The following is a 230686-nucleotide window of genomic DNA, read 5'->3' as shown; positions in this document are numbered from 1 at the left end:
ATAGGCTAGTCCCGCATGACGCCTGAACTGCAAGAAACACCAATTCCGCCAGACATGGCCGCACGCCTGCCGGCATTGGCATCGCTGCGCACTGAATTATTGAGCAATATCATCATCCTTCAGGCCGGCCAGGCCCTCGTGCGCGCGGCGTGGAACGAGACGTCCATCTGGCCGGCGAAGGTTGAACGGACCTACCGCTTCGGTCCGCCCGCCGAGCTGGCCAATGCGCACGGCTTCCCCTATCACTGGGTGTATATCGCGGACGATGCCTACACGGCAGCCTGGGAAGCCCAGCTGTGCCGTAATGACGTCACGCGCCCAGGCACCTTTTACATCGCGCACAACGCGCAACAAGCGCTGATCGCAACGCTGTCATTCAACGTGCCACTGCGGCTGCTCGACCTGACGGGCCTGGCCGCCAGCCGGCTGGGCATCTATGACCAATTGCGCAGCCCCGATCACGGCTGGTGCCAATGGCTGGGCTGGCAGCTGGATCGGATCATTGCGCAGGAAGCCGGCGCGATTCACGGTTTCATGTATCCATCGCGCCGCCAGCCCGGCAAACTTGCGTATGCCATTTCATCGCGCCACATGAGCAAGCTGGGCAGCGACATGGCGTGCCAACACGTGCGATTCGGCGACACCGCGGCCTGTGCACGCCTGCTTGCCGATCGCCTGCGCGTGGATCCGCCCTGACCTGCCTCCCCTACGCCGGCTCGCGCCACTTGTCCTTGATTTCAAGCATGGCCGGCAGCTGTTCGATGAACAGCGCCAGCAGTTGCGGGTCGAAGTGCGTGCCGCTGTCGCGCTGCATGGTGGCGATGGCTTCGTCGACCGTCCAGGCGCGCTTGTACGGGCGTTCGCTGGTGAGGGCGTCGAAGACGTCGGCGATGGCGACGATGCGGCCTTCGTGGGGGATTTCCTCGCCCTTCAAGCCTTGCGGATAGCCGCTGCCATCCCATTTTTCATGGTGCGTCAGGGCGATGGTGCGCGCCATTTTCAACAGGCCGCCCGCGTGCTCGCCGATGATGGCCGCGCCGATTTCCGCGTGGCTGCGCATGACTTTCCATTCGTCCGCATCGAGCTTGCCCGGTTTTTGCAGGATGGCGTCGGGGATGCCGATCTTGCCCACGTCGTGCATAGGCGCCGCGTTGAGCAAGTCTTCCGCCCTGCCCGCGCTGTAGCCGGCCGCCAGCGCCAGCTGGCGCGCGTAATAGCTCATGCGGATGACGTGCATGCCCGTCTCGTTGTCCTTGTACTCGGCCGCCTGGCCCAGGGTCTGGATCACCTGCAGGCGCGAGCGGCGCAATTCCTCGGCGTCGACCAGCGACAGATGCGTGCGCACGCGGGCGCGCACGATGGGCGGGCTGACGGGTTTCGTGATGTAGTCGACGGCGCCCGCGTCAAAACCGTCCGCCTCGTCCTTCACGTCGCACAGGGCCGTCACAAAAATGACGGGGATGGATGCGGTGACCGGCATGGCCTTCAGCTGGCGGCACACTTCATAGCCCGTCATGGCGGGCATCATGATGTCGAGCAGGATCAGTTCGACGGGGTTGTTCTGCGCCAGTTCCAGCGCCTTCTCGCCATCCTTCGCATACAGCAGGCGGTAATCGTCCTGCAAAATCTGGCGCAGCACCTGCAGATTCGTCGCTTCATCGTCGACCAGCAACAGGATCGGTTTGTCTTCGTGTAAGGTCATCGTTAGCCCAATATCAGGAAAGGTCGGCAGGCGTTGGCGCTTCCAGCCACGCCAGCAGCTGGCGCAGCACGCCCGCGGCGCGCGCAAATTCAAAGTCGTCGATGGCGCTGGCCAGCGCCTGCAGGCGCGGCTGCTGGCCGTGCGGCGCCAGCATGGCGGAGATCTGCGCCATCAAGGCGTCGTCCAGCTGCCCGCCTTCCAGGCTGGCGATAGCTTGCCGCAGCAAGGCGCCAGCGGCGGCTGCATCGAGGGGCGCGCTGGCGACCGGCGCCTGCATGGCCACGGCCGGCATGCCCGCCTCTTCCAGCTCGCCGGCCAGCGCCATGAAGGCGGCCGCCAGCTGCACCAGCAATTCGGTCACCGGCAACTGGCGCGCAATCGCTTGCTCGATGCGCCCCAGCAGGCTTTCGACCTGCACCAGGCACAGGTTGCCCGCCGCGCCCTTGATACGGTGCAGCAGGTGGCCGGCCACACTGCTGCCGCCGCGTTCCAGTTCCGCCGCCAGCATGGCGGCGCAGTCGCCATTGGCCTGCACGAAGCGCGCGATGGCGCGCTGCAGGGCTTCGCGTCCGCCCCACAGGGCGATGCCGCGCTGCCAGTCCACCTGGCCGGCAGCGGCGCGCGCCGCCGCGCCGGCCGCCGGCGGCGGCATGGCCACGGCGATATCGAGCAGGCGGGCGATTTCCGCCGTCAGCTTGTGCATTTCCAGCGGCTTCGAGGCGAAACCGTTCATGCCGGCCGTCTGCGCGGCGCGCCGGTCCTGTTCCAGCACGCTGGCCGTCAGGGCGATGATGGGCGTCGCCTTCAAGCCCTGCTCACGCTCGTGCACGCGGATCAGGCGCGTCGCTTCCAGGCCATCCATGCGCGGCATCTGCACGTCCATCAGCACGATGTCGAAGCTGCCCTTGCCGAATTCGCGCACGGCGCTCTCGCCATCGCTGGCGGCGATCACCTGGTGGCCGGCCGCGCCCAGGCTGATCAGGAGCAGCTCCACGTTCTGCGGCACGTCGTCGGCCGCCAGGATGCGCAGCGGCGGCAAGGCCACCACGGGCTGCTCGCTGCGGCGCGCCACGGCCTTGCCCGGCGCCAGCGGCAGCAGCACGTGGAACACGCTGCCCACGCCCAGGGTGCTTTCCACCGTGATGGTGCCCCCCATCAGTTCAACCAATTGCAGCGAAATCGTCGTGCCCAGGCCCGTGCCGCCAAAACGGCGGCTCATCGAGGAATCGGCCTGCGTGAACGGCGCGAAGATCTTGTCCAGGCGGTCGGCGGGGATGCCGATGCCCGTATCGTGCACGGCGATATGCACCTGCTCGCCCTGCATGCCGACGGCCACGCGCACATGGCCCACTTCCGTGAACTTGACGGCGTTGCCGATCAAATTCGTCAGCACCTGCTGCACCCGGCGCGCGTCGCCCAGGAAGAATTGGCCCATGCCCGGGTCGATGTCGACATGCAGCACCAGGTCGCGCGCATGCGCCGTGATGCGCAGCGACGCGGCCACGTGATCGACCAGGTCGGGCAGCGAAAAGTCCACCAGTTCCAGCTCGGTGGCGCCTTTTTCCAGCTTGGCCGTGTCGAGGATGTCGTTGAGCAGTTCGAGCAGGGAACGGGCCGACTGGCGTACCGTGCCCAGGTGGCGGCGCTGCAGGCTGTCCAGGGCCGTCCCCAGCAGCACTTCCGTAAAGCCGATGATGGCGTTCATCGGCGTGCGGATTTCATGGCTCATGTTGGCCAGGAAGCTGGTCTTCGATTCGGCGGCCAGCTCGGCGCGGTCTTTGGCCGCGCGCAGGTTTTCCTGCATGGCGCGCCGTTCGCTCACGTCGGTGGCCAGCTTGACCACCTTGAACGGCTTGCCGTCCGTATTGAAGATGGGGTTGTACGAAGCCTGTATCCACACTTCCCGGCCATCCTTGCCGATGCGTTTGTACTCGCCCGTGTTGAATTCACCCTGCGCCAGGTGCTGCCAGAACGCGATGTAATCGGGCGAGGTCACATAGCCCGGTTCGCAGAAGATGCTGTGGTGCAAGCCCAGCACGTCGTCGGACCGGTAGCCGATCAGGTCGAGGAAGTTCTCGTTGGCCGCCAGGATGCGCCCCTGCAGGTCGAATTCCGCGACGGCAGTCGCGCGCGAGATGGCCGTCACCTTGCCTTCGTACTCGGCGTTGCGCAATTCGCTTTCCGTGATATCGAGGATGACGCCGTCGATCCAGCGCACCACGCCGTCGTTGTCGAGCACGGGGCCGCTGCTTTCGCGCACCCAGCGCTCGCGCCCGTCTCGGTGGATCAGGCGGTAGACGTTCTCGAAGTCGCGCTTTTCGCCGGCCGCCTGCACGCAGGTGTCGTTGACGCGCTGGCGGTCGTCCGGGTGCACGAGGTCGAACAGCCTGACGCGGCCCTCGACGAAATCCTGCGGCATCCAGCCCGTCAGGTTGAAGACGGCGTCGCTGATGAAGATCATCTTCCATTCGGGCGCGAAGCTGCAGTGGAACGAGACGCCGGGAATGTTGCGGATCAGGGTGCGGTACTGGCGCTCGCTGTCCTTCAGCGCCTGCTCCATGCTGCGCGACGAGCGCATGTCCGTGACAAACGCCACGAACAGGGGCTGGCCCGGCGTGTCGATCTTGCCGATCGCCACGCGCATGGGCAGCACGGCGCCATCCTTGTGGCAGCCATCGAGTTCGCGTCCGCTGTCGAGGATGCGCGAGGCGCCCGTTTCCAGGTAGTCGCGCAGATAGCCCTCGTATTCGGCCGCGTCGGACGGCTGCAGCAGCACGCTGGCGTCGCGCCCCACGATCTCCGCTTCGCGCCAGCCGAACAGGCTTTCCGCGGCGGGATTGAAGGAGCGCACCTTGCCCTGGCCATCGATGGTGATCAAGCCGTCGGCCGCCGTATCGACGATGGCGCGCAGGCGCGATTCGCTGGCGCTCGCATGGCGCAGCAGCTGGCGGTAGCGCAGCAAGCCGTTCGCGGCGGCGACAAACACCGTCAGGGTGACGGTGATCAGCGCCACGGCCAGGGCCACAAATGAAGCTTGCACCGTGATCGTGTTGTCGCCTGCCGTGGGGGTGCCGGAAAAGCGCGCCGCCAGCATGCCTGTGTAATGCATGCCGGAAATGGCCAAGCCCATGACGGCACTGCTGACCAGCAAGGACGCCAGGGGACTCATGCGCAAACGCATGGCGCTCAGGCCGAAGCGTATCCACAGCGCCAGCATGGCCATGACGACGGCCACCACCAGCGACAGGGCGAACAGCCAGGGCTGGTAATGCAGGGTCAGCGACGTCTGCATGGCGGCCATGCCGCTGTAATGCATGGAACCGATGCCCACGCCGACGAGCACGCCGCCCACCACCAGCTGGCGCCAGTTGATGCTCGGGCGCGCCAGCATGTGCAGCGCCACCCACGAAGCGGCCACGCCGGGCAGCATGGAAAGCAAGGTCAGGCTGGGGTCGAAGGAGACGCGCGTGCAGATGTCGAAAGCCAGCATGCCGATGAAGTGCATCGACCAGATGCCGCCGCCGAGCGCGATGGCGCCCGTGATGATGGCCGTCTGGCGCTGGAAGCCGCGCTCGCTGCTGCGCGCCATGCCGGCGATCTGCAAGGCCATGAACGAGGCAAAGATGGCGATGCCGATGGAAAACAGCACCAGCCAGGCGTTGTGCGTGCCGTAGATGTACTGCATGGTATCGGTCGATACGGCAAAGATGGAACTAAACATACTGTCGTGGCATAAGGTGAGTGAAACGTGACGTCGCAAAACATGACGGCGCACCGCGCGCGCCGGCGCCACGCTTTTTACTAAAGCGGCAACACAGCGGAAATGACAACGGTAGCAGTCGACCAGGGCAAGGCTCGGTCATCACGCCCGCGCCTGCCGCGCGGGGGAAAGGTGCTTTTTACAGAGTGAAAAAGCGGAATGCGTACGAACTCTGGCGCGGATGGCTGGCCGCCAGCGTGACGATGATTTTTTAAAGAGCCATGAGTATAGTTGCTTTGCGAACATATTCATAGGACTTCAGCAATACTATAGCAAGAAAGGCAATATTCTGAGGTCGCGATGCGACAGCGCTCGCCCGTTCAGGCTGGCGGCCACAGCGCGCGTATGGCGGAAGAGGCCTGATAGGTCGCACCAGCGCGCTCGGCCACAGGGATACCTGCCAGTGTACAGCGGCGGCCCAGCTCGTCCTTGATCTGCCGCAACGACCAGCGCTGCGGCACGGGCAGATCCATGCCCACCACGCGGATCAGCGGGCAATCGTCGAGGGTCGTGTGCAGCAGCAGCTCCACGCGCGCCATCGGCGGCCCGCCGCGGTAGACATCCACCGCGCCCGCGTAAGTGACCACCTCCAGCGCGCGTATCTGCTGCGGCGTCAGCTGCAGTACCTTGTCATGGCCGGGCAAGCCCCGCGCCAGCCGGCGCAGCAACACGCCCGCATCATTGATCTCGACATGAAAAGACAGATCGGGGCCCGGCAGAAAAAGCACGCCGACGATCCAGGCGGTCAGCGCCGGCAGGCCCAGCAGCACCGCCTCGCCCGCATACGGCACGTCGCGCCAGACGGCTTGCACGATGAAGGCAAGGATCAGGACGCAGCCGCCCAGCAGCACGCTGCGCCACAGCACGGGGCGCATATTGGCCATCATCGCCGCATGGCAGCTGGCATCGTCGGCCGGCGCAAAGCGTATCCATTCGGCGCGCGCCGGCTTGCAAGGCCGGGCGGGAATACCGCTCAAGCGTTCTGCGCCAGCATGCCGCGGAACCACGCCAGTTGCTCGCGCGTCAGGTAATTGGCGCCATCGCCATGCAGCAGGACGATTTCGATCTCGGGAGGAATCGAGGCGAGCAGTTGCGCGCCCGTGACGGGAATCTTGGGGAAATTGATGCCGGCCAGGAAGGCGGGATCTTCCGCCACCGTCACGCAGCGGCGCTCGGGATTCGGCGACGGCACGAGGAACAGGTCGATCTGCTCGCTTTGCCCGCCGATGACGACGTGCAATTGCGCGGCCAGCAGTTCGGGCAGGATCAGCTCGATGTTATTCTCGGCGCGCGATTGCTGGAAAGCGCTTTTCAGGGGCGTGAGGAGAGGAATGGCGGTCATGGCAAAGTGGAAAGATAAAGACGGCGGCAGTGTAGCAGAGGCGCCCGGACGGGCGCGCTCCGCTGGCGCAACGGCTACATCTTGTAGTTCAGCGAGACAAGTACGCTGCGCGGCGCGCCGTAGCGCGCCAGCCCGCCGGACCAGGAATAGCCGAGCGCCTGGTAGTAGCGGCGATCGAGCACGTTGTCGATGTTCGCGCGCAGCTGCAGCTGCTCGCTGATGCGATAGCCGGCCGTCAGCCCGACGATGGCGTAACCGCCCTGCTGCGTCAGGTAAGCCTTGTCGCGGCGGTCGATCTTGTCCTGCGCATACACGGAGGCGCCCAGGTTCCAGCGCGCCAGGCTGCCGCTCAGCTGCACGTTCGTGTACAGCTTGAACAACTGCTTCGGCTCGTCCGTGGCGATGCGCTGGCCGATATTCGCGGCCACGCTGTCCTTCGTGTACTTGGCCAGCACATGGGTGTAACCACCCGAGACCTGCCAGCCCGGCAATGGCGAGCCCGACAATTGCAGATCGACGCCTTCGCTCTGCACCTGCCCGGCCGCGCGGGCGCAATAGATGGGGCCGCCCGTGGGGCAATTGACTTCATCGGTCATGGCGCGGTTGTTTTGCTTGATGCGGAACAAGGCGCCGCTGGCGTTGAGCCTGCCGCCGAAATATTCGCCCTTGACGCCCACTTCCAGGTTGGTGCCGCTCAACGGCGGCAAGCCATTGCCTTTGACATCGAGCACGCTTTGCGGCTGGAATATCTGCGTGCCGCTCGCATACACGGAGTGATGCGGGTCCAAGTCGTAGACGAGGCCCGCGTACGGGGTGAATTTCGCGTTTTCCGTCAGGTCGCGGCGCCACGTCGGATTGGCGGCATACCAGCCCGTGACATCCTGCGCATACCAGCCGAAGCGCCCGCCCAGCACCAGGCGCAGCGGATCGGCCAGGCTGAAGTTGCCGGCCGCATACAGCCCCTTCTCGTCCGTCTTGCGGCCCCAGTTGTAGGGCTCGAACGGCGCGCCGTTCATGCGGTAGGCGCGGGGATTCCAGTGGCGGATATCGAACACGCGCGTCTGCGCGCCTTCCCAGCTCTGACCCGCGTCCGAATCGTCGTGGCGGTAGCTGGCGCCGACGATGACGTCATGCTGGCGGCCGAACCAGGTGACAGGGCCGCTCAAGCGCCAGTCCGCCACCACTTGCTGCGTGTTGTACTTCCAGCCTGTTTCCGACTGTTCCAGCAAAAACGTTTCGCCAGCGACGCGGCCGTTGGTGGTATTGCGCGTGCTCGACGAGGCGTCGATATGCGTGATGGCGAAGCGGCTGCGCCAGCCCTGCGCCAGCTTCGTTTCCAGGTCGGCGAAGACGACGTTGTTGTCGCGCTTCTGGAACGAGTCGGCATTATTCAGGAAAGTCGAGCGGGGCAAGTCCATGTGACGGCCGTCGGGCAAGGTCGGCAAGCCGACGAACACGCCGTCAGTGCGGCTGTGCTGGCGCGAAAAGCCGATGCCGGCCGTGGTCGATGGCGTCAGGTCCGTCTCGACGATCGCATATACCGTGCTGTTCTTGTTGTTGACCACGTCGACGAAGCTGTCGCTGTCGCGCAGACTGGCCGCCACGCGCCCGCGCACGCTGCCCGATGCGTTCAGGGCATTGCTGGTGTCCACTGTCAATTGCCGGTCCTTCCAGCTGCCCAGGTGAATGGATGCGTCCAGCAAGGGCGTGGCCGTGGGGCGCTTGCGTATCATGTTGATGCTGCCCGACGGCGCGCCCGCCCCTTCCATCAGGCCGGTGGCGCCGCGCACCACTTCCACGCGGTCGTACATCAGCATGTCGGCGGAGACGTTGCGCTCATTGAAACCCGTGACGTCCAGCGGCAAGCCATCGACATTGATGTGGCTCAAGGCGAAGCCGCGCGCGAAATACGTGGTTTCCTGGTCAGACACGCCCTGCGTCTTGCCATACAGGCCGGGCGTGGCGCGCGCCACGTCCTGCAGGGTGGTCAGATCGAAATCTTCCATTTGCTGGCGCGAAATGACGCTGACCGTTTGCGGCGTGTGGCGCTGCGACAGGTTCAAGCCCGTGGCCGTCGACAGATTGCGCGAGGTATACAAGCCCGTGCCTTCCGTGGCGCGGTCCGCCTCGGCGCTGACGACGACGGCGGGCATGCTGGCCAGGCCGCCATCGGCCGTATTGGTATTGATCTTGCGCAACAGATAATTGCCCTTGCCACCATCCGTCACCTCCAGGCCGCTGCCTTGCAGCAATTGTTGCACGCCGGCGGCAACGCCATGGCGCCCCTGCAAGCCCGGCGTCGCCAGGCCGTCGAGCGCCACGCCCTGGGTGGACAGGTTCACGCCGGCGGCGATGGCGAACGATGCCAAGGCGCTGCGCAGGCTGCCTGCGGGAATGCTGTAATCGCGCACGCTTGCGGACGGGCTGGCTTCAGCGGCCAGCGCTGTTTGCGGCAAGCCGGCGCCAGCCGCGCCCACGGCCAGCAGCAAGGCCAGCGCGGCGCGCACGGCGCCCGTGGTGGGATGGAGCGCGAGTGGCGTCCACGGGGAAAAGATGCGGTGCTGCACAGCCATGTAAAACCCTTTCGATGGTTCGGATTGTTCGTTCTCTACCTTGTATGACGAAGCAATCTCAAAAAAGGGACAGGCAAGCGGCAAATAATTTCTTCAGGCTGCCTCGACACTGATCCAGTAGCGCGTGCGGCGCGCCAGCCGGATCGGCAGGGAACGTTGCAGCAGGAGCAGGATGTTGTCCGGGTCGTTTAACTGGAAAATGCCGTCCACGGGCAAGGCCGCCAGCGCCGGATCGCAGCGCAGCACGCCATAGCGATAGCGCGCCACCTGTTCCAGCACCTCCCCTAGCGGCATGCGTTCGGCGATCAGCACGCCCCGCAGCCAGGCGTCCGCATGGGGTGACGACGGCGTCAAGGCGGACACGGCCACGTCGTCGAAACTGCCCTGCCGGCCCGCATCGATCGTGCGCAAGCCGTCGGGCGCCTGCGATGGCTCGATCTCGACGGCGCCCTCGCTGACGCCCACCTCGGTGCGCGGCGCCAGCACGCTGCCAAGATGGCGCACGCTGAAGTGCGTGCCCAGCGCGCGCACGGTGCCATTGCTGCTGCGCACGAGGAACGGTCGCGCCGGCACGGCCGCATCATGCGCCGTGGCAACGTGGATTTCGCCCGCATGCAAGGCCACCAGCCGCGCCGCGTCGTCAAAACGCACGTCGATGGCCGTATCCGTATTGAGCACCAGTTGCGTGCCGTCGGGTAATGCCATATGCCGGATTTCACCGCGCGCCGTGCGGATCGCGGCGCGCCACGCTTGCCAGGGCGCCGACTGGCTGGCCAGCCACAGCGCGGGTGCGGCCGCGATCAGCCCGGCCAGGCCGTAGAGCACGGCACGCCGCCGCGGAGATTGCGGTGCCGCGTCCGCCGCCTGGCGCAGCGCGGGCGGCACGCCGGCCAGGGCGCTGCACACCAGCTCGGCCCGCTGCCAGGCCGCTTCATGCGAGGGATCGCTGGCGCGCCAGGCCTGGAACGCCTGCTGCTCGCCTGCAGTCAAGGGGCCCGCATGCAGGCGCACCAGCCATTGTGCCGCCGCCCGCGCGGCGCGGGGATCGATGGCCGCCGTGCTGGCGGTGCTCACAGGATCAGCAAGATGCAGCGCTCGAACGCCTGCACCATGTAGCGCTTGATGCTGCGCTCGCTCACGGCCAGGCGCCGGGCGATTTCCCCGTAGCTAAGGCCATCGACATGCGCCAGCAGGAAGGCATTGCGCACCAGCGGCGGCAAGCCGTCGAGCATGGCATCGATGCGCTGCAGGGCTTCGCGCACCATCAAGCGCTCCTCGGGCGACTGCATCAGCAGATCGGGCTGCTGCGCCAGCGTTTCCAGCCACGCCTGCTCCAGCGACAGACGCCGGTAATGGTCGATCAGCAGGCGCTGCGCCACGGTGGTCAAATAGGCGCGCGGCTCGCGCATGGTCTGCCGGCCTTCCGGCGGCGCCGTCAGCAGGCGCACGAAGGTATCCTGCGCCAGGTCGGCCGCATGGTCGGCGCACTGCAGCTTGGCGCGCAGCCAGCGCATCAGCCAGCCGTGGTGATTGCTGTAAATGACTGCGATCGATTCGCCGGATTGCGCAATGTTCACTAGGGACTCCGATGCGCTCAAGGCAAGGCGCGGCCAGGACGATGGCCGGCCGCAAGGCAAGCGACTCAATTGATAATAATTCTCATTATCACAAATCATTGCCCGCGGCGTCAATGCCGGCGCCCGTCCCGCCCGGCAAACTGTTGTTTCAGCGCGGCGGCTGGCCGTTCAGCGCGTATCGGTAGCCGTGGCGGGCGATCATGCCAGATGGGGTTTCTGGGACTTGGCCGCCAGAACGAAAGGAATGGCAAACGGCCCCAGAAATACCACCAGGATGGACCTGACGGTAGTTGTTTTCAAGGAACGGCGTTTGGCGATGAAGAGACAAGCGAAGGCCGACAGGGACCAGATCAGTGCCGGCAGGTAGGTAGTCATCATGAACTCCGGAAGCGCCTTGGAAGGCAGGAAACCATGCTGACACGGAAATGTGGCCATCGCAATGGCAAATCAGGCATCTGCCATTGCGATGGGCGGCCAGGCACCCCGCTTTCAGTCATTCTTAAGACTGCAGGCGGCGGCCGGCCAGCGATGCGGTCAGTGCTGGCCGATCTTCATGATCTTCAGCGCGTTCGTGCCGCCGACCTTGCCCATCGGCTCGCCCCAGGTCAGCACGACGGTATCGCCCTTGGCCACGACTTTATGTTCCACCAGCAAATCTTCCGCCTGTTGCAAGACCTTGTCGCGGTCCGTGCCCGACGTCAATTCCAAGGTGCTGACGTTGCGGTACAGGGCCAGCTTGCGGCGCGTGCCCACGCTCGGGGTCAGCGCGACGATGGGGATGTCGATGTTGCAACGGCTCATCCACAGCGCCGTGGAACCCGATTCCGTCAGGGTGGCGATGGCTTTTACGCGCAGGTGATGGGCCGTAAACAGGGCGCCGTAGGCGATCGACTGGTCGATGCGCGAGAACGTGGCATTGAGGAAATCGGCATCCAGCTTGCAGGTATCCCACTTTTCCGCGTCCAGGCAGATGGCGGCCATCGCTTCCACCGTTTCGATCGGATAGCGGCCCGAGGCCGTTTCCGCCGACGTCATGACGGCATCCGTGCCGTCCAGCACGGCATTGGCCACGTCGGACACTTCCGCGCGGGTCGGTACGGCGTTGACGATCATCGATTCCATCATCTGCGTGGCCGTAATCGCCAACTTGTTCGACGCGCGCGCCATCTTGATCATGCGCTTTTGCAGGGCCGGCACGGCCGCATTGCCCACCTCGACGGCCAGGTCGCCGCGGGCCACCATGATGCCGTCGGACGCGTCGAGAATTTCTTGCAGCGCAGGAATAGCTTCCGCGCGCTCGATCTTGGCGATCATCATCGGCTTGTGGTCCCACGCTTCGCCCGCGATATTGGCCAGCTGGCGCGCCATGACCATGTCGGTGGCGTTTTTCGGGAAGGACACGGCCACGTAATCGGCCTGGAAGCTCATCGCCGTCTTGACGTCTTCCATGTCTTTCGCCGTCAGGGCCGGAGCCGACAAGCCGCCGCCCTGGCGGTTGATGCCCTTGTTGTTCGACAATTCGCCGCCGATTTTCACCGTCGTGTGGATTTCGCTGCCGACGACCTTGTCCACCGTCAAGACGATGAGGCCATCGTTGAGCAACAATACGTCAGCGGCGCGCAAGTCGCGCGGCAATTCCTTGTAGTCGAGGCCGCAGCGCTCGATGTTGCCCAGCTCGCCGTTTTCGCCCCATTTCGCGTCGAGGATGAACTTGGCGCCGTTTTCCAGGAAAATCTTGCCTTCTTCAAACTTGCCGACGCGAATCTTCGGGCCTTGCAAGTCGGCCATGATGGCCACTTCGCGGCCGCACAGGGCTGCCGCTTCGCGCACCATGCGGGCGCGGTCGATATGGTCTTGCGCCTTGCCATGCGAAAAGTTCAAGCGCACGACGTCGACGCCGGCCTTGAACATGCGGACCAGGGTATCGATATCGTTCGAAGCGGGGCCGATGGTGGAAACGATCTTGGTGGCGCGTTGCTGTACTTGCATGGTCATGGTGTGCTGCTTTCTATAAAGTTCGTGCTGCTACAAGGGCCGGCCTTGTGGGCCGGCCGTCCTGGTGCGCTGGATCAGCGGTACTACGTTCTTACTTGGCCGCCATCAGGGCGACCGTGGTGTCCAACATGCGGTTCGAGAAGCCCCACTCGTTGTCGTACCACGACGACACCTTCACGAGGCGGCCCGAGACCTTGGTCAGGGTCGAATCGAAGTTCGACGAGGCCGGGTTATGGTTGAAATCGATGGAAACGAGCGGTTCCGTCTGGTACGTGAGAATGCCCTTCAAGGCGCCTTCCGACGCCGTTTTCAGCAAGGCGTTGACTTCCTCGACCGTGGTATCGCGCTTGGCGATGAAGGACAGGTCGACCAGCGACACGTTGATCGTCGGCACGCGCACGGCAAAGCCGTCCAGCTTGCCATTCAGTTCCGGCAAGACGAGGCCGACGGCGGCCGCCGCGCCCGTCTTGGTGGGGATCATCGAATGCGTGGCCGAACGGGCGCGGCGCAAGTCTTCATGCATCACGTCGCTCAATACCTGGTCATTCGTGTAGGCGTGCACGGTGGTCATCAGGCCCGATTCGATGCCGATGGCGTCGTTCAGCGGTTTCACCAAGGGCGCGAGGCAATTCGTCGTGCACGAAGCATTCGAAATGACCGTATCCGAGGCTTTCAACACGTGCTGGTTGACGCCGAACACGATGGTGGCGTCCACATCCTTGCCGCCCGGCGCGGAAATGATGACTTTCTTTGCGCCGCCCTTCAAGTGGGCCGACGCTTTTTCCTTGGTGGTGAAGAAACCCGTGCATTCGAGCACGACGTCGACACCGAGTTCGCCCCAGGGGATCAGGGCCGGGTCGCGCTGCGCGAAGACGCGGATGCGGTCGCCATTGACGAGCATATTGTCGCCGTCGATGGTGACGACGCCGGGAAACTTGCCGTGCACCGTGTCGTAGCGCGTCAGGTGCGCATTCGACTTGGCGTCGCCCAGGTCGTTGATGGCGACGATCTCGATATCCTGCTGCTTGCCGCCTTCATAAAACGCGCGCAAGACATTGCGGCCGATGCGGCCATAGCCATTGATGGCAACTTTGATGGTCATGCTGTCTCCTTGATATTGTTTGAATGACTTACTTAACCACTATTTCTCAGTCCCGCCGCGATGCCATTGATCGACAAATGAATGCCCGTGCGCGCCGCCGCGTCCTGCTTACCCTCGCGGAAACGTTTCAGCAATTCCACCTGCACGTGGTTGAGCGGATCGATGTACGGGAAACGGTTGCGTATCGAGCGCTGCATCAACGGATTGGCTTGTTGCAACTCTTCCTGGCCCGTGATCAGCTTCAAGGCGTCCAGGGTGGCCGCGTATTCGGCGCGGATGCGCGTGAAGATGGCGTCGCGCAAGGCCTTGTCCTTGACCAGTTCCGCATACTTGCCGGCGATGGCGATATCGCTCTTGGCCAGGACCATGTCCATGTTCGACAGCAGGGACGTGAAGAAAGGCCAATCCGTGTACATGCCGCGCAGCACGTCTGCCCCGTCGGCGGGATGGGCAGCCAGGTAGGCTTGCACGGCGGAACCGAAACCGAACCAGCCCGGCAGCATCAAACGGCATTGCGCCCAGCTCAAGACCCAGGGAATGGCGCGCAAATCCTCGATGGACGTGGATTTCTTGCGCGAGGCGGGACGGCTGCCGATATTCAGCGCGGCAATTTCCGCGATCACCGTCGATTCCCAGAAATACTGCTCGAAGCCATCCGTGCCGTAGACGAGGTCGCGATAGGCGTTCAGGGCCGTGCCGGACAGCTCTTCCATGGCAGCCAAATGGCCCGCGCCGGCCGAGGCTTTCGGCTGCAATTGCGCCTGCGGCAGCAGGGTCGACTGGATGGTGGCGGCCACCAGCACTTCCAGGTTGCGGCGCCCTACTTCCGGGTTCGCATACTTGGCCGTGATGACTTCGCCCTGCTCCGTCAATCGGATCTGTCCCTGCACGGCGCCGGCCGGCTGGGCCAGGATAGCTTCGTAGCTGGGTCCGCCGCCACGTCCCACGGAACCGCCGCGGCCGTGGAACAACCGCAGCTTGATCTGTTCTTGCTTGAAGACCGTCACCAGCTCGATCTCGGCCTTGTAGAGTTCCCAGCCGGACGTCAAAAAGCCGCCGTCCTTGTTGCTGTCCGAGTAGCCGAGCATGACTTCCTGCTGGTCCGCGCGCGATGCCAGCAAGCCACGGTAGAACGGCAAGCCGAAGGCGCGCGCCATGATGGCGGGGCCGGCGCGCAAGTCGGCTATGGTTTCAAACAGGGGGATGATGTTGACGTCCACTTCGCGGCTGTCCTGGCGCAGCAAGCCCACTTCCTTGAGCAGCAAGGCCACTTCCAGCAAGTCCGAGACGCTGGCCGCCTTGGAGATGATGCAGTTCGGCACCGATTCGCGGCCGTACTTGACGTGGGCTGCGCGCACGGCGCGGAAGATGTCGAGTTCGGACGTCGTTTCCTCCGAGTATTGCGCATACGGCGAGGTCAGCAGGCGTGGCGACTCCAGTTCGGCCAACAGCAAGCCGATGCGCTGCTCTTCATCGAGGTCCAGATAGACGAGGCCAGGCTGGGCGCCCGCAAACAGTTCGCCCACGACGCGCTCGTGCACGTCGGAATTCTGGCGCAAATCGAGCGGCGCCAGCGAAAAGCCGAACACCTTGACGGCGCGGCGCAGCTGGCGCAGCCGGCCACGGGCCAGCGCGCGCAAGCCATTGCTGACGAGCGAATGCTGGACCACGTCCAAGTCGGCCAGCAGGTCAGCAGCGGCAGCGTAGGGCTGCACGCCGTCTGCCTGCTTGCCCGCATTGTCACCCTTCTTGGACAGCACGACGCGCGTGGCGTCCAGGCGCGCATGGATGCCGTGCAAGGCGCGGCGGTACGGCTCGTCGACGCGGTGCGGCGAGGCGTCGGCCGAGCGTTCGGCCAGCGCGCGCAGCGGCTCGCTGCAGGCATTGAGTATTTGCGCCAGCGACAGTTGCGAAGCGAGCTTGCGCAATTCGCCCAGGTAAAAATCGAGCACCTTGTCGGCCTGCGTCTGCAGGGTGCTACGCAGGATGTCGGCCGTAACGAACGGGTTGCCGTCGCGGTCGCCGCCTATCCAGCTGCCGACCTTCATAAAATTGGGCAACTCCGCATCTTCCCAGCGAGCATCGCGCTGGGCCAGCATGGTTTCCAGCGAAGAATACAATTTCGGCAATTCGCGCAAGATCGTGTGGTCGTAGAACGACAGGCCATTGGCCACTTCATCCATGACGGACAGCTTGCTCGTGCGCAACAGACGCGTCTGCCACAGGGTGACGATGCCGCGGCCCAGCGCTTCTTCGTTCTGTTCCGCTTCTTCCGGCGTCATTTGCACGCGGTCGCGCTCGCTCAACAGGCGCGCGATAGCCATCTGGCAATTCTGGATGCTCTTGCGCTGCACTTCCGTCGGATGCGCCGTGAAGACGGGGCTGACGAACGCATCGTCGAAGAAGGTTTCCAGCGCATCGGCCTTGCCTGCGTCAAACACATTGCCAACGGCATGGCTGAGGCTACCCTGGCGCGGCGGCGAGCCGGCGATCAAATGGGCGCGCGTGCGGCGGATGTGATGTTGATCTTCCGCAATATTGGCCAGCAGCGAGAAATAGCTGAAAGCGCGCGTCAATTGCGTGGTTTCTTCCTGCGACAGCGCTTGCAGCGCGTCCGACAGCTGCGCGCGCGCTGCTTCATCATTGTCGCGGCGGAAACGGATGGCCAGCTGGCGCACATGTTCGATGCGTTCGAAGGCGGGGTCGCCCAGGTGGTTGCGGATGGCGTCGCCCAGCAGACGGCCCAGCTGGCGGATATCGCTGCTCAGCAGCTCGTCTTTCACTTCATTCATTTGCATGGTATTCATTTCCTGGGGCGGCCACGGCGGCACCGCACAGATTGCGTAGTACGCGCTTCCCGGCCCGGGAAACGCCCATCGTCGAATTTGTAGTAAATTTACCTTATTGCTTCACCATCCTCTTGATTTCCATCAATAAAAATCATATCCAAAGGGCCGACAAGGGCTTACGAGCTGTTTGCCAGGGCAACAATATGAAAATTTACTACGCATTTAAGCGAAAGGCAATCAACTTTTGTCTTTCGAGGCTGAAAAGTGACGGCGCAACACACATGGCCGGCGCTCTCCTGTATGCTGGCGGCTGAAACAAGGATGTAATCCACATCTTATGAACGATATCCCATGCGACTGACTGCCTACACTGACTACACCCTGCGCACCCTGATGTACCTGGGCGTGCACCGCGACCGGCTCGTGACCATCCAGGACATTGCCGACCTGCATTCCATCTCGAAAAATCATTTGATGAAGGTGGTGCACCAGCTGGGCCTGTCGGGCATCGTGGAAACGGTGCGTGGGAGAAATGGCGGCCTGCGCCTGGCGCGCGACCCGGCCGAGATCAATATCGGCACCGTCGTGCGCGAAACGGAAAACGATTTTTTCATGGCGGAATGTTTCAACAAGGAAAATAATACCTGTCCGCTCACGCCCGATTGCCTGCTGAAGGCCAAGCTGGGCCAGGCCACGGCCGCTTTCCTGGCCGTGCTCGACACGGTGACGCTGGCATCGATACTCGACGCGACGCCGGGCGCGCCGGCGCTGGCGGCGGGCGTCATCCCCCTGCGCGTGGCAAAGTAAGCGCGCCAGAAACAACAATGCCCGGCGAACCGGGCATTGTTTCCTTCAGCAACTCCTGTTTACATCAATGCGCGCTGGCGCCTGCCGCGCCGATACCCGTTTCCGAACGCATTTGCTGCGCTTCGTAACCGGCGCGGTCGATGCGCGCGCGGGGGCTCTTGTCGAGCACCGAGAACAGCCAGATGCCGACGAAGCCGGCCGTCATCGAGAACAGCGCCGGCGAGGCATACGGGAACAGCGCTTCGCCATGGCCCAGCACGTCGACCCACACGGACTTCGACACCACCGTCAGCGCGACGGCCGTGATCAAGCCCAGGAAGCCGCCGATGGTGGCGCCCCGCGTGGTGCAATCCTTCCACAGCACCGACATGAACAGCACGGGGAAGTTGGCCGAGGCGGCAATCGCAAAAGCCAGCGAAACCATGAAGGCGATGTTCTGCTTTTCAAAGGCGATGCCCAGCACCACGGCGATAATGCCCAGCACGATCGTCGTCACGCGCGACACTTTCAATTCATTGGCGCCCGTGGCCTTGCCCTTCTTGATGACGGTGGCATACAGGTCGTGCGACACGGCCGACGCGCCCGACAGGGTCAAGCCCGCCACGACGGCCAGGATGGTGGCAAACGCGACAGCGGACATGAAGCCGAGGAAAACGTTGCCGCCCACGGCCTTGGCCAGGTGCACGGCCGCCATGTTGTTACCGCCCAGCAATTTACCTGCGGCATCCTTGAACTCGGGATTGGTACTCACCAGCACGATGGCGCCAAAGCCGATGATGAAGGTCAGAATGTAGAAGTAGGCGATCCAGGTGGTGGCCCAGAACACGGATTTACGCGCTTCCTTGGCGCTGGGCACCGTGAAGAAACGCATCAGGATGTGCGGCAAACCGGCCGTGCCAAACATCAGCGCCATGCCGAACGAGATGGCGGAAATAGGATCCTTGATGAAGGAACCGGGGCCCATGATGGCTTCCTTGGTGGCGTGCACGTCCACCGACTTGGCGAACAGCGCTTCCGGGCTGAAGTTGAACTGCGCCAGCACGGCCACGGCCATGAAGGTGGCGCCGCCCAGCAGCATCACGGCCTTGATGATCTGCACCCAGGTGGTGGCCGTCATGCCGCCAAACAGCACGTAAATCATCATCAGGGTGCCGACCAGGACGACGGCGATCCAGTATTCCAGGCCGAACAGCAGCTTGATCAGCTGGCCTGCGCCCACCATCTGCGCGATCAGATAAAAGGCCACGACGACCAGGGTGCCGGACGCGGAGAAAATGCGGATCGGCGCCTGCTTGAAGCGGTAGGCGGCCACGTCGGCAAAGGTGAAGCGGCCCAGGTTGCGCAGGCGCTCTGCCATCAAAAAGGTGATGACGGGCCAGCCGACGAGAAAGCCGATGGCGTAGATCAGGCCATCGTAGCCGTTCAAAAAGACGGCGGCGGAAATGCCGAGGAAGGAAGCGGCCGACATGTAGTCGCCCGCGATGGCCAGGCCGTTCTGGAAGCCCGTGATGCCGCCGCCGGCCGTGTAAAAATCGGAAGCCGACTTGGTCTTCGCGGCCGCCCACTTGGTGACGAACAGCGTGAAAATGACGAAGGCGGCGAACATGATGATCGCCGTCCAGTTGGTCGGTTGCTTGACTGCCTGCCCCAGGTCGGCGCCGGCCGCCAGCACGCTGCTGCTGGCGCCCGCCAGCAAGACCAGGCTTGCCAGACAGGAGAGTTTGCGTTGCGTCAATGTGGTGCCGTTCATGCTTGCACCCGTGCCTGGATGGCGTTGCTCAAGTCATCGAATTGCTTGTTGGCGCGGCGCACATAGATGCCCGTGACCAGCACGGTAAACACGATGACGAACAAGCCGATCGGCATGCCCCAGGTCATCACGCCGGTGCCCGTCTTAGTGGCGAGGAATTCCTTGTTGAAGGCGATGAGCAGGATGTAGCCGTAGTACACCAGCATCATCAGGCCCGTCAGCGCCCAGCCGAAGCGGGAACGCACCTTGACCAGTTGGTGATAGTTGGGGTCGCTCTTGATTTTTTGAACGAGATCGTCATGCATTGTGTTGCCTCCTGTTATGTAAAAGCTGCTCTGTTGTTTTCGAGCTTGGATTCACAGTACAGCGCGAGGCTTACCCGCCCCTTACGGCAGCGTTTTTTCTCGCCGGGACAACACAAGGCAGGCAAAAAATCAATTCAGTGCGGCAGCCGGTCCGAAGAACTCGTGGTGCGTCTGCTGTTCCGGCACGCCCAGTTCGCGCAAGTATTGCTTGACGGCCCGCATGAATGGCTGCGGCCCCAGGAAGTAGGCGTCGACGTCGCGCGAGGCCGGCAGCCAGCTGTTCAACTGCTCTTTATTCAGCAAGCCGACGGCGTCCGGCGCGGCGGCGCCCGGCGCATCGTGTTCGCCGCCATGTTCCGCATAGCAGTAATAACGCTGCAGCTGCGGGTGCTGCGCGGCCAGTGCATCGATCTGCGCGCGGAATGCATGCACGCCGTGGTTGCGCGCCGCGTGGATGAAATGCACGGGACGCTTGCCGCGCAGGGCCGCCGTCAGCATGGCCAGGGTGGGCGTGATGCCGACGCCGCCGCTGATCAGCACCAGCGGCTTGTCGCTCTGCGTCAGCACGAAGTCGCCCGATGGCGGCGTCAGCTGCACGGTGTCGCCCGCCTGCACGTGGTCGTGGAAGAAATTCGATACCTTGCCGCCCTCTTCGCGCTTGACGCTGATGCGGTAAGTCTGGCCATTGCTGGCGGCGGACAGGGAATACTGGCGGCGCATGGGCACGCCATCGACGGTGGCCACCACGCCAATGTATTGACCTGGCGCAAAGTCGAGCACGGGCTGGCCATCGGCCGGCGCCAGCAGGAAGGAGGTGATCTCGGCGCTTTCCACGCTCTTGCTGCGCACAGTAAAGTCGCGCGCGCCGCTCCAGCCGCCCGGCGCGGCCGCTTGCGCCTTGTAGATGCGCCCTTCTTCGCCGGCCAGGATGTCGGCAAGCTGGCCGTAGGCCGCGCCCCATGCATCGATGACGGCGTCGCTGGCCACTTCTTCGCCCAGCACTTCGCGGATGGCTTGCAGCAGGCTGGCGCCCACCAGCGGATAGTGCTCGGCGCGAATCTGCAGAGCCACGTGCTTGTTGACGATGGTGGCCACCAGGTCGCCCAGCGCGGCAAGCTTGTCGATATTTTTGGCATACATCAGCACGCCATTGGCCAGCGCGCGCTGCTGGTCGCCGCTGTGCTGGTGCGCCTGGTTAAAGTACGGCAGCACTTCGGGATGGTCGCGGAACAGATTCTTGTAGAAATGGCGGGTCAGCGCTTCGCCGCCCTGCTCGAGGATGGGGACGGTGGCAGTGATGATGGCGCGTTGTTCTTGGGTCAGCATGTAAAACTCCTATGTATCTATTAGTGTATTTATTAGTAAGCGGTGTCAGGCCAGCGATTCAATGGCCGGATACAGATCGTGATCCTCGCGCCGCATGCGCTGGAACAGCGCGTGCAGCACGGTATTGGCTTCGCTGCGGAAGGCGTCCGGTTCGGCTTCCAGGCGCACGGGCGTATTCCAGCGGCTGGCGAAATCCAGGTAGGCGCCGGCGATGCCGTGCATCTCGTTTTCGTACTGGCGTCCCAGCCGGGCCACCTCGGCCACGCCGCACGCTTGCGCGGCCGGATACAGGTAGCGCTGCTCGACGGCCAGGTGCAGCTTGATCAAGCCGCTCATGGCGATGATCTGGTCGGCAATGGCCTGCGCCTGCGCGGCGACACCGCCGCGCGCCAGCTGGCGCAAGTCATCGATGGCGGCCAGGATGGCCAGGTGCTGCTGTTTGAATTTGTCGATATTCATGATGTTTTTCTCTTGTTGAGTGTTCCCAGTGTAACGGAATTCGCTTAAACATGCAAATTACATGCATCTTTAAAGGCGCCAATGTTTCTCACAAGAATGTACATCGACATGCGCCACTATGTGCGGCACAGAACACAAGCTACGGCCACGCCTGCCTATAATTTATTCATCACAGCGCGTGCCCGATTGCGGCCGCGCCGCACCCTCCACTCCAGCCAAGGATGAGCATGAGTATGAAGACGGACACGGTCAAGACGGGCACGGGCCAGGCGCAGCAACTGGCCGGCATCATCAACGCGCACCACACGGCATTGCTGGACGGCTGGATGGCCGGCCTGATCGCCCGCCTGGTGCGGCGCGACAAGATCGCCGAAAACGAGCTGCGCCAGCAGGCATCGCAATTCCTGCCGCTGCTGGCGGGCGCGCTGGAAAACGGCGACTCGTTCGACATCGAAGGCGGCGCCTGGGACGACACGCGCCAGCTGCTCGCGGAAATATCGCAGTCGCGCGTGCGCCAGGGCTATTCGCCGATCGACACGGCCAGCTTCATGTTCTCGCTCAAGGAACCGCTGTTCGCCTACCTGCGCCAGGAAATCACGGCGCAGCCGCAGGAACTGGGCGACGCCATCGTCAGCGCCAGCAAATTGTTCGACGAGCTGGGTTTGCTCACCATCGCCATCTACCAGAAGGCGCGCGAACAGGTGATATTGCGCCAGCAGCAGGAATTGCTGGAACTGTCCACGCCCGTGGTGCAGCTGTGGCAAAACGTGCTGGCCCTGCCCCTGATCGGCACCCTCGACAGCGCCCGCACGCAGGTGGTGATGGAAAGCCTGCTGCAAAAGATCGTCGACACGGGCGCGCTGATCGCCATCATCGACATCACGGGCGTGCCCACCGTCGACACCCTGGTGGCGCAGCATCTGCTGAAAACCATCGCCGCCGCGCGCCTGATGGGCGCCGACTGCATCATCAGCGGCATCCGCCCGCAGATCGCGCAAACCATCGTGCACCTGGGCGTGAACCTGGAAGACGTGATGACCAAGGCCACGCTGGCCGACGCCTTCGTCGTGGCCCTGAAGCGCACGGGTTCCAGCATCACCTACCAGCAGCAAGCACACTGAGGCGCCTATGGAAAGAATCCCCATTTTACGCATGGGCCGGCTGCTGCTGGTGACGATCCAGGTGGACATGCACGACCGCCTGGCGATGACCTTGCAGGACGACCTGACCACCCGCATCGTGACGGACCGCGCCACGGGCGTACTGATCGACATTTCCGCGCTCGACATCGTCGATTCCTTCATCGGCCGCATGATCAGCAACACGGCGGCGATGGCGAAAATCCTCGACGCGCGCACCGTCGTCGTCGGCATGCAGCCGGCCGTCGCCATCACCCTGGTGGAACTGGGCCTGACCCTGGAAGGCGTCAGTACGGCCCTGAACGTGGAACGGGGGATCAAGCTGCTGGAACGGGGCGGCGCATGCGCATGACGGGGGCGCCGTGCTAGGCGCGCAGGCACAGGAGCGGGCGCAGGCCGGAGTGCAGCAGATTCTGCCCCTGCACAGCGACGAAGACGTCGTGCGGCTGCGCAAACAGGTACGCGACAGCATGGTCGCCATGGGTTTTGGCCTGATCGAACAGACCAAGATCATCACGGCGGCCAGCGAACTGGCGCGCAACACCCTGCGCTACGGCGGCGGCGGCGAAGCGCGCATCGCGCGCGTCTGCGATGGCGCGCGCCAGGGACTGGAACTGCGCTTTGTCGATGCGGGACCGGGCATCGACGATATTCCCCTGGCGCTGACCGATGGCTATACCAGCGGCGGCGGGCTGGGACTGGGGCTGGGTGGCGCCAAGCGCCTGGCCGACGCCTTTCACATCGACACGGCGCCCGGCGCGGGCACCACTGTCACCATCGCGAAATGGAAGCTGTTTTGAACCACCTCGAGCAAGCCCCTGACATTGCCAGGCAACGCCGTTTTTCCGTCGGCGAACCGAGCGAAATCGCCACGGCCCGCCGCGCCGGCAACGAGCTGGCGCGCCACATCGGCTTCGACGACGTGCGCACGGGCCAGCTGGCCATCATCATCAGCGAAGCGGCGACCAACATCGTCAAGCACGCGCAGCGCGGCGAAATCCTGCTGCGCAAGGTGCTGCGCGGCGGCACCAGCGGCATCGAAGTGCTGGCCATCGACAACGGCCCCGGCATGGCAAATGTGCGCCAGCACATGCAGGATGGCCATTCCACCACGGGCACCTACGGCGTGGGATTGGGCGCGATACGCCGCCTGAGCCAGGAATTCGACCTGTACACGGCGCCCGGCAAGGGCACGGTGCTGATGATGGTGGTCTGGGGGCCGAACGCCAGCAGCGCCATCCCGGCCAGCCCGAACTGGCAGATCGGCGCAGTGTGCCTGCCGCTGGCCTCGGAACAGGTATGCGGCGACGCCTGGAACGTGGTCTGCGAAGGCCATGAACTGAGCCTGATGGTGGCCGATGGCCTGGGCCACGGCCCGCTGGCGGCGCGCGCCTCGGAATGCGCCAGCGCCCTGCTGGAACACGACACGCCGGGACTGCCGCCGCTGCCCGCCCCCTTCATCGAGCTGGCCAACGGCGCCCTGCGCGCCACGCGCGGCGCGGCCCTGGCGGTGGCGCATATCGACAGCGCGCGCCGCCAGTTGCGCTACGCGGGCGTGGGCAATATCGCCGCCTGCGCCTTCGATGCGCGGCAGCGCCGGCATTTGCTGTCGCACAACGGCATCGTTGGCAGCAACTTGCGCAAGGTGCAGGAATTCTGCTATCCGTGGCAGCCTGGCGCGACCTTGATCATGCATAGCGACGGCCTGCACACGCGCTGGGACCTGGAACAGTATCCGGGCCTGGCGCACTGCCACCCCAGCCTCGTCGCCGCCGTGCTGTACCGCGACTTTGCGCGCGGGCGCGACGACGTCACGGTGGTGGTGCTGCGCGAACATGAGGAACAGCAGGCCGTGACGGGGGAAAGGAGCGAAACGACATGACACGACGCATATTGACGGCCCATATCGGCAGCGAACTCGATGTGGTGGGCGCACGCCAGCGCGCGCGGCAGATCGCCGCCCTGTGCGGCTTCGGCGTGCAGGACCAGGTGCGCATCGCCACGGCCGTATCGGAACTGGCGCGCAACGTCTACAACTACGCCGGCAGCGGCAAGGTGCATTTCGCCATCGATGGCCAGACGGCGCCGCAGGTGCTCAGCATCCGCATCGAGGACCAGGGCCCCGGCATCGCGCAGCTGGAACAGATACTGGCTGGCACCTACCGCTCGCCGACGGGCATGGGCCTGGGCATCCTGGGCGCCCAGCGCCTGATGGACCGCTGCCATATCCGCAGCGCGCCGGGCGACGGCACGCAGATCACCCTGCACAAGCTGTTCCCGCGCGACGCGCCCCTGCTCGACGGCGGCAAGATCGGCACGCTGTCCGGCAGCCTGCAGGCGCTGCCGCCGGACATCACGCTGTCGGAAGTGCAGCAGCAGAACCGCGAGCTGCTGACCACCCTGGCCGAACTGAAGACGCGACAGGACGACCTGCTGCAGCTGACGCGCGAACTGGAAGACACCAACCGCGGCGTGGTGGCGCTGTTCGCGGAACTCGATGAAAAGGCCGACCACCTGCGCCGCGCCGACCAGATGAAATCGCGCTTCCTGTCGAACATGAGCCATGAATTCCGCACGCCGCTCAGCTCCATCCGCGCCCTGTCCAAGCTGCTGCTCGACCGCATCGACGGCGAGCTGTCGGAGGAACAGGAAAAGCAGGTGCTGTTCATCCTGCAAAGCGCCGTCAGCCTGAGCGACCTGGTGAACGACCTGCTGGACCTGGCCAAGATCGAGGCGGGTAAGGTCGACGTGCACGCCAACAGTTTCCAGGCGGCGGACCTGTTCAGCGCCCTGCGCGGCATGCTGCGCCCGCTGCTGGTATCCGATGCGCTCACCTTGACCTTCATCGACCCCGATCCGGCGCTGCACATCCACACGGATGAAGGCAAGCTGTCGCAAATCCTGCGCAACTTCATCTCCAACGCCCTGAAGTTCACCGAGGCCGGGGCCATCGTCGTCAGCGCCACGCCCTTGCCGGAGCAGGATGCCATCCGCTTTTCCGTCTCCGACACGGGCCTGGGCATCGCCGCCGAAGACGTGCAGATGATCTTCGAGGAATTCAGCCAGGTGGAAAACCACATGCAGCGCAAGGTCAAGGGCACGGGCCTGGGGCTGCCCCTGTGCCGCAACCTGGCCACCCTGCTCAATGGCACGGTGTCCGTGGAAAGCACGCCGGGCCACGGTTCGCTGTTTTCCGTGATCCTGCCCGCCAGCTACCATGCGCCCGAGGGCAGCCTGCCGCCGTGCGCGCCGGCCAACGACAATGGCAACGATCAGCGCATCCCCGTGCTGGTGGTGGAAGACAATCCGCCCGTCCGCCTGCTGTATGAGAAATTCCTGGCCGGCAGCGAATTTCGCGTGGTCCCCGCGCGCAGCGTGCGCGAAGCGCAGGAGCGCTGGGAGCAGCAGCGCCCTGTCGCCGTCATCCTCGACATCCTGCTGCACGGCGAAACGGCCTGGCACTGGCTGGCCGAGCTGAAAAACGACCCGCTGCGGCGCCAGGTGCCCGTCATCGTCGCCACCGAGATCGACGACGTGCGCAAGGGCCTGGCCCTGGGCGCCGACGCCTATTACGTGAAACCGCTGCTGCGCCAGCAATTGCTGGCGACCCTGCGCGCGCTGATCGGCAATCCACACCACCGGCAAGAGCCGGTTCCGCCGCAAGGCACAACCACCTGGGACAATGCGCATGCTACCGGATAACAACAGCGATGCTCTGATCCTGAACGTCGATGACAGCGATGGCGCCCGCTACGCCAAGTCGCGCATCCTCCAACGCGCCGGTTTCAAGGTCATCGAAGCGTCGAACGGTGGCGACGCGCTGCTGCGCGCCCGCCACGACCGCCCCAACCTGATCCTGCTCGACGTCAAGCTGCCCGACATCAACGGCCTGGAAGTGTGCCGCCAGTTGAAGGGCGGCGCCGAGACGAACACCATCCTGGTGCTGCAGACGTCGGCTTCCTGCATCGGCACGGCCGACAAGATCCGCGCCCTGGACGGCGGCGCCGACAATTACCTGGTCGAGCCGATCGAGGCCGATGAACTGATCGCCAACGTCAAGGCGCTGCTGCGCCTGGGCCGCGTCGAGCGCGCGCTGCGCGACGTGGATCGCCGCAAGGATGAATTCCTGGCCACCCTGGCGCACGAATTGCGCAACCCGCTGGGCCCCATCCGCACGGCGCTGGCCCTGCTGTGCAAGCTCGACCCCGTCGTGCCGGCCGTGCAGGACAATGCGCGCCGCACCATCGCCCGCCATACCGATCACCTGGTGCGCCTGGTGGACGACCTGCTCGACGTGTCGCGCATTTCGCAGGGCAAAATCTCGCTGCAATGGGAAAGCGTGAGCCTGGCCAGCGTCATCCGCAGCGCGCTGGAAACGAGTTCGCACAGCATCGAGGCGCGCGGCCATGCGCTGGACGTGAACCTGCCCCGGGAAGAGCTGTGGGTCTGCGGCGACGCCGTGCGCCTGTCGCAGATCGTCGCCAACCTGCTGCTCAATGCGGCCAAGTTCACGGCGCCGGGCGGGCGCATCGCCATTACCGCCGAACGCGAAGGCGACAATGTGCGCATCCGCCTCAGGGACAACGGCATCGGCATCGCCGCCGCCAGCATCGACAGCATCTTCGGCCTGTTCGAGCAGAGCGGACACTCGCCCGACCGGGTGCAGGATGGCCTGGGCATCGGCCTGTCGCTGGTACGCAACCTGGTGACCCTGCACGGCGGCCAGGTCAGCGTGCGCAGCCCCGGCGTAGGGCTGGGCAGCACCTTCGAAGTCCTGCTGCCGCTCGACGCCAACGTGCCGGTGGCGGCAGCACCAGCGCCGCAGACCGCCACCGGCGGCAGCCAGCGCATCCTCGTCGTCGATGACAACCGCGATGCGGCCGATACCCTGGCCGAACTGCTGGAAATGTACGGCCACACGGTGCGCACGGCCTACACGGGCGCGCAAGCCGCCGAGCGCACGCTGGAATTCAAGCCCGACATCGTCTTTCTCGACATCGGCCTGCCCGACACGAGCGGCTACGACGTGGCCGTCAAAATGCGCCAGTTGCCGATACCGCAGCAATTCCTGCTCGTCGCGCTGACCGGCTACGGCCAGGAACACGACCGCCAGGCGGCCCTGCAGGCCGGTTTCAACGAACACTTCGCCAAACCCGTCGATTTCGGCAAGCTGGCCATGCTGGGATTGCATATCGCCCCATGAGCGGGGTGGCGGCTGCCTGCGGCCAAGGCGTCGGCTATAATCGGCGGCCGCCTCACCTCTGGAAGCATGACATGACAACCCGCACGCCGCTGCTGCGCATCACCATAATACTGGGCGCCCTGCACGCCCTCCTGGGCTGGCTGCTGCTGCCGTCGCTGCCCGTCGGCCTGGCCGGCTGGCTGCTGGGCGGCCTGGTCCTGCTGGCGTCGACCATGCTCATGCCGATGACGATCTTTGCCCGCGCCGTCACCAACGATGCGCGCCTGGCCGACCGTCTGAGCTGGGCCGGTTCGCTGTGCATGGGCTTTTTTTCCTCGCTGTTCGTGCTGACCGTGCTGCGCGCACTGCTGATGCTGATTCCCGCCACCCGCCCGCACGCGCAGGCGTCCGCCGTGCTTGTGCTGCTCCTGGCGCTGCTGGCCACCGTCGTCGGCTTCATCAATGCCCGCCGGGTGGCGCGCGTGCGTGAGGTCGACGTGCCCATCGCGGGCCTGCCGGCCGCCTTGCAGGGCTACACCATCGTGCAACTGAGCGACATCCACGTGGGCGCCACCATCAAGCGCGCCTACGTGCAGGCCATCGTCGCGCGCGCCAACGGCTTGCAGGCGGACCTCATCGCCATCACTGGCGACGTGGTCGACGGCACGGTGGCGCAACTGGGCAGCCACACGGCGCCGCTGGGCGAGCTGCACGCGCGCCACGGCGTCTTCCTCGTCACGGGCAACCACGAATACTATTCGGGCGCCGCGCCGTGGGTGGCGGAATTTCGCCGCCTGGGCCTGCGCGTGCTGATGAATGAACATGTCGTCCTCGACCGCGACGACGCGCGCCTGGCATTGGCCGGCGTCACCGACTTCAACGCGGCCGCCTTCGATCCGGCGCAGAAAAGCGACCCGCAAGCGGCCATCGCCGGCGCGCCGGCCGGCATCCCCCGCATCCTGCTGGCGCACCAGCCGCGCAGCGCCCCCGAGGCGGAAGCGGCCGGCTACGACCTGCAATTGTCGGGCCACACGTACGGCGGCCAGTTCTGGCCGTGGAACCTGTTCGTGCCGCTGCAGCAGCCCTACGTGGCGGGCCTGCACCGGCAAGGCCGCCTGTGGATTTATGTGAGCCGCGGCACGGGCTACTGGGGGCCGCCGAAACGCATAGGCGCGCCGGCGGAGATTACGAGACTCAGGCTGGTGGCGGCGTAGAACCTAGTCGGCCCAGCTGGCCATCCACGCCTCGAACCGCGCCACCACCGCCGGCGGATTCAAACGCGCCATCGCGCTTTCCACCGCTTCGCTGTCGCTGACCTCGAACAGCAGCACGCTCTCGTCACGCTGGGCGCCCGTGCCGAATACCCCCTCGGCGTCAAGCCGCGCCAGCGCCGCGATGCAGGCGTCGAACACGCCGCTGCGGAAGGCGGCGAAGTCCACGTCGAACGGCAAGTCGCGGTGCGCCTGCAAGAGCAGGCGGTAGGCGCTGTCGAAATACGCGCCGCCGTCCTCGAACGCCCATTCGGCCGGATTCCACAGCATCTCTTCGCCATATTCCGAGGCGGCCAGCGCTTCGCGGCTGTTCGCCATGGGGCCGATGGTCATGGCGCTGTCGTCGCTGACCAGCGCGAAGGCGTCGATGTGCTGCCCGGGATGCGCACGGCGCGCGGCTTCGACAGCCCGGCGCGCGGCATCCGCCACCAGGGTTTGCAGCAGCGCGAAATCGAAGACGGCCGGATCGATGACCGTGCTGCGCGCCAGCGCATAGCCATCGGCCAGCGCGGCCCGGCCATGCGCCAGGTAGACGGCGTGCGCTTCGGCTTCGCTGGCGTAGTCGTTGCGCGTCTCCTCGCCCCAGGTCATGGCCGCGCCGCTGGCCGTCCAGACGGTCGTGCCGAAGACGCGCGCTTCCCGGAAGCGGGCCGGCCGGTCGCCGTCGAAGGTGTAAAACAGGCTGTAATTACTATGCATGGGAATTGTTCATCGTTTAATCGGGCCGCATCTGCGCGGCGAAATCGCGCTGGCGGAACTGCTCCAGCAGGAAATCGACGAACACGCGCGTCTTCGCGGGCAAGAGCTTCTTGCTGGGATAGTACACGGACAGGGGCCCGGAATCGGCGTGCCAGCCTGGCAGCAGCCGGACCAGCGCGCCGCTGCGCAAGTGGGCCAGCGCGTGCGGCATGGGCAGCAGCGCCACGCCGACGCCCAGGATGGCCGCCTGCGCCATCGCTTCCGGGTCGTCGAAGATGGCGCGCGGCCGGCATTCGGCCACGCCTTCGCCGCCCGCGCCGTCGCGCAATATCCAGCTGCGCAGCCTGCCGCTGCCGGCCGAGCGGCGCGCCACGCCGTCGAATTGCGCCAGGTCCGACGGATGCCTGGGCATGGCCTTGCCCTGCATGAAGGAGGGCGACGCCGTGGCGACGATGTGGGCGTGGCCCAGCTCGCGCGCCACCACGCCCGGCGTCAGCTCGATGCCGCCGCCGATGGCGACATCGAAGCCTTCGCCGATCAAGTCCACTTGCCGGTTGTCGAAATGGCAGTCGGGCACCACGCCCGGGTGGCGCGCGATGAAGTCGCCCAGCAGTGGCACCACGTAGCTGCGCCCGAACGACGGCGCCATGCTGATTTTCAGGATGCCGGCCGGCTGGCCGCCCTCTTCCGCCACGCCGGCGATCGCTTCGCGCAGGGTGGACAGGGCGCCGCCTATCTGCTGCAGGAAACGCTCGCCCCCTTCCGTCAGGGTCAGGCGCCGCGTGCTGCGCTGGAACAGCCGCAATCCCAGGCTCGCTTCCAGGCGCGCCACGTTCTTGCTGACGGCGGCCGGCGTCAGTCCCAGGCGGCGCGCGGCGGCGGAAAAGCTGCCCAGCTCGGCAGACAGCACGAAGGATTGCAAGTGATTGAGGGCGTCCATGCGCCTATTCTACCCGCCCAGCTGATACCAATGGTTGAAAGTGATTGTAGCGATTCATGGCTAGCGCGGCAGGAATGAAAGGCAGATACTGAACTCCTCAACCCCTCACTTAGAAAGCACATCATGCAAACCCAAACCACCACCTCCCTGCCACTGCAAGACAAGATCGCGTTTGTGACGGGCGGCTCGCGCGGCATCGGCGCCGCCATCGTGCGCCGCCTAGCCAGCCAGGGCGCCAACGTCGTCTTCACGTATCAAAGCTCGGCCGCCGAAGCGCAGGCGCTGGCCGCCACGGTGGAGGCAAGCGGCGGCAAGGCCCTGGGCGTGCAAGCCGATGCGGCTGACGCCACCGCCCTGACGGCGGCCATCGACAAGGTGGCGGCGCAATTTGGCCGCGTCGATATCCTCGTCAACAACGCCGGCGTATTCCTGCCGGGCGCCATCGACGATTTCTCGCTGGCAGACTTCGACAAGACCGTGGCCGTCAACGTGCGCGCCGTGTTCGTGGCCATCAAGGCAGCCGTGGCGCACATGCAGACGGGCGGGCGCATCATCAACATCGGCAGCACGAACGCGCACCGCATGCCGTTCGGCGGCGCGGCCGCCTACGCCATGAGCAAATCGGCACTGAGCGGCCTGACGCAAGGCCTGTCGCGCGACCTGGGTCCGCGCGGCATCACCATCAACAACGTGGAGCCGGGCCCCGTCGCCACGGACATGAACCCGCCGACGGGCGACTTCGCCGACCTGATGCACGGTCTGATGGCCCTGCCCCGCCACGGCACGGCCGATGAAATCGCCGGCATGGTCGCTTACCTGGCCAGCCCGGAAGCGGCGTTCGTCACGGGCGCCGGGCTGAAGATCGATGGCGGTTTTGCCGCCTGAGCGCCAGCACGTACCACGGCCCCGGCATTAGGCCGCCGGGGTCAGTCCGAACATCAGCGAGCGGTGCGCTGCCACGCCAGCCATGGCGCCATCGGCCACCGCGAACGCCACGCTGCCGGCCATGCGCCCCGCGTCGCCGCAGCAAAAGACGCCAGGCACGCTGCTGGCCTTTTGCTCGTCGGTGCGCACGAACGGACCCATGGCACCCTCTTCCAACGCGCAGCCCAGCTCACCGGCCAGGGAACTGGCCAGGCGGGTGCGGGTCGCCACGAACAGGCCGGCCATCGCATGGCGGCTGCCGTCCTGCATGACCACGTCGGCCACGCCGGCGATCCGCGCCACGGGCGCGCGCACCACCGTGACGCCGCGCGTGGCCAGCTGCTCCAGCTGCGCGCCATCGGGTTCGAACGCGCCATTCAGGAAAAAAGTGACCGTGCCCCAGTCGGGCAGCATCAGCGCATGGTGCATGGAGAGGGGGCCGGTGGCCAGCACGCCGATGGCGCCTTGCTCCAGCTCATAGCCGTGGCAGTACGGGCAGTGAAAGACGCTGCGGCCCCAGCGCTCGGCCAGGCCATCGACGGGCGGCAATTCGTCGATCACCCCGGTGGCCAGCACCAGCCGGCGGCCCCGCACGCGCATGCCATCCGCCAGGGTCACGTCGTAGCCTTCGCCGGCGCTGCTGACCGCTGCCTGCACGGCCATCCCGTCCAGCCAGGTGACGGTGGCATACGCCAGCAGCTGCGCCTTGCCCTCGGCCGCGATGGCAGCCGTCCCGCTGCCGTCCTGGGTCAGGAAGCCGTGGGAATGGCTGGCGTAGCGGTTGCGGCGCTGGCCGCCGTCGACCACCAGTACGCGGCGGCGGGCGCGCGCCAGCTGCGTGGCGGCCGACAGGCCCGCGTAGCTGCCGCCGACGATGATGGCGTCGAACGGGACATCGAATGCGGCGGCAGGCGTGGCATCGCCTCCGCCCTGGGATTCAGGAATGGTCATGCGGTGCTCCTTGGTGTGTGGCGTATTGTTGGCTGAAACGTTCGGCCAGGTCGGCCAGGGTGACGGCGCCAAAGCGCCGGATCAGCAGCGCCTCGGCTTCGTCGAAGGCGCCGGCCAGCGACTGGTTGACCACCTGCTCGACCAGGCAGCCCGGCTGATCGACGCGGTTGCCCATGGCGAAGACGGTGGGCGAACCCACGGCCACGTAAATGTCGTGCAGCGTGACGCGGTGCAGGTCGCAGACGATGCGCCAGCCGCCGCCGTGCCCCTTGACCGAAGCCACGTAACCGCGCTCGCGCAAGCCGGCCATCACGCGCCGCACCAGCACGGGATTGGTATCCAGGTAAGCGGAGAGTTCCTCGGACGTCATCGGGCGTCCCGCGTGGGCCATGTGCAGCAGCACATGGAGGATCGATGATAGTTTGCTGTCGCGTCTCATGTAACTAATAATAGTACATAATTTCCACAGATGCAAACCAGTTGCAATATCAGGACGTAAAAAAGGGCCGGAGTATTCAGCCCGGCCCCTGCCTGTACTTCAGCGTCTGTACTTCAGCGCCTGTTGTTCGCGGCTGCTTCTATGCCTGCTTGCGCCGGCGTCCCCGCCACCACAGCAGCAATGCCAGCAGCACCAGCACGCCGACGATGATGCCCGCGCGGGCCAGGCCGATCAGGTTGGACGGCGCACCGCCGTTGCGCAGGGTCGTCACCTGCTCCGCCGTCACCTTGATGGCGGGATTGCCGTACATCTTCTGCACGTAATTGCCGAGGGTGACGATCTGCTCGTCCGACAGGGTCTGGCGGAAGGCGGGCATCAGGTGACCTGCATGGGCACCCCTGCCATCCTGCCGCTCCACGCCGTCGAGTATCGCCATCACTAGGTTGTTGCTGTTGCTGCGGCCCGTCACCGAGTTGTGGAACAGCGGCGGCAGGCTGCCGTCGAAACTGCCCTCGCCCCTGGCCTGGTGGCAGCTGGCGCACTGCGCATCGTACAACTGCGCACCCGACATCTTGTTCAGGTTTTGCGGCAGCGGCACGCCGCGGATGCTGGCCAGCTCGTCGCCCGCCTTGCCCCATTGCGTCACCGACTGCGTGTCGGCCTTGTCGCGAATGGCCGGCACGCTCTTGACGTAGTGCGCGATGGCGTGCAAGTCCGCGTCGCTCAGGTGCTTCAGGCTATGGTCGATGGCTTCGGCCATCGGTCCCGCGGCCTGCGCCTTGTTGGCGGTGCGGCCCGTGCGCAGGTAATCGACCAGTTCCTGCTGGCTCCAGCCGCCCACGCCGCTGTTGATATCCGACGTGATGTTCGGCGCATGCCAGGTGCCCAGGTCAGCGCCTCCCAGCTCCTTCGACAGCTGCTCGGCCATCAGCGCATTGCGCGGCGTGTGGCAGGTGGTGCAGTGGGCCAGGCCTTGCGCCAGGTAGGCGCCCCGGTTCCACTCCATGCTTTTCGCCGTATCGGCGACGAAGGGCTTCTTGTCGAGGAAGAGCATGTTCCAGCCCGCCATCGACAGGCGGATGTTGAACGGGAACGGCAAGTCCGTCGTCTGTGCCGGCGCCGCATCCACGGCCGCCACGCCGTGCATGAAGTAGTCATACAGGGCCGCCGTATCCTCGTCCGTCACCTTGGCGTAGGCCGTGTAGGGCATGGCCGGGTACAGGTTGGCGCCGTCGGCCCGCACGCCATGGCGCACGGCGTCGGAAAACTGCTTGAGCGTGTAATTGCCGATGCCGTGCGTTTTCGACGGCGTGATATTGGTGGCAACGATGGCGCCCAATGGCGTCGCCAGGGACAGCCCGCCCGCCATCGGTTTGCCGCCAGGCACGCTATGGCAGGCGATGCAGTCGCCGGCCGTCGCCAGGTAGCGGCCGCGTTCGATCGCCGCCGCATCGGGCACGCCCTTGTCGGCCGCCAGCACGGGCATGGCCGCGAGAGACAGCAAGACGGCGCCCGCCGTCAGTCTGAAGGCCGCCATCATGCTGTGCCTCCCTGTTGTTCGTCGAGGATGTGCTTGACGGTGCGCAGCGCCACGGCCAGGCCGTTTTCCGTCGAGTTGCAGGTGCCGGACGTGGGCAGCACGCCGGTGCTGCACAGGAACAGGTTGGCGTGGTCGAAGGTGCGGCCCCACTGGTCGCACACGGCCTTGGCGGGGTCGGAACCCATCGACAGGGTGCCGCAGATGTGCTGGTTGTTGGCAAACACGCCTTCCTTGCTGTGGCGCAGATTGGTGCCGCCCATCAGCTTGGCGATCTGTTCGAAATCCTGCTTCGAACGCTCGTGGCCACGCTTCGTATACTCGTCGATCGAATAGTGCGCCTGCGGCTTGGGGATGCCCATGGCATCCTTTTCGCTGCTCAAGGCAATGCGGTTTTCCGGGTTCGGCAGCACTTCCAGCACGTTTTTCAGGCTCATTTCGCGGGCCGAGCGGAAACGCAGCTGCTGCTCGAATGCCTCGCCAAACACGCCCTTGCCGATCAATTCCCTGGTGGCGCCGTCGACGCGCGAGATGTTCGTGAAATCCAGGCGGTACGGCGAGTGCTCGCTGCGGAAGTCGCCATCGCGCATGGTGTTAATGGAATTGGGGCTTTGCGGGCCCCGGCCCAGCCACAAGTCTTCATCCGCGTCGAAGGTGATCGAGGTGCTCGGGTGGTCCATCAGGTTGCGGCCCACCATGTCGCTGCTGTTGGCCAGGCCGTTCGGGTATTTGTCCGAGGCGGAAACGAGCAGCAGACGCGGGCTTTCGATGCCGTTGGCGGCGAGGATAAAAGTCTTGGCCGTGACCCGGTGGCTTTTCTTGTCGACGTCGTAGTACAGCGCGGCCGTGATGCGGCCCTGCGCGTCGTGTTCCAGCTTGTAGACGTTGGCGTTGCAGACGATCTTCACGCCCGCGTCCTCCGCCTGCTGCGCGGCGATGCCGCCGTGGTATTGCGCATCGATGGGGCAGATCGGCTGGCAGCTGTTATTGCCGCAGCAGGCCGGGCGGCCATCGTAGCTGACGCTGTTGCGCGCCACCGTGTTGCCGACCACCTTGAACGCGGGGTCGAGGCGCTCGCGAATGCGGCGCATCGCGTACGGCTCCGTCACGGGGTCCATCGGAAACGCCTGCTTGCGCGGCGAACCCGTGTTCTCGGCGCCCGAGACGCCCATGATCTCTTCCGCTTCCTGGTAAAACGGCTCCAGGTCTTCGTAGCTGATCGGCCAGTCGACGCCCACGCCATACAGGGTATGGATGCGGAAGTCGTTCGGCACATTGCGCCACGCTTGCGCGGCCCAGTGCCACGACGTGCCGCCGAACTGGCGGATGTATTCGGCCGGATATGGATACGGGCCGGCCTGCACCAGGTAGCCGTTATCGGTCGGCTGGTAGATCGGGTGCGGCGCCGTGGCGACGGACGGATACGGCGACATCCAGTCGCTGCGGCGCGTCGTGTTGCGGAAACGGGCGACGATTTCGCCGCGCGACACGCGCGGTCCCGCTTCCAGGATCAGCACCGAGGCGCCGGCCAGCGCGAGCTTGCGCGCAGCCAGGGAGCCGATGATGCCGGAACCGATCACGAGGTAATCGGCAGAGAGTTCTTCAGCCATGAGGGCTCCTTAAATTGGTTTTCTGGCCCAGCTGCCGTAGGCGCCGTAGGAATACGTGGGAGGTTTCAGCACGTCGGCCACGACGGCCGCGTTCAACGCCTGCTCGTAGGCGACGCAGACGGCCGCCTCGCCCGTGCCGACGATGCCCAGGTACCAGGCGCTGGCGATCTGGCGCGGCAAGGCAGCCAGCGGCGACTGGGCCGGGTCCAGCCCGTCGAGCGCTTCCTGCAGGCCGGCCGCCTGCAAGCCTTGCGCATTGATCAGCGCCAGCAGCGCGCGCACCTTCGCCGGGAAGGCCGTATCCTGCGCCACCAGCGCGTCATACAGGCGCCTGGCCAGCACGGGGTCGAGCACTTGCCGCCCCACCAGCATGGCCGACACGCCCAGGAAGGCGCCCTGCTCCGCATTGGCGACCGGTTCGGCCAGCGCCCAGGGAATCAGCGCCGCGGCCGAAGCCGACAGCAAGCCGGCCAGCACCATGCGGCGGCCGGGATTGAGAGGGCCGCGGCCCTCCTTGTGATGTGTAGCGTCCACTTGAAGCTCCCGTGAGTTCAGCAACCGTTCAGAAAGAATGCTTGAGACCGACCATGACCACCGACTGGCCGCCGGTCGACGACGGCGTGCCGTTTTGCGAATCGCCGACCGAGGCGACGGCGTTGACGATGGCGCCGTCCTGGCCGAGGGTCTGGCCGCGCGCCAGCTGGCGCGCCTCGATCAGGTAGATGGCGGTGCGCTTCGACAACGCATACGTCTGTTCGAACGACAGCTGGCGGTAGCGCGCGCGGTCGGCGATGCCGTTGGCGTGGCTGGCGAAGGTGTCGCTGTAGCCGGCGGCCAGGAACCACTGCGGCGTCAACTGGTAGCTGGAGATCAGGCCGGCCGTGTTGAAGATGGCCGTGTCGCGGAAGGCCGAGCGGCTGCCCGCCTCGTATTGCACGTTGCTGGCGTTGGCGCCCATCATCCACTTGCCCATGGTGTAGCGCGCGCTGGCGGCGACGAATTGCACGCTTTCAGCCGAGGCATAGCCCTGGTTGATGGCGGAAATGCCGAAGCTGCCCGAAGCATTGCTGTTCCAGCCGCCCTGGGTGCTCATGGCCATGGCGCTGGCATTGTTCTGGCCGTTTTTCAGTTTCAGGTAGCCGAGCGCGAATTCGGCTGGCGAGGTGCTGTACTTGACGGCGGCGCTGAAGCTGCTGCCCACGGCGTTGCCGTCTGCCGCTTCGCCAAAGCCGTACTGCGCGCTGGCCTGCAGGCCGCGCCAGGCCGGCATGCTGTAGGTGACGGAATTGCTGATGCGCACGGTCGTATCGAGGCCGTCGATATCGCCCGGGTGGGCGCCGGTCGCGCCCGTCAAGACATTGCTCGACGCCAGCGAGCCCACCAGCAGGTAGTACGGCGTGTACTGGCGTCCGGCCGTCACGCTACCGTAGGCTGCCGATTGCAAGCCCACGTAAGCCTGGCGGTTGAACAGGGAACTGGCCGAACTTTGCGCGCCCGTATCGCTTTCAAAGCCGTTTTCCAGCAGGAACAGCGCCTTCAGGTCGCCGCCCAGGTCTTCCACGCCCTGGAAACCGATCTTGCTGGCGGACAAGTTGCCGCTGCGCATGTAGGTGTTCGAATTGCCGCCCTGGTTGCTGGTGTACGCCATGGCCGCGTCGACCACGCCGTAAATGCTGACATTGCTTTGGGCGCAAACGTTTGCGCCGATGAGCGTGGAGACGGCCAGCGCCGCAGCGCGCATGCATGTAGTGTTCATTTTTTCCTGACTTTCCTGTTTTATAGTACGCCCGGCCGGCATTACCGCCGTGATGGCGACATACCGGCTGTGGCGCCGCGTTGCGGCCCCATACAGCGAGTGGGACGTCCGCTTTTCTTCTTGATTTGGATCAAGTGGAGCAAATTATACGCTTATTTACTCACATGTAAGTGATTGACTGCAAGGCGTAGTCTTATAGCAAAACTTTCTTGTGTCTTATAGCAAAACCGTCAGGCATGCGGGCGCACGCCCGGCAGGATGCGGAAATACGCGGAACAGGCATGGGGAAAGCAGCGGCGGCGCGTGTCGAAAAACACGCGCCCGGTGGCTAATCAGGCAGGCGGAAAAACGGGAAAAGCGGGATGGTCAGCGCAGTATGGCGGGCGCCACCGGCAGGGTCTCGAGGGCAATGAAGGCTTCCAGGGTGCGGCGCATGTCTTCGAACACTTGCTTGCCGTAGGCCGCTTCCAGGTGTTCATATTGCAGGTCGATCAGCTTACCCATCTGCAGCAGCAGGCTGGCGCCCGCTTCCGACAGGTGCACCTTGCGGCGGCGCTGGTCGCCTTCGAACTTGCTGCGCCCGATCAAGCCGATTTCTTCCATGCGCGCCAGGATGCCGCTCATGCTGGGACTGGAAATCTGGCAGATCTCGCACAGTTCGCGCGGTTCCAGGGTCGGGCTTTCGTTCAGCGCGCGCATGATGCGCCACTGCTGCTCCGTCACGCCGAAGTGATTGAGGATGGGGCGGAAATGCTGGAGCAGGCTGTCGCGGGCCTTCAGCAGCAGTTGCGGCATGTTCGGATAACGGATCGGTAGCTGCAAGCGGAACTCCCTGGGTGGGCGGAAAATTAGCGTAATTATACGGCCCGGCCACTGCAAACGGCAGGCCGGCAACGATGTATTTTTCGCTACGTCCGCCCTGCCTCCTGCCCTGCTCCCTCCTCCTGCGCATGTCGCCGCACGGACCACAGCACGCCCGCCGTCAGCAAGACCATGGCGGCCCACTCCAGGGGCCGCGGCATGCGCTGCGCGTAGACGAAGCCGTACAGCAGCGCGAACAGGGTTTCCGACAGGATCAGCTGGCCCGACAAGGTGACCGGCACCAGGCGCGACGCCAGGTTCCACAGGTAATTGCCGATCACGGAAGCGCCCAGCGCCAGCAGCAAACACACGAGCCAGTAGCGGTGCCAGTCGCGCGCCGGCGCGTCGTCGGCGCCGCTTGCCTGCTGCAGCGCCAGCATCGCGGCGCCGACGACCAGGGCGATGACGCCGCTGGCCAGGCCATACAGCATGGCCCATTCCACGGAACTGAAATGCGCGTGGCGCTTGAGGAAACGGGCATTGTCGAGCGCATACCAGGTCCAGCAGGCGAGCGCGCCAACGGCGCACAGCACGCCGGCCAGCTTGTGCGCCAGACCGGCGCCGCCCGCGCCGCCTGCATGGCTGAAGATATCGACATTGATACAGGCGATGCCCAACGCTACCACCAGCAGCGGCCAGGCCAGCTGGCGCAGCGGCAGCGCGCCGTGGTCCTTGCGGCCCAGGATGGTGACGCTCAGGGGCAGCAAGCCGATGATCAGGGAAGTGGGTGCCACGCCGGCCAGCTTGACGCCGTAGGCCAGCAGCAGGTAATACACGACATTGCCGGCCAGCGCCTGGCGCAGCATGGCCAGCCAGTCGCTGCGCCGCAAGCGCCGCAGCAGGGGCAAGAGACGCGGCAGCATCAGGCCGGCCGCCAGCGCGCCATAGCAGATGTAGCGACCCACCATCAGCTCGACCGGGGAAAAATCCGGCAGCAAGACGGGCACAATGAAAACGGCGCCCCAAAAGGCGCCGGCCAGCACACCACATACGATCCCACGCCACATGCCTGCCACTCTCACGTTTTCATTCAAGGGCGCCAGTATGGCATGCGCAGGAGACCGCCGTCAGCCCCCGGCTTTTCTCTGTGCGGGGATGAAATGTTCGCGCACGGCCCTGGCCAGCAAGTCCGGCGGCAGCAAGCCCTGCCCCAGCAGGAAATTATTGAAGGCCAGGCGGTCGAATCTGTCTCCCAGCGCCAGCTCCGTTTCCGCGCGCAGCTGCAGGATGCGCGTGTAGCCATAGAAATAGCTGCCCGCCTGGCCCGGCGCATTGAAGGTGTAGCGGTCCAGCTCCTGACGCGCCATCGGTTTCGACAGCATCACCTCGTCCGTCAGGATGCGGCCAGCCTCTTCGCGCGTGACCTGCCCCAGATTCAGCATCGGGTCCAGCATGGCGCGCGCCGCGCGCAGCATGCGGAACTGCAGCGCGATGAACTGGCCTTCGGCCGGCTCGTAGGGAATCATCTCCGCTTCCGCGTACAGCGCCCAGCCTTCCACGTTGACGCTGTTGAACGCGTACAGGCTGCGCGCCTGCGACACGCCCCGCTCCACCATGGCGCTGAACTGCAGCTCGTGGCCAGGGCGGCCCTCGTGCGCGCTCAGGGTCCAGGCGGCGCCCGCGAAATTGAAATCGTCATACGCCTCGCCCTTGCCGCTGGCGGCGGGATTGCTGACGGGGAGGACGAACTGGCCGTGTTCTCCCGTATTGCCGATCAGCGGAGGCGGACGCATATGCGGCGCCGGCTGGGCCGCCGATTCGGCGGCGGACGCCAGGCGCATGGTCATGGCGCGCGCAGGAATATCGACCACGCGCTGCCGGGCGATGCGTTCTTCAAGCTGCGTATTGACGCCCTTGTAATGCGCTTCGAGCTGCTCGTTGGGAATCGACGCGCTTTTCAGCGCGCGCAGCACCTGGCGGTAATCGCTGCCGTCGACACTCTTGAGCGACATTCTCTCCGCCACCACGGGCGCCAGCGCCTGCATGGCGGCGCGCGTTTCCAGGTAAGCCACCTGCGCCCGTTCGACCAGCGCGCGCGGCTCGATATCGATGCCCACCTGCTTCAGGCGAAACGCATACAGCTCGGGCGCCATGCGGAAATCCGTGCGCGACAGGGGCAGCACCACCTGCTTTTCCCACGCCGCATACTCGGTCAGCTGCTGTTCCATGGCCGCCAGCGCGCTTTCCGCGCCCGCGATCTGCATGTCGGCGAACAGCTTGCGGATACCGGCGACATACGTCGGCACGTTTTCCAGCGACTGCTCCACCTGCAGGCGCACGGGTCCCGCCAGGCCGGGCTTGCCGATTTGCTCCGTGAAGCGCGCCTTCGCCTGCTGCGTGATCGGCGTGCTGCCCGGGTATTGCCCGACATAGCGCTGCAGCCGTTCCAGCGCCTTGGCGCGGCGCGCGGCCGGGCGCTGTTCCTGCAGCAGGCTTTGCATGCTGCCAAAGACCATTTGCGGCACATCGACCCACGGCAAGGCGTACTTGGCTTCCAGCAGGGCGCCGGCGATTTCCTGGTCGACGGCCTGCGTCAGGATTTGCAGATCCTGGCGGATGCGCTCATCCTTTTCCGCCGCCAGCTTGCGCTGCAATTGCGCGCGCGCCTGCTGCATGGCTGCCACATAGCGTTCCGTGATCTTCGGTCCCAGGTCGGCCGCCAGGCCATCGTACTGCGCCAGGCCCGTGTCGGAAGCGTTTTCAGGCGAGAACTGCGCCTGCGCCGCCAGCACGATGGCCGCGTTGCGGTTGCTGGCCTCGACCCAGGCCGATGGGGCGGCGGCTGCCGCAACTGCGGGGGCGGCGGCCATGGCCGGCATGGCAAACGCGGTGGAGAGCAAGGCGGCAAGCACGGTCTGATGCAATTTCGGGATGACGGACATCGGGGGATTCCTTCGAAGGTGAGCGATGAGCGAAGCGGCGAGTATCGGCCAGCCTCGCATGCCTGTCAATTCAGGGCGGGCAGGTTCCACGGCGTGACGACCTGGATGGCGGACAGGCAGGCCGGCTGCGCCAATGCCGGCAGCGCGCCCTGCGCCCGCAGGATTTCCTGGCAGGCGCGGCGCATGTCCTGGCCCAGGTCGTGGTGCAGCACGGCGTGGATAGCGCCCGACTTGAGCAGCGCCAGGTTGTCCGCGTCGAGGTCATGGCCGATGAAGACCTGGCAAGGCCGGCCCGCTTTGGCGAACGCCTGCACGATGGCTGCATTCCCGCCGCCGATGGAATACACGGCGGCGATGCCCGGATGGTCGGCCAGCGCCTGCCGCACCAGCGCGCCCGTGGCGCCGTCGATGCCGTGGCCTTCGCTCACTTCGACGACGCTCAAGTGCCGATGCCGTTCGCGCAGCGCGCGGCGAAAGCCGATCTCGCGCTCTTCCTCGCCATGAAAGCGGTTGCTGCTCAGGGTCACCAGCACCTGCTGCTGCTTCCTGCTGCCCAGCCACTGGCCGACCAGGTAAGCGGCCGTCTCGCCCGCCGCCCGGTTATCCATGCCCACATAGCTGCGGCGCGCGGAAGCCGGCAAGTCCGTCACCAGGGTCACCACGGGGATGCCGGCCGCCGCCAGCCGGTTCACCGCCCCGGCCACTGGCGGCAAGTCGGGCGCCTTGAGCAGCACGCCGTGGCTGCCGTTCTTGCGGATGTGTTCCAGCAGGTCGACGATGCCGCCCACCTCCAGGGTTTCATGCAGGTGAAAGCGCGAACGCAGCACGGCCGGATGCAGCGACGGCAGCTCCGCCTCCAGCGCGGCGCGCACGGCATCCGTAAAGCGGCGCGGCGCCACCATCAGCACGTCGAGCATGAATTTTCTGCCGGACAGGCCCACCTGCGTGCTTTGCCGCGCCAGTTCATCCAGCGCCTGCATCACGCGGCGCACCGTATTGGCGTGCACGCCGCCGCGCTGCTTGATCACGCGGTCGACCGTGGCCACGCTGACGCCGGCCTGCAGCGCCACGACCTTGACGGGGAAAGGATGCGTCACGTGCTCTCCATTTCGGATTGATGGTTTTTTGATGGATTTTCTGATGAAAAATGCGGATTTTCATCCCTATACTGATTCTACAACTTAAATAATCAGGAGACACCGCATGCACATCACCAACGCCGGCGCCCAGCCACCCGCCCCGTATTGGCTGACGCCGGAAAGCTGCGACCTGCAAGACTTCATCGGCACCGTCAGTTGCCGCACGGCGCTGGCCGACTATCCCCACGCCGCCGCGGTGCAGGAAAATATCCTCGTCTACGACTGCGACGCCGTGCGCGAACTGGCTGCCAATCCGGCCTCGCTGCGCGCGCTGCAGGCCGAATGGGGCAAGGCGCTGATGGACGGTCCCGGCGTCATCGTGCTCAAACGGGCCGTCACCGACATGGACACGCTGGAACAGGCGAATCGCGTGTTCCGCGACCTGATCGCCGGGCAGCATGCCAGCGGCCAGACGGCAGGCGACCATTTCGCCAGGCCGGGCGCGAATGACCGCATCTGGAACGCCCAGCAAAAGCTTTGCCTGCGCGCGCCCGTAACGTTCGCGCGCTACTACGCCAATCCCGTCTTCGCCTGGATATCCGAGGCCTGGCTGGGTCCCGCCTACCAGATGACGGCGCAAGTGAACGTCGTCAATCCCGGCGGGGCCGCCCAGGCGCCGCACCGCGACTATCACCTGGGCTTCCAGAGCGCCGCCGCCTGCGCCGCCTATCCCGCGCCCGTGCACCAGATGTCTGCCCTCTTGACCCTGCAGGGCGCCGTCGCCCATTGCGACATGCCGCTGGAATCCGGTCCCACCCTGTACCTGCCTTATTCGCAGCGCTACCGGGCCGGTTTTCTCGCCTGGCAGCAGCGGCCGTTCCGCGACTATTTTGCCCGGCATTGCGTGCAGCTGCCGCTGTCGAAAGGCGACGCCGTGTTCTTCAATCCCGCCCTGTTCCACGCGGCCGGGCATAACCGTTCGCCCGACATCCGCCGCATGGCCAAGCTGCTGCAAGTGTCGTCGCCATTCGGGCGCGCCATGGAAACGCTGGACCGCCGCGCCATGAGCGCCGCGCTATATCCCGCCTTGCAGGCGCTGCGCGCGCAGGGTGCCCTGGATGACGCTGGCGTCGGCCACGCGATCGCCGCCTGCGCCGAAGGCTATGCCTTTCCCAGTAACCTGGACCGCGACCAGCCCATCGATGGCATGGCGCCGCCCACGCAGCAGCAGCTCATGCGCGAAGCGCTGGCGCAGGACTGGCCCGCGGCCCGCTTCCTCGACGCCCTGGACAGCCACGCCTGGCGCCAGCAAGCCTGAATCCCCTACGCGTCACCCTCGGAGACTCCCTATGCAAGACATCCACATCGGCCTGATCGGCGCCGGCTACATGGGCAAGGCCCACACCATCGCCTACAAGACCGTGCGCAGCATCTTTCCCACGGCCCGCAACCCCGTCTGCGCCTGCATCGCCACCAGCAGCGAAGAAGGCGCGGCGCGCAGCGCGCGGGAACTGGGCTGGAACAGGTCCACCGGCGACTGGCGCGCACTGGTCAATGACCCCGCCATCGACGCCATCGTCGTCGCCACGCCGCCCGCCACGCACAAGGACATCGTGCTGGCGGCGCTGGCCCTGGGCAAACCCGTGTTTTGCGAAAAGCCGCTGGGCATGACGGCCGCCGAATCCTTGCTGCTGGCGCAGGCGGCGGAAAGCGCGGGCGTGGCCAACATGGTCGGCTACAACTACATCCGCACGCCCGCCAGCCAGCTGGCGCGGCAGATCATCGAATCGGGGGAAATCGGCGACATCATCCACGTCGCCGCCGAGCACGTGGAAGACTACCTGCACGACCCGCGCGCACCCGCCTCCTGGCGCACGCGGGAAGCCACGGCAACGCGCGCCGGCGCGCTGGCCGACGTGGGTTCGCACCTGCTCAACCTGGCCCTGCGCCTGGGCGGCCCCGTCGACTCGCTGGTGGCCGACATGAATACCGTGCATGCGCGGCGCGACGGCCCGCATGGCATGGAAGCGGTGGACAACGACGACCAGGGGAATCTGATGCTGCGCTTTGCCAGCGGCGCGCTGGGCGCGCTGACCTTCAGCCGCGTGGCGGCCGGGCGCAAGATGGGCTACACCTACCGTATCACGGGGACGAAAGGCGCCATTGCGTTTGATCAGGAAAGCCAGAATGCGCTATGGCTGTACGACGCCAGCCGCCCGGCGCAGCGCCAGGGTTTCCAGCGCCTGCTGATGGGACCCGCCCACCCCGACTACCTGGCGTTCAGCCAGGGAGCCGGGCACGGCACGGGCTACAACGAGCAAATCGTCATCGAGGCGCGCGATTTTCTGCAGGCGATCGCCAGCGGCCAGCCGGTCTGGCCCACCTTCCGCGACGGCTACGAGGTGGACCGGCTGATAGCCGCGGCGCTGCGCTCCGTGCAGGAGCGCAGCTGGATTACCGTGCGCTGACAGCAGGAGCGTTATCAGTACCCCATGCCGTAACCGAACTTGTACAGCGGATGGGCCGTGTCATACGGCACGTCCGATTTCTGCACCTGCACTTCGGCCATCGACGATGGCAGTTCGAACGGCAGCTTGCCTTGCGGTTTGGCCTTGCCCGTCAAGACGTCGAACAGCGCGCCGTCGCTGACGCCGAAGTTGGCGAGGATGGCGCTGGCCTTGTCCTGCACGTTGCCAAGGATGGCCGGGCGGTCCAGGTAGACCGTCACCACCGTCTTCGGCGCGTATTTCGCCGCGTTCTTGATGGCTTCGTAGTCGGCGTCGCCATCGACATAATTCAGGCGTCCTTCGTGCTGCATGCTGCCGAAGATGTAGTTCGGGTGCAGGATTTCATACGGCGCGGCCACGCGCAGCAGGGCCACGTCCGCTTCCTGCGGCGTGGCGACCACCGTGTAGCCATACTGCTTCGCCACGGCCGCATCGATGCCGTACAGGTAGACCTTCTTGACGGTGGTTGCCAGCGGCAAGACCTTGTCCTTGTTTTCCAGCAAGACCAGCGAGCGGCGCTGGGCTTCCAGGCCCGCCTCGATGAAGTCCGCCTTGCCCACGGTGGTCGCCGCCTTGGCCGCATCGACGAACGGGTGTTCGAACAGGCCTTGCTTGAATTTCTGGATCAGGATGCGCCGCGCCGACGCGTTGATGCGCGCTTCCGTCAACTGGCCCCGCTGCACGGCTTGCGTCAGGTAGGGCGCTTCCGTCACGCCGCCAAACTGGTCCATTCCGGCCGTGACGGCTTTCACGTAACGCTCGGCCTTGGTGGCGTTTTCCATGCCCCACGGCGTGCCGAAGCCGATGAAGGAAGGCGCCACGCTGGCCGGCGTGCCGTTACGGCAGTTGGCGTCGCAGTCGGAAGTGATGCCCCAGTCGGACAGGATCACGCCTTCGAAGCCGTATTTACCGCGCAGCAAGTCCGTCAGCATGGTCTTGCTGAAACCGGCCGCCACCTGCTCCAGGGTGATGCCGTCGATGGTGATGTTGCCATCCGGCAGCGCGTAGGTGGGCATGACGGAAGCCGCCTTGGCCGTGAAGGCGCCCTCGAACGGCTTCACGTGGTAGGCGAAGTTGTTGCCCGGATAGGTCATGTAGCGACCATAGTAATTGTGGCCGTCGAACCCCTCTTTCGTAGCGCCGTAGCCGACCCAGTGCTTGACGACGGCCACCACGCTGCCGTCGTGCAAGCCCGTATTGCCGTCCTGGAAGCCTTCGATATAGTGCTGCACCATGCGCTTGGCCAAGTCCGCATCTTCGCCAAAGGTGCCGTTGATGCGCGACCAGCGCGGCTCGGTGGCCAGGTCCGCCTGCGGCGACAGCGCTTGCGTGATGCCGACGGCCAGGTATTCCTGGCGCGCGATGTCGCCGAAGCGGCGCACCAGCGCATCGTCGCCGATGGCGGCCAGGCCCAGGGTTTCCGGCCACTGGGAAAATCCCTTGGTGCCGGCGCTGGCGCCCACCGTGTACTGGAAATGGTGGCGCGGGTCCGTGCTGATGGACACGGGAATGCCGTGGCGCGACGTTTCGCTGATTTCCTGCACCTTGTTGTACTGGGACGCCATGTTGGCCGTATCGCCCGCCATGCGCGTGATGAAGGTGTTGACGTACTGCTTGACGATCAGGTCTTGCAGGGCCGTCAAGTCATACGCGCCACCGAGGCCGATGCCGGAAGGGTCGGACACGGTGGGCGCCGTGCCGTGCATCATCAGGCCGGCCTTTTCGTCGAGGCTCATGCGCGACAGCAGGTCGTCGGCGCGCGCCTCGGCGGACAGGCGCCAGTCTTCGTACGGGTCGATCTTGCCGTTGCGGTTCATGTCCTTGAAGGTATAGCCGTCGACCTTGAGCTGGCTATAGGTGGTGGCGCCGAACACGGGCTGCGTGTATTCCTCGCTGACGGTGTCGTTGCCGCAGGCGGCCAGGGCAAGCGTGGCGACGCAGCCGGCGACCATGCGGGCCATCGGTTTCATAGTGCAATTCATCATTATCTCCAAGACTGTTTTTGTAGGTATCCGGGTGGCATCAGGGCCAGCCCGAAATCAATATAGCGTGAGAATGCGTGAGTTTCTTGACCGCACAGCACGCGTTTTATACCCGCGAGAACAATTTTTGGTTAGACGGCACGACAACCAACAATCTCCTACAAAGTGCTAATATTTGTGAAAAATTACTACAACAAGCAGGAGACACCCTTGCACAAACCCGATACGCGCACGGTTTCGAACCGTATCGCGCAGCAATGCGCGCGCGCCATGCAAGCCGATGGCCACGACCCCGCCGACTTTTTCCGGCAGACGGGCATCACGCCGGCGCAGCTCGAGGAGCCGGGCGGACGCATCAACGCCGAGCGGCACCGCCGCATGACGGCCTACGCCCAGCAGCTGCCGCAGCACCGCGGCTTGCTCGACCTCGACGTGACGCACTGGTTCGCGCATTACTCGGGCATCGCCCACGTCTGCTTCAACCGCCCCACCCTGCGCAGCGCCCTGCACGAGCTGCTGCACTTGCGGGGCCTGATCGGCGAATTCGACTTCATGCTGATGAGTGAGAATGGGACGCGCATCGAGATCGAATACCTGTCCGAGTTTTGCCCGCTGGGGGGCGCCATGCAGGCGCTGGCCAATTTCCGCATGCTGTCGCTGGTGGCGCGCGCCTACGACGATGGCGCAGCCACGGCCTTCCATGCCGGCTTCCAGGGCAAGGCGCCGTGGTTCGCGCCAGCCATTGGCGAGTGCTTCGGCGCCGCCGCCACCTTCGGCCAGGCGCGCAACACGCTGACGTTTGACGCGCCGGCGCTGGACCGGCCTTTCGCCCAGTTCAACGCCATGCTGGCGCCGCACGCGCTGCGGCACGCGCAGGGACAATTGCAGCAGTTGCAGGGCGCGCAGCTGTTTTCGGCCCGCGTGGAGCAAGCCATCATCGATTTGCTGGGCCAGCAAGCCGACGCCGATGGCGCCGCGCTGCTGCCGGCCCTGTGCGACGGCCTGGCGATGAACCGCTGGACCCTGCAGCGCCAGCTGCAGCAGGAAAAAACGTCGTTCCGCGCGCTGGAACTGCGCGCCAAGAGCCGCGAATCGCGCCGTTTGCTGCGCGAAACGAGCCTGAGCGTGGTGGAAATCAGCGAGCGCCTGGGCTTTTCCTCGCAAAGCGCGTTCACCCGCTTCTTCAAGACCCAGTTCGAACTGCCGCCGGCGCGCTACCGGAGCGATGCGGCCGGACTCTAGTCAGGCAGATCCGTCGTGCGTCGAACCATCAGCTGCGCCAGACGATGGCGCAGCTGTCGAGTGCGGGTGACGCTCAATAACCATCCATGAACAGCACCATTTCAACGCCGCGCATGGTCCACGGCCCCGTGCCGCCCTCTGGCAAGGGCATCGCCGGATGGTTGCCGGCATTGAGCAAGCCGCAAATGTCGCGGACCAGCGCACTGCCGGCCACTTGCGCGCTCCATTTGCGGTAACCGTCGGGCCAGCGCAGCCGAAGCGGGCGCGGACGGCTGCCGCCACGTCCGGCAACGGTGCCGATACCGGGAAACAGATTGCCGGGCGCGGACTGCCCGTTGGCCGACAATAGATGGTCGAGACGCGAAATCAGCGAGGTCGCGACCCGGCTATCCCAGATGACTTGCGCGCAGCCAGCCGCCCGGGCGTGATCGTGGTGGGCGGTGGCAAAGGCCGCCACCTTGGTCCAGCCGCTGTTCATCAGCGCGGCAGCCTTGCCATCCGCGGCCAGCGCGGCGCGGAACACGGCTGCGACATTGGCCGGCGTCACCGTGCCGTGTTTTTGCGGCACGCCTCCCCAGCTGAAAATCGCCACCGCCAAATCGACGGCCTCGCCTTGCTGCTGACCGTCCCAGTCGCGCCCGTCCTCCAGGCAAAGGGCCAGCTGCGCGGCCGCCGCAATCAAGGGCTTTGTCTTCTGCGCCGTGCCGGCATAGCCCACCGACTTATGCGGCCAGAAATACGCGAGCAGGCGCCGGTCCCAGCCCGTGACCGGGGCACCGATATTCTGCCGGCGATACCGCGGCTGGAACGGGGTCTGGCCGATATCGGCGATCAGCAATTGCAGCAGCTGGCGCCGGTCCAGCGTGCCGCCTGCCGGTACCTCGACCGTGCTGGCGAGCGCGGCAATCGCCTGCGGATCGGACCACTGCATGGTGACCACCGCCACGTCCTCCCCGGTGCCCAGCTCGACGTCGGAGCAGATCAGCTGCTGCGCCTGCAGCGCCAGCTGCGCGCGCACGCCATCCGGCAAGCCATGCCAGTACGCCAGGCATGGCGCGGTAAATTCCACGCAATCCACGTTTCTGCCGCCCAAGCCATGCGGCGCCTTGACGCGCTCAAACCATTGCGCATTGTCAACATGGTCGAACAGTGCGCGGGAGGTTTGCCGCGTATTGCGCTGGCTGCTGAGCAGCCGGCAAGCGACGTCAAAACTGCAGGCGTAGTGCGGATTGGCGCGCAAGCGCTCCGCCAGCGATTTATTATCGCCATACACGGGCATCGGCTCCACGCCCAGCGCATGGTCTTTCCACTCCTGGCTCAACTCATCGCACACGGCCAGCAGCAAGGCAAGATCCACGGCTTCCTTGCGGGGGTAGAATAATTGTATCTGGGGCATTGTTTCACTTTCTCGCCAAATGGTTTGCAGCGCCATGCCTACTCCGCCGCTGGCGACTGGTTCGCCGCCCTCGCATCAAACGCCAGCCGCGCCGCATCGATGGCGTCGCGGTGGCCATGGGCCCAGGCGCCCAGCGCGCTGATGGGGATCAACAGCGAGCGGCCCAGGTCCGTCAGGGCGTAGTCGACGCGCGGCGGCACGGTGGGAAACACGGTGCGCGTCACCAGGCCGTCGCGTTCCAGCCCGCGCAGGGTCAGGGTCAGCATGCGCTGCGAGATGCCGCCGATCAGGCGGCGCATCTCGTTGAAGCGCTTGGTGCCATTGCCCAGCAATATCACCACCATCACGCTCCATTTGTCGCCCACGCGGGTCAGGATATCCGTGATCGGGCGGCAGGAAGCGGCCACGCCCGCATGGCCGCCCTCGTCACGCATGCGCCGTTCCAGCTCCGCTCCTTGCGCGGCGGCGTCGCCAATAGTCACATCCGTGTGCCCCAGTGTGGAAAAAGTGCCTTCTTGTGCGTTCATTTGATAGTCACTATATTTAACTCGGTTACAAAAACATACCACATGATCATACCACCCAAGAAGGCCTACATGAACATCCTGCACATCGATTCGAGCATCCTCGGCGAGCATTCCCTCAGCCGCCAATTGTCCGCCGCCATCGTCGCCCGCCTGCAAGCGGCCGCGCCGGGCGCCACCGCCCAGTACCGCGACCTGGCCGCGCAACCGTTGCCGCAATTTACGGCCGCGCCCGGCGCCGCCGACGCTGCCGCCTTGTCCGGCGCGCTGGAGCAAGTGCTGGCCGCCGACGTCATCGTCATCGGCGCGCCCATGTACAACTTCGCCATCCCCAGCCAGCTCAAATCGTGGCTCGATGCGCTGGCCGTGCCCGGCAAAACGTTCCAGTATGGCGCCAACGGCCCGGAAGGCTTGCTCGGCAGCAAGCGCGTGATCATCGCCTCGACGCGCGGCGGCTATTACGGCGCCGACACGCCGATGGCCGCCCTGGAACACCAGGAAAGCCACCTGCGCGCCTTCTTCGGCTTCCTCGGCGTCACGCAGATCGAAATCGTGCGCGCCGAAGGCGTCAAGGTCAGCGACGACGCCAGGGCGCAGGCGTTGACGGCCGCGTTTGAACAGATCGGCGCACTGCAGGCAGCGTAAGCGGCGGCGGATTTTCTGGCTGCGACGGAAACTGTTTCGGCGCAGCCAGACTGGACATGACAGGCATGAAAGTCCAGGATGCGCTAAGCTGCATCCGCCCCACCACTACACAAGGACCACCATGACCCTGACCGTCGTCGCCACCATCGATGCCCAAGCCGACCATACGGACGCCGTGCGCGCCGCCCTGGAAGCCGTCGTGCCGCCGAGCCGCGCCGAAAGCGGCTGCCTGCGCTACGAATTGCACCTCGACAATAAGATTCCCACGCGCTTCATCATGCTGGAAGAATGGACCGACAAGGCGGCCCTGACGGCGCACTACGCGACGCCCCACTTCCTGACCCTGGTGGCCGCCACTGACGGCAAGACCGTCAAGATCGACGTGGCGGAATTAAGCAAGCTGAAGTAACGGCCAGCAGCGCGTTCAAGCGCGCGGCCATCTTGGCAAGTTGCCATCTATAATATGGCAACTTTTCTTTATGGCCATCATGACATCCTTTTCCAAGATACCAGGCGCCCTTGCGGCCGCCGCCTTTACTTTCTGCGCGGGCGCCTCGGCGCAAGCTCCCCTGACCAAACTCGTGGGCGACTACAACCTGGCCTCGTCGGCGACCGTGCCGGCCAGCACCTGGGGCTATTCCAAGGGACGCATTTCGGTCAAGCAACTCGATGACCAGCATCTGATGATCGTCCTGTCGTGCGAGTGGAAACGCGAGCCGAAAGCCGTCTGCGGCGACTATTTCTATGCCCAGCAGCGCGACGACGGCCTGTATCTGCAGGACATGAATACCTTCGCCATGCGCCTGTACTTCGATCCCGCCTCGCGCAAGCTCACCATCATCTCGCGCGGCGCCGACGCGAAACAGAGCGTGCGGCACGACGTGTTCGCCGCCACGACGGCGCCGCTCACGGACCCTGCCCTCGTGCGGCGCATGAAGCGCGAAGTGTCGAATGCCGACAGCAAGGAAAACCGGCGCGTGTTCGGCCCCTACACCAAGTGGGCTTATCAAGAAAACCGCATCGAATTCCAGCGCCAGGACTTGACGGCGCCGTGATGCCGGACCTGGTCCAGCCCCTGCGGCGCCAGCTGCTGCGCCTCGCCGGCGCCCTGCTGTGCTCGCCCATGCTCGCGCGCGCGGCCGACGACGGCCTGCCGCGCGACGTGCGCCAGCGCATCCTGGCCACCCTCGACGCTCCGCTGCCCAAGGTGCTCAATGTGCACCACCTGGCGCTGATACGGCGTTTCAACATCGGCTGGTCGCCCGTGGAAAGCGGCGCGCCCATGCTCAATCCGGAGCACCCGCTGGGCAATGGCGATACCCTGCAACTGGCCATGCAAGCGATCGCCGGCAAGGATGCAGCCCTGGCCGCGCAGCGCCTGATGGAGGCATCGCTGCTGCTGCCCCACTTCGTGCAGATGGCCGACCTGAAGCCAGGCAGCTATGCCAACGGCAAAACGCCGTTCACCCTGACTGCGCGGCACCTGACGCTGCTGCGCCAGCAGTCGTGGCTGACGGTGGAAATGCTGGGCATGGGCAGTGCGGAGGATTACCTGGCCGAAGGCTATTGGCCCACCCCGTCCGTCGACGGCAAGCGGCCTTACGGCAATTTTACGAATTACCCGGTAGAAATGGCGCAGGCGCTGGGCCTGACCGTGCGCCGGCAGGCGGATGGCAGCCTGGCCGTCAAGCCTGCGCTGAGAGAAGAATTGAAAGCGCTGCACCAGCAGACGCTGGCGGCGCTGCAAGTGTTCGTGCGCGAAGCGGGGTTGAGGCGCAATACACGCTAGTGTCAGTCGTCAACGTCTGCCGCCGCGTTCAAACGCCCCCAAGGTGTTGGATGATATATCTCCTTACCGAATATATTCGGCCCTTCCCCTTTAGTTTCCATGCCTGCAATCCAGAAAGGGACATAAGTTTTTTTCATGGATTCGTAACTCGCAGCAGGAACACATCGCGTATTGGTTTGCGCCAGTAAATTATTTAACTGTTCCAGACTCAATCCGCCCAAAACCCCAGCATAGATAATGGCCCGCTCCGCAGGAGTGCGAACCCGATCGCTACACCGCTCTTCACAGGTTCTGGAATCAGTATTTCCCTCCATTACTTTCCTCCCTCTTAAAATAATCTAAATTTATACATCAACTTTCTGGACCATCTACCGTACTTATAAATCGGAACATTCCGACCAAAATCATCAATCATTCCCCCGCCCAGAACAATCCATAGGCAGCCCGTTTGTAAAGATGCTCTGAAAAACCCGTATTTTCAAGCGATATCTGACGGGTGCATATGAAGCGATCAACTTTTCGTTTATTGATCATTTTTTCGCTCCAATTAGAAATAATTAGTAGGCCTTCAATATCATCGACAGTTTCCGAGTCAGGGACCTCGTGCATGTCTTTCAAGATTGGCGTACCAAGCGAAATATGAAATGTCTTTTCAGGATACTCTTCACGTAATCTCGCGATTCTGGCGATATGGTCGGCAGCACGATGTCGCTGCGATGTAGATTGAGAAAATACTTTCCCGATGTAGTACGGCCACCATTCTTTCTCATGAATGGCAATTATGGCGTAGAAGTAGGCAGTCGCATCTTCCTCAACCAGCCCATGAAACAACACGTCATGCGTCACTGGAAGCGACCAGTCAACCTTCACTTGAATCTCTACGGAGTCCGGACAAGAAAAATAGAAAGGAGTATCTTTATTCATCGTATCACCTTAATAAAATAGAACACTGAAGTTCCATATAATAAACTCAAGAACTCCAAACGGACGTGATTTTCCTGCACTTCGCTAAAGACTGTGCGCAAACCGATTTCATCCTGATTCGCCCGAAACAAACTGGAGCACAGTTAGCGACATGCTATGGCCAAGTTTCTGCCTTCAAGTGCACCGCGTGACGAACAGCAACGAGGATGGCACGATATGAAACCCGAAGGCCGCAATAACGACGCCATATAGAAGTGTCATCTCAATCCGATGGCAACGGAAGCGGCGCAGGTGCGGGAGCCGCCTCCGGCACCGCCTTGCCATGCGACTCCTGTCCGCCCTCGCCTTCGGCCGGCATGGCCAGCGGCGCGGCCGGTGCGCCTTCCTGCAGCAAATCGCCCGGCTCTTCCACCGGTTCGTCCGCGGGCTCGTCGACCGGCTCCACGTGGCGCAGCGGAGGTGGAGGCTTGCCGCCAGGGAAGATCGCGTCGCGCGACAGTTTTCCCGTGTCGAGCGCCGTCTTGAAGAAGTCGCCCACCACCAGCACGGCATTGTGACCGCCCTGGCCCCAGTAATTGCTGCGCATGGTGACCCTGGCGTCATTGAAACCGACCCAGGCGCCGCCCACCAGTTCCGGATGCATCAGGATGAACCAGCCGTCCGCATTGTTTTGCGTCGTGCCGCTCTTGCCCGCCACGTCGGAGCGGATGCCGAAGCGGCTGCGGATGGCCGTGCCCGTGCCGCGGTCGATGACGCCGCGCATCATGTCCGTCAGGGTGGCCGCCGATTCCGCCTTCATCGCGCGCTGCGGCTTATCTTCGCCAAAGCGGGCGATGACCTTGCCTTCGCGGTCCGTGATGTGCGTGACGACGAACGGCAGGCGCGCCTCGCCCTGGGCCGCGATGCTGGCGTAGGCGTTGACCATTTCCAATAAAGTGACGGGACTGGTGCCCAGCGCCAGCGACGGCACTTTTTCCAGCTTGCTGTCGCGGATGCCCAGCGCGCGCGCCAGCTTGATGATCGGCGGCAAGCCGACGTCCTGCATCACTTGCGCCGTGATGGTGTTTTTCGAGTACACGAGGCCGTCGCGCATGGTCATGTCGCGCCCCGTCGTGCCGCTCATGTCCGTCGGGCGCCATATCGTGCCGTCGGACGCCTTGATATCCATCACGGCATCGCGGTAGACGTGCTCGGGGCTCAGGCCCTTTTCCAGCGCCGCGCCATACACGATGGGCTTGAAGGTGGAGCCGGGCTGGCGCGCCGCCTGCGACACGTGGTCGAACTGTTCGCGCGCAAAGTCGCGGCTGCCCACCCAGGCGCGCACGGCGCCCGTGGCCGGGTCCATGGCCGCGAAGCCCGCTTCCAGGCGCGTCTTCGACTTGCGCAAGGCCGCCATGAAGGCGCGGTCGCCCTTCAGTTGCGCCAGCGCGTCGTCCGGCGTGGCGCCGGCCGCCGTCAGCTTGCGGTAGTCGCCCGACTCGCGCACGAAGGCGTCGAGCAGGGCCGGATGCGATTTCCAGAAATAATCGAATGGCACGCTGCCGCCCTGCATGCCCGCATACATGCCTGTCGACGTGGATGACGGCACGCCCGCGCGGCTCCATTCCACGTCGGCGATCGCCTGCAAGGCATTCGCCTGGCGCTCGACGGCGCGCTCGGCCGCCTGCTGCAAATCCTGGTCCAGCGTGGTGTGCACGATCAAGCCGTCGCGCTCCAGGTTGTAGTCGTTCTCGTCGGCCCAGTCGATCAGCCACTTGCGCACATACGCCGTGAAATGGCTGTCCGATTGCGCCCGCTCGCTCTGGCGCTCGAAATGCAGGCGCAGGGGACGCTTGATCAACTGCCTGTAGCGCGCCTCGTCGATGACGTCATGTTTGCGCATTTGCCCCAGCACCACATTGCGCCGCTGCAAGGATCGTTCGGGATTACCGACGGGATTGTAGTAATTCGTGCCCTTGAGCATGCCGACCAGGGTGGCGCTTTCCAGGATGTCGAGGCGCGACGCGGGCTTGTCGAAATAGGTGCGCGCCGCCATTTCGATGCCGTAGGTGTTGTACAGGAAGGGTACCGTGTTCAGGTAGGCTTCCAGGATTTCCGTCTTGCTGTAGGTGGCCTCGATTTTGAGGGCCGTGATGAGTTCCTTCAGCTTGCGGTTCAGGTTGCGCGAGCGGCCGATTTCCTCAGGGAACATATTGCGCGCCAACTGCTGCGTGATGGTAGAGCCGCCCTGGGGGTTGCCTCCCGCCGTATGCAGGACGGCGCCCGCCGTGCGCGTGAAATCGATGCCGTGGTGGTCATAGAAACGGTGGTCTTCCGTCGAAATCAGCGCGCTGATCACGTTCGGCGAAATCTGTTTTAACGTGACCCGCTCCTGCAAGCCCTGGTCGAAGCGGGCCAGTTCCTCGCCGTCCGCGCTGACCATGGTGCTCGGCGCGGCCGCGCGCGCCTGGCGCAAGTCGTGGATGCTCGGCGTCAGGGGGATCAGCAGCAGCATGTACAGGATCACCAGCGCCAGCACGGCCAGGAACGACCATAGCCCCAGCACCAGCGCGCGCCGCACGGGCGGCAAGGTCATCAGGTGCGCGTGGCCGCGCCGGTACAGCGCCACCGCCTTTGTCCACGCCACTCCCGCCACGCGCACGGCTTGCGCGCGCGTCCATGTCCATGCCTGCCGTGCTTTTTCCTGAAACTGCTCCATGCCTGATGCCATGCTTGTAACCTTGTCTGATGCCGGATGATCCGTTTCAGCAAGTATATAGGGCGGGCAACAAAGCGGGCCGGATTTTACGCCAGGCAAGCATCCAGGCGCGCCAGCGTAACGCCCACGTACGCGCCCACGCAGCGCGCATCATGCGTCGTAAACGGGTTTTCCAGCTGCAGCAAGCCGCAATCGCAGATGACGGGATCGACCTGGGTCACGACGCCCAGCGCCAGGTAGCGCCAGCCATCGAGCCGGCGCACGCCCTTTACGCAGCCGGGGTTGGCGCCGAAGATGGCGTCCCAGTCGTCCAGCTCGCTGGTCATGGGCCACAGTTCGAGCCGGACTTGCGTGCCGGCGGCCAGTTGCCCGCCGCCGAACTCGTCCATCACGTGCAGGCGCTGGCCCTCCACCTCGATGACGGCTTCCAGGTACTCGCCGTCGGAAGCGATGAAGGTGGCGGCGACGATGCTGGCCGTCACTTCTGTGCCTGCTCCAGCAAGGCCGGCAATTCCTTCAGCATGGCGTCGCGCGTGCGCAAGCCGGCGGATTGCTGGCCCTTCTGTTCGTCCTGCACCAGGCGCGCAAACACGATGCTGCGCTCGCCCTTGCTGGCCCAGCCCACGAACCAGCCGTAGCCATGCGCTTCGTCAAAGCTGCCGTCGGCCTTGCGCGGGAAGGCCGCGCCCGTCTTGCCATGCACTTGCCAGCCGCCCACGTCCGCCAGGCGGGTCAGGCGGCGCGTCTGCTCCATCGCCTGTTTGGTGACGGGCAACTGATCGTTGACCAGCTTGCGCAAAAAGCCCAGCTGTTCCAGCGGCGAGATCTTCAGCGAAGAACTGATCCACGAGCGCTCCAGGCTATTGTCCTTGCCCGGATCGCCCGACACGTCCGCATTGCCGTAGCGCAAAGCCTTCGCATATTTCTGGAAGCGCTCGGCGCCCAGCGCCTGCGTGATCTGCTGCGAATACCAGACGACGGAATACTGCATCCAGCGCGACGGATCCGTTTCCTGGCGCCACGCTTCGCCGCCCCAGTCCACATAGCCCTGGCGGTACGGCAGGGTCGGCTTGTGCTCGTCCTTGAGGAAACCGGCGTCATAGCCCATCAGGCTGAGCGCGATCTTGAACGTGGAGGCGGGGGTGACGCGGTCGAGGCAATTACCCTCTTGCAGCAAGACGGTGCCCGTTTTGGCGTCCGCCATGGCGGTGCAGATGGTGGCGGCCTGGGCTTGCGAGGCCACCAGGACGGCGCCTGTCAGGCCGAGGATGAACGGAAAAAATGCGCGATATTTCATGGGCCTCCGGGGTTGGGGGAGCAGGACAAAGCGAAATTGTACCGGGCAGCGCCGCGCGATGCCAGCGATGATCGCGCCGCCTTGACTCCCGCGCCTGACGCTAGCGCCCCGCCGGCCCGCCGGGCTGGCGTTCCCGCTTCAGGTGCTCCTCTTCCAGCTCGTCCATGCCCAGCTTTTCCTCGTCGATCAGCGCATGTTCGCGCCGTTCGCGCTCCAGTTCCTCTTCCAGGCTGTCATCGTTGACGTCCCGCTCGGTTTTCTCCGGCATGTTGCCCTCCTCCACGGTGGTTGACTACCAATCTCCGGCAAGCTTGCCCGCCTGCGCCACGGCATCGTGCGGATGCAGGCTTTCCATATGCCGTACGGTAACACGCGCCTGCGCATACGGTGACACCAATGGCGCCAGCGCCGCCTGCACGCGGCGGGCCGCATCCTCCACATACATCAGGTTAGCACCATTGAGGCGCGCGAACGCCTGCTCGTCGGCCCGTTTCACGGCCGTCTGCAGCGGTGTCGCCAGCGCCGCTTCCACCACGTCGATCAGGGGAAACAGGTCCAGTTCCGCCTGTTCCGTCAAGGGCACGGTGACCGTCGCCGTGCTGCGCTGGCTGTGCGGCGTGGCCAGGCTCGCATGTTCCCGCAGCCATTCATGCGCAGCCGCGCCATCGATGGGGCCCGCGCCGAACTGCGCCGCGAAGGCGTCGGCGAGCAATTGCCGCGCCAGCGCCGCCGAGCACGGGCAGGTCGACGAGTAGCCGACCTCCACCGTCAAGGATAGGGCAAAGCCCTGCGGCGAAACACTGGCCTGCAGGCGCACGGGATACGATTTCCAGCCGGACAATCCCGCCGTCAGCAGCGCCGACTGGCGCCGCAGCAGGGGGAACGCCAGCGCCAGGCGCGCCTGCGTGCTGCCGCAATCGGCGTGGCTGTCCACCATGCGCCGCAGCACGGCGGCCAGCGCGCCCGCATCGAGCGGCTGCGCGGCGGCGAACGCGTCGAGCAGCAGATACAGGCGCGACATGTGGATGCCCTTCACCTGCGGGTCGGGCAAGTCGACCTGCACGTCGGCCCAGGCATGCACTTGCTGCGCCTGCCCGCCCTCTTCCAGCCACAGGGGCAAGGCGATGCCCTGCATGCCGACCCACTCGAGCGGCAAGGGATTGCCCAGATGTGGGCCGGCCGCCACGTCGGGCAGGGGCGAGGAAATCGGATCGCGCTTCATGCTGAACACTCCATATGCAAACAAGTTGCATATCATGGAGAAAAACGGCCGCATTTGCAAGTGCCTTGCATTAATGGGTGTATTGACGGATCAGCTGGCCTTGCGAAACGTCAAATTGATGCGCTGCGCGCCCAGCAGCGCGTGTTCGCCTTCCTTCAGCGGCGCCACGCCGTGGAAGCGCAGGCGGTCGGCGCCGCCCCACACCACCACGTCGCCATGCAGCAAGCCGATGCGCGCCGCCTTGTCGGCCCGCTCCGCGCCGCCGAACAGGAAAGTAGCGGGCAGCCCCAGCGAGACGGAAACGATGGGCGCGGTGAAATCGCATTCGTCGCGGTCCTGGTGCAGGGCCATGCGCGCGCCGGGGGCATAACGGTTGACGAGGCAGGCGTCGGGCGTGAAGTCCGGATAGCCGGCCGCCAGCGCCGCCTGCCGCGCCAGGCGCAGGAACACGGGCGGCATGGGCGGCCAGGGAAGGCCGCTGGCCGGATCGTGCCGCGCGTAGCGGTAGCCGCGCCCATCCGTGACCCAGCCCAGGGGGCCACAATTGCTCATGGCAACCGACATGCGCAAGCCGCCCGGCGTGGCCATGTGGCGCAGGGGCGCCGCCAGCACGACGGCGTCCAGCGCCGGCAGCATCTCGTGCAGATACGGCAGCGCAAAACCGCGCAGCAGGACCGACGCGCGCGAGCCTGGCACGAGCGGTGCCGGGCCGGCCGGGATCTGGTCTTCATCGGCAAACAGGGACAGGTTCATGCCGGTTATTTTAGCCGCGCCACGGAAAAAGCGCGCGCGGCCGGCCCATGGTGCGCTACAGTAGCGCTTCCAGCCACTACCGCCCTCCTCCACGATGGATCATTACGCCGATTTGCTGCAAACCCTGGCGCAACAGGAAGAATCCCTGCAATTCGAACGCTTCGACAACGACGCCGCGCTGGCCGTAGGCCTGTGGATCGTCGAGGAAGTGCGCAAGCGGGGCAAGGCCGTCACCGTCAACATCACGCGCAACGGTCAGATCCTGTTCCACCACGCCATGACGGGCGCCACGGCGGACCAGGCGGACTGGATACGCCGCAAGAACAACACGGTGCAGCGCTTTTGCCGCAGTTCCTATTACATGGGCATCTCGTACAAGAGCCGCGGCAGCACCTTCGAAGACGTGAAATACCTCGATGACATCGAGTACGCGGGCCATGGCGGCGCTTTCCCCCTGCTGATACGCGGCGTGGGACTGGTCGGCACGGTGACCGTTTCCGGCCTGGCGCAGGCGGACGACCACGCGCTGGTGGTGGCCGCGCTGCAGGCGCAGCTGGAACGCTAGGTTTCCAGCGCCCGGCGCAAGGCGGCGCGCGCCAGCAAGCGCGTGGAATCGAGCGTCGGCAGCGGCGAATTGGCGTCGCTGATGATCAGCGGGATCTCCGTGCAGCCGAGGATGACGGCGTCGCAGCCCTGCTCCCGCAAGCCGGCAATGATGGCCTGGAAGCGCGCCACGCTGTCCCCCTTGACCACGCCCGGCACCAGCTCTTCCATGATGATGCGGTTGATCTCGCTGCGTTCGTCCTCGCCGGGCCGCACGCAAGCGATGCCGCGCGCGGCCAGCCTGTCCGGATAGACGGCGCTGTCGACCAGCCAGCGCGTACCCGTCAGGCCCACCCGTTGGACACCGCGCGCCGCCGCTTCGGCGGCCACGACGTCCGCGATATGCAGCCATGGCAGCGGCGAACGGGACGCCATCAGCTCGAATGCCTGGTGGATGGTGTTGTCGGGGCAGATCAGGAAATCGGCCCCGGCGGCGGCCAGCTTGCGCGCCGACGCCAGCATCAGTTCGGCCACGCCTGCCAAGTCGCCCCTGTTCAGGCAATCCACGTAACGCGCCAGCGACGGCGTGTGCATCGATACTTCCGGGTGTTCATATGGCCCCAGCGCATGCGCGCCCTCTTCGCAGATCGTGCGGTAGCACAGGGCCGCGCCTTCGGCCGAGCAGCCGACGATGCCGATATGTTGTGTCATGCGATCTTCCTTTTCAATTAAATACGCTGCCCGCCGTCGATGGGGATTTCCGCGCCCGTGATGTACGAGGCGCGCTCGCTGCACAGGAACTCCACCAGGTCCGCCACTTCGGCCGTCGTGCCCAGGCGGCGCAGGGGAATCTGCGTGTCGACGATGTGCGAAGTGCCGGGCGACAGGATGGCCGTGTCGATCTCGCCCGGCGCGATGGCGTTCACGCGCACGTTCAGCGGCGCCATGTCGTTGGCCATTTCGCGCGTCAGCGACGCCAGCGCCGCCTTCGAACTGGCGTAGGCCGAACCGGCAAACGGATGCACGCGGTAGCCGGCGATCGAGCACAGATTCACCACGGAGCCGCGCGCGTTCGACAATTCCTGCGCAAAGCCGCGCGTCAGCGCCAGCGGCGCAAAGAAATTCGTGTTGTACATTTCCTGCCACGTCTGCATGTCCGTCGTGAGCGAATTGACGCGCGAGCCGCCCGGCCCCTTCGGCGACACGCCCGCATTGTTGACCAGCGCGTGCAATTTGGCGTCGCCCAGCATGGGGCGCAGCGTCTCGACCATCTGCCCGATCTGGCTCAGGTCCGACAAATCCATGCACACATGCGTGTTGTGCTCCTGGCTGCGCGGGCAGCCGCCGGGAATCGGGCTGCGCGAGACGGTGATGACCCTCCAGCCCAGGCTGCGGAAGCGCTCGGCCACGGCATGGCCGATGCCGCGGCTGGCGCCCGTGACGATGGCGGTTTTCTGTTCCATGTTCTGTTCAATCTTGTGCTTGATGTGCGTCATGTTCTTCCTTGTCTTCTTCGGTTGCGCCGGCGTGGATGCGCTCCTGGCGCATCACGTAGGCCAGCATCTGCGTGCCGCCGTCGAGGATGTCCTGCTCGATGGCGCGCCGCGCGGCCCCGCTGTCGCGCTGGCGCAGCGCGCTGATGATGGCGTGGTGGTGGCCCACCCGCATGTCGGGCGAAAAGCTGACATAGCCGGCGGCGATCAGGGGCGCCGTCTGCATCCACAAGTGGTCGACGAAACGCTTCAGGGTCGGCATGCCGGCCGCCTGCGCCAGGCCCAGGTGAAACGCCTGGTTGCATTGCAGCGCTGCGGCCAGGTCGTGCCGTGCGATGGCCTCTTCATTCGCCTGCAGCAGGCGTTCCAGGTCGGCCAGGGTCGCGGCGTCGATGCGCTGCGCCGCCTCCGCCGCGCCCAGTCCTTCCAGTTCCAGGCGCAGCGCGCGGATTTCCAGGTAGCGCGCCACGCTCAGCACGGGCACGCGGAAGTCGCGCGGCGAGCGCAGCACCAGCGCCTCTTCCTGCACCAGTTGCAGCATGGCGTCGCGCACGGGCGTGACGCTGGTGCCCAGCTGCTGCGCCAGTTCGCGGATGCGCAGCCGGTCATTCGGCTGGAAGCGCCCGGCCGCCAGCGCTTCGCGCAGCATGGCGTACACGGACTTGCCCAGATTGACGTGCAGCAGAGTGTCCAATGAATGGTTCATGCGTGTCTTTGATCGCTGATGAATTATGATGCATCATACATCAATGTGAAAAACAGTGTTTTTCCACGCGTGCGCCGCAGACAGGAAGCGCCGCGAGACCGTACAATCAGCGGCCACCGTATCGAAAGGAATGCTCTTGAACTGGGATTATCCGCACGCCCATACCCTGCCCGTCACGCCCGAACCGGGCGACATCGACGGCTTGCAGCACACGAATAACGCCGTCTACGTGCGCTGGTGCGAGCATATCGCCTGGCACCATTCGGCCACCCTGGGGCTGGACCTGGACGATTACCGGCGCCTGGACCGGGCCATGGCGATACGCCGCGGCGAATACGACTATTTGCTGCCGACGCGGGCCGGCGAAGCGCTGACCCTGGCCACCTGGCTGTGCGCCAGCGATGGCCGTTCCAGCATGGAGCGGCGCTTCCAGCTGGTCCGCGACAGCGACGGCGCCACCGTCGTGCGCGGACGCTGGGACTTGATCTGCATCGAATTGAGCAGCGGCCGCGCGCGCCGCCTGCCGCCCGAGTTCCTGGCCGCGTACGAACCGGCCATCGTCGCGGCCGGCGCGTAAAAGCGGACGCCTGGGCCGCCGTTTTGCGCGCCGTTCGGCGAAGATGCGGGGCTTTTCTTGCGCCTCCGCAGTGCAACATGCATTTCGCTCCTGATTTGCCCATTCATGCTTTAGAATCAGCGACCTCAGCCCCGTAAAAACAGGATAAAACATATGACGGCAGTCGGGATTACCGAACCACAAGAGCTCAAGCGCGGCCTGAAAAGCCGCCACATCCAGCTCATCGCCCTGGGCGGCGCCATCGGCACCGGCCTGTTTCTGGGCATCGCGCAAACCATCAAGATGGCCGGCCCTTCAGTGCTGCTGGGTTATGGCATCGCCGGCGTCATCGCCTTCCTGATCATGCGCCAGCTGGGCGAGATGGTGGTCGACGAACCCGTCGCCGGCTCCTTCAGCTATTTTGCCGACAAATACTGCGGCCACCTGCCCGGCTTTTTGTCGGGCTGGAATTACTGGGTGCTGTATGTGCTCGTCAGCATGGCCGAACTGACGGCCGTCGGCATCTACGTGCAGTACTGGTGGCCGGGCGTGCCCACCTGGGTGTCGGCGCTCGTCTTCTTTTGCGTGATTAACGCCATCAGCTTGTTGAATGTCAAAGCATTCGGCGAGATGGAATTCTGGTTCGCCCTCATCAAGGTGGTCGCCATCATCGGCATGATCGTCTTCGGCGCGTACCTGCTGGCCTCCGGCGACGCGGGCCCGCAGGCGTCGGTGGCCAACTTGTGGCAGCACGGCGGCTTCTTCCCGAATGGCTGGCAGGGACTGGTGATGGCCATGGCCGTCATCATGTTCTCGTTCGGCGGCCTGGAACTGGTCGGCATCACGGCGGCCGAGGCGGATGACCCGAGCACGACGATCCCGCGCGCCACCAACCAGGCCATCTACCGCATCCTGATCTTTTACATCGGCGCGCTGGGCATCCTGCTGTCGCTGTACCCGTGGCAAAACGTCGTCACCGGCGGCAGCCCCTTCGTGCTGATCTTCCATGCGCTCGACAGCAACCTGGTGGCCACGGCCCTGAACGTGGTGGTGCTGACGGCCGCCCTGTCCGTCTACAACAGCGGCGTGTACTGCAACACACGCATGCTGTTCGGCCTGGCCAAGCAAGGCAATGCGCCGCGCGCGCTGCTGCACCTGAACCGCCGCGGCGTGCCGCTGGTCGCCCTGGGCGTGTCGGCCCTGGCGACGGGCGCCTGCGTGGTGGTCAATTACTTCATGCCGGGCGAAGCGTTCGAAGTGCTAATGGGACTCGTGGTGTCGGCGCTGATCATCAACTGGGCCATGATCAGCTGGATCCACCTGCGCTTCCGCGCGCAGAAAAAAATCGAAGGCAAGACGACCCTGTTCCAGAGCCTGGGCTACCCGTTCACCAACTACCTGTGCCTGGCGTTCCTGGCCGGCATCCTGGTGATCATGTACCTGACGCCGGGCCTGCGCATCTCCGTCTACCTGATCCCCGTGTGGCTCGCCGCGCTGGGCGTCGGTTACTGGATCAAGCAAAGCAAGGCCAAAGCGTAAGCTGTTTGCGCCGCATCAAACAAAAAGCCCGTCTTCGCAGGAAGACGGGCTTTTTTTTAATATGAGGCAAGGGGCAATTAACGGACCGCCTCCTCGGGCGGCACATCGGCTTGCCACAGGCTGATGGTCTGGCCCGCATACGACTGCAGCAGCACGTCGTCGCTCAAGGTCAGCAACGCCTGCTTGCGCTGTTCCAGGCGCGCTTCGGGCGTCATCTCCTTCTCGCCTGACTTGTACGGCCCCAGCACGGGCAGCAAGTCGCGCAGCACGGAGAAATTGCCCGGCGTGGTCTTGTCCGATTGCAGCTTGCCCAGGAAATACTTCATGACGTGTTCGGACTGACTGCCCTCCTGCCGCAAGCTCGCCTTCACCATCTTACCATCCTTATAAGCCACTTGCGCCTCACTGCTGGCCGCATCCTCGATCTGGTGGTAGGTATAGTTCTGCGACTCCGTATTGTCCAGCAGGCGCAGCGGCACGCCGGGGACCAGCGTCTGGTGGTAGCTGGCGCTGAGCTTCGATTGCTGCTGCTGCCTGATCGAGCGCTCGTCCTGGCTGGCGCCGGCCTGCTCCGTCTTTTGCGACACTTCATAGTTGAAGCCATCCTTTTCCGCGCTGCGCATGGGATTGCTGAATTTCACGGTCTGCGACACGGAAGCGCTGAAATCGGCCAGCCCCGTCAGGATGGACTTGTCCTCGGCCGCCAGGCGCCACTTGCCCGTCGCGGGATTGTCCGTGGCCACTTGCGGCGCGGCGGTATTGCTGTGCAAGGCAGTGAAGCTATCCTTGAGCATGGCCATCAGGCCCGCGTCGCCATGGCCGCGCGACGCCGCCTGGTCGAATTGCTTCATATAACTGCCCAGCGCCTTGGCTTGCCGCTCGGGGCTACCCAGGGTATTGAGCGCGCTGGCATCGACCTTCAGGTCCAGGCTGCCGGCCTCGCCGCTGAAGCTGACCTTGCGCTGCGCGCCATCGGCCTGGAAATCCAGGGTTTGGGTACTTTCCGTTTCGCCGCGCACCTTGACTTCCGCATGTAGCTTCACCGACTCGAGCACTTGCTGATCGAACTGCATCAAGCCTTCCAGCTTGATTTTCGGCATGCTTTGTCCCATGCCGTCGATGGCTTCCTGAAAACCTTTCGCCAGCTCGCCCAGGGCGCTCGCTTCAGCGTCGCTGAGGTCGCCGCTGGTCGTCATGTTCACGGCCAGGCCGTCGCCCTGGCTGTCGAGCGACAGCTTGACTTCCACGCCGCTCTTCGTCGTGATGCTGAGGGAAACCCGGTCTTCGCCATTGCCATGCAGGCTGCCGGGCGCGATGCCGGACGCCGCATAGATGTTCGGCGTGGTGCTCGGCGGCGGCTGCCGCATCGCCTGCGAGAAATTGTAGTTTCCCAGCTTGGCCTGTCCCAGCATGGCCGCGCCCAGGCCGCTGAAGCGGCCGCCAAACGCATACGAAGAAAAACTCTTCGTCATCGCCTCGCTCACCTTGTCGCGCGTCGCGCTTTCCCACACCATCGGCGGTTTGACGAACGCCGCCGGCTTGCCGTCGTTCACGCTTTCCGGGCTGAGAGCAACGATGGACGATGGCGTCGATACGGGCGACGGCGCTGCCGCCTCCGCGCGGTTCGACGTGGCGGCGGCAGCCCGCGACGGGGCGCTGTTCCAGCTGGACAGTGGAGAAATGGAGGTCATGGCGCTGTCACCTTGCAAATGGAGAGAAGATGCATCATAAAAGTTCGATATGGTTAAGTATTTTGCAATTACCTGGCGCCAGGCAAACCTTGCGTCACGTTATCTGGCGTGATGGCAAGTACTGCATGGCAATACTGCATTAACGGCAAGAAACGGAAAAGCATGAGCGTCGGGGAAATGAAACATTTTCATGCCGCAGACCTCGCCTACCCCCAACAAGTTGAATCACCGCCGGGAATGTCCATTAAAATGCCACCATGGAACACAAGATTCTGCGCGCGCCGCTGGCCAGCTTTACCGACTTGTTGCTCGATGCCGTGTGCATGGTCGACGTGGAGGGGCGCTTTGTTTTCGTCAGCGCCGCCTGCGAACGCATCTTCGGCTATACGCAGCAGGAAATGGTCGGCAAGCTCATGCTCGACATGGTCGCCCCGGCCGACCGCGCGCGCACGCTGGCGGCCGCGCGTGCCATCATGGATGGCCATGCCCAGACGCACTTCGAGAACCGCTACCTGCGCAAGGATGGCAGCCTGGCGCACATCATGTGGTCCGCACGCTGGTCCGCCGCCGACCAGCTGCGCGTGGCCGTGGCGCGCGACGTCACCCTGCTGAAACAGGCGCAGGCAAAACAGGCCGCGCTGTACGCCATCTCCGAAGCCATGCAGGCGACGCAAGACTTGTCCGCCTTGCTGCACCGCATCCAGCACATCATCGGCGAACACTTGCCCACGCGCAGCCTGACCTTGCTGCTGCATGACGAACACGGCGCCCAGCCTCCCATGACCTCGCATGCCGACGACAGCGCGCCGCAGCCCACGTCGTCGCTGGCCAGCCTGCTGTGCGACGAAGTCCTGCGCAGCGGCCGCCCCCTGCTGCTGCAGGCGGGACAACTGGCCGGCCTGCCGGCCGCGCTGCAAACGGCAGCCTGCGCCCTGTCCTCGTGCTGGCTGGCCGTGCCGCTGTATTCTTCCCTGGGCAGCATCGGCGCGCTGGCCCTGCAAGGCGGCCAGGATGCCGTTATCGGCACGGAGCAAGACCAGGATTTGCTGCAATTTGTCGCCAAGCAACTTGCCACCGCCATCGAGCGCCGGCAGTTGCAGACGCAGATGCAATTCATGGCCATGCACGACGAACTGACCCGCCTGCCGAACCGCCGCCTGTTCCACGACCGCCTGCACACGGCCTTCGCGCGCGCGCACCGCCAGGAAGGCCGGCTGTCGCTGCTGTTCCTCGACCTCGACAACTTCAAGCGGGTCAACGACGACCACGGCCATGCCTGTGGCGACCTGCTGCTGCAAACGGTGGCGAGCCGCCTGCGCGATTGCATGCGCGAAACCGACACCCTGGCCAGGATGGGCGGCGATGAATTCGTCGTGCTTTTGGAAAGCAATGCCGCGCCGGCCGACGTCAGCCTGATCGAGCAAAAGATCCACGCGGCCCTGGCTGCGCCGCTGCACCTGGGCAACGGACAGCATTTGCAGATCGCCGTCAGTATCGGCGTGGCCCACTATCCGGAAGACGGCGATACCATGCAACTGCTGCTGCGCCATGCGGACCGGGCCATGTACGCGTCGAAAATGCTGGCCGCCGCCTCGCGCTAGCGGACGCCCGCGCCCGGCGGCAGTTGCCCCTATGCTATACTTTCCGGCGATGCTAAGACTCTTCAAAACATGGCTGATCCTGCTGCTGATCGCGGCGGTGCCGCTGCAAGCGGCCGCTGCGGGCGCCACGCGGCTATGCGCGCCGCTCGCTGACGAGCCTGCCGTCGCGATGACAGCGGCTTGCCAGCATCACGCTGCGCCATCCTTGGCCATCCCGCACGACGCCGGCACGCCGGAAGACGACAAGACTCCTGCCAAGCACCCCGCGTGCGGCGCCTGCGCCAGCTTTTGCCTGGGCGCGCTGATGCCGCCTGGCCTGGCCCTGCCTGCCGCCGCCTGCAGCGGCGCGCAACAAGTCACCATCGCCGCGGCCACCTTGCTGACGGGATTCATTCCCGACGGCCCGCGCCGGCCGCCGCGGCCGCTTTCCGCCTAGATCCCAAGCAAGCCACCAAGGTGGCCACAATAGCCCTATTCCGTCTGAAAGCAACACATGATCAAACATTTCTTATTGCGCGGCGCCTTCGCCGCCATGCTGGGCCTGCCCGCGTTCGCCATGGCGGCCCTGCCCGTCATCGAAGTCTACAAGAGCGCCTCGTGCGGCTGCTGTGCCGACTGGATCAAGCACCTGGAAGCGAACGGCTTTACGGTCCGCGCGAAAAATGTCGAGATGCCGGCGCAATACCGCAAGCTGGCCGGCATTCCCGACGCGCTCGGCTCCTGCCACACGGGCCTCGTCAACGGCTACGCCATCGAAGGCCATGTACCGGCCAGCGAGATCAAGCAGTTGCTGCGCGACAAACCCAAGGCGAAAGGCCTGGCCGTGCCGGCAATGCCGATGGGCTCGCCAGGCATGGAAGGACCGCGCAAGGATGCGTATGACGTCTTGCTGGTCAAGAACAATGGCAGCACCGAGGTCTACAAGCATTACAAGTAAAAAACCTGCACGGAAATGAAAAACGCCGCCGGAATCGCTTCCGGCGGCGTTTTTTTATCAGGCAGCAGTCAAGAACTTACTGCCTGTCAAGACTGCATCAGATGCTGTCCAGCACCGCATTCAGGCTGGCGCTAGGACGCATGACGGCTTCCGTCTTCGCCGGATCTGGCAGGTAGTAGCCGCCGATATCCGTTTCCTTGCCTTGTACTGCTTTCAGCTCGGCAACGATCTTTTCTTCGTTGTCGGCCAGGGCCTTGGCCACCGGCGCAAAATGCGCTGCCAGTTCCGCATCGTCCTTCTGCGCAGCCAGGGCTTGCGCCCAGTACATGGCCAGGTAGAAATGGCTGCCGCGGTTGTCCAGCTCGCCGGTACGTGGCGATGGCGACTTGTTGTTGTCCAGCAGCTTGCCGGTGGCTTCGTCCAGGGTTTTCGCGAGGATTTTGGCCTTCGCATTGCCCGTCTTGATGCCCATGTCTTCCAGCGACACGGCCAGGGCCAGGAACTCGCCCAGCGAATCCCAGCGCAGATGGTTTTCTTCCACCAGTTGCTTGACGTGCTTCGGTGCCGAACCGCCGGCGCCCGTTTCATACATGCCGCCACCGGCCATCAGCGGCACGATCGACAGCATCTTGGCGGACGTGCCCAGTTCCAGGATCGGGAACAGGTCGGTCAGGTAATCGCGCAGGATGTTGCCGGTCACCGAGATGGTGTCCAGGCCGCGGAAGGCGCGTTCCAGGGTGTAACGCATGGCGCGCGTTTGCGACATGATCTGGATGTCCAGGCCCTTGGTGTCGTGCTCCTTCAGGTAAACCTGTACCTTCTTGATGACTTCGTTCTCGTGCGGACGGTAGGAATCGAGCCAGAACACGGCAGGCATGCCCGAATTGCGCGCGCGCGTGACGGCCAGCTTGACCCAGTCGCGGATCGGCGCGTCCTTGACCTGGCACATGCGCCAGATATCGCCCTCTTCCACCGTTTGCGTCAGCAGCACTTCGCCCGTTTCCAGGTCGGTGATGTTGGCGATGCCGCCTTCCGGCACTTCAAACGTCTTGTCGTGCGAACCGTATTCTTCCGCTTGCTGCGCCATCAGGCCCACGTTCGGCACGGTGCCCATGGTCTTCGGATCGAAGTTGCCATGCCATTTGCAGAAGCCGATCATTTCCTGGTAGATGCGCGCGAAGGTCGATTCCGGCATGACGGCCTTGACGTCCTTCGGACGGCCATCGGCGCCCCACATCTTGCCGCCGATACGGATCATGGCTGGCATCGACGCGTCGACGATGATGTCGTTCGGCGAATGGAAGTTGGTGATGCCCTTGGCCGAATCGACCATGGCCAGTTCCGGACGGTTGGCGTGGCAAGCGTGCAGATCTTTCAGCACTTCATCTTTTTGCGACGCTGGCAGGGTTTCGATCTTGTCGTACAGGTTGCTCATGCCATTGTTGACATTCACGCCCAGCTTGTCGAACAGCGCGGCGTGCTTGGCGAACGCGTCCTTGTAGAAGATGCGCACGCAGTGGCCGAAAACGATAGGGTGCGAAACCTTCATCATGGTCGCCTTGACGTGCAGCGAGAACATCACGCCCGTCTTGAAGGCGTCGTCGATTTCCTTCTCGTAGAACTCCAGCAGCGCTTTCTTGCTCATGAACATGCTGTCGATGATTTCGCCCGCTTGCAGGGAAACCTTCGGTTTCAGCACGATGGTCTTGCCCGAGGCCGTGACCAGTTCCATCTTGACGTCGCGCGCCTTTTCCAGCGTCAGCGATTTTTCGCCGTGGTAGAAGTCGCCATGGTGCATGTGCGACACGTGCGTTTGCGACGACTGGCTCCACTCACCCATCGAATGCGGGTGCTTGCGTGCGTACTCTTTGACGGCCTTCGGTGCGCGGCGGTCGGAATTGCCTTCGCGCAAGACCGGGTTGACCGAGCTGCCGATGCACTTGCCGTAACGGGCTTTCAGGGCTTTTTCTTCGTCCGTCTTCGCATCTTCCGGGTAATCCGGCAGCTTGTAGCCACGGCCTTGCAATTCGCGCACGCAGGCGATCAGCTGACCTTGCGAGGCGCTGATGTTCGGCAGTTTGATGATGTTGGTGTCCGGATTCTGGGTCAATTTGCCCAGTTCAGCCAGGGTGTTCGGGACTTTTTGCGCGTCCGTCAGGAATTCGGGAAATTCAGCCAGTACACGGGCCGCCACCGAAATATCGCTGGCGACCACGTCCACGCCAGCCGGCGCGGTGAATTTTTTGATAATTGGCAGCAGGGAATACGTCGCGAGCAGCGGCGCCTCGTCAGTCAGCGTGTAGATGATTTTGGATTTTTGTGTTGCCATGTTCATTCCCTTGTATGCGGTGATGCCTGGTGGTTAACTTTCTTCATTCCAAACACAGGACGGTTAGCCTTGCTTTGGACGGCTAGTGTGCCGGCGGTGACGCCGTGCTTGCCCACCACGTATTTTAGACTGTCCTGCCGCTGTTTGTGTATCAGATGGCGACGAATCTTATATAAGACAGCAAATATCCGGATCTGAAGGCCCAGGATGGTCATTTTCCGCGCTGAAATGCCCTCCAGGCATGCGCGCGGCATGTATGCGGCCGTGGCGGCAATGAATATATTAATCATTATAAATCGTAATGATTCTCATTTATAATATCTTGTGTGCAATTCCTCCCTATCAACTTTATACGCTTGCCCCTGATGCCCATTCCATATTCCCGACTCGCCCACCCCCACCTCACCACCCGATTGATCCTCGCCGGCCTGCTCGTCGCCAACGTGACGCCGCAGGCGATCGCCCAGGCGACGGCCGATGCATCCGCCCCGCTCGCCACCGTGCTGGTCAACGGACAAGCCGAAGCGGACGCCGGCGGACAGATCGCCAAGAGCGCGCGCGCCGGCATGCTGGGCGAAAAAGACTTGCTCGATACGCCGTTCAGCGTCAACAGCTACACCAGCCAGCGCATGCTGGACCAGCAGGCGCTGACCCTGGCCGAGGTGCTGGGCGGCGACCCGTCCACGCGCTTCACGGGCCAGATCGGCGGCGTCACGGATTCCTTCTTCATCCGCGGCTTTCCCCTCAACGAGGGCAATCTGAGCGAAGTGGCGTTCGACGGCGTGTATGGCGTCTCGCCCAACTACCATTTGTTTACGGAGTATCTGCAGAGCGTGGAAGTGCTCAAGGGGCCGGCCGCCTTGCTGTACGGCATGTCGCCGAACGGCGGCGTGGGCGGCGTCGTCAATGCCGTGCCGAAACGTTCCTTGCCGCGCGACCTGACGCGCCTGACCGTCGATTACGGCGCGGGTTCGCAGGCTGGCGCGGCCATCGACGTCAGCCGCCGCTTCGGCGAGGAACGGCGTTTCGGCATCCGCTTCAATGGCTTGCACCGCCAGGGCCACACGCCGCTCGACCACCAGACGTCGCGCGCGGAAGTGGCGGCCGTCGCCCTCGATTACCAGGGCCAGCGCCTGCGCGCCTCGCTCGACGTGATCGAGCAATACCAGTGGATCGACGCGCCCACGCGCCCCTTCCTCGTGGCCGCCCGCCTGCCCGTGCCGACAGCGCCCGATGGCCGCCGCAACATCGCCCAATCCTGGGGCTGGTGGAAGTCCAACGACCTTGCCACCCTGGGCAAGGTCGAATACGACTTGAACGACAACGTCACCGTGTTTGCCGACGTGGGCGGCACGCGCTCCGACGTGTCGCGCTATTCGGACCAGACGCCGACCATCACCAGCGCGGCGGGCGACATGACGGTCACGCCCATGAACTGGAAATTCCGCGTGCGGCGCGCCAGCGCGGACACGGGCGTGCGCGCGCGCTTTCGCACGGGCGGCGTCGAGCACGCGCTGGTCGTGATGGGCAATGTCTACCAGGACGAATTTGGCAGCGTGAGCAATTCCGGCAAGCTCATCACCTCGAATATCTACCACCCTGTCGCCGTGGCCGACCCCGGCATCGCCGCCCCGGCCCGCGCGCCGAAGCTGTCCGCCTCCACCCTATCCAGCCTGGCCGTGGCCGACACCCTGGACATGCTGGACCAGCGCGTGCAGCTGACCCTGGGCGTGCGCCGCCAGCTGGTCGAAGCGAAAAACTACCATGCGACGACGGGCGCGCTGACCACGCACTACAAGCAGGGCGCCCTGACGCCGCTGGCCGGCATCGTCGTCAAGCCATTGCGCCACGTGTCGCTGTACGCGAACTATATCGAGGGCTTGAGCAAGGGCGATATTGCGCCGAACATCGCCGACAACGCGGGCCAGGTCTTCGCGCCCTACAAGAGCAAGCAGTACGAAGTGGGCACGAAGGCCGATTTCGGCGTGGTGCTGGCGACCCTGGCCGTGTTCCAGGTGACTAAACCCAGCGGCCAGCTGTATGGCAAGGTCTACAGCATGGACAGCGAGCAGCGCAACCGGGGCCTGGAGCTGAACCTGTCGGGCGCCGCCAGCAAGGCCGTGCGCCTGCTGGCCGGCATCACCTTGCTCGACGGGCGCCTGGTGAAGACCAACAACGCCGCCACCATGGGCAAGCGCCCCGTGGGCGTGCCCACGTCCATGGCCAATCTGGGCGGCGAATGGGATGTGCCGTACTGGCCCGGCCTGACGGCCACGGGCGCCGTCAGCTACACCGGCAAGCAGTTTGTCGACCAGACGAATCTGCAGTCGGTGCCGTCATGGACCAAGGTGGACCTGGGCTTGCGCTACCGCACGGCCATCGCTGGCAAGGCGACCACCTTGCGCGGCGGGCTGATGAACGCGTTCGACCGCCATTACTGGGCCGGCGTGGCCTCGTATGGCACCGTCTCGCAATCGGCGCCCCGCAGCGTGCAACTGTCGGCCGCCGTGGATTTTTGACGGACGCCGGCATCCGGCATCGCCCGGCTGGCGCATGCACTGCGCGCCAGCCGCAAAGTCAGAAACAATAAAAATAGCAAGAAGCAGACCAAGCCACCGCCGATGGCGCCAGGACCCACCGCTGGTCCCGCCGCCATCGGCAAACGGCGACACTCCCGCAGCGGCTCGATACGCCGCACCGCACTGCATTCCATACCTCCCTGCCACTGCCCGGCGCACTGCCGCCGCCATCCCGCCTGCCTCGCTGCGTCGACAAGGACGCAACACCGAACGACAACTACATTGATATTTATCAAATTGACTGCCCGATGCCTGGGCTACTGTCGGTGCCATCTTTGATTTGAAACAGAAACTCTGCAGCCAAGAATCGACCATTCCAGAAACAACGCCAGTTCTCGCCAGGCTCTTCATTCCCCAGCCGATAACGCTCGCCAAGTGCGGTAACACCCAGCGTCCCACCTCCCTTGCCTACACGTGCAGGGGAAACTTTTGCTAGCGATTTTGCAGCTTTTTGATTAATGAACGTTAAAAAGGAATTTCGTATGAGCACGTATTCTGACATTTGCATCGTAGGCGCCGGCATAGGCGGCTTGACTTGCGCCAACCGCCTGATCGACACCGCCGCTAGCAGGAAGCTGCGCATCCGGGTCTTCGACCTGAATGCCACCGTCGGCGGCCGCATCCAGTCGCGGAAAATAGATGGCGAGGAAATCGCCGAACTCGGCGCCGCCCGCTACTCGCCGCAGCTGCATCCGCATTTCCAGCAGCTGATGCAGGGCAGCGGACTGCCGCATGCCGTCTACCCGTTCACCGAGGTCATCTCCCACGACAGCGTGCTGGAAGAGCTGAAGGCAACGCTGCATGGCCTGAGCCCGATGCTCAAGGAGCATCCGAACGACTCCTTCCTCGAATTCTTCAGCCATTACCTGGGCGCCGCCAAGGCCACCCACATCATCAAGGCGACCGGCTATGACGCCCTGCTGCTGCCGATGGTGTCGGCGGCCATGGCCTACGACATCATCAAGAAACACCCGGAAACGCAGCACTTTACGGAAAACGCCGCCAACCAGTGGCGCTATGCCACCGACGGCTACCACGCGTTGCTGTGCCAGCTGCAGTACCAGGCCCAGGCCGCCGGGGTGGAATTCCGCCTGGAACACCGCTTGCTGTCCGTTGAAAAATCCGGCGCCGACCATGTGCTCGCCTTCAGCCACCAGGGCGACACGCAGATGCACCGCACGCGCCACCTGGTGATGGCCATCCCGCCGTCCGCCATGCCGCGCCTGAACCTGGATTTCCCGAACGCCTGGAGCCCGTTCCAGTACGACTCGCTGCCCCTGTTCAAGGGCTTCCTCACGTTCGACACGGCCTGGTGGGAAGCGCTGGGGCTGACCGACAAGGTGCTGATGGCGGCCAATCCCCTGCGCAAGGTCTACTTCAAGAGCGACAAGTATGTGCTGTTCTACACCGACAGCAAAAGCGCCACCTACTGGCGGGACAGCCTGGAACTCGGTGAAGACGTGTACCTGGAGCGCGTCCGCCGCCACCTGGAAGACGTCCTGCCGCTCGATGGCCAGCCGCTGCCGCCGATCAAGGCGCACTTCCACAAGTTCTGGCCGCATGGCGTCGAGTTTTGCGTGGAACCGGAAGCCGAGCACCCGGCCGTCCTGCTGCACCGGGACGGCATCATCTCTTGCTCGGATGCCTATACCGCGCATTGCGGCTGGATGGAAGGCAGCCTGATCAGCGCCCAGCACGCCAGCGGCCTGTTGCTGCAGCGGCTAGATCAACGGGAAGACGTCGCCGCCGCCAACGATACCTTCATCACTTCCTCGACCGAGCGCGCATGAGCCTACTTGACTTCCCCCGTCTGCATTTTCGGGGTTTTGCCCGCGCCAATGTGCCGACGGGGAATCGCAATACGCACGGCAACATCGATATCGCCACGAACACGGTATCGATGGCGGGCGAGCCTGTCGACCTGAGCCGGCCGCCGGCTGAATTCCATGCGCACCTGAAACAGCTTACCCCCCGCTTCAACGCCAAGGGCAAGCCCGATCCGGACGGCATCTTCAGCCAGGCGGCAGGCCACAATTTTTGCGGGAATAATCATTTTTCGTGGGAAAACGCGAGGATCACGGGCGTCCAGCTGCGCGATGGCGAGATCGATACGCAAGACCCGCTGGTGGGCGCCAGGCTGGGCCTGTGGGGCCACTACAACGAGTACCTGCGCACGACCTTCAACCGCGCCAGGTGGATCGACAACAACCCGGCCCAGCCGGACACCACGCTGATCTACGCCGGCCAGTTCACCTTGAGCGACAAGCTGGCCACGCCCAACACACCCACGCTGTTTACGGCCGACATCGCGCAGGCGCACTCGGTGCGCTGGCTCGGCAGCGGCCATATCACGGAACGCAGCGGGCATTTCCTGGACGAGGAAATCGGCCGCTCCAGGCTGTTCCAGTTCTCCGTGTCCAAGCAAGACCCGCATTTCCTGTTCAATGCGGACCTGCCGTTGCCGGCCAGTATGCATGTCTTGCAGCAAGCTTTGGCCGACGACGAGGTGCTGGGCCTGACGGTGCAGTATTGCCTGTTCAATATGTCGACGCCGCAAAAACCGGACTCGCCCGTGTTCTACGACCTGGCCGGCAGCATCGGCCTGTGGCGGCGCGACGAGCTGGCCACCTATCCGGCCGGCCGCCTGCTGCAGCCGCGCCAGGCCAGCCTGGGACCGGTGCTGGTGAAACTGCATGCGGACCGCGTCTCGTTCAACATGCCGACCGCCATCCCCTTCACCACGCGCGACGCGGACGCCGTCTCGGAACAGCATCCCACGCATGCCCTGGGCGGCAAGCAGGCGCTCGGCGACCTGCTGCTGCAGGATGACTCCGGCACCTTGCTGGCGCGCATTCCCGAGCGGTTGTACCGCGACCACTGGCGCCATCACGGCGTCTTCGACCTGCCGCTGCAACATGCCTCCGCCGCAGGTTCGCTCAGCCTGGGCAGCGCGCAGGCGCAGTGGGACGAGGCCGACTGGGTATCGCAATCGGACAGCAACCAGCTGTACCTGGAAGCGCCGAACCGCAACAAGCACGAGGTATTCCCGCAGACGATCACCGTGCAAAGCCGCTTCCGCGGCGAGCTGGCGGCGCCCCCGTCCCTGGCGCAGGCGGAAGACGGCGCGCTGCTGGCCGTGGAGCAGCAACCGTCGCCGCTCGGGCACGGCTACACGGCGCTGACCCTGACGGGGCGCCAGCCGGGCGCGACCCGCATCGTGCTGGGGACAGGCAAGCACAAACAATACCTCGGCGTGCGGGTGCTGCCCGACGACTGGCATCTGGATGACGTACCGGCAGAACAGGTCGACTACGCCTTCCTCTACCGGCATGTGATGAGTTACTACGAGCTCGTGTATCCCTTCATGTCGGACAAGGTCTTCAGCCTGGCGGACCAGTGCAAGTGCGAAACGTATGCGCGCCTGATGTGGCAGATGTGCGATCCGCAGAACCGCGACAAGAGCTACTACATGCCCAGCACGCGCGAACTGTCGCTGCCAAAATCGCGCCTGTTCCTGAAATACCTGACGCAGGTCGAGGCAAAGGCCAGGGCGGCGCTGCCGGCACCGGCCACGCCGCACGCCATCGGCAGCAAGGCGGAACTGATCGACGAGCTGAAAAAGGCCATCGACCTGGAACTATCGCTCATGCTGCAATACCTGTATGCCGCGTATTCCATTCCCAATTATGCGCAGGGGGCGGCGCTGGTGCAGGCGGGCCGCTGGCTGCCGGCCGAGCTGGAACTGGCCTGCGGCGCCGAAGACCGGCGGCGCAACAGCGGCACGCGCGGCATGTTGCTGGAAATCGCCCACGAAGAAATGATTCACTATTTATTGGTCAACAATGTGCTGATGGCGCTCGGCGAACCGTTCCATAGAGGCACCCCGGTGCTGGGCCAGCAGGCGCGCCAGCGTTTCGGCCTGGACACGGAATTTGCATTCGAGCCATTTTCCGAACACGTACTGGCCCGTTTCGTGCGTTTCGAATGGCCCGACTACATTCCCACGCCTGGCAAATCGATTGCCACCTTCTATATCGCGATCCGCCAGGCCGTAGCCGAGCTGCCGGGCCTGTTCGAGAGCGGCGGCGGCAAGCGCGGCGGCGAACACCATTTGTTCCTGAAAGAACTGACCAACCGCGCCTATCCCGGCTACCAGCTGGAAGTGTCCGACCGCGACAGCGCGCTGTTCGCCATCGACTTCGTCACCGAGCAGGGCGAAGGCGTGGCCGTCGATTCGCCGCATTTCGCCTCGTCGCACTTCCAGCGGCTGCGCACCGTCGCCGGCAAGTTCTCAGCCTGCGGCAAGCCGTTCGAGCCGGCGCTGCCGGCGCTGAAGAATCCGGTGCTGGAAGCGCGGGCGGACTGCAGCGTGGTGACGGATCAAACGGCGCGCGCGCTGATGCAGCTGTATCAAGGCTGCTACGAACTGACCTTCCTGCTGATGGCCCACCATTTCGCGCAGCGGCCGCTGGGCAGCCTGCGCCGCTCGCGCCTGATGAACGCCTCCATCGACATCATGACCGGCCTGTTGCGCCCCCTGTCGGCAGCCCTGATGAACATGACATCGGGCGTGCCCGGCCGCCACGCGGGACCGCCCGTGCCCGAACCGGTCAGCAGCCAGGTCAGCAGCGACTACAGCCTGGGCTGCGACATGCTGGCGCAGAAGTGCCTGGCGCTGGCGCAATACGGCCGCAGCCTGGAGAGCGATGTCATCGGCATGGCGCCGATAGAAATGTTGGAGTTTTTTAATCAGCAACTTACCGATTTATCTCGGGGAAAGATGTCAAGAGAGGCCTGAAATGCATAAAATCATTATCGTCGGCGGAGGCCTGGCAGGTAGCCTCAGCGCCATTTATCTGGCGCAACGGGGGCACGATGTCCACGTTATCGAAAAACGCGGCGATCCGCTGCTGGAAAATGCCGCCAACGCCGACCCCGTCAACTCGCGCGCCATCGGCGTGAGCATGACGGTGCGCGGCATCAAGGCCGTCCTGGGAGCTGGCATCAGCAAACAGGAGCTCGACCAGTGCGGCGAACCCATCGTCGGCATGGCCTTCAGCGTGGGCGGCCGGCACCGGATACGTGAGCTGACCCCGCTCGAAGGCCTGTTTCCCCTGTCGCTGGACCGCACGGCCTTCCAGCGCCTGCTGAACCGGCATGCCGTCAAGCACGAAGTGAAGTATTACTTTGAGCATAAATGCCTGGATGTCGATCTGGAAAGAAAGATCGTGCTGGTCCAGGGCCCGGACGGCGCCGTGCAGCAGCTGTATGGCGACCTGGTCATTGGCGCCGACGGCGCCCACTCGGCCGTGCGGCGCGCCATGCAAAGCGGCATGCGCCGTTTCGAGTTCAAGCAGAGCTATTTCCGCCACGGCTACAAGACTCTCGTGTTGCCGCACGCGGCAGATCTCGGTTTCCGCAAGGATTTGCTGTATTTTTTCGGCATGGATTCCAAGGGCCTGTTTGCTGGCCGCGCGGCCACCATCCCGGACGGCAGCATCAGCTTTGCCCTGTGCCTGCCCTACACCGGCACGCCTAGCCTGGGCACGCTCAACCGCGAAGCCATGGCCGACTTCTTCAACCGCTACTTCGGCAGCCTGCCGCCGGAGCGCCGCAAGGAGATGCTCGACCAGTTCATGGCGCTGCCCAGCAACGACCTCATCAATGTCCGCTCCAGCACCTTCCACTACAAGGCCAATATCCTGCTGATCGGCGATGCGGCGCATGCCACCGCCCCGTTCCTCGGGCAAGGCATGAACATGGCGCTGGAAGACGTCCAAGTCTTCGTTTCCCTGCTGGAAAAGCACGGCAATGCCCTGGGCCCTGCCCTGTCCGAGTTCACGCAGCAGCGCAAGGTGCAGGCGGACGCCATGCAGGACATGGCGATCGCCAACTATGAAGCGCTGAGCAATCCGAATCTGATTTTCTTCCTGCAGACGCGCTACACGCGCTACATGCACAAGAAATTCCCCCGTGTTTATCCGCCGGACATGGCGGAGAAACTGTACTTCACATCGGTTCCCTACGATGAATTGCAGCAAATCCAGAAGAAACAAAACGTTTGGTACAAACTTGGAAGGGTAAATTAATGAACATTCTCGTCATCGGCGCAGGTCCCGCAGGCCTGCTCTTCGCCAGCCAGATGAAACAGGCCCAGCCCGGCTGGAATATAAGCATTACGGAAAAAAATACGCCGGAGGAAGTGCTGGGCTGGGGCGTGGTGCTGCCGGGACGGCCGCCGCGCCATCCCGCCAATCCACTCTCTTACCTGGAGCAGCCGGAACGGCTCAATCCGCAGTTCCTGGAAGAATTCAAGCTCGTGCATCACGACCAGCCCAACCTGATGAGCACGGGTGTTACCCTGTGCGGCGTCGGACGCCAGGCCCTGGTGCAAGCCCTGCGCGCCAAATGCGTGGCGGCCGGCATCGCCATCCGCTACGAAGCGCCGCCGGCCGACAAGGCGCAGCTGGAAGCCGAGTACGACCTGGTGGTTGTCTCGAATGGCGTCAATTACAAATCGCTGGACTTGCCGCCAGCACTGGCGCCGCACATCGATTTCGGCCACAACAAATACATCTGGTACGGCACCACCCAGCTGTTCGACCAGATGAACCTGGTATTCCGCAGCAATGAACAAGGCATTTTCATCGGCCATGCCTACAAATATTCGGACACGATGAGCACCTTCATCGTCGAATGCAGCGAAGAAACGTATGCCAAGGCCGGGCTGGAAGCGCTGTCCGAGCGCGATGCCGCCGCATATATCGCCAGGACGTTCAAAGCCGAACTCGGGGAACACGGACTGCAGAGCCAACCAGGCCAGGGCTGGCGCAATTTCATGACTCTCAGCCGTGACCGGGCCTCCGACGGCAAGTTCGTCCTGCTGGGCGATGCGCTGCAATCGGGGCATTTTTCCATCGGCCACGGCACCACCATGGCGGTAGTGGCAGCCTTGTTGCTGGTGAAAATCCTCGATACCGAAGCCAGCACGGCCGCCGCCCTGGACAGTTTCAATGCCCGCGCCGTGCCCCTGATGCAATTGTTCAAGGAGCACGCCAACAGCAGCCGCCTGTGGTTTGAAAGCGTGGGCGAGCGTATCGAACTGAGCAATGCAGAGCTGACCGCCAGCTTCGACGCCCGCCGCAAGGACTTGCCGTCGCTACAAGAAGCGCTGATGGCCAGCCTCGGCTACGCGCTGGGCCGCTAGGGAGCTGCCATGCCGACACACCCCGCCCCGCCGCTGCTGCCGCTGCAATGGAGCAGCGCTTATATTTCCTACTGGACGCCGATGCAGGCGGATGACCAGGTCACGTCCGGCTATTGCTGGTTCGACTATGCGCGCAACATCTGCCGCATCGATGGCCTGTTCAACCCCTGGTCGGAAAAGGAACATGGACACTTGCTGTGGATGTCGGAAATCGGCGACGCCAGGCGTGAACAAAGCCGCAAGCAGAAAGTGGCCTACGCGAGGCAAGCGCAAGCCACCGGCGAGCAGCTGCAGGGCACGGCGCTGGCCGATGAAGTGATCCCGTTCCATGAGCTGTTCCTGCCGCAGGCGGTGCTGCTGGACGGCGGCGCCCGTCACGACGGCCGCCACACCGTGCTGGGCCGGGAGGCGGACGCCTGGGTAGTGGAGCGAACAGGCAAGCCGTCATCGGTCTTTTACCTGGAGGCCGGCGGCAACCGCCTGCTGCGCATGGTCACGGGCAACGACCCGCAGCACCTTTCGGTACGCGACTTCCCAAACCTGTTTGTCGGCGATATTCCGGACAGCGTCTTTACGTCTTGCAACACCTGACCACGGCGTGGCGCGCGCAAGGGCCGCATGCGGTCGGGAGGCGCGCCACGCCTGGCGAGTGTTTTAGTTATTACTTTCGAAGGATATTGCTATGCCGCTGGTTGTTTACATTCTGGGGTTGACGATCTTTTCGTTGACGACATCCGAATTCATGGTGGCGGGCATGATGCCATCGCTGGCCCTTGCCATGGACGAACCGGTGACGCGGATCGGCTATCTGATCTCGCTCTACGCCATGGGCATGGTCATCGGCGGTCCGCTGAGCACCATCGTCCTGCTCAAGCTGCGTGTGCCGAACAAGAAGGGACTGCTGTGGCTGCTGTGCTTTTATGTCCTTGCCCAATCCGTCGCCGCGTCCGCCACCAGCTATGACATCCTGGCCATCGCGCGGGTGGTCACTGGCGTGGCCGCCGCCACCTGCTTTGGCCTCTCCCTGGCGATCTGTGCCGACATCGTCGCGCCCAACGCGCGCGGACGCGCCGCCGCCGTCGTGATCGGCGGCCTCATGCTCGCTTCCGTGGTGGGCGTGCCGGTCGCCACGCTCATCGACCAGCACTTGGGATGGCGCGCCAGCTTCTGGCTGGTGGTGCTGCTGGCGCTCTTGTGTCTGGCGCTCATCACCGTGCTGGTGCCGCGCGCCAAGCCGTCCGAGGTCGTCAGCCTCGGCAATGAACTGGGAGAATTCCGCAACCGCCACCTGTGGGCAGCGTATGCCAGCAGCGGCCTCATCATCGGAGCGATTTTCGCGGCGTTCAGCTACTTCGCAACCATCCTGACGGAAATTACCGGCTTTCCAGCCTCCGCTATCCCCTGGCTGCTGGGCGTCTACGGCGTCGCCAACGTGGTGGGCAATGCCGTGGTCGGCCGCTATGCGGACCGCTACACCACCGTCATCATGGTCTGGGGCATGGTCATCCTGAGCATCAGCCTGGCGCTGTTCGCCGTCTTTGCGCACGACAAGAGCATCAGCGTCGCCTTGCTGGTCGTCACAGGCCTGGTCGGCATGTCGATGAACCCCGCCATCATCGCCCGCGTGATGAAGACCGCCCACCCGGGGCCGCTGGTCAACACGGTGCACACTTCCGTCATCAACATCGGCCTGGGCGCCGGTTCCTGGCTCGGCGGCCTCGGCATCGCCGCCGGCTACGGCCTGCGCTCCCCGCTGTGGGTCGGCGTCGCGCTGGCCGTGCTTGGTCTCCTCAGCTTGCTGCCTTACCTCGGGCACAGGTCGCGCGATTCCGTGCTGTCGCATTAGCGGCTGGCGGCGCGGTTGGCATTGCCAACCGCCCGCTACCTTAATGGCGGCAGGGTCCTGTCCAATGACCGTTTGCGAAATTATTAATTTTTTCCCGTGTCAGGATAGTTGTCGCGTCACCTGATTTACCGTAGCATTGGCAAATTCTTCCTTCCAGCCAATATGGAAAATCCATAAAAGGAAAATGTCCTTCAAGGTCAGCCGACCCTGATTACGCGTAGCATGCTGATACCCCGCGACTGAAATCGCCGACCAGAACACAATTCTTGCGAAAAATAATGCGAAAAACTCATTCCATAATTCTTTCTATCATTTTGGCCGGCTTGGCCATGCCTGCATTGTCGGCGGATCAGCCACCATCCCTGCCGGACCGCTTGGCCGCCCTTCGCACGACGATCGCAATCGACCATGGAAAGATGGTTGGTTCCGGCGCGGCAACATTGATAGATGCAGGTCGGGAGAGCCAATTCGTACTCATCGGCGAGGACCATGGCATTGCAGAAATTGCGAATTTTTCGGCGGCGTATTTTGAAGAATTGGCAAGTCAAGGATTTACGACACTGATTGTCGAAAATGGGCCGGCTGTTGCTGATGCTTTGGCAAAGACGTTGAAGGCCAATACTGGCGTTGCTGGCATAGCAGCATTTAATAAGGCCTATCCGGTCGCTACTGCTTTCTACAATTGGCAAGCTGAGGCGCAATTCCTGGCCCGTTTCGCTAAAGCTGCAGGACCATCGTTCCAATTAGTGGGAATGGATCAGGAACTCATGGGCGCTTCGAAATATTTGCTCGACCAAATGGCCGGGCAACCGCTTGGTTCTTTGGCGAAATCAAAAATCGAGGCCTTCCGCAAGCTTGAAAACGATGACTATAGCCGGGCGTCGGCGAGCGGAGACCCGCGTGATCTTTTCATGTTGAAAGTCAAAGAAGAGGAATTATTCGCCTTACAGAAGCTGCTCACGGCCCCCAAGGACATGCCCGCCTTGGCGATGTTAAATTCGTTGATCGAAAGCCGCAGCATTTATAGCAAAAACATCACTCCGGGACAGGGATATGCATCCAATACACAGCGCGCCAAACTAATGAAGCGGAATGTGGCCAGCCATTTGACGCTTGCGCCTGCACAGCGAATGTTGCTGAAAGCCGGTGCAGTTCATGTATTCCGAGGTTATAACCCGCTGAGTGCCGGCAGCCGGGAGATCGGCAATTATTTGGCTGAATATGCGGAAGGCCGCGGGCAAAAATCGCTGCACGTGTTGGTGCTGGCGTCCAAAGGCCAGCAGGCGCAATTTGCTGGAATTGGGCGCGCATCGGTCTCAACAGAAATCGAAAAAACCGATATCAAGTCCGCCATGGCTGGCGTATTGCCCTTCTTCGCCGCAGCGAACGAGCATAAGGAATGGTCATTGTTCGACGTGCGCCCCTTGCTGGGATCGGCGAAAACCCTGGCGAATGGAAACAGCAGTGTCCAAGGCATGATTCAGGGCTACGATTTTGTACTGGTCATTCCCGATGGGAGCGCAACGTCGGACCTGTGATAATGTCCCATGGCCTACTCTGCGTTTATATGGTCAATATTCGGTTAGCGGCAACAATGAGGTCACCGTTCTGGCTTGCGGTGCGCCTAGTCGCGCCGGTTGACCGCGCGCTCCAACAGCGAGCGCGTCAGGAGCTTATGAAACGGCATGATGATAAACAAATACACTCTTCCAAAGAGATTGTTTATTTTAACCAAGGTTGAAACCGTCACTTCCGATCCCTTCAGACTCGGTTGAATGCTTATCCAGATCCGGAAATCCAGATGCTTGTCGTCACCACCGACGACGACTTCAGTCTCCGTACTTGAAATAATCGGAAACATGCCAATCTTCCCCAGCCCGCGATCACCAAAGCTAATACTTTTCTTTAATCCGAACGGTGCGACGATTCCGTTGCGCAAAATTATCAGCAAGGTGAGCATGCGATGCGGCTCAGCGAAAACGGCGCGCCCCGCTTGCTCGGCGTCAACGTAGGTTCTATCCCCCTGACCGGAATAGCCGTCGGAGAAATCAATGTGCGTCAATCCTGACGCCGACATGGCTGCTGCCGGTGCGGAAATGAGGAAGACTTTGTTTGCTTCGTTTGTCATGAATAAAACTCTCTCTGTAAAGTGAGCGATGGTCGGACTGCGGTTGTTTTGATTGGCGCGCATTCAAGTTTGCAAACGTGCTCTGGCGGACGGAATACTTTCATCGTGGTCGCATAGGCTGGAATGCGCCATAGCGATATCAGATGGTTTGTCCTGTGAAACATGCAAATGCAGCAATGACAACGGCTGAGGTGCGGTGAAAGAAACGTAGATTCATACGGGATCGTCCTCGATTGGCAAACTGCTTGACGGAGCTTGCAAGCGGTTTTCCAATATTGCGCCAACGCCTACTTTCGGGGAGATGGCGTCTCGGATACTCGTATCAATTAGTCGTTCATAGATTGCGCTTTGGCCGGCCGGAATAAGTTCTCTAAGTGTTTCTTGACGTTTTTCCCGGCCGAACAAGGTCTCAACGACCCAACCGATTAGATACACAGCAGACAAACAGCCACCTGCGGTCGCAACATTCCCTTTGCATACCAAGGGCAAATCGAGCACGTCAATTCCCAGGGATTGCAGTTCCTCTTTGGCATCGGGATGAGTCGTGGCCGGCGCCATTGCCAGCAGACCCAACTTGGCAAGAATGAACGAGCCGGCACAGATCGATCCAATGAGCTGCGCGTTCGGGTTCAGCGAAAATGCACGCATGAAATCCGGGTTGGCGATAGCGCCTTTCACTCCAACTTTACCGCTGGAAAACAATACAACGTCTGCGTCATTCGCTTCGCTGATGCACCCGTGGGTCTTGATAACAAGGCCGTTTGCGGATTGGTGTTCTTCCTGTGTTCCCAATATCTTCACTTGCCAGTCCGTCTTATTCCTCCCGAGGATGTCCCACATCAAGAACAAATCCAAATCGGTAAAATGATCAAAAATCACGATGACTATTTTTTTCATGTTGCGCTCCGCCGTTTGCGTCGATTCAAAATGAGACCACGGACGAGCAACACTTTTTTTGAGTCCGCAGTTGGGAATTAGCACACCAAATCTCTGTTTATGAAGTACTTTTTTTCCTGATTGGACGGGCTTCAGTGCTGGCCCGCCAGGAATTGCGCCGGCGCGGCGTGGCTGCTGCCAAGCATGATGAAGAGCGCGCATCCCGTAAGCAGAAATATCGTATTCACTCAACGAATCCAGGGGTTGGTGGTGCGCACACGTGCACCGAGGGTTTTGAGAAGCTGGAGCAGACCTAAATAGGCCCGGTCGACATAGGGCAGTTCCTCCGGCAAGGACTGCAGATGCCAAAGTGCCTGGCGATGATGTTCGGCTGATGGACGTGGGTATGGCGGGTGGTGCGTAAAGTCATACACCGCCACGGTAAACGGCAACTTCTGCCAGGCATGCCGCTCGGCCATTGCCGGCAGCAGTTGCTGGCAAAAGTCCTGCTCATTCAGATGCGGCCCAATCAGGCCCAGGTCCCGATAGGCCTGCTGCATGGCACGGTGGTCCGCCGGGTCGCGCAACTGTGCCGACCAGAGCGCGCTGAGCGCTTGGCAAAAATCAGCGTCCAGCGCGCGGGTGCAGCCAAAGTCCAGCAGGCCCAGTCGGCCGTCCGGCATGAACAGATAGTTGCCCGGATGCGGGTCGGCTTGCAAGCGGTGCAGCACAAAGGTGCAATGAAAGAAGGTATCAAACAGCAACTGACCAGCCTGATCACGTGCGTTTTGATCGGGTTCGGTCAGCAACCATTCGTTGAGATGCAATCCCGGCAGGCGTTGCATGGTCAGCACGCGGCGTGTGGTGCGGCCCATTACCGGCTGGGGGACCACCAGGCCCGGCAGCGTGAGATGCTGTGCAAACCATTGCATGGTCTGTGCCTCATGCAAATAGTCCAGTTCCTCGGCCAGTTTCTGTTCGATGTCATCCATCATGCGCGCGATGATATCGGCTTTGAGCAACATATCCGAGCGTTCCCCCAAGGCTTGCAGCAGGCTGCGTAGCATACGCATGTCGCTGCCGATGGAGTCCGCCATTCCGGGGTATTGGAGCTTGACGGCCACTGCCAGACCGTCGGCCATGACGGCGGCGTGGACCTGCCCCAGACTGGCGGCAGCAAAGGCGACAGGCTCGAATTGCTGGAACAGGGCTTGCGGATCCTGGCCAAACTCCTGGCGCATCACTTTGATCACCAACGCGCGGTTCAGCGGCGTGACCTGGTAGTGGGCGCGAGCCAGTTCCTGGCGCACGCCCTCGGGTAAAAAGCCCAGTTCCATGCTGAGCAGCTGCGAGGCTTTGAGTGCCGTGCCCTTGAGCTGATTCAACGCGGCAAACAGGATGCGCCCGAGTTCCGCCTCATGTGCCATGCGGGCCTGATCCGTTTTCGCCTCGTCGCACGTGATCGACTTGGCCTTATGACCCAGGTGGGTCAGCCCGGCCCGCGCCACTGCCATACCGACAATCGCCCCACGCGAAAGACGCCCGGTACACGGCAACTGCGAAACTGTGTTCGTCTTGGTCGTGGGCGTCATGAACGTACCCCTCCCAGGCCGCGGCGGGCCAATTGCAGCAGATCCAGCAAGCCATTGCCGTCTTGCATCAGGCGCGCAAGCTGGCTGCGCACCATGAAACCTCCCAGCTCCAGCAGCTTGTCCACCAGGCCGCTGCGCAAGGCTAATACCAGCACGCCCAGGCTCAAATCGACCATTTGCGTGGTGTTGGTAAATTGGTCGGAGGTGTCGCGTAGCCAGTACGCAATGACGCCGTACACATAGTCGGCCAACAGTCCAGCCAGGCTGGGCTTGAAGCCGCAAGACACGATTTCACCGCTCGTCTCGGCCTGCTCCAGCATCTGGACGAAGGTTTGCCGGAGCAAAGGCTTGCCGGGTAGTTGCTCGCCCAACAGCAGCGTGGGAGTGCGCTCCACCATGCCGCGCGCCAGACCCACAAATTCACGGTCGGCCAGCAAACCTTCCAGCAGACTGTTGACTACCAGTTGCAGACGTTCCTGCAGCGAAAATTCGTTCTGCCCCTCCGTCTTGTCGGCCTGCGCCACTGCGTCTGCAATTGCTTGCTCAAAATAGGCGGTTACCAGTTTCTCCTTGGTAGGGAAGTATTTGTAGATGGTGGCATCACCCACGTCGGCGGCACGCGCGATCTGCTTCATCGTGGTGCCCTCAAACCCATGCTGGGTCATCAGGTCTACTGCGGTCTGAATGATCAGCCGATGGTTTTTTGCTTGTTGGGCTTTGGAAGTACGCATGATCGAAATTTGAAGAAGAGTGGAATGTCGGGGGCAAAACAATCAAGTCTGGCCCCACCATGTAAGAAGTGCGACGGCGAGCAGGCAGACTCAGCCGGAATGCCGGGCCCTGGAACCAAAAAATACCAAGGCCGCCCCGGCCAGCCCAACCGCAGCAGAACGGCGGCAATACAGAGGCCGAAGACGGTCAGCGCATGCCGGCGGGACCCGTGTATGCGTACGTGCCACTCCAGGAGCACGCCGCCAGCATTGCTTGGCGCCAGTTTGCCGCACCGGAGTCGATTGAAGATGAGTTTTTCTCCCCAAACGGAGTGAATCATAGCGACCAGGCCGATCGTTGCCCTTGCAGCCACAAAATATTCATTCATATTTGCCATACCCCTTGGCATTACCTCATGCCCTGCATTGCGACACCAACATACGATATCTACTATCGATTAAAGCAATGAAATGCACTTGCATTGAGTAGTCAATGAGTATTGCTTAATAAAAGGGAGGATGAATTAAAGGCATGGGTTCATGCTGCAATCCATCGAACTTAGCAGCGCCGCGCCTCAGCACGGCTTCTGACTTAGTGATTTGTGCGATTTCGGACGTGGGACTCGAGGCTTCGATTTGATGATGCCTGGGTGGTGCGAGTAGTTGCGGTAGGCAATGAATCGCAGTGCGTCGAGCAGACGCTTGGCGATGTCTGCGCCGAGCAGCAGTGCAAGCAGTAGCGGTTTGAGGATGGAGTGGCGGCTGCGCGGTTGATGCCCCACGCCGGCGGCAGCACCACCTCGCGCAATGCCGTTCCGGTCGCACCGGTCGGGGCGGCCAGCGAGACTATCCGCTCGTCATCGTCTGAGCGCAGGAAGTCGCACACACGCAAAGCCGGTGTTACCGCCTTTTTCAAGGCGCACGCAGATGCCGACACCGCGCTCGTTGAGTGCGGCGCCCAACCAGCACGATGGATAGTCTCCGTGACCATGGGGAAAGCCACCCTGCTCCGATATGTGCCGCGACGACGCTGGCATACGATACGGCATCGTGCAGGCTGGCGCCGGCTTCAATCGTAAGCATAGGAAATCCTTCATTCTTAATAAAAATTTAATGGGTGCAATTTTTCAATAAAATTGTCGTATAATTAATTTCGGTATCTTTTTAACATCAAAATAGGGGAAATGATGAACTTATACACAGCTATCAAAGTTGCACTGCCGAGCATTATTTTGTGCGCCTCCTTCCATGTACAAGCAACAACCTTTTCCAACGAGTTCAACGGTGGCGAACTAGGTTACTTGGGCGCAGTAGGTTCGACTACTTATGGAGAAACCTTTACTTCTCCAGGCGGAGTGCTGAACGATTTCACCCTCTATGCATCTTCCGGTTATGGCACTTCAAATTCTGGCACCGGCTATGTCGGATTCGGGATTGCAGCATGGGACGGAACCAAAGCCGTCGGTCCCGCCTTGTACACGAGTGCTCCAATCCCATACAGTGGCAAAACTAAAGCATTTGAAGCAACCGGACTCAATCTGGCATTGCCACTTAATAAAGAATACGTAGCATACTTAACAGTTGCAGGCATCCAGAATCCAGTGTATTACGTCAGGATGCAAGGATCCAACAACAATGGCGAGTTAACAGGGAACCACGTTTATTCGAATGCCGTGGATCCCCTTAACGCAAGTCAGCCGTGGGGCGTGGACAAGACGTATTACATGAGATTTACGGCAAGTTTCACAAATAACACCATTCCTGTTCCTGAGCCAGAAACCTACGCCATGTTACTGGCCGGCTTGGGCATAGTCGGTTTCGCTGGCCGACGCAGGTTTAAGTCGGCTTGATGGTGACGGCCAAAACGTAATTCTTGGCCGCTTTCGTCGGCCTCTGGGCTGATGTGTAGTGGTCAACCCATCCCGGACACTACGTTAAGTTTTTCTTCGGCGACGGCCGGTGCCAGTCCCTGGTTGAACTGATGTGGTCGTATCCAGTTATACCGGTGCATCAGGTAGTGGCTGATGTCCCGTTGTGCTTCCTGTGCCGTCATGTAACCGGTTGACGGCAGCCATTCCGTTTTGAAACTGCGGAACAGGCGCTCCATCGGGGCGTTATCCCAACAATTTCCCCGACGGCTCATGCTCTGTCATATCCGATAGCGCCACAAGCGCTGGCGGAATTTTCGGCTGGCGTACTGGCTTCCCGGATCTGATTGAAACAGCCCCCCCTGCTGTCGACCTCGCTGCTCGTAAGCCATTTCCAGCGCTTGCACAACAAGGTCGGCGTCGGGTCGTCGCGAGAATGCCCAGCCCACCGCTCGGCGAGCGAATAAATCCAACACCACTGCCAAGTAATACCATTGGCCTTGCGCCCAGACATAGGTGATGTCCCCGCACCAGACCTGATTTGGCGCCTCCACTGTGAATTCACGGTTGAGGTGGTTCGGAATATCGACACGCTCCACCGTAGCCTGCTTATAGGCATGACTGCCAGGCTGTTTGCAGACCAGCCCCAACTCCTCCATCAAACGAGTGACTTTGAAACGGCCAATTGCCGTGCCTTCCTCGCGCATCATGCCCTTGATGCTGCGACTTCCCGCCGAACTGCGACTCTCGACAAACAGCTCGTGCACGCGGCTACGCAATGCCATGCGCTCAACATCAATGTGGCGGACGCGCTCCCGATGCGCATACAGGCATGACCGCGCCACGTCGAACACCGCGCAGATCAACTCGATTGATTCGTCACCACAAATCTGATCGATTACCTCGTACGTTCTATCCCTTCCGACATCAAGAGCGCGGTAGCCTTTTTTAAAATGGACTTCTCCCGCTCGAGACGCTCAATACGTGCTTCGAGTTCCGGTATTCGCTGCTGATCAGGCGCCATTGCCTTACTCTGTGGCGTGATGCCTTGCCGCTCCAACTGAAGCTGCTGCACCCAGCGGCGCAGCACCGATTCGCCGATACCGACCGGCTTGCCTCCACGTGGCTGTATCCTTGATCCAGCACCAAGCATGCTGCCTGCTGTTTGAACTCAGGGGAAAACGTACGTCTTTGCTTGCTCATCAAACACCTCTCCATGGCGAGCATTCTCGCCTAAATCAGTGTCCGGGTACATTAAACCACTACAGGCCCAATCCGGGCTAGCCGATTCATACTAAAAAAACGTGTAGACCGTTTAGCGAACGATGGTAATTGGAGCAGTTCCACTTGGTGTACTGAAGTATGGAGAAACGGAGAATTTCACTGAGGCACAAATCACAGCGCTGTTTGACGCCATGCCACACTTGACCGAAGACGATCCGTACTTACTGAGCCGCAATCGGGACGATCGCACGGCAGCCGGATTGATGATTTTGCCGCTCAAGGAAAGGATCAAGAGGGCTATCGCATCAGCAGATAACATCACCGATAGCTGGAAAACGTACTTGTCCTCAGTTCGGACGGGACACCACCGATGCACATCAACGATATTTTCAAAAAAATAATATTATTACATTTGAATAGTTTGTCTTTAGTAGAAACATGTAGGATTTGTACTTCTTATATCTTGGAGCTACCAACCAGACCTCAATTTGAGATACCAGACTCAACCATTCAACCAAGTCGAAAGGAACAAGATGAAATCCCAGATGCGTCTTGCCGCAATGACCGTTTCGCTGTTGTCCGCCTCCGCCATTGCTTTGGCGCAGACTCCAAATCGATGCCCATCGCTGGCGTTTTATGGCAATGCCGCCGCCAGCGGCCTCTGCAAAAGCCTAAGCCCTGCTACGCAAAACCTGCAAGTGTGCGAATTGACGGCCGCACAACCCGACGTTCACTTGACCTTCGGCCTCCTGCCAAATGGCGTGAACCCGCCCACCCCTCTCCACCTGACAGTGCGTACTCAGGCCAACAACTGCGAACAAGCGACCAATATCGTCCGGAACGCTGCCGGAGCGTTTGTCGCGCAAAACAACGCCCTGCTCTGTGGCGTCAACCCCGTCAGCTATGTTCAACGTATGAACGCTCAAGCGATTGTCCCGGGGGCCAACGGTCAAAGCGCTTGTCGCACAGCATTCATAAACGCCCAGGCGGGTGGTAAATTGACGCCCGCAGTGGCGCAAAGCTACCTCAACGCTTGCAACACCGGGGGCGCAGCGAATGCCGCATGTCCGTGATGTGAAACGGCAAGCGCCAAAGGCGACCAGAAATGAGCTGCATTCCGAGTGCGAGCGCGTGGCCTAAACGGTCTCCCTTTCCCATAGCACAGAACCGTGAATCGCCACCAGCAACTTAGACTCTCCTGATCCATAGTTTTTTGAAATATGAAACACTGATGGATCGTGTTAAAGACCTGGGCGTCCTAGCAGACGCCTGGGGTCCAATCTAGTAGCTGCCTGATCCAACGACGTGATCGGGCTTGACCTGTCTATCCCCCTGGCCCTGCGGAGACTTCTACCGCATTCAAGCACAAGCTGCTTGAGCTTTGGCGGGTTCTACCATGCACTCTTCCGTGGCTCAACCTCTTACAACGTTAATCCCGGGTTTCGCGGAGCGCGGAGCAATCGATTCGAGGTCTCTTTCACATAATTTCTGTTCTGCAACGATGCATTTAAGTTAAAGTGTTGCGTTGACCGATTGAATCAGCAGCCAGAAGCGGTCATTGCCAGAACTTAATTGATTATTATTTTTATGTCTTTCTACATTTAAATGTTTGGAATGTTCAAAAAGCGGCAAGCGCCGCCGTCCCCGCCTACGCACGATTCTGAAGACCGTCTCTGCTTGGTTTTCATCCCTGCGCTTGTGACCGTTCTTCTCCACGCTGAAAAAACGTTGGGCAGACCATTGACACAGCCCGAAGTCATTGCTATCCGTGACAACGCGAGTTGCATGCCGATGCCCGTTTCACAAGCTGAAATGATGGAAGAGGAACGCGGCTACCCAGACATTGTCGCAGAAGCTGTCTGGCCGGAGTGGCAATCGGCGCGTCTACAGCTCGGTCAATCGTGATTATTGAGGCTCGTTACTCAGTAATCGCCCAGCGATTGTTCACCTTTAGGGTGCTGATTAGGTCAGCCGGAATCTTACCCCAGACTTAAAAACAAGTGCCTCCAACGTCCGCAAACGGAGCAGAAGCGGACGGTGTGATCGGGGTAAGTCGCTGCAGGTACCTACGACACTCCTGATCCATCGTTCTTGGCTGATGAGAAACAGATGGATCGGGTTAAGAGCCTGGGTGCCATGCCAGGCTCCAGGTATGCGGTCTCCTAGCTGCCTGATCCAACAACGAAATCGGATCTGCCCTCCCCCTGGCGATCCCTTGACACGTTGCAAGACAGTGCCGTCAATCAATAAGCGAGAAAGATAATCATGTTGGATAAGAAATGGTGGCATAACGCCGTCGTGTATCAGATCTACCCACGTAGTTTTCAAGACAGCAATCACGATGGAGTCGGTGATCTGGCCGGCATCATCGGCAGACTGGACTACTTGCAACATCTGGGAATCAACCTGATCTGGCTGTCGCCAGTGTACCGGTCGCCGATGGACGATAACGGCTATGACATCTCCGACTATCAGAATATCGCCGCTGAATTCGGCACATTGGCCGAGATGGAGCAGTTGATCGCAGAGGCGGCCAAGCGCGACATCCGTATCCTGATGGATCTTGTGGTCAACCATACCTCTGACGAGCATGCCTGGTTCGTCGAGGCGAAGAAATCCAGGGATAGCCCCTACCGTGACTACTACATCTGGCGCAATGGAGGCGCCGATGGCTCCCCGCCCGACCAGCAACGTTCGTATTTTGGCGGAAGTGCATGGGAATACGATGCCGCCAGCGGTGAATACTACTTCCATCTGTTCTCGAAACGACAGCCGGACCTGAACTGGGAAAATCCCCAGGTGCAGGAAGAGGTGCATCGCATGATGAACTGGTGGTTGGACAAGGGCATCGGCGGCTTCCGCATGGATGTGATCGATCTCATCGGCAAACAGGTCGACCAGCAGATCATCGCCAACGGCGCACGACTGCACCCGCTGCTGCAGCAAATGCACCAAGCGACCTTGGCGGCACGCGATGTCTTGTCGGTGGGCGAGACTTGGAGCGCCACCCCGGAGACAGCCAAGCTGTATTCCGACCCGGCGCGTCAGGAGCTGTCGATGGTCTTCCAGTTTGAGCACATCACCATGACCCACGATACCAGGGAGGGGAAATGGAAGCCGCGGCCGTTCGATCTGATCGAATTCAAGCAGATCATCGGTAAGTGGCAGACCGAGCTGGCCGATGCCGGCTGGAATTCGCTGTTCTGGAATAACCACGACCTGCCGCGCGCCGTGTCCAAATATGGCGACCCCGGCCGTTACCGGGTCGAATCGGCCAAGATGCTGGCCACCGCGCTACATTTTCTCAAGGGCACCCCCTACGTCTATCAAGGCGAGGAAATAGGCATGACCAATGTACGTTTCGATTCTATCGACGACTATCGCGACATCGAATCGCTCAACCTCTACCGTGAACGCACGGCCGCCGGCGTGCCACCGGAGACGATGATGGCCGGCATCCACGCTAACGGGCGGGACAATGCACGCACCCCCATGCAGTGGAACAGCACACACAACGCCGGCTTCAGTACTGGCACACCATGGCTCAAGCTGAATCCCAACTACCCGGAGATCAACGTCTCGGCCGCACTGGAACAACCCGATTCGGTCTTCTTCCACTACCAGAAGCTGATCGAACTGCGCAAGCACTGGGACGTCATGGTTTACGGAAATTACCTGCCGTTGCTGGAGCAGCATCCGCAGGTATTCGCCTACCGGCGCAGCTTGGGAAGCCAACAGCTGGTTGTCGTCAACAACTTCTCCGGCGAACACGTCGAACTGGATCTGCCGGCAATGCTGCACGGCATTGCCGGGCAAGGCTTGATCAGCAACTATGCCCAGCGTGACAGCTGGACCGACCACCTCAGCCTGCAGCCATACGAATCGTTTGCTATCGCTTATGTGTGTGAGGCGGGGTGCGGGTAAAGCGTTGTTGTGCAATCACATCGAGCCGCGCGAACGCCTGGGTAAATGGCGCTTGACAGTCAAACGCACACTGGGCTGATTGCACCGCTTCCGCCGATTACGCGTCCGCTACGAGCGCCGTGCCGATATCCACCAGGCGCTTCTCTCGCTTGCCTGCATACTCATCTGCTGGAGATACATTCAGCGGTTTTGTTAGGCGTCCTTAGTGCACGAACTTGTTGCTTTGAAAGCAAGGAAGAGGACTGTCAGGCGTTCTAAGCCAGCTTGATGTGAAAACGGCCGCAGGAAGCGGCCGTATCGTTGAGGCTAGGCAGTGGATTAAAAATCCCATTGCCCCAAGTTTGCCCCAAGCTCGTATTCAGACAAGATGTAACATCCTAAATCATTGAATACAAACGAAAATTTTGGTGGAAAGTGCAAGTTTCGAACTTGCGCCCCCTGCAGTGTGAATGCCATTGAAAGCGCCATTTTGCAGGGTTCTCACAGGGAGTGTTTCGTCATGACTATCAAGAGAAGTCGCTAAATTGCACCAAATTACACAGGAAATTACACAGGGCTGAAATGCTCAAAAGCAAGGGAGTTACATCGACCTGCAATTCCAGATATGACTATTGGACGAAACAAGGAAGGGTATGCCAGCACTGGCTGACACCACGACTATACCGACACGAGGATGGGGGCGCGGGAGATCCTGCCTTAATTGCCGAAAAATCCAAATGAACAGCCTTCCCCAAGCATGCCCCTCCCTCCCCGATATGCCGCAAGATAAATGTAATATTTCCAACAAACCGCTGGCTGCGGTGTAATCTGTACATATAGGCAGTATGCAAACATCCACAACTTGGGAGGATATATGCCTTGCATTGATCATGAATACAAGAATTGTCCCGCTTATATTGAATTGGCCGATGGTAAGTATTGCACAGTACCGGGATGCCAACGTCAAAAGGCCATCACCCAAACCTCCAAAGCCTTGTTCGAGCACCTGAACAATGATTTGGAGGATGTTGTCATTCCTGGCAAGACAGGCGGTAGACAGGGCACGATCTAAGAGAGCACGGACATCGACAGTACCATGCTCGTTAAAAGTTGCACCGAGACATCAAAATCTAGTGCAGCTACTTGGTTATCACTCTCGGCAACTCCAGCTCGCTGCGTAGCGAGGCGCTCTATTTTCTGAAAACATAGCCCACCGCCGCGTCAGGTCTGCCGAACCCAGACGCACCGTATTACGGCAATTACGTTTGCTTGCGATATCCAGCGCGGCCATTGCCAAACCGGAGCGCACCCTTCCCCACTCGTCTCCGCCACCAGAGAACCGTCCAACCAACTTAGGCACTGATCAGGATCAAGGCTCATCACCATGCGCTTTTCGTCATCGGGCTTGTGGAAGCGCTGCATCAGCGGATGCCCGTCGGCGTTGATCGTCAGCATCGAGAACGACAGCAACTGATCCCCGGGCGGTACTCCCATATCCTGGCAATGGCCACCGGGCCGCCGTCCGTGCGCTCGATGCGCCAGCGCAAAGGCTTGCCAGTTTCGTAGTTGGGTTCGAAGAAGTTGGCCGCCGGGATGATGCAGAACTGCTTGCGCTTCCAGGCGCTGCGGAAGGATGGCTTTCTGGCGACCGTTTCGGTGCGGGCATTGTAGGTCTGGCGGGCCAGCTTGTGGTCAGCCCAGTGGGGTACCATGCCGAACATGGCGGGGGCGATTTCCAGCTCGCCGGGCGCTTCGTGAGAGCCGCGCAGGATGGGGGCCATGTACCCGCTCCATGCCTCGGGAGATAGGTCGATTTGAAGCGAGCGTACGCCGACCATTCTTCGATTTTCTCTTTGCGGCTGGGGGGCGGTAGTCGACACACACGTTACGAACCCGTCCAATCAACTAGCACAGCATTGATACAAAGCATCAAGTCATCACGTTCTTTATTTCGGGATAATATCTATAAACAAAATAAATAATAATTAATAAAAGTAACGAAGCCAATAATTGGGAGAGAGTGCTTGAAAACCACTTTCGCCATCCTCCCGCATCTATATTTTGCACCTCTTCGGATACATTACTCCTTGCGGAGAAATTTTCCACATTTTCAATTTTTGCAAAATCCGCCCCCTTGTTTTTATTGTCATCAAGAACAACATTCTTTGAGTTTTTTATGTCGAACATCATAGTTAATCTGAGCTCTCTCTTAGACGATTAATACAGAATCTCAATGCCTCAGCACTAAGAATTTTTCGAGTGTCGTTGCCATATTTGGTGACAGGAAATGATTTTCCTTTCGTTTCACGTATCGAATGATTAGCATTATTAGTGTTTTTACGTGCTATTAGTCCATCAATCCCATCAGCTTCAACTGCAGTCCTGCAGGCATTAAAGTCACTCCCTTCCAGAAGTAAATTTTTCACATCTTTTGCACTCACACCAATATCAAAATTATCAAACTTACAATCAATAATTGATATATCAGAACCCCCATCTATTCGTATCCCCGCTCCCATCCCACCCCCACTTAAATTCGTTCGAATTGAGAAATTCATAAAAAAACTTAAATTACACTTCTTTTACAAATAAAAAACAAAACATAGAAATATGATTTGAAATGCCAATTTTTTGGGCGACTTAAAAAACTGTATCATACAATTATACCTTGACTGCAATGCAGTTTCGATCTGAAATAAAAAACACGTGCAATGTGCAAAAGCGTCTCCTCACTCGTCCCCGCAGCTAAACCAATTAGACAAGCCGCACCAAGCGTTAGGACGATCTCTTCGTCTGTTGCCACAGGTGCAGGCTTGTTGGACTACTTAGAAAAGCCCTGCCGGTTCGGACGCTCTATCCCAACTATAAATAATCAGTTCCCTGCGCTCGACAGCCTTGCCACCGCCGCCCACGTTGTACTGGATGCCAGTCGTATCCATCTGGAAGCGTGCGAACACGCGTCGGATATCCGGGTGATCGTTCAGGCTCAAGATGGCTTTACCCTTCAGCCTGCCCATCAGCTCGGCCATCTTCTCGTACTGAGCGAATTCAAACTCCACGCCATAACCGGCCGTCTCCCAGTACGGCGGGTCCAGGTAAAACAGCGTGTGCGGCCGGTCGTAGCGCTGCATGCATTTGTACCAGTCCAGGTTCTCGATGTAGGCACCAGAAAGGCGCAGGTGCGCGGCCGACAAGTTCTCCTCGATGCGCAGCAGGTTAAGCGGGGGCGCGGTCGTGGCCGTGCCCCACGTCTGGCCGTCGACCTTACCGCCGAAGGCATGCTGCTGCAGGTAGAAGAAGCGGGCCGCGCGCTGCAGGTCCGTCAGGGTATGCGGCGGCGTGTCCTGCAGCCACTTGAACACCTCGCGACTCGACAGCGCCCATTTGAACTGGCGAACGAATTCCTCCAGGTGATTCTTCACCACGCGATACAGGTTGATCAGCTCGCCGTTGACGTCGTTGAGCACTCCCACCTCGGCCGGCGGTCGCATGAAGTACAGCGCGGCGCCGCCAGAAAAAACCTCGACGTAGCAGGTGTGCGGCGGAAATTGCGGGATGATGCGGTCGGCCAGGCGTCGTTTGCCGCCGATCCAGGAGATGATGGGAAAAGCCAAAATGTGAACCTCCTAATGTTAGAGTCAAATTACCTTCCCGAGGTAACACGAGCCTACTTGGTTCACTGGCCTGGCCAGCGCTGAAGCCGATTGTCATTATGGACGCAGCGAAAATCGGCACTCAGCGTTCATATATCCCACAATTGCTGGATGCCTCAGAGGCTAAAGCCGTGCAAAATTCTCAACAAAATTACCCTCAATGTGTTAATTTAACAACGCGCGGAACATTAGATAATTATTTACAACCTATGTGTCAGCTCACCACAAAATAAAATAACTATGAATTTCTCAGACTTACTTTCATTTTCGGCTACCGCTGCTGTCCTTACCTTTGCATTAAATCAACTGGTTTCGATAGGAAAAGAAATATATAACAGAAGTGAAAAGAGAAAATATCAAGGCCTACGGCTTGCCTTAAAGCTTGAACGATTTGCAATTGATTGCGCTGGCTTAATTCACGACCAGATAGCTTTCATCAATTCACATGGGTCGACAGGCTCGCCATTTTCCACATTGCCAACGTTTGAATTGCCGGAAGTCGAGTGGAATTTATTTCCATTACATCTAACCAACACAGTTCTTTCATTTGAGAATGACATCCGTGATGCCAACGCTTCTATCTCCTTCGCAATTGATTACGATTCAGCAGACGATGGCACTGAAGAACCAAGCGAACAAGCAGGTCTTTGTGGCTATAGGGCATCACAACTAGCTGATTTGCTTCGCAGAAAATATGACTTAGGATCACCGGAAGCCGCACTACATGGTTGGGACCGTGTTAGTTTTCTGAAGGATTTGCACGATAAGAAACTGAGCCACTATCACTCAATGAGGGGCATCCAGCAATAGCCGCCTCCAGTAGCTCCACAGATTTCCGCCCGCGCGGCCAGTCCCGCGCCAGCGCCAGGACGATCTCGCCGTCCGTTGCCGCTGGCGCCAGCTGGTCAAACTCGTAGGTTGGCCGGTGCGGCATCGGCTTTACGCTTGCACCTTACTTAGATGGCTGTTTCGCGCAAGCAACATCATACTGTGACACACTCATAGGATTGCGCGAATTTTGTGGCTGCTGTCCAGCATATACTGTTCCAGCCTGGCCATCTGGATTGAAAGCTGACCCAGGTGCAGAAGCTGAATTACCAGGAGTATTGGGAGCAGTGGCACTGCCGCAGCTTTGATTTGGTTGCCCCGAATGCGATGGGGTAGGTAAAGCTGGTGCAGTTGTCGTTGCGTGCGTTGTCGTCGTGTGCATTGTTGTTGCGATCGGGGTTCCTAAATGCGGACCGGCCTTAACGCCGCCATTCCCTGCAGATGCAGCTGTTCCCGTGATAAAAAGAACAGTACCGATCACGGCCAGTGTAGAGATGTGCCTCATGGTAAGACTCCTCTTCTAACGTCCAATTTCCTTCTATTGAGTGTATACCAAGAGCCGAAGTTATCAACTTAGACAGCATTTACTCTATCCGGCCCCGGCGTGCTGGAGAGATGGACGCTCGACTGCACAAAGACACCTGAGGCACTAAACTTGCGTTGATCAGAAGGCATCAAGACTCAATCGACTAGCTCACTCCCCTACTGCCTACCTGCGCAAACACTCCGAATCAGCGCTACAGCCCTATGCTACTATCCCGCACAAACGCCTGGCACGCGCGTCCCGTCGCGGCCACTTCCTCCGTCTGCAGGATCAAGGCTTGAATATCTCGCGCCACCGCGTCAGGAAGTAGCCCACCGGCGGGATCGGCTGCAGCGCCTCCTTCGGCGCCACCGGCACTGGCCTGGGCGGCAGGTCCTGCACTGGCACAGAAGGCGGGCTTGCGCATGCGCTCAGCAACAGCAAGACGAACGCGCACATCGTTGATTTCGTCATCGTAGACTTTCTTGATGGCCGCCGCTTTGACAGCCTGTTGCCTGGCTTGCGCCAGGTTCTCGGCGGCGCGCTGCGCCTCCGCCTTAGTTTCCGCTGTCGCGCGGGTCTTCTTGTCGGTATTCCACAGCGCCTGCACGGCTGCGCGGCCTTGGGCGACGCCCTGTGCTCGCTGGTACAGCATACCGGCGCCGACCAGCACGCATGCCAGCACGGCGCCGTACAGCCAGCCAGGCACCCTGCCCGCCAGCTTAACCAGCGCGCTCACACCAGCACCTTGCGCGCTGCCTGGTACAAGGCCAGGCGCTCGGCCAGGCCGTTCACGCCACCGTTGATGCGGCGCGTCACCCGTTCTTGGTCGCCAGCGTCGGCCAGGGCGTTCAGCCCTCTCGTCTGCCAGAACCAGCCGGCCGAGCGGCACGCGTTGACGGTCTGCTCGATCAGCTCGGGCTGGCCCAGCAGATCGAGGCCCAGCGCCTTGCCGCAGGCGGCGTAGTTGACGCGGCCGGTCACCTGCAGCAGGCCGCGCCCACGAAAGCGCACGCCGTCGCCGCGTTGCGTGTTGCCCAGGCCGGCGCGCCCTTCGTAGGCTTGGCCGCTGGCCAGCTCACGCACATAGCGCAGCTGGCCGGACTCGTGCCCGACCTGGGACAAGAACGATGCTTGGCGCACCGGGGTCGTAATACCAAACTCCAGCATGGCCGCGTTCAGCGGCGCCAGGAAGGCAACCGCGCGCGTACGCGCCGCGGCATGATCGCCAGCAGCTGGACCAGCGTGACGGCGCTCACAGGCCACCCCGCACATCCTTGACGGTGGCGGCCACGTCGCGCGCCAGCTCGCCGATGTCCTTGTCGCGGCGCTTGTCGGGCCAGCGCACCGTGGCGCCCAGTACCTACCAAGCAGGCAAGCCGGCGGCCACCATCAGCGGCGCGGCGATGAACAGGAAGCCCAGGGCCGGGTCGCTGCCGTACAGCACGGCGACGGCGCGCGCGCTGTCGAACAGGCCTGGCATCCACTTTGCGCCGAGCGCGCGTGAAGGCGCGTATGGAGCATGTGAACTTTCATGACCTACGGCATTCTTGTGCCAGCATCATGCTTGGCTTGGGGGGCGATCTTTATACTATTAGCAAGATTCTCGGTCACAGCAATGTGCAGACGACCCAGCGCTATGCGCACCTCCAGGTCGATGCACAGCGTGCTGCGTTGGATAAGCTATCGGTGCTAGTACAAAACAAAAAATAAAATTACACAGGCCAATTACACAGGCACAAAAAAAGCCGATCACGTAATGTGTCGGCTTTAATTTAAGTACTTGATTTTACAGCGAATTCTTGGTGGGAAGTGCAAGTTTCGAACTTGCGACCCCTGCAGTGTGAATGCAGTGCTCTACCCCTGAGCTAACCTCCCGAAGCGAGGCGAATTATCGCATAGGTGTTGCGGCATCTGCAAGGGCTGGCGAGAGGAGATTTGCCACGCCCCCGTTTTTTCCTCAGGCGGTCGCTGGCGGCGACGTGACGGCGGTCCAGATGCACTGGCCTTTGGCGGCCTTGTCGAGGCCGGCGATGGTGGCTTCGTGGGCGGCCAGTTCGTCGGCGCTGGCGCTCTGGAAGATGACTTCGGCCAAGGGCACGATTTCCAGGGCGGCGCCGTCGGCGGCCGCTTCCACCTCTTCTTCCATGCTCAGGCTGTTTTGCCCGCGCGTCATGGCCAGGTAGACGTCAGCCAGCAATTCAGAGTCAAGCAGCGCGCCGTGCAGCTTGCGGTGTGCGTTCGAGACGCCGTAACGGTCGCACAAGGCGTCGAGCGAGTTGCGCTTGCCCGGATGCATTTCCTTCGCCTGCACCAGGGTGTCGATCACGCCATGCACTTGCTCGTGGACTGGCGGCAAGTTCAGGCGCTTGAATTCCGCGTTCAGGAAGCCGATATCGAACGGGGCGTTGTGGATGATCAGTTCGGCGTCGGCGATGTAGGCGCGAAACTCGTCGGCGATTTCCGCGAATTTCGGCTTGTCGCTGAGGAATTCCGTCGTCAATCCGTGGACGGCCAGCGCGCCCTCTTCCGAATCGCGCTCGGGATTGATGTAATGGTGGAAATTATTCCCCGTCAACATGCGGTTGTTCAGTTCGACCGCCCCGATCTCCAGGATGCGGTCGCCCGTGCGCGGGTTCAGGCCGGTGGTTTCAGTATCGAGGACAATTTGACGCATGGCAGATTCAGTCTTAAAAGCAAAAAGCGAAGGGCACAGTATAGCAAACCTGTGCCCTCCGATTACATCACGGCATGCCCGAATGCTCAACAAAACCGTAGCGAGCGGCAGTGATTTGTGGCAGAGAAGCGCAACCGTACTTGGTACGGGGGCGCCGAGCCGGTGAGCATCGCAGGCCGCAAAGCGCGACGCGCAGCAGGTTTGGTTGGGCGTTCTCAGGCGCGCACGGTTTCCACGCCCAGGTTGGCCAGCTGATCGGCCCGCTCATTGCCCGGATGGCCGTTATGGCCGCGCACCCAGCGCCATTCCACTTCATGCACGGCCTGGGCCGTATCGAGCGCCTGCCACAAGTCCACGTTTTTCACGGGTGCCTTGGCGGCCGTTTTCCAGCCGCGCGCTTTCCAGCCGTGGATCCATTCGCTGATGCCTTTTTGCACGTACTGGCTATCGGTATACAACACTACCTGGCAGGGACGTTTGAGCGCCGTCAAGGCTTCGATCACAGCCTTCAATTCCATGCGGTTATTCGTCGTATTCAGTTCCCCGCCGTAAATTTCTTTCTTGGCGCCATCGGCCACCATCAGCGCGCCCCAGCCGCCCGTGCCGGGATTGCCCTTGCATGCGCCATCGGCGTAAATCTCAACCTTATCCATCTTGCTGTTCCCGCCTTTTATTCGTGACCGGTGCGCCTGCGGGCGCCGTCGCCGGTTTCTTGGTCCACGCCGGACCGATCAAACGCATCCCTTTGACGCGCTTGATCGCCTGCACTATATACACTGCGCCCAGATATGGCCACCAGCGCGCACCGGCCTTGTCCATGAAGGCGTTGCGGCGCAGCCATTTTTCTGTCCTGCAAGCAGGCGCGTAGCAGCCGAAATAGCTTTGGCTCACGCCCATGTTCAGCAATTTTAACCAGTCTTTCATGCGCGGCATAGAGATCAGCTCGCCCGCCTGCGGCAAGTAATGCCGGCCCGCGACCCGCCCCAGTCCCTGGCGCATGCCCCACAGGCTGGCCGGATTGAAGCCGCACACGATCACGCGCCCTTCCGGGATCAGCACGCGCTCCACTTCGCGCAAGACCTGATGCGGCTCGGCGGCAAATTCGAGGACGTGCGGCAAGACCACCAGGTCCAGGCTTTGCGAGTCGAACGGCAACTCGTCGAAGGCCGACACGAGGGTCAAGCGGCTTTCCTGCGGCGGACGCGACGGCAGGCGCGCATCGAGCAGCCATTTGTTCGGCATGCGGTTGGCCGCCAGCGCATCGAGCTGGGGCAAGCCGATCTGCACAGCATTAAAACCGAAGATATCGACAGTCAGGCTGTCGAGGCATTGCTGCTCCCAGGCACGCACGTACAGACCGGCCGGTGTCTGCAGCCAGCCGTCAAGCGCTATAATGGATTTTTCGGATGCCACACTGTCCATTCAGTTTTCTCTTTTGCTCATGACACACTCCCCTGAACACGCTTTATCGGTACTTGCCGTGCCCGCCTTTGCCGACAATTACCTGTGGCTGATCCATGACGGCAGCCATGCCGCCGTGGTCGACCCCGGCGATGCGACGGCCATCCTCGATGCGCTGCAAGCCCATCAGTTGACCTTGTCCGCCATTTTACTCACGCATCACCACACCGACCACACGGGCGGCGTACCTGAATTGTTGCAGCATTTCGCCGTCCCCGTCTTCGGCCCGCGCAATGAGGCTATCACAGCCATCACGGAACCGCTTGCCGAAGGCGATGTCGCCCACGTGCCCGAACTGGGCTTGCAACTGACCGTCATCGACGTGCCCGGCCATACGAAGGGGCATATCGCCTACGTGCGCCAGCGCGACGAGCGCAGCGGCGCACCCTGGCTGTTTTCCGGCGACACCCTGTTTGCGGGCGGCTGCGGCCGCCTGTTCGAAGGCACGCCGGGCCAGATGGCCGACTCGCTGGGCAAGCTGGCCGCCCTGCCCGACGATACCGAGGTATTTTGCGCGCATGAGTACACCTTGTCCAATCTGCGCTTCGCCAACGCCGTCGAACCGGGCAATGTGGCCTTGCAGGAACGCATCGCCATCGACACGGAAAAACGCCAGCAAGGCTTGTCCACCGTGCCGTCGACCATTGCCCTGGAGAAGGCCACGAATCCCTTCCTGCGCTACCGCGAACCGGCGATCCTGACCAGCCTGAAGGTGGAAGGCAAGCTGGCCACCGATGCCTCGCCCGTGGAAGCATTTGCCGCCTTGCGGATGTGGAAAAACAGCTTTTAAGTCCACCCTTCCGCCATAAAAAATCCCGGCCGATGCTTGTATGCATCGCCGGGATTTTTTTATCGATCTAGTTGATCAGGATCAGATTTCTTCGTACAGCGGCAAGGTCAGGAATTCGGCGAACGATTCCGACGTCGACATTTCCTCGAAGATTTGTCCGGCGCGCACATAGGTCGGGCCATTGCCGCCCGGCGCATCGCGTTGCACCTTGGCCAGCTCTTCCGGAATCATGGCGCGCACCATCTCGGCCGTCACCTTGCGGCCATCTTCCAGCACACCCTTGGTCGAGCGGATCCATTGCCACACTTGCGAACGGCTGATCTCGGCCGTGGCGGCGTCTTCCATCAGGTTGTGGATGGGCACGCAACCATTGCCGGCCAGCCAGCTGCCCAGGTAGTGGATGCCCACGTTGATGTTGTAGCGCAAGCCCGCTTCCGTGATCGGCGCTTCCGGCTGGAAATTCAGCAAGTCCGACGCTTTCACGTCGATGTCGGGACGCTGTTTCTCGATCTGGTTCGGCTTGTCACCCAGCACTTTCGTGAACTCGCCCATGGCCAGTTCCACCAGGCCCGGATGGGCCACCCAGCCGCCGTCATAGCCGTCGGTGGCGTCGCGCGCCTTGTCGTTGCGCACGCCGCCCATGGCGATGTCGTTCTTTTCCGGATCGTTCTTGATCGGGATCAAGGCTGCCATGCCGCCGATGGCCGGTGCGCCACGTTTATGACAGGTTTTCAGCAGCAGCAAGGCGTAGGCGCGCATGAAGGGCGCCGTCATCGTAACCTTGGCGCGGTCGGCCAGGCAGAAATCCTTGTCCAGCTTGAATTTCTTGATGCACGAGAAGATGTAATCCCAGCGGCCCGCGTTCAAGCCCGAGCTGTGCTCTTTCAGCTCGTACAGGATTTCATCCATCTCGAAGGCGGCCAGGATGGTTTCGATCAGCACGGTCGCCTTGATCGTACCCTGCGGCAAGCCCAACTCGTTTTGCGTCATGACGAAGATATCGTTCCACAGGCGCGCTTCCAGGTGCGATTCCATCTTCGGCAGATAGAAATACGGGCCGGCGCCGCGCGCCAGTTGTTCCTTGGCGTTATGGAACATGAACAGCGCGAAATCGAAAATGCCGCCGGAAATGCGCTTGCCGTCGACCAGCACGTGTTTTTCATCGAGGTGCCAGCCGCGCGGACGCACGACGAGTGTCGCGATCTTGTCGTTCAGCTTGTAGGACTTGCCATTTTGCTCCAGCGAAATCGTCTTGCGCACGGCGTCGAACATATTGATCTGGCCCGTCAACTGGTTATCCCAGTTCGGCGTGTTCGAATCTTCGAAGTCCGTCATGTAGCTGTCCGCGCCGGAATTGAAGGCGTTGATGACCATCTTGCGCTCGACGGGTCCGGTGATTTCCACGCGGCGGCATTCCAGCGCCTTCGGAATCGGCGCGATCTTCCAGTCGCCGTCGCGGATGTGTGCGGTTTCTGGCAAGAAATCAGGACGCTCGCCCGCGTCGAGGCGCTTGGCCCGCTCCACGCGCACGGCCAGCAATTCCTGGCGGCGCGGCTCGAAGGCGCGCGTCAGCTTGGCCACCAGGGCCAGCGCGGCCGGCGTCAGGATCTGTTCGTAGCCGGGTGCAATGGCACCCGTGATTTGCATGCCTTCGGGAAGTGCGATCGTGTTCTGCGTCATGAAGTTCTCCGGTTTTTAGTAAATATAAGCAAAGGTAATCTGGTGATCCAAGTATAAGCCGAACGACTGCGCAGGCAAGCTGGACAGAGGCGCAAAAACACTCTGCCGGGCGGCGCGTTTGTTCTATAGTATTGCACTATAAGGCATGGAAACGAGATTAAAAATCACTTCATCTATGCGTTTTTATCACAAGTGATGGCATTGCGGGAGCACGACATGGGCCAGTTCAGACAAATATCAACGTTCGTCGAAGTAGTGGCCAAGGGCAGCCTGTCGGCCGCCGCGCGCGCGGAAGGCATCGCGCCAGCCATGATAGGCCGCCGCCTCGATGCGCTGGAGCAGCGCCTGGGCGTCAAATTGCTCCAGCGCACGACGCGCAAGCTGGCCTTGACGAATGAAGGCGCCGCCTTCCTGGAAGATTGCCAGCGCATCCTGGTCGAACTGGAAGAGGCGGAAGCGGCCGTGGCCGAGCGCAGCGTGAAGGCCAGCGGCCACCTGCTCATTTCCGCGCCGGCCGGCTTCGGCCGCCAGCACGTGGCGCCCCTGATCCCCTCGTTTGTCGCCGAGCACCGCGACGTGACGGTGTCGCTGAATCTGAACGACCGCCTCGTCGACCTGATCGGCGAAGGCATCGACGTGGCCATCCGCATCGCCAGCCTGTCCGATTCCTCGCTCGTGAGCACCAAGCTGGCGGACAACCAGCGCGTGCTCGTCGGCTCGCCCGCCTATTTGAAACGGGCGGGTACGCCCCGCATCCCGGCCGACCTGGCGAAACACAATTGCCTGGCGATCAGCAGCGAAGGCAGCCAGCGGGGCTGGACTTTCCGCGAAAACGGCAAGAATGTGATTTTAAAGGTGGCCGGCAATATGGTCTGCAACGATGGCGAAGTGCTGCACGACTGGGCGCTGGCCGGCAAGGGCCTGGCGTGGCGCTCGATGTGGGAAGTGGGTGCCGAGATCGCCTCGGGCCAGCTGGTGACGGTGCTGGACCAGTTCGCCGCCCCGGGCAACGATATCTACGCCGTGTTCGCCCAGCGCCGCCACTTGCCGCTGCGCATACGGGCGTTCGTGGATTTTTTAAGGCACTCATACTCACAGCCAGACTATTGGCGCGAACGGGCTATTTGAGGACGCGGGATCGAACCTGCTGCGCGTCGGTTTTGTCCGGCGTCGTAACATCAATGGGAACACCGCAGAGCTCGGCTTAGAGACTTGCGCTGACCAGGCAAGCCTACCCGCCGGCAATGAGGCAAAGTAGCCGAAAGACAGCCGCGCAGAGGCCGCGTAGCCCATCAAACGCATACAAAACCCATGCCTCACGGAAATTCAGGCGAAAAAAAATCCTCGGAGACCGAGGATTTCTTTATTTCGTTTGATCCAGCGTATTAGATTGGCTGAATGTTCGAAGCTTGCTTGCCTTTAGGGCCAGCGGTCACTTCAAAAGAAACGCGTTGGTTCTCTTGCAGGGACTTGAAGCCGTTCGACTGGATAGCCGAGAAGTGAGCGAACAGATCTTCGCCGCCTTCGTCAGGGGTAATAAAGCCGAAACCCTTCGAATCATTGAACCATTTTACGATGCCAGTTGCCATTACAATTTCCTATTTCAGTTAAGTTGGGCTTGCGCCCGTTATATCGTTTGAAGCAAGAAAGAAATGACAGACAAACTGCACTACTACCTCGAATCCAACGATGCCCAATTATACCAACAAAACTGAGAAAAACCATTCTTTCGCAAAATAAACTTGCGAACACTACTTTAATAGCCAAATCCCCGTCTTGCGGCGCCCTGTACCAGCGGCATGGACACACTATATCCTAATCTGCGACGCGGGTGCTTTGCGTTGTATCAAATGAATCATTGCAACCACATGACTATGCGCGAGGTCACCTAGGCGGTGAAATGGGTGGCCGCCGCGTCGCGTCCCGCCCAGTCCAGTAACGCCACCACCTGCGCCCGCACGCCAGGCCAATCCGCCACCGCTTGCGCAGGGGCATTGAGCATGGCGCGCACCAGCTGTTCCAGGCGCCGGCACTCCTGCCCCAGCGCGGCAAAACCGAAGGTGGCGGCCGAGCCGGCCACCGCGTGCAGCGCGCGGTGCAGCTCCGTCAGCGGCTCCAGACGGGGGCCTTCGCTGTCGCAGCGGCCGCTTGCCTGCGTGATCGCCTGCATCAGGGCCGGCACGCCAGCCGCATATTTTTCATTCAGGGCGCGCAAACGCGCGCGAAAATCCGGGTCGATCAAGGTTGCCATCGCAATACTCGCCTGAACCGGTTTACTTGGTGCCGAAGATGCGGTCGCCGGCGTCGCCCAGGCCCGGCACGATGTAGGCGTGGTCGTCGAGGTGCGAATCGAGCGAAGCGCAGAACATCTTGACGTTCGGATGCGCATTCTGGAACACGGTCACGCCTTCCGGTGCGGCAACCAGGGCCAGGAAAATGATCTGTTCGTCCGTCACGCCCCGTTTTTTCAACACGTCGACGGCATACACGGCCGAATTGCCGGTCGCCACCATCGGGTCGCACAAGATGAAGGTGCGCTCGTTCAGGTCAGGCAGGCGCACCAGGTATTCCACGGGCATGTGCGTGGCCGGGTCGCGGTACACGCCGATGTGGCCCACGCGCGCCGATGGCACCAGGTTCAGCAAGCCATCGCTCATGCCGATGCCGGCGCGCAGGATGGGCACGATGGCCAGCTTCTTGCCGGCGATGACGGGCGCGTCGATGGTCACCAGCGGCGTCTTGATTTCGCGCGTGGTCAGCGGCAGGTCGCGCGTGATTTCATAGCCCATCAGCAAGGTGATTTCCTTGAGCAATTCACGGAAGGTGCGCGTCGACGTGTCGTGCTCGCGCATGTGGCTCAGTTTGTGCTGGATCAAAGGGTGATCGGTAATGAACAAATTCGGGAAGCGTGGATCTTGTTTCATATTGTTTTTCTTTCTATGCTAGCTGGCGCGGCGGCAAGCCTGGGCCGCAAGCGCGCTGTGTATCGATAAAATGATGGATTGCAGCATTATCCCAGCCCCCAGCCCGCCTGTGGCCGGAATTTTCGAAATAATTGCATACACAAGCGGAGGCAAACTCAGTACTCGCGCAGCGCGCGCGCCAGGATGGCCGCGCAATCGGTGCCTGCCGGCAAGCGGCCATACGCCCCGCCCGGCGCCTGCGCCAGCCGCGACTGCAGGAACGCTTGCGCGATGAACGGCGGCGCATGGCGCAGCAGCAATCCCGCCTGCACGGCCAGCACGATGCGCTCGGATAGTTGCCTCGCGCCAAATTCGTCCGTCTGCGGCCCATCCAGGTCAGCCAGCAGGCGCGTGCGGTAGGCGGCAAAGGCGGGGTGCTCATCGCCGGCCAGCGCCAGCTCGGCCGCCAGCGCGTCGCGCGCGGCCGGCGACTTGCCGAAGGCGCGCAAGACGTCGAGGCACATGACGTTGCCCGAGCCTTCCCAGATCGAATTGACGGGCAATTCGCGATACAGACGCGCCAGCGGCGCCTCTTCCACATAACCTGTGCCGCCCAGCACCTCCATCGCTTCGAAGCCGAAGCCTGGACCGCGCTTGCAAATCCAGTACTTGCCGGCCGGCGTGAGCACGCGCGCCAGCATGGCTTGCCCTGCATCATCCTTTTCATCGAAACAGCGGGCCAGGCGCAGCGCAAACGCCGTGGCGGCTTCCGATTCCAGCGCCAGGTCGGCCAGCACGTTTTGCATCAGCGGCTGCTCGGCCAGCGGCTTGCCGAACACGGCCCGCTGGCGCGCATGGTGCAGCGCCTGCGTCAAGGCGGCGCGCATGATGCCGGCGCTACCCAGCACGCAATCGAGGCGCGTATGGCTGGCCATTTCCAGGATGGTGGGAATGCCCCGCCCCGGCTGGCCCACCAGCCAGCCGTAGGCATGGGTAAATTCCACTTCCGACGAGGCGTTCGAGCGGTTGCCCAGTTTATCTTTCAGGCGCTGCACGCGGATGGCATTGCGGCTGCCGTCGGGCAGGTAGCGGGGCAGGAAAAAGCACGACAATCCCCCCTCGTCCGCCTGCGCCAGGATCAGATGCGCGTCGCACTGCGGCGCCGAGAAAAACCACTTGTGGCCGACGATGCGCCAGGCGCCGGCGGCCTCGTCGCCGAACAGCGCTTGCGCCTCGGCCGGCGGCACCTGCGTAGCGCGCGTGGTGTTGCTGCGCACGTCGGAGCCGCCCTGCTTTTCCGTCATGCCCATGCCGACCAGGGCGCCGCGCTTCTGCTCCACGGGCAGCGAGCGGGGATCGTAGTCGCGCGACAGGATTTTCGGCAGCCAGCGCTGCGCGATTTGCGGCAGATCAAGCGCCTGGCGCAAAGCCGGCACCGAGGCATACGTCATCGTCACGGGACATTGCGTGCCGTTTTCCACCTGCCCCACTAATAGATAAGCGGCCGCGCGCGCCACCTGGGCGCCGGGACCGGGCGACGCCCACGGCGAAGCGTGCGCGCCGGCGCCCACGAGGATGGCCATCAGCTCATGCCAGGCCGGATGGAACAGCACCTCGTCGATGCGGCGCCCGGCCCGGTCGAACTGCTGCAGCTCGGGCGTGTGGATATTGGCCAGGCGCGCCAGCGCATAGGTCTCGGCGCGCCCCAGCCTGTCGCCCAGCGCGTCGAGCTCCTGCAACGCCGCGCCGCCGCCCTCGCGCAGCAGCGCTTCTATCAGCGCCGGGTCGCAGGCGAACAGATTGACGTTTTCAAAGGGCGTGGCCTGGTTGAAAACTTCATGCGTGTCAAAGGCATTCATGGAGGTCTCCCGCGATTTGTTATCATGGCGCCCTTGCCGTCGCTGGCGCACCGTCAACACCGTCTGCCAGCCAGACTAGCGCAAAGCGCATGGCGGGGCAAGCGCGCCAGTGGAAGCAAGCGCAGATAAATGTTTCCATGTGGAACGAAAATGCCTGCGTGTGTCGCGCGGCATGATTTTTTTCATGGAAGGCAGGAATATTTACAAAACCTGAAGCAATGTTGCTCTATTTCATGTAATCGGGTGCTTTTCAATGATACATTTCGTGTGGATCGCGTTCCGATAGCCGCCTTCCGGCCACTATGGCACGCGTCACGCACGATGCATTCTTTCCGTTGGCGCCCTGCCCTGCAGCGAGCGCCGGCACTGATAACAAAAAGGTAAAAGCCAGCACGATGTTTTCCAGTACCCCATCCGCCGCCCACCGCGAGGCTCGCCACGAGTTGGACAACCTCATGGAAGAGGCAGGCGACGTCGTGTTCCGGCTCGATACGGACGGCCTGATCCTGTTCGCCAGCAAGCGCGCGGCCACCCTGTTTGGCGCACCCGCGGGCCTGTCCGGCCATTTGCTGCTGCCGCTGGCCGCCGAAGCGTCGCGCGCGGCGCTGCAGGCGGCGCTGGAAGACGCCTTGGAAGAACCGGGCCGCCTGGAAGTGCGGCTGCAGACGCCGGACCAGGAAATCTGGTTCGAGCTGCGCCTGTCCTCATATATGAACGCGGCCGGCGTGGCCGAATTGCTGGTGGTCGGGCGCGACACGTCGGCCCAGCACAATACGGAAGAACGGCTGCGCCACATGGCCACGCACGATGCGCTCACGGGCTTGCCGAACCGTTTGCTGCTGTCGGACCGCATCCGCATGGTGATCGCCCAGGCCGCCCGTTCGGGCCAGGGCTTTTCCGTCGCCACGATCGGTCTCGATGGCTTTAAAAAGGTCAACGATGGCCTGGGCCACCCGGTCGGCGACGCCGTGCTGCGCCTGGCCGCGGCGCGCCTGCGCAAGACGCTGCGCGACAGCGACACCCTGGCGCGCGTGGGCGGCGATGAATTCGTCGCCGTGCTGCCCGGCAGCGCCACGGACGCGCAGATCAAGCTGGTGACGGGCCGCCTGCTGGCGACCCTGCAGGCGCCGTTCGAAGTCGATGGCCACACGATCTACGTGGGCGCTTCGGTCGGCGTATCGATCTATCCGCTGCATGCGGAAGATGAAGTGCGCCTGGTGGCGCTGGCCGATGCGGCCATGTCGCGCGCCAAGGAAACGGGCAAGGCCCGCTGCCTGGTCTACAGCCCGCGCCTGAACGGCCCGTCGGAACACGATATTTCGCTGGAAGCGGCCATGTTCCACGCCGTGCGCGAAGGCGAGTTTTTACTCTTTTACCAGCCCATCGTCGATGCGCACACGCGGCAGATCCAGGGTTTCGAAACCCTGATGCGCTGGAAGCACCCGACCCTGGGCCTGGTGCCGCCCGTGCGCTTCATTCCGATTGCCGAAGCCAATGGGCTGATCAACCTGCTGGGCGCCTGGGCGCTGAAGGCGGCCTGCGTGCAGCTCAAGCAATTCCAGGAAGTGGCCAAACGGCCGCTGTACATCTCCGTCAACATCAGCCCGCGCCAGTTCCGCAACGACAAATTCCTCGACATCCTCGACGACGCCATCGCGTTTTCGGGGCTGTCCGGCGAACACCTGGTGCTGGAAATTACAGAAGGCACCCTGATGATCGACCCCGTGCATGCGGAAACCATCCTCGTCAAGATGACGGAGCGCCGCGCGCGCATCGCCATCGACGATTTCGGCACCGGCTATTCTTCGCTCGCGTATCTGAAGCGCTTCCCCATTTCCGTGCTGAAGATCGACCGCACCTTCATCAAGGACTTGCCCGAATCGAGCAAGGATGCGGCCATCTGCAACACCATTCTCGACCTGGCCAAGCATTTGAACCTGTCCGTGGTGGCAGAAGGCGTGGAAACCGAGGAGCAGATGCACTTCATGGAATCGCGCGGCTGCCAGTATGTGCAAGGCTACCTGACGGGCAAACCGATGCCGGCGCACGCCGCGCTATCGGCCTTGAGCGACAAAACCTATGCGGCGCTGGTGCCTGCGCCGTCTGCCAATGAACCGCGCGGAGGGGTGCAATGAATCCAGGTCATTTCACGGCGCCGACACAGCTCGGCAAAAACACCCTGGACCTGCTGTGGGCGCGCACGCGCCAGCAGGGCGACATGCCCGGCTTCGCGAAGGCCATCAGCGCCATCCTCGGCGCCATGCGCGGCGAGGATGACCACGAATTCGACATCACGCAAACGGTGCTGTCCGACCCTGTCCTCACGCACAAGGTGCTGCGGCTGGCCAACAGCGGCATGTATTCCGCCTTCGGCCAGCGCGTCAACACGGTCTCGAAGGCAGTGCTGGTGCTGGGCATCGACGCCATCGGCCACCTGGCGCTGGGACTGAAACTGATCGAGGAACTGTCGCAGGCCTCGCCCGATTCCGTCAGCGCCCACGTGGAAATGGAAAAGGCCGTGCTGGCCGGGATGGTGGCGCAGCAGGTGGCCACCAGCGCCGGCAGCCTGCAGGCGGAGCAAGCCGTCGTCTGCTCGATGCTGCACACCCTGGGCCGCATGATGGTGACGTTCTACATGACGGACTTCTGGGCGCGCATGCAGGCGCATGCGGGTCCCGGCAACGAGGCGGCCGCCGCGCGCGAAATCCTTGGCCTGTCGCTGCCGGAGGTGGGCTATGCCACGGCCGCCCACTGGGGCTTGCCGCAACACCTGATCAACGGCATGCGTCCGATGGATCCGTCGCCGGACAATGCGCCCGTCAGCGGCGCCGACTGGATGGCGGGCCTGTCGACGATGGCGGCGCGCTGCGCCGACTCGCTGTGGCATGACGATGCGGCCGGCGCGGCGCAGGTGCACGCGCTGATCGACGATTATGCGGGCACCCTGGGCATCACCGCGACCGACCTGGTGGTGGCCGTGGACAAGGCCAAGGCGATGGCGGCGGCCGACCTGTCGATCGCGCCCCTGTCGAAACCGGCCGAGCGGCGCGCGCGCCAGCTGGCGTCGACGCGCATGCGCGCCGAAGGCAACCGCGTGCTGATCGGCGGCCTGGCCGACCTGCGCGGCGCCATCGGCAGCGCCAGCCCGGGCCAGATGGTCTCGATGGCGCTCGAAACGCTGCACCAGGGCTTCGATTTTTCGCGCTCGGTGGCGTTCGTGCGCAACCACAGGGATCATCTGTATTCGGCGCGCATCAGCATGGGCGAAGGCATGGCCGACTTGCAGGACCTGATGGTGTTTGGCGACGCGTATGAACCGAACGTCTTCCACGCGGCCCTCAACAGCGACCGCGTGATCTTCATCGACAACGCGCGCGACCCGAAATTTGCCGCCAAGCTGCCGCAATGGTGGAAAGCGACGCTGTCCGAAGCGCGCAGCTTCGTCGTGCTGCCCCTGTCGGCCAACGGCCACCCCACGGGATTTTTATACGGCGACTGGGACGACAGCTTCCCGCCGATCCAGTTGAACCAGACGGAGTTCAACCTGATCAACGATATCCGGGCGTTGCTGGTGCAGTCGGTGGAGATGCGCCATCAATTGGAATTGGTGGCGAATAAGGTGGCTTAATACTGTCAGTTCTCGCCACAAATGCAAAATCTGGGGTCGGACCCGGCGGGTCTGACCCCAGCTCTTCCGCCGCGAGCTGCTAAAACTTACTTCAACTTCGGCGTCGATACCGACACATCGCCGCATTGCGCGCGGTGCATCAGCGCGTGGTCGATCAGCACCAGCGCCAGCATGGCTTCGGCGATCGGCGTGGCGCGGATGCCCACGCACGGGTCGTGGCGGCCGAACGTTTCCACCATCACGGGATTGCCCTCCTTGTCGATCGAGCGGCGCGGCGTGCGGATCGACGAGGTCGGCTTGATGGCGATCGAGACGCTGATATCCTGCCCCGTCGAAATGCCGCCCAGGACGCCGCCGGCGTTATTGCCGATAAAACCTTCCGGCGTCAGTTCGTCGCCGTGCTCGGAACCCTTTTGCGCCACCGAATCGAAACCGGCGCCGATTTCCACGCCCTTGACGGCATTGATGCCCATCATGGCGTAGGCGATGTCGGCATCCAGCTTGTCGTAGATGGGCTGGCCCAGTCCCACCGGCACGTTTTGCGCAATCACGTCGATGCGCGCGCCGATGGAATCGCCGTCGCGGCGCAGCTGGTCCATGGCCTCTTCCATGCGCGCGATCAGGTCCGCGTCGCCGCTGGCGGCAAAGAACGGGTTCGCATGCACGTGCTCCCACGACTGGAACGGCACGGGAATGTCGCCCAGCTGGCTCATGCAACCCTTGAACGTGGTGCCGTACTGCTGCAGCAGCCATTTCTTGGCGATCGCCGCCGCGCCCACGACGGGCGCCGTCAGGCGCGCCGACGAGCGTCCGCCGCCGCGCGGATCGCGCACGCCATACTTGTGCCAGTAGGTGTAGTCGGCGTGGCCGGGGCGGAAGCTTTCCGCGATATTGCCGTAATCCTTGCTGCGCTGGTCTTCATTGCGGATCAGCAGGGCAATCGGCGTGCCCGTCGTGACGCCCTGGTACACGCCGGAGAGGATTTCCACCGTATCCGATTCCTGGCGCTGCGTCACATGGCGCGACGTGCCGGGCTTGCGGCGGTCCAGCTCGGGCTGGATATCGGCTTCCGACAGGATCAATCCCGGAGGACAACCATCGATCACGCAGCCGATGGCCGGGCCATGCGATTCGCCGAAAGTGGTAACAGTAAACAGCTTGCCAAAAGAATTGCCGGACATAGTAGGAAGTGTGAGGACTGGAAAACTCAATTCTACCAGCCTGCGGGGCATGCCATGCCGCTAATGCCGCAGCAAGGCCGATATTGCCCCGCCAAAATCGCCATTTTCAAATACCGTGTTTTTTTTCATATAAAAAACACCAAATATGAGTTGCAATCATGCAATTCAAGAAATATTGCTCCACAGAATAGACTTAAAAAAACATTTTGCTTATTAAATAGCTATATACTTGGATCAAAGCGCGCTACACAATACAGGTTACCAAACCGCATTTGGGCTGCGCCGAGAGCACGTCACAAAATGCCCAGGGCTAGGCGCGTTGCCGAAGACAGTACGCAAGTACGGCGAGGCAACGCAACAACGCCATGGGCTTTTTGTGACGCGCTCGTAAAAATATCGAGTCATCCTGGAGAAGCTATACATGCCCGCACCGATCATCCCCCTTGACGCCAACAAGGACGATCACGACGACCTGGTATTCCTCGATGAGCAACCAGCGGCGCCGCTGGCCGTCGCACCGCGCAGCGTCTGGCGGGTGATGATCATCGATGACGATGAAGACGTCCACTCCACCACCACTTTCGCCCTGGGCAACCTGGAAATGCAGCACCGCCCGCTGGAATTCGTGCATGCGTATTCGGCCGGCCAGGCGCGCGAACTGCTCAAGCATGAAGACGACATCGCCGTCATCCTGCTCGACGTGGTGATGGAACAGGATGACGCGGGCCTGCACCTGGTGCGCTATATCCGCGAAACCCTCAAGATGACGGATGTGCGCATCATCCTGCGCACGGGCCAGCCCGGCTATGCGCCGGAAATCGACGCCATCCGCGATTTCGACATCAACGACTACAAGACCAAGTCCGAATTGACGCGCATCAAGCTGTTTACCACGGTGACGGCAGCCATCCGCTCGTACGAGCAGATCCGTTCGATCAGCAGCAGCCGGCGCGGCCTGGACCGCATCGTCCACGCCAGCACGCAGCTGATGGCGCTGCACGGCGTGCAAAACTTCTCGGCCGGCGTGCTGGCGCAGATCGCCGACCTGCTGGGCATCCGCGCCGACGGCGTGCTGTGCGTGCAAGACTTGCAGGACAATGGTTCGCGGGAGCTGCTCGTCTCGGCCTGCACGGGCAGCTTTTCCAGCTTGCCGCACAGCGCCCTGTGCGGCCTGCAAAACCCCCGCGTGATGGCCGCCGTCGAGCACACGCTGGCGCAGCGGCGCAATGTGTATGCGCACGACTACGCCACCCTGTACTTCGCGGGCAAGGCCAGCCGCGACGCGGCCGCCTACCTGGTGCTGCCGCGCCCCCTTTCGGCCATCGATGAAAGCCTGCTGGAAGTATTCTGCAGCAACGTCGCCGTGGGTCTCGACAACGTCGAACTGGTGTCGCACCTGCACAATGCCGCCTTCTACGACCAATTGTCGAAGCTGCCCAACCGCACGCGCCTGGTGGAAATCCTCGACGCCACCCTGGCCGGCCCCGCGCGCGACGACGCCACCCTGTCGCTGGTGGACCTCGACCATTTTGCCGAGACCAACGACGCGCTGGGCCACCAGTTCGGCGACATGCTGCTCGTGGCCGTGGCGGGACGCCTGCAAACCCAGCTGGGCCCGCAGCTGACCGTGGCGCGCCTGGGCGGCGACATCTTTTGCGTGCTGGGCGACTCGTCGCAAGTCAATCCGACCAAGATCCTGGCCCTGTTCCAGGCGCCGTTCAGCATCGATGGCCAGGACGTGCAATTGTCCGCCACCCTGGGCCTGGTGCGGCTGGGCGAACATGCGGGCACGGGCGCCGATGCGCTGAAAGATGCCGATATCGCCCTGAAACGGGCGAAAAGCCAGCAACGCGCCGGGCATTTCTATTTCTCGCGCAGCATGGGCATCGAAATCCGCGAACGGGTGCGCATGATGCATGCGCTGCGCACGGCTTTCAGCCAGGGCCAGCTGTTTGTCGTCTACCAGCCGCAGATCGACCTGACCACGCGCCGCCCCGTGGGCGCCGAAGCGCTGCTGCGCTGGCAGACGCCGGACGGCAAGTTCATCTCGCCCGACCGATTTATTCCCATTGCCGAGTATTCCGGCATCATCATCGACCTGGGCGAATGGGTGCTGCGCACGGCATGCCGCGAACTGGTGCTGCTGCGCGAGCAGGGCCACCGCAACTTCGTCATGTCCGTCAACGTGTCGCAAGTGCAATTCCGCCACCCCCTGTTTTTGGAAATGCTGCGCGCCGCGCTGGAAGAGACGCAGGCGCCGCCCGAGTTCATCGAACTGGAAATCACGGAATCGATGGCCATGGAAGAGCCTGATTTATTGATCAAGATGTTGTGGCAGATCAAGCAAACGGGCGTGAGCATCGCCATCGACGACTTCGGCACGGGTTTTTCCTCCCTATCCTATTTGCAGCGCCTGCAAGTGGACCGCCTGAAGATCGACCGCGCCTTCGTGACGGAAATCACGGGTTCCGCGCGCGGCAGCAGCATCGCCGAAATGGTCATTCAGCTGGGCCGCAACCTGGGCCTGGCCGTGATCGCGGAAGGCGTGGAAGACGAGCGCCAGGCGCAGATCCTGCAGGCGCTGGGCTGCCCCATGGCGCAAGGTTTCCTGTTCGCCCGCCCCATGACGGCCACGGCGCTGGGCAGTTGGCTCAACAATGAAGCACTGCAGGGCGCGGCATAGGCGCCACCCTGGATAGACAATGCAAAACGCCGGCAGTTGCCGGCGTTGTTTTTACTGCATGAGTGAAGCTTAGTCGGTGGTTTCGGCCGGCCAGTCACGGATATAGGCCTTGAGCATCTGGTTTTCAAAGCTTTGCGCTTCGAGCACGGCGCGCGCCACATCATAGAAAGAAATGACGCCCAGCAAGGTCTTGGCATTCATGACGGGCAGGTAGCGCGCATGCTTTTCCAGCATGATGCGGCGCACTTCATTGACTTCCGTGTCAGGCGTGACGGTGATCGGGTGGTCGTCCATGTGCTTGCGCACGGTGCCGCCGCCGATCTGGCCCGCGTTTTCATGCAGCGCGTTCAACACTTCGCGGAAGGTCAGCATGCCGACCAGGTCGCCAAACTCCATGACCACCAGCGAACCGATGTCCTTTTCAGCCATGGTATTGGCCGCATCAAGCAGGGGCTGGTCAGGCGTGACCGTGTAGAGGATATTGCCCTTGACTTGGAGAATTTCAGATACTTTCATATTGGCCGTCCTGTCCGCGTGATTGGTATTTTAGTTATTCTAGCCCTTACTGCGACTGTAGCCTATGCCTGCGGAAAAATCCAGCCTTGCGCGCAATCAAATCGAGGGGGATTGCCGGGCAAGAAAAACGTAGCGAGCGGATGCGCGGCGCGGCCGAGAAGCGCAGCGGTACGCGAGTACCGTGAGCATCGCCGGCCGTGCCCCGCGACGCGCAGTAGTTTTTCTCACGCCCTGCGGCGGAACCAGCCGGCGATCGACAGGCGCTCGCGCGCCGTCGGCAACACTTCGTGCAGCATCTCGCCCGACATGAACATCGCCATGCGGCCCGCCTGCGGCGCGATATCGACGTGCTCGCCGCCCTGCGGGTGCAGGCGCAGCGCGCCGCCGTGCTCGGGCAGCCAGTCATCGTTGAGATACAGCACGACGGACACCGTGCGCTTGTCGTCGTCGCGGAAACGGTCCAGATGGGCCCGGTAAAAGGCGCCCGGCGCGTACAGGGCGAAGTGGCTTTCGTACTCGTCCAGCCCCAGGAAGAGCTCGCGGTTGAGCATGCAGCGCAGCGCTTCCATGTGTTCCAGGTAGCGGTCGCAAGCGCTTGACCTGCCCGTTTCCAGCCATTCGATATGGTCGCCGCGGATGTCCGGCTGCAACAGCGGCGCATGGCCGCTGCCCACGCCGGCGCCCTTCATCTTGCCGCTGAGCATGGATTGCACGCATTCGGCGGCCAGCTGGCGGCTCAGTTCAGGGGAGATAAAATGCTCTTGCATGAGCCAGCCTGCGTGGCACAGGCCGTCGACGATAGAAGGTCCGGGTACGGCAAGGGCGCCGTCGAACGATATTGCGGGCATAAAATCTTTCCTGGTGGACATGCGATGAGAGTTCGCCTGAAGCCCAGGATTTCGCTGGCACGTAGCAGCCTTCCCTGCGGCGCGGCGCACGCGCACAGGTCAAACAGCCCGAATATCGCTGATCCGGTATCCTACCACCGCCGCACCGCAGCGGTCACTTTTTTTACACTGCAGGTTACACACGCCCCCCGCCAGCACGGCGCCATGCGCCCTGCACACGAGCCCTTTTGCTCAGATGCAAATCAGGTTACGATCTTGCCACTATAAAACTTGGCGGAGACACCATGAGCGGCCCGAAATACCCCGGTTTCGACACTTTATCCCTGCATGCGGGCGCGGCGCCCGACCCGGCCACGGGCGCGCGCGCCACGCCCATCCATTTCACGTCCTCGTTTGCCTTCAAGAGTTCGGAGCATGCGGCTTCGCTGTTCAATATGGAGCGGGCCGGCCACGTGTACTCGCGCATCTCGAATCCCACCAACGCCGTGCTGGAAGAGCGCATCGCCGCCCTCGAAGGGGGCGTGGCCGGCATCGCCACGGCCAGCGGCCAGGCCGCCATGCACCTGGGTTTATGCACCATCGCGGGCGCGGGCTCGCACGTCGTCGCCTCGCGCGCCCTGTACGGCGGCTCGCAGAACCTGCTGGCCTACACCTTGAAACGCTTCGGCATAGCCACGACGTTCGTCGACCCGCGCGACGTGGACGCCTGGCGCGCCGCCATCCGCCCGAATACCAAGGTGCTGTTCGCCGAAACCCTGGGCAATCCCGGCCTCGACGTGCTCGACATCCCCCGGATTGCCGCCCTGGCGCACGAGCACCACCTGCCGCTGATGCTCGATTCGACCTTCACCACGCCGTATTTGCTGCGCCCCTTCGAGCATGGCGCCGACCTGGTATTCCACTCGGCCACCAAGTTCCTGTGCGGCCACGGCACGGCCATCGGCGGCTTGCTCGTGGATGGCGGCACCTTCGACTGGCAGGCGGCCTACGACAAGACGGGCCGTTTCGCCGAACTGTGCGAACCGTATGAGGGCTTCCACGGCATGGTCTTCGCCGAGGAATCGACGGTGGCGCCGTTCGCCCTGCGCGCGCGGCGCGAAGGCTTGCGCGATTTCGGCGCCGTCATGAGCCCGCACAATGCCTTCGCCATCCTGCAGGGCGTCGAAACCCTGGGTTTGCGCATGGACCGCCACGTGGCCAATACGCGCAAGATCATCGACTTCCTGCTGGCCAATCCGGCCGTGGAATCCGTGTCCTACCCCGAGCTGCCGTCGCATCCCGATTACGAACTGGCGAAAACCCTGCTGCCGAAAGGCGCGGGCGGCGTGTTCACCTTCCGCCTGCGCGGCGACCGCGCGGCCGGCCAGCGCTTTGTCGACAGCCTGAAGATCTTTTCGCACCTGGCCAACGTGGGCGACGCCAAGTCGCTCGTCATCCACCCCGCCTCCACCACGCATTTCCGCGTGCCCGACGATCAGCTGGCGCAGGCGGGCATCACGCAGGGCACCATGCGTTTATCGGTGGGGCTGGAAGACGCGGACGATTTGATCGAAGACCTGGCCCGTGGCCTGAAACTGTCGCAGAAAGGCGCCTGAGATGCTGTTCACCATCGACAATACCACCGCCTACTGCTACACGGGCGGCAAAGCTTTTGACCCGAATCAACCGACGGCCGTCTTCATCCACGGCGCGCAGAACGACCATTCCGTGTGGGCCCTGCAGACGCGCTACTTTGCCCACCACGGCTGGAACGTGCTGGCCGTCGACTTGCCGGGACACGGCCGCAGCGGGGGCAAGGCCAAGGACAATGTGACCGACCTGGCGCACTGGATCCTGGCCGTGATGGACGCGGCCGGCGCGCCCAAAGCCATGCTGGCCGGTCACAGCATGGGTTCATTGATCGCGCTGGAAGCGGCATTCCTGGCGCCCGGGCGGATCAGCCACCTGGCCATGTTGGGGTCCACCTACCCGATGAAGGTTTCGCCCGCGCTGCTGGAAACGTCGCTGAGCGATGTACAGGCGGCCATCGACATGGTCAATATCTGGTCGCACTCGTCGATCGCGCAAAAGCCGTCGTTTCCCGGCCCGGGCTTTTATGCCATGGGCGGCGCGCGGCGCCTGAAGCAGCGCATCGCCGCCCTCAACCCCGATCACGTGTTCCACACGGATTTTTTCGCCTGCAATGCCTACGCGAACGGCGAAATCGCCGCCGCTTCGGTACACTGCCCCACTTTATTCATTTTCGGCGCGCGCGACATGATGACGCCCCCCAAATCGACCCGCTTGCTGACTTCAAGCATCGCGCATGGCACCGTGGTGCAGGTCGACAGCGGGCACGAATTGATGGCCGAACAACCGGACGCCGTGCTCGACGCGCTGTTTGCGTTTGCGCAAAGCACGCCGGCATGACGCCACGCACATGTTTTTTAGGATAGATGCACCATGTTGTTGAATACCCTGTTTGACGAATTGACAGGCCGCGGCAGCGGCACGGAAGCGGCGCGGCGCGAACGCTATGAATGGCTGGAACAGCTGCGCTGCGCCAATCCGCAGGCGGCCGAAGGCGGTCCCATGGCCGGCATCCCGGGCCACCACTGGTACCGGCTGCCGCAGGCGCTCGGCGTGGCCGGACAAGAATCCGACCTGCTGGTCGGCACCCTGAACGCCCAGTACCTGGTGTTCGCGGGCCGCCACGCGGCGGCTTTCGCGGCCGAACTGGGCCTGCAATACGACGCCAACAACCGCATCGACCGCCCCGGCGGCATCGACGAACTGCTCGACGCCTATGAAGAACAGGCCGACGGCAGCTGGAGCACCGTGGCGGCAGGCCAGCCGGCGCCGCCGCTGGCCGGCTGGGACGACGTGTACTTCCGCGTGCGCGACCTGAGCGACGGCAAGGCCATCCAGAGCGTGACCACCATCGCCTACGAGAGCAGCCGCTTTCCCGGCTACACCCTGCTGGGCACGACCCTGGTGGGCGCGGGCGCCATCGCGCACGACGACGAGACGGCGCAGTATCTGCAACAAGTCTTCGCCGACTGGGCCATCCAGCGCGATTGCGCCGATGCCTGTCCGCCGGCATCCGCACCCTGGCACCATGCACCGCGCCAGGCGCCGCCCGAGACGTACGACACTGCGTTCGATTTCGCCCGCAACCTGGCCTACCTCGACGCCCTGCTGGCTGCCTATGTCCGCGCGCAGGCACAGGCACAAAACGATGGCGGCGACGACGCCTACTGGGCTTGCGCGGCCGCCAGCACGGCTTACCAGGTCTTCTCGCTGCGCTACACGGCAGGCTTGCCCTTGCCTGACGTGGAAACGGCGCTGGAAGCGGCCGTCGCCGCCTGCGAAACGGCGCGCGCAGCCCTGGCCGCGGCCTACGCTGACGATGGCTTGCCCGCCTTTGATTTCGAACAATTGACGGATTACGCGCGCACCCTGCAGCTGCTGGGCGCAAGCCTGCTGTTCAGCCGCCACGACCTGGCCAGGCGCCTGGCCGCCCTGCAGACGGCCTTCGATGGCGAAGATGGCGTGTACGAGGCGCTGCTGTCCGCCATCGATCCGCAGCGTCCCGCCGTCGACGAATGGTATTTCGCCGAACCCTATACGGCCCTGTACGACTGCCTCGACGCGGACGACCGCGCGCAGCAGCTCGAGCACCTGCAACACTACCTGGCCGGCTGGCACGGCGCGCTGGTGCGCGAAGACTGGTTCAACGGCCATTTGCGCGCGCAGGGACTGGGCGGCTACTACGGCCTGTGGGCCTTCGAAGCGGCCGCCGTGGCGCAACGCCTGGGGCTGGAGCGCGGCGCCTTGGCGCACTGGATCATGCCGCCAGCGCCCTGAATACCCCGTACACTTTTAGACAAATATCAATGATCAATACCGCAGCCCTGTTCAGCACCGCCTTCCTGCCCGGCCAGGCCGGCTTCGACACCGATACGATCACGGGCCTGGCCGAATGGCGGCTCGATACCCCCATGCTGTTCAAGCTGCTCATCGGCGCCGGCACGCAAGCCGTCGCCTGGCCCATCTACGGCGATGGCGAAGACTGCCCCTGCGTGCTGGCCGCGCCGATGGCGCAGGCGCAGGCCAGCTGGCAAGCCTTGTCCGCCCTGATGGACAGGCCGCGCGACGCGGCCGCCATCGTCGCGCGCGCCGGCATCAGCGCCCTGCTGGCGGGAGGCCAGGCGTGGCTGATCCTCGATTGCGTGCAGCTGATCCCGCACGATATCGACACGCCGCAATACGCGGCCGGGCTCGAAGCCCTGCGCGCCGAGGCGCAAGCCCTGCACTCTGCCCTGCAGCGCGGCGACAAGGAAGCGCTGGCGCCCCTGCTGGGTGCCGGCGCCGCATCGCCCGCCATTGGCTACTGGTCGGCCACGGCCGATGCGCAGCTGGCCGATGTCGAGGAACTGGATGCGAATGCGCTGCCGTTCCTGCAAGGCCTGGAAGTGCGGGAATGGGTGGAAGACGCTCTGTGCTACGCGGTGGCAGCGGCGGGGCAGCCGGACATTCGGGGTCTCGTCACGCCGTACGGCCGCTGGATCGCGCCGCTGTCGCGGGGCCTCGTTCACCTGGACGCCAGCGACGCGGACGATGGCTGGATCACCTTTGCCACGGCGGACAAGCCCGACGCGCACGGCGTCATGGACCTGAACGGCACGGTGGTGCTGGCGCCCGCGCCCGGCGACCTGTACGTAATCGGTCCCCACCTGCTCCACCAGGTCGTGCCGGACGGCCCCACCTGCCTCCGGCGCTTGCCGGACGGCGCACGGCTCCTCGAAGGCGTGGACAGCCTGTGCCAGCGCGACGATGGGTATATCGACTTCATGCGCCTGACGGGCGAACAGGACGAGCGCAATGTCCACGGCGTGCTGGACGCCACGGGCGCGATGGTGGTGCCGCCCGCCTACAGCTCCGTGCAGGATTTCGGCACCAAGAAAAAGATTGCCATCGTCAGCCAGCGCATAGCCGGCCGCTTCCTGTTTGGCCTGGTCGATAGCCAGGGCGAGCTGCTGGCACCCTGCCAGTACGAAGCCATCGATTGCGCCACGACGTCATCGCCGCCCAGGCTGCGCAAGAACCTGATCTTCGCCATCGATGCGCAAGGCCTGGCGTGCATGCTGACACTGGACGGCAAGCAGGCGTTTGTGCCTTTGTATCCGCCCGCCCACCATTTGCGCGGCGTCGCCGTGCAAAGCGACTTTTTATATGTCGTCAAGGATGGCATGGCCTGGAGCATGGATTTCACGGGCCAGCTGCTGGAACAGTTCGACACCGTGGAAAACTTCAAGGCGGCCATCACGGCCCAGTTGAGCGAGGCCATGGGCCTGAGCAAGAAAAAACCCGTCAGGCGCCGCAGCTTTACGCCCGAGCAAATCCTCGCAAAGGCCGACCGCGCGCAGTTGCGCAGCATGGCCGCCCTGCTCTTGCAAGGCGACGCGGACCTGGCCGCGCGCTGCGTGGACATCACGCTCGACGAGCTGGCGGAGGACGATCCGGAAGAAGAATACGAAGGCGACACGCCCGCAGCGGCCTGTTTCTTCCTGCTGTGGTCCACGGCCGCCCACACGCTGGGCCACGGCACCACCCTGGACTGGAAAGCCGTCGATGAAGTGCCGCGCATCGTCCAGCATATCGAGCTGCCCGCGCTGCGCGATTTTTCGTGGGCGGAGCGCGAGGATGGCGACGCGATGGCCGAGGGCCTGGCCGCCATCGCCGCCCACCTGGCGCCGCATCAGCTGCGCCTGATCAACATGCACGGCGGCGAAGACACGTATTATCTGGGTGTGGTGCGGGCGCAGGATGCGGCCGCATTCAAGGCAGCGGCGCTGCTGGCGGCCCTGCGGCCCGTGGTGTACTAAGACCGCTCAGTTAAGACCGCTCAGTTGCATTTGACGGCGCCGAAATGCTGCGCCAAAGTCAGGCCCAGTCCCTGCTCCACGGCGTTTTCCACCTGCGCCGCCAGGGCGGCCGCTTCTTCGGCCGCCTGGATATCGCGTTCATTGGTGGAACCGGCCGGATAGCCGGAGTTCACGCGCATGCCGCCGAAGACGAACAGCCGGTAGACGTCGGCCAGGCTGATGCGGTTGACATTGCCCAGCAAGACCCAGTGGTCGGAACTGTCGGCCACGCGCTTGCCCCACTGCACCCGCACGGCGCCCTCCACGTTGACTCTTCCCACCCAGCCTTGCTGCACCATCTTGTCGAGCAGGGTTTCCATTTCCTCGAAGCCCAGGCGCGTGCTGCGGCGGATCTCGGCGGCGCCGACCAGGGCCGAATCGCCGCAGTGGCAAGCCTGGTGCAGCACTTTCAAGATGGCGACGGCGTCGACGAATTCGCTGCCCGGCGCCGCCTCGTACCACCAGCGTTCGTATTTCACGACGGGCAAGGCGGCCACCAGCAAGGCGCCCACGAGGGTGATCATCCAGCTCAGGTAAATCCACACGAGGAACAGCGGCAAGGCGGCCAGTGCGCCGTAGATGCGCGAATAGGTGGGAAATTCCTGGATGAATTCGCCGAAGCCCCGCTTGGCCACCTCGAACGCCAGCGCCGCCAGCAAGCCGCCCCAGGCCGCGTCGCGCCAATCCACGTCGCGGTTCGGCACGGCGATGTACAGCAATGTAAACGCCAGCATGGTCAGGCCGATCGACACCAGCGTATAAAACACGGCGCCGAGGAAGGGCACGGCGCCCACCACCCCGCTGGTGGCCATGAAGAGGCGCGAGGTCACCGTCAGCGACACGCCCACCAGCAGCGGCCCCAGGGTGACGATGGCCCAGTAGACAAGCAAGCGCTTGGTCCAGCGGCGTTCCTGGCGCACGCGCCAGATGCGGTTGAAGACGCGCTCGATCAAACCCATCATGCCCACCGACGTGACGATCAGGGCGCCCGCGCCGATGGCCGACAATCGCGTGGCCTTCGAGGCGAACGTGGTCAGATAATCGAGGATGGTGTTCGATATGCCCTTGGGCATCACGCTTTGCACGAAATAATCTTCCAGCGCATGGCGGAAGGTATTAAATAGCGGGAAAGTGGTGAAGATCGCCAGGGCCAGGGTCAGCAGCGGCACCAGCGCAAACACGGTGGCGAACGTCAGGCTGCCGGCCACCTGCGGCAAGCTTTCCTCGCGCACGCGGCGGCGCGCGAACTGCAGCAGGTCGCGCGTTTCGGACCAGGTCAGGCCGCGCACGACGGCCAGCCCGATGCTCAGGGCGCGCCACAGGTATTGAAAGAACGGGAATATATATTTTGAAAACATGTGCAAAATCAGAACGGCGCCATGACAGCAGTCGTATCAGGCTGTAAAGCGCCCTATAATACCAATGATGAAGCCAACCAATCTGATTATTCTCGTATTGTTTTATTCACGCCATGGCGCCACGCGCCAGTTGGCCGAGTTGATAGCCCAGGGAGTGGAAAGCGTGCCTGGTTGCGATGCCCGCCTGCGCACCGTGCCCGCCGTCTCGACGGTGACGGAAGCGACGGCGCCGGAAGTGCCGCCCGATGGCGCGCCCTACGTGGAACTGGAAGACCTGCAGGAGTGCGCGGGCCTGGCCTTGGGTTCGCCCACGCGCTTCGGCAACATGGCCGCCGCCATGAAGTACTTCTGGGACGGCACGGCCAGCGACTGGCTGGCCGGCAGCCTGTCCGGCAAGCCCGCCTGCGTGTTCACGTCCACGGGCAGCCTGCACGGCGGCCAGGAATCGACCCTGCTGTCGATGATGATCCCCCTCTTCCACCACGGCATGCTGGTCATGGGCTTGCCCTACACGCATCCGGAACTGATGACGACGTCCACGGGCGGCTCGCCGTATGGCGCCACGCACTGGTCTGGCATAGACGGCGACAAGGCCCTGAGCGACGATGAAAAGCGCCTGGCCATCGCCCTGGGCCGGCGCCTGGCGGAAAACGCCGCGAAACTGGCGGGCGCGTGATGCACGGCGCACTGCACAAGTATTTTCACTGGGGCGCCATCGCCAGCCTCGTCACCCTGATCATCTGGTGCGTGCTGTGGGAAACCGTCGTCGCGCCGCTGCAGCCGGGCGGCTCCTGGGTCGTCCTCAAGGCGGCGCCCCTGCTCATTCCCCTGTATGGCGTCATCAAGCGCGACGTGTACACCCTGCAATGGTCGTCGATGGTGATCCTGCTGTACTTCACGGAGGGCGTGGTGCGCGGCTACAGCGACACGAACCCCGTCTCGGCCCGGATGGCCTGGGGCGAGGCGGCCATCGTCTGCATCTATTTTGCCTGCGCCGTGCTGTATCTGCGCCCATATAAAAAGGCCGCTAAGCGCATGGCCAGGGAATTGCTGGAAAAAGTGACCAAAGTGAGCATCAAGAAATGAACGACAAGCCCATGACTGACCAAGCCGACTTCCTCGCCGCCTGCCGCGACCTGCTGGGCGACGCCTACGTCCTCACCCTGGACGCCGACACGGCGCCCTTCCTCACCGACTGGCGCGACCGTTTCACGGGCAAGGCCCTGGCCGTGCTGCGCCCCGCCACCGTGGAACAGGTGGCAGCAATCCTGCGCGCCTGCGCGCAATGGCGCGTCCCCGTCGTGCCGCAAGGCGGCAACACGGGCCTGGTCCTGGGCAGCATTCCGGACGCCGCCGGCACGGCCATCGTGCTGTCGCTGGCGCGCCTGAACGGCATCCGCGCGCTCGATCCCGTCAACCGCACCATCACGGTGGACGCGGGCTGCATCCTGCAAACCATCCAGGAAGCGGCCAGCGCCGCCGGTTGCCTGTTCCCCCTGTCGCTGGCGGCCGAAGGCAGTTGCACCATCGGCGGCAACCTGGCGACCAACGCGGGCGGCACGGCCGTGCTGCGCTACGGCAACACGCGCGAGCTGTGCCTGGGCCTGGAAGTGGTCACGCCGCAGGGCGAGATCTGGAGCGGCTTGCGCGGCTTGCGCAAGGACAACACGGGCTACGATTTGCGCGACCTGTACATCGGCGCCGAAGGCACCCTGGGTGTGATCACGGGCGCCGTGATGAAGCTGTACCCGCAGCCGAAAGCCTGCATCACGGCGCTGGCCGCCATGCCTTCGCCCGCCCATGCCCTGCGTTTATTAAGCCTGATGCAGGACCATTGCGGCGCCAGCCTGACGGGGTTCGAGCTGATGTCGCAGTACTGTCTGCAGCTGGTGGCGGAGCAGTTCCCGCAGCTGCCGCGCCCATTCGCCGACGCCCACGGCCAGTATGTGCTGCTCGAATTGTCCAGCAGCCAGTCCGAGGCGCACGCCGTGGAATTGCTGGAAGCGAGCATCGGTGCGGCCCTGGAAGACGAATTGATCGAAGACGCCGTCGTCGCCAGTTCCGTGGCGCAGTCCGAGGGACTGTGGCAACTGCGCGAGCACATCCCGCTGGCGCAGGCGCAGGCGGGCAAGAACATCAAGCACGACATATCGCTGCCCATTTCCCGCATCGCCGATTTCATCGCCATCACGGATGCGGCCCTCGAGTCAGCCTTCCCCGGTTGCCAGCTCGTGTGCTTCGGCCACCTGGGCGACGGCAACCTGCATTACAACGTGGCGCCGCCAGCCGGCATGACGGACCAGGATTTCCTCGCCAACCAGGATGCGATCAACCGCATCGTGCATGACCAGGTGCACGCTTTTGGGGGCTCGATTTCGGCCGAACACGGCATCGGCGCGCTGAAAAAGGCGGATCTCGCCCGCTACAAGTCGCCGCTGGAACTGCAGCTGATGCGCGCCGTGAAGCAGGCGCTGGACCCGCAGAACATCATGAATCCGGGGAAGATATTGTGAAGCCCTCAACCCTCCTGCTATGCGCCATGGCCTTGCTGGCCGGTTCCGCCAGTGCGCAGGACGTCTACAAGTGCGTGAAGGATGGCCAGAGCAGCTATAGCGCCACGCCCTGCACGGCCGGCCAGTTGCAAATCCTGGAAATCCCCGCGCCGCCGCCCGCCGTCGACAAAGGCGCGGCCACGCGCCAGGAACGGGTGGCCAGCCAGATGGAAGCGGCGCGCAGGAAGCAGGAGCAGCTGGAAGACCAGGCGCGCGAACGGGGCGCCAGGCAGCAGGAAGTCCACGAGAAGCACTGCGCGCAGCTGCGCCTGGAACAGAAATGGGCGGCGCAGGACGCCGTCGGCGCGGGCGACAAGAACCGCGATGCGGCGCAATTGAAAGCACGGCGCGCCGGCGAACGCCTGGCCGTCGAATGCCTGCATTGAGTGCGCCGGCAGCCGATCCTGCGGGCACGCGCCTGCTGTCGCGCTGGCTGCTGCTGGGCGAATGGCGCGCGCATCCCGTGCGCGCCCTCGTCGCCATCCTGGCCATCGCCATCGGCGTATCGCTGGGCTTTGCCATCCACCTGATCAACGCGGCCGCCTTCAATGAATTTTCCACGGCCGTCAAAAGCCTGTCCGGCCAGGCCGACGTGCAGGTGGCCGGGCGCGAAGCGCTGTTCGATGAAGCCATCTACCCATGGCTGGCGCAGCGCGACGGCGTGGCTGTCGCTTCGCCCGTGCTGGAACTGCAGGCCACGGTGGCGGGCAAGAAGGATGGCGGCCCGCTGCACATCCTGGCGCTCGACGTCTTCCGCGCCGGCTTCATCTCGCCCGACCTGATCGGCGCGCCGGCCGAAGGCCAGCCTTTCGACACCCTGGCCGACGACGCCGTCTTTTTATCGCCGGCCGCCCTGCGCTGGCTGGCTGTCGCCCAAGGCGGCCAGGTCGCCCTGCAATCGGGCACGGGCACGGTGCCGCTGCGCGTAGCCGGTTCGCTGCAGCGCGCGCGCGCCGGCCAGCGCATCGCCGTAATGGATATCGGCGCGGCGCAATGGCGCTTCAACAAGCTGGGCAAGCTGTCGCGCATCGACTTGAAACTGCGCCAGGGCGTCAACCGCGACGCCTTCCAGGCCGAGTTGGCGCGGGCGCTGGAAGCGCAGTACCCGGGGCGTTTCCAGGTGGGCCAGCCGAATGACGAAAACCAGAATAGCCGCAACAATAACCTCAGCCGCGCCTACCGGGTCAACCTGACGGTGCTGGCCCTCGTCGCCCTGTTTACGGGGGCGTTCCTCGTCTTTTCCACGCAGGCGCTGTCCGTCATCCGCCGCCGCGGCCAGTTCGCGCTGCTGCGCGTGCTGGGCATGGAACGGGGCCGGCTGCTGCGCCAGGTGCTGCTGGAAGGCGCCAGCCTCGGCGTCGTCGGCGCCGGCCTGGGCATCGCGGGCGGCTACGCCATGGCGGCCGTGGCCCTGCGCTTCTTCGGCGGCGACCTGGGCGCCGGCTATTTCGCGGGCGTGCAGCCGCAGGTGCAATTCACGCCCGTCGCCGCCTTCGTCTATTTTATCCTCGGCCTCGGCGTCGCCCTGCTGGGCTGCGCCGCGCCCGCGCTGGAAGCGGCGCGCGCGGCACCCGCCATCGCCCTGAAATCGGGCAGCGAGGAAGTCGTGACGACGCGCCTGGCGAAAACCTGGCCCGCGCTGGTCTGCCTGCTGCTGGCCGGCGCCCTGACCTTCCTGCCGCCCGTGTTCGAGCTGCCCCTGTTCGGCTATCTGTCCATCGCGCTGCTGCTGATCGGCGCCATCGCCCTGATGCCGCAACTGGCCGCCGTCGTCTTCCGCTTCCTGCAGCGCGCCTGGCTGCGCACGGAGACCAGCCAGCATGCGCCCGTGCGCAGCCTGACCCTGGCCCGCCTGGCGAACGCCTCGGGCCAGGCCGGCATCGCCCTCGGCGGCGTGCTGTCGAGCTTTAGCCTGATGGTGGCGATGGCCATCATGGTGTCGAGCTTCCGCGTTTCCGTCGACGACTGGCTGCTGCAGATCTTGCCGGCCGACGTGTATGCGCGCACGGCCGCCAGCGGCGGCACGGCAGGCTTGAATCCACGCGAACAGGCCAGCATCACCGCCCTGCCCGAAGTGGCCAGGGTGGATTTCCAGCGCCTGCGCTCGCTGTCGCTGGCGCCCGACCGACCGAATGTGGTGCTGCTGGCGCGCCCGATCCTGCTGTCCGATCCGGGCAAGAGCATGGTGCTGGTGGGTGACACCCTGCCCGTGCCGGCAGGTAGCCGGCCCGTGTGGCTGTCGGAGGCGGCGGCCGACCTGTACAACGTCAAACCGGGCCAGCAGATAGCCCTGCCGCTGGCAGGCGGCTTGCACAAGTTCTTCATCGCCGGCATCTGGCGCGACTATGCACGCTCTTCCGGCGCCATCCAGATGCCGCTGGACGACTACCGCGCGCTCACGGGCGACCTCGATGTCAGCGACGCCGCCCTGTGGCTGGCCAAGGACGCCACGGGCGACGCGCTGCAACAGCGCCTGAAAGCGCTGCCGTTCGGCGCCAGCCTGGAAGTGTCGAATCCGTCGGCCATCCGCGCCCTGAGCCTGCAGATTTTCGACCGCAGCTTCGCCGTCACGTATCTGCTGGAAGCCATCGCCATCGTCATCGGCCTGTTCGGCGTGGCCGCCACGTTTTCCGCGCAAACCCTGGCGCGCGCCCGCGAATTCGGCATGCTGCGCCACGTGGGCGTGACGCGCGGGCAGATTTTGTCCATCCTGGCGCTCGAAGGCGGCGCGCTGACGGCGCTGGGCATTGCCACCGGTTTCATCCTGGGCCTGTTGATCAGCTTTGTGCTCGTCTTCATCGTCAATCCGCAATCGTTCCACTGGACCATGCAGCTGCACTTGCCGTGGCCATTGATCGCCACCGTGGCCGGCGCCCTGCTGACGGCGGCCGCCGCCACGGCGCTGATCGCGGGCAGACAAGCCTTGTCCGCTGGCCCCATCCGCGCCGTCAGGGAGGACTGGTAATGCGCCGTGTTTTCATCTTGTCATTGGCGCTGGCGCTGCCTGCGCTGGCCGCACCGCCCGCCTTTGCCCCCGTCACGCCGCTGCCGGCCGGCCAGACCCTGCGCCTGCCGCACGACTTCGGCGCCCATCCCGCATATAAAACGGAGTGGTGGTACGCCACGGGCTGGGTCAAAACCGCCGGCGGCGAGCAGCTGGGCTACCAGGTGACCTTCTTTCGCAGCGCCACGGCCACCGATACGGACAACCCCAGCGCGTTTGCGCCGAAACAGCTGATCATCGGCCATGCGGCCCTGTCCGACCCCAAGGTGGGCAAGCTGCTGCACGACGAGAAAAGCGCGCGCGAGGGTTTCGGCCTGGCCTACGCCAAGGTGGGCGACACGGACGTCAAACTCGACGACTGGCGCATGCAGCGGCAAACGGATGGCAGCTACCGGGTCAGCCTGGCCGCGCGCGAATTCAACTTGCAGCTGACCCTCGCGCCCACCCAGCCCGTGCTGCTGCAAGGCGTTGGCGGCTACTCGCGCAAGGGCGCGCGGCCCGCGCAATCGAGTTACTACTACAGCAAGCCGCAGCTGCGCACGACGGGCACGATCGCGCGCGCGGGCGGCAAGCCGGAAGCCGTGACGGGCGCCACCTGGCTCGATCACGAGTGGTCCAGCCAGGTGCTCGATGCGGACGCCAGCGGCTGGAACTGGATAGGCGCCAACCTCGACGACGGCGGCGCCCTGATGGCCTTCCAGATCCGCAGCAAGACAGGTGCTAAACTATGGGCGCACGCGACATGGCGCGACGCGTCCGGTAAGATGACGCAGTTCGCCCCAGGCGACGTCGATTTCACGCCCACGCAGCTGTGGCGTTCGCCCCGCACGCAGGCCGAATACCCGGTCGCCACCGAGATCCGCACGGGCGCGACGCGCTGGCAGATCAAGCCGCTGCAAGCGGACCAGGAACTCGATTCGCGCCGCTCGACGGGGGCAGTGTACTGGGAAGGCGCCGTGACGGTGGAGCGCGACGGCCAGCCGGTGGGCCGCGCCTACCTGGAAATGACGGGCTATGTCCAGCCGATGAAGTTATAAGCAATGCATAAAATGCCGGGGTCAGACCCGTCGGGACTGACCCCGGACAAGCAAAAAGTAAATCAAAGCGAAAAACAATGACAACCAGCACAGAAACAGGCAGTACCAGTACAGCAAGCACCGCATCGACTCCCGACACCGGCACCAGCCGCGAACTGAAAAAAGGCAGCCTGGCCGCCTTCAAGGGCTTGATGCCCTTTTTGACGCCGTACCGCAAGCAGTTCTTCCTGGCCGGTATCGCGCTGGTGGTGGCCGCCGCCTCCACCCTGGCCATTCCCGCCGCCTTCAAGCAGATGATCGACCTCGGTTTCGGCGGCGCGGCCGGCTCGAAGAGCATCCAGCACGTCGACCTGGTCTTCCTCGCCCTGTTCGGCGTGGCGTCCATCCTGGCGCTGGCCACGGCCGCGCGCTTTTACACGGTGTCGTGGCTGGGCGAGCGCGTCACGGCCGATATCCGCAGCGCCGTGTACCGCCACGTCGTCACGCAAAGCCCCGAATTCTTTGAAACCACGCAGACGGGCGAAGTCCTGTCGCGCATCACGACCGACACGACCCTGATACAGGCCGTCGTCGGCACCAGCATCTCGATGGCGCTGCGCAATGTGCTGCTGTTCCTGGGCGGCCTGGTGATGCTGTTCGTCACCAGCGCCAAGCTGGCGGGCATCATCATCGGCCTCTTGATCCTCGTCGTCGTGCCCATCATCGTGTTTGGCCGCAAGGTGCGCAAGCTGTCGCGCGACTCGCAGGACCGCATCGCCGACGCATCGGCCATGGCCGGCGAAATCCTCAACGCCATGCCCACCGTGCAAGCGTTCACGCACGAGAAAATCGAATCGAAACGCTTTGGCGACTCCGTCGAAGGCGCCTTCATGACGGCCATGCGCCGCATCCGCGCCCGCGCCCTCTTGACCATGATCGCGATTTTGCTGGTCTTCGGCACCATCGTCTTCGTGCTGTGGCTGGGCGCGCGCGCCGTGCTGGAAGGCTCGATGACGGGCGGCGACCTGGGCCAGTTCATCCTGTACGCCTCCATCGTGGCCGGCGCCATCGGCGCCCTGTCCGAGGTGATGGGCGAAGCGCAGCGCGCCGCCGGCGCCACCGAGCGCCTGCTGGAACTGATGGCCGTCAAATCGGAAATCGCCTCGCCGGCCACGCCGCTGCCGCTGCCCGCGCGCGCCGCGACCGGCGCCGCCTTGACATTGGACAATGTCATGTTCTCCTACCCGTCGCGCCCGGACACCCACGCGCTGGACCACGTCAGCCTCGACATCCGCGCCGGCGAAACGGTGGCCGTCGTCGGCCCTTCCGGCGCCGGCAAGACCACCCTGTTCCAGCTGTTCCTGCGCTTCTATGACCCGCAAAGCGGCAGCATCCGCCTCGATGGCGTGGATATCAAGCAGCTGGACTTGCACACCCTGCGCGACGCCATCGGCATCGTGCCGCAGGATACCGTGATTTTCTCGGCCGACGCCATGGAAAACATCCGCTACGGCCGCGCCGGCGCCAGCGACGAAGAAGTGATCGCGGCGGCGAAAATGGCGGCCGCCCACGAATTCATCGAGCGCCTGCCGAACGGCTACAAATCCTTCCTCGGCGAACGAGGCGTGCGCCTGTCCGGCGGCCAGCGCCAGCGCATCGCCATCGCCCGCGCCCTGCTGAAAAACCCGCCGCTGCTGCTGCTCGATGAAGCCACCAGCGCGCTGGACGCGGAATCGGAACGCCTGGTACAAAAGGCGCTGGAAGCGGCCATGGTGGGCCGCACCACCGTCATCATCGCCCACCGCCTGGCCACCGTGCAGCGGGCCGACCGCATCATCGTCATGGAAGACGGCAAGATCGTCGAGACGGGCACGCATGCGTCGCTGGTCGCAATGAAAGGCATCTATGCGAACCTTGCCGCACTGCAATTTCACAACGTACAGATCAACTAAGCAAAAACAGCCATGAACGCACTTTTCCACGCCAGCCTGGGCATCACCGATTTCTGGACCTTTTTATTGGGGACCATCTTCATCGTCATCCTGCCCGGTCCCAATTCCATGTATGTGCTGTCGGTGGCCGCCCAGCGCGGCGTGCGTCCCGCCTACCAGGGCGCCTTCGGCATCTTCGCCGGCGACCTGATACTGATGGTGCTGTCGGCCTGCGGCGTGGCCTCGCTGCTGAAAGCCAGCCCGGCCCTGTTCTACGTGGTGAAATACATCGGCGCGGCCTACCTGGGCTGGATCGGCCTGCAGATGCTGATCGGCTGCTGGCGCAAGCTGCGCGCGCCGGCACCGGCCGAAGGCGAAGCGGCGGCCGTCCCTGCCCCCGTCAAGGAAAGCGACCCATTCCGCAAGGCCCTGATCATCAGCCTGATGAACCCGAAGGCCATTTTGTTCTTCATTTCCTTCTTCATCCAGTTCGTCGACCCGGCCTTCCCGAATCCCGTGCTGTCCTTCATCGGCCTGGGCCTGATCTGCCAGGTGATCAGCTTTACCTACCTGACGGCCATCATTTTTGTCGGCGCGCGCCTGGCCGAGACCTTCCGCCGCCGTCGCCGCCTGTCGGCCGGCATGGGCGGCGGCGTGGGCGCCATGTTCATCGGCTTCGGCGCGAAACTGGCCACGGCCACCCTGTAAGGAAACCACCGTGACCGAACTCGAACTGCGCCAGCGCTGCCATACCGTCCTGCCGGGCCACCGCCAGCCCGCCCCAAGCGCCACCTTCGCCGCCATGGCCGCCTGGTGCGACGCCAACGATGTGGCGCACGATACCTACGGCGAAGGCGCGCTGATCGAACAGTTCGAGAACAAGATCGCCAGCCTGCTCGGTTTCGAGGCGGCCGTGTTCTGCATCACGGGCACCATGACGCAAGTCACGGCCCTGCGCCTGGCGTGCCAGGACCGGGGCTCGCGCCTGGTGGCGCTGCATCCCACCTCGCACATCCTGCGCCACGAGCGGGGCAACCATGAATTGCTCGATCACTTCAAGGGTTTGATGATCGGCGACCCGCACCGCCCGTGGACGGTGGACGACTTGCGCGCCGTGCCCGATCATCTGGGCGCCGCGCAGGTCGAATTGCCGATGCGCGAAATCGGCGGCCAGTGCCCTTCCTGGGAAGACTTGAGCCAGATCAAACAGCACTGCCGCGAGCACAATATTCACCTGCACATGGATGGCGCGCGCCTGTGGGAGGCGCAAGCGGGTTTTGGCCAGTCCCTGCCCGCCATCTGCGACGGATTCGATTCCGTGTATGTGTCGCTGTACAAAGGCATCGGCGGCCTCGGCGGCGCCATGCTGGCCGGCAGCCGGCCGTTCGTCGAACGGGCGCGCGAATGGTTCCGCCGCCAGGGCGGCAATATCGTGCACCGCACGCCCTGGGTGGTGGCCGCCGCCATGCAGTTCGACGCGCGCCTCGCCGCCATGCCGCGGTATTTTGCGCGCACGCAGTGGCTGTACGCGCTGCTGCGCGACTTCCCGGCCATTGCCGTCAATCCCGCCAGTCCGCAAGCGAACATGCTGCACCTGCACTTGCCCGTCTCGCGCGAACGGGCCATCGCCATCCGCAACCGGGTGGCCGCCGACCACGGCATCTGGCTGTTCAGCCGCGCCAGCCACGCAGCCCTCCCCGGCCACAGCGTGGTGGAATGGTATGTGGGAGACCAGTTGCTGGAACTGCCGGACGACAGCGTGCGGCTGGCCTTGACCCTGCTGGACGAGGCCATGCGCGCCAGGGATTAATTGACAATCGTGACACCAAAAAAAAAGCGCCCGAAGGCGCTTTTTTTCTTTCATGGCGGCCGGGTTGGCCGCCACTACCTGCTTAGAACTTGTAGTTATAAGCGAGACCGATCAACTGCATGCGGGTCTTGAACAGGCCCTTGGTGGTTTCACCGTTGCCGGTGCAGCCAGTTTTGACAGGCGAGCAGTCATTCGTGTAGTTGACACTGGCGTCCTTGAAGTCGATATAGCTGTAGGCTAGGTCGATCGAGGAATTGGCGTTCAGCTTCCAGTTCGCGCCGATCGAGTACTGCATGCGGTCGCTGTCCGGCAAGGCCGGGTGGCGCAGTTCCGCGCTGCGCACTGGTGCCTGGTCATGCGCGATACCGGCGCGCAACATCAAGCTTTCGCTATATTTATAGTTGGTGCCCAGCGAGACGCGATAGGTGTCTTTCCAGTTCTGGCGGATGCGCTCGGCGCCTTCCGCCGTCGGAGGGAACTGGATGTCCAGGTTCTGCAGGCGCGAAGTGCGGGTCCAGGTGACGTCGCCCATCAAGGCCCAACGATCATCCATCTGGTGGAAGGCATTGATCGACAGGGTTTCCGGCGTGCGCAGTTCCACCAGCGCCTCGGAATTGACCTTGTTCGAGGCCTTGGCGATGAAGCCGTTCACGGCAGGATTGCTCGTCACTTGCGAGAAGTCCCAGATGGTGCTGCCTTTGAGCTTGTGCGAAATCGACGAGCGGTAAGCGATACCGAAGCGCGTGCCTTCGTTCAGCTGGTACAGATAGCCGAGATTGAAGCCAAAGCCCCAGTCATGACCATCCATCGACGCATGACCATCCTTGATCTGGCCCTGCAACGCCGCGCCCGCAGCTTGCGCGGCGGCCAGGCCCTGGGTCTTGGCGATATTGGCCAGGAATGCCTGCGATGCGCTAGGCGCGAACTTGCCCAGGAAGGCAACCGAACCCGGCACGTCCACGCCCTGGCCCAGTTCCGCCTTCATGTATTCAGCCGTGATGCCGAAACCGAACGAGTGGTGCTGGTCCAGCTTGAACGACACGGAAGGATTCAGGGCGATGGCTTCGAGCTTGATGTTGGTGATCGCGTAGCGGCCATACCAGTCATTGCCGTAGTCGAGCTTGGCGCCATACGGCACGAACAGGCCGGCACCGACGGTCCACTGGTCATTGATTTTCTTGCTGGCGTACAGCGCAGGCGCGAATACGGCGTCCGGCGCATAGTCCTTGGTGGCCGCGTACGGCGTGCGATTACCAGGGAAGAAAGGTTTCGAACCCGCATCCGTGTAGGTCGAATGCGGCACCACCAAAGTGCCGCCGCCAACGAACTGCGTGCCTTCCAGGCGCGACAGGCCGGCCGGGTTGTAGAAAATGGTCGATGCGTCGGCCGCTTCGGCGCCGCTGGCATCGGCCGTGCCCTGGGCGGAAACGCTTTGCGAGCCGAAACGGTAGCCCGATGCTTGTGCGGTGGAGGAAATGCCGGCGAATGCGGCAACGATCAGGAGGGGCAGATATTTATGTTTCAAGTTGGTCTCTCTTTATTATATGAAATTGTCTTCGGCACACTATCGCGGGCATATCCAGCTGCCCCGTCTTGCACTTTTCTTGCCGCCGTGAACTCCAATTCACTGACGGCATGAGCGAAGCATATAATATTTTTTAGAAAAAAGCGAACGTTCGCTCTTTTTATGAAACGGCGTTGTTTTTCCTGCGCATACGACCTTCTACAGTGCCAATGCAGAGGCTGGAAGCGGTATCAGAAAGCGCTGATGCATCAGCGACAGCATCTGTTCCGCCGGCACGGGGCGCGAGATGAAATAGCCCTGCACCTCATTGCATTGCAGGGTGCGCAGGATGTCGAGCTGCTCGCGCGTCTCCACCCCTTCGGCCACCACGCTCATGCCCAGCGCATGCGCCATCGACAGGATGGCGCGCACGAACACTTCGCCCTGCTCCGAGCGGCCCAGCTCCATGGTGAAGGCGCGGTCGATCTTCAAGCCATCCATGGCGAACTTCTGCAGCTGCGACAGCGAGGAATAGCCGGTGCCGAAATCGTCGACCAGCAGGCGCACGCCCAGCGCGCGGATGGCGGACAGCTGCTCCACGGCGCGGTTCTGTTCATCCATCATGGCCGATTCCGTGATTTCCACCTCGATCAGGCGCGCATCGATGCGGTGGCGCGTCAGCGCGGACGCCAGCACCTGGTGCACGTCGCCGCGGCCGAACTGGCGCGCCGAGACGTTGATGGAGACTGGTACCAGTTCCAGTCCGCTGGCTTGCCAGCGCGCCATCTGCAGGCACACCTTTTCGATGACGACTTCGCCCAGCTGGGAAATCAGGCCGCTGCTCTCGGCCACGGGAATGAATTCCAGCGGCGGCACCATGCCGTGCTGCGGATGGTGCCAGCGCACCAGCGCCTCCATGCTGCACAGCTGCCCGCTCATGGCGTCGACCCTCGGCTGGTAGACGACGAGGAACTGATCCTGCTCCAGCGCCGCCACCAGGCTTTGCTCCAGTTCGCGGCGGTTGCGGATGGTTTCGAACAATTCCGGCTGGAAAAAGCGGTGATGGCCCTTGCCCGCCACTTTGACGGCATACATGGCGATATCGGCGTTCTTCAGCAGCACTTCCGTCTCAGCGCCATCGCGCGGATACAGGCTGATGCCGATCGAGGCGCCCATCTTGTGGCGTTCGCTGCCCAGGTAAAACGGTTCGTCGAAGGCGATGGCGATGCGCTGCGCCACCTGCTCGGCGCGGCTGTCGTCCTCCACCGGGTCGAGCACGACGACGAATTCGTCGCCGCCCAGGCGCACCACGTGGTCGCCCGGGCGCAGCACGGCCTTCAGGCGCAAGGAGGCGGCGCGCAGCACCTTGTCGCCCTCCGCGTGGCCCTGCGTGTCGTTGATATCCTTGAAGCCGTCCAGGTCGATGAACAGCAGCGCCAGCATGTGCCGCGCGATGGCGGCGCGGCCCAGGGCGCCGGGCAGGAATTGCTGCAGCCAGTAGCGGTTGGGCAAGCCCGTCAAGCCGTCTTCATTGGCCAGGCGGCGCAAGTCGCGCTCGTGCTCCTTGGCCGTGCTGATGTCTTGCAGGGTGACGGCCAGGCGGTCGCCGCTGCGCACCAGGCGCCGGCGTATCCAGCGCAGCTTGAAGGGGTTGCCTTCTGGCAACTCGATCTCTTCCTCGGAAAAGCCGGAGACCATGGCGGCCCGGTAATTATGGATCAAGTCGCGGAAATACGGCTCGTGGGCGCGCGACTGCAGGCGCATGCCCAGCAACTGTTCGCGGCGCACGCCGAAGTAGCCGGCGCCCGGCTCGTTGCAGTCGACGATCTCGAAGTCGAGGATGCTGCCATCCGCGCCGCGCAGGGCGGCGATGATATAAAAGCCGTCGCTCGTGCCTTCGGTGGCCATGCGGTAGGCATTGCGCACGCCTTCGGACTGGTGGTGGCGCCACGCCAGGCGCAGCGACAGCACGGTGGCGACGGCGGCAAAGGCCAGCAGCAGCACGGTGACGGCCAGGGCGATGCCGAGATAGATCGTGCGCGTTTCCTCGTAGGGATGCAGCATTTCGCCGTCCGACAGTCCGACCACGGCCGTAAACGGATAGGCTTTCAGCGCCTGCCAGCCCACATAGCGATTTTGCTTGTCGGAAAAAGCTATCCTGCCGCCCGAATGCAGGGCGCCGCTTTCCGTTTCCAGGAAGCTGGTGTCGAGAAACGGCGTGCCCTGGCCGCTCTGCGTCGGCAGCACCCGCGAACCCAGGCGAGTGCTGAACAGCTCGCCCTCTTCGCCCACCATGGCCGACATGCCGAACTTGCCAAAATTGACACTGTTATAGAATTCGGAAAAATAGCTGGAATGGATGGAAATGAGCAGCACGCCGTCGAAGTTGCCATCCTCGTCTTCCAGCCGGCGCGTGAAATGCACGAGGCTTTCGCCGGCGCCCGGCGCTGACGGGGCCGCCTCGCTGGCCCTCCCCAGCGCGATGCGCAGCGCGCTGGAATTGCTGCGCCAGTGGCGCAACAGGAAATCGCTGCGCTCGTTGACGCGCAAACGCTGCAACGGCGCCGTGGCCGTCACGGGATGGCCCTTGCGGTCGAGGATGGCGACGATGGCAAATTGCGGCAAGGCATACATGCCCTGCGTCTTCAATTGGTCGAGACGCAGCTGGCCGCGCGAGTTTTCCCATTCATACTTGAGCTGCAAGGTCAGCTGGTCCATCTGCTCCAGGGTGCGCAGCAGATACTGGCCATATGCTTTCGACAAGGAAGACACGCTGTCGAGCGCCTGCTGCTGCGCCACCTTCTTTTCCGCTTCCAGCTGCAGCAAGGTGGCCGTCCACAATACCGCGCACAGGACCAGCCCCAGCAAGGGCCAGGCGAGGATCAGGCGCAGGTTGGCCTTGAGAAAATCGGCCCTGCTCATCTCCACCACGGCGGCGTTATTATTATTTACAAATTGTCGCAAGAACATGGTGCAGCATCTGCCGTTTCTATGTATTTCTTCAAGGACACACAAATTACCACAGAGTCATGTTTGCAGGTAAGACGGCAGCGTAATTATGTGCGTGGGCCGCGGCCCGCCTGTCGCGCCTGCGTTACAATCACCATCCTTACCGTTGGAGAAATACATGCAGCAATATCAAGATTTGATCAAGACCGTGCTCGAAACGGGCAGCTGGCAAGACAACCGCACGGGCATCCGCACCCTGAGCGTGCCGGGCGCCATGATGCGTTTCGACTTGGCCAACGGCAACTTCCCTGCCGTGACAACCAAGAAACTGGCTTTCAAATCCGTGATCGGCGAATTGTGCGCCTTCCTGCGCGCCTCGCGCAACGCGGCCGAGTTCCGCGCCCTGGGCTGCAAGGTCTGGGACCAGAACGCCAATGAAAACGCGCAATGGCTGGCCAACCCCTACCGCGAAGGCGAGGATGACCTGGGCCCCGTGTACGGCGTGCAATGGCGCCAATGGCCCGCATATAAGCTGCTCGACGCCGACCAGCCCGCACAGATCGCCGATGCGCAAGCGAACGGCTTTAGCTTGGTCGCCCCCATCGTCGAGAACGGCGTGCAAAAAGTGCTGCTGTACAAGGCCGTCGACCAGTTGCGCGAATGCCTGGACACCATCATGACCAATCCGGGCAGCCGGCGCATCCTGTTCCACGGCTGGAACCCGGCCGTGCTGGACGCCGTCGCCCTGCCCGCCTGCCATTTGCTGTACCAGTTCATCCCGAACGCCAGCACGCGCGAAATTTCGCTGTGTTTATATGTACGCAGCAACGATATCGGCCTGGGCACGCCGTTCAACATCGCCGAAGGCGCCGCCCTGCTGCACCTGGTGGCGCGCCTGACGGGCTACACGCCGCGCTGGTTCACCTACTTCATCGGCGACGCGCACATCTATGAAAACCACCTCGACATGGTGGAAGAACAATTGAAGCGCACGCCGTTCCCGGCGCCCCGTTTCGTCATTTCCGAGCGCGTGCCCGACTACGCGAAGACGGGCAAGTACGAGCCGGAATGGCTGGAAAAGATCGAACCGTCGGATTTCTCGCTGGAAGGCTATGAACACCACGCGCCCATCAAGGCGGCGATGGCCGTCTGATGGCGGTCACAGCACTCGCCGCCCTGCACCGCAAGCTGTTTGACGAAACGGATGGCAGCAAGTTCGCCAGGCTGAAAGAGCGGCTGCTGAAAAAGCATGCCGCGGACGACAGGCTGGCCGTGCTCGACATCCTGACGGCGTATGCGCGCGATGGACAACTGCTGCACTGGCGCACCTTTTTGATGACGGATATCGTGCATCTGGTGGAAGGCAGTCAACATGCGGCCTTTTTCGCCTGGGCACTGGAGCAGCCCGCACTGGCGTACTGGGGCGTCGATGGCTTGCTGAAAAGTATAGGCGTGGACGCGTATGCGCCCCTGGTGGCGCTGGCAGCGTCCGGCGCCACCAGGCTGGAAGTGCGCGCCAAGGCGATCAAGAGCCTGGCCGTGTTCAGCCGCCAGCCGTTTGACCAGGACTTGCCGTCCGATCCCGGCCACTGGAAGGCAGAGCAGCTGCGACTAAGCGCCGTGCTGGACTGGCAAGCGGACGGCTACCCTGACGGTGCAGGCTACAAGGCGCCCGCCAAGCATGAGACGCTGGCCAAGCCGCGGTCGCGCCTGCAAGTAGCAGCCGCCTTCCTGGAGCGGAAACTGGCGCTGCGGCGCCAGCGCGAGCAAGACCTGGCGCAACCGTCGAACTGGCTGACCATGGCCAGCGCCAAGGACATGGCCGAGATCGACGCGCAATGGGTCTTACCGGAAATCTACCGCCATTTCCTGCAATTCTATTCGCCGCTGCGCGTGCATGTCGACGGCAAGCGCTTCCCGCAGGGCCTGCATCTGTACGGCGCGGCGGAGCTGGTGAAGGCCCAGCACGGCTACGCCGTCCATGCCGTGCATCATCACAACATCGCGAGCTGGCAGTCGAAGCTCGTGGTGATTGCCGATGCGGGCGGCGACCCGTACTGCGTGCACCTGGAAGAAAGAAGCATCGACGGCGACTTGCCCGTGTACCGCGCCAGACATGGCGCAGGCGAATGGCGCTTCGAGCTCCATATGGACGATTTCATCGACTTCCTGCACGAAATCGCGTGGGCGGCCTAGCCTGCTTCGCCGCCCGGTCCGCCGGGACCGGGACCGCCTGGCCCCCGTCCGCCCGGCGGACCGAAGCGCGGCTCCCGTTCGCCCTCCTTGGCCGCCGACGTGGCGCCGCCCAGGCGGTACGACAAGCCCACATAAATCATGCGGCCGTCAAAACGGCGCGTGCTCGTCTCGCGCAGCGAGGCGCTGTTGATGACGGTTTCCATCTTGTTGCTGCTGAACACATCGGTCACATTCATGACCAGGCTCAATTGCGGCGTCACCGTGTGGCGTAAACTGAGGTTCAGCGTGTTGTTCGGCGAGCGGTAGCCCTGTCCCGACAGCATCTTGCCCTGCATTTGCAGGGCCAGTTGCAGCTGGTTATCCGCATTGATCTGGTAATTGAGGCGCGCGCGGCCGCTCAGTGCGTTGGCCGTGCGCGTGCTGCGGTTGCCCAGGTCGTCGGAACTCGTCTGCTGGCTGCGCGCCAGGTTACCGCTCGTGTTCAGGGTCAGGGATGGCGTCAGCTTGCCGCTGACGCTGAATTCCAGGCCGCTCGAATGGCTGCCTTCGCCGTTTTCCCGCGTGGTCAGCAGCACATTGTCGCTAATAAAATAGCGGTAATCGACGATGGCGTCCGTGTCGCGCCGGTGGTAGGCGCGCAAGCTGCTTTCCAGGCCCGCGATCTTCGTTTCATAGCCGATTTCGAAGGAATCCGTCTGCGTGGGTTTCAGCTTGGGATTGCCGGCCGACACATTGAACTCGTCGCGGTAGACCACGTAGGGGTTCAAATCGCCCGCATTCGGGCGGCGGATGCGGTGCGCGTAGCTGAAGCGCAAATTGCTCTCGTCACTGACTTTATAGGTGGCGAACAGGCTGGGAATATAGTTGACGTAATTGTTGCCAGCCTCAACGCCACTGGTGATCTGGCGCACGTTCAAGTCCGTGTATTCGGCGCGCAAGCCGGCCAGCGCGCCCCAGCGTTCGCTCAGGCGCATCTGGTAAGAGCCGTACAGCGCGATGGTGCGCTCGTCGAGCTCGAAACGGTTGCTGCGCATGGGATTGACGGTCTCGGCCAGGCTGGCCGGATTGATGTCCGTATATAAAGTGTCGAAACTGCTCTTGTTGTCGGCCACCTTGTAGCCCAGCTTGGCCGTGCCGCCCGCCAGCGGACGCTCGTAGTCGCCGCTGAAGTCGACGATGCGGTTGCCCGTCTCGCTATGCTGGCGCGCGCGGCTGTCAAACGCGTTGACGGGCGCGATCGCATAGGCATTCGCGTAATCGCTGTCGCTCTCGTTGGTGGACGACGACACGCGCAAGTCGATTTTCAGGGTTTCGCCGGGCAACTCGCCCTTGTGGTCATAGCGCCCGCCCCAGCTGTAGTTGCGGCTGTCGCCGTTGCGCACGGTGCTGCGCACATAGTCGACTATGGTGTTGCCCGTGCTGTCGCCGTTGATATAACGGTCCAGCGAGCGCTGGTCGTTGCTGCGCCCGTTGTACGACACGCTGGCGGCCAGGGTGTCATTCGCGTTCAGGTTGTAATTGACGGTGCCGTGCAAGCCCAGCGAATCGTTCAAGCCATTGTTGGTGGAGCTCTGGCTGCTGGGGGCGAAGGCGCCCGTGCCGCGGTCCAGGCGTTCGCGGCTGACCTCGCCCACGGAATTGCGGCCGTCATGGCGCACGTTGATGCCGCCCTGGTAGCCCCACGGCCCTTCATTGTAGGTGCCGGAGACGGAGCTGTTGTAGCGCCCGGCGATGCCCGCATTCGCGTTGACGGTGGCAAAGCCTCCCGGTTTGCGGTTGCGCCGCATCACCAGGTTCAGGATCGGGCCGCCACCGGCTTCGTTGCCGAACTGGGCGCCGGGATTGTTGATCACTTCCACGGATTCGATATCGTCGGCCGCCATGGCGTTCAACGTGGCACCCCGTGAATCGCCCTGCAGCATGGCCGACGGTTTGCCATCGATCAATATCTGCACATTGCTGCTGCCGCGCAAGGACACGGAACCGTCGGGGTCGACGGCCACCGAAGGCACATTGTTCAAGGCATCGGCCGCCGTGCCGTTGGTGCTGCCCACGTCGGACTTGACGTCGTAGACTTGCCGGTCGATGCGGCCCGTGGGGCGTTCGGCCGTCACGCTGACGGTAGCCGGAGCATCGACGGCGGGCGCCTTGGCCGGTGCGGGCTTGACGACGGTATCGCCGGTGACGGTTTGCGCCTGGACAGCGGCGCCGGACACAAGCAGGCTGCCGCCCGCCAGACAGTGAAAGAGGATTTTATGCATTTGCTTAAAAAATAATCGAGACGCTACGGATGAGGCACTACGCCGCAGCGTGAGAGCACATTCTCAAAGCATGCCACGATTGCAAGGAGCAAAGCAAATGCGAACCATTGTTATTTACTTCAATTTACAAATCTCTCGCACTTGTGGTCGCATAGCCTCATCCGATGACCTTTACGCCACCTTTGCGCTACCTCAACAAGCCCTTGCCGCGCGCCAGCTTCAGCCAGCCCGGATATTCCGTCATCAATAAGTCATACAGTTCCGCATCGCTGTGCTCGTCGGGCGAGCTGACGGAAAAGTAATTGGCATTGTCGACCAGGCGGCCCTGCAATTCGTCGAGCTTTTCCAGGAAGGGGAAGTCGGAATCGGCAAAGGCGGCGAGGAACTTGCTTTTCGATTTACGCCCCTTGCCGATGCCCATGAATTGCCAGAAGATCGGCTCATGGCTGGCCCAGCGCAATTGTTTCTCCGTCGTCGCCTGGTCGCTCGTGCCGCCATCGGTAACGAACATGACATACACGGGCAATTCCGCGGCGACGGGCCGCGTGCGTTCGCCGCCGGCGCCATCGGGGAAATAAAATGCGCGTATCGCCTGCATGGCGGCGCCATAGCGCGTGTCGCCTTCCAGCGGATGGCGCTGTATGGCCTGGCCCACGTAGGTATTGCAGTTGCTCAAGGCCATGGGCGCCGGATGGTGGACATTCTTGCCGAACAAGAAAACGTCGATTTCGCCATCGTCGTCGAACTTGCAGCCCAAGGCCAGGATGCGTTCGGCAAAGCGCTGCACCAGCCCCTCTTTATATAGTCGGCCCATGGAGCCGGAAATATCCAGGCACAAACACACCTTGGCGCGGTGGTCAAGCAATCCCACTTTTTGCAGCGACACGCCCGCCTGCTTGACGAGGCTGACCAGTTGCGGCGCTTCCCGTTCAACCCGTTTTTCCAGGTTGATCTTTGCCTGCATGACGGCCGAAACCGCCGCAGGGGCAGCAGAAGCGGCCTGGTCGACTTCGCCGCCAAAGTGGCGCACCAGCGCATCCAGTCCGCCATTGAAGCCTTGCCCCACGGCCATGCAGCGCCAGCCGCCATCCTTGCGGTAGATTTCCGCCAGCATCACGGCTTTTTCCTGTGCGAAATCACTACCAGCGAAGGCGAAGCGGGCCAACTCGCGTCCGCCCGCCTGCAGGCGCACGTGGCCGGCTTGCAGCTGCGACATCACGCCGCCGCCATCGATGGACGCCGTCACGACGAGGCGGTCTATGCCGGCCGGCAAGCGCGCCAGTTGCAAGGCAAACTCGGCCATGTCGCCGCCGCTGCCGGCCCGCGCTTCCACGCCGCCGCACGGCGTGCGCGGCTGGTTGAAAAAGGTCATGTAGCGCTCGTCGGCCAGTTTGCCGCTGGCGTCGAGGCCGAAACAGGCCACGTCGAGCGCCAGCCCCTGCGCGGCGACGCCCACCTGCAGCACGCCGTCGGGAACGAGATTGGCCAGCGGCAAGCGCTGTCCCTTGGACAAGGTTTCCATCAGTGCCTCCTAGGCGATATAGCGGCGCGGATTGTCCGCGTTAAAATCATCTTCGTCTTCCTTGTCCTCGCCCTTGAAGACGACGGGACCGTTGAAGGCCAGTTGCAGGTTCTCGCCCTGCCAGCTCAGCCACGGGGTCGCTTCGCTGCCCGGTTCCGATGTCTTGCCGGACGGTTCGAGGATGATGCTGTCGGGCGTGATGCGCGCCATGCCGATCACATAGGTGTAGACGGAATCGTCCTCGGCCGCCTTGGACAGGCGGAAGTCGTACGCGCACTCGACGATCTGCTCGCCATATTGCATGACCATCTTCGGCCGCATGGAAGCGACCGACACGGCGCCATTGGCCAACGCCGAATACACGCTGAAGACGAGGCCCACCGTGCCGCCGTACTGTTGCGCCAGCGCGGGATTGACTTCCACCGTTTCCGTGGCCGGTTCCTTGCCCGATGCGCCCGCCACGTCGCCCAGGTGCCGCACATACGGCATGACGTCGAAGCTGCCCGGCGTATCGGGCGCCTGGATGAAGCGCATCTGGCCGTTCGGCAAGAGGATGCCGACTCTTAAATCGAGGTCGTCGTTATCGTCGTCGCCATCGCCGTTATCGACCCAGGTGGCCTTGACGGTGAGCTTGCCCGGCGCGCCCGCGCCTTTTTGCAGCGACACCTTGTGCGTCTGGCCCGCCTTGGTCAGCGAGATTTTCGACAGGGAAATTTTTGGCGGCGGCGCCGGCTCCGCTGCCGCCTGCGCCACTTCACCGCCGAAATGGGCGACCAGAGCGTCCAGGCCGCCATTGAAGCCCTGGCCCACGGCCATGAAGCGCCAGCCGCCGTCCTTGCGGTAGAACTCGCCCAGCATGACGGCTTTTTCTTGCGCAAAATCAGATCCCGCATACGTATAGCGGGCCAGCTCGCGCCCGCCGTCCTGCAAGCGCAGGTAGCCGCTGCCCAGCTGCGCCATGGTGGCCGCGCCATCGATGGCGGCCGTGACGACGAGGCGCTCGATGGAGGCAGGCAAACGGTCCAGCTGGTAGCTGAAACCGGCTGCATCGCCGGACGGCGCCGCCGCTTCCACGCCGCCGCACGGCGTGCGCGGCTGGTTAAAGAAAGTCATGTAGCGGTCGTCGGACAGCTTGCCGTTGGCGTCGAGGCCGAAACAGGCAAAGTCCAGCGGCACGCCAGCGCTGGCGAGCCCCAGTTGCACGACATTGCCCGTGACGAGGCCGGACAGCGCCAGGCGCTGCCCCTTGATCAGGTTTTCCATGCGATTATTTATTCAGGTGTGGGAGCTTCGGACAACGGCTCAAGGCAAGGCGCGTCGTCCGAAGACAGTACGAATGTACAGTCAGTCCATGGCGGAGCAACGCCGCCATGGGCCGCCGTTCTGGGTTCTATACAAAGCTAAAAGAGCTTCGGACAACGGTTCAGGGCAAGGCGCGTCACCGAAGACAGTACGAATAGTACGGCGAGGTGACGCAACGCCGCCATGGGCCGTTTTCCGGAGCTCTTAGGCATTAATGCCGAACGAGCGTGCCAGTGGTCCCAGGCCGCCTTTGAAACCCTGGCCGATGGCCTTGAATTTCCATTCGCTGCCGGCGCGGTAGATTTCGCCGAAGATCATGGCCGCTTCCGTCGAGCCGTCTTCCGACAGGTCGTAGCGGGCGATTTCCGCGCCGTTGTCGCCGTTCAGGCAGCGGATGTAGGCCTTGCCGACCATGCCGAAGTTCTGCTTGCGGTTTTCCGCGTCGTGGATCGTGACGGCGATGGCGATCTTGTCGATGTCGGCGGGCACGCTGGCCAGGTCGACGGCCACTTTCTCGTCGTCGCCATCGCCGCCGCCCGTGGTGTTGTCGCCCGCGTGGACGATGGAGCCGTCAGCCGACTTCAGGTTGTTATAAAAAATGAAATCGGCATCGGAACGGGCCTTGCCATCCGTTTTCAGCAGGAAGGCGCTGCCGTCCAGGTCAAAAGCGGCGCCATCGGTGGCGCGCGGGTCCCAGCCCAGGCCAATCACGATTTTCTTCAAGCCGGGAGCTTCCTTGCTCAGGTTGACATTGCCGCCTTTTTGCAAACTGATCGCCATGGTAATTCCTCTTTAATGTGGGGGTTGCATTCGGTGTTTCAGGTCACGTCGCCGGCACGCCGGCTTGATGAGCCATGAGCCTACCATAAAGTTCCGGCTTGCCAGCCGCGCACTATTGAAAATAATGCCATACGGAAAAATCGTGCCGCTGTCCCCATGCGCAAAATGACGGATAATGCCGCTCGACAAAAATTTTTCACACTAGGTTTGTCCTTGATCAATATACGACTCGACTGCATTCCTGGCACCCTGTGCGACGCACGCCTGTGGTCGCGCCTGACGCCTGCCCTGGGCGACGCCTTTGAGCTGCGGCACGTACCCCTGCACCAGGCGCGCACGCGCCCGCAGATGCAGCAGATGATCGCCAGCCACAGCGCTCCGCAAGCCCATCTGGTGGGCTTTTCGCTGGGCGCCTACCTGGCGCTCGAACACGCGCTGGCGCATCCGCAGCGTGTGAAGTCCCTCACTTTGATCGCCAATTCGGCCAAAGGTTTGCTGCCGGCGGAGGTCGAAGCGCGCCAGCGCATCGTCGCCATGCTCGAGCGCAATGCCTATACGGGCATCACGCGCCAGCGCCTGCGCGAATTGCTGCACCCGTCGCACTTGCAGGACGGCGCCATCACGGGCCTGATCCAGCAGATGGGGCTGGACCTGGGCAAGGAAGTGCTGCTGGCACAATTTCTCACAACGATAGACCGCCCCGACCTGATGGCGCGCTTGCCGGAACTCGATTTCCCCGTGCTGATCGTGGGCGCCGAAGACGACAAGCTCGTCGATCCCGACGACCTGCGCGCCATGGCCGCCCGCCTGCCGCAAGCCACCTTGCACATACTGAAAGACGATACCGGCCACATGATTCCGCTGGAAGCGCCAGGCGCGCTGGCGCAAGCCATGCGTGCGCATCTGGAGGCAGCCGGCAATTTCAACGATAATGACGGGCATCGGGCCTCGCCCCCACCTTTTTCACAGAACCAATGAGCTTACTGACCATCATCGTCGCCACCGACCAGCAAGGCGGCATCGGCATCAACAACACCCTGCCGTGGAAATTGCCGGAAGACCTGGCGCATTTCAAGCGCTTGACGACGGGCCACCCCATCCTCATGGGCCGCAAGACCTTCGATTCCATCGGCCGCCCGCTGCCGAACCGCCGCAACATCGTCATCACGCGCAATCCGGACTGGCGCCATGAAGGCGTGGAAGCGGCGCCGTCGCTGGAAGCGGCCATCGCCCTGCTGGATGGCGCCGAAGGCTACGTCATCGGCGGCGCCGACATCTATAAACAGTCGCTGGCCCTGGCGCAGCGCCTGATCGTCACGGAAATCGGCCAGACGTTCGATTGCGATGCGTTTTTCCCCGCCGTGGATCATGCCGTGTGGCAAGAAACCGCGCGCGAAGCGCATGTTTCGGAGAAATCCGGCCTGCCTTACGCCTTTGTCACCTTGCAACGCAAAGCCTGATAAGGTTGATGTTGATTAACAGAATGTTGCTGTAATACCCCTGTCACACCGTTGCGTCACGCTAGCGCAAGCTTGTGGCGCTTTGGGGCGATATTTTTTTCCCGCAGAGGCCGCATTTCTGCGAGAATCCCGTTCTTATTTTTTTTATGCGGCTGCCGGGTTGCACTACCGCCTGACCGTCGCGCCCTAGTCCGCCCCTTCACATCTGTCAGGGGCGGCTTGCTTTTTTGGAGACATGCATGAAATTTCGTTTCCCCATCGTCATCATTGACGAGGATTTCCGTTCTGAAAATACGTCCGGCCTGGGCATTCGCGCCCTTGCCGCCGCAATGGAAAAAGAAGGCATGGAAGTGCTGGGCGTGACCAGCTACGGCGATTTGTCGCAATTTGCCCAGCAGCAATCGCGCGCGTCAGCCTTCGTGCTGTCGATCGACGATGAAGAATTCGGCGCCGGTTCCATCGAGGAAACCGATCACGCCTTGAAGTCGCTGCGCGCCTTCGTCGAGGAAATCCGCTACAAGAACGCCGACATCCCTATTTACCTGTACGGCGAAACGCGCACCTCGCGCCATATTCCCAACGATATTCTGCGCGAACTGCATGGTTTCATCCACATGTTCGAAGATACGCCGGAATTCGTCGCGCGCCACATCATCCGCGAAGCGAAATCCTACCTGGACGGCCTGTCGCCGCCGTTCTTCCGCGCGCTGGTGCACTACGCCAACGACGGTTCCTACTCGTGGCACTGCCCCGGCCACTCGGGCGGCGTGGCCTTCCTGAAGTCGCCGATCGGCCAGATGTTCCACCAGTTCTTCGGTGAAAACATGCTGCGCGCCGACGTCTGCAACGCCGTCGAGGAACTGGGCCAGCTGCTCGACCATACGGGTCCTGTCGCCGCGTCCGAACGCAATGCGGCGCGCATCTTCAATGCCGACCATTGCTATTTCGTCACGAACGGCACCTCGACCTCGAACAAGATGGTGTGGCATTCGACCGTGGCGCCGGGCGACATCGTCGTCGTCGACCGCAATTGCCACAAGTCAATCTTGCATTCGATCATCATGTGCGGCGCCATTCCCGTGTTCCTGATGCCGACGCGCAATCACCTGGGCATCATCGGCCCTATCCCGCTGCATGAGTTCACGCCGGAAAGCATTGCCCGCAAGATCGAAGCGAATCCGTTCGCGCGCGAAGCGAAGAACAAGAAGCCGCGCATCCTGACCATCACGCAATCGACCTACGATGGCGTGATCTACAACGTGGAAACCCTGCGCGAAATGCTGGACGGCAAGATCGACACCCTGCACTTCGATGAAGCGTGGCTGCCGCACGCCACCTTCCACGATTTCTACAAGAATATGCACGCCATCGGCAAGGATCGTCCGCGCGCCAAGGAATCGATGATCTTCTCGACCCAGTCCACGCACAAATTGCTGGCCGGCCTGTCGCAGGCCTCGCAAATCCTCGTGCGCGAATCGGACACGGTCAAGCTGGACCAGGACGCCTTCAACGAGGCTTACCTGATGCACACCTCGACCTCGCCGCAGTACTCCATCATCGCCTCGTGCGACGTGGCCGCGGCCATGATGGAAGCGCCGGGCGGCACGGCCCTGGTGGAAGAATCGATCATGGAAGCGCTCGATTTCCGCCGCGCCATGAAAAAGATCGACCAGGAATGGGGCCAGGACTGGTGGTTCCAGGTGTGGGGTCCGGCCAGCTTCAACGACGAAGGCATGGGCCAGCAGGAAGACTGGATGATACGCGCCGAGGATGACTGGCACGGTTTCGGCGACCTCGCTCCCGGCTTCAACATGCTCGACCCGATCAAGGCGACCATCGTCAACCCGGGCCTGTCGCTGGATGGCCAGTTCGGCGACACGGGCATCCCCGCGTCCATCGTCACCAAATACCTGGCCGAGCACGGCGTCATCATTGAAAAATGCGGCCTGTACTCGTTCTTCATCATGTTTACCATCGGCATCACCAAGGGCCGCTGGAATACCCTGTTGACGGCCTTACAACAATTCAAGGACGACTACGACAAGAACCAGCCGATGTGGCGCATCCTGCCGGAATTTGCGGCGGCCAACCCACGCTACGAAAAAATGGGCTTGCGCGACCTGTGCCAGCAGATCCACGATTTCTACAAGGCTTACGATGTGGCCCGTTTGACGACGGAAATGTATCTGTCGGACATGATCCCAGCCATGAAGCCGTCGGATGCGTTCGCCAAGATGGCGCACCGCGAAATCGAGCGCGTGGCCATCGACGAACTGGAAGGCCGCATCACGTCCATCCTGCTGACGCCGTACCCGCCGGGCATCCCACTGCTGATCCCGGGCGAGCGCTTCAACAAGACCATCGTCGACTACCTGCGCTTCGCACGCGACTTCAACGAGCGCTTCCCCGGCTTCGAGACGGATGTGCATGGCCTCGTGAAACGCGAAGTCGATGGCAAGCGCGGCTACTTCGTCGACTGCGTCAAGATGGATGAGAACGCCTAAAAATCGTCCATGGCGGCGTTGCATTGCCTAGCCGTACTATTCGTACTGTCTTCGGCAATGCGCCTTGCCCTGAACGTTTTTAGCCATTCTCGTGACGTTGCTTGATGACGTTGCTGGAACCGCGCTCACTGGCGCCGCCTGATGCAAATCAGGCGGCGTTTTTCATTGTGGGCCAGCGCGCACGCTTGCGCCAGATCAAACGACTGGGGTATCGGACTTCTAAGATGGGCGACTCGTGCCCTCGTGACGGCAGACCTATGACGCTCAAGGTGTGGCTGGAAATCATGCAGCAGGCGGCGGCTGGCAGTGGCGCCTTGCTGGCGGCGGCCTTGAAGCAGGCTCAGGTAACTATAGCCCGGCGGCACGATGGCGAAGCAGATGGAACGGGCATCGTGCTGTTCGCCGAAGCCAATACGGCGCTGCTGCAGGCGCTGCCGGCACTGTGCAGCCATGCCCGCGTGCTGGCCATCGCCGCCTGCGGCCAGGCCCTCAGCTGCGCGCAACAGCGGGCCCTGCTGGCGGCCGGCGCGCTCGATGTGTTGCTGTGGCCTGGCGGCGCCGTCGATGCGGGCCAGGTGCTGGCGCGCCTGCAGCGCTGGCAAGCCGTGGCGCAGCTGCTGGCGTCCAGCGCCGTGCGCCAGTATCTGGTGGGCGACAGCGCGGCCTGGACCGCCTTGCTGCACCAGGTAGTGGAAATGGCCGCTTTCAGCCAGGCGTCGATGCTGATCACGGGCGAGACGGGCACGGGCAAGGATTTACTGGCGCAACTGGTCCACCGCCTGGGCAACTGCCGGGGCGACTTCACCATCCTCGACTGCACCACCCTGTCGCCGGAACTGGCCGGCAGCGAACTGTTCGGCCATGAACGGGGCGCGTTTACGGGCGCGGCGGCTGCGCGCGACGGCGCTTTCGCCCTGGCCGACGGCGGCGTGCTCTTCCTCGACGAAGTGGGCGAACTGCAACTGCCCCTGCAGGCGCAGCTGCTGCGCGCCATCCAGGAACGCAAATACAAGCGCGTGGGCGGCAATACCTGGCAGCCGACGCAATTCAGGCTTGTCTGCGCCACCAACCGCGCACTGGAAGACGAGGTGGCGCGCGGCGCCTTCCGCGCCGACCTGTATTACCGCATCGCCGGCTGGCGTTGCCAGACGCCGCCCCTGCGCGAGCGCCAGGACGACATCTTGCCGCTGGCCCGGCATTTCCTCGCCGAGCTGGCCCAGCAGCCGCCGCCCCCGCTGGACGCCGCCGTGCGCGAATACCTGCTGCTGCGCGACTATCCGGGCAATGTGCGCGAGCTGCGCCAGACCGTCACGCGCATCTGGCACCGCCATTGCGGCCCCGGCCCCATCACCATCGGCGCCCTGCCCCCCGAAGAACGGCTGCTGGCGCCGCCCTGGCCCGACCAGTACTTCGAAGCGGCCGTGCGGCGGGCCCTGGCCCAAGGCTGCAAGCTGTCGCACATCGCGCGCTGCGCCACCGACATGGCCATCCGCCTCGTGCTGGCCGAGGAACACGGCAACAACCAGCGCGCCGCCGCCCGCCTGGGCGTGACCGACCGCGCCCTGCAGATACGCCGCAAGGCGGCCGCGCCTTGATCTGCCTCAAGCCAGCCGCGCCAGCCGCAAGAAATTGCCGCCCGTGATCAAAGCCGCATCCAGCGGCGGCAAGCACAGCAGCTGAATCTTGTGCAATTCCAGACCCGGATGCAGCCAGGGGCCATCCGAGCCGAACAAGACCTTGTGCGGCCCCGCGCGCTGCACGGCCTGCTGCAGCAAGTCGAAGCGGCGCACGCCCGAGCTGTCCGCATGGATGTTGCGGTGGCGCGCCAGATGGTCGACCAGCGCCAGCTGCGCCGCCCAGTCGTCGCCGAAGCTGCCCAGATGGGGCAGGATGAAATCGACGTCGGGATACTGCTGCGCCAGCAGTTCGGCCACGGCCACTTCGCCGGCCGGGTCGTACAGCACGGGCAAGCCGAAGAAGCGGGCCGCGTCGCACACTTCGCCGCTGATGCGCGCATCCAGGCGGTGCGCCTTGATGCCGACAAAACCGTAACGCTCGACGGCCGTGCGCACCAGGTCCAGGATGCGGCCCCGGTCGCGCCGCGCATGCACGAAGGCAAAACCGTAGAAACGCTGCGGATCGGACGCGACCAGGCGCGCCACGCCATGGTTGGCGATGGCGTAATCGGAGTGGAAGGTGGCGAACAGCACGCTGCGGGCGATGCCGGCCGCCTGCGCGCGGCGCAGATAGGCTTGCAGCGGCGCATCGCTGTCCCACGGCCCGCTCAAGCCGTCGCCCGGTCCCGCATGGCAATGACAGTCGATGATCATCTTGCCGCGCTATTGCCAGTCGCCCATGACGACGATGCGGTTGCCGCGCCGGCGCCGGCGCCAGCGCCCGCTCTCCTCCTCGCCCTGCGGCGCGGCCGAACGGAAGTGCGGCAGTTGCTGGTGCAGGGCCCGCGTCAGCGCGCTTTCCACGGCGCGCGCGCTGCCGTCGCCGTCTGCCGCCAGGCGCGCCGCCTGCCCCGCGATGCGCACGAAGCGGCGCGCCAGCTCCAGTTCGCGGTCGGCTGGCGCTGCGGCTTCCATCTCCAGTTCCAGCGCATTGCTGGCGGCGCGCCCCAGGGCCGAACCGAGCGCCGTGCCCACGCCCGGTATCGGTATCATCGAACCGAGGGCGCCGCCGACAAAGGGCAAGGCCGTCTTGGCCACGGCCTTCAAAGCGCCGCCCAGGGGCTTGGCCACCTTGGCGATGGTAGCACCCACCTTCTTGACGCCCTTCCACACGCTCTTGAAGACGTTGCCGAGAAACTGTTCCAGCTCTTCCTCGCTGGACACTTCCAGCAATTCCATGGCCAGCTGCAACTCTTCCTCTTCGCTGAAGACGGCCGGGGCGCTTCCCTTGCCGGACCAGGTTTCGCCAAATTCCAGCACTTCAAACGCAGCGCCGGCCCGCAGGCGGCATTGGGCGCATTCACATTCAAGTTGGTGCATGGTGCTCTCCTTCGCAGTAATGAACGGGCTCTCGTCAGTTCCACATTTCGCCCAGCACAGCCAGTTCCAGTTCGCGCCGCTGGTTGGTCAGCACGCCGCGCTGGTTGGCAAACATGTCGTCGTGGATGCGCTGCTCGATGCGGCGCCGCTGCGCCGCCGAGGACAGGGCCGCCACGTACACCTGGTGACCGCTCAAGTCGATGCCCATCATCTGGCCGCACAGCCGGTGCTGCAGCAAACGGCGGTGCAGATCGTCCGTCTGGCCGCTGTAGGCGCGGCGCCGCCCGCCCGCATCGAACTCGATCACGTACAGGCCCGGGCCGCGGCCATTCGGGTCGCGCAAGGCATTGGCCAGCGTCCCCAGCGCCTGGTAATTCAGGGCCGCCGCTTCCGGCACCCGGCCCATGGTGCCGGCCAGGGTGGGCGGGATTTCACCCTGCTGCCCATCATCGTCCTGGCCCTGATCCTGGCCCGCATCGATGCCCGGCTCCGGCTCCTGCTGGTCGCCAAAGGCCGGTTCCGCCACGGGATAGGCCTGCGGATAGAGGGTCGGGTAGATGGGCACATAGCCGCCCCAGCTCCGGTAGCGCGGCGGCAGATAGGGCAAGGGCGGCGGTGCGGGACGCGGCGGCCTGCGCGCCGGATTCGCCTGGTAGCGCGGCGGTGCGGGACGGCGCTGTCCGCGCAGAGGCGGCCGCGCGCGCAGCCCGCCGCCGCGCATGCCGCCGCGCGCGCCACCGGGGGGCCAGCGCTCGCCCTCCCATTCGGCCTCGCCCTCTTCCTCCCCTTGCCACTCCTGCGACCACTCCGGCGCCCATTCCTGCTCGCCGACCGCTCCCGGCTGCCCCGCAAAGGGCAGCATTTCAAACGCTTCGTTCATATCGCCTCCTGATGTGATGTTCAAGCAAGCCCATCGCCTGCTCCAGTTGCCGCGGCGTCTGGTCGGCCCGCAGCAGAAAAGTCAGCGCGCCGGGACCGTCCCCCGCTTGCGCCAGCGACAGCACGCCCGCTGCGCGCAAGGCTTGTTGCAAATGGGCGCGGCCGGGCAGGCGCTGCACGGGAAAGCTGCCGCCCCGGCAGGCGATGCCGGCCGCCGCCATCCCCGCCCTCCATTGCGCCACCCTGTCCCCCAGCCTGGCGCGCAGGGCATCGCCATGGCGCGCATTGAGCGCCATGGCGCGCCGCGCCGCCGCCAGCACGGCTGCCGAAGGCGGACTGGCATGCACGCGCGTCTGGCTGTGCGCCGTGAAGCGCCGCAGCAAGTTCCCGCTGCCCGCCAGCACGGCCAGCGGCACGCCGAAACCCTTGGCCAGCGAGGCGCCGATGATCAGGTGGCCTCCCCCCTTGTCGTAGCCGCCCGGCAAGCCATGCAGCCGCGCCGAGCCGCCACCCTGTGTACCCGCCACGCCCAGCACCTGCGTGTCGTCCAGCAGCAGATAACCGCCCCCCTGGCGCGCCAGGGCCGCGTAGCCGGCCAGCGGCAAGACCTGTTCACTGCCCGGCACATAGCCATCGGCCAGGATCAGCGGGCGCCGCCCCTGCCGGCCCCAGTCCGCCGCCAGGCGCCGCAGCACCGCCATCTCGCCGCTGGGAAACATGCGTAGGGGCAAGCCCAGCGCCTGCGCCCGCTCGGCACCCCAGCGCGCGATGGCGTAGCTGCCGCCATCGACGAGGATCACCAACCGCTCGGCAGCCAGCATGCCGAACAGGTCCCAGAACAGGTGCAGGGTCGACGGCAGCATGCAGGCGGCCTCGCAGCCTTGCAGCGCAGCCAGGCTTGCTGCCAGGGCTTGCGCGCCGGGCGGCTCCTGCAGCGCGGCCGGCTGGCCCAGGGTCAGGCTGCTCCACGGCGCCAGCGAAGCCGCCGGATGGCGCATGCCAAGGTACAGCGCACTGGTAAAATCGAGCATGCACGCGCCCCGCTCCCGTGCTAGACGCTGCGCAGCTGCTGGCTCAGGCGCTGGCGCAGCAATACCGAAGGCATCGTCGCTTCGATCGCCGGGTCGCTGCTGTCGACGGACAAATCGACCCCGGTGGCGGCGCGGTAGCCGTGGATATAGCCCTGCACTTGCGGACGCCAGAAACGGGCCCAGTTGAAGGCCTGCGTGGGTTCGTAGATGTCGCTCCAGTTGCCGTAGCGCACGGAGAGCAGCAATTGCTCGCCAAAGATGGCCAGGTTGCGGAAATGCATCACGCTCGTATCCGTCCAGCCCTGCAGTTTCTTCATGGCATCAACGCGGTCCATCCACGGTTCCGGATACGCCACCATCACGCGCGTCGGTAGGAATTCGCGGAATTCGGGGCGCGCCAGCATCCATTGCTGCATCAGCATTTCGATGCGCGCCGTCGACGGCAAGTCGCCGAACTGGTTGTGCGCGCCCTGCGACAGGATCAAATGGATTTCCTTCAAGGCATTCAGCACGGGGAAGGCGTCCGCCTTCACGGTGGTGTCGTCATCCTGCTTGTAGAACGAGGTCAACAGGCGCAGCAAATGGTGGAACGCTTCCAGGAATTTCGAGCGGCTGTCGGCTGGCCGGAAGTGCTGGACCGCCTTGCCGTCCAGGCGCACGCCGTAGTGATGGTCGTACTCGTAGTTGCGGCGCACCACGGTCAGCCGGTGCTGCTCATCTTGCGTGTATCCCCAGAGCAAGTTGTTCAGGGGACGCAGCATGTCGATTTCCGTGTTCGACAGGGGATCGAGGCCGCCGCCGGGGGCGCGCAGGTTCTGGAAGCGTTGCGCGATGGCGTTCATGGTCTGCACCAGCATGCCCTCTTCATGCCAGTACGACCAGATCAGTTCCAGCAGGCAAGGGTTCGCCAGCTTTTCCTGGATGATGCCAAAGCACAGGTCCACCTCGCCTTCCTGGCCGCGCGGGATGCTGATGGGGATGTCGGGCAATTTGCGGCGGATCACGGCCAGGTAGGGCAAGGTCTGGAAGCCGTCGATGTTTTCCAGGTAATCGTTGCGCAGCACGGTTTCCAGGTCACGCCCCTGGGGGATGTCGCGCCGGTCCAGATAGGCGTTGTCTTCAGCCGGATTGAAGGCCAGCGGCTGGTTCAGCACGCCGCAATTGACCATCACGAACGCTTCCGTCGCCACTTTCAGCACGCGGTAGGAGTCCGAATCGGAGAACGGCAGCGCGCGGCGCTGCTTGAGCTGCTGGAACATGTCGGCCTTCTTGACGAAGCGCTCCTGCTCGAAGCCGCGCACAGCGGCCAGGTCGCCGCAAAACAGGCTGTCCATGAAATGCAGGTAATTCGTAAACGACATCGCCTCGGTGCTGTTGCGTATCAGGGTCCACAGCGGCAAGTCTTCCGTCGGCTCCGTTTCCGTGCGCGTCAGCGACACGCCCACATTGCCCGAGATGGGCTGCGGCTGGCGCTCTTCCGTCTCGTATTCCGCATCCACGGCCAGCATGGCGTTTGGACTCAGCCCTTCCGGCACGGGCAAGGCACTGCGCAGGTCGGGCCGCTGCGACAGCATCATCTGCGCCATGAAACGGTGCATGCCGGCGCGCCGCACGGGTGTGGAAAAGGCGTTCGGCGTGCCGCGCATGGGCACCCATGGCGCGGCGGCCAGCACCTGCACCTGGTCGCGCCCGTCCGCGCTTTGATCGCCGTCAAACGAGACGCTGGCCACGGCGCGGTCGCCCACCCTGCCGAAATTGCAGTCGCTGGGATGGCAGTCCGGTGTTTCGAAGGCCAGTCCCACCTGCGGATTGAGCTGCGGCTTGAAGCACAGCACGGCACTGCAGCCGGCCTGCACCGTCACGCACTGGGGCGCCGTGGCGGGGAAATTGCCATACACGCCCACGTAGCTGCCCGTCGCCAGGTCGGCAAACACGGTGCTGCCACGGCCATCCGTCCAGCGCACGCCGACCAGCATGGCGGGGTCTGGTACCCAGGTGGCGGCGTTGAAATCATGGCAGTCCGCCTCGGCGCCCCGGTACAGGCTGATCGCGGCATTGACGACCATGGCCCCGCTGTCCTGCTCGTGCACGGTGACGACGATGCTGCCGCCCTGCTGTTTCGGACCCGCCTGGCCCGCCGCCCCGCTCCTGCTGCCCATCTTGCCACCCATCTTGCTGCTCATCTTGCTGCTCATGTCATTCTCCTCAATGGATAATCAAACGGCCTGCCGGACCGGCGGCCATGCCGCACGACATCCGCGCACAGCTCCGACGTGTCCAGGGTGCTGCGCAGGGCCCAGTGGGTCAGCAAACGCCCCAGCAGCTCGCTTTCGTCTTCCGGGCTCAAGGTGGCGCTGGCGCGCGCCTGGCCCAGCACGGCGAACACCAGGATCGGCGTCGCCTGGTACATCTGCGCCGGCGCCAGGGTCCAGCTGCGAAACAGCTGCGCCAGCATCGCCGGCTGGCGCGTGTGCACGTCCATGGCTTCGACCAGCGAGCCGCCGCGCAAGGCCGGCGGCCGGTGCTGCACCAGCAAGCCCACCAGGGCGTCCATGCTGGCCTGCAACTGTTCCAGCAACCGCTGCCGGGCCGGCGGCAAGCCGGCCAGCGGGTAATACGACAGCCACAGCTGTTCCAGGCGATCCCACTGCGGATGCGGATACAAAGCCCGTCCCATGGCGCAGCTCAGGCGCACCCGCAGCCATGGCACCGGATGGGGATCGTCGATATTGAGACGGAAGACAAACACGCGCGGCAGGCTGACCACGCCGATCAGACCCAGGGTGGCGGCCACGCCGACCCGCGCCAGCGACCAGAAATCGGCCACGATCTCGGAGATCCACCGCTCCCACAACTGCCACACGTGAACCAGGCCGCTGCCGCCGTGCTGCATGGCTTGCAGCACGGGCCGCAAGGACGCCACCAGGTCCAGCAGCGCCGCGCCCTGGTGGCCGATCTCGTGCACCAGCGACGAGGCGATGCCGCTGCCTATCATGCGTTCGCGCGGCAGGCGGATGATGGCGACGGGATTGTCGCCGCCGCCCGGCAGGCGCGTGCGCGCACGGCGGATGGCCGCGCCCGGCCCCCGGTCCAGGTAGCAGATCACGGGCGGCGCCTGGTAGACATCGCCGGGCAGCGCCAGCGCATCGGCGGCAACGATGTCGAGGCCGGCCAGCCACACGCCCGTCTTGTGCTCGCTGCGCTGGGTGATGACTTCGTTGAACAGGTCGAACTGGGTCAGCGCGGCATTGAACTTCAGGCGCAGGAAAGTGAAGCGGCGCTGGGCCTCGGCAGCCGTGGCCATGCTGGCGCCGTCGGCGTGCTCGCGCCGCAGCCACCACTGGAACTGGGCCACCATGCGCCGCAACGCGCGCCTGCCCTGCACCAGCTGGCTTTCGATGGCCGACTGGGCGCTGGGCATCAGGGCCGCCGCCAGCACCGTCGGCTCGATCAGCGCGAACGGTTCCAGCCGCGCCAGCCGCGTCAGCAGCGAGCGCGCCTCCTGCTCCAGCATCCAGGCTGCATAAGCGCCGATGGCCATGATGTCAGACGCCGTACAGGACGATCTTGTGGCCTTGCCGCGCCCAGCGCCCGCTGGATGGGCGCATGCCGGCCTGGCTGCGCACGCCGGCCGGCGCCATGCCGCCCCCCGCAGCTGCGCCGCTGCCGTTCTGCGTGGCGACCTGGCCGCCCGGACGGCCCAGCAGGCCTGGCGCGAACTGGCGCGCCGCCGCGCTGGCCGCCGCCTGGGCGATGGCGCGCGGGTCGCCATTGCCGCGCGCTTGCGCGGCGCGGTTGACGGTATCGGCCGCCAGGCGCACGAACTGCTTGGCGCCCTCGAATTCTCGGTCTTCGTTCGACGACGCTTCCGCTTCCAGCCCCAGGGCGCTGCCGGCGGCCGAGGCCAGGCCGCTGCCGATCTTGGCGCCCAGCGGGCCGCCGAAATAGCCGCCGATGGCGCCGCCCGCCAGGGGAATGGCCTTCTTCGCCACGCCCTTGAGCACGCCGCCGATGGCTTGTCCCACGGGCGACTTGATGATGCCGCCCGCCACGGAGGCGGCCTTGCGCAGGAAATTGCCGAGAAACTGTTCCAGTTCGGCTTCATTGCTGACCGACAACAGTTCATTCGCCAGTTCCATCTCCTCGGCCTCGGAAAACATGGCGTTCGCGCCGCCCTCGCCGCTCCACTCGCCCTGGCCAAACTCGAACTGTTCCGCTTCAAAGCCGGACATTTCCTGTCCATATTCCAGGGTCGTACGATCCAAGTCATGCATGATGAGCTCCTCAAAGTTAGCACCTCGGTTGACACTTCAGTTGACACCTCAGCTGACACAACAGTGCCGGACGCAGCAGCCGTCCGGCTAACAATCGAGCACGACGATGTGCCCGCCCTCGCGGCGCCAGTGGCCACCGTCCCGTCCCGGCATTTGCGCCGCCTGCCTGAGCAAGCCTGGCGCCACGCGGCGTGCCACTTGCAGCAAGGCGGTGTCCACCCGCGCCCTGGGGTCGCGCGCGCCCAGGACGCCGTCCTGCGCCAGCGCCGTGTTGACGGCATCGATCAGGTGCACGACCTGGCGCGCCAGTTCGAATTCCTTGTCTTCCGGGCTCAATCCTTCCAGTTCCATGCCGAAGATGGCCGCAGCGCGCCGCTTGAGCGCCTGCGGCGAGCCACCATGCAGGGGCAGCAAGGGCGCCACCACCTTGCCCAGCAACTGGCGCAGCGGCCCTTCCAGCGGCGTGCCGCGCACTTGCTGGCCCGCCGCGGTGGCGCCCAGCTGGTGCGCCAGGAAAGCATCGAATTGGGCCGGCCCTTGCAATTCCAGCAACTGCGCCGCCAGCGCCAGCGCATCTTCCTGGAGCGGCAGCATGCCCGGCGCGTCAGGCAATTCCATTTCGGGACGATAGGCGAGCAGGCGGCTGGTCATGACAGGCTCCGGTGGAAGGCGGGCGGGTGGCCCATGCCTCACTGACGCAAGGGCCATGCCAGTCCGGCGCAGGGGAAGAATGGGACAGGACAGCGAACGGCGTTTCGCCGATAGCGTAAAAACCATGGTTTCCGGCGAAGCGGGTTTCGTTGTCAAGATGAGCTTTCAAACAAGCTTAATTGGCAGGAATGATTACGTCGCCTATCCGCCACAGTGCTCGCTATCGGCAAAAAATATTTTTCATTTTTAAAAAGCAAACTTCGCGCTACCCCACCAAAAACACCACCAATACCATGCCAACGGACGATAAAAATAAACGTGGCCAACACGTAAATAGTTAATTGGAAACAGGATTTTGGTAGGCAAGCCCTACAATTAATGGGCCAGAATTTGATTGCCTGAAAGAAACTAAATGATAGACCCTACCTTGCGCCGTTTATTGGCCATCACATTACTCAGCCTGCTTGCCGCCTGCGGCGGTGGCGGCGACAGCAAGACCGGCGCCACCCAGAACCCGGACATATCGGTCGTGCCGCCCGCGACCACCGCCCCCGGCGATCCGGCCACCCCCGGCACCAAGCCGGGCGACACCATCCCGCCGCCGCCCCTGACCACGCCCCCGGCCAACCAGACCGCCACCTTCACGCGTGCGGAAGCGTCGCGCTTCCTGGGCCGCGCCACGTTCGGGCCGGACATGGCGGCCATCGACGCCCTCGCCGCCAGCGACAGCGACGCCTGGTTCCGCGCGCAGTTTTCCAAGCCGCAAACCTTGCATCGCAAATATATCGACGCCAAGTATCCCGTTGCGGGCGCGGCGGCCACCAAGGCCGTGCCGAACGACTTTTACGAGTCGTTCTGGCAGCAAGCCGTGCGCGGCGACGACCAGTTGCGCCAGCGCGTGGCCTTTGCCCTGTCGGAAATCTTCGTCGTGTCCACGCAAAACGAGAGCGTATGGACGCAAACGCGGGGCGTCGCCAGCTATTACGACATGCTGGGGCAACATGCGTTCGGCAACTTCCGCACCCTGCTGCAGGGCGTGGCCACCCATCCGATGATGGGGCTGTACCTGTCGCACCTGCGCAACCAGAAGGAATCGGCCACGCGTACGCCCGACGAGAATTTCGCGCGCGAAGTGATGCAGCTGTTTACCATCGGCCTGTACCAGCTGAATGCGGATGGTTCATTGAAATTGTCCGGCGGCAAGCCCATCGACACCTACACGCGCGACGATGTGGGCGGCCTGGCGAAAGTGTTTACAGGCTGGAGCTGGGCCGGCCCTGACCAGGGTGCGAACCGTTTCTTTGGCAGCGTGGCCGATCCGGACCGCGACTGGAAACCGATGCAGAACTATGCGGCGTACCACTCCACCAGCGAAAAGCGCTTCCTGGGCGTGAGCGCGGCGGGCGCCGCCGGCGGCGAAGCGGACATGGCGCTGGCCCTCGACACCCTGTTCAACCATCCGAATGCCGGGCCCTTCTTCGGCCGCCAGCTGATCCAGCGCCTGGTGACCAGCAACCCCAGCCCGGCCTATGTGGGCAGGGTTGCGGCCGCCTTCGCCAACAATGGTTCAGGCGTGCGCGGCGACATGCAGGCCGTGATCCGCGCCGTGCTGCTCGACCCCGACGCGCTGGCGCCAGCCGGCAGCAGCCTGCGCACGGGCAAATTGCGCGAACCGCTTGTGCGTCTGGGCAACTGGATGCGCGCCTTTCACGCCAAAGATGCGGCCTTGCAGTACCGCATCTATTACCTGAGCGATCCGCTGTCGGGACTGGGGCAGAATCCCATGAACGCGCCATCCGTCTTCAACTACTTCCGTCCCTCGTACGTGCCGCCCAATTCGGCGCTGGCGACGGCGGGCCTGGTGGCGCCGGAAATGCAGATCACGTCGGAGCCATCCGTCACCGGTTACCTGAACTTCATGCAGGACGCCATCCGCGGCGGCGTGGCGGAAAACAGCGCCGTGCAAGCCGATTATTCGGCCGAAGTGGCCCTGGCCGACCAGCCCGCCGCCTTGCTGGACCGGGTCAACTTGCTGTTAATGTCCGGCAATATGTCGTCCCGGCTGCGCGGCAAGATCCTGGCGGCCGTCACGAGCATCGCGATTCCCCCTGCCAGCGGCAGCAATGCCGCGCAAGTGACGACGGCAAAAACCTACCGCGTGCACCTGGCCATTTTCCTGGCCATGGCCTCGCCTGAATACCTGGTTCAAAAATAAGGAAGCAGCATGACCATCACCTCTCATTTCTCGCGCCGCCGCTTCCTCGGCTCCATGCTGGGCCTGGCCGGCACCGCGGCCACGCCATTCGCCCTCAACCTGGCCGCCATGGGCCAGGCCGCAGCCCAGTCCGCCGACGACTACAAGGCCCTCGTCTGCCTGTTCATGACCGGCGGCAATGATTCCTTCAACACGGTGCTGGCCACGGACACGCCATCGTGGAGCGAATACCTGCGCCTGCGCAACACGGGCAGCAACGATTCGATCCACCTGCCCGGCGTCGGCGAAACGGGCGGCGTGCTGCCGATCACGCCCGCCACGGCGCAAACGGGCCGCAGCTTTGCCCTGCATCCCGCCCTCGCCCCCGTGAAAGACCTGTTCGACGGCGGCCGCGCCGCCATCGTTGCCAATGTGGGCACCCTGATCCAGCCCCTGACCCTGGCGCAATACAAGGTGGGCAATGTGGCGCTGCCGCCGAAACTGTTTTCGCATAACGACCAGCAATCGACCTGGCAATCGGGCTTGCCGGAAGGCGCCAGCATCGGCTGGGGCGGACGCCTGGGCGACCTGCTCGGCACGGGCAACGCGAATGCGACGTTTACGGCCATCTCGGCCGCGTCAAACGCGCTGTTCCTCAGCGGGCGCCAGGTGCGCCAGTTCCAGGTGGGCCAGGCAGGCGCCGTGCCGATCCGCAATATCGGCGGCGGCTACCTGTTCGGCACCACCGAGGGCGAGACCGCCTTGCGCGACATCATCAGCACGGCGGGCGACGACATGATGGAGCAGGAACACGTGGCGACGGTACAGCGCGCCATTTCCAGCCAGAGCGTGCTGAGCGGCGCCATGCTGGCGGCCGGCGCGGGCGGCGTGCCCAATCCGCCGCCCTACATCAACCCGAACACGGGCGCGTCCAGCGTCAACCAGCTGGCCGTGCAATTGCAGACGGTGGCGCGCATCATCGGCGGGCGCGGTCCCCTGGGGGCGAAACGGCAAGTGTTTTATGTGACCCTGGGCAGCTTCGACACGCATGACCGCCAAAAGGAATTGCATGGCGACCTGATGGCGCGCCTGGCGCACGCGCTCGCGTATTTCGACGCGACCCTGGCGACCCTGCAGGGCGCCGACGTGCGGCGCCAGGTGACGACGTTTACGGCGTCGGACTTCGGCCGCACCTTCAGCAGCAACGGCGACGGCACGGATCACGGCTGGGGCGCGCACCACTTTGTCGTGGGCGGCGCCGTGAAGGGCCGTGACATCTACGGCACCTTCCCCGCCACGGGCCTGGGCCATGAGCTGGACGTGGGTTCCGGCTCCCTGCTGCCGACCACCTCCGTCGACCAGTATGGCGCCACCCTGGCCAAATGGTTCGGCGTGGCAGACGGCCAGCTGGCCGACGTGTTCCCGAACATCGGCAACTTCAGCCGGCGCGACCTGGGTTTCATGACGGCAACTTAACCGTTCACGGCCACCGTCAGGGTGACCACATAACCATCGGTGGCATTGCCCGTCACCGTCGCCATCTGCAGGCTGGTGCCGTCGGCAAAGACATTGTCGGTGGCATAGCTGATCTGCGCCAGGTTGCGCACGCTGGCCGTGTAGCCGCTGCCCGTGTAAGCCTCGTTCAGCGTTGCCATCGGGAAGGTAAACTGCGACGTCTTGATGCGGTTCGCGGCGCTGGCCGCCTTGGCCAGGCTGGGATACACCTCGAAATGCACGTGCGGCATGCGTCCGGCGTAGCAGCCGGGAAAGATGGTCGTAAACGCCAGCTTGCCGGCGCTGTCCGTTTCCTGCACGCCGCGCAGGTAATTTTGCGCCGTCACGCCGCTCGAATACAGCGAATACAGGCCGTCGCGGTCGCAATGCCATAAATACACGGCGTAGCCGGCCAGGCTGGCGCAGCCGCCGCTGGCGTTGAGCAACTGCAAATTGATGGTCAAGGGCACGCCTGCCGCCACGCCCGTGGCGCCGTTGAAACTGGCGCGGATATCGCTGCGCACGACGCCCGACTGGTTCAGCACGTTGATGATGCTGCCGCCATTCGTGTTCGTGCCATCGGCCGGATACGGCCCGCCCGTTTCCTCGGGAATTACCGTGCAGGCGCCCGCGGTCGGTATCGTGACGCTGCCGGCGCTGCCGGACGTGCCTGTGACGCCGCCTCCGCTCGCGGCCGTGCTGCTGGCGTCCGACCCGCCGCCGCAGCTCATCAACGGCAAGGTGGCGGCGCCGGCCAGCAGCCAGCGCAGGACTTGCCGCCGTTCGGCCGCCTGTTGCCGCATCATTTCGAGGTCGGATGCCAGACCGTGATCATGTAAGTCCATATGTATTCCATCAAGTAGGGCAAGCTCGCCAGGGCAGGACTCAGGCTGGCGCACAGGAACAGCGCCTGCGTGGCCCGTTGCGCGAGCGCCTTCCTGGCGGCAATGGCGAGCTTGCGTTCCATGGCTCAAGCCGTTGTATCGACCAGGTTGCCGCTGGCGGACAGGCTGCCGCCCGCACTCGCCGCGCCCAGGCTGCCCGACAGTGCCTGCAGGAAACTGCTCAGTTTGCTGCTGCTCGTGCCGCCCTCATCGCCGCCCAGCGCGCTGAGCAGGCTGGCAAAGCTGGACTGCAAGTCCGTCACGCTGCTGTCCGCGCTCTGCGCGCTGTCGCTGCCTGACGACGAGAGTTTTTGCAGCAGGCTTTGCAAATCCGACTCGATATTGCCGGGACCGCCGCGCGCGCCACCGCCGGGTGGCGGCCCCGAAGGCGGCTCTGCCCCCTCTTCTTGCCCGCCGGCACCGCCACCGCTCTGCGCATGCAGGCTGCCCATCAGCTGGTGCAGGAAGGCGCCCAGCGCCTGGCCCGCGTCGCCGCTGCCGGCGGCGCTGGTGCCGTCCGTCGCGCTTTCGCCATCGCTGGCATCGACCGACACGCCGATCGATGACAAGGCGCTGGAAATAGCGTCGAGAAATGCGCCATCGTCGGGTTTTGACGGCCGCGTGCCGCCCGCGCCACTGGTACTGCCGGTATTGCTGCCGCCGCCCAGGCGGCTGAACGCGCTCAGCTGACTGGCGGCGCTGGTCGAACTCAAGGCACTGATGCTCATCTCACTCTCCTGTGCTTATTGGGGGCGGCGCGGGCCGGGGCGGCTGTCGCCCCGCTGCTGCGCCTGCTTGCGCTGCTCCGGCGTCAGCACGGCCAGCAATTGCTGTTCCAGCCGCGCCTGCTGCAAGCTGATCTGCGCCATGGCTTGCGCCGCCGTGCTGGCCAGCGCGCTGGCCTTCGCATCGTCGTAGGCGCTGGACGCGGCCAGCGCGCGCAGTTGCGCATGGGCCTTGAAGGCGATCTTTTCCTGTTCCCGCAGCAAGGGCGCCTGGGCATAGGTGGCGGCGAAAATCTTGTCCTGCTGCGCTTCGCTCAAGTCGATGCCGCGCAGGAATGGCGGCAAGCCCGGCGCACCGGGTCCGCCGGGTCCGTGAAGCAGGCCGGGCGGCGGCCCTTCCATGGGTGCAGCTTCTTGCTGGGCCAGCGCCAGCAGCGGCATGCTGCAGGCGGACAGCAGCAACAGGGATACGGCAATACTCAGGTATTTCATCGGGCTTTCCTTTCGTGGCGATCAGCCCTGATTGTGGGCGTCTGGCATGTAAAGCAACGTTAGGGCGGCGTAAAAGCGTGTAAAGGAAGGTGCGCAAATGTAAGCGGACGTATGTAAAAGCGGGTAAAACCGCCCTGAACGGCCCCCTTTGACTGCTATCATCGGGCGATATTCACCCGAAAAAAGCACAGGCATGAGCAAGGTTTTGTTAATCGATGACGACGTGGAACTGGTCGGCATGTTCCAGGAATACCTGACGCAGGAAGGTTTTGACGCCCGCGCCGTGCATGACGGCGAAAGCGGCGCGGCCGAGGCGCTGACGGGCCTGTACGCCATCGCCATCCTCGACGTCATGATGCCGCGCATGAATGGCCTGGAAACCCTGCGCCGCATCCGCGCCGGCAGCAACCTGCCCATCCTGATGCTGACGGCGCGCGGCGACGATACGGACCGCATCGTAGGCCTGGAGCTGGGCGCCGACGATTACGTGACAAAACCGTGCACGCCGCGCGAGTTGACGGCGCGCATCCGCGCCATCCTGCGCCGTGCGCAAGCGGCGCCGCAGGACACGTCGGGCCTGGCGCCGCTGACCGTGGGCCAGTTGACGATGTGGCCGGAACAGCGCCGCGTTGCCTGGGCCGGCGCGCACCTGGAGCTGACGAGCACGGAATTCAACCTGCTGGAAGTGCTGGTGCGCCATGCGGGCAAGCCCGTGAGCAAGAATCAGCTGTCCGAACTGGGCCTGGGCCGGCCCATGGCCCGCTTCGACCGCAATATCGACGTGCATTTGAGCAGCCTGCGCCGCAAGCTGGGCAGCCTGGCCGATGGCCGTTCCTGCCTGCAAACCGTGTACCGTCTCGGCTACCAGCTGATCAAGGAGTAAGCGTGGGCCGTCTGTTCTGGAAGTTTTTTCTGTGCATCATGCTGGCGCAAGTGACGGCCACCATCGGCATCGGCGGCACCTTCTGGCTGAAAAACCGGGCCGCGCAGCAGGAACGGGCCCTCGACATCGACACCAGTCCGCCCGCGCAAATGATCATCGAGGCCGCCAGCGCCACCGTGGAAGCGGGCGGCAGCCAGGCATTGCGGCAATTCCTGGGCAAGCTCGAACGCATGCGCGTGTTTGCTGTCGATGCCAAAGGGCAAGAATTGATGGGCCGCGCCGTGCATCCCGCCATGCTGGCCAAGGCGCGCGCCATGCTGCAACAAAGCCAGGCTCATCCGGTCGTGCGCGACGTGGCCGGCAGCGACGGCAAGCGCTACCTGCTGTTCCTGCCCTCGTCCGAACGCTTCCGCAATGCCGAGGCGGGCGCCGCGCGCGACACGCTCAACGCCGTCACCCTGAGCGGCCCGCGCGCCATGGGACCCGGTCCACGCCCCAGCGAAGCGGGCGCCCCGCCGCCACGCGGCGAATTCGGCCGCGGCATGCCGCCCGGCCCGCGCATGGACAGCCCCTACCGCACCTTCATTCCCTTGGCCGCCGCCATCGCCGCCAGCCTGCTGTTCGCCTTTTTGCTGGCCTGGTATTTTGCGCGCCCCATCCGCGACCTGCGCCAGGCGTTCGAGGCCGCCTCGCACGGTAACCTGGCGCCGCGCTTCCACGCCAGCGGCAAGCGCGGCGATGAATTGACGGACCTGGGACGCGATTTCGACCGCATGACGGGCCGTTTGCGCAGCCTCATGGACAGCCAGAGGCGCTTGCTGCATGATGTCTCGCATGAGCTGCGCTCGCCGCTGGCGCGCTTGCAGGCCGCCATCGGCCTGGCGCACCAGCAGCCGGAAAAGATGGCCGCCTCGATGCAGCGCATCGAACGCGAAAGCGAGCGCATGGATAAACTGATCGGTGAACTGCTGACCCTGTCGCGGCTGGAAGCGGGCGCCGTGCAAGCGGGCGCCGGGCACGCGCACAGCGAAGACGTCGGCATCGCCGACCTCGTGCACGACATCGTGGACGACGCCCGCTATGAAGCCAGGGCGCGCCTGATGGGCATCGACCTGGCGGTCGACGCGGCCATGGCCGACGCCAGCGTCACGGGCCAGCCCGAACTGCTGGCGCGCGCCGTGGAAAACGTGGTGCGCAATGCCGTCAAGCACAGCCCCGATGGCGGCACGGTGGATGTCGAGCTGTCACGCCAGCATGATTGCTTGCGCATCGCCGTGCTGGACCGGGGACCCGGCGTGGCCAGCGCCGACCTGGCCCGCATTTTTGAACCGTTCTTCCGCGCCGCCAATACCCAGCACAGCACAGACGGCCATGGCCTGGGCCTGGCCATCACCCAGCACGTCATCAACGCCCATGGCGGCCACATCGGGGCCAGCTTGCGCAGCGGTGGCGGACTGTGCGTGGAAATGTTGTTGCCCGTCAAAACGCCAGGCTGACCTGTCGGCGAGCCTGGCGTCTTTTACGCGCGGAGTTGCTGTTACGCTTGCGTATCGATGATGCTGCCCAGGGTGGACGAGGTCGATTTGGCCGGGCTCGTCGCCGTATCGGCGCTGCTGACCGGCTGAGCATCTTGCTGCGCCGCCTTCTGCGCGGCGGCAGCTTGCAACTGGGCAATTTGCGCCTGCAAGGCCTGGATTTGCTGCGCCAGCTGCTGCTGCAGCTTTTGCGACGCCTCCGTCTGCTCGCCCTTCTGCGACTCCGTCAACTGCTTTTGCGCCGCCGTGATCTGCTTTTGCAGCGCCGCGATCTGCGAACTGCTGCCCGAACTGGCGCTACCGGCCGCGCTGACCGCGCTGCCTGAACCGATTGCCGCTACCATGATGCCTCCTCAGTGTTTCGATACCAAGGTTAACGGCAAGCATGGGCGCGGATGTAGTGCCGCAGGTGTAAAGGCAGGTAAAGACAGGGAAAGACGGCTGGCGCCCCTCCCTTCACCGCAATCAGGTCTTGGGTAGCGTTACGCCGACCTGGCCCTGGTATTTGCCGCCGCGGTCCTTGTACGACGTTTCGCACACTTCATCTGACTCGAAGAACAGCACTTGCGCCACGCCTTCGTTGGCGTAGATTTTCGCCGGCAACGGTGTCGTGTTGGAAAACTCCAGGGTCACATAGCCTTCCCATTCCGGTTCGAACGGGGTGACGTTGACGATGATGCCGCAGCGCGCATACGTGCTCTTGCCCAGGCATATCGTCAGCACATTGCGGGGAATGCGGAAATACTCGACGGTACGGGCCAGCGCGAACGAGTTCGGCGGGATGATGCAATAACCCTTGCCGGACACGTCGACGAAGTTGTTCGCGTCGAAATCCTTCGGATCGACGATGGTGGTGTTGATGTTGGTGAACAACTTGAACTCGTCGGCGCAACGGATGTCATAGCCATAGCTGGAGGTGCCGTAGGAAACGATGCGGTTGCCGTCGCGTTCCTTGACCTGGCCCGGTTCGAACGGCTCGATCATGCCCGTTGTTTCCGCCATGCGGCGTATCCATTTATCGCTTTTAATCGTCATCGCAGGGGTATCTTTCTAGAATATCGGAATGGCTGGGGCCGCACGCCTGCTGCAGGCGTGGCCCGGATGGCAGGATTTTACGCGAAAAACCGCCACTTTTGGCCCTTGCCCGCTGAAAATCCTTGCCAGTCGGCTAGTGTTTAGCCAACAGCGAGGTGATCATCTCGCGCACCACTTGCGCCGTCAGTTCCGGGTTTTCCATGGGAAACAGATGCCCGCCCGGCACCTGGCGGAAAAATTTGCCGACCAGCTTGCGCGTGGCCGTCAAGCCCGCCTGGCGGCATTCCACCGATTCCGTGCCACCGATAAAACCGATGGGCACGGGAAAACCATCCTTGACGAGGCCGCCGATATGGTGCGGCAAGCTGCGGTAGACCTGCGTTTCCACTTCGCGCGTAAAGCGCAGCTGCACCCCTTCCGGATGCGGCGCCAGGCCGCTGTCGATGTAATCGCGCAAGACTTGCGGCGCCCAGATAGCGAACATGTCCTTGGCGGCAAAATGCGCATACGCAGCTTGCGCATCGGGCCACAGCTTGCGCCGCCGGGCGGAAAAACGGGCGGGAGAGTAACGCTCGCCCAGTGCCGTGTTGCGCGCCAGCCGCACCAGCAAGGCGCGCCAGCCCGCCACCACGGGCGAATCGAGCAAGACCACGCAACGCACCAAGTCGGGCCGCTGCTTGGCCACCATAACGCTGAGCATGCCGCCCAGCGAATGGCCGACGAGGATCACGGGCGCGCTGTAGCGGCGCTCCAGGTCGTCGATATACTCGCGCACCAGCTCGGGCCAGCCCGTGCTGACGGGGTATTCGGGATCGTGCGCATGCATGTCGAGCGCCTGCACGGTGTAATGCTGTCCCAGCAAGCCGAACAGCTTGCGGTAAGTGCCGGCTGGATAACTGTTGGCATGGGCAAAGTGCAGTTGCGGGAGGGTCATCGTGGGTCGGTGCCGGTGAATGCGATAAACAATTGTAATGGCATGCCGGCAAGACGTATCAGAGGAAGGACTCTAATTGCCGGGGCGCATGGGCCATGCCGGGCACGAACGCCGCCAGCACTTCGCCCAGCTCGGCGTTGGAATCCACGACGCAAAAAGCGTCGTCGAACGCATGGTGACGGTTCATGGGATTGCGCACGACGATGCATTCCAGTCCGGCCGCATTGGCGGCGCGCAAGCCGCGCGGCGAGTCTTCCACGGCCACGCAGTCGGCGGCGGCCAGGCCAAGGCGCTGCAAACCCAGCTGGTAGCCGTCGGGCGCCGGCTTGCTTTCGCCATACATTTCACGCGTCAGCACGAAATCGAAGTGGCGCAACAAGCCCGTGGCCGCATGGCTGATCCGGAAATGCTGTTCGTAGGCACTGGTGACGACGCCCATGGCCACGTGCGGGCGCAGCGCCGCCAGCACTTGCCCGATGCCGGGCATGGCCAGCTGGCGCGCCTGGCGCAAGCGTTGCGCGAACAGCGCGGTGCGCTCGGCCCGCAGGCGCTCGACCAGTTCGATCTCATGGCCCTGCCCCAGCAGCACATGCCAGGCGCCGTAGTTATTGTCCAGGAACCAGTCAAAGAATTGCTTCGGCGTCAGGTCTATGCCGTAGGGCAAGAGCAAGTCGCGGTTGCTTTCGTAAAACAGCTGCTCGGTGTTGACCAGCACGCCATCGTTGTCCCACAGCACGCCCTGGATGGTTTTCATGGCTTGTTGTCGTTCAGAAACTTACTTGAAGAAAATGTCGTAGGACAATTTAACGATCAGCAACACCAGCAGCACGAGGAACAGAATGCGCACGAAGGCGGCGCCGCGGCGCACGGCGATCCAGGTGCCCGTCAGGGCGCCCAGGATGTTGCACACAGCCATCGGTGCAGCCACGGCATACACCACGTGACCGGCGGGAATGAAAAAGGCCAGCGCAGCCACGTTGGTGGCGATATTCACCAGTTTCGAGCAGGCCGAAGCGAGGATGAAATCGAAGCCGAAAACGCGGATGAACAGGAAAATCAGGAAGCTGCCCGTGCCCGGCCCGAACAGGCCGTCATAGAAGCCGATGGCGCCGCCGATGACGATGGCGAGGATGCGTTCGCGCGGACCGATGGGGCGCGCCTCTCGCGTCGTGCCGAAATCTTTCTTGATGAAGGTGTAGATGGCCATGATGATGATCAACACGAGCACCATGGGGCGCACCACCTGCTGCGGCACATACGACACGGCCGCCGCGCCGATGAAGGACATGACAAAGGCGCTGGCCACGGCCGGCAGCACCAGCAGCCACGGAATATGTACCTTGCCGACAAACGAGCGGGCGGCAAACGTGGTGCCGCAGGCGGACGCCAGTTTGTTCGTGCCCAGCAGGGAAGTCGAAGCCATGTTCGGCATCAGGTTGAACAGGGCCGGCAGCTGTATCAGCCCGCCCCCGCCCACGGCGGCATCGATCAGGCCGGCAAAGAAGGCAAATAAACACAGCAGCGAGATGGTCAGCATGATAGGCAATGAGGAATGGGCGACAGCGGCAGTATAGGCGCCGTGGATTTTTCCGGATGCAACTTCATATTGCGGAAAACGCAATCAGGCGTAACGCTTGACGGAATGCGCCCCGTGCGGTCTACTGGCCTCTTTTGCCGGGAGTCACGCGATGTCGATGAAACTGATGTGGGAGATCCGCGCCTTTTGCACCGTGGTGGAAAAGCGCAGCTTCATCCACGCGGCGCGCATGCTGGGGCGCTCGCCGTCGGCCGTCACGCGCGCCATCCAGTTCCTCGAAGATGCCATCGGCGCCGAGCTGATCCTGCGCACGCAAAAGCAGTTCACCCTGACGACGGCTGGCGAAACGTATTACGCGTCGGCCAAGCACTTGCTGGAAACGCAGGCCGAGGCGGAAGACCAATTGGCGGAATTGAGCAATTCGCCGCAAGGCTGGGTGCGCCTGTCGGCGCCGGAAATCCTCTCCCTGGGCTTTCTGCCGAAAGTGGTGGCGCAATTTTCGCGCGACTACCCGAACGTCTCGGTGGACATCCATTTCTCCGATAAATCCATCGACCCCATCCAGGAAAAGCTGGATTTCGCCATCCGCGGCGCCTTTCCCCAGTCAAGCGAGCTGATCGGCTACCCCCTGTGGAATTACCGCCGCTACATGTACGCCTCGCCCGACTATATACAACGCATGGGCGCGCCCGGGGAACCGGAGGAGCTGGCCGGCCACGACATCATCATGCATTCGGCCCCCCGCATCCTGCGCGACTGGCATTTCGTTTCCGGCGAGCGCAACGTGCGCTACCAGGTGCAGCCCCGTTTCCGCTTCACTTCCGGCATCGCCACCTTCCAGGCGGCCCTGGAAGGCGCCGGCATCGTGCGCCTGGCCAGCTGGCTGGCCGAGCCAGCCGTGGCCGCCGGCACCCTGCGCAGGGTCTGCACGGCGTACCGGCTCACGTCATCGAAGGAGCTGGACCCCAGCATTCATGCCGTCTACGGCACCTCGCGCATGGCCAAGGGGGCGCGGTTGTTTCTGGAGTATGTCCGGCAGCGGGGACTGGAGATACCCGATGAAAGGACGCCGTAAAATGGCTATCTGATTAACCGACTCCCAAGTCACTGTTCAGACGTTGCCTTCCGCTCAGATCGCGAACGCGTCCACTCCTTTTGCGCAGATATTGTTTTAAGGGCGGCAAGAATCTGTTGAAGGTCACGGATACCTGTTCTAACAATCAGAGCACCAGACAGTACACCTATCACAGTGGCCGACACATAAATTTCAGCATACTGCCTCACAGCCATTGGCAATCCCAATGCATCTCCTTTTAACATCAATACCAGTGCAGTTCCCAGCAAACCAAAGATACGGGCTACATCGAGCCACTTCTCCCAAACAATTAGATAGGCATCCAATCGTCTATATTGCCCAATTAAAACTGCATTCGGAATGGCACGAAACTTAGCAACGAGATCACGCTCCCGGGCATACTGCCGATCCAATTGCTGAGCCATAAATTTACTAGGGCCGGTCAAACTTCGAATCAGCTTCCAAACGTCCCATAGGGTCACTACGATCCAAGTGATCCACATAATCAGCAAACAAATAAGCGATGCATTACTTAGCAGTTCGCGGCTCCACCAGTTCATTTCATGCGCCAAAAGTAATACCAAAATTACTAAAAAGCAGCATCCTAATATCGAAAGTGAAATTTTCCATGATGTGGGTGTTTTTTTCTTCTCGCGATCGGACAACAAAGTGATCCATTCCGAAAAGCTTGGCGGTCGATGAAACAGTATGATTTGTTTGACATCCGGCCCATTCATTTCATCGGGGTAGCGATAATTATTCATTTTTTTGAAAATATACGAGTTAGCAAATGTAAAAAGTGATCGTCCGAGGGGTAAGTCATAAAAATTGCCTTGCGGCATTAATAATACCAATACCTTGGCCGGCTGGCCCGATACCGCGTCACAGCTACCCCCTCCCCAAACGCCATCGCCACCGCCCCTTCGACATCCGTGCGCAAGCGGGTAATGCCCATGTCGCCATAGCGCGCATACACCTGCGCCTTCGGATGTTTATAGCGGTTGCGGTGCCCCACCTGGAAAATGGCCAGGGCCGGATGCACGGCGCTCAAAAACGCCGGCGTGGAAGACGTGCCGCTGCCGTGGTGCGGCGCCAGCAGCACGTCGGCCGCCAGTTCGCCCTCCAGCGAGCGTGCCAGCAATTGCGCCTCCTGCGCCGCTTCGATGTCGCCGGCCAGCAAGATGGCATGCTTGCCTGCCGTGATTTTCACGGTGCAGCTGCGGGCGTTCGGCGTCAAGCTGATGTCCGTATGGCTGGCGGGCAAGGGGTGCAACATGGCGAAATGCACGCCTTCCCAGGTCCAGCTTTGGCCCGCCACGCAATGCAGATACGGGAGCCGGGCTTGGCGCCGGGCCTCGATGGCCGGGTGGCCGTCGAACAGCGACGAGGCCAGCCATCCCACTTGCACGTTTTCCAGCAAGGATACGGCGCCGCCCGCATGATCGAGGTCGCTGTGGGAAATGATCACGCCGTCGAGCCTGGCGATGCCGCGCGCGCGCAGATAGGGCACGATGACCCGGCTGGCGCCATCGGAATCGAGGCCGTAGGCAGGGCCCGTGTCATACAGCAGCCGGTGGCCGTGCGTTTCCACCAGCACGGCCATGCCCTGCCCCACGTCAAAGGCAGTCACCCACAACTGGCCCGGCGGCGGGCTGGACGGCAAGGCCGTCAGCAGCGGCAGCCAGCCCAGCATGCCGGCCCAGCGATGGGGCCATCCCCGTGGCGCCAGCAGCCAGGCCGTGCCGAACAATGCCCAGCAAAAACTCCACATTGGCGGCGCGGGCGCCGTCCACACGGCAAAGCGGCGCGCACCCAGCCAGTCCAGCACCTGTGCCAGCATTTGCACGATGGCGTGCGCCAGCAGCAACAGGCCATCGGACAGGGGCGCCGGCAGCAGGCTGCCCGCCAGCGACAGGGGCGTGACGACCAGGCTGATGACGGGGATGGCCAGCGCATTGGCGACGGGAGACACCAGCGACACTTGCGAGAACAGCAGCATCGTCAACGGTACCAGCCCCACCGTCACCACATACTGCGTGTGCGCACCGAGCGCCACGGCCGCGCGCAGGCGGCGCCAGCGTCCCGCCTGCTGCGGCAAGGGCACCGTGGTGCGGCCTGCCGTCGCGTACAGCATGGTGGCGACGGCGCCGAACGACAGCCAGAAGCCGGGCCACAGCACGGCCCACGGGTCGAGCAGCACCACCACGCCCAGCGCCAGGCACAGGATATGGCCGATGCTGGTGATGCGCCCCAGCCACAGGGCCAGCGCCACCACCAGCAACATATACAAGGTGCGCTGCGCAGGCACGCCGAAGCCGGCGAGCAGCACATACAGGAACGCTGCCAGCGCGCCGGCCAGCGCGGCCACCTTTTGCGCCGGCAGCCGCAAGGGCAGTTGCCAGTCGGTAAAAAACGAGCGCCGCCACAGCGTGCCCACGCCCAGGGCGAACAGTCCCGCGATCATCGTGATGTGCAAACCCGAGATAGAGATCAAGTGGCTCACGCCCGTGCGGTTGAATACTTGCCAGTCCGACTGGGAGATGGCGCGCTGGTCGCCCACCACCAGCGCCACGATCACGCCCGCATACTGCCTATCTTCCAGGCTGCGCAGTATGCGCGCGCGCAAGGCCGCACGGCTCGCTTCCACCACGTTGCCGAAGCCGGGCACGAAGGCAACCAGGCGGACGTTCGGCGTATCGACGCGCGGCTGCGGCCGCACATAGCCCGTGGCGCGCACGCCCTGCTCCAGCAGCCACGCCTCATAGTCGAAGCCCATGGGATTCGCATTGCCATGCGGACGCTGCAGCCGCACGGTGAGGCGCCAGCGCTCGCCCGGCTGCACGTCGCCCACCTCGTTCGTCACCTCATCGCGAAAACCCGCGTACCAGGACAGGGCGATCAAGGGAGGAACCTGCGCGCCAACCGCTTTTTCCACGGCAAAGTTAAAACGCACGCCCTGCTCGAAGCGGTACGGCAGGCTGGCGACGGTGCCCGTGACAACAATATCCTGCCCTTCATCGGCCAGCGCCAGTTGCGGCGCCATGGCGGCCTGGGCCAGCCAGGCCGCCCAATAAAAGCCCAGTCCTACGCCAGCGGCGAGCGCAACAGCAGAACGCCAACGCACGTGACGGCGCAGCGTCACACTCGCCGCCCACCCTGCGCCCGCGATCCCCCACAGCAGCACGCCCGCATGCGGCGGCAAGCTTGCCTGCGTCTGCAACCAGGCGGCGCCAGCGGCAAAGCCGAGTATCAGGGTGCGCATGGGAACTCGACGCGAAAGGGATTCAGCTACTGTGCCCCTTTCCCACTATTTGCCATCTGATCTGGCGCAATGGTGGCGCGGATAAACGCGGCCCTGCACGCCATCCGCCGCCACCGCTGGCGACACTTTCCGCATGCTAAGATGACCATCCGGCGTTCAGGCGCCATGACTTGCGAACCTTGCATGACACCACTGACTGCGGCCGAAACCTATTTGCAGGACTTTCATCAAAGGCAAGTGGGCGTCACCAGCGCCGCGTTTGCCCATCTGCCGGCCAGTTCCCGCACCGGCGGCTGGGCCTCGTCCTACGACGTGCTGACCAGCCTGATACCAAGCGCGGACACGCCATTGAGCGTGCTCGACCTGGCCTGCGGCGATGGCCATCTGCTGGGTTTGCTGGCAGCCAGGCGGCAGCCCCGGCTACAATTGCTCGGCGCCGACATGAGCGAAGCGGAACTGGCTGCCGCGCGCGCAGCCCTGCCCGCTTCCGTGCGGCTGCTGCTGGGACGCGCCCAGGCGCTGGACCTGCCATCGGCCAGCGTCGATTATCTCGTGTCGCACATGGCGCTGATGCTGATGAACGACATAGAACAAGTCGTGCGCGAAATGCGCCGCGTGCTGCGTCCCGCTGGCCAATTCGCGGCCATCGTCGGCCGGACATTCTTGCTGGGCGAAGTCAACGACGTTTTCATGCGCGTGTTCAAGCCGATCGCCAGTGACGCGCTGCCAAGCATGCGCTTCGGCGACCGGCGCACGGGATCGGAAGCGGGCTGGCGCGAGCTGCTCGATACCGGTTTCGCAGACGTCGCGTTTGACGATATCGACGTGCCATGGACGCCAACGCCTGGCGAATTGTGGACCGCCCTGCTGGACACCTACGATATCGACCGCCTGGACGACGGCGCCAGGCGGCGCCTGCGCAGCGCGCTCATGGAGGCCATGGCGCCGCTGCAAGACGGCGATGGCAAGATCGCCACCGGTTGGGGCCTGCGCCTGGTACGCGCGCGCGCCGCCTGAACATGCAAGCAACAAGGCCGGCCACCATCAACGGCGTAATCGGCCTTGCTTCCCATAGCTTACTCAACCAATTCAGACGAAAGAGTGCTAATGGAATGATTATAAGCTCCGCAGTTAGCGGAAAATGGACAGCAGTAATCCGGTTCTTGGTCAAACCATTGACGTGATATACAGGCCCCACTATCGAAATATACCAAAATGATAGTATGATATTTTCTTCGTCGCAGAATCAAACTGACAGGAACCTAGGCTAAAATGAGTCAACTCATCTCTTATGATTCGCAGTTCCTCATACCAATTAGCGTTTCGAAAAGCTACTTTTAACTCCCATGGAAAATCACCACCAAGTCCGCCAGCATGGATTCGTTGAAACAATTTCCTTGTCGAATCTGGCATACCACGCGTGCTCTTGTACATGTGAGAGATGATTGTCCTCATGCAGTCGATGGAAGAATATAACTCGGTAAAAACACTTTCGACAACAGCCGAAATCTGCCGAGAATTGGCGGCCCGCGTGACGCCATTCTGGCGAAGCTCATTGATATCGATTTCCAAGCTGGGTGCCAAATCGTTCGCCAATTCGATCAAAATTCCGGCCTTCTCAAAATGGCCACCGACACCAGACACAGCTTTCTTTATGTGTGATGGAAAGCTAAACGTTCCTTCATAAAATTGTTTAAAGCGATCTACTTGTCCCCACTGTTCCGGGCTGAACATTTTGAAAGTTGGTGTCGTATTTATGTGTTCCATATAAAGCCTACTTCTTCCAACCAAAACCTTGCGCCCTTTCAGACAGCACAGTGTATGCATCCGAATCAGATTCCTCTTCATGATCTGGTGACGATGCGTACGGAAATCGAATCAAGAAAATTAGTTGCTCGAACTGATCAGATACTACTGCTGACTCGACTGCTTCTTCAGTCGCGTGCCATACACCAGCTTTTACACGCCGTGAAGTGCGCGCAGCTAATGAGTTTTCCTTTAAATAATCTAGTGCCGACGATGGAACAGTCTCACCCGGCGATTTATAGGCGCCCAGACGCCTAGCCGATTGACTACAAAAAGACCAGCAAATGAACTCATCGTGATCGGCGACTACCAACATTGCCGCTTCGTCTGTGAACTCCAACCATTTCAGAGCGGTGGCCGTTAGCGAAGTCTGATAGCGTTCAGCGCAGTGCCCAAGAAGCTCAAACGAAATCTCCTGCCCTCTTATCTGAACGTCGAAATCGTTTCGGGGCATAAGCAAATATGACGCGAAAGTGTTCGCTTGTGCTTCGAGACGTCTAGATTCAAGACTATCGTAGTCCATCATCTCAGTTTGGCCGCACTGAAACGTATCGCGCAGATTTCGATGTAATAGATAGTGGCCTAATTCATGCGCAACCGTGAAGTTTATTCTTCCGGGAACAGTTACGTTTTCATCATAGGAAATGCACCAGTCCTTATGTTTTTTACGCTTTGAGAGCATTCCGTCAATGCCATCGATTCCATGCGGCACGACGATTCCGACTGGTTCGCAAAATCGCTGTTTAGTGACCTCGATAGCTAACACTTCAACGTTAACGGGGAACCCTTGTCTACTCGCGAGCCAAAGCTTAGCTAGTTGAATACCCCATGCAACTGGTGTCGTCGGATCACTCATCGTCGTCGATAGCTTTCAGGAATTTTTCCAGTTGTGCACGCTTCGCGGGATCAAGTTGTGTAACTCGTCGGAAAAAGACCTGATCAGCATCAGACTCTGCAAACTCTTGCTTTGCATCATCAAGCAAGAATTCAACAGTGACTCCAAAGACATCAGCTATTCGAGCAATTTTTTCTGCAGATGGCCTTACCACCGGGCGGTTCTCAAGCTCCCAGATGTAGCTCTTGCTAGAGGCAGTTTTTTCCGCAAGCTGATCCAAAGTCAACTTTAGACGCTTGCGCTGGGTTCGTATTTTTTCACCAAGTACGGTTACAGCTTTCGTTGCCACTTTTGATCCTCCATTACAGCGTTCAGAGTAGACGTATTTATTTTGCTTGACAAGTGAATTCTTTGTGTCGATACTACAAGTGCGCCTACACCGAACTTTTCATTTTTGGCGCTTTCATAAAGGGCTTTATCATGGCAACAAAAATTAAGTGCACGGCGCGCCGGATGGCTGGCCAAGCGGGGCATGAACACATTAGCCATCTCTGGTGGGATCGTGTTGATGATTCCGGGAAAACTACGGAAAGCGGCAACTGCACCCGGGAGCAGATGGTTGCTTACATCGAGGAAAACGGGAAAGAATCCGTGTGGTGCCCCGACCGCAATCCGCAGATTAAAGGCGCATGGGTCCATGTCCATAGCAACGGCTACATCAAGTATGTTCAAACTGTAGCGGACGGACGGAAGACTGACAACCTGCTGTCGTTGCCTCAGAAATGATCGCGCTTGGATTTTTTGGCACTCGTGCGACTGGGTTGCTAAAAATCCTTGCCTTTCAAAAAATACTACCTATAGTAGTAAATAGAAAATTTTTGCCATATACAGTATTTCGAAAGGAAATTGAAATGACTGAAAAACGAATTTATGTTGAACAACGGCCACAGGGCGACTATGCAGTCCGTCGGCCAAATTCCGAACGTGCAAGCGATGTGTTGCCCACCCAAAGCGAAGCAATCCAGCGCGCCCGTCAGTTAAACAATGGCATCGCACCACATGTTGAACGTGTTCGCCATACGTCGAAGGGTAAACCAGATCAGTGGCGAAAACCTTAATTCGATTGCAGTAGATCAGGGTCCAGCAGCATTGAGTTGGCCGTCCATGTCATTAAATTGATGACCCTGACTTTCCTCGTCCCCCTATTTTCTTGCGAGTATGGATTCAGCTGCTTGCAATCTCCTTACCTCTAGCGAATAGCATCATATCGGACATCCCTCGTCCCTGATAGCGTCCCAAGATAGCCGCTTGGCTGACTTTAGGCCCCATGCCGGGCCATGCTCTTTATCTGATCTTGCGCAATGATTCGTTGTAAAACGATTGCAGGCACCTAGATGCCGCCAAGTACCGGCAAGTGCCAATGCCGCCCACCACCGCCCGCCCCCATCGACGGTATAATCGGCGTCGCTTACTTCAACACCCAGGCACGACATGACTTCCTCCGCACTTCCTCCCGATACTTCCACCGATATTTCCGACAGCAGCGAAGACAATAACGACGCCACCCTGGTCGCGGAACTGGGGGAACTGGCCGAGCATATCCGCCTCGTCAAGATGGAAGGCCGCGTCTTCGTGCGTTTTTCCGGCGTCGTCAAGGCGGGCCACCTGGTGGTGCCGTATGCGCTGGTACCAAGCCAGGGCGTGCTGGCGCGGCCGGCCAAGTGGCGCAAGATGGACCGCGAAACCAAGCTGGCCCTGGTGCGCGAACGGGCCAGCGCGGCCGTCTTCGAGGAGCTGCGCCAGCATGTGATCGATTTCGTCGCCGATATCGCGGGCTTGAGCGAGGACGTGGACACGGACCCGATGGTCTTCCTGCACACCCTGGCCGACATGCAGACGTCGGAGCCGGCCGGCATGGTGTTCGACCGCATCCGCCAGCGCTTCAATCACGCCATCGAGCGCCAGCAGGAAGAACAGCATGCGGCGCGCACGCGCCAGAGCATCAACCTGGCCGAATATCCCGCCTCGTTCGAGATGGCGCGCCGCCTGCCGCGCCGCTTCGTCGCCCTGCTCGGGCCCACGAATTCCGGCAAGACGCACCGCGCCATGGAAGCGCTGGTCAAGGCAAAGAGCGGCATCTATCTGGCGCCATTGCGCCTGCTGGCCCTGGAAAACTATGAACGCCTGCAGGAAGCCGCGCCGCACGGCAAGCCGCTGGCCGTGAGCCTGATCACGGGCGAGGAGCGCCGGGTCGTCGACGGCGCCACGCACGTGGCCAGCACGGTGGAAATGCTGGACACGAAAACCGTCGTCGAAGTGGCCGTCATCGATGAAATCCAGATGCTGGCCGACCCGGACCGGGGCGCCGCATGGACGGCGGCCGTCTGCGGCGCGCCCGCCCACACCGTCTACCTGGTAGGGGCGCCCGAAGCGCGGCGCGCCATCGAGGCGCTGGCCGAGCGCCTGGACTGCCCGCTGGAAGTGCATGTCCTGAAACGCATGGCGCCCCTGTCGATGGAGCCGACGGCCGTGCGCAAGGTGCGCAACCTGCGCCGCGGCGACGCCGTCATCGCCTTTTCGCGCCGCGAAGTGCTGATGTGGCGCGACATGATCACGGAAACGGGGTTGTCGGTGGCCACCGTGTACGGCAACCTGTCGCCGGAAGTGCGGCGCGCGCAGGCGCAGCGCTTCCGCGACGGCACGGCCGACATCGTCGTCGGCACGGACGCGCTGGCGATGGGCCTGAACATGCCGATCGCGCGCATCGTCATGACCACCTGCGTCAAATACAATGGCCGCGAGGAGGAAGAGATTTCGGCCGCGCTGGCGCGCCAGATCGCCGGGCGCGCGGGCCGCTACGGCGTGCATGAAGAGGGCCTGGTGGCCGGCTACGACAACGAGACGCATGAAGTGATGCGCGCCCTGCTGAAGGAAAAACTGCATCCGCTGAACACCAGCGGCTTTGCCGTGGCGCCCTCGCTGGAACACCTGCACCGCATTTCGTCGGTGACGGGCGAGCTGTCGCTGTCTAAACTGCTGCGCCGCTTCATCCACAATATCGACGTGCCGGACGGCTTTTTCTTCCCGCGCATCACGGAAGACCAGAAGGAGCGCGCCGTCTGGCTCGACACCCTGCCCCTGTCCGTGGCCGACAAGTTTACTTTGTCGCTGGTGCCGATATCGAGCAAGGTGCCGTCCCTGCAAACGGCGTGGGAGCACTGGGCGAAGAATCTGTCGCAGGGAAAAACGTCTACCTTGCGCCAGCACGCCTACGGCGGCGGCACGCAGAATCTGCAGCAGGTGGAAGACACTTGCCGCTACTATTCGGCGTATGCCTGGCTCAGCTACCGCCTGCCCGAATTCTTCCCCGATATCGCCGTGGCACAAAACCTGTCGCGCGATGCGTCCGAGCGGGTCGATTCCATCCTGCGCGCGCACAATGCGGCTTCGCGCGGACGCTCAAAGAAGTTCAAACAAGCGTAGAAAGCAAGCGTCAGCGGAGTGGCCAGAACCAGATTTCGCCGCAATCCCAGTAGCACTCCGTGCCGCACACCTTGACGCCGATGGATGGCAGCAGGATGTCGATATGCCCGCCCGCGCCACCCAGGTAGCCGGGAATGCGGAAGAAGGCGACCATGCCCTGGCGCTGGCCGATGCCGGCGATGGCTGCCTCGCGGCTGAATTTTTCGGGCGCGCCGAACATCGACGGACTGGCCAGCATGTGCGCCAGCTTGGCCTGTCCCGGTTCGATCAGCGCACCCTTGAACGGCCCCTTGCGGATGGCCATGCGGCCCCTGACCTGGACGCCGGCCTTGATCAGGGCCAGGCTGACGCGGATGGCGCAGGTGTTGGCAAAGCTGTCCTTGCCGATCAAGTCTTCCCAGCCGATTTCGCCGAACAACGCCGCCTGGTCGACGGCCGCCACGCTCGAATAATTCTCGCGCAGCGTGATGAATGCAGGTTTCACGTCAGCCTCCCGTCGCTCCTGGTCGACAGGGAGCATCAGGCCGATTATAGGAGGATGGCGCGACCTCGCACTGAGCGAGGTCAAGCGATATGCATTATGGCTTGGCCGCCTCATAGTGCAGCTTCAGCACCAGCCCATTATGGTCGTCGGCCATGTAGATATCGCCGTCCTGGCCCTGCTTCACGTCGACGGGCGCGCCCCTGCCCTGCTTGCCCTTGCGCTCCCAGTTGCCGATCAACTCGACGGACTTGCCCAGCGGCGCGCCGGCCTTGTCGGGCAACAGCGCCACCAGACGGTGGCCGTTGCTGCGGTAGCCGTGGTAGCCGATGATCAGGCTATTCCTGTACAGCGCCGGGTAGCGGCTGGCCGTATAAAAGGTCATGCCCAGCGGCGCGGCGTGACCGGGCAGCAGGCGCTGCGGCGCCGCATACTGGGCGTCGCAAGCCGTCTTCGGATATTCGGGACTGGCCACATTGTCGTCGTAGCAGTACGGCCAGCCATAGTGCCGGTCGGCCTTGATCAGATTGAGTTCTTCGTGCGGCAGGTTTTCGTCGCTTTTCAGCTGCGGCATGGCCGCCTGGATGGCGTCGCGCGCGTTTTCCGCCTGCCACAGCTCGCCCGTGGCCGGATGGAAGGCCAGCGCCATCGAATTGCGCAGGCCGCGCGCATGCGTGCGCCAGCTCGTCACCGTGCCTGCCGGCCACGCCATCGTGTATTCGCGGATGGCGCCCAGCGCTTCCGGGCCCTCCGCCGAGGCGCAAGCCTTGGCCGGATCGGGCGCCTTGCCGTCGTTCTCGCAATGGTCGGTACTCGACCCCACGTTCACGTAAAGGTCGCCCTTGGGGCTGAAGCGCATGTTCGTCAACAGGTGCAAGCCGAGGCCCGGAAGGCGCGGCGTCTTGGCCGTGCCGCCGATCACGTCGGTGATGGCGCGTGCCGGATCGCGCAAGTCGAAGCGGAAGATGCGCCCCACTTCGCCCACGTAGACCATGCCGTCCGGTCCCTGCACGATGCCGTTCGGGCGATCGAGCTTGTCGAGCAGCAGCTTGCGCTCGTAGCCGCCACCGGCCGCCTTGGGCTGCAACAGCCACAATTTACCCTGCTTCGGCGCCCATCCCGCCATGTCCGTGACGACGATGTCGCCATTCGTCAGCGGCAGCACGCCGCGTGGGAATTTCAGGCCGTCGGCCAGCACGGCCACGCAAAAGCCGGCCGGCGTGGTGACGTCGAGGCGCGGCATGCCGTCGCACTGGGCGCCGGTCGCCGCCTGGGCGGGCGCCAACACGGTGGACATACAGGCTGCCAGGGCGCCCGCGAGCATTTTCTTGTTCATGGTCTCATTCCATCAGGGGTAATCGGGGCATCACGGCGCGCGCATTGGCGCTGGTGGCAAACGCCACTTGGGCGATATCGAGGCCGCGCAGCTCGGCCAGCACGGCGCCGATGCGCGGCAATTCTTCGGGGCTGTTGCGGCCAGGGTGTATCCAGGCCGGGGAAATATCGGGCGCGTCCGTCTCCAGCACGATGGCATCCAAAGGCAGGTCCGTGGCCATGCGGCGTATCTGCAGCGCGCGGGTGAACGTCATGGCGCCGCCGAAACCGAGCTTGAAACCGAGGTCGATATAGCCCTGCGCCTGCTGGAAGCTGCCATTGAACGCATGCGCGATGCCGCCGTTCGGGCGGATCTGGCGCGCGTGCTTGAGGACGATGTCCTGCGAGCGGCGCACGTGGGTCAGCACGGGCAGATCGAAGTCGCGGGCGATTTTCAGCTGCTCGCGCAAAAAATGCTCCTGCTTGGCGCGCATGGCCGGTTCGCACAGCATCGGGATGAAGAAATCGAGGCCGATCTCGCCGATGGCGACGAAATTCGGATCGACCATGGCAGCATGCACGGCCTCGCGCAGGGCGATCAAATCGTCCTCGGTGGCGTGCGGCACGTAGATCGGATGGATGCCCAGCGCGTAGCAGGCGTTGGCCGCCGCTGCCGCCAGGTCGCGCACGATGGCGAAATTGGCCCGTTCGACGGCGGGAATGACGATCATGCCCACATCTTGAGCGCTGGCGCGCGCCGCCACCTGCAGCGATTCGCTGCCGAATTCATGCGCGTCGAGGTGGCAGTGCGTGTCGATCCACATGGTGAATTCCTAGTATTGCTCAGTATCAATAAGGCTGCAGCCCTTCGTCCGTCAGGCGCAGCACGCGGTCGCAGCGTTTGGCCAGCTCGATATCGTGCGTGACGATGACGAAGGCCGTGCCCAGGGTGCGCGACAGTTCCAGCATCAGGTCGAAAATCTGTTCGGCCGTGGCGTGATCGAGGTTGCCCGTCGGTTCATCGGCCAGCACGCAGGCCGGCTGCGTGACGAGGGCGCGGGCCAGCGCCACGCGCTGGCGTTCGCCGCCCGACAGCTCGCCCGGCGTGTGCGTGACGCGCTTGGCCAGGTTCACGCGCGTGAGGATCTGCTGCGCCAGTTCGGTGGCGGGCGCGCGCTTCATGCGCCGTATCATCAGCGGCATGGCAACGTTGTCCAGCGCCGAAAACTCGGGCAGCAGGTGGTGGAACTGGTAGACGAAACCCAGCGAGGCATTGCGCAAGTCGCCGCGCGCCTTTTCGCTGAGGTTGGCGAAGTCCTTGCCCAGCAGGGTCACCTTGCCGCTGGTGGGCGTATCGAGGCCGCCCAGCAAGTGCAGCAGGGTCGACTTGCCCGAGCCGGACGCGCCGACGATGGCGACGCGTTCGCCGCGGTGGACGTCGATGTCGATGCCGGCCAGGACCTGCACCTTGTAGCTGCCCTGCGTGAAAGTCTTGCCCAGGCCGCGGCAACTGAGGACGGCGGAATCGGCGGAAGCGCCGTTGGAGGCAGGTTTGTTCAGATCAGTCATGGTCATAGTCAGTGGTTTATTCATAGCGCAGGGCTTCCGCAGGTTTCACGCGGGCGGCCCACCAGCTTGGGTACAGGGTCGCCAGGAAGGCGAGGATCACGGCCAGCACGCCGATCTTGGTGACGTCGGGCCAGCGCAGGTCGGACGGTACGGTGCTGATGAAGTAAATGTCCTTGGAGAGGAACTGCACGCCCAGCAGGTGCTCGATGAAGGGCACGATGACGTCGATGTTCATGGCCACCAGCACGCCGCCGCCCACGCCCAGGATGGTGCCCAGGATGCCCACCAGCGCGCCCTGGATCATGAAAATCTTCATGATGGAACGGGGCGACGCGCCCAGGGTGCGCAAAATCGCGATATCGGCCTGCTTGTCCGTCACCGTCATCACCAGGGTCGAGACCAGGTTGAAGGCGGCCACTGCGATGATCAGGGTCAGAATGATGAACATCATGCGCTTTTCCGTCTGCACGGCGGCGAACCAGTTGGCGTTCAGCTTGGACCAGTCGCGCAGCCACAGGTCGCCCGGCATGGATTTTTTCAGCTCCGCCGCCACTTGCGGCGCCTGGTTCATGTCGGCCAGGCGCAAACGCAGGCCGGACGGGCCGTCCAGGCGCAGCAAACGCTGGCCGTCTTCGATATTGATGAAGGCCAGGCCCGCGTCGAATTCATTGTGACCCGCCTGGAAGATGCCGCTGACGGTGAAGCTGCGCATGCGCGGCAGCACGCCGGCCGGCGTGACCTGGCCCTGCGCCAGCATCAGCGTGACTTTTTCGCCCAGGTTGACGCGCAGCGCGCGCGCCAGCTCGATGCCCAGCACGATATTGAAGGTGCCCGGCTGCAGGGCCTTGAAGCTGCCCATGCGCGTCTGGCCGGCAACGTCGGAGACGTTCGGCTCTTCCTCGGGCAGCACGCCGCGCACGATGGCCGGGCGCAGCGCATCGTCGCGCAGCAGCATGCCTTGCGTTTCCACAAACGGCGCGGCGCCTTTCACGGCAGGATTCTTGATCGCCTGCGCCGCTTCGGCGCGCCAGTCGGGCATGCTGCCGCTGTTGTCGAACACTTCCACGTGGGCCAGCACGGACAGCATGCGGTCCGTCACTTCCTTCTGGAAGCCGTTCATCACGGACAGCACGACGATCAGCGCCGCCACGCCCAGGCCGATGCCGGCCATGGAAATGAGCGAGATGAAGGAGATAAAACTGTTACGGCCACTGCGCTTGCCGGCCCGCGTGTAGCGCAGGCCAACCAGCCATTCGAAGGGAATATTTTTTAACATGCTCATTAATTCATTAATTCTCTGGGGTCAGACCCGATGGGTCTGACCCCAGCAGTTTGTTGATCAGCCAATGACTCATACCGCAGCAAAAGGCTGGGGTCAGACCCGACGGGTCCGACCCCGGTACACAAGCCAATTATTCATAGCGCAGCGCCTCGGCCGGCTTGACGCGCGCGGCGCGCCAGCTCGGGTAGATGGTCGCCACCAGCGCCAGGCCGAAGGCGATCAGGCCGATCTGCGCCACGTCCAGCCAGTGCACGTCCGACGGCACGGCGCTGATCTGGTAGATTTCCTTCGAGATGAAGTGCAGGCCGAAGATGCCTTCGATGAAGGGCACGATGACGCCCACGTTCAGCGCCAGCACGACGCCGCCGATCACGCCCAAAGCACTCCCCAGCAAGCCGACCAGCGCGCCCTGGATCATGAATATCTTCATGATCGAGAACGGCGAGGCGCCCAGGGTGCGCAAAATGGCGATGTCGGCCTGCTTGTCGGTGACCGACATGACCAGCGTCGAGACGAGGTTGAACGCGGCCACGGCGATGATCATGCTGAGGATGATGAACATCATGTTCTTCTGGCTTTGCACCAGCGCATACCAGCTGGCGCTGGCGCGCGACCAGTCGCGCATCCACAGCTGGCCCGGCATCGACGCCTTCAATTCGCGCGCCACCTGCGGCGCCTGGTTCATGTCGTGCAGGCGCAAACGCAGGCCGGACGGGCCGTCGAGCTGCAGCAGCTGCTCCGCATCCTGCATGTTCACAAACGCCAGGCTGCCATCGAGTTCATTGTGGCCGGCCTCGAAGATGCCGGCGACTTTCAGCGCGCGCATGCGCGGCATGACGATGCCTGTGGCCGGGTCGCCCGCCTTCGGCTCGCGTTCCAGCATCAGGGTGACGTTCTGCCCCACCTGCACGCCCAGCGCCTTGGCCAGGTCGATGCCCAGCACGATGTTGTACGAGCCGGGCGTGAGGTCCTTGAAACTGCCCTGCTTCATCTGGGAAGCCACGCTGGAGACGGTGGCTTCCTGCTGCGGCAGCACGCCGCGCACGACGGACGGGCGCATGGTTTCGTCATTGAGCAGCATGCCCTGGGTTTCCACGAACGGCGACACGGCTTTCACTTGCGGGTTGGCGTAGGCGGCGCGCTCCTGCGCCTGCCAATTCGGCATCGAGCCGCTGGTATCGAACACCTCGACGTGGGCCAGCACCGACATCAGCCGGTCGGTGACTTCCTTCTGGAAGCCGTTCATGACGGAGAGGACGACGATCAGGGCGGCCACGCCCAGGCCGATGCCGGCCACGGAAATGAGGGAGATGAAGGAAATGAAGCTGTTGCGGCCGCTGCGCTTCCCGGCACGCGTATAGCGCACGCCAACCTGCCACTCAAAAGGAAATTGTTTGATGATGCTCATGCGCTCCCGCGACAACGTAATATGCGAGCGCGCAGTGTGCCACACAAATGACACTCATGCGTGAAACACATCACCGTGGCGCGACTTTTCCCGCGCCCGCCGTCAAGGGAAAAAGCGCGGGAACTACTCCCCCACCGCCACAATCGCCTACAATCTCGGGATGAATCAACTTACCCTCGTCCTGCCCTTCGCCTTGCCCAATGCCGAACTGGCTGCCGACCTGCTCAAGGTCTTGCAGGCACCCGCCCTGGCGGCCCTGCTGTCGCGCACCTCCGATTGCAATTTGGAAACTTTTGACAATGCCAACCGCCTGCTGCCGCACGAAGCGTGGCTGGCGCATGCCTTGACCCTGTCGTCCGCGCCCAACGGCGAGGCGGCGCAGGCGGCCTTTGCGGCCCAGGCCATGCACGGCTACGGCCTGGCGCCGGAACCGGGCGCGCGCTATTTCCTGCTGCAACCGGCCCACCTGGCCATCGCCCGCAGCCATATCAGCCTGGAAGACTTGCGCCAGCTCAAGCTGAGCGAGGCCGATGGCCGCACGCTGTTCGAGACGGCGCGTCCGTATTTCGACGAGATCGGCCAGCCGCTGGCATATGGCGACGCGGGCACCTGGTTCATGCGCGCCGATGACTGGAGCGACTTGCAGTGCGCCACGCCGGACGCCGCCACCACGCAAGACCTGTCCGTGTGGATGCTGGAAGGCGAGCATGCGCGCGCCGCGCGCCGCCTGCAGAACGAAGTGCAGATGCTGTGGCATGAACATCCCGTCAACGCGGCACGCGAAGAACGGGGCTTGAAAGCCATCAATTCCTTCTGGATCTGGGGCGGCAGCCTGGCTGCATCTGCGCGCTGCGCGGCCAGCCTGCATACGAAGGACGCGCCCGGCTGGCTGGCCGCGCTGGCGGAACCGGCGCGGCGCGATGCCAGTCCAAGCAGTGTGCTGGCGGACCAGGCCGATGCCATCGTCGTGCTGGGCGGATTGACCGAAGCGGCGCAGGCGCAGGAATGGGGCATGTGGCTGCAACAGTTGCAAGCGCTGGAAGCGGACTGGTTCGCGCCCCTGCTGGCGGCCCTCAAGGATGGCCGCCTGGGCCAGTTGCGCCTGGTGCTGAGCCACCGCGACGCCTGGCTGGACTGCACCACCAGCAAGCATGCGCAGCGCAAATTCTGGCGCGCGATCACCCTGAACAAGTTGAAAGCATCATGACCCGTACCCGCATCGCCACCCGCCCCTGCCCTTACCGCGAATCCGAATTGCTGCGCCAGGGCGGCATCCACCCCGTGCTGGCCCGCTTGTACGCGTCGCGCGGCCTGTCCGACGCGAAAGAGCTCTCGATCGAGCCGAAAGACTTGATACCGCCGTCCGGCTTGCTGCACATCGGCGCGGCCGGCGTCTTCCTGGCCGACGCCATTGCCGCCAAGAAACGCATGGTCATCGTGGCCGACTACGATTGCGACGGCGCCACCGCCTGCGCCGTGGCCATCCGCGGCTTGCGCGCCATGGGCGCCGACGTCGACTTCATCGTGCCCAACCGTTTTGAATACGGTTACGGCCTGACGCCGGAAATCGTCGAGCTTACCGCGCGCGAAAAGTCGCCCGACATCATCATCACCGTCGACAACGGCATCGCCAGCATCGACGGCGTGGCCGAGGCCAACCGGCGCGGCATCCAGGTGGTTGTCACCGACCACCATTTGCCGGCCGACACCCTGCCCGACGCAGCCGTCATCGTCAACCCGAACCAGCCCGCCTGCGGTTTCCCTAGTAAACATCTGGCGGGCGTGGGCGTCGTGTTCTACGTCTTGCTGGCCTTGCGCGCCGAGCTGCGCCGGCGCGGCATCTTTGATGCGCAAACGCAACCCAAGCTCGACAACCTGCTCGACCTGGTGGCGCTGGGCACGGTGGCCGACGTGGTGCGTCTCGATACGAACAACCGCATCCTCGTCGCGCAAGGTCTCAAGCGCATGCGCAAGGGCAATATGCACGCGGGCGTGGCCGCCCTGTTCCGCGTGGCGGGCCGCGAAGCGCGCAGCGCCACGCCGTTCGACCTCGGTTTTGCCCTGGGACCGCGCCTGAATGCGGCCGGCCGCCTGCAGGACATGTCCCTGGGCATCGAATGCCTGGTCACGGACGACGAAGGCCGCGCCTGGGCGCTGGCCCAGCAACTGAACGACATCAACCTGAAGCGCCGCGAAATCGAGGCGGAAATGCAGGATACGGCCTTGCTGCACCTCGATGCTTTCGAACCGGCCAACAGCAGCACCATCAGCGTCTTCGACGAATCCTGGCACCAGGGCGTGATCGGCATCGTGGCCTCGCGCCTGAAGGAAAAGTTTTATCGTCCGACCATCACGTTCGCGCCGGGCGCCGACGGCTGGATCAAGGGTTCCGGCCGCTCGATCCCCGGTTTTCACTTGCGCGACGCGCTCGACCTGGTGTCGAAACGGGCGCCCAGCCTGATCGACAAGTTCGGCGGCCACGCCATGGCGGCGGGCTTGACCATCCGCGCCGACGCCTTCGACGCCTTTTCCCAGGCCTTCGAAGCCGTGGGCCAGGCCTGGCTCAGCCAGCAACAGCTGGAACGGGTGGTGGAAACGGACGGCCCGCTGGAAGACGCGTATTACACGACGGCCTTCATCGAGCTGATGGATGAGCAAGTGTGGGGCCAGGGCTTCGCCCCGCCCGTCTTTTGCGACGAATTCCGCGTCGTCAGCCAGCGCATATTAAAAGAGCGCCATTTGAAACTGTTGCTGGAAAAGAACGGCGTGCGCTTCGACGCCATCTGGTTCGGCCACACGGACGCCTTGGGCGAGCGCACGCGGGTCGCCTTCCGGCTCGATGCGAATGAATACAATGGCACGACCAAAGTACAACTCATGGTGGAGCACGCCGAGCCTGCGTAGTGACACCTGACACCACCTACTGCGCGTCGGCATAGGTCGCCTGCGATGCTCACCGTACTGGAAGTACGGTTGCGCTTCTCGACCACCTTTTCCTTCCGCTCGCTACGGTTGTGTCAGGTGTTGCGACGTTTGCGGTCTTATTACTGTGTCTCATGCTTACCTGCAGCAATGTTGCATCAAACCACTGCGGAAGCTGGAACCGGCCTCCACTCCACCTGAAAGCAGCCCCATGTTGACCGGCCTGAACCACCTCACCCTGTCCGTGCGCGGCCTGGCGCGCAGCGTGGCCTTTTACCGCGACACCTTGGGTCTGCACCTGCATGCGCGCTGGGACAGGGGCGCGTATCTGTCGGCCGGGGATTTGTGGCTGTGCCTGTCGCTGGATGGACAGGGCACGGCCGCGCTGGCCAGCCCGGCTTACACGCACTACGCGTTTTCCATTTCCACGGAAGACTTCGCCGCCTTTGCCGCCCGCCTGCGCGCCGCCGGCGTGCCCGAATGGCAGCAAAACCGCAGCGCCGACGATTCCCTGTATTTTCTCGACCCGGACGGCCACCAGCTGGAAGCCCATGCTGGCAGCCTGGCGCAGCGGCTGGCGGCCTGCCGCGCAGCGCCGTATCAGGACATGGTGTTCGAGGATTGAGACCGGCAAGATCGCATATTCAGTAAATTCGTTAGATTCATTAGAAAACAAAAAGTGCAAGCGCCGTTGCCGTGAAAAAACACTGTCACGCCTCGGTATGTCCTTGATAACCTTGCTTTTAATACTTAATCAGCCTGACAAGATTCCATCCATCAATAGGCAAATTTGCCACATTTTATTGCATAAATAAAAATATTGATTGAAAATAGTTAACACTTATTTGGCAAATTCACTAAAATCGATGACGCATCAGGAAATTCCCAATGATGCATGATCAGTTTTGAGGGCAAACCCGTCGAAAGGCGGGGACGCAAAGCCACCGGCCTACCGCGCGCAAGCGCCACGGCAGCGGGGCTGCCAATGCAGGGCCGGGACCGCCAGCGCGCGGCGCCAGCCTGGAAGCATTGTCGAGATGTGGCCCTCGCCCAACTCGGAGAGTTTCGCCATGAAAAAAATCATTCCCCCGCATCACCGTCACGGGCGCCTGCTGCTGGGCGCCACAGCCGCCCTCCTGCTGGCCGCTTGCGGCCCCGGCCAGGAGACATCGACGCCGCCCGCCGCCATCGCCACGGCCGCGACACAGTTCACCGTCGAGGTGCCCGTCGTCCCCGCCGCCGTCGGCGCGCTGGTGGTGCAACCGATGTTCCATGCGGCCCCGGCCCTGCTCGATGCGCCCGACGGGCGCGACAGCACCAACAGCAGCGGCTCGGCCCACTGGCGGCCGCACTTGCAAAACGTGCCCGGCGCCATGCGGGAAATGACCACGCGCCGCCTGACGGCGCAAAAAATCGCCGCCTCGGAACAGGCGGCACAGGATATCGCCCCCTTGCTGGACGGCGGCGCGGGCGACATCGCCGCGCCCATGGCCGGCAGCAGCGTGGTGGCAACCTATTCTCCTGCGCAGATCCGCGCCGCCTACGACTTGCCCGCCCTGCCGGCGGCCGGCACGGCGCTGACGCCAGCCCTGGCGGCCCAGCTGGGCGCAGGGCAGACAATCTACATCGTCGACGCCATGCACAACCCGAACGCGGCGGCCGAACTGGCCATCTTCAACCAGAAATTCGGCTTGCCCGGCTGCACCACCAAGGCTATCGCCACGAATGCCACCCTGCCCCTGCCGCCCGCCCCGGCCAGCGGCTGTGAATTTTCTGTTGTCTACAACACGCCATCGAGCACCATGACGGCCACGGCGCCCGCCTATAACTCGGGCTGGGCCATGGAAATCGCGCTCGACGTGCAGTGGGCGCATGCCACGGCGCCGCTGGCGCGCATCGTGCTGATCGAGGCGCCCGACGCTTCCATCAACAGCCTGCTGGGCGCCGTGCGCCTGGCCAACCAGATGGGGCCTGGCGTCGTGTCGATGAGCTTTGGCGCCGCCGAAGGCAACTGGACAGCATCCGTCGACAGCGCCTTCACGGGCAAGAACATGAGCTACCTGGCCGCCACGGGCGATTCGGGCAGCGGCGTGTCCTGGCCGTCCGTGTCGTCCAACGTGCTGGCCGTGGGCGGCACCACGCTCAGCTACAGCGGCAGCGGCGTGCGCAGCGAAACGGCCTGGTCCGGCACGGGCGGCGGCATCAGCGCCTATACGGCACTGCCCGCCTACCAGACGGCCAGCGTGCCCGGCCTGACCAACTTGCTGCGCCGCAACGTGGCCGACGTGGCCTTCAATGCCGACCCCGCCACGGGCCAGTACACGGCCGTGATGACGCCAGGCAGCAGCACCGCCAGCTGGCTCAGCATCGGCGGCACCAGCCTGTCCACGCCGCAATGGGCCGGCCTGGTCGCCATCGCCAACGCCAGCCGCGCGCTGCAGGCGAAAGCGGCACTCGGATTGCCGCACAACATCTTGTACGGCCAGATCGCCAGCGTGCCCGGCACCTTCGCCAGCAGCTTTGCCGACATCACGCGCGGCAGCAACGGCACCTGCAGCGTGTGCACGGCCAGGGTCGGCTATGACCCGCTGGGCGGCCTGGGCACGCCGAACGTGAAAAGCCTGCTGGCCGGCCTGTCGGGCACGCAGATTGCACCGGCCGCGCCCGTGGTGGCGCCGGCCAGCATCAGCGGCGCGGCCGGCAAGCCGCTGTCGTTCACCGTCTCGGCCACCGCTGCCAATCCCCTCAGCTACAGCATGCTGGGCGCGCCGGCCGGCATGAGCATCGCCGCCACGGGCGTGGTCAGCTGGACAGCCCCCGTCGCGGGCACGTATGCCGTGACCATGGTGGCCAAGGATACCGTCAGCGGCCTCAGTGGCCAGGGCGTGTACGCCATCGTCATTACCCCCGTCGCGCCGCCCGTCGTCGGCGCCGGCGCCATCACGGGCAAGGTTGGCACGGCCCTGGCGTTCAATGTCAGCGTCTCCGCCCCCAATCCCGTCAGCTACACGCTCGCCGGCGCACCGGCCGGCATGACCATCAGCAGCGCCGGACTGGTGAGCTGGGCCGCGCCCGTGGCCGGCACCTATGCCGTCACCGTGACGGCCACGGACAGCAAGACTGGCCTGAGCGGCAAAGGCATCTATACGGTGGCCATCGCCGCCCCGCTGCCCCCCGTCGTCACGGTGGCCAGCGTGAGCGGCAAGCCGGGCGTGGCCCTGTCGTTCACCGCCACGACGGTGGCGCCCAACCCCGTCACCTACAGCCTGTCGGGCGCGCCGTCCGGCATGACCGTCAGCGCCGCCGGCGTCGTCAGCTGGGCCAACCCCGTGCTGGGCAGCTACAGCGTGACCGTCATCGCCAGGGACAGCAAGACGGGCTTGACGGGCCAGGCCGTGGCCACGGTGAAAATCGCCGCCGCCGGCCCCACGATCAGCGCCGCCGCCATGAACGGCGTGGCCGGCAAGGCCATGAGCGGCAGCATCGTGCTGACGGCGCCGGGCGCGAACGCCCTGTGGATCTCCATCCTCGGCGCGCCGCTGGGCATGCAGTTTTCCATGAGCGGCATGACCATCACGGCTACCTGGCCGCAACCGGTGGCCGGCAGCTATGCGCTGAAGGTCGTGGCGCTGGACAGTAACGGCTTGACGGCACAGCTCACCGTGCCCGTCACCGTCACGGCCAGATAAGCGAACGGGGCCCGCCAACGGGGCGCTCCGGGACTCCCGTCCTGGCGCGCCCCGTTTTGCATGCGCGCGGCCGTTGCAACGAATCCAGAAAAGGAGTATAAATAGTCCATATACAGAGTTTTAATGAAGGACATGCCATGAATCTCGCCTACGCCTACCCCAAGAGCCGCTTCGAGCCGGCCGTGCTCGTCGACCTGAATGCCAAAGCCGAGCGCGAGCGATTGTCGCAGGCGGCCTTGAAAGGGTTTTTCAAGCTGGCCGCCGCCTGGAAACTGCGCGACGACGATGCGCGCGAATTGCTGGGCGGCCTGTCCAGCAGCGCCTGGTACGAGTGGAAGAAGCACCCGGACCGCGTGCTGGAAGTGGACCGCATCACGCGCATTTCCTATTTGCTGGGCATCTACAAGGCCTTGCACATCCTGTACGGCGACAAGCTGGCCGACGAATGGGTGAGTTTGCCCAACAAGAATCCCATCTTCGGCGGCCGCACGCCCCTGTCGCAGATGCTGGCCGGCGGCTTGCTGGCCATGCAGACGGTGCGCAAGCTGCTCGACGCGCGCCGCGGAGGGCTGTGATCGTGCCTGCCGCCCCGAATGAGCACCTGCCGCCGCTGGCCGCCTTGCGCCAGATCGACACTTGCCGCCTGATTCCCTCGCGCTTCGCCGACATGGAAGACTCCGTGCTGGCGCCCCTGGCCGAGAACGACGATCACCTGCGCGAGCTGTTCGAGCTCGACAACGCGACCAACGCGCGCCTGGTGGCCGAGTACGGCGGCGCGCCAGGAATTGGCGTGGACGAGCTGGTTTTTGGCGTGCCGCACTTTCGCATCATCAACGCCGCCTACACGTATGCCCGCCCGGAAGGAGCGCGTTTCAACGATGGCGAACGGGGCGCCTGGTATTGCGCCTTCGACATGCCAACGGCGCTGGCCGAAATCATTTTCCATAAAACCGTGGAATACCAGGAAATCGACTATTTCGACGACAGCGTCAATTACCAGTCGCTGCTGGCCGATTTTTCCGCCAGTTTCCACGACTTGCGCGGCCAGCAGCGCTACCAGGCTTGCCTGGACCCGGCCAGCTACATCGCCTCGCAAGACCTGGCCGCCATCCTGCTCGAAGCCGGCTCCATGGGCGTGATCTTCCCCAGCGTGCGTCACGCCAGCGGCACCAACCTGGCCTGCTTCCGCCCTGCCCTGGTCGGCAATGTTCGCAAAGGCGCCGCCTATCGGTTAACATGGCGGGGTACGCCGACGCCGCAGGTGGAAGCCTTGCCAGGCAAATAAACCGCGCGCACCGGCACCCGACTCACCGCAACCTGATATTTCGCATGCAAACCAATCCTGAAAAAGACACCGAACTGCGCCTCAAAGTGAACAGCGAAACGGCCCGCCTGGCCTGGAGCGAGCTGGAAAAGCATTTCGCCCAGGGCAACGTCGTCTGGGTCGCCAATGAACTGGACCTGGTCGAAGTGGCCGTGCGCATCTCGCACGACGACAAGGCCACCATCACGCAATGGATGGTCGATGGCAAGGTCGCCAAGGTGTCGGACCAGCAGGCGCTGGACTGGCAGGCAGCCGATGCCGCGCTGTGGGCCGTCGTCGTCAGCCCGTTCATTCTGGTGCAGCAGGAAAAGCCCACCAAACACTGATGCCTACAGGCTGCGCTCGAGCATCAGGCGCAGCGCAACGCTGCCATCGAGGGTCGTCACGCTGTCGCTGCGGCCTGCATCATCGACCCAGGATTGCCCCTGCACCTGCTGCTGGTGCAGCAGGTTGGCGGCCGACAGGCGCACGCGCGTTTTTGCGTCCGGCTGCCACAACGCATACGCGTCGAGGGTGCGCCGCACGCCCGCATGGCTGCTGGCGTGCGCATCGAGCCGCGCCAGGCCGCCCGTCTGCACGTTCAGATTGCCGCCCATGCTCATCCCCGGCGAGCGCCGGTAATCGAGTCCCAGGTTGAGCGTGGCCGGCACCTGGCTGGCCAGGCGGTTGCCGGGACCCGGCACGGCGGCGACCCTGGACCAGTTGCGCCCCGCATTGGCGCGCACGTCGACGTCGGGCGCCTGCGCCCACCAGGTCCGCACGGGGAATTTCACGTCCAGCTCGATGCCGCGCACCGTGGCCGCGCCATTGTTAAACGGGCTGGCCGTCCAGACGCCGTCGTGCAGGAACAGGCGCTGCACGGTAACGTCGCTGATGCGCCGCGTGAATGCCGACAGGCTGGCCACGCCGCTCTTGCCAAAATAGCTTTCATACGCCGCGTCCAGCCCCCACGCCAGTTCCGGGCGCAGCTCGGGATTGCCCTGGAAATCGGGATTGTTGGCACTGTTGCCATTGTTGACGGTATAGCGGCGCGGCACCAGGTTGCGCGTGGTGGGCGCCTTGTAGGTGCGCGCCAGCGCCAGCCGCAGCTGGTCGCGCTCCTGCTGCGGCAACTTCCACAGCAGCTGCGCCACGGGACTCCAGACGCTGGCCCGCGTGCGCACTTCGCTCAAGGTGCGGCCCTCGGTCGCCGTCTGCAAGCCTTCCCAGCGCACGCCCGTATACATTTGCAGGCGCGGCGTCACGTCCCATTCATCCTGCGCATACAGGGCCAGGCGCCGCACGTCGGCCGTGTATTCTTCATCGAGCGCATACGGCGCACCGCCGGCAAGATACGTGTCGCGCTGGCGGCGCGACTCGCTGCGGCGTATCAGGCTGCCATCCCAGCCCAGGCTCAGGGCGTGGCCGCCACCGAGCCGGCCCAGGTACTTGCCGCTGCTGTTGACGCTGTCGTCGACGGCGTCGGAGACCACGCCGCGCAGCAGCAGGGGTGCGCCGGCGGCCGTCTCGCCATGGAAAAGATAATCCGTGTCGCGCCGGTTGTGGTTGACGCCCAGCCTGGCCGTCAGCTTGCCCGCCGCCAGCGCGTGCGCCCAGCTCACATCGCTGCGCGCTGAAAACACGCTGGCTTGCGAGGTGGCGCCATTGCGCGGATAGCTGGAGGCCGCCCCCAGCAAGGTCGTTTCGCGCGCCACGCCGTCAAACCCCGTGCGGTACCAGTCCAGCAGGCTTTGCCAGGTGATGGTGTCGCCCTTGTCCAGGGTCCAGTGCAGGCGCGGCGTCAGGCTGGCCTTGTTGACGGACGAAGCATTGCGCGTGCGCGTTGTACGCTGCGCCAGCAGCGTGCCGGTGGCATCTGCGCTTGTTTCAGTCATCCTTCCCGCCACGTCGTCGGCAGTGCGCTCCAGAGCGCCCGTCAGCGAGTAGGCGAAACCGGGCAGCTTGTCCGCCACGCGCAGCGACGCGGCAGGTTGCCAGCGGCCATCCTGCCGGCCCGCGCCCAGCTTCCCTTCGCGCTCGGCGCCGCTGGCGCCCTTGCGCAAGACCACGTTGATGCTGCCGGCGACGGCTTGCATACTGTATTCGGCCGTCGCGCTGCGCAAAATCTCGATGCGCTCGATCATCTCGGGTGCTATCGATTCGATGGAAAACCCTGGTGGCGCAGGGTCGCCGTTGATCAGCATCTGCGTGTAGCCGCCCCCCAGGCCCCGCATACGCACCTCGCCGCCGACGACGGAGACGCCGGGCTGGCGTTTCAACGTCGCGGCCAGGCTGCTGTCGCCATATTGGGCCAGGTCGTCGCGGCTGACGATGATCTTCGCGGCCGTGTCGTCACGCCGCTGCTGTACGCCGCTGGCGGCGGTAATTTCAACCTTTTGCAGCGGCGCATCGTCGGCGCAGGCCGCGGCGGGCAAGAGCAGGAAAAAAAGCGGGGATAAAAGCGGAGGGAAAAGCGGGGAAAACGGGCTGGCGCTGCGCATGATGCCTTTTTCTACACTGCGGGTTGGGAAGCGCAGTGTAGAGGATTTGACAATGCGCAGCAAGCGCATTGTCCAGCCATGCTCAATGCCCGCCGCCCAGGTAAGCCGCGATCACCTTCGGATCATTTTTCAGGCTTTCCGCCGGCCCGTGCACGGAAATGCTGCCGTTTTCCAGCACGTAGCCGTAATCGGCCACGTTCAGGGCGGCGGCGGCGAATTGTTCGACCAGCAGCATGGTCACGCCTTCCGCCTTCAATCGCGTGATGATGCGGAAGACTTCTTCCACCAGAATCGGCGCCAGGCCCATCGACGGCTCGTCCAGCAGGATCACTTCCGGATTCAGCATCACGGCGCGGGCCATGGCCAGCATTTGCTGCTCGCCGCCCGACAAGGTGCCGGCCAGCTGGTCGCGCCGCTCCTTCAGGCGGGGGAACAGTTCCAGCGCCTTGTCCAGGTCGCCCTTGATGTCGCCTTTCGGGCGCGCCCGCGTAAAACGGGGGAAGGCGCCCAGCAGCAGGTTGTCCGTCACCGACATCGAGGCGAACACCCTCCTGCCTTCCGGCGAATGGGCCAGTCCCGCGCGGGCGATGCGGTGCGAATCGAGCCCCGTGACATCCTTGCCGCCCAGGGTGACAGTGCCGGATTTCGGTTTGAGCATGCCGGAAATGGCGCGCATGGTGGTGGTCTTGCCGGCCCCGTTCGAACCGATCAGGGTCACCAGCTTGCCCTTCGGGACGTCGAGCGAAATGCCGTGCAAGACTTCGACTTTGCCGTAGGCGGCGTGCAGATTGTTAATGGTCAGCATGGTCTTCCTCTCAGTGCGCCGCTGGCGCCAGGGTTTCGGCGCTGCCGCCCAGGTAGGCTTCGATCACTTTCGGGTCGCTCTGGACAAGCGCGGGCACGCCTTCGGCGATCTTCTGGCCGAAGTCCAGCACCGTCACCACGTCCGACAGGGCCATCACCACGTCCATGTGATGCTCGATCAGGATGATGGTGATGCCGTGCTCGCGGATCTTGCGGATGATGGCCATCAGTTCCTTGATGTCGGGCGCCGTCAGGCCCGCCGCCGGCTCATCGAGCAGCAGCAGGCGCGGGTTCAGGCCCAGCGCGCGGCCGATTTCCAGCAGCCGCTGCTTGCCATACGGCAGATTGCGCGCCTCTTCGTTGGCCAGGTCGGCCAGGCCGACGAATTCGAGGATGCTGGCGGCCCGCTCGCGCGCCGCCTTCTCTTCGCGCTTGTAGCGGGGCGTATGCAGCATCACGTCCAGCACGTTCGACTTGAACGTGTTGTGCAAGCCCACCAGCACGTTTTCCGTCGCCGTCATCTCGCCGAACAGCTGCACGTTCTGGAAGGTGCGCGCCACGCCGCCCAGCGCGATTTCGGACGGCGTGCGGCCGGAGATCACCATGCCGGCAAATTCCACCCTGCCCGCCGTCGGCTTGTAGATCCCAGTCAGCACGTTCATCATCGTGCTCTTGCCCGAGCCGTTCGGCCCGATCAAGCCGTGCACGGAACCTTGCGTGACGTTCAAGTCCACCTGGTTCAGCGCTTTCAGGCCGCCGAACTGCATCAGGGCCTGGTCCACGCGCAGCAGGGTCGCGCCCTGCTGCCCGCCCTGCGCGTGGTCAAACGGCGCCACGCCGTGCGAAGCGACGGCTTCCACATGGCGCCGGCCCTTGCCGATAAAGCTCATCAGGAAGCCGACGATGCCGTCCTGCAGGTAGTACACGACAAATAAGGTCATCAGGCCGAAGATGGTCAGGCGCCAGTCGACCATGTTTTCCAGCTTGTACGAATACGCGGCCAGGCCGATGGTCGCCACCAGGGGCACGAGCACGCCGCGCACGGTGGAGCGCTTCTTCGCCAGCATGATGATGGAACCGATCACGCCCAGCACGGCGGCGCCGACGGCGATCTTGCGGAACAATTCGATATCCGACAGCAGGCTGGGCAGCATGACGACGATCAGCGCGCCGATCAGGGCGCCGGAACGCGTCTTGCGCCCGCCCATGATGACGGCCAGCAAGAACAATATCGTCAGCTCGAAGTTGTAGGTATTGGGCGAGATGTACTCTTCCGAATACGCATACAGGCTGCCGGCCAGGCCCGCGAAACCGGCGCTGATGACGAAGGCATACACCTTGTAGCGGTACACGGATACACCCATGCAGTCCGAGGCGATGGGGCTGTCGCGCAAGGCTTCGAACGCCCGGCCCAAGTTCGATTTCAGAATGCGGTGCACCACCACCAGCGAGATCACCAGCAGCGCGGCGACCATGTAGTAATACTCGACCTCGGAAAGCTTGTGGCCGAACAGGACGGGCTTGTGGATCTTGATGCCCATCGGCCCTTCCGTCAGGAAGCTCATTTCATTGATCAGGATTTGCACGATGGTGCCGAAGGCCAGGGTCACCATCGCCAGGTAGGGCCCCGTCACGCGCAGGGCCGGCAAGGCCAGGATGGCGCCGAAGACGGCCGCGCCCAGGATGCTGGCGGGGATGGCCAGCCAGAACGGCGCGCCCAGCTTGAACACCAGCACGCCCGTGGCGTACGAGCCGATGCCGAACAGGCCCGCATGGCCCAGCGACACCTGCCCCGTGTAGCCGACGACGATATCGAGGCCGAACAGCAGGATGGCATAGATCAAGATGGTCTCGGCCAGGTGGATGTAATATGGGTTCGGAATGACGATGGGGAACAACGCGAGCACGGCCAGTCCCGCCGCGCTCAACGCCAGCATGGTGATTTTCTTGTTCATGTCGTCCTCAGACTTTCTTGATCGCGGCTTTGCCGAACAGGCCGGACGGCTTGATGGCCAGCACCAGCAGCAGGAGCAGCAGGCCAGGCACTTCCTTGTAGCCGGTGGAGATGTAGTAGCCGGTGGTCGTCTCGGCGATGCCCAGGATCAGCCCGCCGACGATGGCGCCCACGCCCGAGGTCAGGCCGCCGATGATGGCCACGGCAAACGCTTTCAAGCCCAGCGAAGCGCCCATGGTCGCGCCCGTCAGGGTCAGCGGCGCCACCAGCACGCCCGCGAAGGCGGCCGTGGCCGACGACAGCGCGTAGGAAAACGTGATGACCATGCCCGTGTTGATGCCCATCAAACCGGCCGCGTCGCGGTCGTTGGCCGTCGCCACGACGGCCTTGCCATAGATCGATTTGCGGTTGAAGACTTCCACGGCCAGCATGATGGCCAGCGCGCCGACGATGACGGCCACCTGCATCTGCTGCACGTTGGCGCCGAATACCTGGAACGGCGCGGCCGACAGCGGCGACGGGAACATCAGGTCATCCTTGCCCCAGATGTTTTCCGCCACGTTCTTGAAAATGATGGCAAGCGCGATGGTCGACATGATCCAGCCGAATTCGGACTTGATCTTGATGGCCGGCCGCACACCTATCCATTCGACGAACACGCCCTGCAAGGCGCCGAAGACGATGACGATGGGGATCATCAGCAGATAGCTCATGTACGGCCCGCCATGGATGGTGCCCACCAGGGAGAGGCCCACGAGCGCGCCCAGCATCAGGGATTCGCCCTGGCCGAAATTGAGGGTGCCGGAAGTGGCAAAGGTCAGCTGGTAGCCGAAAGCGATGACGGCATAGATCATGCCCAGCGCGATGCCGCTGAAGACGAGCTGCAGGAAGATTTCCATGGTATTCCCCGGAAGACGAAAGATGAAAAAATGGCCAGTCCTGATTCCTCAAGGCTGGCCACTGCGCGGCGACTGTCCGCCAGGCTTATTTCGCGAGGACGACCTTGCCGTCCTTGACTTCGCCAAACACGGTCAGGTCGGCCGTGATCGCTTCATGGTTGGTCTTGCTGAACGGTTTGTTGTAGGTGGTGACGGCGCCTTCCACCTTCTCGTTCAGGTTTTCCAGCGCGGCGCGTACTTTCGGGCCGTCCGTGCCGCCCGCCTGCGTGATGGCCGCGGCCAGCAGGTAGATGGAATCGTAGCCTTGCGCAGCCGACACGGCCGACGGCATGCGTCCGCCCGATGGCTTGTAGGCGGCCACGTAGGCGTCGATGAAGGCCTTGCGTTTCGGCGTGCTGGCATCCTGGATGAAGGTTTGCGGCATGCGCGTACCGTTGCCGTTCTTGCCCGCGTTGTCGATGAAGTTACCCATGGCCAGGGTCCAGCTGCCGATCAGCGGCACTTTCCAGCCCAGTTTTTCCATGCCGTTGGCGATCTGCGCCAGTTCCGGGCCGATGCCGTAGGTCAGCACGACTTCCGCCCCTGCCTGCTTGGCTTTCAGCAGCTGGGCCGTCATGTCGACGTCCTTGATGTTGTATTTTTCCACGACGACGGGCTTGATACCCTTCTTGTCGAGCGCCTTTTCCAGGTCTTCGCGGCCCAGCTGGCCATAGTTGGTGGAGTCGGCCAGGATCGCCACTTTCTTGAACTTGCGGTTTTCGATCGCCTCGTGCACGATCATGCCGGACTGGATGGTGTCATTGGCGGCATTGCGGAAGATGTAGTTTTCCGGCTGGTCGGCGAATTGCTTGGTGACGATGGAGCCCGTCGCCACATTGTTCATGACGGGAATCTTCGCTTCCTGGTAAAAGCGCTGCGAAGCGAGGGCCACGCCCGTGTTGATGTAGCCGACGGTGGCGGCGACCTTTTCCTTGTTGATCAGCTCCTGGGCGATCTGCACGCCGCGTTCGTTCTTCGCTTCATCATCGCGCTCGATGAGCAGCAGGGAACGGCCCAGCACGCCGCCCTTGGCATTGATTTCAGCGACGGCCAGCTTGACGCCGTCGCGCATCGACACGCCCATCGGCGCGGAACCGCCCGTAAACGGTCCGGACACGCCGATCTTGATGGGGTCGGCTGCGACTGCCGCCTGCGAGAAACCCAAAACCAAACTTGCCACGAGCAATTTCTGTTTCAAATTCATTGTCATCTCCTCTGATACAACGTTTTTAATGCCACTTATTTTTATAGTCGTACGCTGGATAACCGCCCCATCGATAAATCATTGTAGGTGAGTAAACATGCACCAGCAACAACTACATATGACGCGTCGCAACATGCGGAAAAGCCGCAATTGCAGCCCTGTTGTCAGTCTTTTGTAAGGAAAATATGGCGCAAATTGACACAGGTGCTACACCATGACACACGATGCATATGTCTGATCTGCGTCAAAAGTATGGCGATGCAATGGTGATATGGTCATTGAACCAGGGTCAACCGGCCATGGCGGCAATCCCTTCCCTACCATGGAGACCCTATGCGCCAGCCCATGACAAGCATCTGCGCCTGCCTGCTGATCGCCGGCATGAGTAGCGCCTGCAAGAACTTCACGCCGGTCGACAAGTTCGCGGGACAGACGGTGGCGATAACGGAAGTATTCAAACCCATGCTGACGCACTCCATGAGCAGTTGCACCAATAATGTACGGCGCAACAGCATCATCACCGACCGCCCCTACGTTGCGCAGGAAACGGAACAGGACCTGCTCCGGCGCTGCAAGGACTATGCGGCGCAATTGGCGGGCACAGCCGAACTGAACGATGTATTGAAACGCTACGCGGAAGTACTTGCCGCGCTGGCCAACGACAAGCTGGCGAACTACAAGGAGGAGATCGGCGCCCTTGGCGGTTCGCTGGGCGCCTTGCAGCAGTCCGGCGGCACGGCGCCGGTGCTCGACGCCGACCAGCTGGACAAAGTCACGCGCCTGAGCGCACTGATCAGCCAGATTGTCACGCAGCAAAGACAGCAGTCGGGAATCAACGAATTGCTGGCGCGCGAAGACGATATTTATATCATCAGCAATGCGCTGAAAAAATATGCGCAGCAAAACTACCAGGCCAATCTGCACGACGAGAGCCTGACGCTGGCATCCCTGAATCGCTCGCTCGACAACGCTGCCGCCAGGGAACCCGTGACCAGCAACTATCTGAAGGCCAAGCTCTACCTTGACGGGCGGCAATTGCAGGAGCGTGGCAAGGTCATCGAGGCCTATCTTGCCGCCATGACGGAATTGCAAAACAGTCTCAGCACCTTGCGCGCCAAGTCCATGCAAGACCCGGCATTGGAGCGTCAACTGGACACTTTTGCCAAGCAAGTCGATACCCTGCAAAAACAGGCCGCCAATTATTCACCATCCCCCTGGTAGGAGTCGGACATGGGCAACGTTATCGCACTCGATGAAAAACAAACGACGGAAATCGCCGACAAGCTGGCACAGGCCTCGAACCAGGTACTGGAGCTGCGCATCGCGCTGACCGACCGCACGCCGCCGACGCCGTCAGCCGTGCTGCATGATCTCAAGCAATATGAAAGCCACCTGGATCAGATGGTGTCCTTTTTCCGCGCCCACGGCATCTACCTGATCAACCAGAGTGCGCAGCAGGCATTGGCCAATGTGAACACGGCCATCGACCAAGGCAGGAAAACCGTGGCCGACATCGGGCACACGCACGCGGCCATCAAGGCAGCGGCAGGCCTGCTGGACCTGGCCGCCGCCCTGCTGTCGCGCAACCCGCTGGCCATTGCCGAGGCTGCAAATAGCCTGCGAACCTGACCTGGCGGACAATCACGGCTCTGCGGCCCTGTGCCCCATCGCATGCGTGGCCATTTTCAGGTACAGGTTCGCCTGTTCCTCGCTGTGCGCATAGCCCATGCGCCCTTCGGCCAGGGCGACGGATTTCTGCTGCAGCGCTTCCGGGTATTCCAGGTCGCAGGCGGCATCCAGCCAGTGACGCGCCCGTGTTTCATCGGCGTCCTGCAGCATGTTTGCCACGATGAACATGGCGGGCGCCACGCCGCGTTGCGCGGCCAGTTCCAGCCAGCGCAACGCGGCGGCGCTGTCCTGCGGCCCACCCATGCCGTTCTTGTGCATCAAGCCCAGGTAATACGCTGCAGGACCGCCGCCCTGCCCCGCCGCGTGCTCGAACAGGGCGCGCGCCTGCGGCTGGGTCGCCTCGCCCGCACGCATCAAGACCTTGGCCTGGGCCGTGACATCCGGCCCTGCCGATGCCAGCGGCGATACGGCCAGGGCGATGGCAAACACCCATGCCTTCATTTCGACAGGTCGAGCTGATACAGCGCAAAGCCCTTGCCGGCACCGTCATCAAGCTTCAACTGCGTGACGTTGTCGATGCCGGCCGCTTTCGCCAGCTCGATCACGTTCGGCGCGGAATGGAAGACCACGGGGCCTTTGGTGGCAACCCTGGAGAAGCGCCAGCTGCGCGCCGAGCCGTTTTTCGCGCGCGTCAGGTTTTTCTGCTGCGTGACGTAGGCGATCAGCAGCTCGCGGTTGTTGTCGGGCGAGGCCACCACCGTCTTGCTGCCGTCGAGGCCGGGGAAATTGCCGCCGCCGCTGGCGCGGTAGTTATTTGTCGCGATGAGGAATTCCTGGCCCGCGTCCACCGGCTTGCCCTTGAACGTCAGGCCCTGGATGCGACGGCCCGGCGGCTGCGTGACGTCGATCTGGTAGCGCACGTCGGCGCTCGTGAGCGTGTCGAAGTTGTAGCTCGGATGGGCCGTGTTGACCAGTTCCTGCAGCTCGGTCTTGTTGACATCGATGGTATTGAAGCGCCGCGCCGACTGCTCCAGCCAGGCCTTCAATTCGACGCCGTTCATCTTCACGCCATACAGCGCGTTCGGATACAGATACAGGTCGGCCGCATTGTTCAGCGCCACGTTGCCCGCCTTGACGTCCGTGTAGTCGGATACGCCCGCCGAGCCGCTCTTGAACGGGGACGACATCGACAGCACGGGCAGATTGGCATATTGCGGCAGGTTCGCCTTCACGTAGGCGGCCAGGTAGCCCGATTGCGCCTGGTTCACCACTTCGATGGCGCTGACGTCGCCCACGTCGGCGAAATACGTCGACATGCGGAAATCCGTGGCGCCGACCGGCGTCTGCACGTAGGCGATCGTCGCTGCGTGCTCCTCGGCCACCAGTTCGGCGATGGCTGCGTCGGGCGCCACATAACTCTTGTCCGCATTCTGGATGCCGCGCGCTTCCACCGTCGTGGCGCTCTTGTCGACCACCCACTGCTTGCCGTCGTGGCGCAGGCGCAAACCGATCACGCCCAGGTGCTTGCCCCACAAATTGGCCATCACGGTGGGCACGCCATTGACCAGCCCTTTGACCTTGTCGACGCCGGGCAAATTAAACTGCGGCACCGTACTGGCCGCGTTCGGGAACAGCTGGTGCGAGTGGCCGATCAGCATGGCGTCCACGCCCGGCACTTGCGACAGGTAGTAATTACCGTTTTCCATGGTCGGCGAGTACGGACTGTCATCGAGGCCGCCATGCGAAATGGCCACCACCAGCTCGGCGCCCCTGGCGCGCATCTCGGGGATGAATTTTTCCGCTGTCTCGCGCACGCCCTGCGTGTAGACGCGGCCTTCCAGCCAGCGCTTGTCCCAGGCCATGATGGTGGGCGGCGCAAAGCTGATGATGCCCACCTTCACGGTGCTCGTCACCGGTTTGCCATCGGGGCCGGTCGCCGTGATCTGCTTGTCGATGATGTGATATGGCGCAAACAGGGGCTGACCCGTCTTGACGCTGTAGACGTTGGCCAGCACTTGCGGGAATGCGGGACCGGCGCAGCGCGGTTTGCTGGCGTCGACGCTGTCGACGTCGAAGCGGTTGCCCGTCACCTGGCTCAAAAACGCCAGGCCGTAGTTGAATTCGTGGTTGCCGATGCCGCCGCCGTCCACTTTCAGCAAATTCATGGCCTTGTAGATGGCCAGGGTCTGGTCGCAAGCCAGCGGTTTCACGAGGGCCTGGTAGTCGGCCAGGGCCGTGCCCTGGATGGTGTCGCCGTTATCGAGCAAGAGATTGTTCGGGAACTGCGCGCGCGCCTGGGCGATCAAGGCCGCCGTGCGTTCCAGGCCGATCGACGGTTCCGCCTGCAGCTTGTAGTAATCATAACTAAGCACATTCGCGTGCAAGTCCGTCGTCTCCAGCAGGGCCAGGGTGGCGCTGCTGCCGGCCGGCGCGGCCGATGGCGGCCGGGCGGGTCCCGTGGCGGCGGGCGGCAAGGCGCCGCAGCCGGCCAGCAGCAGCGGTAACAGGGCGAGACGGGGAAGTTGAAGCATGATGTATTCCTGTGGAAAGACAATATCGCCAGCATCATACGCAGCACGGCAGCCCCTATCAAGGCAAAAATATTGTCGTAAATACAGCAAAATCGTCATTTTATTGCCCCGTGCGGCAGCAATTGCGCCGCGGCGGCAGCGGAAACGCGCCGCGCTCGCGTATAATTCAGGGTTTGATTTCACCATAGAAGACCAGAACATTATGGAAGCCGAACGCATCAATATCATCTCCGCCCTGCTCAACGACCTGACGGTCCGCGAAGCCGAACTTCGGAGGTATCTTTGACTTCACTGTCAAGTCGGAGAAACTAGAGCAAGTCAACGAAGAGCTGGAAGATCCAACCGTCTGGAACGATCCCAAGCGCGCCCAGGACCTCGGTAAAGAGAAGAAGGCGCTGGAAGCAATCGTCTTCACGCTCGCCAAGGCCGATGCCGACCTGCGCGATACCCGCGACCTGTTCGACATGGCCCGCGAAGAAGGCGACGACGAGACCCTGGAAGCGATCGAGCAGGACGTGCAGGAAATCCGCAAGGTCATCGAGAGCATGGAATTCCGCCGGATGTTCAACAATCCGATGGACCCGAACAACTGCTTCATCGACATCCAGGCCGGCGCCGGCGGTACGGAAGCCCAGGACTGGGCCTCGATGCTGCTGCGCCAGTACCTGCGCTATTGCGAACGCAAGGGCTTCAAGGTCGAAATCCTGGAGCAGTCCGACGGCGAGGTCGCCGGCATCAAGACGGCCACCCTGAAGGTCGAGGGCGATCACGCCTACGGCTTCCTGCGCACGGAAACGGGCGTGCACCGCCTGGTGCGCAAGTCGCCATTCGACTCGGCCAACGGCCGCCACACCTCGTTTACGTCGCTGTTCGTGTACCCGGAAGTCGACGATTCGATCGAAATCGACGTCAACCCGGCCGATATCCGCGTCGATACCTACCGCGCGTCGGGCGCCGGCGGTCAGCACATCAACAAGACCGACTCCGCCGTCCGCATGACCCATGCGCCGACCGGCATCGTGGTGCAGTGCCAGAACGACCGTTCGCAGCACCGCAACCGCGCCGAAGCGATGGAAATGCTGAAAGCGAAGCTGTACGAGCATGAACTGCGCAAGCGCATGAGCGAGCAGCAAAAGCTGGAAGACTCGAAGACGGACGTGGGCTGGGGTCACCAGATCCGCTCCTACGTGCTGGACCAGTCCCGCATCAAGGACTTGCGTACCGGTTTCGAGACGGGCAATACCAAGGGCGTGCTCGATGGCGACATCGACGACTTCATCTCCGCCTCGCTCAAGCAAGGCGTATAAGGATGAACGCATCCGCTCCGGCGCAGCGCGCCTTCCTGTTCGACATGGATGGCACGATCGTCGACAACATGGCCTTCCACACGACGTCGTGGCTGGCGTTCTTTGAACGCCACGGCCATGCGCTGGACGCGGACGCCTTCTTCCGCGACACGGCGGGACGGCAGGGACACGAAATCATCGCCAAGTACCTGGGCGCGGATGCCGACCATGTCACCCTGCTGGCGGAAAAGGAAGTCGTCTACCGCGAACTGTATGGCCCGCACCTGGCCACGGTGCTTGGCTTCGACCGCCTGATCGCCAGCGCGCGCCAGGCTGGCGTCGGGCTGGTGGTGGGCACGGCCGCGCCGGACGAGAACATCGCGTTCACGCTCGATGGCCTGGACCTGCGCCACCGCTTCGACGCCATCGTCGGCGCCGCCGACGTGGAACGGGGCAAGCCGCACCCGGACGTTTTCCTGAAAGGCGCGCTGCTGGCCGGCGCGCTGCCGCAAGACTGCATCGTCTTCGAAGACGCGCCCCTGGGCGTGGAAGCGGCGCGCCGCGCCGGCATGCGCGTCGTGGTGCTTACCACCACCCTGCCGGCCGAGGCGTTTGCCGCCTTCGACAACATCATTGCCATCGTGCCGGATTTCTCCGCACTCGACGTCGACGCACTGTTTGCCAGCGTGGCGCCAGCGCTGGCGCCACATCATCAATCATCACCAACGAAGAACACCATGACTACGGATATCCAAGAACAAGCCGCCGCCCCCGATGAAAACAAGATCATCGCCGAGCGCCGCGTCAAGCTGGCAGCACTGCGCGAACAAGGCGTCGCCTTCCCGAACGATTTCCGCCCCGAGCACAAGGCGGCCGACCTGCACGCGCAATACGGCGGCAAGACGCGCGAAGAGCTGGAAGCCGAACCTGTCACCGTGGTGCTGGCTGGCCGCATGATGCTCAAGCGCGAAGCGGGCAAGAAAGCCGCTTTCGCCACCCTGCAAGACGCCTCCGGCCCGAAAGCCGACGGCCGCATCCAGATCTACGCCACCTTGGACCTGACCGGCGAAGCGGCCATGGCCGCCCTGCACCACTATGACCTGGGCGATATCCTGGGCGTGACGGGCACGCTGTTCAAGACCAAGACGGACGAACTGACCATCAAGGTCACGGAACTGCGCCTGATCACCAAGTCGCTGCGCCCGCTGCCGGACAAATTCCACGGCCTGGCCGACCAGGAAACGAAGTACCGCCAGCGCTACGTCGACCTGATCATGAACGAAGAGACGCGCCGCACCTTCAAGGCGCGCACCGCCGCCATCTCGTCGATCCGCCGCTTCATGGAAAAGAACGAGTTCATGGAAGTGGAAACGCCGATGCTGCACACGATCCCGGGCGGCGCCGCGGCAAAACCGTTCATCACGCACCACAATGCGCTGGACATGCAGATGTTCCTGCGCATCGCGCCCGAGTTGTACCTGAAACGCCTGGTCGTGGGCGGCTTCGACCGCGTGTTCGAGATCAACCGCAACTTCCGCAACGAAGGCGTGTCGATCCGTCACAACCCTGAATTCACGATGATGGAATTCTACGCGGCCTACACCGACTACAAATGGCTGATGGACTTCACGGAAGCCGTCATCCGCCAGGCCGCCATCGACGCGCACGGCACCGCTACCCTGACCTACGGCGGCCGCGAACTGGATCTGGCAAAACCGTTCCACCGCCTGACCATCGTCGAAGCGATCAACAAGTATGCTCCAGGCTACACCGCCGAGCAGTTGAACGATGCCGAATTCATCAAGGAAGAGCTGAAAAAATTCGGCGTCAAGCCGTTCGCCACGGCCGGCCTGGGCGCGCTGCAACTGGCGCTGTTCGAAGAAACGGCTGAAGCGCAGCTGTGGGAACCGACCTATATCATCGACTACCCGGTCGAAGTGTCGCCACTGGCGCGCGCTTCCGACACGGTGGCCGGCATCACGGAGCGCTTCGAGCTGTTCATGGTGGGCCGCGAAATCGCCAACGGCTTCTCCGAGTTGAACGACGCGGAAGACCAGTCGGCCCGCTTCCTGGCGCAAGTGGCCGCCAAGGACGCCGGCGATGAAGAGGCGATGTTCTACGACGCCGACTACATCCGCGCGCTGGAATACGGCATGCCGCCAGCCGGCGGCTGCGGCATCGGCATCGACCGCCTGATGATGATCATCACGGATTCGCCGAACATCCGCGACGTCCTGCTGTTCCCGCATTTGCGCCGCGAAGAGTAATCACGGACGCAAGCCGATAAAAAGCCGCCTGGTCTCGCGATCAGGCGGCTTTTTTACGTCTGCCGCAGGCCGTCAGGCGTCCAGGGTCACGCGCTGGTGGCTGCGGCTGGCCTGCTGTGCCGCCAATGCGGTGGCCAGCCGCGCATGCCGTCGTCGCCGGTGGCGGCCGGCTGCCCTTCGCCGCGCATGGCGCGCTGGAAGGCGCGCACCGAGCGCACGTACAGGTTTTCATGCCCGACGGGGATGTCGACCTTGCCGCTGTCGCGCGTCAGGGTAATGCTGCCGACGGGGCGCTGCGTCATCACGCCGGTGGCGAAGATGGTGCCCTTGGTACCGATGATTTCGACGCCGGACAGCGAATGCGGCGCGTTGAACGCGTCGTGCACCTGCACCAGGGTGCCGTTGTCGAACTCGATGACGGCCATCAGGCCCTCTTCCAGCCCGGCCACCGTCATGCCGCCGCTGGTGGCGCAGGCAGTGACGTGGCGCGGCTCCGCATCGAGCAGGAAGCGCAGGGTGTCGACGTCGTGCACGAACATGTCGAGCGTGACGCCGCCCGATTCCGGCGCGTCCAGGCGCCAGCCGCGCAGGTGCTGCGGCAGGTTATTCGCGTGCAGCACGCGGCAATACAGGGGCTGGCCGATCTCGCCGGCGCGTATCAGCTCGCGCACCTTGCCATGGCTGGCGGCGTTGCGCAGGTGGTGGTTAATCCCCAGCACCACGCCCGCCTCGGCGCAGCCGTCGACCATGCGGCGGGCGTCGTCCAGGTTCAGCGCCAGCGGCTTTTCGCACAGCACGTGCTTGCCGGCGCGCGCCGCCTGCAAGGTCTGCGCCATATGCCATTCGTTGGTGGTGCTGATGTACACGGCGTCCGCGCCCGGATGCGCCAGTGCCGCATCGAGGTCCGTATAGCTGGCGGCGATGCCGAACTGCTCGGCAAAGGCGGCGCCGCGCGCGGCGTCCCGACTGACCACGGCCAGCACTTCCGCGTCGCCCTGCTGGCGGATCGCGTCGACCATCCATTCGCGCGCCACGGTGCTGGCGCCGACCAGTATCCATCCGATTTTCTTCATTCGATTCTCCCGTTAAAAAGTGTGGCGCAGGCCGAGGTTCCAGGCCTGGTTGCCGGTGCCGTTGTCGGTGGCGTTGCCCACCACGTAGGCGGCGCCGTTGCGGTTGTCGATATGCGCGTAAGCCGCGTACAAGGTGCTGCGCTTCGACAGCGCGTAGGTGTAGCCGATGCCGACCTGGGAAGCGTCGCCGTTGGCGGCGCGCCGGTCGTCGCGCCGCACGTACGAGAACAGGACGCGGTGCGGGCCAAAAGGCACGGTGGCGCCCAGCATCAGGTCCGCGCTGTCGACCGTGGTGGCCGCACCCGCCGTGCTCTTGCTGACGGCGACGGCGCCATGCGCCTTGACCACGCCGAAGTCCCAGGTGGCGCCCAGCACCGTGTTGCGCGCCCTGCCCGCCACCAGCGCGCTTGACAGGGTGTTGGCATCCTGGTGCGCCAGGCGCACATACAGCGGCCCGCTGGCATAAGTGGCCGCCGCGCCCGTGTAGCGCCTGGCCGCCGCGTCGCCGGGCACTTCGCCGAAACCGTACGCCAGTTCGCCGGAAAGGCCGCCGCGCACGGGCGAGCTGTAGGTGATGCTGTTGTCGACGCGGCTGATGTAGCCGGCCGTGAAGACGTTGCTCATCCTGCCCGCAAAACCCAGGTAGAACGGGTCCAGCGCCCCCAGGCTGCTGTCGATGAACGTGTACTGGCGGCCCAGGCGCAGCGTGCCCGCCGCGCCGCCCAGGCCGACGAAGGCCTGGCGCCCGAACAACAGGCCGCCCTGGGCCGAGGCGCCCGTGTCGGCCAGGATGCCCGCATCCATCGTAAACAGCGCCGTCATGCCGCCGCCCAGGTCTTCGCTACCCTTGAAACCCAGCCGCGAGCCATTGGCGATGCCGCTCGTCAGCTTGAGCACCCTGCCGCCGGCGCCGCCGCTCTCGGACACCACGCCCATGTCCATGATGCCGTACACGGCCACGTTCGACTGCGCGCAGCACAAGCCGCTGCCGGCGCCGATGATCATTGCCCCTACTACCTTCTTCTTCATCTCTTTTCCTGTCTGTGGATACAGTGCTTAGCTCACCAGGTGGCGCGGACGCTCGCCGCGCAGGCCTGCCAGCAGGTTGTCCACGGCCTGCTGCGCCATGGCATAGCGCGTTTCGTGCGTGGCCGAGCCGATGTGCGGTAGCGCCACCACGTTCGCCATGCGCGGCAGCGGATTGTCCGGCGCCAGCGGTTCGCGCTCGAACACGTCGAGACCGGCGCCGTGGATGGTGCCCTGCTGCAGCGCCTCGATCAGCGCCGCCTCGTCGACGATGCGCCCGCGCGAACCGTTGATGAAGATGGCGCCGGGGCGCATCAGCGCGAACTCGCGCCGGCCCATCATGCGTTCCGTCTGCGCCGTCAGCGGCAGCACCACGCAGACGAAATCGGACCCTGCCAGCAAGTCGTCGAGCGCCACCTGGCGCGCGCCCAGCGCCGCCTCCACCTCGGGCACGGCTTCGCCGTTCACGTACAGCACCTGCATGCCGAAGCCCAGCGCGGCGCGGCGGGCGACGGCGCGGCCGATGCGGCCCATGCCCAGCATGCCGATGGTCTTGCCATGCACGTTGACGCCATACTGGCTTTCGCCCACGCTGCGCGTCCAGCGTCCCGCCTTGACGAATTCGGCCAATTCGACGACGCGCCGCGCGCTGGCGAGGATCAGCGCGAAGATCGTGTCGGCCGTCGTTTCCGTCAGCACGTCCGGCGTATTGGCCAGCAAGATGCCCCGTTCGCGCAGGTAATCGACGTCGAACTGGTCGACGCCCACCGAAATGGTGGAAATGATGCGCAGCCCTTCCGCCGGGTCCAGCAATTCGCGGTCCAGGCGCACGCTGGCGCCCAGCAAGCCGTGCGCGCCGCGGATGGCGGCGGCGAAGGCGGCGCGGTTGCCCGCATCGATCGCCTCGAAATACGTCACCTCGCATTCGGCGCGCAGGCGCGCCAGCAGCGGTTCGGCCAGCTTTTTATACACAACCACATGTTTTTTCACGATTATTTCCCCTGTTCGGTTCAAGATGGGACCAGCGCGTCGAGCTGGGCGCGGGTCGGCAAGCCTTCCATGTCGCCGGCCACCTGGATGGCGAAGGCGCCGACCCGGTTGCCGCGCCCTACCGCCTGCGCCAGCGGCAAGCCTTCCAGCAAGGCGCTGACCAGGCCGGCCGCGAAGCCGTCGCCGGCGCCCACCGTGTCGACCACGTTGGCCACACGCTCGCCCGGCACCATGCCGCTGTCGCCCTCGGCCGTGCGGTAATAGGCGCCGTCGGCGCCCAGCTTGACGACCACCAGCCGCGCGCCCCGCCGCAGGTAAAAGCCGGCGACGTCGTGCGGCAGGTCGTGGCCGGTGAGGATTTTTCCCTCCCCCAGGCCGGGCAGCACCCAGTCCGCCTTGGCGGCCAGGCGGTTGATCTGTTCGACCATCACGGCTTGCGACGGCCACAGCGAGGGCCGCAGGTTCGGGTCGAACGATACGCTCCGGCCGTTGGCGCGCATGAAGTCGAGCGCCTGGCCGGCGAACGCCAGGCTGGTCTCGGACAGCGCGGCGGCCACGCCCGTGGCGTGCAGGTGGCGCGCGGACAGGAAATAGGCGGGGTCGAAGTGCTCGGGCGCCAGCCGGCCGGCGGCGGAACCCTTGCGGAAGTATTCGACCAGCGGATCGGCGCCATTCTCGGCCTTCTCCTTGAGCAGGAAGGCGCTGGACTGGCCGGCGACGGTGACGACCCGGCTGCAATCGACGCCCTCAGCCTGCACGCTGGCGCGGATGAAGCGGCCGAAGGAATCGTCGCCCACCCGGCTCAGCCAGCCGACCCGCAAGCCCAGGCGCGCAAGGCCGATGGCGACATTCGTCTCGGCGCCGGCCAGGCGGCGCGTGAAATGCGCCACGGCCGCCAAGTCGCCCGTTTCCTCGGCAACGAACATCGCCATCGCCTCGCCATAGGTGACGACGTCAAGCGCGTGCGCCCCTTGATTCGATTCCTGCGCCATCATGCGGCCTCCAGCATCTGAATGTAGCGGCCCGTTTCGGCCACCAGGTCGGCGCCCTCGAGCGGGAATTCGATGGCCCGCGGCACGCCCGGCGCAAAATGCGCGAAGACGGCGCGCCAGGCCGGATCGGCGTCGGAAACGGCGCAGGCGGACAGCCTTCCGCCGTCGTCAAGGACAGCCTTGCAATGCACATAGCGCACGTACGGCGCCAGCAGGCGCGCCGCCTGCTGCGCATCCTCGCCCACCCAGCGCCAGTTGCCGATGTCGAAGGTCAGCCCCACCGGCAGCCCCGCTTCGTCCGCCGCCGCCAGGAAGCGCGCCATCGTCGCCAGCTTGCCGCCGTGGGCCGTCTGGTCGTTTTCCACCAGCAGCGCCACGGGCGCGGCCGCCAGTTGGGCGTGCAAGGCCGCCAGCTCCGGCGCGGCCGGGTAATGACCGAGCGACACCTTCAGGTAGCGCGCGCCCAGCCGCGCCGCCTCGTCCAGCATCTGCTGCAGCAGCGCGTGCTGCGGCAAGCCGTCCGCACCCCACAATTCGATGGGCGTGGAATACACGCAGTACAGGCCGCGCGCGGCCACCGCCGCGCCCATGCGCGCCAGGTCCGGCAAGTCGGAAGTAAACAATTCGCGGCGGATCTCGATGCCGGCGCCGCCCGCATCGGCCACCACGTCGATGAACTGGCTTTGCCCCAGCTGCCTTACCCTGCTTGCGCCGTAGGCCGACGCGGCCACCAGGACGGGGCTCACTTGATCGCTCCCGCACCGACGAACTGGCGCGCTTCGGGCGTTTGCGGGTTGCTGAAAAAGGCTTCCGACGGCCCGCTCTCCCACACCAATCCCTGGTGCATGAAGACGGTCACGTCGGCCATGCGCCGCGCGAACTCCATCTCGTGCGTCACCAGCACCATCGTCATGCCCGCCTGCGCCAGCTCTTCCATCACCTTCAGCACTTCCTGCGTCAATTCCGGATCGAGCGCCGACGTCACTTCGTCGAACAGCATCACCTGCGGCTCCATCGCCAGCGAGCGGGCGATCGCCACGCGCTGCTGCTGGCCGCCCGACAGCTGCTCGGGATAGGCCTCGCGCTTGTGGTCCAGGCCCACCTGCTTGAGCACGCGCAGCGCCGTGGCGCGGCCCTGGGCGTCGGGCATCTTCTTGACGATGCTCGGCGCCAGCATGACGTTTTCTTCCACAGTCAGGTGGGGGAACAGGTTGTAGCTCTGGAAGACCATGCCGACATCCTTGCGCAAGTCGAGCAGATGTTCCTGGCGCGCCGTCAGCGTGTGGCCGGCCACGACGATGCTGCCGCTGTCGATGGTTTCCAGGCCATTGATACAGCGCAACATGGTGCTCTTGCCGGAGCCGCTGCGGCCGATCACGGCGATCACCTGGCCCCGCTCGACGGCGAACGACACGCCCTTGAGCACGTGGTTGGCGCCGAAGCTCTTGCTGATATGGTCGATTTCAACGATGGGCATGGAATTTCCTTTCCAGTGAATGGCTGTAGCGCGACAGCGGATAGCACAGCGCGAAATAGATCAGGGCGACGATGGGGAAGACGATGAAAGGCAGGAAGGTCGCATTGCTGACCAGTTGCCCTGCCCGCGTCAGTTCCACCACGCCGATGATCGAGGTGATCGAGGTGTTCTTGATGATCTGCACCATGAAGCCCACCGTGGGCGGCAGCGAATGGCGCAGCGCCTGCGGCAGGATGACGTAGCGCAGCTGCTGGTAGCGGTTCAGCGCCAGCGCGGCGGACGCCTCCCACTGCTGCCGCTGCACGCCTTCGATGCAGCCGCGCCAGATCTCGCCCAGGTAGGCGCTGGCAAAGATCGTCATCGCCGCGCCGGCCGCGATGACCGGCGACAGCTTGTAGCCGAACAGGGCCAGCCCGTAATAGGTCAAAAACAGCACGATCAGCACGGGCGTGCCCTGGATCAGCTGGATGTACAGGGCGCTGATGCAGCGCAGGAATCGGCTGCGCGCCGTGCGCAGCAGCGCCACCGCGAAGCCGGCGATGCCGCCCGTGATAAAGACGATCAGCGACAGGCCGATGGTCCAGCGCGTGGCCTCGAGCAGGAATTGCAGGTTATCCCAGGAAAAGTCACTGATCATGTCATGCTCCCATGCGCACCGCGCCCAGACGGCGGCGGCGTTTGAAGACGATCTGGCCCAGCACCCAGAAACCGAAGCGGAACAGCAGGGCCAGCAGGATGTACAGCACCATCACGACGATGTAGATCTCGAAGCTGCGGAAGGTTTCCGAGTCGAGCAGGTGGGCCGCGGCAGTCAGCTCTTCGGCGGAAATGGCCGACACGACGCTCGAGGCGAGCATCATCAGCGTGAACTGGCTGGCCAGCGCCGGATACACTTTTTCCAGCGCCGGCAGCAGCACCACGTGACGCATCACCTGCCAGCGCGTCATGCCCAGCGCCTGCGCCGCCTCCAGCTGCGACGGATGCACGGCGCCGATACCGGCGCGCACGATTTCCGCCGCGTAGGCGCCCAGGTTGACCGTCATGGCGACCAGCGCGGCGCCGTTCGCGTCGAGCTGCAGGCCCAGCGACGGCAAGCCGAAGTAGATGATGAACAACTGCACCAGGAACGGCGTGCTGCGGATGATCTCGACATACGCGCGCACCACTGCGCGGGCATAGGCGGGACCATTCTTCAGGATGACGGCGGCGCAGACGCCCACCGCCAGCCCCAGCACCATGGACAGGGCACTCAGGCGTATCGTCAGCGCCGCGCCCCACAGCAGGCGGTCCAGCGATTGCATGACGAGTTCGAAATGAAATTCATACGGCATACTCAACTCCTTGTCTACGTGCGCATCCCCGGCCGCGCCACCATGGCGGCGCGCCGTGCGGACGAGCACTCTCCCTGTGCGGGTCGCGGTATCAGAAGGTCGGCAGCGCCGGCAGCGGCGCGCCGCTCCACTTGCGCGCGATGGCGTCGAGTTCGCCGTTCAGCTTGACGTAGTAGATGAAGTTGTTGAGCCACTGGTGCAGCTCGAAGTCGCCGCGGCGCACGGCCATCGAGTTGGGCTGCAGCGAGTAGGCGAAGCGGACCTCGATCTTGCCCGCGCCGCGCGTCTTGATGATGTCGAGCGCCATCGTGCTGGGAATCGAAACGGCGTCGACCTGCTTGCTGAGCAAGGCCTGGGTGACGGTGGCGTCATCTTCGAAACGCACGATGCTGGTGCCGGCCGGGGCCATGCGGCTCAGCGCCGTGTCATTCGTGGTGCCGCGCGTCACGCCCACCTTCTTGCCCTTCAAGTCGGCCAGGACCTTGAGTTTGCCGCCGACCGGCGCGACGATGGCCAGTTCGAACGCGCTGTAGGGCATGGTGAACATCAGGGTCTTGGCCCGTTCCGGCGTGGGTGCCAAAGTTGCCACGAGGAAATCGACCTTGCCCGATTCCAGCGACGGCACGCGCGACGGCGCCGTCAGGGGCACCACTTCCACGGGCAGGTTCAGGTATTTGCCGATCAGGTTGGCGACGTCGACGTCATAGCCGACGGGCGCGCCCTTGGCGTCGATGCTGCCGAACGGCGGCGTGCCGCTGACCACGCCGATGGTCAGCTTGCCTTTCTTGATCAAGTCGCCAAGCGTCTGGGCGCCGGCATCGGCCGCCGCGCCGAGGGCGCACGTGGCTGCCAGTGCGCAAGCCAGTATTTTCGAATAGAACAGTGTCGTCATCTTCATGTTTCCGTCTCCTGTGATCCCGGTACCGGCCTCGTCGAGGCGCTTCCGGGAATATTGTCAAATGGACGATTCAGATCGTCTCTTGCCGTGTCGTACCAACCTCCTGCCATTGCCCTGCCTGACTATCCACGCCCCTTTCCAGTGTGAATACAATTCATGAAACCGGTTCCATTACCTTTCCAAAAAAAAGGGCATGCGCCCTCTTCCCGTCAATCGCCGTCCTTGCGCACTTCCCCGCTCCGGGTGGAATTGCGCGCAATCAACTTGCCTGGCAACAGCACCTCGCGCGGCGGGCACTGATCGCCCTGCAGGCGCGACAGCATGCACGTCATCGCCGAAAAGCCGATTTCATAGGTCTGCTGCTCGATCGTGCTCAGGCCAGCCAGCGGCGACCACGGCAATTCGTCAAAACCCAGCAAGCCCACGTCCTGCGGCATCCGCAATTCGAGGCGCTGCAGCATCAGCGCCAGTTCCAGCGCCACCATGCCGTTCGACGCCAGCAGCGCCACGCGACGGCCGCGCCACTGCGCCAGGCATAGACGCACCTGCGCGTCGATGGAGGGCCGGTCGTCCAGGTCCACCGCCAGCACTTCGCCCACGCAATCCGGATGTTCGGCCATCACGGCCTGGAAACCCTCGGCGCGCATCAGGCGCGAACTGACGCCCGTCAAGGGCGGCGCGACGAAGGCGATGGCGTCGAAACCCTGTTCGATCAGATGCGCGGTGGCGAGCCGGCCCGCCTGCACATTGTCCAGGCCCACCAGGTCGAAATCGCTACCCTCGATGCGGCGGTCGACCAGCACGATGGGCATGCCCGCCTGCTGCAAGTCGGACGACTGGATGTTGCGCCCCTGCGTGTTGACGATCAGCCCTTCCACGCTGTACGAGCGCAGCGCGGCAAGCGACTGGCGTTCCCGCTGTTCGTCATTGCCGGTATTACACAAGATCAAGGTATAGCCATGTTGCTGGCACGCCGCTTCCACGCCTTGCAGCACGGCCACCGTGTAAGGGTTCAGCATGTCCGCCACGACCATGCCGATCAGGCGCGTGCGGCCGCGCTTGAGGCCGCGCGCCATCTGGTTCGGCTGGTAGCCGAGGCGCGCGATGGTGCTGGTGATCTGCTGGCGGATGTTTTCGGACAGGGCGTCCAGTTCGCCGCCGAGAAAGCGCGACACGCTCGTCTTCGACACGCCCGCCTCGCGCGCCACCTGCGCGATGGTCACGGGCCGCGCCGGCTCGCCGGAGACTGTCTTTTTATTGCCGCGTACTGAATCCAAGGTTGCTCTCCACTACCTGTTGATATGCATATTTTTATTTTGGAACCGGTTCCAAAGATAGCACCCACGAATCGATGACGCAAGCGATTTGATTGCCTGTGGCGGCGAAGGAACACGATGGGGGCATGGCTGGGAACGCGGATGAAAAGGCGCCGCCCTCCCCCGGCAAACCCAGGGGGCGGGCGGCGCTGCTTGAAAAACGACTTACTGGACCACGGTATAGCAAGGCACGTACGCCGTGCCCGCCAATTTCATGCGGTGCTGCGCCACGAAGGAAGCGAGCAGCGCGTCCATGGGGCCGGCGATGGATTTGTCGCCGTGGATCTCGAAGTTGCCGTGCTTTTCGATCGAGCGGATGCCGTCATCCTTGACGTTGCCCGCCACCACGCCCGAAAACGCGCGGCGCAGCTGGGCCGCCAGCAAATGCGTGGGCTGGTTCTTGTGCAGGCTCAGGTTGCGCATGTTTTCATGCGTGGGCTGGAACGGCTTCTGGAATTCGTGGTCGATCTTCAGCAGCCAATTGAAGTAATACGCGTCGCTGTGCGCCTTGCGGAATTCGCGCACCTGGCGGATGCCTTCGAGCATTTCGCGCGCCACCAGTTCCGGGTCGTCGATGATGATTTTATAGCGCTGCTGCGCTTCCGGGCCCAGGGTGTCGCTGATGAACTGGTTGATCTGCACGAAGTACTCGCGCGACGTTTCCGGACCCGTGAAGATCAGCGGGAATGGAATCTCGGCATTGTCTGGGTGCAACAAAATACCGAGGATGTACAGAATCTCTTCGGCCGTGCCGGCGCCGCCGGGGAACACGACGATGCCGTGGCCCGCGCGCACGAACGCTTCCAGGCGCTTTTCGATGTCCGGCATGATGACGAGGTCGTTGACGATGGGGTTCGGCGACTCGGCCGCGATGATGCCCGGCTCGGTGATGCCGAGATACCGTCCATTGTGCAGGCGCTGCTTGGCGTGGCCGATGGTGGCGCCCTTCATGGGGCCCTTCATGGCGCCGGGGCCGCAGCCGGTGCAGATGTCGAGGCCGCGCAAGCCCAGCTGGTAGCCCACTTCCTTCGAATAATTGTATTCGGCACGGTTGATCGAGTGGCCGCCCCAGCACACGACCAGGTTCGGGTTGAGCTGGGTTTGCAGCACGTTGGCGTTGCGCAGGATGTGGAAGACGGCGTCCGTCACGCCTTCCGTGCTCTGCAAGTCGAATTTCGGGTTGCCCGTCACTTCATCGCTGACGAAGATGATGTCGCGCAGCACGGCAAACAGGTGCTCGTGGATGCCCTTGATCATCTTGCCGTCGACAAAGGCGATGGCCGGCGCGCCCTTGATGTCGAGCTTGATGCCGCGCTCGCGCTGAATGATGGAGATTTCAAACGACTGGTAGCGCTCCAGCAGGGCGCGGCCATCGTCGATGGTGCTGCCGCAATTCAGGACCGCCAGCGCGCAGCGGCGGAAAGTGTTGTACAGGCCGCCCTGGCTGGTGTCGAGCAGTTTGTTGACTTCAGTCTTGGAGAGCACGTCCAGGCGGCCTTCCGGTGAAACCAGAGTATCGATAACGTCGTGTTCCATAATGCGAAAAATCCCTTTAAAAATCGATGCTCGAAGGTCTTGCAGCCTCAATATACGACAAGTCAGGCAAGTTGTGCTGTGCCGCCGCAAAATCGCCGGGGCCGCCCTTGCCTGCAAACCGGTTTGACCAATATGAAACAGTCATTCTTGCTAATGCGAATCGAAATCTTCGCTCAGCGCAATTTGTAGATTAGAATGCCAGCCTATTGGAATTCCCGTGCGTGAGGTTCTTCATGAGAGTCCCCGCCGCCCGCAGGCTTCCATAAGTTCGTTGTATCGATTGACTATAATAATTTTTCAGGAGGAACCGCATGAGCGGTGCGACTACGCCCAACAAGGAAGCCGTTATTCCCGAGTTCAAGCAGATTATGGGCCATCCAAGCCCATTGTGGATGTTGTTCATGACTGAATTCTGGGAACGCTTCGCGTTCTACGGAGTTCGCTGGGCGCTGGTACTGTACATCGTGGCCCAGTTCCACGGCGGCGACGGTTCGGGACAGGCAGCGGCCAACCTTACCTACGGTTCCTTCCTCGCGCTGGTGTACGCCGGCGCCCTGTTCGGCGGTTACATCGCCGACCGGGTCATCGGTTACCAGCGCTCCATCCTGCTGGGCGCCGTCTTCATGGCTGCCGGCCTGTTCTGCATCTCGGTACCGAACCAGGACATCTTCAACCTGGGCCTGGCCACCATGATCGTCGGTAACGGCATGTTCAAGCCGAACATCTCGACCATGGTCGGCAAGCTGTACACGACGGCCGATCCGCGCCGCGACAGCGGTTTCACGATCTTCTACATGGGTATCAACATGGGCGCCATGGTCGCCCCTGTCTTTACGCAATGGCTGGCCGGGTCGATCTTCGGCACCAGCGACATGCCTGCGTACAAGATGGTCTTCATGGCCTCCGGTTTCGGCATGCTGATCAGCCTGGTATGGTTCGCCATCGGCCGCCGCGCCCTGAAGGGCATCGGCGCACCGGAAGCCGGTGCCGGCAGCCCGATGCGCGTCGTCTGGGTGGCCGTCGGCTCCCTGTGCGTGATCCCGCTGATGTACTTCCTGTTGACCGTCGGCGCTGAAAAGCTGCAAATCGTCCTGACCGTGCTGTTCGTCGGCCTGGCCGTGATGCTGATGATCGAAGGCATACGCAACGGTAAAGTGGCGCGCGACCGCGTCATCGCCATGCTGCTGATCTTCGTCTTCAACATCCTGTTCTGGATGTTCTTCGAACAGGCAGGCAGCTCGTTTACCTTCCTGGCCGACAAGATCGTCAACCGCGACCTGGGCTTCGCCATCTTCCCGACCGCCTACTTCCAGACCGTCAATTCGGTCGCCATCATCGTCTTTGCGCCGATCATCGCCGCCGTCTGGGTCTTCCTGGCGCGCCACAACGTCAATCCATCGATCCCGCGCAAATTCGGCCTGGGCTTGCTGGGCAATGCGCTGGCCTTCGGCCTGCTGATCTTCGCACTGTCGAGCCTGGTTGGCGCCGACAACAAGATCCCGTTCTGGACCTTGGCGACCGTGTACATGCTGCAATCGATCGGCGAGCTGTGCCTGTCGCCTATCGGCCTGTCGATGGTCACCAAGCTGGCGCCAGTACGCCTGGTCGGCCTGGGCATGGGCGGCTGGTTCCTGTCGACCGGTATCGGCAACAACCTGTCCGGCATCTTCGCCAGCCACGTCAGCGGCGAAAGCGGCATGTCGGTACAGTCGGCCCTGTCCGGCTACACCTTCGGCTTCTGGTCCCTGCTGGGCGCCGGCGTGATCCTGTTCCTGATCGCACCGCTGATCAACAAACTGATGCACGGCGTGAAGTAAGCGTCTTGTTGTAGATCAAAACGGCGGCCTGAGGGCCGCCGTTCTTCATTCCAGCAGCCGTTTTCCCCGTGCCGGACGGTACAATACCGCCAGGGCCAGCGGCCATCCACCCACATTACTGAAAAATTCCATGTCCAGCATCTCCACCACCACGCCCCTCTCCGACGACGAATACGCCGAACTCGACACCCTGCTGGCCGCGCCCGCCCTGGCCGGCCGTGCCATGGATGTGTCGATGCTGGAAGGTTTTCTCACGGCCGTCGCCCTGAGCCCGAAACAGATCGCGCCGGAACAATGGCTGCCCTGGGTCTGGGACAAGGCGGCCGGCAGCGCCTTGCCGGCACAGGACGAGGCCAGCGAACGGGCGGCCAGCCTGGCGCAGCGCCACCATGCCTACATGGTCGAATGGCTGGCGAAGGACCCGGACAGCTTCGAGCCCATCTACGTCTGCGGCCCCGAATGGAGCGTGCCCGCCTGGTGCGCCGGTTTTGTCCTGGGCACGAGCCTGGACAAGCCCCAGTGGGCGGCCCTGGCCGTCAGCCACCCGGAGTACCTGGCGCCGTTCCAGTACCTGGCCACGGCCAGCGAGCTCGACGACGATGCGGCCGAAACGGCCATGGATGGCGTGATTCCGTCCGTGATCGCCATCAACGCGGCCTGGGCGCGCCAGCGCCACCTGAAAAGCCAGGCCCAAAGCCAGCCCGGCGCCACCGTCCTGCGCGAAGTGCCGAAAACGGGCCGCAACGACCCGTGCCACTGCGGCAGCGGCAAGAAATACAAAAAATGCTGCGCCGACGCCGATAGTACGGCGAACTAAGGCGATTCCTCCTTGCGCCAGCTGCTGACGGCCATCCTGCGCTTCCTGCTGCGCCACGCGCTGCAGTTCGTCCTGTTCATCGTCATCCTGCTGGCCGGACGCCTGCTGCTGGCCGAATGGCGCGCCTACAGCGCCGGCAGCGAGGCCGTGGCCGTGCTCAGGCTGGCCGCCGACGGCGCCGACAGCCATGGCGCCGGCCTGGCCGCTGCCGCCACGGCGCGGGTCGACGCCCTGCAAACGGCCTCGCACACGGCCATCGCCGCGCGCCTGGCGCAAGTGCAGGCGCAATTGACGGCCTTGCGCGCGCGGCAGCAAGCGTCGCTATTCACTATTCCCCTGCCCGACGCGAACACCCTGGCCCGGCACGCGCAGGAGGAAGCGGCGCGCCGCGTGGAGATCGAAGTGCTGGCGCAGGAAGCCCGCTATCTGACCGCCCTGCAGGCGGCGATCAGCGGCGAAGATGCGCGGCACACGCTGGCGCGCCTGCACGCGGAACACGTGGGCGCATATGCTGCACTGCAAAATAATCTGCAGCAGCGCCGGCAGCTGGAAGCACAGCACCCGCTGGCGGCGCGCCTGCCCGGCAGCGACGCCTACGCACAGCTGTCGCAGCTGGAAGCGCAGGGTCAGCGTTTGCGCGAGATCAACCTGCAAGCGTATCAGGCCTGGGCGGCGCAGCGCGCCCGCACCGGCAACGCCGCCCGCCCGGCGCCATTTGCCATCGACAAGCAAGCCTTGAGCGGCGCCCTGGCGCCCGTGCAAAAGGCCATCGCGGCCGGTGAAGGACAACTGGCGCGCAACTGGATCGGGCGCTGGCGCGCGCCCGTCATGGACGTGGCGCCCACGGCCGCCCTGCTGGTACTGTCGGCCATCCTGCTGCCCGCCGCCATCAAGGCCTTCTTTTACTTCGTGCTGGCGCCCCTCGCTTCCCGTTTGCCTCCGCTGTCGATCGCGCGCGAACTGCAGGTCGCGGGCAATTCACTGCCCCTGCCGCCGCATGGAGAGTCGCGCATTTCCGCCGTCTCGCATGGCTTGCTGCTGCAGCCCGGGCAGCAGATGCTGATCCATCCCGAATACCTGCAATCGTCGCCCGTCAGCACGCACAAGCGCACGCAGTGGCTGCTGGACTGGCGCCTCCCGTTCACCAGCCTGGCCGCCGGCATGCTGGCGCTGACCCGCCTGCACAGCGACGAGGAAGCGTGCGTGACGATTTCCGCCAGCGACGACCCGCTGCTGGAAGTGGCCGTCGTGCACCTGCCGGCCGGCGGCGCATTGGTATTCCAGCCACGGGGACTCGTGGGCCTGGTCTGCGACTCGAATCAGCCGCTGGCGATATCGAGCCACTGGCGCCTGGCCAGCCTGCATGCATGGCTCACCCTGCAGCTGCGCTTCATCGTCTTTCGCGGCCCCGTCACCCTGCTCGTGCGCGGCTGCCGCGGCGTGCGCCTGGAACGGGCCGGCCAGGGACGCTCCATCAGCCAGTCCGCCACCCTGGGTTTCACCACCGACGTGCTGTATTCGACCCTGCGCAGCGAAACCTTCATCCCGTATTTGCGCGGCCAGCAAGCCTTGCTCAACGACCGCTTCGACGGCGAGCACGGCGTCTACCTGTACGAAGAAACCCCGCGCCACGGCAAGCAGCCGGGCAAGGCGAGCAGCTGGTTCGAGGGTTTTACGGACGCCATCTTGAAAGTGTTCGGCATCTAGCCGAGGAAACCATATGAACGACTTCCTGTTTGCCGATTTTCTCGAGGACCAGGCCACGTATGCGGCGCTGCAAGCGTACTGGCAGGCGCGCCTGGCCTTCCTCGACGGCCAATGCACGCCGTATCTGCGGACCGCGTTCGCCAATGGCCAACCGTTCTATGACGGCAATCCCATCGTCAACCTGGCGGACCGGAATGCCGGCAAGGCGGCGCGCATCGTGCAGCAATGCCCGCAGGAGTTCGGCCCCTGCTACACGAGCTTCGGGCAAGC

General features: G+C 63.4%; 206 protein-coding genes, 1 tRNA gene, 2 pseudogenes and 1 riboswitch (2 of these 210 running past the window's edge). Of the genes and pseudogenes, 87 read left to right on the top strand and 122 right to left on the bottom strand.

The window, feature by feature from the left end; genetic code table 11:
- Both NCG91_RS03015 and NCG91_RS03010 read left to right on the top strand, forming a co-directional pair.
- Positions 1 to 9 carry the end of a hypothetical protein gene (locus NCG91_RS03015; protein ID WP_251348516.1) on the top strand. The gene continues 765 nt to the left of window position 1, outside the view, so only the last 9 of its 774 coding nucleotides appear in the window; its start codon lies beyond the left edge, outside the window; the stop codon is at positions 7 to 9.
- Positions 10 to 15: 6 nt separating this feature from the next.
- Positions 16 to 696, top strand: coding sequence for an RES family NAD+ phosphorylase (locus tag NCG91_RS03010; protein ID WP_251348515.1), 681 nt, complete (start codon positions 16 to 18; stop codon positions 694 to 696).
- 10 nt (positions 697 to 706) lie between these two features.
- On the opposite strand, the gene NCG91_RS03005 is transcribed toward NCG91_RS03010, so the two are convergent.
- From NCG91_RS03005 to ppc, 11 genes are all read right to left on the bottom strand, one after another.
- Complete coding sequence (locus NCG91_RS03005) at positions 707 to 1702, bottom strand: response regulator (protein ID WP_251348514.1); 996 nt, start codon at positions 1700 to 1702, stop codon at positions 707 to 709.
- Positions 1703 to 1715: 13 nt separating this feature from the next.
- Positions 1716 to 5423: a PAS domain S-box protein gene (locus NCG91_RS03000; RefSeq protein WP_251348513.1), complete on the bottom strand. Its 3708-nt coding sequence runs from the start codon at positions 5421 to 5423 to the stop codon at positions 1716 to 1718.
- Positions 5424 to 5782: 359 nt separating this feature from the next.
- Positions 5783 to 6439 (bottom strand): hypothetical protein, encoded by a 657-nt coding sequence (locus tag NCG91_RS02995; protein WP_251348512.1) that lies wholly within the window; start codon positions 6437 to 6439, stop codon positions 5783 to 5785.
- Positions 6436 to 6804 (bottom strand): hypothetical protein, encoded by a 369-nt coding sequence (locus tag NCG91_RS02990; protein WP_099667770.1) that lies wholly within the window; start codon positions 6802 to 6804, stop codon positions 6436 to 6438. Before NCG91_RS02990 ends, NCG91_RS02995 begins: the two co-directional genes overlap by 4 nt.
- A 74-nt stretch (positions 6805 to 6878) precedes the next feature.
- Entirely contained in the window at positions 6879 to 9377 is a 2499-nt protein-coding gene (locus tag NCG91_RS02985) for a TonB-dependent siderophore receptor (protein WP_251348511.1), read from the bottom strand.
- A 93-nt stretch (positions 9378 to 9470) separates the two neighbouring features.
- Entirely contained in the window at positions 9471 to 10451 is a 981-nt protein-coding gene (locus NCG91_RS02980; protein WP_251348510.1) for a FecR domain-containing protein, read from the bottom strand.
- Positions 10448 to 10954: a sigma-70 family RNA polymerase sigma factor gene (locus tag NCG91_RS02975; RefSeq protein ID WP_354004580.1), complete on the bottom strand. Its 507-nt coding sequence runs from the start codon at positions 10952 to 10954 to the stop codon at positions 10448 to 10450. The genes NCG91_RS02980 and NCG91_RS02975 overlap by 4 nt, the downstream gene beginning before the upstream one ends.
- Before the next feature lie 198 nt (positions 10955 to 11152).
- Positions 11153 to 11329, bottom strand: a complete 177-nt coding sequence (locus NCG91_RS02970) for a hypothetical protein (RefSeq protein ID WP_251348509.1) — start codon at positions 11327 to 11329, stop codon at positions 11153 to 11155.
- A gap of 159 nt (positions 11330 to 11488) precedes the next feature.
- Positions 11489 to 12949 carry a pyruvate kinase gene (gene pyk / locus NCG91_RS02965; RefSeq protein ID WP_083292642.1) on the bottom strand — a complete coding sequence of 487 codons (1461 nt, stop codon included), beginning with the start codon at positions 12947 to 12949 and terminating at the stop codon, positions 11489 to 11491.
- 91 nt (positions 12950 to 13040) lie between these two features.
- Positions 13041 to 14051: a type I glyceraldehyde-3-phosphate dehydrogenase gene (gene gap, locus NCG91_RS02960; RefSeq protein ID WP_099667765.1), complete on the bottom strand. Its 1011-nt coding sequence runs from the start codon at positions 14049 to 14051 to the stop codon at positions 13041 to 13043.
- Between the two features lie 32 nt (positions 14052 to 14083).
- Complete coding sequence (ppc, locus tag NCG91_RS02955) at positions 14084 to 16849, bottom strand: phosphoenolpyruvate carboxylase (protein WP_251348508.1); 2766 nt, start codon at positions 16847 to 16849, stop codon at positions 14084 to 14086.
- Between the two features lie 342 nt (positions 16850 to 17191).
- On the opposite strand from ppc, the gene NCG91_RS02950 reads away from it, so the two are divergent.
- The gene (locus tag NCG91_RS02950) at positions 17192 to 17647 is read left to right on the top strand and encodes an RrF2 family transcriptional regulator (RefSeq protein WP_251348507.1); all 456 of its coding nucleotides are present in this window, start codon (positions 17192 to 17194) and stop codon (positions 17645 to 17647) included.
- Positions 17648 to 17711: 64 nt separating this feature from the next.
- On the opposite strand, the gene NCG91_RS02945 is transcribed toward NCG91_RS02950, so the two are convergent.
- The 4 genes from NCG91_RS02945 to NCG91_RS02930 form a co-directional block, all read right to left on the bottom strand.
- Entirely contained in the window at positions 17712 to 19397 is a 1686-nt protein-coding gene (locus tag NCG91_RS02945) for a cation acetate symporter (protein ID WP_251348506.1), read from the bottom strand.
- A complete protein-coding gene (locus NCG91_RS02940) occupies positions 19394 to 19702 on the bottom strand; it encodes a DUF485 domain-containing protein (RefSeq protein WP_099667762.1) in 309 nt (102 codons plus the stop codon). Before NCG91_RS02940 ends, NCG91_RS02945 begins: the two co-directional genes overlap by 4 nt.
- A 129-nt stretch (positions 19703 to 19831) precedes the next feature.
- Positions 19832 to 21028 (bottom strand): NO-inducible flavohemoprotein, encoded by a 1197-nt coding sequence (gene hmpA / locus NCG91_RS02935; protein ID WP_251348505.1) that lies wholly within the window; start codon positions 21026 to 21028, stop codon positions 19832 to 19834.
- A 45-nt stretch (positions 21029 to 21073) separates the two neighbouring features.
- Positions 21074 to 21487 carry a hemerythrin domain-containing protein gene (locus NCG91_RS02930; RefSeq protein ID WP_251348504.1) on the bottom strand — a complete coding sequence of 138 codons (414 nt, stop codon included), beginning with the start codon at positions 21485 to 21487 and terminating at the stop codon, positions 21074 to 21076.
- Positions 21488 to 21714: 227 nt separating this feature from the next.
- On the opposite strand from NCG91_RS02930, the gene NCG91_RS02925 reads away from it, so the two are divergent.
- The 7 genes from NCG91_RS02925 (at position 21715) to NCG91_RS02895 (ending at position 29022) form a co-directional block, all read left to right on the top strand.
- A complete protein-coding gene (locus NCG91_RS02925; RefSeq protein WP_251348503.1) occupies positions 21715 to 22608 on the top strand; it encodes an STAS domain-containing protein in 894 nt (297 codons plus the stop codon).
- Between the two features lie 7 nt (positions 22609 to 22615).
- Positions 22616 to 22978 (top strand): STAS domain-containing protein, encoded by a 363-nt coding sequence (locus NCG91_RS02920; RefSeq protein WP_099667758.1) that lies wholly within the window; start codon positions 22616 to 22618, stop codon positions 22976 to 22978.
- A 49-nt stretch (positions 22979 to 23027) separates the two neighbouring features.
- Positions 23028 to 23426, top strand: coding sequence for an ATP-binding protein (locus NCG91_RS02915; RefSeq protein ID WP_158301170.1), 399 nt, complete (start codon positions 23028 to 23030; stop codon positions 23424 to 23426).
- Complete coding sequence (locus NCG91_RS02910; protein ID WP_251348502.1) at positions 23423 to 24508, top strand: ATP-binding SpoIIE family protein phosphatase; 1086 nt, start codon at positions 23423 to 23425, stop codon at positions 24506 to 24508. Before NCG91_RS02915 ends, NCG91_RS02910 begins: the two co-directional genes overlap by 4 nt.
- Entirely contained in the window at positions 24505 to 26328 is a 1824-nt protein-coding gene (locus NCG91_RS02905; RefSeq protein WP_251348501.1) for an ATP-binding protein, read from the top strand. Before NCG91_RS02910 ends, NCG91_RS02905 begins: the two co-directional genes overlap by 4 nt.
- Entirely contained in the window at positions 26315 to 27829 is a 1515-nt protein-coding gene (locus NCG91_RS02900; RefSeq protein ID WP_251348500.1) for an ATP-binding response regulator, read from the top strand. Before NCG91_RS02905 ends, NCG91_RS02900 begins: the two co-directional genes overlap by 14 nt.
- Positions 27830 to 27900: 71 nt before the next feature.
- Positions 27901 to 29022, top strand: a complete 1122-nt coding sequence (locus tag NCG91_RS02895; RefSeq protein WP_251348499.1) for a metallophosphoesterase — start codon at positions 27901 to 27903, stop codon at positions 29020 to 29022.
- A 3-nt stretch (positions 29023 to 29025) separates the two neighbouring features.
- Here the strand turns inward: NCG91_RS02895 and NCG91_RS02890 are convergent, their stop codons facing one another.
- Both NCG91_RS02890 and NCG91_RS02885 read right to left on the bottom strand, forming a co-directional pair.
- Positions 29026 to 29778: a DUF4303 domain-containing protein gene (locus tag NCG91_RS02890; protein ID WP_251348498.1), complete on the bottom strand. Its 753-nt coding sequence runs from the start codon at positions 29776 to 29778 to the stop codon at positions 29026 to 29028.
- A gap of 16 nt (positions 29779 to 29794) precedes the next feature.
- Positions 29795 to 30718, bottom strand: a complete 924-nt coding sequence (locus NCG91_RS02885; protein WP_251348497.1) for a LysR family transcriptional regulator — start codon at positions 30716 to 30718, stop codon at positions 29795 to 29797.
- 123 nt (positions 30719 to 30841) lie between these two features.
- Here NCG91_RS02885 and NCG91_RS02880 point away from each other — a divergent pair, with 123 nt between their 5' ends.
- Entirely contained in the window at positions 30842 to 31603 is a 762-nt protein-coding gene (locus NCG91_RS02880; RefSeq protein ID WP_251348496.1) for an SDR family oxidoreductase, read from the top strand.
- A gap of 27 nt (positions 31604 to 31630) precedes the next feature.
- On the opposite strand, the gene NCG91_RS02875 is transcribed toward NCG91_RS02880, so the two are convergent.
- The 10 genes from NCG91_RS02875 to NCG91_RS02830 all read right to left on the bottom strand — a co-directional run bounded on the left by NCG91_RS02875 (position 31631) and on the right by NCG91_RS02830 (position 42775).
- Positions 31631 to 32593, bottom strand: coding sequence for an NAD(P)/FAD-dependent oxidoreductase (locus tag NCG91_RS02875; protein ID WP_251348495.1), 963 nt, complete (start codon positions 32591 to 32593; stop codon positions 31631 to 31633).
- Positions 32580 to 33032 carry an RrF2 family transcriptional regulator gene (locus tag NCG91_RS02870; protein ID WP_251348494.1) on the bottom strand — a complete coding sequence of 151 codons (453 nt, stop codon included), beginning with the start codon at positions 33030 to 33032 and terminating at the stop codon, positions 32580 to 32582. The genes NCG91_RS02875 and NCG91_RS02870 overlap by 14 nt, the downstream gene beginning before the upstream one ends.
- Before the next feature lie 139 nt (positions 33033 to 33171).
- Positions 33172 to 34572 carry a cytochrome c gene (locus tag NCG91_RS02865; protein ID WP_251348493.1) on the bottom strand — a complete coding sequence of 467 codons (1401 nt, stop codon included), beginning with the start codon at positions 34570 to 34572 and terminating at the stop codon, positions 33172 to 33174.
- A complete protein-coding gene (locus tag NCG91_RS02860; protein ID WP_251348492.1) occupies positions 34569 to 36179 on the bottom strand; it encodes a GMC family oxidoreductase in 1611 nt (536 codons plus the stop codon). Before NCG91_RS02860 ends, NCG91_RS02865 begins: the two co-directional genes overlap by 4 nt.
- Positions 36180 to 36188: 9 nt before the next feature.
- Positions 36189 to 36713 carry a sorbitol dehydrogenase family protein gene (locus NCG91_RS02855; RefSeq protein ID WP_251348491.1) on the bottom strand — a complete coding sequence of 175 codons (525 nt, stop codon included), beginning with the start codon at positions 36711 to 36713 and terminating at the stop codon, positions 36189 to 36191.
- 28 nt (positions 36714 to 36741) lie between these two features.
- Entirely contained in the window at positions 36742 to 37935 is a 1194-nt protein-coding gene (locus NCG91_RS02850) for a porin (protein WP_251348490.1), read from the bottom strand.
- 366 nt (positions 37936 to 38301) lie between these two features.
- Complete coding sequence (gene hpaR / locus NCG91_RS02845; protein ID WP_251348489.1) at positions 38302 to 38757, bottom strand: homoprotocatechuate degradation operon regulator HpaR; 456 nt, start codon at positions 38755 to 38757, stop codon at positions 38302 to 38304.
- 86 nt (positions 38758 to 38843) lie between these two features.
- The gene (locus tag NCG91_RS02840) at positions 38844 to 39803 is read right to left on the bottom strand and encodes a DMT family transporter (RefSeq protein WP_251348488.1); all 960 of its coding nucleotides are present in this window, start codon (positions 39801 to 39803) and stop codon (positions 38844 to 38846) included.
- Between the two features lie 60 nt (positions 39804 to 39863).
- Complete coding sequence (locus tag NCG91_RS02835; RefSeq protein WP_251348487.1) at positions 39864 to 41678, bottom strand: DUF885 domain-containing protein; 1815 nt, start codon at positions 41676 to 41678, stop codon at positions 39864 to 39866.
- Between the two features lie 65 nt (positions 41679 to 41743).
- Positions 41744 to 42775 carry a LacI family DNA-binding transcriptional regulator gene (locus NCG91_RS02830; RefSeq protein ID WP_251348486.1) on the bottom strand — a complete coding sequence of 344 codons (1032 nt, stop codon included), beginning with the start codon at positions 42773 to 42775 and terminating at the stop codon, positions 41744 to 41746.
- Positions 42776 to 42881: 106 nt separating this feature from the next.
- On the opposite strand from NCG91_RS02830, the gene NCG91_RS02825 reads away from it, so the two are divergent.
- Together NCG91_RS02825 and NCG91_RS02820 are read left to right on the top strand one after the other, a co-directional pair.
- On the top strand, positions 42882 to 44075 hold the full coding sequence (locus NCG91_RS02825; RefSeq protein WP_251348485.1) for a phytanoyl-CoA dioxygenase family protein: 1194 nt from the start codon (positions 42882 to 42884) through the stop codon (positions 44073 to 44075).
- A gap of 31 nt (positions 44076 to 44106) precedes the next feature.
- The gene (locus tag NCG91_RS02820; protein WP_251348484.1) at positions 44107 to 45225 is read left to right on the top strand and encodes a Gfo/Idh/MocA family protein; all 1119 of its coding nucleotides are present in this window, start codon (positions 44107 to 44109) and stop codon (positions 45223 to 45225) included.
- A gap of 14 nt (positions 45226 to 45239) precedes the next feature.
- Here NCG91_RS02820 and NCG91_RS02815 read toward each other — a convergent pair whose 3' ends face one another.
- Positions 45240 to 47234 carry a glycoside hydrolase family 3 protein gene (locus NCG91_RS02815; protein ID WP_251348483.1) on the bottom strand — a complete coding sequence of 665 codons (1995 nt, stop codon included), beginning with the start codon at positions 47232 to 47234 and terminating at the stop codon, positions 45240 to 45242.
- 222 nt (positions 47235 to 47456) lie between these two features.
- Here NCG91_RS02815 and NCG91_RS02810 point away from each other — a divergent pair, with 222 nt between their 5' ends.
- Complete coding sequence (locus NCG91_RS02810) at positions 47457 to 48488, top strand: helix-turn-helix transcriptional regulator (protein ID WP_251348482.1); 1032 nt, start codon at positions 47457 to 47459, stop codon at positions 48486 to 48488.
- Between the two features lie 73 nt (positions 48489 to 48561).
- Here NCG91_RS02810 and NCG91_RS02805 read toward each other — a convergent pair whose 3' ends face one another.
- Together NCG91_RS02805 and NCG91_RS02800 are read right to left on the bottom strand one after the other, a co-directional pair.
- On the bottom strand, positions 48562 to 49845 hold the full coding sequence (locus NCG91_RS02805) for a hypothetical protein (protein ID WP_251348481.1): 1284 nt from the start codon (positions 49843 to 49845) through the stop codon (positions 48562 to 48564).
- Positions 49846 to 49922: 77 nt separating this feature from the next.
- Positions 49923 to 50318: a winged helix-turn-helix transcriptional regulator gene (locus NCG91_RS02800; protein ID WP_251349211.1), complete on the bottom strand. Its 396-nt coding sequence runs from the start codon at positions 50316 to 50318 to the stop codon at positions 49923 to 49925.
- A gap of 162 nt (positions 50319 to 50480) precedes the next feature.
- Between NCG91_RS02800 and NCG91_RS02795 the strand changes: the two genes are divergently transcribed.
- From NCG91_RS02795 to NCG91_RS02780, 4 genes are all read left to right on the top strand, one after another.
- A complete protein-coding gene (locus tag NCG91_RS02795; RefSeq protein WP_251348480.1) occupies positions 50481 to 51053 on the top strand; it encodes an FMN-dependent NADH-azoreductase in 573 nt (190 codons plus the stop codon).
- Positions 51054 to 51174: 121 nt separating this feature from the next.
- Positions 51175 to 51462 (top strand): putative quinol monooxygenase, encoded by a 288-nt coding sequence (locus NCG91_RS02790; RefSeq protein WP_251348479.1) that lies wholly within the window; start codon positions 51175 to 51177, stop codon positions 51460 to 51462.
- A gap of 79 nt (positions 51463 to 51541) precedes the next feature.
- The gene (locus NCG91_RS02785) at positions 51542 to 52108 is read left to right on the top strand and encodes a hypothetical protein (protein ID WP_251348478.1); all 567 of its coding nucleotides are present in this window, start codon (positions 51542 to 51544) and stop codon (positions 52106 to 52108) included.
- Positions 52108 to 52842, top strand: coding sequence for a hypothetical protein (locus NCG91_RS02780; protein ID WP_251348477.1), 735 nt, complete (start codon positions 52108 to 52110; stop codon positions 52840 to 52842). Before NCG91_RS02785 ends, NCG91_RS02780 begins: the two co-directional genes overlap by 1 nt.
- A 2-nt stretch (positions 52843 to 52844) precedes the next feature.
- On the opposite strand, the gene NCG91_RS02775 is transcribed toward NCG91_RS02780, so the two are convergent.
- From NCG91_RS02775 to alkB, 8 genes are all read right to left on the bottom strand, one after another.
- Positions 52845 to 53156: a hypothetical protein gene (locus NCG91_RS02775; RefSeq protein ID WP_251348476.1), complete on the bottom strand. Its 312-nt coding sequence runs from the start codon at positions 53154 to 53156 to the stop codon at positions 52845 to 52847.
- Between the two features lie 97 nt (positions 53157 to 53253).
- Positions 53254 to 53766, bottom strand: a complete 513-nt coding sequence (locus tag NCG91_RS02770) for a hypothetical protein (protein ID WP_251348475.1) — start codon at positions 53764 to 53766, stop codon at positions 53254 to 53256.
- A 262-nt stretch (positions 53767 to 54028) separates the two neighbouring features.
- Positions 54029 to 56464: a penicillin-binding protein 1A gene (locus tag NCG91_RS02765; RefSeq protein ID WP_251348474.1), complete on the bottom strand. Its 2436-nt coding sequence runs from the start codon at positions 56462 to 56464 to the stop codon at positions 54029 to 54031.
- An 86-nt stretch (positions 56465 to 56550) separates the two neighbouring features.
- The gene (locus NCG91_RS02760; RefSeq protein ID WP_077405239.1) at positions 56551 to 56946 is read right to left on the bottom strand and encodes a hypothetical protein; all 396 of its coding nucleotides are present in this window, start codon (positions 56944 to 56946) and stop codon (positions 56551 to 56553) included.
- Positions 56943 to 57761: a class D beta-lactamase gene (gene blaOXA, locus NCG91_RS02755; RefSeq protein ID WP_251348473.1), complete on the bottom strand. Its 819-nt coding sequence runs from the start codon at positions 57759 to 57761 to the stop codon at positions 56943 to 56945. Before blaOXA ends, NCG91_RS02760 begins: the two co-directional genes overlap by 4 nt.
- A gap of 100 nt (positions 57762 to 57861) precedes the next feature.
- Positions 57862 to 58029, bottom strand: coding sequence for a hypothetical protein (locus NCG91_RS02750; protein ID WP_251348472.1), 168 nt, complete (start codon positions 58027 to 58029; stop codon positions 57862 to 57864).
- Positions 58030 to 58053: 24 nt separating this feature from the next.
- Complete coding sequence (folE2, locus tag NCG91_RS02745; RefSeq protein ID WP_251348471.1) at positions 58054 to 58983, bottom strand: GTP cyclohydrolase FolE2; 930 nt, start codon at positions 58981 to 58983, stop codon at positions 58054 to 58056.
- A 90-nt stretch (positions 58984 to 59073) separates the two neighbouring features.
- Positions 59074 to 59736 carry a DNA oxidative demethylase AlkB gene (gene alkB, locus NCG91_RS02740; protein WP_251348470.1) on the bottom strand — a complete coding sequence of 221 codons (663 nt, stop codon included), beginning with the start codon at positions 59734 to 59736 and terminating at the stop codon, positions 59074 to 59076.
- 94 nt (positions 59737 to 59830) lie between these two features.
- Here alkB and NCG91_RS02735 point away from each other — a divergent pair, with 94 nt between their 5' ends.
- On the top strand, positions 59831 to 60301 hold the full coding sequence (locus NCG91_RS02735) for a heme-degrading domain-containing protein (RefSeq protein ID WP_034786432.1): 471 nt from the start codon (positions 59831 to 59833) through the stop codon (positions 60299 to 60301).
- Here NCG91_RS02735 and NCG91_RS02730 read toward each other — a convergent pair.
- Genes NCG91_RS02730 through NCG91_RS02720 form a run of 3 tightly spaced genes read right to left on the bottom strand, consistent with a single transcriptional unit; the run spans position 60298 to position 62478 of the window.
- Positions 60298 to 60990 carry an aspartate/glutamate racemase family protein gene (locus NCG91_RS02730; RefSeq protein ID WP_251348469.1) on the bottom strand — a complete coding sequence of 231 codons (693 nt, stop codon included), beginning with the start codon at positions 60988 to 60990 and terminating at the stop codon, positions 60298 to 60300. The two genes, NCG91_RS02735 and NCG91_RS02730, sit on opposite strands and share 4 nt — an antisense overlap.
- Positions 60991 to 61007: 17 nt before the next feature.
- The gene (locus NCG91_RS02725; protein WP_251348468.1) at positions 61008 to 61775 is read right to left on the bottom strand and encodes an SDR family NAD(P)-dependent oxidoreductase; all 768 of its coding nucleotides are present in this window, start codon (positions 61773 to 61775) and stop codon (positions 61008 to 61010) included.
- A complete protein-coding gene (locus NCG91_RS02720) occupies positions 61750 to 62478 on the bottom strand; it encodes a GntR family transcriptional regulator (protein ID WP_251348467.1) in 729 nt (242 codons plus the stop codon). Before NCG91_RS02720 ends, NCG91_RS02725 begins: the two co-directional genes overlap by 26 nt.
- A 136-nt stretch (positions 62479 to 62614) precedes the next feature.
- Here NCG91_RS02720 and NCG91_RS02715 point away from each other — a divergent pair, with 136 nt between their 5' ends.
- Both NCG91_RS02715 and NCG91_RS02710 read left to right on the top strand, forming a co-directional pair.
- The gene (locus tag NCG91_RS02715) at positions 62615 to 63055 is read left to right on the top strand and encodes an acyl-CoA thioesterase (RefSeq protein WP_251348466.1); all 441 of its coding nucleotides are present in this window, start codon (positions 62615 to 62617) and stop codon (positions 63053 to 63055) included.
- 153 nt (positions 63056 to 63208) lie between these two features.
- Positions 63209 to 64573 carry an amino acid permease gene (locus NCG91_RS02710; protein WP_251348465.1) on the top strand — a complete coding sequence of 455 codons (1365 nt, stop codon included), beginning with the start codon at positions 63209 to 63211 and terminating at the stop codon, positions 64571 to 64573.
- Between the two features lie 77 nt (positions 64574 to 64650).
- Here the strand turns inward: NCG91_RS02710 and NCG91_RS02705 are convergent, their stop codons facing one another.
- On the bottom strand, positions 64651 to 66264 hold the full coding sequence (locus NCG91_RS02705; RefSeq protein ID WP_251348464.1) for a hypothetical protein: 1614 nt from the start codon (positions 66262 to 66264) through the stop codon (positions 64651 to 64653).
- A gap of 257 nt (positions 66265 to 66521) precedes the next feature.
- Between NCG91_RS02705 and NCG91_RS02700 the strand changes: the two genes are divergently transcribed.
- The 3 genes from NCG91_RS02700 to NCG91_RS02690 are packed head-to-tail and all read left to right on the top strand — an operon-like array spanning position 66522 to position 68802.
- A complete protein-coding gene (locus tag NCG91_RS02700) occupies positions 66522 to 67865 on the top strand; it encodes a sensor domain-containing protein (RefSeq protein WP_251348463.1) in 1344 nt (447 codons plus the stop codon).
- Positions 67866 to 67914: 49 nt separating this feature from the next.
- Positions 67915 to 68301 carry a hypothetical protein gene (locus NCG91_RS02695; RefSeq protein ID WP_251348462.1) on the top strand — a complete coding sequence of 129 codons (387 nt, stop codon included), beginning with the start codon at positions 67915 to 67917 and terminating at the stop codon, positions 68299 to 68301.
- 57 nt (positions 68302 to 68358) lie between these two features.
- A complete protein-coding gene (locus NCG91_RS02690) occupies positions 68359 to 68802 on the top strand; it encodes a DUF411 domain-containing protein (RefSeq protein ID WP_251348461.1) in 444 nt (147 codons plus the stop codon).
- A 97-nt stretch (positions 68803 to 68899) separates the two neighbouring features.
- Here the strand turns inward: NCG91_RS02690 and NCG91_RS02685 are convergent, their stop codons facing one another.
- Entirely contained in the window at positions 68900 to 71131 is a 2232-nt protein-coding gene (locus tag NCG91_RS02685; RefSeq protein WP_251348460.1) for an NADP-dependent isocitrate dehydrogenase, read from the bottom strand.
- A gap of 2 nt (positions 71132 to 71133) precedes the next feature.
- On the bottom strand, positions 71134 to 71421 hold the full coding sequence (locus tag NCG91_RS02680; protein WP_251348459.1) for a hypothetical protein: 288 nt from the start codon (positions 71419 to 71421) through the stop codon (positions 71134 to 71136).
- Between the two features lie 75 nt (positions 71422 to 71496).
- Here NCG91_RS02680 and NCG91_RS02675 point away from each other — a divergent pair, with 75 nt between their 5' ends.
- Positions 71497 to 73650, top strand: coding sequence for a TonB-dependent receptor (locus NCG91_RS02675; protein WP_251348458.1), 2154 nt, complete (start codon positions 71497 to 71499; stop codon positions 73648 to 73650).
- Positions 73651 to 73942: 292 nt separating this feature from the next.
- Here the strand turns inward: NCG91_RS02675 and NCG91_RS02670 are convergent, their stop codons facing one another.
- Positions 73943 to 74218 carry a hypothetical protein gene (locus NCG91_RS02670; RefSeq protein WP_150130958.1) on the bottom strand — a complete coding sequence of 92 codons (276 nt, stop codon included), beginning with the start codon at positions 74216 to 74218 and terminating at the stop codon, positions 73943 to 73945.
- On the opposite strand from NCG91_RS02670, the gene vioA reads away from it, so the two are divergent.
- From vioA to NCG91_RS02635, 7 genes are all read left to right on the top strand, one after another.
- Positions 74193 to 75500: a flavin-dependent violacein biosynthesis tryptophan-2 monooxygenase VioA gene (gene vioA / locus NCG91_RS02665; protein ID WP_099667720.1), complete on the top strand. Its 1308-nt coding sequence runs from the start codon at positions 74193 to 74195 to the stop codon at positions 75498 to 75500. The genes NCG91_RS02670 and vioA overlap by 26 nt on opposite strands.
- Entirely contained in the window at positions 75497 to 78508 is a 3012-nt protein-coding gene (gene vioB / locus NCG91_RS02660) for an iminophenyl-pyruvate dimer synthase VioB (RefSeq protein WP_251348457.1), read from the top strand. Before vioA ends, vioB begins: the two co-directional genes overlap by 4 nt.
- A 1-nt stretch (position 78509) precedes the next feature.
- Entirely contained in the window at positions 78510 to 79799 is a 1290-nt protein-coding gene (vioC, locus tag NCG91_RS02655) for an NADP-dependent violacein biosynthesis oxygenase VioC (protein ID WP_251348456.1), read from the top strand.
- Positions 79799 to 80917, top strand: a complete 1119-nt coding sequence (vioD, locus tag NCG91_RS02650) for a flavin-dependent violacein biosynthesis monooxygenase VioD (RefSeq protein ID WP_251348455.1) — start codon at positions 79799 to 79801, stop codon at positions 80915 to 80917. Before vioC ends, vioD begins: the two co-directional genes overlap by 1 nt.
- Before the next feature lie 9 nt (positions 80918 to 80926).
- Positions 80927 to 81508 (top strand): violacein biosynthesis enzyme VioE, encoded by a 582-nt coding sequence (vioE, locus tag NCG91_RS02645; RefSeq protein WP_251348454.1) that lies wholly within the window; start codon positions 80927 to 80929, stop codon positions 81506 to 81508.
- A gap of 91 nt (positions 81509 to 81599) precedes the next feature.
- The gene (locus NCG91_RS02640; protein WP_251348453.1) at positions 81600 to 82763 is read left to right on the top strand and encodes an MFS transporter; all 1164 of its coding nucleotides are present in this window, start codon (positions 81600 to 81602) and stop codon (positions 82761 to 82763) included.
- Positions 82764 to 83092: 329 nt separating this feature from the next.
- Entirely contained in the window at positions 83093 to 84301 is a 1209-nt protein-coding gene (locus NCG91_RS02635) for a hypothetical protein (protein ID WP_251348452.1), read from the top strand.
- 86 nt (positions 84302 to 84387) lie between these two features.
- On the opposite strand, the gene NCG91_RS02630 is transcribed toward NCG91_RS02635, so the two are convergent.
- The 4 genes from NCG91_RS02630 to NCG91_RS02615 form a co-directional block, all read right to left on the bottom strand.
- A complete protein-coding gene (locus NCG91_RS02630) occupies positions 84388 to 84954 on the bottom strand; it encodes a DUF2867 domain-containing protein (protein WP_251348451.1) in 567 nt (188 codons plus the stop codon).
- Positions 84955 to 85104: 150 nt separating this feature from the next.
- Positions 85105 to 86019, bottom strand: a complete 915-nt coding sequence (locus NCG91_RS02625) for a DJ-1/PfpI family protein (RefSeq protein WP_354004579.1) — start codon at positions 86017 to 86019, stop codon at positions 85105 to 85107.
- Positions 86016 to 87359, bottom strand: a complete 1344-nt coding sequence (locus tag NCG91_RS02620; RefSeq protein ID WP_251348450.1) for an ABC1 kinase family protein — start codon at positions 87357 to 87359, stop codon at positions 86016 to 86018. The genes NCG91_RS02625 and NCG91_RS02620 overlap by 4 nt, the downstream gene beginning before the upstream one ends.
- Positions 87356 to 88090 carry a TetR/AcrR family transcriptional regulator gene (locus NCG91_RS02615; protein ID WP_251348449.1) on the bottom strand — a complete coding sequence of 245 codons (735 nt, stop codon included), beginning with the start codon at positions 88088 to 88090 and terminating at the stop codon, positions 87356 to 87358. The genes NCG91_RS02620 and NCG91_RS02615 overlap by 4 nt, the downstream gene beginning before the upstream one ends.
- Positions 88091 to 89256: 1166 nt before the next feature.
- Between NCG91_RS02615 and NCG91_RS02610 the strand changes: the two genes are divergently transcribed.
- A complete protein-coding gene (locus NCG91_RS02610) occupies positions 89257 to 89919 on the top strand; it encodes a PEP-CTERM sorting domain-containing protein (protein WP_251348448.1) in 663 nt (220 codons plus the stop codon).
- A 62-nt stretch (positions 89920 to 89981) separates the two neighbouring features.
- On the opposite strand, the pseudogene NCG91_RS02605 reads toward NCG91_RS02610, so the two are convergent.
- Positions 89982 to 91140 (bottom strand): annotated as a pseudogene (locus NCG91_RS02605) (IS3 family transposase).
- Positions 91141 to 91694: 554 nt separating this feature from the next.
- Here NCG91_RS02605 and NCG91_RS02600 point away from each other — a divergent pair.
- Together NCG91_RS02600 and NCG91_RS02595 are read left to right on the top strand one after the other, a co-directional pair.
- Positions 91695 to 92234, top strand: a complete 540-nt coding sequence (locus tag NCG91_RS02600; RefSeq protein WP_251348447.1) for a hypothetical protein — start codon at positions 91695 to 91697, stop codon at positions 92232 to 92234.
- A gap of 1192 nt (positions 92235 to 93426) precedes the next feature.
- Complete coding sequence (locus NCG91_RS02595) at positions 93427 to 95085, top strand: glycoside hydrolase family 13 protein (protein WP_285817007.1); 1659 nt, start codon at positions 93427 to 93429, stop codon at positions 95083 to 95085.
- Positions 95086 to 96214: 1129 nt separating this feature from the next.
- Here the strand turns inward: NCG91_RS02595 and NCG91_RS28090 are convergent.
- The 5 genes from NCG91_RS28090 to NCG91_RS02570 form a co-directional block, all read right to left on the bottom strand.
- The gene (locus tag NCG91_RS28090; protein WP_354004578.1) at positions 96215 to 96355 is read right to left on the bottom strand and encodes a DUF4113 domain-containing protein; all 141 of its coding nucleotides are present in this window, start codon (positions 96353 to 96355) and stop codon (positions 96215 to 96217) included.
- Between the two features lie 157 nt (positions 96356 to 96512).
- Positions 96513 to 96845, bottom strand: coding sequence for an SOS response-associated peptidase family protein (locus NCG91_RS02585; protein WP_251348446.1), 333 nt, complete (start codon positions 96843 to 96845; stop codon positions 96513 to 96515).
- A 148-nt stretch (positions 96846 to 96993) separates the two neighbouring features.
- Positions 96994 to 97254 carry a hypothetical protein gene (locus NCG91_RS02580; RefSeq protein ID WP_251348445.1) on the bottom strand — a complete coding sequence of 87 codons (261 nt, stop codon included), beginning with the start codon at positions 97252 to 97254 and terminating at the stop codon, positions 96994 to 96996.
- Between the two features lie 2 nt (positions 97255 to 97256).
- Complete coding sequence (locus tag NCG91_RS02575) at positions 97257 to 97622, bottom strand: hypothetical protein (protein WP_251348444.1); 366 nt, start codon at positions 97620 to 97622, stop codon at positions 97257 to 97259.
- 267 nt (positions 97623 to 97889) lie between these two features.
- A complete protein-coding gene (locus tag NCG91_RS02570) occupies positions 97890 to 98678 on the bottom strand; it encodes a DNA adenine methylase (RefSeq protein WP_251348443.1) in 789 nt (262 codons plus the stop codon).
- Positions 98679 to 98957: 279 nt separating this feature from the next.
- On the opposite strand from NCG91_RS02570, the gene NCG91_RS02565 reads away from it, so the two are divergent.
- A complete protein-coding gene (locus tag NCG91_RS02565) occupies positions 98958 to 99527 on the top strand; it encodes a hypothetical protein (RefSeq protein ID WP_251348442.1) in 570 nt (189 codons plus the stop codon).
- Between the two features lie 755 nt (positions 99528 to 100282).
- On the opposite strand, the gene NCG91_RS02560 is transcribed toward NCG91_RS02565, so the two are convergent.
- The gene (locus tag NCG91_RS02560) at positions 100283 to 100807 is read right to left on the bottom strand and encodes a hypothetical protein (RefSeq protein ID WP_251348441.1); all 525 of its coding nucleotides are present in this window, start codon (positions 100805 to 100807) and stop codon (positions 100283 to 100285) included.
- Positions 100804 to 101193: a glycoside hydrolase family 19 protein gene (locus NCG91_RS02555; protein ID WP_354004576.1), complete on the bottom strand. Its 390-nt coding sequence runs from the start codon at positions 101191 to 101193 to the stop codon at positions 100804 to 100806. Before NCG91_RS02555 ends, NCG91_RS02560 begins: the two co-directional genes overlap by 4 nt.
- A gap of 390 nt (positions 101194 to 101583) precedes the next feature.
- Between NCG91_RS02555 and NCG91_RS02550 the strand changes: the two genes are divergently transcribed.
- Positions 101584 to 101781 carry a tyrosine-type recombinase/integrase gene (locus tag NCG91_RS02550; RefSeq protein WP_354004575.1) on the top strand — a complete coding sequence of 66 codons (198 nt, stop codon included), beginning with the start codon at positions 101584 to 101586 and terminating at the stop codon, positions 101779 to 101781.
- 90 nt (positions 101782 to 101871) lie between these two features.
- Here the strand turns inward: NCG91_RS02550 and NCG91_RS02545 are convergent.
- From NCG91_RS02545 to NCG91_RS02530, 4 genes are all read right to left on the bottom strand, one after another.
- A tRNA-Val gene (locus NCG91_RS02545) sits at positions 101872 to 101946 on the bottom strand.
- Between the two features lie 82 nt (positions 101947 to 102028).
- The gene (gene dnaQ / locus NCG91_RS02540; protein WP_251348439.1) at positions 102029 to 102745 is read right to left on the bottom strand and encodes a DNA polymerase III subunit epsilon; all 717 of its coding nucleotides are present in this window, start codon (positions 102743 to 102745) and stop codon (positions 102029 to 102031) included.
- A 215-nt stretch (positions 102746 to 102960) separates the two neighbouring features.
- Positions 102961 to 103398, bottom strand: coding sequence for a ribonuclease HI (gene rnhA / locus NCG91_RS02535; protein ID WP_034784447.1), 438 nt, complete (start codon positions 103396 to 103398; stop codon positions 102961 to 102963).
- Positions 103391 to 104167: a class I SAM-dependent methyltransferase gene (locus NCG91_RS02530; RefSeq protein ID WP_251348438.1), complete on the bottom strand. Its 777-nt coding sequence runs from the start codon at positions 104165 to 104167 to the stop codon at positions 103391 to 103393. The genes rnhA and NCG91_RS02530 overlap by 8 nt, the downstream gene beginning before the upstream one ends.
- A gap of 19 nt (positions 104168 to 104186) precedes the next feature.
- Between NCG91_RS02530 and gloB the strand changes: the two genes are divergently transcribed.
- On the top strand, positions 104187 to 104996 hold the full coding sequence (gene gloB, locus NCG91_RS02525) for a hydroxyacylglutathione hydrolase (RefSeq protein WP_251348437.1): 810 nt from the start codon (positions 104187 to 104189) through the stop codon (positions 104994 to 104996).
- A gap of 81 nt (positions 104997 to 105077) precedes the next feature.
- Here the strand turns inward: gloB and aceB are convergent, their stop codons facing one another.
- Entirely contained in the window at positions 105078 to 106676 is a 1599-nt protein-coding gene (gene aceB, locus NCG91_RS02520; RefSeq protein ID WP_251348436.1) for a malate synthase A, read from the bottom strand.
- Positions 106677 to 106892: 216 nt separating this feature from the next.
- Here aceB and NCG91_RS02515 point away from each other — a divergent pair, with 216 nt between their 5' ends.
- Positions 106893 to 107804, top strand: coding sequence for a LysR family transcriptional regulator (locus NCG91_RS02515; RefSeq protein ID WP_251348435.1), 912 nt, complete (start codon positions 106893 to 106895; stop codon positions 107802 to 107804).
- Positions 107805 to 108061: 257 nt separating this feature from the next.
- Here the strand turns inward: NCG91_RS02515 and NCG91_RS02510 are convergent, their stop codons facing one another.
- From NCG91_RS02510 to NCG91_RS02495, 4 genes are all read right to left on the bottom strand, one after another.
- Positions 108062 to 108265, bottom strand: coding sequence for a cold-shock protein (locus tag NCG91_RS02510; protein ID WP_010398811.1), 204 nt, complete (start codon positions 108263 to 108265; stop codon positions 108062 to 108064).
- A gap of 299 nt (positions 108266 to 108564) precedes the next feature.
- Complete coding sequence (locus NCG91_RS02505; RefSeq protein ID WP_251348434.1) at positions 108565 to 108927, bottom strand: Hpt domain-containing protein; 363 nt, start codon at positions 108925 to 108927, stop codon at positions 108565 to 108567.
- 22 nt (positions 108928 to 108949) lie between these two features.
- On the bottom strand, positions 108950 to 109600 hold the full coding sequence (gene upp / locus NCG91_RS02500; RefSeq protein ID WP_010398816.1) for a uracil phosphoribosyltransferase: 651 nt from the start codon (positions 109598 to 109600) through the stop codon (positions 108950 to 108952).
- A gap of 155 nt (positions 109601 to 109755) precedes the next feature.
- The gene (locus NCG91_RS02495) at positions 109756 to 111438 is read right to left on the bottom strand and encodes an isovaleryl-CoA dehydrogenase (RefSeq protein ID WP_251348433.1); all 1683 of its coding nucleotides are present in this window, start codon (positions 111436 to 111438) and stop codon (positions 109756 to 109758) included.
- A 455-nt stretch (positions 111439 to 111893) separates the two neighbouring features.
- Here NCG91_RS02495 and NCG91_RS02490 point away from each other — a divergent pair, with 455 nt between their 5' ends.
- Both NCG91_RS02490 and NCG91_RS02485 read left to right on the top strand, forming a co-directional pair.
- Entirely contained in the window at positions 111894 to 113573 is a 1680-nt protein-coding gene (locus NCG91_RS02490; protein ID WP_251348432.1) for a putative bifunctional diguanylate cyclase/phosphodiesterase, read from the top strand.
- The gene (locus tag NCG91_RS02485; protein ID WP_251348431.1) at positions 113570 to 115066 is read left to right on the top strand and encodes an HDOD domain-containing protein; all 1497 of its coding nucleotides are present in this window, start codon (positions 113570 to 113572) and stop codon (positions 115064 to 115066) included. The genes NCG91_RS02490 and NCG91_RS02485 overlap by 4 nt, the downstream gene beginning before the upstream one ends.
- An 86-nt stretch (positions 115067 to 115152) precedes the next feature.
- Here NCG91_RS02485 and aroC read toward each other — a convergent pair whose 3' ends face one another.
- Positions 115153 to 116247, bottom strand: a complete 1095-nt coding sequence (gene aroC, locus NCG91_RS02480) for a chorismate synthase (RefSeq protein WP_046682932.1) — start codon at positions 116245 to 116247, stop codon at positions 115153 to 115155.
- A 421-nt stretch (positions 116248 to 116668) separates the two neighbouring features.
- Between aroC and NCG91_RS02475 the strand changes: the two genes are divergently transcribed.
- Positions 116669 to 118930: a putative bifunctional diguanylate cyclase/phosphodiesterase gene (locus tag NCG91_RS02475; RefSeq protein ID WP_251348430.1), complete on the top strand. Its 2262-nt coding sequence runs from the start codon at positions 116669 to 116671 to the stop codon at positions 118928 to 118930.
- A 69-nt stretch (positions 118931 to 118999) separates the two neighbouring features.
- Here the strand turns inward: NCG91_RS02475 and NCG91_RS02470 are convergent, their stop codons facing one another.
- Both NCG91_RS02470 and NCG91_RS02465 read right to left on the bottom strand, forming a co-directional pair.
- On the bottom strand, positions 119000 to 119446 hold the full coding sequence (locus tag NCG91_RS02470; protein WP_010398828.1) for a CBS domain-containing protein: 447 nt from the start codon (positions 119444 to 119446) through the stop codon (positions 119000 to 119002).
- Between the two features lie 224 nt (positions 119447 to 119670).
- Positions 119671 to 120294: a 2OG-Fe(II) oxygenase gene (locus NCG91_RS02465; RefSeq protein ID WP_251348429.1), complete on the bottom strand. Its 624-nt coding sequence runs from the start codon at positions 120292 to 120294 to the stop codon at positions 119671 to 119673.
- Between the two features lie 284 nt (positions 120295 to 120578).
- On the opposite strand from NCG91_RS02465, the gene NCG91_RS02460 reads away from it, so the two are divergent.
- The 4 genes from NCG91_RS02460 to NCG91_RS02445 are packed head-to-tail and all read left to right on the top strand — an operon-like array spanning position 120579 to position 126161.
- On the top strand, positions 120579 to 121889 hold the full coding sequence (locus NCG91_RS02460; RefSeq protein ID WP_251348428.1) for an O-acetylhomoserine aminocarboxypropyltransferase: 1311 nt from the start codon (positions 120579 to 120581) through the stop codon (positions 121887 to 121889).
- 1 nt (position 121890) lies between these two features.
- Positions 121891 to 122703 carry an alpha/beta fold hydrolase gene (locus NCG91_RS02455; RefSeq protein WP_251348427.1) on the top strand — a complete coding sequence of 271 codons (813 nt, stop codon included), beginning with the start codon at positions 121891 to 121893 and terminating at the stop codon, positions 122701 to 122703.
- Between the two features lie 33 nt (positions 122704 to 122736).
- On the top strand, positions 122737 to 124140 hold the full coding sequence (locus tag NCG91_RS02450) for a PoNe immunity protein domain-containing protein (RefSeq protein WP_251348426.1): 1404 nt from the start codon (positions 122737 to 122739) through the stop codon (positions 124138 to 124140).
- A gap of 29 nt (positions 124141 to 124169) precedes the next feature.
- Positions 124170 to 126161 (top strand): DUF6630 family protein, encoded by a 1992-nt coding sequence (locus NCG91_RS02445; RefSeq protein ID WP_251348425.1) that lies wholly within the window; start codon positions 124170 to 124172, stop codon positions 126159 to 126161.
- Positions 126162 to 126181: 20 nt separating this feature from the next.
- On the opposite strand, the gene NCG91_RS02440 is transcribed toward NCG91_RS02445, so the two are convergent.
- On the bottom strand, positions 126182 to 127558 hold the full coding sequence (locus NCG91_RS02440) for a YihY family inner membrane protein (protein WP_251348424.1): 1377 nt from the start codon (positions 127556 to 127558) through the stop codon (positions 126182 to 126184).
- Positions 127559 to 127625: 67 nt separating this feature from the next.
- Between NCG91_RS02440 and wrbA the strand changes: the two genes are divergently transcribed.
- The 9 genes from wrbA to NCG91_RS02395 all read left to right on the top strand — a co-directional run bounded on the left by wrbA (position 127626) and on the right by NCG91_RS02395 (position 137871).
- On the top strand, positions 127626 to 128234 hold the full coding sequence (gene wrbA, locus NCG91_RS02435; protein WP_251348423.1) for an NAD(P)H:quinone oxidoreductase: 609 nt from the start codon (positions 127626 to 127628) through the stop codon (positions 128232 to 128234).
- Complete coding sequence (locus NCG91_RS02430) at positions 128234 to 128644, top strand: DUF2069 domain-containing protein (RefSeq protein ID WP_251348422.1); 411 nt, start codon at positions 128234 to 128236, stop codon at positions 128642 to 128644. The genes wrbA and NCG91_RS02430 overlap by 1 nt, the downstream gene beginning before the upstream one ends.
- Before the next feature lie 11 nt (positions 128645 to 128655).
- On the top strand, positions 128656 to 130071 hold the full coding sequence (locus tag NCG91_RS02425) for an FAD-binding oxidoreductase (RefSeq protein ID WP_251348421.1): 1416 nt from the start codon (positions 128656 to 128658) through the stop codon (positions 130069 to 130071).
- Complete coding sequence (locus NCG91_RS02420) at positions 130068 to 130496, top strand: DUF4124 domain-containing protein (protein WP_251348420.1); 429 nt, start codon at positions 130068 to 130070, stop codon at positions 130494 to 130496. The genes NCG91_RS02425 and NCG91_RS02420 overlap by 4 nt, the downstream gene beginning before the upstream one ends.
- Positions 130484 to 133075, top strand: a complete 2592-nt coding sequence (locus tag NCG91_RS02415) for an FtsX-like permease family protein (RefSeq protein ID WP_251348419.1) — start codon at positions 130484 to 130486, stop codon at positions 133073 to 133075. Before NCG91_RS02420 ends, NCG91_RS02415 begins: the two co-directional genes overlap by 13 nt.
- Positions 133075 to 134151, top strand: a complete 1077-nt coding sequence (locus tag NCG91_RS02410) for a lipocalin-like domain-containing protein (protein WP_251348418.1) — start codon at positions 133075 to 133077, stop codon at positions 134149 to 134151. The genes NCG91_RS02415 and NCG91_RS02410 overlap by 1 nt, the downstream gene beginning before the upstream one ends.
- 77 nt (positions 134152 to 134228) lie before the next feature.
- Positions 134229 to 136082 (top strand): ABC transporter transmembrane domain-containing protein, encoded by a 1854-nt coding sequence (locus tag NCG91_RS02405; protein WP_251348417.1) that lies wholly within the window; start codon positions 134229 to 134231, stop codon positions 136080 to 136082.
- Positions 136083 to 136094: 12 nt separating this feature from the next.
- Positions 136095 to 136769 carry a leucine efflux protein LeuE gene (gene leuE / locus NCG91_RS02400; protein WP_251348416.1) on the top strand — a complete coding sequence of 225 codons (675 nt, stop codon included), beginning with the start codon at positions 136095 to 136097 and terminating at the stop codon, positions 136767 to 136769.
- A gap of 10 nt (positions 136770 to 136779) precedes the next feature.
- Positions 136780 to 137871, top strand: coding sequence for a threonine aldolase family protein (locus NCG91_RS02395; protein WP_251348415.1), 1092 nt, complete (start codon positions 136780 to 136782; stop codon positions 137869 to 137871).
- Positions 137872 to 137953: 82 nt separating this feature from the next.
- Here the strand turns inward: NCG91_RS02395 and NCG91_RS02390 are convergent, their stop codons facing one another.
- Both NCG91_RS02390 and NCG91_RS02385 read right to left on the bottom strand, forming a co-directional pair.
- A complete protein-coding gene (locus NCG91_RS02390) occupies positions 137954 to 139396 on the bottom strand; it encodes an OmpP1/FadL family transporter (protein WP_251348414.1) in 1443 nt (480 codons plus the stop codon).
- A 198-nt stretch (positions 139397 to 139594) separates the two neighbouring features.
- The gene (locus NCG91_RS02385) at positions 139595 to 142345 is read right to left on the bottom strand and encodes a bifunctional diguanylate cyclase/phosphodiesterase (protein ID WP_251348413.1); all 2751 of its coding nucleotides are present in this window, start codon (positions 142343 to 142345) and stop codon (positions 139595 to 139597) included.
- A gap of 157 nt (positions 142346 to 142502) precedes the next feature.
- On the opposite strand from NCG91_RS02385, the gene NCG91_RS02380 reads away from it, so the two are divergent.
- Together NCG91_RS02380 and NCG91_RS02375 are read left to right on the top strand one after the other, a co-directional pair.
- On the top strand, positions 142503 to 143477 hold the full coding sequence (locus NCG91_RS02380) for a thymidylate synthase (protein WP_251348412.1): 975 nt from the start codon (positions 142503 to 142505) through the stop codon (positions 143475 to 143477).
- Positions 143477 to 144520, top strand: a complete 1044-nt coding sequence (locus NCG91_RS02375; protein ID WP_251348411.1) for an SMI1/KNR4 family protein — start codon at positions 143477 to 143479, stop codon at positions 144518 to 144520. Before NCG91_RS02380 ends, NCG91_RS02375 begins: the two co-directional genes overlap by 1 nt.
- Here the strand turns inward: NCG91_RS02375 and NCG91_RS02370 are convergent.
- From NCG91_RS02370 to NCG91_RS02355, 4 genes are all read right to left on the bottom strand, one after another.
- Positions 144517 to 146781: an outer membrane beta-barrel family protein gene (locus NCG91_RS02370; protein WP_251348410.1), complete on the bottom strand. Its 2265-nt coding sequence runs from the start codon at positions 146779 to 146781 to the stop codon at positions 144517 to 144519. The genes NCG91_RS02375 and NCG91_RS02370 overlap by 4 nt on opposite strands.
- A gap of 187 nt (positions 146782 to 146968) precedes the next feature.
- Positions 146969 to 148303: a VWA domain-containing protein gene (locus tag NCG91_RS02365; protein ID WP_251348409.1), complete on the bottom strand. Its 1335-nt coding sequence runs from the start codon at positions 148301 to 148303 to the stop codon at positions 146969 to 146971.
- A 9-nt stretch (positions 148304 to 148312) separates the two neighbouring features.
- Entirely contained in the window at positions 148313 to 149566 is a 1254-nt protein-coding gene (locus NCG91_RS02360) for a TerD family protein (protein WP_251348408.1), read from the bottom strand.
- A gap of 243 nt (positions 149567 to 149809) precedes the next feature.
- Positions 149810 to 150385, bottom strand: coding sequence for a TerD family protein (locus tag NCG91_RS02355; RefSeq protein WP_099667617.1), 576 nt, complete (start codon positions 150383 to 150385; stop codon positions 149810 to 149812).
- A gap of 213 nt (positions 150386 to 150598) precedes the next feature.
- Between NCG91_RS02355 and NCG91_RS02350 the strand changes: the two genes are divergently transcribed.
- The 4 genes from NCG91_RS02350 (at position 150599) to NCG91_RS02335 (ending at position 155944) form a co-directional block, all read left to right on the top strand.
- Complete coding sequence (locus NCG91_RS02350) at positions 150599 to 151363, top strand: alpha/beta fold hydrolase (RefSeq protein WP_251348407.1); 765 nt, start codon at positions 150599 to 150601, stop codon at positions 151361 to 151363.
- The gene (locus NCG91_RS02345) at positions 151360 to 151845 is read left to right on the top strand and encodes a dihydrofolate reductase (protein ID WP_251348406.1); all 486 of its coding nucleotides are present in this window, start codon (positions 151360 to 151362) and stop codon (positions 151843 to 151845) included. The genes NCG91_RS02350 and NCG91_RS02345 overlap by 4 nt, the downstream gene beginning before the upstream one ends.
- A gap of 239 nt (positions 151846 to 152084) precedes the next feature.
- Entirely contained in the window at positions 152085 to 154349 is a 2265-nt protein-coding gene (locus tag NCG91_RS02340) for an arginine/lysine/ornithine decarboxylase (protein ID WP_099667615.1), read from the top strand.
- Between the two features lie 257 nt (positions 154350 to 154606).
- A complete protein-coding gene (locus tag NCG91_RS02335; protein WP_251348405.1) occupies positions 154607 to 155944 on the top strand; it encodes a sigma-54-dependent transcriptional regulator in 1338 nt (445 codons plus the stop codon).
- A 6-nt stretch (positions 155945 to 155950) separates the two neighbouring features.
- Here the strand turns inward: NCG91_RS02335 and NCG91_RS02330 are convergent, their stop codons facing one another.
- The 8 genes from NCG91_RS02330 to NCG91_RS02295 all read right to left on the bottom strand — a co-directional run bounded on the left by NCG91_RS02330 (position 155951) and on the right by NCG91_RS02295 (position 164180).
- Positions 155951 to 156679, bottom strand: a complete 729-nt coding sequence (locus NCG91_RS02330; RefSeq protein WP_251348404.1) for an amidohydrolase family protein — start codon at positions 156677 to 156679, stop codon at positions 155951 to 155953.
- Between the two features lie 9 nt (positions 156680 to 156688).
- Positions 156689 to 157345 carry a hypothetical protein gene (locus NCG91_RS02325; RefSeq protein WP_251348403.1) on the bottom strand — a complete coding sequence of 219 codons (657 nt, stop codon included), beginning with the start codon at positions 157343 to 157345 and terminating at the stop codon, positions 156689 to 156691.
- 34 nt (positions 157346 to 157379) lie between these two features.
- The gene (locus NCG91_RS02320; RefSeq protein WP_251348402.1) at positions 157380 to 158225 is read right to left on the bottom strand and encodes a hypothetical protein; all 846 of its coding nucleotides are present in this window, start codon (positions 158223 to 158225) and stop codon (positions 157380 to 157382) included.
- Positions 158209 to 159255 (bottom strand): aminotransferase class I/II-fold pyridoxal phosphate-dependent enzyme, encoded by a 1047-nt coding sequence (locus tag NCG91_RS02315; protein WP_251348401.1) that lies wholly within the window; start codon positions 159253 to 159255, stop codon positions 158209 to 158211. The genes NCG91_RS02320 and NCG91_RS02315 overlap by 17 nt, the downstream gene beginning before the upstream one ends.
- Before the next feature lie 20 nt (positions 159256 to 159275).
- A complete protein-coding gene (locus tag NCG91_RS02310) occupies positions 159276 to 161450 on the bottom strand; it encodes a hypothetical protein (RefSeq protein ID WP_251348400.1) in 2175 nt (724 codons plus the stop codon).
- The gene (locus NCG91_RS02305) at positions 161447 to 162796 is read right to left on the bottom strand and encodes a hypothetical protein (RefSeq protein WP_251348399.1); all 1350 of its coding nucleotides are present in this window, start codon (positions 162794 to 162796) and stop codon (positions 161447 to 161449) included. The genes NCG91_RS02310 and NCG91_RS02305 overlap by 4 nt, the downstream gene beginning before the upstream one ends.
- A gap of 4 nt (positions 162797 to 162800) precedes the next feature.
- A complete protein-coding gene (locus tag NCG91_RS02300) occupies positions 162801 to 163529 on the bottom strand; it encodes a hypothetical protein (protein WP_077405567.1) in 729 nt (242 codons plus the stop codon).
- 87 nt (positions 163530 to 163616) lie between these two features.
- A complete protein-coding gene (locus NCG91_RS02295; protein WP_251348398.1) occupies positions 163617 to 164180 on the bottom strand; it encodes a hypothetical protein in 564 nt (187 codons plus the stop codon).
- A gap of 412 nt (positions 164181 to 164592) precedes the next feature.
- Here NCG91_RS02295 and NCG91_RS02290 point away from each other — a divergent pair, with 412 nt between their 5' ends.
- Together NCG91_RS02290 and NCG91_RS02285 are read left to right on the top strand one after the other, a co-directional pair.
- Positions 164593 to 166395 (top strand): DUF1800 domain-containing protein, encoded by a 1803-nt coding sequence (locus NCG91_RS02290; RefSeq protein ID WP_251348397.1) that lies wholly within the window; start codon positions 164593 to 164595, stop codon positions 166393 to 166395.
- A gap of 9 nt (positions 166396 to 166404) precedes the next feature.
- Entirely contained in the window at positions 166405 to 167850 is a 1446-nt protein-coding gene (locus tag NCG91_RS02285; protein WP_251348396.1) for a DUF1501 domain-containing protein, read from the top strand.
- On the opposite strand, the gene NCG91_RS02280 is transcribed toward NCG91_RS02285, so the two are convergent.
- Genes NCG91_RS02280 through NCG91_RS02265 form a run of 4 tightly spaced genes read right to left on the bottom strand, consistent with a single transcriptional unit; the run spans position 167847 to position 169969 of the window.
- The gene (locus NCG91_RS02280; RefSeq protein ID WP_251348395.1) at positions 167847 to 168713 is read right to left on the bottom strand and encodes a dioxygenase family protein; all 867 of its coding nucleotides are present in this window, start codon (positions 168711 to 168713) and stop codon (positions 167847 to 167849) included. The genes NCG91_RS02285 and NCG91_RS02280 overlap by 4 nt on opposite strands.
- Positions 168671 to 168835, bottom strand: coding sequence for a hypothetical protein (locus NCG91_RS02275; RefSeq protein ID WP_171985041.1), 165 nt, complete (start codon positions 168833 to 168835; stop codon positions 168671 to 168673). The genes NCG91_RS02280 and NCG91_RS02275 overlap by 43 nt, the downstream gene beginning before the upstream one ends.
- Before the next feature lie 3 nt (positions 168836 to 168838).
- A complete protein-coding gene (locus NCG91_RS02270; protein WP_251348394.1) occupies positions 168839 to 169480 on the bottom strand; it encodes a hypothetical protein in 642 nt (213 codons plus the stop codon).
- Between the two features lie 15 nt (positions 169481 to 169495).
- Complete coding sequence (locus tag NCG91_RS02265; RefSeq protein WP_099667602.1) at positions 169496 to 169969, bottom strand: Spy/CpxP family protein refolding chaperone; 474 nt, start codon at positions 169967 to 169969, stop codon at positions 169496 to 169498.
- 193 nt (positions 169970 to 170162) lie between these two features.
- On the opposite strand from NCG91_RS02265, the gene NCG91_RS02260 reads away from it, so the two are divergent.
- Positions 170163 to 170852 carry a response regulator transcription factor gene (locus NCG91_RS02260; protein ID WP_251348393.1) on the top strand — a complete coding sequence of 230 codons (690 nt, stop codon included), beginning with the start codon at positions 170163 to 170165 and terminating at the stop codon, positions 170850 to 170852.
- Positions 170853 to 170854: 2 nt separating this feature from the next.
- Complete coding sequence (locus NCG91_RS02255) at positions 170855 to 172348, top strand: sensor histidine kinase (protein ID WP_251348392.1); 1494 nt, start codon at positions 170855 to 170857, stop codon at positions 172346 to 172348.
- Positions 172349 to 172389: 41 nt separating this feature from the next.
- Here NCG91_RS02255 and NCG91_RS02250 read toward each other — a convergent pair whose 3' ends face one another.
- From NCG91_RS02250 to NCG91_RS02230, 5 genes are all read right to left on the bottom strand, one after another.
- On the bottom strand, positions 172390 to 172731 hold the full coding sequence (locus NCG91_RS02250; protein ID WP_251348391.1) for a FlxA-like family protein: 342 nt from the start codon (positions 172729 to 172731) through the stop codon (positions 172390 to 172392).
- A 121-nt stretch (positions 172732 to 172852) separates the two neighbouring features.
- On the bottom strand, positions 172853 to 173422 hold the full coding sequence (gene dcd, locus NCG91_RS02245) for a dCTP deaminase (protein ID WP_034755486.1): 570 nt from the start codon (positions 173420 to 173422) through the stop codon (positions 172853 to 172855).
- 133 nt (positions 173423 to 173555) lie between these two features.
- On the bottom strand, positions 173556 to 174356 hold the full coding sequence (locus tag NCG91_RS02240; RefSeq protein ID WP_251348390.1) for an alpha/beta fold hydrolase: 801 nt from the start codon (positions 174354 to 174356) through the stop codon (positions 173556 to 173558).
- 58 nt (positions 174357 to 174414) lie between these two features.
- A complete protein-coding gene (locus tag NCG91_RS02235; protein ID WP_251348389.1) occupies positions 174415 to 175110 on the bottom strand; it encodes an HAD family hydrolase in 696 nt (231 codons plus the stop codon).
- 21 nt (positions 175111 to 175131) lie between these two features.
- Entirely contained in the window at positions 175132 to 175893 is a 762-nt protein-coding gene (locus NCG91_RS02230) for a sulfite exporter TauE/SafE family protein (RefSeq protein ID WP_034756294.1), read from the bottom strand.
- A gap of 151 nt (positions 175894 to 176044) precedes the next feature.
- On the opposite strand from NCG91_RS02230, the gene NCG91_RS02225 reads away from it, so the two are divergent.
- On the top strand, positions 176045 to 176968 hold the full coding sequence (locus NCG91_RS02225) for a LysR family transcriptional regulator (protein WP_251348388.1): 924 nt from the start codon (positions 176045 to 176047) through the stop codon (positions 176966 to 176968).
- A gap of 29 nt (positions 176969 to 176997) precedes the next feature.
- Here NCG91_RS02225 and NCG91_RS02220 read toward each other — a convergent pair whose 3' ends face one another.
- Together NCG91_RS02220 and NCG91_RS02215 are read right to left on the bottom strand one after the other, a co-directional pair.
- Complete coding sequence (locus tag NCG91_RS02220) at positions 176998 to 177810, bottom strand: hypothetical protein (protein WP_251348387.1); 813 nt, start codon at positions 177808 to 177810, stop codon at positions 176998 to 177000.
- Positions 177810 to 180230: a DNA internalization-related competence protein ComEC/Rec2 gene (locus NCG91_RS02215; RefSeq protein WP_251348386.1), complete on the bottom strand. Its 2421-nt coding sequence runs from the start codon at positions 180228 to 180230 to the stop codon at positions 177810 to 177812. The genes NCG91_RS02220 and NCG91_RS02215 overlap by 1 nt, the downstream gene beginning before the upstream one ends.
- A 183-nt stretch (positions 180231 to 180413) precedes the next feature.
- Here NCG91_RS02215 and NCG91_RS02210 point away from each other — a divergent pair, with 183 nt between their 5' ends.
- On the top strand, positions 180414 to 181247 hold the full coding sequence (locus NCG91_RS02210) for a class I SAM-dependent methyltransferase (protein WP_251348385.1): 834 nt from the start codon (positions 180414 to 180416) through the stop codon (positions 181245 to 181247).
- 180 nt (positions 181248 to 181427) lie between these two features.
- Here the strand turns inward: NCG91_RS02210 and NCG91_RS02205 are convergent, their stop codons facing one another.
- From NCG91_RS02205 to NCG91_RS02195, 3 genes are read right to left on the bottom strand one after another with little or no spacing between them, the layout of a single operon-like run.
- Positions 181428 to 181997, bottom strand: coding sequence for a hypothetical protein (locus tag NCG91_RS02205; protein WP_251348384.1), 570 nt, complete (start codon positions 181995 to 181997; stop codon positions 181428 to 181430).
- Positions 181998 to 182004: 7 nt separating this feature from the next.
- Positions 182005 to 182892, bottom strand: a complete 888-nt coding sequence (locus NCG91_RS02200) for an ImmA/IrrE family metallo-endopeptidase (protein WP_251348383.1) — start codon at positions 182890 to 182892, stop codon at positions 182005 to 182007.
- A complete protein-coding gene (locus NCG91_RS02195; protein ID WP_251348382.1) occupies positions 182885 to 183220 on the bottom strand; it encodes a helix-turn-helix domain-containing protein in 336 nt (111 codons plus the stop codon). The genes NCG91_RS02200 and NCG91_RS02195 overlap by 8 nt, the downstream gene beginning before the upstream one ends.
- Positions 183221 to 183351: 131 nt before the next feature.
- Between NCG91_RS02195 and NCG91_RS02190 the strand changes: the two genes are divergently transcribed.
- The 3 genes from NCG91_RS02190 (at position 183352) to NCG91_RS02180 (ending at position 186354) form a co-directional block, all read left to right on the top strand.
- Positions 183352 to 183657, top strand: a complete 306-nt coding sequence (locus NCG91_RS02190) for a DUF3892 domain-containing protein (RefSeq protein ID WP_251348381.1) — start codon at positions 183352 to 183354, stop codon at positions 183655 to 183657.
- Between the two features lie 125 nt (positions 183658 to 183782).
- Positions 183783 to 183989: a DUF2188 domain-containing protein gene (locus NCG91_RS02185; RefSeq protein WP_251348380.1), complete on the top strand. Its 207-nt coding sequence runs from the start codon at positions 183783 to 183785 to the stop codon at positions 183987 to 183989.
- A gap of 373 nt (positions 183990 to 184362) precedes the next feature.
- A complete protein-coding gene (locus NCG91_RS02180) occupies positions 184363 to 186354 on the top strand; it encodes a helicase-related protein (protein WP_251348379.1) in 1992 nt (663 codons plus the stop codon).
- A 10-nt stretch (positions 186355 to 186364) separates the two neighbouring features.
- Here the strand turns inward: NCG91_RS02180 and NCG91_RS02175 are convergent, their stop codons facing one another.
- The 6 genes from NCG91_RS02175 to NCG91_RS02150 form a co-directional block, all read right to left on the bottom strand.
- Complete coding sequence (locus tag NCG91_RS02175; RefSeq protein WP_171985042.1) at positions 186365 to 186838, bottom strand: T6SS effector amidase Tae4 family protein; 474 nt, start codon at positions 186836 to 186838, stop codon at positions 186365 to 186367.
- 94 nt (positions 186839 to 186932) lie between these two features.
- Complete coding sequence (locus tag NCG91_RS02170; RefSeq protein WP_251348378.1) at positions 186933 to 188171, bottom strand: PQQ-dependent sugar dehydrogenase; 1239 nt, start codon at positions 188169 to 188171, stop codon at positions 186933 to 186935.
- Between the two features lie 4 nt (positions 188172 to 188175).
- Positions 188176 to 188973: a TatD family hydrolase gene (locus NCG91_RS02165; RefSeq protein ID WP_251348377.1), complete on the bottom strand. Its 798-nt coding sequence runs from the start codon at positions 188971 to 188973 to the stop codon at positions 188176 to 188178.
- A 25-nt stretch (positions 188974 to 188998) separates the two neighbouring features.
- Positions 188999 to 189718 (bottom strand): lipoprotein-releasing ABC transporter ATP-binding protein LolD, encoded by a 720-nt coding sequence (gene lolD / locus NCG91_RS02160; protein WP_219115949.1) that lies wholly within the window; start codon positions 189716 to 189718, stop codon positions 188999 to 189001.
- Positions 189719 to 189734: 16 nt separating this feature from the next.
- Entirely contained in the window at positions 189735 to 191000 is a 1266-nt protein-coding gene (locus NCG91_RS02155; protein ID WP_251348376.1) for a lipoprotein-releasing ABC transporter permease subunit, read from the bottom strand.
- Between the two features lie 130 nt (positions 191001 to 191130).
- Positions 191131 to 192408 carry a lipoprotein-releasing ABC transporter permease subunit gene (locus tag NCG91_RS02150; protein ID WP_251348375.1) on the bottom strand — a complete coding sequence of 426 codons (1278 nt, stop codon included), beginning with the start codon at positions 192406 to 192408 and terminating at the stop codon, positions 191131 to 191133.
- A gap of 160 nt (positions 192409 to 192568) precedes the next feature.
- On the opposite strand from NCG91_RS02150, the gene NCG91_RS02145 reads away from it, so the two are divergent.
- The 7 genes from NCG91_RS02145 to NCG91_RS02115 all read left to right on the top strand — a co-directional run bounded on the left by NCG91_RS02145 (position 192569) and on the right by NCG91_RS02115 (position 200669).
- Complete coding sequence (locus NCG91_RS02145) at positions 192569 to 193615, top strand: hypothetical protein (protein ID WP_251348374.1); 1047 nt, start codon at positions 192569 to 192571, stop codon at positions 193613 to 193615.
- Positions 193612 to 195312 carry a single-stranded-DNA-specific exonuclease RecJ gene (gene recJ / locus NCG91_RS02140; RefSeq protein WP_099667585.1) on the top strand — a complete coding sequence of 567 codons (1701 nt, stop codon included), beginning with the start codon at positions 193612 to 193614 and terminating at the stop codon, positions 195310 to 195312. The genes NCG91_RS02145 and recJ overlap by 4 nt, the downstream gene beginning before the upstream one ends.
- Before the next feature lie 229 nt (positions 195313 to 195541).
- A complete protein-coding gene (fos, locus tag NCG91_RS02135; RefSeq protein WP_251348373.1) occupies positions 195542 to 195955 on the top strand; it encodes a fosfomycin resistance glutathione transferase in 414 nt (137 codons plus the stop codon).
- Between the two features lie 275 nt (positions 195956 to 196230).
- Positions 196231 to 196317, top strand: a riboswitch (cyclic di-GMP riboswitch).
- A gap of 83 nt (positions 196318 to 196400) precedes the next feature.
- The gene (locus NCG91_RS02130) at positions 196401 to 199019 is read left to right on the top strand and encodes a S53 family peptidase (protein ID WP_251348372.1); all 2619 of its coding nucleotides are present in this window, start codon (positions 196401 to 196403) and stop codon (positions 199017 to 199019) included.
- Between the two features lie 137 nt (positions 199020 to 199156).
- A complete protein-coding gene (locus NCG91_RS02125; RefSeq protein WP_071076812.1) occupies positions 199157 to 199594 on the top strand; it encodes an MbcA/ParS/Xre antitoxin family protein in 438 nt (145 codons plus the stop codon).
- A gap of 2 nt (positions 199595 to 199596) precedes the next feature.
- Positions 199597 to 200304, top strand: a complete 708-nt coding sequence (locus NCG91_RS02120) for an RES family NAD+ phosphorylase (RefSeq protein WP_251348371.1) — start codon at positions 199597 to 199599, stop codon at positions 200302 to 200304.
- Positions 200305 to 200348: 44 nt separating this feature from the next.
- Positions 200349 to 200669 carry a DUF2288 domain-containing protein gene (locus NCG91_RS02115; protein WP_251348370.1) on the top strand — a complete coding sequence of 107 codons (321 nt, stop codon included), beginning with the start codon at positions 200349 to 200351 and terminating at the stop codon, positions 200667 to 200669.
- A 3-nt stretch (positions 200670 to 200672) separates the two neighbouring features.
- Here NCG91_RS02115 and NCG91_RS02110 read toward each other — a convergent pair whose 3' ends face one another.
- The 5 genes from NCG91_RS02110 to NCG91_RS02090 all read right to left on the bottom strand — a co-directional run bounded on the left by NCG91_RS02110 (position 200673) and on the right by NCG91_RS02090 (position 207723).
- Positions 200673 to 202823, bottom strand: coding sequence for a TonB-dependent receptor plug domain-containing protein (locus tag NCG91_RS02110; protein ID WP_251348369.1), 2151 nt, complete (start codon positions 202821 to 202823; stop codon positions 200673 to 200675).
- An 82-nt stretch (positions 202824 to 202905) separates the two neighbouring features.
- Positions 202906 to 203628, bottom strand: a complete 723-nt coding sequence (locus NCG91_RS02105) for an ABC transporter ATP-binding protein (protein ID WP_099667581.1) — start codon at positions 203626 to 203628, stop codon at positions 202906 to 202908.
- Between the two features lie 10 nt (positions 203629 to 203638).
- Positions 203639 to 205582, bottom strand: coding sequence for a branched-chain amino acid ABC transporter ATP-binding protein/permease (locus NCG91_RS02100; protein WP_251348368.1), 1944 nt, complete (start codon positions 205580 to 205582; stop codon positions 203639 to 203641).
- A gap of 7 nt (positions 205583 to 205589) precedes the next feature.
- Complete coding sequence (locus NCG91_RS02095) at positions 205590 to 206480, bottom strand: branched-chain amino acid ABC transporter permease (RefSeq protein ID WP_034782923.1); 891 nt, start codon at positions 206478 to 206480, stop codon at positions 205590 to 205592.
- Positions 206481 to 206565: 85 nt separating this feature from the next.
- The gene (locus NCG91_RS02090; RefSeq protein ID WP_046682990.1) at positions 206566 to 207723 is read right to left on the bottom strand and encodes an ABC transporter substrate-binding protein; all 1158 of its coding nucleotides are present in this window, start codon (positions 207721 to 207723) and stop codon (positions 206566 to 206568) included.
- A 333-nt stretch (positions 207724 to 208056) separates the two neighbouring features.
- Between NCG91_RS02090 and NCG91_RS02085 the strand changes: the two genes are divergently transcribed.
- Positions 208057 to 208944, top strand: a complete 888-nt coding sequence (locus tag NCG91_RS02085; protein WP_251348367.1) for a hypothetical protein — start codon at positions 208057 to 208059, stop codon at positions 208942 to 208944.
- A 9-nt stretch (positions 208945 to 208953) separates the two neighbouring features.
- Positions 208954 to 209352, top strand: coding sequence for a hypothetical protein (locus NCG91_RS02080; protein WP_251348366.1), 399 nt, complete (start codon positions 208954 to 208956; stop codon positions 209350 to 209352).
- A gap of 12 nt (positions 209353 to 209364) precedes the next feature.
- Here the strand turns inward: NCG91_RS02080 and NCG91_RS02075 are convergent, their stop codons facing one another.
- Entirely contained in the window at positions 209365 to 209841 is a 477-nt protein-coding gene (locus tag NCG91_RS02075; RefSeq protein WP_251348365.1) for a tetratricopeptide repeat protein, read from the bottom strand.
- Between the two features lie 8 nt (positions 209842 to 209849).
- The gene (locus NCG91_RS02070; RefSeq protein ID WP_251348364.1) at positions 209850 to 211883 is read right to left on the bottom strand and encodes a bifunctional 2',3'-cyclic-nucleotide 2'-phosphodiesterase/3'-nucleotidase; all 2034 of its coding nucleotides are present in this window, start codon (positions 211881 to 211883) and stop codon (positions 209850 to 209852) included.
- Between NCG91_RS02070 and NCG91_RS02065 the strand changes: the two genes are divergently transcribed.
- From NCG91_RS02065 to lysS, 4 genes and pseudogenes are all read left to right on the top strand, one after another.
- Positions 211882 to 212169, top strand: a complete 288-nt coding sequence (locus tag NCG91_RS02065; protein ID WP_171984906.1) for a hypothetical protein — start codon at positions 211882 to 211884, stop codon at positions 212167 to 212169. The genes NCG91_RS02070 and NCG91_RS02065 overlap by 2 nt on opposite strands.
- Positions 212086 to 213190, top strand: a protein-coding gene (gene prfB, locus NCG91_RS02060) for a peptide chain release factor 2 (RefSeq protein ID WP_139143151.1) whose coding sequence is annotated in 2 segments (ribosomal slippage) — positions 212086 to 212166 and positions 212168 to 213190 — 1104 coding nt in all. Because the reading frame shifts where the segments join, the coding sequence is not laid out codon by codon here. Before NCG91_RS02065 ends, prfB begins: the two co-directional genes overlap by 84 nt.
- 2 nt (positions 213191 to 213192) lie before the next feature.
- Positions 213193 to 213741: pseudogene (locus NCG91_RS02055) on the top strand (HAD family hydrolase); the annotation flags it as partial.
- Between the two features lie 165 nt (positions 213742 to 213906).
- On the top strand, positions 213907 to 215436 hold the full coding sequence (lysS, locus tag NCG91_RS02050; protein WP_099667574.1) for a lysine--tRNA ligase: 1530 nt from the start codon (positions 213907 to 213909) through the stop codon (positions 215434 to 215436).
- Positions 215437 to 215522: 86 nt separating this feature from the next.
- On the opposite strand, the gene NCG91_RS02045 is transcribed toward lysS, so the two are convergent.
- The 11 genes from NCG91_RS02045 to ppnN all read right to left on the bottom strand — a co-directional run bounded on the left by NCG91_RS02045 (position 215523) and on the right by ppnN (position 226075).
- A complete protein-coding gene (locus tag NCG91_RS02045) occupies positions 215523 to 216509 on the bottom strand; it encodes a Gfo/Idh/MocA family protein (RefSeq protein WP_251348363.1) in 987 nt (328 codons plus the stop codon).
- 12 nt (positions 216510 to 216521) lie between these two features.
- Positions 216522 to 217538, bottom strand: a complete 1017-nt coding sequence (locus NCG91_RS02040; RefSeq protein WP_251348362.1) for a porin — start codon at positions 217536 to 217538, stop codon at positions 216522 to 216524.
- Between the two features lie 27 nt (positions 217539 to 217565).
- Positions 217566 to 218525: a 2-hydroxyacid dehydrogenase gene (locus NCG91_RS02035; RefSeq protein ID WP_251348361.1), complete on the bottom strand. Its 960-nt coding sequence runs from the start codon at positions 218523 to 218525 to the stop codon at positions 217566 to 217568.
- Between the two features lie 20 nt (positions 218526 to 218545).
- Positions 218546 to 219520 (bottom strand): sugar kinase, encoded by a 975-nt coding sequence (locus tag NCG91_RS02030; RefSeq protein WP_285817004.1) that lies wholly within the window; start codon positions 219518 to 219520, stop codon positions 218546 to 218548.
- The gene (locus NCG91_RS02025; RefSeq protein WP_251348360.1) at positions 219517 to 220263 is read right to left on the bottom strand and encodes a sugar phosphate isomerase/epimerase family protein; all 747 of its coding nucleotides are present in this window, start codon (positions 220261 to 220263) and stop codon (positions 219517 to 219519) included. The genes NCG91_RS02030 and NCG91_RS02025 overlap by 4 nt, the downstream gene beginning before the upstream one ends.
- A complete protein-coding gene (locus tag NCG91_RS02020; protein ID WP_251348359.1) occupies positions 220260 to 220994 on the bottom strand; it encodes an amino acid ABC transporter ATP-binding protein in 735 nt (244 codons plus the stop codon). The genes NCG91_RS02025 and NCG91_RS02020 overlap by 4 nt, the downstream gene beginning before the upstream one ends.
- The gene (locus NCG91_RS02015; RefSeq protein ID WP_251348358.1) at positions 220981 to 221631 is read right to left on the bottom strand and encodes an amino acid ABC transporter permease; all 651 of its coding nucleotides are present in this window, start codon (positions 221629 to 221631) and stop codon (positions 220981 to 220983) included. The genes NCG91_RS02020 and NCG91_RS02015 overlap by 14 nt, the downstream gene beginning before the upstream one ends.
- 1 nt (position 221632) lies before the next feature.
- The gene (locus NCG91_RS02010) at positions 221633 to 222325 is read right to left on the bottom strand and encodes an amino acid ABC transporter permease (RefSeq protein WP_251348357.1); all 693 of its coding nucleotides are present in this window, start codon (positions 222323 to 222325) and stop codon (positions 221633 to 221635) included.
- A gap of 91 nt (positions 222326 to 222416) precedes the next feature.
- The gene (locus NCG91_RS02005; protein ID WP_251348356.1) at positions 222417 to 223223 is read right to left on the bottom strand and encodes a transporter substrate-binding domain-containing protein; all 807 of its coding nucleotides are present in this window, start codon (positions 223221 to 223223) and stop codon (positions 222417 to 222419) included.
- A 209-nt stretch (positions 223224 to 223432) separates the two neighbouring features.
- Positions 223433 to 224500, bottom strand: coding sequence for a LacI family DNA-binding transcriptional regulator (locus NCG91_RS02000; RefSeq protein WP_251348355.1), 1068 nt, complete (start codon positions 224498 to 224500; stop codon positions 223433 to 223435).
- A 204-nt stretch (positions 224501 to 224704) separates the two neighbouring features.
- Positions 224705 to 226075 (bottom strand): nucleotide 5'-monophosphate nucleosidase PpnN, encoded by a 1371-nt coding sequence (ppnN, locus tag NCG91_RS01995; RefSeq protein WP_070254173.1) that lies wholly within the window; start codon positions 226073 to 226075, stop codon positions 224705 to 224707.
- 311 nt (positions 226076 to 226386) lie between these two features.
- Between ppnN and NCG91_RS01990 the strand changes: the two genes are divergently transcribed.
- From NCG91_RS01990 to NCG91_RS01975, 4 genes are all read left to right on the top strand, one after another.
- Positions 226387 to 227892, top strand: coding sequence for a peptide MFS transporter (locus tag NCG91_RS01990; RefSeq protein ID WP_099667564.1), 1506 nt, complete (start codon positions 226387 to 226389; stop codon positions 227890 to 227892).
- A gap of 130 nt (positions 227893 to 228022) precedes the next feature.
- Positions 228023 to 228709: a UPF0149 family protein gene (locus NCG91_RS01985; RefSeq protein WP_251348354.1), complete on the top strand. Its 687-nt coding sequence runs from the start codon at positions 228023 to 228025 to the stop codon at positions 228707 to 228709.
- A 12-nt stretch (positions 228710 to 228721) separates the two neighbouring features.
- The gene (locus NCG91_RS01980; protein WP_251348353.1) at positions 228722 to 230416 is read left to right on the top strand and encodes a hypothetical protein; all 1695 of its coding nucleotides are present in this window, start codon (positions 228722 to 228724) and stop codon (positions 230414 to 230416) included.
- Between the two features lie 13 nt (positions 230417 to 230429).
- A protein-coding gene (locus NCG91_RS01975; RefSeq protein ID WP_251348352.1) for a hypothetical protein crosses the window boundary here: on the top strand, positions 230430 to 230686 show its 5' portion. It continues 124 nt past the right edge of the window; only the first 257 of its 381 coding nucleotides appear in the window; the start codon lies at positions 230430 to 230432; the stop codon falls past the right edge of the window.

This window comes from Janthinobacterium kumbetense (assembly GCF_023703445.1).
Lineage (GTDB): Bacteria > Pseudomonadota > Gammaproteobacteria > Burkholderiales > Burkholderiaceae_D > Janthinobacterium > Janthinobacterium kumbetense.
The sequence above is the reverse complement of the archived record's forward strand: the minus strand, read 5'-3'. Positions and strand labels throughout refer to the sequence as shown.

Coding starts and splice junctions, on each gene's coding strand:
- dcd (WP_034755486.1), bottom strand. CDS start 173,422: ATGACGATTAAAAGCGATAAATGGATACGCCGCATGGCGGAAACAACG.
- NCG91_RS02430 (WP_251348422.1), top strand. CDS start 128,234: ATGCACGGCGCACTGCACAAGTATTTTCACTGGGGCGCCATCGCCAGC.
- NCG91_RS02930 (WP_251348504.1), bottom strand. CDS start 21,487: ATGAATATCGACAAATTCAAACAGCAGCACCTGGCCATCCTGGCCGCC.
- NCG91_RS02370 (WP_251348410.1), bottom strand. CDS start 146,781: ATGCATAAAATCCTCTTTCACTGTCTGGCGGGCGGCAGCCTGCTTGTG.
- NCG91_RS02600 (WP_251348447.1), top strand. CDS start 91,695: ATGAAATCCCAGATGCGTCTTGCCGCAATGACCGTTTCGCTGTTGTCC.
- aroC (WP_046682932.1), bottom strand. CDS start 116,247: ATGTCCGGCAATTCTTTTGGCAAGCTGTTTACTGTTACCACTTTCGGC.
- NCG91_RS02510 (WP_010398811.1), bottom strand. CDS start 108,265: ATGGCAACTGGCATCGTAAAATGGTTCAATGATTCGAAGGGTTTCGGC.
- aceB (WP_251348436.1), bottom strand. CDS start 106,676: ATGACGCAGAACACGATCGCACTTCCCGAAGGCATGCAAATCACGGGT.
- NCG91_RS02040 (WP_251348362.1), bottom strand. CDS start 217,538: ATGAAGAAGAAGGTAGTAGGGGCAATGATCATCGGCGCCGGCAGCGGC.
- NCG91_RS02125 (WP_071076812.1), top strand. CDS start 199,157: ATGAATCTCGCCTACGCCTACCCCAAGAGCCGCTTCGAGCCGGCCGTG.
- rnhA (WP_034784447.1), bottom strand. CDS start 103,398: ATGGATAAGGTTGAGATTTACGCCGATGGCGCATGCAAGGGCAATCCC.
- leuE (WP_251348416.1), top strand. CDS start 136,095: ATGAACGCACTTTTCCACGCCAGCCTGGGCATCACCGATTTCTGGACC.
- NCG91_RS02820 (WP_251348484.1), top strand. CDS start 44,107: ATGCAAGACATCCACATCGGCCTGATCGGCGCCGGCTACATGGGCAAG.
- vioC (WP_251348456.1), top strand. CDS start 78,510: ATGCATAAAATCATTATCGTCGGCGGAGGCCTGGCAGGTAGCCTCAGC.
- NCG91_RS02320 (WP_251348402.1), bottom strand. CDS start 158,225: ATGAACGAAGCGTTTGAAATGCTGCCCTTTGCGGGGCAGCCGGGAGCG.
- NCG91_RS02090 (WP_046682990.1), bottom strand. CDS start 207,723: ATGAATTTGAAACAGAAATTGCTCGTGGCAAGTTTGGTTTTGGGTTTC.
- NCG91_RS02940 (WP_099667762.1), bottom strand. CDS start 19,702: ATGCATGACGATCTCGTTCAAAAAATCAAGAGCGACCCCAACTATCAC.
- NCG91_RS02020 (WP_251348359.1), bottom strand. CDS start 220,994: ATGCCCATCGTTGAAATCGACCATATCAGCAAGAGCTTCGGCGCCAAC.
- NCG91_RS02925 (WP_251348503.1), top strand. CDS start 21,715: ATGAGTATGAAGACGGACACGGTCAAGACGGGCACGGGCCAGGCGCAG.
- NCG91_RS02880 (WP_251348496.1), top strand. CDS start 30,842: ATGCAAACCCAAACCACCACCTCCCTGCCACTGCAAGACAAGATCGCG.
- NCG91_RS02385 (WP_251348413.1), bottom strand. CDS start 142,345: ATGTTCTTGCGACAATTTGTAAATAATAATAACGCCGCCGTGGTGGAG.
- NCG91_RS02415 (WP_251348419.1), top strand. CDS start 130,484: ATGCCTGCATTGAGTGCGCCGGCAGCCGATCCTGCGGGCACGCGCCTG.
- NCG91_RS02205 (WP_251348384.1), bottom strand. CDS start 181,997: ATGGAACACATAAATACGACACCAACTTTCAAAATGTTCAGCCCGGAA.
- NCG91_RS02005 (WP_251348356.1), bottom strand. CDS start 223,223: ATGAAGATGACGACACTGTTCTATTCGAAAATACTGGCTTGCGCACTG.
- NCG91_RS02585 (WP_251348446.1), bottom strand. CDS start 96,845: ATGGCCCCCATCCTGCGCGGCTCTCACGAAGCGCCCGGCGAGCTGGAA.
- NCG91_RS02550 (WP_354004575.1), top strand. CDS start 101,584: ATGGAGCATGTGAACTTTCATGACCTACGGCATTCTTGTGCCAGCATC.
- NCG91_RS02290 (WP_251348397.1), top strand. CDS start 164,593: ATGATAGACCCTACCTTGCGCCGTTTATTGGCCATCACATTACTCAGC.
- NCG91_RS02360 (WP_251348408.1), bottom strand. CDS start 149,566: ATGGAAAACCTGATCAAGGGGCAGCGCCTGGCGCTGTCCGGCCTCGTC.
- NCG91_RS02515 (WP_251348435.1), top strand. CDS start 106,893: ATGGGCCAGTTCAGACAAATATCAACGTTCGTCGAAGTAGTGGCCAAG.
- NCG91_RS02490 (WP_251348432.1), top strand. CDS start 111,894: ATGGAAGAGGCAGGCGACGTCGTGTTCCGGCTCGATACGGACGGCCTG.
- NCG91_RS02410 (WP_251348418.1), top strand. CDS start 133,075: ATGCGCCGTGTTTTCATCTTGTCATTGGCGCTGGCGCTGCCTGCGCTG.
- NCG91_RS02260 (WP_251348393.1), top strand. CDS start 170,163: ATGAGCAAGGTTTTGTTAATCGATGACGACGTGGAACTGGTCGGCATG.
- NCG91_RS02295 (WP_251348398.1), bottom strand. CDS start 164,180: ATGACCAGCCGCCTGCTCGCCTATCGTCCCGAAATGGAATTGCCTGAC.
- NCG91_RS02735 (WP_034786432.1), top strand. CDS start 59,831: ATGGATCATTACGCCGATTTGCTGCAAACCCTGGCGCAACAGGAAGAA.
- NCG91_RS02595 (WP_285817007.1), top strand. CDS start 93,427: ATGTTGGATAAGAAATGGTGGCATAACGCCGTCGTGTATCAGATCTAC.
- NCG91_RS02485 (WP_251348431.1), top strand. CDS start 113,570: ATGAATCCAGGTCATTTCACGGCGCCGACACAGCTCGGCAAAAACACC.
- NCG91_RS03005 (WP_251348514.1), bottom strand. CDS start 1,702: ATGACCTTACACGAAGACAAACCGATCCTGTTGCTGGTCGACGATGAA.
- NCG91_RS02700 (WP_251348463.1), top strand. CDS start 66,522: ATGGAACACAAGATTCTGCGCGCGCCGCTGGCCAGCTTTACCGACTTG.
- NCG91_RS02610 (WP_251348448.1), top strand. CDS start 89,257: ATGAACTTATACACAGCTATCAAAGTTGCACTGCCGAGCATTATTTTG.
- NCG91_RS02695 (WP_251348462.1), top strand. CDS start 67,915: ATGCTAAGACTCTTCAAAACATGGCTGATCCTGCTGCTGATCGCGGCG.
- NCG91_RS02780 (WP_251348477.1), top strand. CDS start 52,108: ATGCCGGACCTGGTCCAGCCCCTGCGGCGCCAGCTGCTGCGCCTCGCC.
- ppnN (WP_070254173.1), bottom strand. CDS start 226,075: ATGGAACACGACGTTATCGATACTCTGGTTTCACCGGAAGGCCGCCTG.
- vioE (WP_251348454.1), top strand. CDS start 80,927: ATGCCGACACACCCCGCCCCGCCGCTGCTGCCGCTGCAATGGAGCAGC.
- NCG91_RS02185 (WP_251348380.1), top strand. CDS start 183,783: ATGACTGAAAAACGAATTTATGTTGAACAACGGCCACAGGGCGACTAT.
- NCG91_RS02190 (WP_251348381.1), top strand. CDS start 183,352: ATGGCAACAAAAATTAAGTGCACGGCGCGCCGGATGGCTGGCCAAGCG.
- NCG91_RS02505 (WP_251348434.1), bottom strand. CDS start 108,927: ATGGCAACCTTGATCGACCCGGATTTTCGCGCGCGTTTGCGCGCCCTG.
- NCG91_RS02460 (WP_251348428.1), top strand. CDS start 120,579: ATGAGCGGCCCGAAATACCCCGGTTTCGACACTTTATCCCTGCATGCG.
- NCG91_RS02405 (WP_251348417.1), top strand. CDS start 134,229: ATGACAACCAGCACAGAAACAGGCAGTACCAGTACAGCAAGCACCGCA.
- dnaQ (WP_251348439.1), bottom strand. CDS start 102,745: ATGCGTCAAATTGTCCTCGATACTGAAACCACCGGCCTGAACCCGCGC.
- hmpA (WP_251348505.1), bottom strand. CDS start 21,028: ATGCTGACCCAAGAACAACGCGCCATCATCACTGCCACCGTCCCCATC.
- NCG91_RS02630 (WP_251348451.1), bottom strand. CDS start 84,954: ATGCGCGCCAATCAAAACAACCGCAGTCCGACCATCGCTCACTTTACA.
- NCG91_RS02670 (WP_150130958.1), bottom strand. CDS start 74,218: ATGCAAATGTCAGAATACGTGCTCATACGAAATTCCTTTTTAACGTTC.
- NCG91_RS02895 (WP_251348499.1), top strand. CDS start 27,901: ATGACAACCCGCACGCCGCTGCTGCGCATCACCATAATACTGGGCGCC.
- NCG91_RS02445 (WP_251348425.1), top strand. CDS start 124,170: ATGATCAATACCGCAGCCCTGTTCAGCACCGCCTTCCTGCCCGGCCAG.
- NCG91_RS02215 (WP_251348386.1), bottom strand. CDS start 180,230: ATGCGCACCCTGATACTCGGCTTTGCCGCTGGCGCCGCCTGGTTGCAG.
- NCG91_RS03010 (WP_251348515.1), top strand. CDS start 16: ATGACGCCTGAACTGCAAGAAACACCAATTCCGCCAGACATGGCCGCA.
- NCG91_RS02130 (WP_251348372.1), top strand. CDS start 196,401: ATGAAAAAAATCATTCCCCCGCATCACCGTCACGGGCGCCTGCTGCTG.
- NCG91_RS02775 (WP_251348476.1), bottom strand. CDS start 53,156: ATGGAGGGAAATACTGATTCCAGAACCTGTGAAGAGCGGTGTAGCGAT.
- NCG91_RS02495 (WP_251348433.1), bottom strand. CDS start 111,438: ATGAATGCCTTTGACACGCATGAAGTTTTCAACCAGGCCACGCCCTTT.
- NCG91_RS02285 (WP_251348396.1), top strand. CDS start 166,405: ATGACCATCACCTCTCATTTCTCGCGCCGCCGCTTCCTCGGCTCCATG.
- NCG91_RS02110 (WP_251348369.1), bottom strand. CDS start 202,823: ATGCGCAGCGCCAGCCCGTTTTCCCCGCTTTTCCCTCCGCTTTTATCC.
- NCG91_RS02890 (WP_251348498.1), bottom strand. CDS start 29,778: ATGCATAGTAATTACAGCCTGTTTTACACCTTCGACGGCGACCGGCCG.
- NCG91_RS02985 (WP_251348511.1), bottom strand. CDS start 9,377: ATGGCTGTGCAGCACCGCATCTTTTCCCCGTGGACGCCACTCGCGCTC.
- NCG91_RS02425 (WP_251348421.1), top strand. CDS start 128,656: ATGACTGACCAAGCCGACTTCCTCGCCGCCTGCCGCGACCTGCTGGGC.
- NCG91_RS02070 (WP_251348364.1), bottom strand. CDS start 211,883: ATGCTTCAACTTCCCCGTCTCGCCCTGTTACCGCTGCTGCTGGCCGGC.
- NCG91_RS02825 (WP_251348485.1), top strand. CDS start 42,882: ATGCACATCACCAACGCCGGCGCCCAGCCACCCGCCCCGTATTGGCTG.
- NCG91_RS02815 (WP_251348483.1), bottom strand. CDS start 47,234: ATGAAACCGATGGCCCGCATGGTCGCCGGCTGCGTCGCCACGCTTGCC.
- NCG91_RS02210 (WP_251348385.1), top strand. CDS start 180,414: ATGACACCACTGACTGCGGCCGAAACCTATTTGCAGGACTTTCATCAA.
- NCG91_RS02325 (WP_251348403.1), bottom strand. CDS start 157,345: ATGCACCAACTTGAATGTGAATGCGCCCAATGCCGCCTGCGGGCCGGC.
- NCG91_RS02875 (WP_251348495.1), bottom strand. CDS start 32,593: ATGACCATTCCTGAATCCCAGGGCGGAGGCGATGCCACGCCTGCCGCC.
- NCG91_RS02835 (WP_251348487.1), bottom strand. CDS start 41,678: ATGTCCGTCATCCCGAAATTGCATCAGACCGTGCTTGCCGCCTTGCTC.
- NCG91_RS02065 (WP_171984906.1), top strand. CDS start 211,882: ATGATGTATTCCTGTGGAAAGACAATATCGCCAGCATCATACGCAGCA.
- NCG91_RS02240 (WP_251348390.1), bottom strand. CDS start 174,356: ATGACCCTCCCGCAACTGCACTTTGCCCATGCCAACAGTTATCCAGCC.
- NCG91_RS02795 (WP_251348480.1), top strand. CDS start 50,481: ATGAACATCCTGCACATCGATTCGAGCATCCTCGGCGAGCATTCCCTC.
- NCG91_RS28090 (WP_354004578.1), bottom strand. CDS start 96,355: ATGGCCGCGCTGGATATCGCAAGCAAACGTAATTGCCGTAATACGGTG.
- NCG91_RS03000 (WP_251348513.1), bottom strand. CDS start 5,423: ATGTTTAGTTCCATCTTTGCCGTATCGACCGATACCATGCAGTACATC.
- NCG91_RS02170 (WP_251348378.1), bottom strand. CDS start 188,171: ATGAACAAGAAAATGCTCGCGGGCGCCCTGGCAGCCTGTATGTCCACC.
- NCG91_RS02685 (WP_251348460.1), bottom strand. CDS start 71,131: ATGGCAACACAAAAATCCAAAATCATCTACACGCTGACTGACGAGGCG.
- NCG91_RS02945 (WP_251348506.1), bottom strand. CDS start 19,397: ATGAACGGCACCACATTGACGCAACGCAAACTCTCCTGTCTGGCAAGC.
- NCG91_RS02100 (WP_251348368.1), bottom strand. CDS start 205,582: ATGAACAAGAAAATCACCATGCTGGCGTTGAGCGCGGCGGGACTGGCC.
- NCG91_RS02850 (WP_251348490.1), bottom strand. CDS start 37,935: ATGAACACTACATGCATGCGCGCTGCGGCGCTGGCCGTCTCCACGCTC.
- NCG91_RS02675 (WP_251348458.1), top strand. CDS start 71,497: ATGCCCATTCCATATTCCCGACTCGCCCACCCCCACCTCACCACCCGA.
- NCG91_RS02635 (WP_251348452.1), top strand. CDS start 83,093: ATGCCTGCATTGTCGGCGGATCAGCCACCATCCCTGCCGGACCGCTTG.
- NCG91_RS02860 (WP_251348492.1), bottom strand. CDS start 36,179: ATGGCTGAAGAACTCTCTGCCGATTACCTCGTGATCGGTTCCGGCATC.
- NCG91_RS02335 (WP_251348405.1), top strand. CDS start 154,607: ATGACGCTCAAGGTGTGGCTGGAAATCATGCAGCAGGCGGCGGCTGGC.
- NCG91_RS02275 (WP_171985041.1), bottom strand. CDS start 168,835: ATGGAACGCAAGCTCGCCATTGCCGCCAGGAAGGCGCTCGCGCAACGG.
- NCG91_RS02380 (WP_251348412.1), top strand. CDS start 142,503: ATGCAGCAATATCAAGATTTGATCAAGACCGTGCTCGAAACGGGCAGC.
- NCG91_RS02365 (WP_251348409.1), bottom strand. CDS start 148,303: ATGGAAACCTTGTCCAAGGGACAGCGCTTGCCGCTGGCCAATCTCGTT.
- NCG91_RS02015 (WP_251348358.1), bottom strand. CDS start 221,631: ATGATCAGTGACTTTTCCTGGGATAACCTGCAATTCCTGCTCGAGGCC.
- pyk (WP_083292642.1), bottom strand. CDS start 12,949: ATGACCATGCAAGTACAGCAACGCGCCACCAAGATCGTTTCCACCATC.
- NCG91_RS02620 (WP_251348450.1), bottom strand. CDS start 87,359: ATGACGCCCACGACCAAGACGAACACAGTTTCGCAGTTGCCGTGTACC.
- NCG91_RS02155 (WP_251348376.1), bottom strand. CDS start 191,000: ATGAGCATGTTAAAAAATATTCCCTTCGAATGGCTGGTTGGCCTGCGC.
- NCG91_RS02615 (WP_251348449.1), bottom strand. CDS start 88,090: ATGCGTACTTCCAAAGCCCAACAAGCAAAAAACCATCGGCTGATCATT.
- NCG91_RS02180 (WP_251348379.1), top strand. CDS start 184,363: ATGACTTCCTCCGCACTTCCTCCCGATACTTCCACCGATATTTCCGAC.
- recJ (WP_099667585.1), top strand. CDS start 193,612: ATGACCCGTACCCGCATCGCCACCCGCCCCTGCCCTTACCGCGAATCC.
- NCG91_RS02080 (WP_251348366.1), top strand. CDS start 208,954: ATGGGCAACGTTATCGCACTCGATGAAAAACAAACGACGGAAATCGCC.
- vioD (WP_251348455.1), top strand. CDS start 79,799: ATGAACATTCTCGTCATCGGCGCAGGTCCCGCAGGCCTGCTCTTCGCC.
- NCG91_RS02045 (WP_251348363.1), bottom strand. CDS start 216,509: ATGAAGAAAATCGGATGGATACTGGTCGGCGCCAGCACCGTGGCGCGC.
- NCG91_RS02770 (WP_251348475.1), bottom strand. CDS start 53,766: ATGAATAAAGATACTCCTTTCTATTTTTCTTGTCCGGACTCCGTAGAG.
- NCG91_RS02900 (WP_251348500.1), top strand. CDS start 26,315: ATGCTACCGGATAACAACAGCGATGCTCTGATCCTGAACGTCGATGAC.
- NCG91_RS02765 (WP_251348474.1), bottom strand. CDS start 56,464: ATGGAGCAGTTTCAGGAAAAAGCACGGCAGGCATGGACATGGACGCGC.
- ppc (WP_251348508.1), bottom strand. CDS start 16,849: ATGCAAATGAATGAAGTGAAAGACGAGCTGCTGAGCAGCGATATCCGC.
- gap (WP_099667765.1), bottom strand. CDS start 14,051: ATGACCATCAAAGTTGCCATCAATGGCTATGGCCGCATCGGCCGCAAT.
- NCG91_RS02690 (WP_251348461.1), top strand. CDS start 68,359: ATGATCAAACATTTCTTATTGCGCGGCGCCTTCGCCGCCATGCTGGGC.
- blaOXA (WP_251348473.1), bottom strand. CDS start 57,761: ATGAAATATCGCGCATTTTTTCCGTTCATCCTCGGCCTGACAGGCGCC.
- vioB (WP_251348457.1), top strand. CDS start 75,497: ATGAGCCTACTTGACTTCCCCCGTCTGCATTTTCGGGGTTTTGCCCGC.
- NCG91_RS02230 (WP_034756294.1), bottom strand. CDS start 175,893: ATGCTGACCATCTCGCTGCTGTGTTTATTTGCCTTCTTTGCCGGCCTG.
- NCG91_RS02330 (WP_251348404.1), bottom strand. CDS start 156,679: ATGATCATCGACTGTCATTGCCATGCGGGACCGGGCGACGGCTTGAGC.
- NCG91_RS02905 (WP_251348501.1), top strand. CDS start 24,505: ATGACACGACGCATATTGACGGCCCATATCGGCAGCGAACTCGATGTG.
- NCG91_RS02990 (WP_099667770.1), bottom strand. CDS start 6,804: ATGACCGCCATTCCTCTCCTCACGCCCCTGAAAAGCGCTTTCCAGCAA.
- NCG91_RS02145 (WP_251348374.1), top strand. CDS start 192,569: ATGAATCAACTTACCCTCGTCCTGCCCTTCGCCTTGCCCAATGCCGAA.
- lolD (WP_219115949.1), bottom strand. CDS start 189,718: ATGACTGATCTGAACAAACCTGCCTCCAACGGCGCTTCCGCCGATTCC.
- NCG91_RS02970 (WP_251348509.1), bottom strand. CDS start 11,329: ATGACTACCTACCTGCCGGCACTGATCTGGTCCCTGTCGGCCTTCGCT.
- NCG91_RS02785 (WP_251348478.1), top strand. CDS start 51,542: ATGACATCCTTTTCCAAGATACCAGGCGCCCTTGCGGCCGCCGCCTTT.
- NCG91_RS02710 (WP_251348465.1), top strand. CDS start 63,209: ATGACGGCAGTCGGGATTACCGAACCACAAGAGCTCAAGCGCGGCCTG.
- NCG91_RS02440 (WP_251348424.1), bottom strand. CDS start 127,558: ATGTTTTCAAAATATATATTCCCGTTCTTTCAATACCTGTGGCGCGCC.
- NCG91_RS02475 (WP_251348430.1), top strand. CDS start 116,669: ATGCCCGCACCGATCATCCCCCTTGACGCCAACAAGGACGATCACGAC.
- NCG91_RS02950 (WP_251348507.1), top strand. CDS start 17,192: ATGCGACTGACTGCCTACACTGACTACACCCTGCGCACCCTGATGTAC.
- wrbA (WP_251348423.1), top strand. CDS start 127,626: ATGAAGCCAACCAATCTGATTATTCTCGTATTGTTTTATTCACGCCAT.
- NCG91_RS02865 (WP_251348493.1), bottom strand. CDS start 34,572: ATGATGGCGGCCTTCAGACTGACGGCGGGCGCCGTCTTGCTGTCTCTC.
- NCG91_RS02565 (WP_251348442.1), top strand. CDS start 98,958: ATGAATTTCTCAGACTTACTTTCATTTTCGGCTACCGCTGCTGTCCTT.
- NCG91_RS02235 (WP_251348389.1), bottom strand. CDS start 175,110: ATGAAAACCATCCAGGGCGTGCTGTGGGACAACGATGGCGTGCTGGTC.
- NCG91_RS02340 (WP_099667615.1), top strand. CDS start 152,085: ATGAAATTTCGTTTCCCCATCGTCATCATTGACGAGGATTTCCGTTCT.
- NCG91_RS02095 (WP_034782923.1), bottom strand. CDS start 206,480: ATGGAAATCTTCCTGCAGCTCGTCTTCAGCGGCATCGCGCTGGGCATG.
- NCG91_RS02455 (WP_251348427.1), top strand. CDS start 121,891: ATGCTGTTCACCATCGACAATACCACCGCCTACTGCTACACGGGCGGC.
- vioA (WP_099667720.1), top strand. CDS start 74,193: ATGAGCACGTATTCTGACATTTGCATCGTAGGCGCCGGCATAGGCGGC.
- NCG91_RS02355 (WP_099667617.1), bottom strand. CDS start 150,385: ATGGCGATCAGTTTGCAAAAAGGCGGCAATGTCAACCTGAGCAAGGAA.
- NCG91_RS02680 (WP_251348459.1), bottom strand. CDS start 71,421: ATGATTAATATATTCATTGCCGCCACGGCCGCATACATGCCGCGCGCA.
- NCG91_RS02010 (WP_251348357.1), bottom strand. CDS start 222,325: ATGCCGTATGAATTTCATTTCGAACTCGTCATGCAATCGCTGGACCGC.
- NCG91_RS02640 (WP_251348453.1), top strand. CDS start 81,600: ATGCCGCTGGTTGTTTACATTCTGGGGTTGACGATCTTTTCGTTGACG.
- NCG91_RS02840 (WP_251348488.1), bottom strand. CDS start 39,803: ATGTGGCGTGGGATCGTATGTGGTGTGCTGGCCGGCGCCTTTTGGGGC.
- NCG91_RS02305 (WP_251348399.1), bottom strand. CDS start 162,796: ATGGCCATCGGCGCTTATGCAGCCTGGATGCTGGAGCAGGAGGCGCGC.
- NCG91_RS02115 (WP_251348370.1), top strand. CDS start 200,349: ATGCAAACCAATCCTGAAAAAGACACCGAACTGCGCCTCAAAGTGAAC.
- NCG91_RS02220 (WP_251348387.1), bottom strand. CDS start 177,810: ATGCCGCAAGGCAATTTTTATGACTTACCCCTCGGACGATCACTTTTT.
- alkB (WP_251348470.1), bottom strand. CDS start 59,736: ATGAACCTGTCCCTGTTTGCCGATGAAGACCAGATCCCGGCCGGCCCG.
- NCG91_RS02920 (WP_099667758.1), top strand. CDS start 22,616: ATGGAAAGAATCCCCATTTTACGCATGGGCCGGCTGCTGCTGGTGACG.
- NCG91_RS02575 (WP_251348444.1), bottom strand. CDS start 97,622: ATGAATTTCTCAATTCGAACGAATTTAAGTGGGGGTGGGATGGGAGCG.
- gloB (WP_251348437.1), top strand. CDS start 104,187: ATGACACACTCCCCTGAACACGCTTTATCGGTACTTGCCGTGCCCGCC.
- NCG91_RS02150 (WP_251348375.1), bottom strand. CDS start 192,408: ATGAGCATCATCAAACAATTTCCTTTTGAGTGGCAGGTTGGCGTGCGC.
- NCG91_RS02085 (WP_251348367.1), top strand. CDS start 208,057: ATGCGCCAGCCCATGACAAGCATCTGCGCCTGCCTGCTGATCGCCGGC.
- NCG91_RS01985 (WP_251348354.1), top strand. CDS start 228,023: ATGTCCAGCATCTCCACCACCACGCCCCTCTCCGACGACGAATACGCC.
- NCG91_RS02720 (WP_251348467.1), bottom strand. CDS start 62,478: ATGAACCATTCATTGGACACTCTGCTGCACGTCAATCTGGGCAAGTCC.
- NCG91_RS02470 (WP_010398828.1), bottom strand. CDS start 119,446: ATGAAAGTATCTGAAATTCTCCAAGTCAAGGGCAATATCCTCTACACG.
- lysS (WP_099667574.1), top strand. CDS start 213,907: ATGACTACGGATATCCAAGAACAAGCCGCCGCCCCCGATGAAAACAAG.
- NCG91_RS02280 (WP_251348395.1), bottom strand. CDS start 168,713: ATGGACTTACATGATCACGGTCTGGCATCCGACCTCGAAATGATGCGG.
- NCG91_RS02885 (WP_251348497.1), bottom strand. CDS start 30,718: ATGGACGCCCTCAATCACTTGCAATCCTTCGTGCTGTCTGCCGAGCTG.
- NCG91_RS02250 (WP_251348391.1), bottom strand. CDS start 172,731: ATGGTAGCGGCAATCGGTTCAGGCAGCGCGGTCAGCGCGGCCGGTAGC.
- upp (WP_010398816.1), bottom strand. CDS start 109,600: ATGAAACAAGATCCACGCTTCCCGAATTTGTTCATTACCGATCACCCT.
- NCG91_RS02270 (WP_251348394.1), bottom strand. CDS start 169,480: ATGAGCATCAGTGCCTTGAGTTCGACCAGCGCCGCCAGTCAGCTGAGC.
- NCG91_RS02265 (WP_099667602.1), bottom strand. CDS start 169,969: ATGAAATACCTGAGTATTGCCGTATCCCTGTTGCTGCTGTCCGCCTGC.
- NCG91_RS02705 (WP_251348464.1), bottom strand. CDS start 66,264: ATGACCTCCATTTCTCCACTGTCCAGCTGGAACAGCGCCCCGTCGCGG.
- folE2 (WP_251348471.1), bottom strand. CDS start 58,983: ATGAAGCGCGATCCGATTTCCTCGCCCCTGCCCGACGTGGCGGCCGGC.
- NCG91_RS02375 (WP_251348411.1), top strand. CDS start 143,477: ATGGCGGTCACAGCACTCGCCGCCCTGCACCGCAAGCTGTTTGACGAA.
- NCG91_RS02730 (WP_251348469.1), bottom strand. CDS start 60,990: ATGACACAACATATCGGCATCGTCGGCTGCTCGGCCGAAGGCGCGGCC.
- NCG91_RS02345 (WP_251348406.1), top strand. CDS start 151,360: ATGAGCTTACTGACCATCATCGTCGCCACCGACCAGCAAGGCGGCATC.
- NCG91_RS02300 (WP_077405567.1), bottom strand. CDS start 163,529: ATGCATGACTTGGATCGTACGACCCTGGAATATGGACAGGAAATGTCC.
- fos (WP_251348373.1), top strand. CDS start 195,542: ATGTTGACCGGCCTGAACCACCTCACCCTGTCCGTGCGCGGCCTGGCG.
- NCG91_RS02310 (WP_251348400.1), bottom strand. CDS start 161,450: ATGAGCAGCAAGATGAGCAGCAAGATGGGTGGCAAGATGGGCAGCAGG.
- NCG91_RS02450 (WP_251348426.1), top strand. CDS start 122,737: ATGTTGTTGAATACCCTGTTTGACGAATTGACAGGCCGCGGCAGCGGC.
- NCG91_RS02750 (WP_251348472.1), bottom strand. CDS start 58,029: ATGCCGGAGAAAACCGAGCGGGACGTCAACGATGACAGCCTGGAAGAG.
- NCG91_RS01990 (WP_099667564.1), top strand. CDS start 226,387: ATGAGCGGTGCGACTACGCCCAACAAGGAAGCCGTTATTCCCGAGTTC.
- NCG91_RS02530 (WP_251348438.1), bottom strand. CDS start 104,167: ATGGACAGTGTGGCATCCGAAAAATCCATTATAGCGCTTGACGGCTGG.
- NCG91_RS02165 (WP_251348377.1), bottom strand. CDS start 188,973: ATGTGGATCGACACGCACTGCCACCTCGACGCGCATGAATTCGGCAGC.
- NCG91_RS02725 (WP_251348468.1), bottom strand. CDS start 61,775: ATGACGCACATCAAGCACAAGATTGAACAGAACATGGAACAGAAAACC.
- NCG91_RS02315 (WP_251348401.1), bottom strand. CDS start 159,255: ATGCTCGATTTTACCAGTGCGCTGTACCTTGGCATGCGCCATCCGGCG.
- NCG91_RS02225 (WP_251348388.1), top strand. CDS start 176,045: ATGTCGATGAAACTGATGTGGGAGATCCGCGCCTTTTGCACCGTGGTG.
- NCG91_RS02105 (WP_099667581.1), bottom strand. CDS start 203,628: ATGCTGACCATTAACAATCTGCACGCCGCCTACGGCAAAGTCGAAGTC.
- NCG91_RS02580 (WP_251348445.1), bottom strand. CDS start 97,254: ATGATGTTCGACATAAAAAACTCAAAGAATGTTGTTCTTGATGACAAT.
- NCG91_RS02800 (WP_251349211.1), bottom strand. CDS start 50,318: ATGCGTGACGAGGGCGGCCATGCGGGCGTGGCCGCTTCCTGCCGCCCG.
- NCG91_RS02030 (WP_285817004.1), bottom strand. CDS start 219,520: ATGATGGCGCAGGAATCGAATCAAGGGGCGCACGCGCTTGACGTCGTC.
- NCG91_RS02870 (WP_251348494.1), bottom strand. CDS start 33,032: ATGAGACGCGACAGCAAACTATCATCGATCCTCCATGTGCTGCTGCAC.
- NCG91_RS02200 (WP_251348383.1), bottom strand. CDS start 182,892: ATGAGTGATCCGACGACACCAGTTGCATGGGGTATTCAACTAGCTAAG.
- NCG91_RS02465 (WP_251348429.1), bottom strand. CDS start 120,294: ATGCCCGCAATATCGTTCGACGGCGCCCTTGCCGTACCCGGACCTTCT.
- NCG91_RS02790 (WP_251348479.1), top strand. CDS start 51,175: ATGACCCTGACCGTCGTCGCCACCATCGATGCCCAAGCCGACCATACG.